The organism is Roseovarius marisflavi, from assembly GCF_900142625.1.
GTDB lineage: Bacteria > Pseudomonadota > Alphaproteobacteria > Rhodobacterales > Rhodobacteraceae > Roseovarius > Roseovarius marisflavi.
Genome location: NZ_FRBN01000001.1, coordinates 57,672 through 277,806, shown reverse-complemented (window position 1 = coordinate 277,806; position 220,135 = coordinate 57,672). Strand labels below are relative to the sequence as shown.

General features: G+C 61.2%; 233 protein-coding genes, 3 tRNA genes and 1 pseudogene (2 of these 237 only partly in view). 99 read left to right on the top strand and 138 right to left on the bottom strand.

The features are described from left to right. On the bottom strand, positions 1 to 155 hold the start of the coding sequence (aroQ, locus tag BUB78_RS01410) for a type II 3-dehydroquinate dehydratase (RefSeq protein ID WP_073194189.1). Its footprint begins 289 nt before the window's first position; the window shows 155 of its 444 coding nt (coding positions 1-155); it begins with the start codon at positions 153 to 155; its stop codon lies off the left edge, out of view. A gap of 340 nt (positions 156 to 495) precedes the next feature. Continuing rightward, a complete protein-coding gene (locus tag BUB78_RS01405; RefSeq protein WP_073194600.1) occupies positions 496 to 1,269 on the bottom strand; it encodes a 3-hydroxybutyrate dehydrogenase in 774 nt (257 codons plus the stop codon). A 300-nt stretch (positions 1,270 to 1,569) separates the two neighbouring features. Between BUB78_RS01405 and BUB78_RS01400 the strand changes: the two genes are divergently transcribed. The 16 genes from BUB78_RS01400 to BUB78_RS01325 all read left to right on the top strand — a co-directional run bounded on the left by BUB78_RS01400 (position 1,570) and on the right by BUB78_RS01325 (position 15,304). Continuing rightward, the gene (locus tag BUB78_RS01400) at positions 1,570 to 3,396 is read left to right on the top strand and encodes an extracellular solute-binding protein (protein ID WP_073194187.1); all 1,827 of its coding nucleotides are present in this window, start codon (positions 1,570 to 1,572) and stop codon (positions 3,394 to 3,396) included. Between the two features lie 29 nt (positions 3,397 to 3,425). Continuing rightward, a complete protein-coding gene (locus BUB78_RS01395; RefSeq protein WP_073194185.1) occupies positions 3,426 to 3,539 on the top strand; it encodes an entericidin EcnA/B family protein in 114 nt (37 codons plus the stop codon). A 148-nt stretch (positions 3,540 to 3,687) separates the two neighbouring features. After that, entirely contained in the window at positions 3,688 to 4,725 is a 1,038-nt protein-coding gene (gene alr, locus BUB78_RS01390) for an alanine racemase (protein ID WP_073194183.1), read from the top strand. An 8-nt stretch (positions 4,726 to 4,733) separates the two neighbouring features. Then, entirely contained in the window at positions 4,734 to 5,507 is a 774-nt protein-coding gene (locus BUB78_RS01385; protein WP_073194597.1) for an MlaE family ABC transporter permease, read from the top strand. Further along, entirely contained in the window at positions 5,504 to 6,250 is a 747-nt protein-coding gene (locus tag BUB78_RS01380) for an ABC transporter ATP-binding protein (RefSeq protein WP_073194182.1), read from the top strand. Before BUB78_RS01385 ends, BUB78_RS01380 begins: the two co-directional genes overlap by 4 nt. Next, the gene (locus BUB78_RS01375; RefSeq protein WP_245813323.1) at positions 6,247 to 6,723 is read left to right on the top strand and encodes a paraquat-inducible protein A; all 477 of its coding nucleotides are present in this window, start codon (positions 6,247 to 6,249) and stop codon (positions 6,721 to 6,723) included. Before BUB78_RS01380 ends, BUB78_RS01375 begins: the two co-directional genes overlap by 4 nt. Before the next feature lie 223 nt (positions 6,724 to 6,946). Continuing rightward, the gene (locus BUB78_RS20835; RefSeq protein WP_220083969.1) at positions 6,947 to 7,138 is read left to right on the top strand and encodes a hypothetical protein; all 192 of its coding nucleotides are present in this window, start codon (positions 6,947 to 6,949) and stop codon (positions 7,136 to 7,138) included. A gap of 84 nt (positions 7,139 to 7,222) precedes the next feature. After that, positions 7,223 to 8,587 carry a DNA repair protein RadA gene (gene radA, locus BUB78_RS01365; RefSeq protein ID WP_073194178.1) on the top strand — a complete coding sequence of 455 codons (1,365 nt, stop codon included), beginning with the start codon at positions 7,223 to 7,225 and terminating at the stop codon, positions 8,585 to 8,587. A 26-nt stretch (positions 8,588 to 8,613) separates the two neighbouring features. After that, on the top strand, positions 8,614 to 9,174 hold the full coding sequence (locus BUB78_RS01360) for a CvpA family protein (RefSeq protein WP_073194177.1): 561 nt from the start codon (positions 8,614 to 8,616) through the stop codon (positions 9,172 to 9,174). An 8-nt stretch (positions 9,175 to 9,182) separates the two neighbouring features. Next, positions 9,183 to 9,629, top strand: coding sequence for a DMT family transporter (locus BUB78_RS01355; protein ID WP_073194176.1), 447 nt, complete (start codon positions 9,183 to 9,185; stop codon positions 9,627 to 9,629). A 125-nt stretch (positions 9,630 to 9,754) separates the two neighbouring features. Further along, positions 9,755 to 11,209: an amidophosphoribosyltransferase gene (gene purF / locus BUB78_RS01350; protein ID WP_073194175.1), complete on the top strand. Its 1,455-nt coding sequence runs from the start codon at positions 9,755 to 9,757 to the stop codon at positions 11,207 to 11,209. 122 nt (positions 11,210 to 11,331) lie between these two features. Continuing rightward, positions 11,332 to 11,628 (top strand): type II secretion system protein N, encoded by a 297-nt coding sequence (locus BUB78_RS01345; protein ID WP_245813322.1) that lies wholly within the window; start codon positions 11,332 to 11,334, stop codon positions 11,626 to 11,628. A gap of 255 nt (positions 11,629 to 11,883) precedes the next feature. Beyond that, positions 11,884 to 12,537, top strand: coding sequence for an SDR family NAD(P)-dependent oxidoreductase (locus tag BUB78_RS01340; RefSeq protein ID WP_073194174.1), 654 nt, complete (start codon positions 11,884 to 11,886; stop codon positions 12,535 to 12,537). Between the two features lie 77 nt (positions 12,538 to 12,614). After that, positions 12,615 to 13,397: a 5'/3'-nucleotidase SurE gene (gene surE / locus BUB78_RS01335; protein ID WP_073194173.1), complete on the top strand. Its 783-nt coding sequence runs from the start codon at positions 12,615 to 12,617 to the stop codon at positions 13,395 to 13,397. Continuing rightward, positions 13,394 to 14,050 (top strand): protein-L-isoaspartate(D-aspartate) O-methyltransferase, encoded by a 657-nt coding sequence (locus BUB78_RS01330; RefSeq protein WP_073194171.1) that lies wholly within the window; start codon positions 13,394 to 13,396, stop codon positions 14,048 to 14,050. The genes surE and BUB78_RS01330 overlap by 4 nt, the downstream gene beginning before the upstream one ends. A gap of 81 nt (positions 14,051 to 14,131) precedes the next feature. Continuing rightward, entirely contained in the window at positions 14,132 to 15,304 is a 1,173-nt protein-coding gene (locus BUB78_RS01325; RefSeq protein ID WP_073194169.1) for a peptidoglycan DD-metalloendopeptidase family protein, read from the top strand. A gap of 67 nt (positions 15,305 to 15,371) precedes the next feature. On the opposite strand, the gene BUB78_RS20585 is transcribed toward BUB78_RS01325, so the two are convergent. The 8 genes from BUB78_RS20585 to BUB78_RS01290 form a co-directional block, all read right to left on the bottom strand. Continuing rightward, a complete protein-coding gene (locus BUB78_RS20585; RefSeq protein ID WP_170864999.1) occupies positions 15,372 to 15,545 on the bottom strand; it encodes a hypothetical protein in 174 nt (57 codons plus the stop codon). Beyond that, positions 15,542 to 16,669 carry a YeeE/YedE thiosulfate transporter family protein gene (locus tag BUB78_RS01320; RefSeq protein ID WP_073194164.1) on the bottom strand — a complete coding sequence of 376 codons (1,128 nt, stop codon included), beginning with the start codon at positions 16,667 to 16,669 and terminating at the stop codon, positions 15,542 to 15,544. The genes BUB78_RS20585 and BUB78_RS01320 overlap by 4 nt, the downstream gene beginning before the upstream one ends. Before the next feature lie 7 nt (positions 16,670 to 16,676). Next, positions 16,677 to 17,618: a sulfurtransferase gene (locus BUB78_RS01315; RefSeq protein WP_073194158.1), complete on the bottom strand. Its 942-nt coding sequence runs from the start codon at positions 17,616 to 17,618 to the stop codon at positions 16,677 to 16,679. A gap of 261 nt (positions 17,619 to 17,879) precedes the next feature. Then, positions 17,880 to 18,677 carry an alpha/beta fold hydrolase gene (locus BUB78_RS01310; protein WP_073194156.1) on the bottom strand — a complete coding sequence of 266 codons (798 nt, stop codon included), beginning with the start codon at positions 18,675 to 18,677 and terminating at the stop codon, positions 17,880 to 17,882. Further along, positions 18,678 to 19,274 (bottom strand): amino acid synthesis family protein, encoded by a 597-nt coding sequence (locus BUB78_RS01305; RefSeq protein ID WP_073194155.1) that lies wholly within the window; start codon positions 19,272 to 19,274, stop codon positions 18,678 to 18,680. Then, on the bottom strand, positions 19,264 to 20,322 hold the full coding sequence (locus tag BUB78_RS01300) for an LLM class flavin-dependent oxidoreductase (RefSeq protein ID WP_073194154.1): 1,059 nt from the start codon (positions 20,320 to 20,322) through the stop codon (positions 19,264 to 19,266). Before BUB78_RS01300 ends, BUB78_RS01305 begins: the two co-directional genes overlap by 11 nt. A 14-nt stretch (positions 20,323 to 20,336) precedes the next feature. After that, positions 20,337 to 21,809 (bottom strand): aldehyde dehydrogenase, encoded by a 1,473-nt coding sequence (locus tag BUB78_RS01295; RefSeq protein ID WP_073194153.1) that lies wholly within the window; start codon positions 21,807 to 21,809, stop codon positions 20,337 to 20,339. 14 nt (positions 21,810 to 21,823) lie between these two features. After that, the gene (locus BUB78_RS01290) at positions 21,824 to 22,354 is read right to left on the bottom strand and encodes a flavin reductase family protein (protein WP_073194152.1); all 531 of its coding nucleotides are present in this window, start codon (positions 22,352 to 22,354) and stop codon (positions 21,824 to 21,826) included. A gap of 125 nt (positions 22,355 to 22,479) precedes the next feature. On the opposite strand from BUB78_RS01290, the gene BUB78_RS01285 reads away from it, so the two are divergent. Then, positions 22,480 to 23,328 carry a LysR family transcriptional regulator gene (locus BUB78_RS01285; protein ID WP_073194151.1) on the top strand — a complete coding sequence of 283 codons (849 nt, stop codon included), beginning with the start codon at positions 22,480 to 22,482 and terminating at the stop codon, positions 23,326 to 23,328. 85 nt (positions 23,329 to 23,413) lie between these two features. Beyond that, positions 23,414 to 25,027, top strand: coding sequence for a GMC family oxidoreductase (locus tag BUB78_RS01280; RefSeq protein WP_073194150.1), 1,614 nt, complete (start codon positions 23,414 to 23,416; stop codon positions 25,025 to 25,027). Between the two features lie 6 nt (positions 25,028 to 25,033). Here BUB78_RS01280 and BUB78_RS01275 read toward each other — a convergent pair whose 3' ends face one another. The 18 genes from BUB78_RS01275 to iscR all read right to left on the bottom strand — a co-directional run bounded on the left by BUB78_RS01275 (position 25,034) and on the right by iscR (position 41,868). Beyond that, positions 25,034 to 25,837 carry an aspartate dehydrogenase gene (locus tag BUB78_RS01275; protein WP_073194149.1) on the bottom strand — a complete coding sequence of 268 codons (804 nt, stop codon included), beginning with the start codon at positions 25,835 to 25,837 and terminating at the stop codon, positions 25,034 to 25,036. Between the two features lie 37 nt (positions 25,838 to 25,874). After that, positions 25,875 to 26,846, bottom strand: a complete 972-nt coding sequence (locus BUB78_RS01270; protein ID WP_073194147.1) for an ABC transporter ATP-binding protein — start codon at positions 26,844 to 26,846, stop codon at positions 25,875 to 25,877. After that, complete coding sequence (locus tag BUB78_RS01265; protein WP_073194145.1) at positions 26,843 to 27,820, bottom strand: ABC transporter ATP-binding protein; 978 nt, start codon at positions 27,818 to 27,820, stop codon at positions 26,843 to 26,845. Before BUB78_RS01265 ends, BUB78_RS01270 begins: the two co-directional genes overlap by 4 nt. A 4-nt stretch (positions 27,821 to 27,824) precedes the next feature. After that, complete coding sequence (locus BUB78_RS01260; protein WP_073194143.1) at positions 27,825 to 28,742, bottom strand: ABC transporter permease subunit; 918 nt, start codon at positions 28,740 to 28,742, stop codon at positions 27,825 to 27,827. Then, positions 28,742 to 29,749 carry an ABC transporter permease subunit gene (locus BUB78_RS01255; RefSeq protein ID WP_073194141.1) on the bottom strand — a complete coding sequence of 336 codons (1,008 nt, stop codon included), beginning with the start codon at positions 29,747 to 29,749 and terminating at the stop codon, positions 28,742 to 28,744. Before BUB78_RS01255 ends, BUB78_RS01260 begins: the two co-directional genes overlap by 1 nt. Continuing rightward, positions 29,743 to 30,861: a M24 family metallopeptidase gene (locus BUB78_RS01250; protein WP_073194139.1), complete on the bottom strand. Its 1,119-nt coding sequence runs from the start codon at positions 30,859 to 30,861 to the stop codon at positions 29,743 to 29,745. Before BUB78_RS01250 ends, BUB78_RS01255 begins: the two co-directional genes overlap by 7 nt. A 68-nt stretch (positions 30,862 to 30,929) precedes the next feature. Then, on the bottom strand, positions 30,930 to 32,522 hold the full coding sequence (locus BUB78_RS01245) for an ABC transporter substrate-binding protein (protein ID WP_073194137.1): 1,593 nt from the start codon (positions 32,520 to 32,522) through the stop codon (positions 30,930 to 30,932). 504 nt (positions 32,523 to 33,026) lie between these two features. Then, positions 33,027 to 33,103 (bottom strand) — tRNA-Arg (locus BUB78_RS01240). 194 nt (positions 33,104 to 33,297) lie between these two features. Next, positions 33,298 to 34,518: a cysteine desulfurase gene (locus BUB78_RS01235; RefSeq protein ID WP_073194135.1), complete on the bottom strand. Its 1,221-nt coding sequence runs from the start codon at positions 34,516 to 34,518 to the stop codon at positions 33,298 to 33,300. A gap of 1 nt (position 34,519) precedes the next feature. Continuing rightward, complete coding sequence (locus BUB78_RS01230) at positions 34,520 to 35,116, bottom strand: YIP1 family protein (RefSeq protein WP_245813321.1); 597 nt, start codon at positions 35,114 to 35,116, stop codon at positions 34,520 to 34,522. Further along, the gene (locus tag BUB78_RS01225; RefSeq protein ID WP_073194131.1) at positions 35,113 to 35,598 is read right to left on the bottom strand and encodes a YIP1 family protein; all 486 of its coding nucleotides are present in this window, start codon (positions 35,596 to 35,598) and stop codon (positions 35,113 to 35,115) included. Before BUB78_RS01225 ends, BUB78_RS01230 begins: the two co-directional genes overlap by 4 nt. Then, positions 35,598 to 36,887 (bottom strand): Fe-S cluster assembly protein SufD, encoded by a 1,290-nt coding sequence (gene sufD / locus BUB78_RS01220; RefSeq protein WP_073194587.1) that lies wholly within the window; start codon positions 36,885 to 36,887, stop codon positions 35,598 to 35,600. The genes BUB78_RS01225 and sufD overlap by 1 nt, the downstream gene beginning before the upstream one ends. Beyond that, on the bottom strand, positions 36,887 to 37,642 hold the full coding sequence (sufC, locus tag BUB78_RS01215; protein ID WP_073194129.1) for a Fe-S cluster assembly ATPase SufC: 756 nt from the start codon (positions 37,640 to 37,642) through the stop codon (positions 36,887 to 36,889). Before sufC ends, sufD begins: the two co-directional genes overlap by 1 nt. A gap of 36 nt (positions 37,643 to 37,678) precedes the next feature. Continuing rightward, on the bottom strand, positions 37,679 to 38,284 hold the full coding sequence (locus BUB78_RS01210; protein ID WP_073194127.1) for a hypothetical protein: 606 nt from the start codon (positions 38,282 to 38,284) through the stop codon (positions 37,679 to 37,681). A gap of 1 nt (position 38,285) precedes the next feature. Next, on the bottom strand, positions 38,286 to 38,600 hold the full coding sequence (locus BUB78_RS01205; protein ID WP_073194125.1) for a heavy metal-binding domain-containing protein: 315 nt from the start codon (positions 38,598 to 38,600) through the stop codon (positions 38,286 to 38,288). A 51-nt stretch (positions 38,601 to 38,651) separates the two neighbouring features. Next, a complete protein-coding gene (gene sufB, locus BUB78_RS01200; protein ID WP_073194124.1) occupies positions 38,652 to 40,175 on the bottom strand; it encodes a Fe-S cluster assembly protein SufB in 1,524 nt (507 codons plus the stop codon). A gap of 18 nt (positions 40,176 to 40,193) precedes the next feature. Further along, positions 40,194 to 41,237 (bottom strand): cysteine desulfurase family protein, encoded by a 1,044-nt coding sequence (locus tag BUB78_RS01195; RefSeq protein WP_073194122.1) that lies wholly within the window; start codon positions 41,235 to 41,237, stop codon positions 40,194 to 40,196. Between the two features lie 169 nt (positions 41,238 to 41,406). Further along, positions 41,407 to 41,868 carry a Fe-S cluster assembly transcriptional regulator IscR gene (gene iscR / locus BUB78_RS01190; protein WP_073194120.1) on the bottom strand — a complete coding sequence of 154 codons (462 nt, stop codon included), beginning with the start codon at positions 41,866 to 41,868 and terminating at the stop codon, positions 41,407 to 41,409. Positions 41,869 to 42,027: 159 nt separating this feature from the next. On the opposite strand from iscR, the gene BUB78_RS01185 reads away from it, so the two are divergent. The 6 genes from BUB78_RS01185 (at position 42,028) to BUB78_RS01160 (ending at position 45,937) form a co-directional block, all read left to right on the top strand. After that, positions 42,028 to 42,681, top strand: coding sequence for an alpha/beta hydrolase (locus tag BUB78_RS01185; RefSeq protein WP_073194118.1), 654 nt, complete (start codon positions 42,028 to 42,030; stop codon positions 42,679 to 42,681). A gap of 14 nt (positions 42,682 to 42,695) precedes the next feature. After that, complete coding sequence (locus BUB78_RS01180) at positions 42,696 to 42,944, top strand: hypothetical protein (protein ID WP_073194116.1); 249 nt, start codon at positions 42,696 to 42,698, stop codon at positions 42,942 to 42,944. A gap of 265 nt (positions 42,945 to 43,209) precedes the next feature. Next, entirely contained in the window at positions 43,210 to 43,713 is a 504-nt protein-coding gene (locus BUB78_RS01175) for a PstS family phosphate ABC transporter substrate-binding protein (protein ID WP_073194114.1), read from the top strand. Further along, positions 43,697 to 44,038: a hypothetical protein gene (locus BUB78_RS01170; RefSeq protein WP_073194112.1), complete on the top strand. Its 342-nt coding sequence runs from the start codon at positions 43,697 to 43,699 to the stop codon at positions 44,036 to 44,038. The genes BUB78_RS01175 and BUB78_RS01170 overlap by 17 nt, the downstream gene beginning before the upstream one ends. A gap of 101 nt (positions 44,039 to 44,139) precedes the next feature. Next, positions 44,140 to 44,400 carry a hypothetical protein gene (locus BUB78_RS20580; protein ID WP_220083968.1) on the top strand — a complete coding sequence of 87 codons (261 nt, stop codon included), beginning with the start codon at positions 44,140 to 44,142 and terminating at the stop codon, positions 44,398 to 44,400. A gap of 115 nt (positions 44,401 to 44,515) precedes the next feature. Then, on the top strand, positions 44,516 to 45,937 hold the full coding sequence (locus tag BUB78_RS01160) for a putative bifunctional diguanylate cyclase/phosphodiesterase (protein WP_220083967.1): 1,422 nt from the start codon (positions 44,516 to 44,518) through the stop codon (positions 45,935 to 45,937). Positions 45,938 to 45,987: 50 nt separating this feature from the next. Here the strand turns inward: BUB78_RS01160 and BUB78_RS01155 are convergent, their stop codons facing one another. Beyond that, positions 45,988 to 48,411 carry a GcvT family protein gene (locus BUB78_RS01155; protein WP_073194106.1) on the bottom strand — a complete coding sequence of 808 codons (2,424 nt, stop codon included), beginning with the start codon at positions 48,409 to 48,411 and terminating at the stop codon, positions 45,988 to 45,990. Between the two features lie 319 nt (positions 48,412 to 48,730). On the opposite strand from BUB78_RS01155, the gene BUB78_RS01150 reads away from it, so the two are divergent. Next, positions 48,731 to 51,139, top strand: coding sequence for a GcvT family protein (locus BUB78_RS01150; protein ID WP_073194104.1), 2,409 nt, complete (start codon positions 48,731 to 48,733; stop codon positions 51,137 to 51,139). A gap of 93 nt (positions 51,140 to 51,232) precedes the next feature. Here BUB78_RS01150 and BUB78_RS01145 read toward each other — a convergent pair whose 3' ends face one another. Then, on the bottom strand, positions 51,233 to 51,517 hold the full coding sequence (locus tag BUB78_RS01145; RefSeq protein WP_073194102.1) for a winged helix-turn-helix transcriptional regulator: 285 nt from the start codon (positions 51,515 to 51,517) through the stop codon (positions 51,233 to 51,235). A gap of 15 nt (positions 51,518 to 51,532) precedes the next feature. On the opposite strand from BUB78_RS01145, the gene BUB78_RS01140 reads away from it, so the two are divergent. Then, positions 51,533 to 51,748: an MAPEG family protein gene (locus BUB78_RS01140; RefSeq protein WP_073194101.1), complete on the top strand. Its 216-nt coding sequence runs from the start codon at positions 51,533 to 51,535 to the stop codon at positions 51,746 to 51,748. Position 51,749: 1 nt separating this feature from the next. Here BUB78_RS01140 and BUB78_RS01135 read toward each other — a convergent pair whose 3' ends face one another. Both BUB78_RS01135 and BUB78_RS01130 read right to left on the bottom strand, forming a co-directional pair. Continuing rightward, the gene (locus tag BUB78_RS01135; protein WP_073194099.1) at positions 51,750 to 51,977 is read right to left on the bottom strand and encodes a DUF2842 domain-containing protein; all 228 of its coding nucleotides are present in this window, start codon (positions 51,975 to 51,977) and stop codon (positions 51,750 to 51,752) included. A gap of 8 nt (positions 51,978 to 51,985) precedes the next feature. Next, a complete protein-coding gene (locus tag BUB78_RS01130; RefSeq protein WP_073194097.1) occupies positions 51,986 to 53,281 on the bottom strand; it encodes an adenylosuccinate synthase in 1,296 nt (431 codons plus the stop codon). Between the two features lie 143 nt (positions 53,282 to 53,424). Here BUB78_RS01130 and BUB78_RS01125 point away from each other — a divergent pair, with 143 nt between their 5' ends. From BUB78_RS01125 to BUB78_RS01110, 4 genes are all read left to right on the top strand, one after another. Further along, positions 53,425 to 53,820 (top strand): DUF6524 family protein, encoded by a 396-nt coding sequence (locus BUB78_RS01125; protein ID WP_073194095.1) that lies wholly within the window; start codon positions 53,425 to 53,427, stop codon positions 53,818 to 53,820. A 430-nt stretch (positions 53,821 to 54,250) separates the two neighbouring features. Beyond that, positions 54,251 to 54,760, top strand: coding sequence for a hypothetical protein (locus tag BUB78_RS01120; protein ID WP_073194094.1), 510 nt, complete (start codon positions 54,251 to 54,253; stop codon positions 54,758 to 54,760). Positions 54,761 to 55,228: 468 nt separating this feature from the next. Further along, entirely contained in the window at positions 55,229 to 55,588 is a 360-nt protein-coding gene (gene secG / locus BUB78_RS01115) for a preprotein translocase subunit SecG (protein WP_073194092.1), read from the top strand. 171 nt (positions 55,589 to 55,759) lie between these two features. After that, a complete protein-coding gene (locus tag BUB78_RS01110; RefSeq protein ID WP_073194090.1) occupies positions 55,760 to 57,403 on the top strand; it encodes a CTP synthase in 1,644 nt (547 codons plus the stop codon). Positions 57,404 to 57,419: 16 nt separating this feature from the next. Here the strand turns inward: BUB78_RS01110 and BUB78_RS01105 are convergent, their stop codons facing one another. After that, entirely contained in the window at positions 57,420 to 57,998 is a 579-nt protein-coding gene (locus tag BUB78_RS01105) for a hypothetical protein (protein ID WP_073194088.1), read from the bottom strand. 183 nt (positions 57,999 to 58,181) lie between these two features. Between BUB78_RS01105 and BUB78_RS01100 the strand changes: the two genes are divergently transcribed. The 8 genes from BUB78_RS01100 (at position 58,182) to BUB78_RS01065 (ending at position 63,854) form a co-directional block, all read left to right on the top strand. Then, positions 58,182 to 58,619, top strand: coding sequence for a tellurite resistance TerB family protein (locus BUB78_RS01100; protein WP_073194087.1), 438 nt, complete (start codon positions 58,182 to 58,184; stop codon positions 58,617 to 58,619). 42 nt (positions 58,620 to 58,661) lie between these two features. Beyond that, a complete protein-coding gene (locus BUB78_RS01095; protein WP_073194085.1) occupies positions 58,662 to 59,102 on the top strand; it encodes a tellurite resistance TerB family protein in 441 nt (146 codons plus the stop codon). After that, entirely contained in the window at positions 59,099 to 59,842 is a 744-nt protein-coding gene (locus BUB78_RS01090) for a phosphate/phosphite/phosphonate ABC transporter substrate-binding protein (protein WP_073194083.1), read from the top strand. The genes BUB78_RS01095 and BUB78_RS01090 overlap by 4 nt, the downstream gene beginning before the upstream one ends. Positions 59,843 to 59,964: 122 nt before the next feature. After that, the gene (locus tag BUB78_RS01085; RefSeq protein WP_073194081.1) at positions 59,965 to 60,741 is read left to right on the top strand and encodes an ABC transporter ATP-binding protein; all 777 of its coding nucleotides are present in this window, start codon (positions 59,965 to 59,967) and stop codon (positions 60,739 to 60,741) included. A gap of 29 nt (positions 60,742 to 60,770) precedes the next feature. Further along, positions 60,771 to 61,484 (top strand): transporter substrate-binding domain-containing protein, encoded by a 714-nt coding sequence (locus tag BUB78_RS01080; protein ID WP_073194079.1) that lies wholly within the window; start codon positions 60,771 to 60,773, stop codon positions 61,482 to 61,484. 58 nt (positions 61,485 to 61,542) lie between these two features. Next, a complete protein-coding gene (locus BUB78_RS01075; RefSeq protein WP_073194077.1) occupies positions 61,543 to 62,427 on the top strand; it encodes an ABC transporter permease in 885 nt (294 codons plus the stop codon). Continuing rightward, the gene (locus tag BUB78_RS01070) at positions 62,424 to 63,230 is read left to right on the top strand and encodes an ABC transporter permease (protein WP_073194075.1); all 807 of its coding nucleotides are present in this window, start codon (positions 62,424 to 62,426) and stop codon (positions 63,228 to 63,230) included. Before BUB78_RS01075 ends, BUB78_RS01070 begins: the two co-directional genes overlap by 4 nt. 24 nt (positions 63,231 to 63,254) lie before the next feature. Further along, positions 63,255 to 63,854 carry a nucleotidyltransferase family protein gene (locus BUB78_RS01065; protein ID WP_073194073.1) on the top strand — a complete coding sequence of 200 codons (600 nt, stop codon included), beginning with the start codon at positions 63,255 to 63,257 and terminating at the stop codon, positions 63,852 to 63,854. A gap of 145 nt (positions 63,855 to 63,999) precedes the next feature. On the opposite strand, the gene BUB78_RS01060 is transcribed toward BUB78_RS01065, so the two are convergent. From BUB78_RS01060 to BUB78_RS01055, 3 genes are all read right to left on the bottom strand, one after another. Further along, positions 64,000 to 67,458, bottom strand: coding sequence for a Hint domain-containing protein (locus tag BUB78_RS01060; protein ID WP_073194072.1), 3,459 nt, complete (start codon positions 67,456 to 67,458; stop codon positions 64,000 to 64,002). Between the two features lie 400 nt (positions 67,459 to 67,858). Continuing rightward, positions 67,859 to 68,068: a hypothetical protein gene (locus BUB78_RS20865; protein WP_220083966.1), complete on the bottom strand. Its 210-nt coding sequence runs from the start codon at positions 68,066 to 68,068 to the stop codon at positions 67,859 to 67,861. 96 nt (positions 68,069 to 68,164) lie between these two features. Beyond that, a tRNA-Leu gene (locus tag BUB78_RS01055) sits at positions 68,165 to 68,250 on the bottom strand. Positions 68,251 to 68,398: 148 nt separating this feature from the next. Between BUB78_RS01055 and BUB78_RS01050 the strand changes: the two genes are divergently transcribed. Then, entirely contained in the window at positions 68,399 to 68,977 is a 579-nt protein-coding gene (locus BUB78_RS01050; protein WP_073194584.1) for a YqaA family protein, read from the top strand. After that, positions 68,974 to 69,441 (top strand): disulfide bond formation protein B, encoded by a 468-nt coding sequence (locus tag BUB78_RS01045; protein ID WP_073194071.1) that lies wholly within the window; start codon positions 68,974 to 68,976, stop codon positions 69,439 to 69,441. Before BUB78_RS01050 ends, BUB78_RS01045 begins: the two co-directional genes overlap by 4 nt. On the opposite strand, the gene BUB78_RS01040 is transcribed toward BUB78_RS01045, so the two are convergent. Further along, positions 69,438 to 69,866: an Lrp/AsnC family transcriptional regulator gene (locus BUB78_RS01040; protein ID WP_073194070.1), complete on the bottom strand. Its 429-nt coding sequence runs from the start codon at positions 69,864 to 69,866 to the stop codon at positions 69,438 to 69,440. The genes BUB78_RS01045 and BUB78_RS01040 overlap by 4 nt on opposite strands. 116 nt (positions 69,867 to 69,982) lie before the next feature. Here BUB78_RS01040 and rocF point away from each other — a divergent pair, with 116 nt between their 5' ends. Further along, on the top strand, positions 69,983 to 70,912 hold the full coding sequence (gene rocF / locus BUB78_RS01035) for an arginase (protein WP_073194069.1): 930 nt from the start codon (positions 69,983 to 69,985) through the stop codon (positions 70,910 to 70,912). Between the two features lie 40 nt (positions 70,913 to 70,952). Next, positions 70,953 to 72,008, top strand: coding sequence for an ornithine cyclodeaminase (locus BUB78_RS01030; protein ID WP_073194068.1), 1,056 nt, complete (start codon positions 70,953 to 70,955; stop codon positions 72,006 to 72,008). Between the two features lie 83 nt (positions 72,009 to 72,091). On the opposite strand, the gene BUB78_RS01025 is transcribed toward BUB78_RS01030, so the two are convergent. Beyond that, a complete protein-coding gene (locus tag BUB78_RS01025; protein WP_073194067.1) occupies positions 72,092 to 72,346 on the bottom strand; it encodes an EF-hand domain-containing protein in 255 nt (84 codons plus the stop codon). Positions 72,347 to 72,599: 253 nt separating this feature from the next. On the opposite strand from BUB78_RS01025, the gene BUB78_RS01020 reads away from it, so the two are divergent. From BUB78_RS01020 to BUB78_RS01005, 4 genes are all read left to right on the top strand, one after another. Continuing rightward, on the top strand, positions 72,600 to 73,088 hold the full coding sequence (locus tag BUB78_RS01020) for an RNA polymerase sigma factor (protein ID WP_170864998.1): 489 nt from the start codon (positions 72,600 to 72,602) through the stop codon (positions 73,086 to 73,088). Between the two features lie 148 nt (positions 73,089 to 73,236). After that, the gene (gene denD, locus BUB78_RS01015; protein ID WP_073194581.1) at positions 73,237 to 74,253 is read left to right on the top strand and encodes a D-erythronate dehydrogenase; all 1,017 of its coding nucleotides are present in this window, start codon (positions 73,237 to 73,239) and stop codon (positions 74,251 to 74,253) included. Then, positions 74,253 to 75,092, top strand: coding sequence for a hydroxypyruvate isomerase family protein (locus BUB78_RS01010; RefSeq protein WP_084732710.1), 840 nt, complete (start codon positions 74,253 to 74,255; stop codon positions 75,090 to 75,092). Before denD ends, BUB78_RS01010 begins: the two co-directional genes overlap by 1 nt. Continuing rightward, positions 75,079 to 75,615, top strand: coding sequence for an isochorismatase family protein (locus tag BUB78_RS01005; protein ID WP_073194064.1), 537 nt, complete (start codon positions 75,079 to 75,081; stop codon positions 75,613 to 75,615). Before BUB78_RS01010 ends, BUB78_RS01005 begins: the two co-directional genes overlap by 14 nt. A 41-nt stretch (positions 75,616 to 75,656) precedes the next feature. Here BUB78_RS01005 and BUB78_RS01000 read toward each other — a convergent pair whose 3' ends face one another. Genes BUB78_RS01000 through BUB78_RS00985 form a run of 4 tightly spaced genes read right to left on the bottom strand, consistent with a single transcriptional unit; the run spans position 75,657 to position 79,495 of the window. Next, positions 75,657 to 75,902, bottom strand: coding sequence for a MoaD/ThiS family protein (locus BUB78_RS01000; RefSeq protein ID WP_073194063.1), 246 nt, complete (start codon positions 75,900 to 75,902; stop codon positions 75,657 to 75,659). A gap of 4 nt (positions 75,903 to 75,906) precedes the next feature. After that, positions 75,907 to 78,156, bottom strand: a complete 2,250-nt coding sequence (locus tag BUB78_RS00995; protein ID WP_073194062.1) for a xanthine dehydrogenase family protein molybdopterin-binding subunit — start codon at positions 78,154 to 78,156, stop codon at positions 75,907 to 75,909. Further along, positions 78,156 to 78,635 carry a (2Fe-2S)-binding protein gene (locus tag BUB78_RS00990; RefSeq protein WP_073194061.1) on the bottom strand — a complete coding sequence of 160 codons (480 nt, stop codon included), beginning with the start codon at positions 78,633 to 78,635 and terminating at the stop codon, positions 78,156 to 78,158. Before BUB78_RS00990 ends, BUB78_RS00995 begins: the two co-directional genes overlap by 1 nt. After that, positions 78,632 to 79,495 carry an FAD binding domain-containing protein gene (locus BUB78_RS00985; protein WP_073194060.1) on the bottom strand — a complete coding sequence of 288 codons (864 nt, stop codon included), beginning with the start codon at positions 79,493 to 79,495 and terminating at the stop codon, positions 78,632 to 78,634. Before BUB78_RS00985 ends, BUB78_RS00990 begins: the two co-directional genes overlap by 4 nt. Positions 79,496 to 79,760: 265 nt before the next feature. Between BUB78_RS00985 and BUB78_RS00980 the strand changes: the two genes are divergently transcribed. Further along, positions 79,761 to 79,973: a hypothetical protein gene (locus tag BUB78_RS00980; protein ID WP_073194059.1), complete on the top strand. Its 213-nt coding sequence runs from the start codon at positions 79,761 to 79,763 to the stop codon at positions 79,971 to 79,973. A gap of 2 nt (positions 79,974 to 79,975) precedes the next feature. Here BUB78_RS00980 and BUB78_RS00975 read toward each other — a convergent pair whose 3' ends face one another. After that, positions 79,976 to 80,692, bottom strand: a complete 717-nt coding sequence (locus BUB78_RS00975) for an RlmE family RNA methyltransferase (protein WP_073194058.1) — start codon at positions 80,690 to 80,692, stop codon at positions 79,976 to 79,978. Next, positions 80,692 to 81,804 carry a Ppx/GppA phosphatase family protein gene (locus BUB78_RS00970; protein WP_073194057.1) on the bottom strand — a complete coding sequence of 371 codons (1,113 nt, stop codon included), beginning with the start codon at positions 81,802 to 81,804 and terminating at the stop codon, positions 80,692 to 80,694. The genes BUB78_RS00975 and BUB78_RS00970 overlap by 1 nt, the downstream gene beginning before the upstream one ends. A gap of 37 nt (positions 81,805 to 81,841) precedes the next feature. On the opposite strand from BUB78_RS00970, the gene BUB78_RS20575 reads away from it, so the two are divergent. From BUB78_RS20575 to BUB78_RS00955, 4 genes are read left to right on the top strand one after another with little or no spacing between them, the layout of a single operon-like run. After that, positions 81,842 to 82,027 carry a hypothetical protein gene (locus tag BUB78_RS20575; RefSeq protein WP_220083965.1) on the top strand — a complete coding sequence of 62 codons (186 nt, stop codon included), beginning with the start codon at positions 81,842 to 81,844 and terminating at the stop codon, positions 82,025 to 82,027. A 25-nt stretch (positions 82,028 to 82,052) separates the two neighbouring features. Then, positions 82,053 to 82,349 (top strand): virulence factor, encoded by a 297-nt coding sequence (locus BUB78_RS00965; RefSeq protein WP_073194056.1) that lies wholly within the window; start codon positions 82,053 to 82,055, stop codon positions 82,347 to 82,349. A gap of 29 nt (positions 82,350 to 82,378) precedes the next feature. After that, complete coding sequence (locus BUB78_RS00960; RefSeq protein ID WP_073194055.1) at positions 82,379 to 83,305, top strand: methylenetetrahydrofolate reductase; 927 nt, start codon at positions 82,379 to 82,381, stop codon at positions 83,303 to 83,305. Positions 83,306 to 83,315: 10 nt separating this feature from the next. Next, positions 83,316 to 84,380 (top strand): methyltetrahydrofolate cobalamin methyltransferase, encoded by a 1,065-nt coding sequence (locus tag BUB78_RS00955; protein WP_073194054.1) that lies wholly within the window; start codon positions 83,316 to 83,318, stop codon positions 84,378 to 84,380. A 146-nt stretch (positions 84,381 to 84,526) separates the two neighbouring features. On the opposite strand, the gene BUB78_RS00950 is transcribed toward BUB78_RS00955, so the two are convergent. The 3 genes from BUB78_RS00950 to BUB78_RS00940 are packed head-to-tail and all read right to left on the bottom strand — an operon-like array spanning position 84,527 to position 87,543. Next, positions 84,527 to 85,672: a trans-sulfuration enzyme family protein gene (locus tag BUB78_RS00950; protein ID WP_073194053.1), complete on the bottom strand. Its 1,146-nt coding sequence runs from the start codon at positions 85,670 to 85,672 to the stop codon at positions 84,527 to 84,529. A 6-nt stretch (positions 85,673 to 85,678) separates the two neighbouring features. Next, a complete protein-coding gene (locus BUB78_RS00945; RefSeq protein WP_073194052.1) occupies positions 85,679 to 86,422 on the bottom strand; it encodes a maleate cis-trans isomerase family protein in 744 nt (247 codons plus the stop codon). Continuing rightward, complete coding sequence (locus BUB78_RS00940) at positions 86,422 to 87,543, bottom strand: anhydro-N-acetylmuramic acid kinase (protein ID WP_073194051.1); 1,122 nt, start codon at positions 87,541 to 87,543, stop codon at positions 86,422 to 86,424. The genes BUB78_RS00945 and BUB78_RS00940 overlap by 1 nt, the downstream gene beginning before the upstream one ends. Positions 87,544 to 87,606: 63 nt before the next feature. Here BUB78_RS00940 and tyrS point away from each other — a divergent pair, with 63 nt between their 5' ends. Together tyrS and arsB are read left to right on the top strand one after the other, a co-directional pair. Then, a complete protein-coding gene (gene tyrS, locus BUB78_RS00935) occupies positions 87,607 to 88,863 on the top strand; it encodes a tyrosine--tRNA ligase (protein ID WP_073194050.1) in 1,257 nt (418 codons plus the stop codon). A gap of 258 nt (positions 88,864 to 89,121) precedes the next feature. Beyond that, a complete protein-coding gene (gene arsB, locus BUB78_RS00930) occupies positions 89,122 to 90,150 on the top strand; it encodes an ACR3 family arsenite efflux transporter (protein ID WP_170865006.1) in 1,029 nt (342 codons plus the stop codon). Between the two features lie 3 nt (positions 90,151 to 90,153). On the opposite strand, the gene aroB is transcribed toward arsB, so the two are convergent. Then, positions 90,154 to 91,269 carry a 3-dehydroquinate synthase gene (gene aroB, locus BUB78_RS00925; protein WP_073194048.1) on the bottom strand — a complete coding sequence of 372 codons (1,116 nt, stop codon included), beginning with the start codon at positions 91,267 to 91,269 and terminating at the stop codon, positions 90,154 to 90,156. Continuing rightward, the gene (locus BUB78_RS00920) at positions 91,266 to 91,772 is read right to left on the bottom strand and encodes a shikimate kinase (protein ID WP_245813320.1); all 507 of its coding nucleotides are present in this window, start codon (positions 91,770 to 91,772) and stop codon (positions 91,266 to 91,268) included. The genes aroB and BUB78_RS00920 overlap by 4 nt, the downstream gene beginning before the upstream one ends. Here BUB78_RS00920 and BUB78_RS21065 point away from each other — a divergent pair. Genes BUB78_RS21065 through BUB78_RS00910 form a run of 3 tightly spaced genes read left to right on the top strand, consistent with a single transcriptional unit; the run spans position 91,759 to position 94,575 of the window. Then, positions 91,759 to 92,088, top strand: coding sequence for a hypothetical protein (locus BUB78_RS21065; RefSeq protein WP_245813331.1), 330 nt, complete (start codon positions 91,759 to 91,761; stop codon positions 92,086 to 92,088). The two genes, BUB78_RS00920 and BUB78_RS21065, sit on opposite strands and share 14 nt — an antisense overlap. After that, complete coding sequence (locus BUB78_RS00915; RefSeq protein WP_073194046.1) at positions 92,075 to 93,607, top strand: hypothetical protein; 1,533 nt, start codon at positions 92,075 to 92,077, stop codon at positions 93,605 to 93,607. The genes BUB78_RS21065 and BUB78_RS00915 overlap by 14 nt, the downstream gene beginning before the upstream one ends. Continuing rightward, positions 93,604 to 94,575 carry a tyrosine recombinase gene (locus tag BUB78_RS00910; protein ID WP_073194045.1) on the top strand — a complete coding sequence of 324 codons (972 nt, stop codon included), beginning with the start codon at positions 93,604 to 93,606 and terminating at the stop codon, positions 94,573 to 94,575. Before BUB78_RS00915 ends, BUB78_RS00910 begins: the two co-directional genes overlap by 4 nt. On the opposite strand, the gene BUB78_RS00905 is transcribed toward BUB78_RS00910, so the two are convergent. Further along, the gene (locus tag BUB78_RS00905) at positions 94,512 to 95,330 is read right to left on the bottom strand and encodes a metallophosphoesterase family protein (protein WP_073194044.1); all 819 of its coding nucleotides are present in this window, start codon (positions 95,328 to 95,330) and stop codon (positions 94,512 to 94,514) included. The genes BUB78_RS00910 and BUB78_RS00905 overlap by 64 nt on opposite strands. 70 nt (positions 95,331 to 95,400) lie before the next feature. On the opposite strand from BUB78_RS00905, the gene BUB78_RS00900 reads away from it, so the two are divergent. Then, entirely contained in the window at positions 95,401 to 96,708 is a 1,308-nt protein-coding gene (locus BUB78_RS00900; protein ID WP_073194043.1) for an HlyC/CorC family transporter, read from the top strand. A 21-nt stretch (positions 96,709 to 96,729) separates the two neighbouring features. Here the strand turns inward: BUB78_RS00900 and BUB78_RS00895 are convergent, their stop codons facing one another. After that, complete coding sequence (locus BUB78_RS00895) at positions 96,730 to 97,818, bottom strand: ABC transporter ATP-binding protein (protein WP_073194042.1); 1,089 nt, start codon at positions 97,816 to 97,818, stop codon at positions 96,730 to 96,732. A gap of 161 nt (positions 97,819 to 97,979) precedes the next feature. Between BUB78_RS00895 and BUB78_RS00890 the strand changes: the two genes are divergently transcribed. Next, positions 97,980 to 98,471: a DUF2059 domain-containing protein gene (locus BUB78_RS00890; protein WP_073194041.1), complete on the top strand. Its 492-nt coding sequence runs from the start codon at positions 97,980 to 97,982 to the stop codon at positions 98,469 to 98,471. Here the strand turns inward: BUB78_RS00890 and lpxB are convergent. The 8 genes from lpxB to hisI form a co-directional block, all read right to left on the bottom strand. After that, positions 98,446 to 99,621, bottom strand: a complete 1,176-nt coding sequence (gene lpxB, locus BUB78_RS00885) for a lipid-A-disaccharide synthase (RefSeq protein ID WP_073194040.1) — start codon at positions 99,619 to 99,621, stop codon at positions 98,446 to 98,448. The genes BUB78_RS00890 and lpxB overlap by 26 nt on opposite strands. Continuing rightward, positions 99,621 to 100,427 (bottom strand): LpxI family protein, encoded by an 807-nt coding sequence (locus BUB78_RS00880; protein ID WP_073194039.1) that lies wholly within the window; start codon positions 100,425 to 100,427, stop codon positions 99,621 to 99,623. The genes lpxB and BUB78_RS00880 overlap by 1 nt, the downstream gene beginning before the upstream one ends. A 3-nt stretch (positions 100,428 to 100,430) precedes the next feature. Continuing rightward, on the bottom strand, positions 100,431 to 101,225 hold the full coding sequence (lpxA, locus tag BUB78_RS00875) for an acyl-ACP--UDP-N-acetylglucosamine O-acyltransferase (RefSeq protein WP_073194580.1): 795 nt from the start codon (positions 101,223 to 101,225) through the stop codon (positions 100,431 to 100,433). A 5-nt stretch (positions 101,226 to 101,230) separates the two neighbouring features. Then, positions 101,231 to 101,695, bottom strand: a complete 465-nt coding sequence (gene fabZ / locus BUB78_RS00870; RefSeq protein ID WP_073194038.1) for a 3-hydroxyacyl-ACP dehydratase FabZ — start codon at positions 101,693 to 101,695, stop codon at positions 101,231 to 101,233. Between the two features lie 66 nt (positions 101,696 to 101,761). After that, complete coding sequence (locus tag BUB78_RS00865; RefSeq protein WP_073194037.1) at positions 101,762 to 102,355, bottom strand: OmpH/Skp family outer membrane protein; 594 nt, start codon at positions 102,353 to 102,355, stop codon at positions 101,762 to 101,764. Between the two features lie 2 nt (positions 102,356 to 102,357). Continuing rightward, positions 102,358 to 104,685: an outer membrane protein assembly factor BamA gene (gene bamA / locus BUB78_RS00860; RefSeq protein WP_073194036.1), complete on the bottom strand. Its 2,328-nt coding sequence runs from the start codon at positions 104,683 to 104,685 to the stop codon at positions 102,358 to 102,360. Positions 104,686 to 104,777: 92 nt separating this feature from the next. Continuing rightward, complete coding sequence (locus BUB78_RS21375) at positions 104,778 to 104,903, bottom strand: hypothetical protein (protein ID WP_281248826.1); 126 nt, start codon at positions 104,901 to 104,903, stop codon at positions 104,778 to 104,780. Positions 104,904 to 105,022: 119 nt separating this feature from the next. Next, entirely contained in the window at positions 105,023 to 105,391 is a 369-nt protein-coding gene (hisI, locus tag BUB78_RS00855) for a phosphoribosyl-AMP cyclohydrolase (RefSeq protein ID WP_073194035.1), read from the bottom strand. A 67-nt stretch (positions 105,392 to 105,458) separates the two neighbouring features. On the opposite strand from hisI, the gene BUB78_RS00850 reads away from it, so the two are divergent. Further along, positions 105,459 to 105,914 carry an iron-sulfur cluster assembly scaffold protein gene (locus tag BUB78_RS00850; RefSeq protein WP_073194034.1) on the top strand — a complete coding sequence of 152 codons (456 nt, stop codon included), beginning with the start codon at positions 105,459 to 105,461 and terminating at the stop codon, positions 105,912 to 105,914. Between the two features lie 7 nt (positions 105,915 to 105,921). On the opposite strand, the gene BUB78_RS00845 is transcribed toward BUB78_RS00850, so the two are convergent. The 6 genes from BUB78_RS00845 to sciP form a co-directional block, all read right to left on the bottom strand. After that, complete coding sequence (locus BUB78_RS00845; RefSeq protein WP_139279219.1) at positions 105,922 to 106,191, bottom strand: hypothetical protein; 270 nt, start codon at positions 106,189 to 106,191, stop codon at positions 105,922 to 105,924. A gap of 410 nt (positions 106,192 to 106,601) precedes the next feature. Next, entirely contained in the window at positions 106,602 to 106,724 is a 123-nt protein-coding gene (locus tag BUB78_RS21370; RefSeq protein WP_281248824.1) for a hypothetical protein, read from the bottom strand. Positions 106,725 to 106,831: 107 nt separating this feature from the next. Further along, entirely contained in the window at positions 106,832 to 108,922 is a 2,091-nt protein-coding gene (gene recG, locus BUB78_RS00840; protein ID WP_073194032.1) for an ATP-dependent DNA helicase RecG, read from the bottom strand. Further along, positions 108,919 to 111,039, bottom strand: coding sequence for an NAD-dependent DNA ligase LigA (gene ligA / locus BUB78_RS00835; protein WP_073194031.1), 2,121 nt, complete (start codon positions 111,037 to 111,039; stop codon positions 108,919 to 108,921). Before ligA ends, recG begins: the two co-directional genes overlap by 4 nt. 103 nt (positions 111,040 to 111,142) lie before the next feature. Next, positions 111,143 to 111,859 carry a response regulator transcription factor CtrA gene (gene ctrA, locus BUB78_RS00830; RefSeq protein ID WP_073194030.1) on the bottom strand — a complete coding sequence of 239 codons (717 nt, stop codon included), beginning with the start codon at positions 111,857 to 111,859 and terminating at the stop codon, positions 111,143 to 111,145. 96 nt (positions 111,860 to 111,955) lie between these two features. Beyond that, the gene (gene sciP / locus BUB78_RS00825; protein ID WP_073194029.1) at positions 111,956 to 112,234 is read right to left on the bottom strand and encodes a CtrA inhibitor SciP; all 279 of its coding nucleotides are present in this window, start codon (positions 112,232 to 112,234) and stop codon (positions 111,956 to 111,958) included. Positions 112,235 to 112,357: 123 nt separating this feature from the next. Between sciP and mnmA the strand changes: the two genes are divergently transcribed. Next, entirely contained in the window at positions 112,358 to 113,503 is a 1,146-nt protein-coding gene (gene mnmA / locus BUB78_RS00820; RefSeq protein ID WP_073194028.1) for a tRNA 2-thiouridine(34) synthase MnmA, read from the top strand. 72 nt (positions 113,504 to 113,575) lie between these two features. Here mnmA and hflX read toward each other — a convergent pair whose 3' ends face one another. The 4 genes from hflX to trkA all read right to left on the bottom strand — a co-directional run bounded on the left by hflX (position 113,576) and on the right by trkA (position 118,130). Beyond that, complete coding sequence (hflX, locus tag BUB78_RS00815; protein ID WP_170865005.1) at positions 113,576 to 114,832, bottom strand: GTPase HflX; 1,257 nt, start codon at positions 114,830 to 114,832, stop codon at positions 113,576 to 113,578. Positions 114,833 to 114,849: 17 nt separating this feature from the next. After that, positions 114,850 to 115,089 (bottom strand): RNA chaperone Hfq, encoded by a 240-nt coding sequence (gene hfq / locus BUB78_RS00810; protein WP_073194026.1) that lies wholly within the window; start codon positions 115,087 to 115,089, stop codon positions 114,850 to 114,852. Positions 115,090 to 115,226: 137 nt separating this feature from the next. Beyond that, the gene (locus BUB78_RS00805) at positions 115,227 to 116,747 is read right to left on the bottom strand and encodes a TrkH family potassium uptake protein (RefSeq protein ID WP_073194025.1); all 1,521 of its coding nucleotides are present in this window, start codon (positions 116,745 to 116,747) and stop codon (positions 115,227 to 115,229) included. A gap of 3 nt (positions 116,748 to 116,750) precedes the next feature. After that, positions 116,751 to 118,130, bottom strand: a complete 1,380-nt coding sequence (gene trkA / locus BUB78_RS00800) for a Trk system potassium transporter TrkA (protein WP_073194024.1) — start codon at positions 118,128 to 118,130, stop codon at positions 116,751 to 116,753. Between the two features lie 31 nt (positions 118,131 to 118,161). On the opposite strand from trkA, the gene BUB78_RS00795 reads away from it, so the two are divergent. Next, positions 118,162 to 118,695 (top strand): hypothetical protein, encoded by a 534-nt coding sequence (locus BUB78_RS00795; protein ID WP_139279218.1) that lies wholly within the window; start codon positions 118,162 to 118,164, stop codon positions 118,693 to 118,695. 89 nt (positions 118,696 to 118,784) lie between these two features. Here BUB78_RS00795 and ntrX read toward each other — a convergent pair whose 3' ends face one another. From ntrX to dusB, 5 genes are read right to left on the bottom strand one after another with little or no spacing between them, the layout of a single operon-like run. Then, a complete protein-coding gene (ntrX, locus tag BUB78_RS00790; protein WP_073194022.1) occupies positions 118,785 to 120,197 on the bottom strand; it encodes a nitrogen assimilation response regulator NtrX in 1,413 nt (470 codons plus the stop codon). Between the two features lie 7 nt (positions 120,198 to 120,204). Then, positions 120,205 to 122,526, bottom strand: a complete 2,322-nt coding sequence (locus BUB78_RS00785; RefSeq protein ID WP_084732707.1) for a sensor histidine kinase NtrY-like — start codon at positions 122,524 to 122,526, stop codon at positions 120,205 to 120,207. 51 nt (positions 122,527 to 122,577) lie between these two features. Next, positions 122,578 to 123,942: a response regulator gene (locus BUB78_RS00780; RefSeq protein ID WP_073194021.1), complete on the bottom strand. Its 1,365-nt coding sequence runs from the start codon at positions 123,940 to 123,942 to the stop codon at positions 122,578 to 122,580. Between the two features lie 13 nt (positions 123,943 to 123,955). Beyond that, a complete protein-coding gene (locus tag BUB78_RS00775) occupies positions 123,956 to 125,020 on the bottom strand; it encodes a two-component system sensor histidine kinase NtrB (protein WP_073194020.1) in 1,065 nt (354 codons plus the stop codon). Further along, positions 125,017 to 125,991 carry a tRNA dihydrouridine synthase DusB gene (gene dusB, locus BUB78_RS00770; protein ID WP_170865004.1) on the bottom strand — a complete coding sequence of 325 codons (975 nt, stop codon included), beginning with the start codon at positions 125,989 to 125,991 and terminating at the stop codon, positions 125,017 to 125,019. The genes BUB78_RS00775 and dusB overlap by 4 nt, the downstream gene beginning before the upstream one ends. A 184-nt stretch (positions 125,992 to 126,175) precedes the next feature. Here dusB and BUB78_RS00765 point away from each other — a divergent pair, with 184 nt between their 5' ends. From BUB78_RS00765 to BUB78_RS00750, 4 genes are all read left to right on the top strand, one after another. Continuing rightward, the gene (locus tag BUB78_RS00765) at positions 126,176 to 127,324 is read left to right on the top strand and encodes a bifunctional 2-C-methyl-D-erythritol 4-phosphate cytidylyltransferase/2-C-methyl-D-erythritol 2,4-cyclodiphosphate synthase (protein WP_073194019.1); all 1,149 of its coding nucleotides are present in this window, start codon (positions 126,176 to 126,178) and stop codon (positions 127,322 to 127,324) included. After that, positions 127,315 to 127,812: a phosphatidylglycerophosphatase A family protein gene (locus BUB78_RS00760; protein WP_073194018.1), complete on the top strand. Its 498-nt coding sequence runs from the start codon at positions 127,315 to 127,317 to the stop codon at positions 127,810 to 127,812. Before BUB78_RS00765 ends, BUB78_RS00760 begins: the two co-directional genes overlap by 10 nt. Then, complete coding sequence (locus BUB78_RS00755; RefSeq protein WP_073194017.1) at positions 127,809 to 128,285, top strand: CinA family protein; 477 nt, start codon at positions 127,809 to 127,811, stop codon at positions 128,283 to 128,285. The genes BUB78_RS00760 and BUB78_RS00755 overlap by 4 nt, the downstream gene beginning before the upstream one ends. Before the next feature lie 163 nt (positions 128,286 to 128,448). Continuing rightward, positions 128,449 to 129,627, top strand: a complete 1,179-nt coding sequence (locus tag BUB78_RS00750) for an ammonium transporter (protein ID WP_073194016.1) — start codon at positions 128,449 to 128,451, stop codon at positions 129,625 to 129,627. A 58-nt stretch (positions 129,628 to 129,685) separates the two neighbouring features. Here the strand turns inward: BUB78_RS00750 and BUB78_RS00745 are convergent, their stop codons facing one another. Continuing rightward, the gene (locus tag BUB78_RS00745) at positions 129,686 to 130,132 is read right to left on the bottom strand and encodes a type II toxin-antitoxin system RatA family toxin (RefSeq protein ID WP_073194015.1); all 447 of its coding nucleotides are present in this window, start codon (positions 130,130 to 130,132) and stop codon (positions 129,686 to 129,688) included. 82 nt (positions 130,133 to 130,214) lie between these two features. Here BUB78_RS00745 and hpt point away from each other — a divergent pair, with 82 nt between their 5' ends. The 3 genes from hpt (at position 130,215) to BUB78_RS00730 (ending at position 131,909) form a co-directional block, all read left to right on the top strand. After that, positions 130,215 to 130,757, top strand: coding sequence for a hypoxanthine phosphoribosyltransferase (gene hpt / locus BUB78_RS00740; RefSeq protein WP_073194014.1), 543 nt, complete (start codon positions 130,215 to 130,217; stop codon positions 130,755 to 130,757). Then, a complete protein-coding gene (locus BUB78_RS00735; RefSeq protein ID WP_073194013.1) occupies positions 130,754 to 130,933 on the top strand; it encodes a hypothetical protein in 180 nt (59 codons plus the stop codon). Before hpt ends, BUB78_RS00735 begins: the two co-directional genes overlap by 4 nt. Before the next feature lie 124 nt (positions 130,934 to 131,057). Next, complete coding sequence (locus BUB78_RS00730; RefSeq protein WP_073194012.1) at positions 131,058 to 131,909, top strand: 3-oxoadipate:acetyl-CoA acetyltransferase; 852 nt, start codon at positions 131,058 to 131,060, stop codon at positions 131,907 to 131,909. An 80-nt stretch (positions 131,910 to 131,989) separates the two neighbouring features. On the opposite strand, the gene BUB78_RS00725 is transcribed toward BUB78_RS00730, so the two are convergent. From BUB78_RS00725 to ectA, 4 genes are read right to left on the bottom strand one after another with little or no spacing between them, the layout of a single operon-like run. Beyond that, entirely contained in the window at positions 131,990 to 133,414 is a 1,425-nt protein-coding gene (locus BUB78_RS00725; RefSeq protein ID WP_073194011.1) for an aspartate kinase, read from the bottom strand. A gap of 16 nt (positions 133,415 to 133,430) precedes the next feature. Then, positions 133,431 to 133,826, bottom strand: a complete 396-nt coding sequence (locus BUB78_RS00720) for an ectoine synthase (protein WP_073194010.1) — start codon at positions 133,824 to 133,826, stop codon at positions 133,431 to 133,433. A 7-nt stretch (positions 133,827 to 133,833) separates the two neighbouring features. Next, entirely contained in the window at positions 133,834 to 135,126 is a 1,293-nt protein-coding gene (gene ectB / locus BUB78_RS00715) for a diaminobutyrate--2-oxoglutarate transaminase (protein ID WP_170864995.1), read from the bottom strand. 47 nt (positions 135,127 to 135,173) lie between these two features. After that, entirely contained in the window at positions 135,174 to 135,707 is a 534-nt protein-coding gene (gene ectA, locus BUB78_RS00710) for a diaminobutyrate acetyltransferase (RefSeq protein WP_073194009.1), read from the bottom strand. A 237-nt stretch (positions 135,708 to 135,944) separates the two neighbouring features. Here ectA and BUB78_RS00705 point away from each other — a divergent pair, with 237 nt between their 5' ends. From BUB78_RS00705 to BUB78_RS00685, 5 genes are all read left to right on the top strand, one after another. After that, positions 135,945 to 136,442, top strand: a complete 498-nt coding sequence (locus tag BUB78_RS00705; RefSeq protein WP_073194008.1) for a MarR family winged helix-turn-helix transcriptional regulator — start codon at positions 135,945 to 135,947, stop codon at positions 136,440 to 136,442. 148 nt (positions 136,443 to 136,590) lie between these two features. Further along, a complete protein-coding gene (locus BUB78_RS00700) occupies positions 136,591 to 137,052 on the top strand; it encodes a (2Fe-2S)-binding protein (protein ID WP_073194567.1) in 462 nt (153 codons plus the stop codon). A 3-nt stretch (positions 137,053 to 137,055) separates the two neighbouring features. Beyond that, a complete protein-coding gene (locus tag BUB78_RS00695; protein ID WP_073194007.1) occupies positions 137,056 to 139,296 on the top strand; it encodes a xanthine dehydrogenase family protein molybdopterin-binding subunit in 2,241 nt (746 codons plus the stop codon). 51 nt (positions 139,297 to 139,347) lie between these two features. Further along, positions 139,348 to 140,400: an AbrB family transcriptional regulator gene (locus BUB78_RS00690; protein ID WP_073194564.1), complete on the top strand. Its 1,053-nt coding sequence runs from the start codon at positions 139,348 to 139,350 to the stop codon at positions 140,398 to 140,400. 57 nt (positions 140,401 to 140,457) lie between these two features. After that, positions 140,458 to 141,213, top strand: a complete 756-nt coding sequence (locus tag BUB78_RS00685) for an SDR family NAD(P)-dependent oxidoreductase (RefSeq protein ID WP_073194006.1) — start codon at positions 140,458 to 140,460, stop codon at positions 141,211 to 141,213. 6 nt (positions 141,214 to 141,219) lie between these two features. Here the strand turns inward: BUB78_RS00685 and BUB78_RS00680 are convergent, their stop codons facing one another. The 4 genes from BUB78_RS00680 to BUB78_RS00665 all read right to left on the bottom strand — a co-directional run bounded on the left by BUB78_RS00680 (position 141,220) and on the right by BUB78_RS00665 (position 145,226). Continuing rightward, positions 141,220 to 141,984 carry an ion channel gene (locus tag BUB78_RS00680; RefSeq protein WP_073194005.1) on the bottom strand — a complete coding sequence of 255 codons (765 nt, stop codon included), beginning with the start codon at positions 141,982 to 141,984 and terminating at the stop codon, positions 141,220 to 141,222. A 55-nt stretch (positions 141,985 to 142,039) separates the two neighbouring features. Then, positions 142,040 to 143,863, bottom strand: a complete 1,824-nt coding sequence (locus BUB78_RS00675) for an ABC-F family ATP-binding cassette domain-containing protein (RefSeq protein WP_073194004.1) — start codon at positions 143,861 to 143,863, stop codon at positions 142,040 to 142,042. Positions 143,864 to 143,941: 78 nt separating this feature from the next. Further along, positions 143,942 to 144,685, bottom strand: coding sequence for a GNAT family N-acetyltransferase (locus tag BUB78_RS00670; protein WP_073194003.1), 744 nt, complete (start codon positions 144,683 to 144,685; stop codon positions 143,942 to 143,944). 85 nt (positions 144,686 to 144,770) lie between these two features. Then, on the bottom strand, positions 144,771 to 145,226 hold the full coding sequence (locus BUB78_RS00665; protein WP_073194002.1) for an outer membrane protein assembly factor BamE: 456 nt from the start codon (positions 145,224 to 145,226) through the stop codon (positions 144,771 to 144,773). Between the two features lie 88 nt (positions 145,227 to 145,314). Here BUB78_RS00665 and BUB78_RS00660 point away from each other — a divergent pair, with 88 nt between their 5' ends. The 8 genes from BUB78_RS00660 (at position 145,315) to BUB78_RS00625 (ending at position 151,082) form a co-directional block, all read left to right on the top strand. Continuing rightward, entirely contained in the window at positions 145,315 to 145,872 is a 558-nt protein-coding gene (locus tag BUB78_RS00660; protein ID WP_073194001.1) for a YceD family protein, read from the top strand. A gap of 149 nt (positions 145,873 to 146,021) precedes the next feature. Then, complete coding sequence (gene rpmF, locus BUB78_RS00655; protein WP_073194000.1) at positions 146,022 to 146,228, top strand: 50S ribosomal protein L32; 207 nt, start codon at positions 146,022 to 146,024, stop codon at positions 146,226 to 146,228. Positions 146,229 to 146,250: 22 nt separating this feature from the next. Further along, the gene (gene plsX, locus BUB78_RS00650) at positions 146,251 to 147,357 is read left to right on the top strand and encodes a phosphate acyltransferase PlsX (protein ID WP_073193999.1); all 1,107 of its coding nucleotides are present in this window, start codon (positions 146,251 to 146,253) and stop codon (positions 147,355 to 147,357) included. Continuing rightward, complete coding sequence (locus BUB78_RS00645) at positions 147,354 to 148,328, top strand: beta-ketoacyl-ACP synthase III (RefSeq protein ID WP_073193998.1); 975 nt, start codon at positions 147,354 to 147,356, stop codon at positions 148,326 to 148,328. Before plsX ends, BUB78_RS00645 begins: the two co-directional genes overlap by 4 nt. Positions 148,329 to 148,438: 110 nt before the next feature. Then, complete coding sequence (gene ihfA / locus BUB78_RS00640) at positions 148,439 to 148,741, top strand: integration host factor subunit alpha (protein WP_073193997.1); 303 nt, start codon at positions 148,439 to 148,441, stop codon at positions 148,739 to 148,741. Positions 148,742 to 148,755: 14 nt separating this feature from the next. After that, a complete protein-coding gene (locus tag BUB78_RS00635) occupies positions 148,756 to 149,799 on the top strand; it encodes a MerR family transcriptional regulator (RefSeq protein ID WP_073193996.1) in 1,044 nt (347 codons plus the stop codon). A 56-nt stretch (positions 149,800 to 149,855) separates the two neighbouring features. Next, positions 149,856 to 149,932 (top strand) — tRNA-Pro (locus BUB78_RS00630). 76 nt (positions 149,933 to 150,008) lie between these two features. Continuing rightward, positions 150,009 to 151,082, top strand: a complete 1,074-nt coding sequence (locus tag BUB78_RS00625; RefSeq protein ID WP_073193995.1) for a 2'-deoxycytidine 5'-triphosphate deaminase — start codon at positions 150,009 to 150,011, stop codon at positions 151,080 to 151,082. 7 nt (positions 151,083 to 151,089) lie between these two features. On the opposite strand, the gene BUB78_RS00620 is transcribed toward BUB78_RS00625, so the two are convergent. Further along, complete coding sequence (locus BUB78_RS00620) at positions 151,090 to 151,290, bottom strand: hypothetical protein (protein WP_139279217.1); 201 nt, start codon at positions 151,288 to 151,290, stop codon at positions 151,090 to 151,092. Between the two features lie 219 nt (positions 151,291 to 151,509). Between BUB78_RS00620 and rsgA the strand changes: the two genes are divergently transcribed. Further along, positions 151,510 to 152,544, top strand: coding sequence for a ribosome small subunit-dependent GTPase A (rsgA, locus tag BUB78_RS00615; protein WP_073193993.1), 1,035 nt, complete (start codon positions 151,510 to 151,512; stop codon positions 152,542 to 152,544). Between the two features lie 9 nt (positions 152,545 to 152,553). Here the strand turns inward: rsgA and scpB are convergent, their stop codons facing one another. The 8 genes from scpB to BUB78_RS00575 all read right to left on the bottom strand — a co-directional run bounded on the left by scpB (position 152,554) and on the right by BUB78_RS00575 (position 161,523). Then, positions 152,554 to 153,216, bottom strand: a complete 663-nt coding sequence (gene scpB / locus BUB78_RS00610) for an SMC-Scp complex subunit ScpB (RefSeq protein ID WP_073193992.1) — start codon at positions 153,214 to 153,216, stop codon at positions 152,554 to 152,556. Positions 153,217 to 153,220: 4 nt separating this feature from the next. Continuing rightward, entirely contained in the window at positions 153,221 to 154,009 is a 789-nt protein-coding gene (locus tag BUB78_RS00605) for a segregation and condensation protein A (RefSeq protein WP_073193991.1), read from the bottom strand. Beyond that, positions 154,002 to 155,030, bottom strand: a complete 1,029-nt coding sequence (gene nagZ / locus BUB78_RS00600) for a beta-N-acetylhexosaminidase (protein WP_073193990.1) — start codon at positions 155,028 to 155,030, stop codon at positions 154,002 to 154,004. The genes BUB78_RS00605 and nagZ overlap by 8 nt, the downstream gene beginning before the upstream one ends. Then, positions 155,006 to 155,944 carry an SPOR domain-containing protein gene (locus tag BUB78_RS00595; protein ID WP_073193989.1) on the bottom strand — a complete coding sequence of 313 codons (939 nt, stop codon included), beginning with the start codon at positions 155,942 to 155,944 and terminating at the stop codon, positions 155,006 to 155,008. The genes nagZ and BUB78_RS00595 overlap by 25 nt, the downstream gene beginning before the upstream one ends. An 84-nt stretch (positions 155,945 to 156,028) precedes the next feature. Next, entirely contained in the window at positions 156,029 to 157,774 is a 1,746-nt protein-coding gene (argS, locus tag BUB78_RS00590) for an arginine--tRNA ligase (protein WP_073193988.1), read from the bottom strand. Positions 157,775 to 157,825: 51 nt separating this feature from the next. Continuing rightward, entirely contained in the window at positions 157,826 to 158,452 is a 627-nt protein-coding gene (locus BUB78_RS00585; protein WP_073193987.1) for a Rossmann-fold NAD(P)-binding domain-containing protein, read from the bottom strand. Positions 158,453 to 158,530: 78 nt separating this feature from the next. Next, the gene (locus BUB78_RS00580; protein WP_073193986.1) at positions 158,531 to 160,348 is read right to left on the bottom strand and encodes a cation:proton antiporter; all 1,818 of its coding nucleotides are present in this window, start codon (positions 160,346 to 160,348) and stop codon (positions 158,531 to 158,533) included. Positions 160,349 to 160,353: 5 nt separating this feature from the next. Continuing rightward, a complete protein-coding gene (locus BUB78_RS00575) occupies positions 160,354 to 161,523 on the bottom strand; it encodes a deoxyguanosinetriphosphate triphosphohydrolase (protein WP_073194563.1) in 1,170 nt (389 codons plus the stop codon). Positions 161,524 to 161,602: 79 nt separating this feature from the next. On the opposite strand from BUB78_RS00575, the gene BUB78_RS00570 reads away from it, so the two are divergent. Together BUB78_RS00570 and xth are read left to right on the top strand one after the other, a co-directional pair. After that, a complete protein-coding gene (locus BUB78_RS00570; protein WP_073193985.1) occupies positions 161,603 to 161,926 on the top strand; it encodes a HesB/IscA family protein in 324 nt (107 codons plus the stop codon). 148 nt (positions 161,927 to 162,074) lie between these two features. Next, positions 162,075 to 162,857, top strand: coding sequence for an exodeoxyribonuclease III (xth, locus tag BUB78_RS00565; RefSeq protein ID WP_073193984.1), 783 nt, complete (start codon positions 162,075 to 162,077; stop codon positions 162,855 to 162,857). 172 nt (positions 162,858 to 163,029) lie between these two features. On the opposite strand, the gene BUB78_RS00560 is transcribed toward xth, so the two are convergent. Beyond that, on the bottom strand, positions 163,030 to 163,764 hold the full coding sequence (locus BUB78_RS00560; protein ID WP_073193983.1) for a hypothetical protein: 735 nt from the start codon (positions 163,762 to 163,764) through the stop codon (positions 163,030 to 163,032). After that, a complete protein-coding gene (locus tag BUB78_RS00555; RefSeq protein WP_073193982.1) occupies positions 163,761 to 164,024 on the bottom strand; it encodes a spike base protein, RCAP_Rcc01079 family in 264 nt (87 codons plus the stop codon). Before BUB78_RS00555 ends, BUB78_RS00560 begins: the two co-directional genes overlap by 4 nt. Before the next feature lie 248 nt (positions 164,025 to 164,272). Between BUB78_RS00555 and BUB78_RS21060 the strand changes: the two are divergent. Continuing rightward, positions 164,273 to 164,488 (top strand): annotated as a pseudogene (locus BUB78_RS21060) (DegT/DnrJ/EryC1/StrS family aminotransferase); the annotation flags it as partial. Between the two features lie 37 nt (positions 164,489 to 164,525). Beyond that, the gene (locus BUB78_RS21055) at positions 164,526 to 164,924 is read left to right on the top strand and encodes a hypothetical protein (RefSeq protein ID WP_245813330.1); all 399 of its coding nucleotides are present in this window, start codon (positions 164,526 to 164,528) and stop codon (positions 164,922 to 164,924) included. 115 nt (positions 164,925 to 165,039) lie between these two features. Here the strand turns inward: BUB78_RS21055 and BUB78_RS00545 are convergent, their stop codons facing one another. Then, positions 165,040 to 165,930 (bottom strand): LysR family transcriptional regulator, encoded by an 891-nt coding sequence (locus BUB78_RS00545; protein ID WP_073193981.1) that lies wholly within the window; start codon positions 165,928 to 165,930, stop codon positions 165,040 to 165,042. A 106-nt stretch (positions 165,931 to 166,036) separates the two neighbouring features. Here BUB78_RS00545 and BUB78_RS00540 point away from each other — a divergent pair, with 106 nt between their 5' ends. The 6 genes from BUB78_RS00540 (at position 166,037) to BUB78_RS00515 (ending at position 173,607) form a co-directional block, all read left to right on the top strand. Then, positions 166,037 to 167,035: a TRAP transporter substrate-binding protein gene (locus tag BUB78_RS00540; RefSeq protein WP_245813318.1), complete on the top strand. Its 999-nt coding sequence runs from the start codon at positions 166,037 to 166,039 to the stop codon at positions 167,033 to 167,035. 75 nt (positions 167,036 to 167,110) lie between these two features. Beyond that, a complete protein-coding gene (locus BUB78_RS00535; protein WP_073193980.1) occupies positions 167,111 to 167,593 on the top strand; it encodes a TRAP transporter small permease in 483 nt (160 codons plus the stop codon). Beyond that, positions 167,590 to 168,981: a TRAP transporter large permease gene (locus BUB78_RS00530; RefSeq protein ID WP_245813317.1), complete on the top strand. Its 1,392-nt coding sequence runs from the start codon at positions 167,590 to 167,592 to the stop codon at positions 168,979 to 168,981. The genes BUB78_RS00535 and BUB78_RS00530 overlap by 4 nt, the downstream gene beginning before the upstream one ends. Beyond that, the gene (locus BUB78_RS00525) at positions 168,978 to 171,107 is read left to right on the top strand and encodes a N,N-dimethylformamidase beta subunit family domain-containing protein (RefSeq protein WP_073193979.1); all 2,130 of its coding nucleotides are present in this window, start codon (positions 168,978 to 168,980) and stop codon (positions 171,105 to 171,107) included. The genes BUB78_RS00530 and BUB78_RS00525 overlap by 4 nt, the downstream gene beginning before the upstream one ends. Positions 171,108 to 171,238: 131 nt before the next feature. After that, a complete protein-coding gene (locus tag BUB78_RS00520; RefSeq protein ID WP_073193978.1) occupies positions 171,239 to 172,333 on the top strand; it encodes a carboxynorspermidine decarboxylase in 1,095 nt (364 codons plus the stop codon). Positions 172,334 to 172,359: 26 nt separating this feature from the next. Then, on the top strand, positions 172,360 to 173,607 hold the full coding sequence (locus BUB78_RS00515; protein ID WP_073193977.1) for a saccharopine dehydrogenase family protein: 1,248 nt from the start codon (positions 172,360 to 172,362) through the stop codon (positions 173,605 to 173,607). A 104-nt stretch (positions 173,608 to 173,711) separates the two neighbouring features. On the opposite strand, the gene BUB78_RS00510 is transcribed toward BUB78_RS00515, so the two are convergent. The 34 genes from BUB78_RS00510 to BUB78_RS00345 all read right to left on the bottom strand — a co-directional run bounded on the left by BUB78_RS00510 (position 173,712) and on the right by BUB78_RS00345 (position 205,200). Continuing rightward, positions 173,712 to 175,496, bottom strand: coding sequence for a SulP family inorganic anion transporter (locus BUB78_RS00510; RefSeq protein WP_170864994.1), 1,785 nt, complete (start codon positions 175,494 to 175,496; stop codon positions 173,712 to 173,714). Between the two features lie 343 nt (positions 175,497 to 175,839). Continuing rightward, entirely contained in the window at positions 175,840 to 177,507 is a 1,668-nt protein-coding gene (locus BUB78_RS00505) for a ribonuclease J (RefSeq protein WP_073193975.1), read from the bottom strand. Between the two features lie 6 nt (positions 177,508 to 177,513). Continuing rightward, complete coding sequence (locus BUB78_RS00500) at positions 177,514 to 178,284, bottom strand: type III pantothenate kinase (protein ID WP_073193974.1); 771 nt, start codon at positions 178,282 to 178,284, stop codon at positions 177,514 to 177,516. A gap of 15 nt (positions 178,285 to 178,299) precedes the next feature. Next, complete coding sequence (locus tag BUB78_RS00495; protein ID WP_073194553.1) at positions 178,300 to 179,064, bottom strand: biotin--[acetyl-CoA-carboxylase] ligase; 765 nt, start codon at positions 179,062 to 179,064, stop codon at positions 178,300 to 178,302. A gap of 113 nt (positions 179,065 to 179,177) precedes the next feature. Further along, a complete protein-coding gene (gene nuoN, locus BUB78_RS00490) occupies positions 179,178 to 180,611 on the bottom strand; it encodes an NADH-quinone oxidoreductase subunit NuoN (RefSeq protein ID WP_073193973.1) in 1,434 nt (477 codons plus the stop codon). 16 nt (positions 180,612 to 180,627) lie between these two features. Further along, entirely contained in the window at positions 180,628 to 182,175 is a 1,548-nt protein-coding gene (locus BUB78_RS00485) for an NADH-quinone oxidoreductase subunit M (protein ID WP_073193972.1), read from the bottom strand. Beyond that, complete coding sequence (gene nuoL / locus BUB78_RS00480) at positions 182,175 to 184,301, bottom strand: NADH-quinone oxidoreductase subunit L (RefSeq protein ID WP_073193971.1); 2,127 nt, start codon at positions 184,299 to 184,301, stop codon at positions 182,175 to 182,177. Before nuoL ends, BUB78_RS00485 begins: the two co-directional genes overlap by 1 nt. Positions 184,302 to 184,305: 4 nt before the next feature. Beyond that, a complete protein-coding gene (gene nuoK, locus BUB78_RS00475; protein WP_073193970.1) occupies positions 184,306 to 184,611 on the bottom strand; it encodes an NADH-quinone oxidoreductase subunit NuoK in 306 nt (101 codons plus the stop codon). A gap of 105 nt (positions 184,612 to 184,716) precedes the next feature. After that, positions 184,717 to 185,325: an NADH-quinone oxidoreductase subunit J gene (locus BUB78_RS00470; protein ID WP_073193969.1), complete on the bottom strand. Its 609-nt coding sequence runs from the start codon at positions 185,323 to 185,325 to the stop codon at positions 184,717 to 184,719. After that, on the bottom strand, positions 185,322 to 185,735 hold the full coding sequence (locus BUB78_RS00465) for a carboxymuconolactone decarboxylase family protein (protein ID WP_073193968.1): 414 nt from the start codon (positions 185,733 to 185,735) through the stop codon (positions 185,322 to 185,324). Before BUB78_RS00465 ends, BUB78_RS00470 begins: the two co-directional genes overlap by 4 nt. Continuing rightward, a complete protein-coding gene (gene nuoI, locus BUB78_RS00460; RefSeq protein WP_073193967.1) occupies positions 185,732 to 186,226 on the bottom strand; it encodes an NADH-quinone oxidoreductase subunit NuoI in 495 nt (164 codons plus the stop codon). Before nuoI ends, BUB78_RS00465 begins: the two co-directional genes overlap by 4 nt. 149 nt (positions 186,227 to 186,375) lie before the next feature. Next, positions 186,376 to 187,413 (bottom strand): NADH-quinone oxidoreductase subunit NuoH, encoded by a 1,038-nt coding sequence (gene nuoH, locus BUB78_RS00455; protein WP_073193966.1) that lies wholly within the window; start codon positions 187,411 to 187,413, stop codon positions 186,376 to 186,378. Positions 187,414 to 187,420: 7 nt separating this feature from the next. Next, positions 187,421 to 187,822, bottom strand: coding sequence for a hypothetical protein (locus tag BUB78_RS00450; protein ID WP_073193965.1), 402 nt, complete (start codon positions 187,820 to 187,822; stop codon positions 187,421 to 187,423). 2 nt (positions 187,823 to 187,824) lie between these two features. Further along, positions 187,825 to 189,813 carry an NADH-quinone oxidoreductase subunit NuoG gene (gene nuoG / locus BUB78_RS00445; protein WP_073193964.1) on the bottom strand — a complete coding sequence of 663 codons (1,989 nt, stop codon included), beginning with the start codon at positions 189,811 to 189,813 and terminating at the stop codon, positions 187,825 to 187,827. 6 nt (positions 189,814 to 189,819) lie between these two features. Beyond that, entirely contained in the window at positions 189,820 to 190,065 is a 246-nt protein-coding gene (locus BUB78_RS21510; RefSeq protein ID WP_073193963.1) for a DUF5333 family protein, read from the bottom strand. Then, complete coding sequence (locus BUB78_RS00435) at positions 190,065 to 190,397, bottom strand: hypothetical protein (RefSeq protein WP_073193962.1); 333 nt, start codon at positions 190,395 to 190,397, stop codon at positions 190,065 to 190,067. The genes BUB78_RS21510 and BUB78_RS00435 overlap by 1 nt, the downstream gene beginning before the upstream one ends. A 97-nt stretch (positions 190,398 to 190,494) precedes the next feature. Then, entirely contained in the window at positions 190,495 to 191,790 is a 1,296-nt protein-coding gene (gene nuoF / locus BUB78_RS00430) for an NADH-quinone oxidoreductase subunit NuoF (protein WP_073193961.1), read from the bottom strand. A gap of 6 nt (positions 191,791 to 191,796) precedes the next feature. Further along, a complete protein-coding gene (locus BUB78_RS00425) occupies positions 191,797 to 192,036 on the bottom strand; it encodes a DUF5337 domain-containing protein (protein WP_073193960.1) in 240 nt (79 codons plus the stop codon). Further along, positions 192,033 to 192,716 (bottom strand): NADH-quinone oxidoreductase subunit E, encoded by a 684-nt coding sequence (locus BUB78_RS00420; RefSeq protein WP_073193959.1) that lies wholly within the window; start codon positions 192,714 to 192,716, stop codon positions 192,033 to 192,035. Before BUB78_RS00420 ends, BUB78_RS00425 begins: the two co-directional genes overlap by 4 nt. A 36-nt stretch (positions 192,717 to 192,752) precedes the next feature. Then, positions 192,753 to 193,970: an NADH-quinone oxidoreductase subunit E gene (locus BUB78_RS00415; protein WP_073193958.1), complete on the bottom strand. Its 1,218-nt coding sequence runs from the start codon at positions 193,968 to 193,970 to the stop codon at positions 192,753 to 192,755. Then, positions 193,971 to 194,252, bottom strand: a complete 282-nt coding sequence (locus tag BUB78_RS00410) for an NADH dehydrogenase (RefSeq protein WP_073193957.1) — start codon at positions 194,250 to 194,252, stop codon at positions 193,971 to 193,973. It lies immediately after the preceding gene. Further along, the gene (locus tag BUB78_RS00405) at positions 194,249 to 195,004 is read right to left on the bottom strand and encodes a hypothetical protein (RefSeq protein WP_073193956.1); all 756 of its coding nucleotides are present in this window, start codon (positions 195,002 to 195,004) and stop codon (positions 194,249 to 194,251) included. Before BUB78_RS00405 ends, BUB78_RS00410 begins: the two co-directional genes overlap by 4 nt. Then, positions 195,004 to 195,366: a hypothetical protein gene (locus tag BUB78_RS00400; RefSeq protein WP_073193955.1), complete on the bottom strand. Its 363-nt coding sequence runs from the start codon at positions 195,364 to 195,366 to the stop codon at positions 195,004 to 195,006. Before BUB78_RS00400 ends, BUB78_RS00405 begins: the two co-directional genes overlap by 1 nt. After that, entirely contained in the window at positions 195,366 to 196,583 is a 1,218-nt protein-coding gene (locus tag BUB78_RS00395) for an NADH-quinone oxidoreductase subunit D (protein WP_170865003.1), read from the bottom strand. The genes BUB78_RS00400 and BUB78_RS00395 overlap by 1 nt, the downstream gene beginning before the upstream one ends. Then, entirely contained in the window at positions 196,583 to 196,804 is a 222-nt protein-coding gene (locus BUB78_RS00390) for a hypothetical protein (protein ID WP_245813316.1), read from the bottom strand. The genes BUB78_RS00395 and BUB78_RS00390 overlap by 1 nt, the downstream gene beginning before the upstream one ends. Next, positions 196,801 to 197,409, bottom strand: coding sequence for an NADH-quinone oxidoreductase subunit C (locus BUB78_RS00385; RefSeq protein WP_073193953.1), 609 nt, complete (start codon positions 197,407 to 197,409; stop codon positions 196,801 to 196,803). Before BUB78_RS00385 ends, BUB78_RS00390 begins: the two co-directional genes overlap by 4 nt. After that, positions 197,406 to 197,939 (bottom strand): NuoB/complex I 20 kDa subunit family protein, encoded by a 534-nt coding sequence (locus BUB78_RS00380; RefSeq protein WP_073193952.1) that lies wholly within the window; start codon positions 197,937 to 197,939, stop codon positions 197,406 to 197,408. The genes BUB78_RS00385 and BUB78_RS00380 overlap by 4 nt, the downstream gene beginning before the upstream one ends. 4 nt (positions 197,940 to 197,943) lie before the next feature. Next, the gene (locus BUB78_RS00375; RefSeq protein WP_073194547.1) at positions 197,944 to 198,309 is read right to left on the bottom strand and encodes an NADH-quinone oxidoreductase subunit A; all 366 of its coding nucleotides are present in this window, start codon (positions 198,307 to 198,309) and stop codon (positions 197,944 to 197,946) included. Positions 198,310 to 198,538: 229 nt separating this feature from the next. Continuing rightward, positions 198,539 to 199,330 carry a crotonase/enoyl-CoA hydratase family protein gene (locus BUB78_RS00370; RefSeq protein ID WP_073193951.1) on the bottom strand — a complete coding sequence of 264 codons (792 nt, stop codon included), beginning with the start codon at positions 199,328 to 199,330 and terminating at the stop codon, positions 198,539 to 198,541. Positions 199,331 to 199,370: 40 nt separating this feature from the next. Further along, positions 199,371 to 200,231 carry a hydroxymethylglutaryl-CoA lyase gene (locus tag BUB78_RS00365; protein WP_073193950.1) on the bottom strand — a complete coding sequence of 287 codons (861 nt, stop codon included), beginning with the start codon at positions 200,229 to 200,231 and terminating at the stop codon, positions 199,371 to 199,373. A gap of 53 nt (positions 200,232 to 200,284) precedes the next feature. Beyond that, positions 200,285 to 200,953 (bottom strand): glutathione S-transferase family protein, encoded by a 669-nt coding sequence (locus BUB78_RS00360; protein ID WP_073193949.1) that lies wholly within the window; start codon positions 200,951 to 200,953, stop codon positions 200,285 to 200,287. After that, positions 200,950 to 202,899: an ATP-binding protein gene (locus tag BUB78_RS00355; RefSeq protein WP_073194544.1), complete on the bottom strand. Its 1,950-nt coding sequence runs from the start codon at positions 202,897 to 202,899 to the stop codon at positions 200,950 to 200,952. The genes BUB78_RS00360 and BUB78_RS00355 overlap by 4 nt, the downstream gene beginning before the upstream one ends. A gap of 5 nt (positions 202,900 to 202,904) precedes the next feature. Beyond that, a complete protein-coding gene (locus BUB78_RS00350) occupies positions 202,905 to 203,534 on the bottom strand; it encodes a hypothetical protein (RefSeq protein WP_073193948.1) in 630 nt (209 codons plus the stop codon). Between the two features lie 61 nt (positions 203,535 to 203,595). Then, positions 203,596 to 205,200, bottom strand: a complete 1,605-nt coding sequence (locus BUB78_RS00345) for a carboxyl transferase domain-containing protein (protein WP_073193947.1) — start codon at positions 205,198 to 205,200, stop codon at positions 203,596 to 203,598. Positions 205,201 to 205,361: 161 nt separating this feature from the next. Between BUB78_RS00345 and BUB78_RS00340 the strand changes: the two genes are divergently transcribed. Next, entirely contained in the window at positions 205,362 to 205,961 is a 600-nt protein-coding gene (locus BUB78_RS00340; protein WP_073193946.1) for an OmpW/AlkL family protein, read from the top strand. A 68-nt stretch (positions 205,962 to 206,029) separates the two neighbouring features. Here the strand turns inward: BUB78_RS00340 and BUB78_RS00335 are convergent, their stop codons facing one another. The 8 genes from BUB78_RS00335 to BUB78_RS00300 form a co-directional block, all read right to left on the bottom strand. After that, a complete protein-coding gene (locus BUB78_RS00335; RefSeq protein WP_084732705.1) occupies positions 206,030 to 207,607 on the bottom strand; it encodes an AMP-binding protein in 1,578 nt (525 codons plus the stop codon). Continuing rightward, positions 207,604 to 207,909 carry a hypothetical protein gene (locus BUB78_RS00330; RefSeq protein ID WP_073193945.1) on the bottom strand — a complete coding sequence of 102 codons (306 nt, stop codon included), beginning with the start codon at positions 207,907 to 207,909 and terminating at the stop codon, positions 207,604 to 207,606. Before BUB78_RS00330 ends, BUB78_RS00335 begins: the two co-directional genes overlap by 4 nt. A 4-nt stretch (positions 207,910 to 207,913) precedes the next feature. After that, positions 207,914 to 208,399, bottom strand: a complete 486-nt coding sequence (locus BUB78_RS00325) for a lysozyme inhibitor LprI family protein (RefSeq protein ID WP_073193944.1) — start codon at positions 208,397 to 208,399, stop codon at positions 207,914 to 207,916. Next, the gene (locus BUB78_RS00320) at positions 208,396 to 209,559 is read right to left on the bottom strand and encodes an isovaleryl-CoA dehydrogenase (RefSeq protein WP_073193943.1); all 1,164 of its coding nucleotides are present in this window, start codon (positions 209,557 to 209,559) and stop codon (positions 208,396 to 208,398) included. Before BUB78_RS00320 ends, BUB78_RS00325 begins: the two co-directional genes overlap by 4 nt. An 85-nt stretch (positions 209,560 to 209,644) precedes the next feature. Further along, entirely contained in the window at positions 209,645 to 210,151 is a 507-nt protein-coding gene (locus BUB78_RS00315) for an RES family NAD+ phosphorylase (RefSeq protein WP_073193942.1), read from the bottom strand. Then, a complete protein-coding gene (parS, locus tag BUB78_RS00310) occupies positions 210,148 to 210,600 on the bottom strand; it encodes a type II RES/Xre toxin-antitoxin system antitoxin (RefSeq protein ID WP_170864991.1) in 453 nt (150 codons plus the stop codon). Before parS ends, BUB78_RS00315 begins: the two co-directional genes overlap by 4 nt. Positions 210,601 to 210,713: 113 nt before the next feature. Beyond that, complete coding sequence (locus tag BUB78_RS00305) at positions 210,714 to 211,910, bottom strand: DegT/DnrJ/EryC1/StrS family aminotransferase (RefSeq protein WP_073193941.1); 1,197 nt, start codon at positions 211,908 to 211,910, stop codon at positions 210,714 to 210,716. Between the two features lie 109 nt (positions 211,911 to 212,019). Continuing rightward, positions 212,020 to 212,685: an HAD-IA family hydrolase gene (locus tag BUB78_RS00300; protein WP_073193940.1), complete on the bottom strand. Its 666-nt coding sequence runs from the start codon at positions 212,683 to 212,685 to the stop codon at positions 212,020 to 212,022. A gap of 144 nt (positions 212,686 to 212,829) precedes the next feature. Between BUB78_RS00300 and glmU the strand changes: the two genes are divergently transcribed. The 3 genes from glmU to BUB78_RS00285 are packed head-to-tail and all read left to right on the top strand — an operon-like array spanning position 212,830 to position 216,700. Continuing rightward, a complete protein-coding gene (gene glmU, locus BUB78_RS00295; RefSeq protein ID WP_073193939.1) occupies positions 212,830 to 214,185 on the top strand; it encodes a bifunctional UDP-N-acetylglucosamine diphosphorylase/glucosamine-1-phosphate N-acetyltransferase GlmU in 1,356 nt (451 codons plus the stop codon). Next, on the top strand, positions 214,185 to 216,008 hold the full coding sequence (gene glmS, locus BUB78_RS00290) for a glutamine--fructose-6-phosphate transaminase (isomerizing) (protein ID WP_073193938.1): 1,824 nt from the start codon (positions 214,185 to 214,187) through the stop codon (positions 216,006 to 216,008). The genes glmU and glmS overlap by 1 nt, the downstream gene beginning before the upstream one ends. Then, on the top strand, positions 216,005 to 216,700 hold the full coding sequence (locus tag BUB78_RS00285; protein ID WP_073193937.1) for a DNA alkylation repair protein: 696 nt from the start codon (positions 216,005 to 216,007) through the stop codon (positions 216,698 to 216,700). Before glmS ends, BUB78_RS00285 begins: the two co-directional genes overlap by 4 nt. 18 nt (positions 216,701 to 216,718) lie before the next feature. On the opposite strand, the gene BUB78_RS00280 is transcribed toward BUB78_RS00285, so the two are convergent. Further along, positions 216,719 to 217,213: a hypothetical protein gene (locus tag BUB78_RS00280; protein ID WP_073193936.1), complete on the bottom strand. Its 495-nt coding sequence runs from the start codon at positions 217,211 to 217,213 to the stop codon at positions 216,719 to 216,721. An 85-nt stretch (positions 217,214 to 217,298) separates the two neighbouring features. On the opposite strand from BUB78_RS00280, the gene moaA reads away from it, so the two are divergent. The 3 genes in view from moaA to BUB78_RS00265 are tightly spaced (at most 49 nt apart) and all read left to right on the top strand, a layout consistent with a single transcriptional unit that may run on beyond the window. Further along, on the top strand, positions 217,299 to 218,306 hold the full coding sequence (moaA, locus tag BUB78_RS00275) for a GTP 3',8-cyclase MoaA (RefSeq protein ID WP_073193935.1): 1,008 nt from the start codon (positions 217,299 to 217,301) through the stop codon (positions 218,304 to 218,306). Further along, positions 218,306 to 219,601, top strand: a complete 1,296-nt coding sequence (locus BUB78_RS00270; protein WP_073193934.1) for a 3-deoxy-D-manno-octulosonic acid transferase — start codon at positions 218,306 to 218,308, stop codon at positions 219,599 to 219,601. Before moaA ends, BUB78_RS00270 begins: the two co-directional genes overlap by 1 nt. Before the next feature lie 49 nt (positions 219,602 to 219,650). Then, positions 219,651 to 220,135, top strand: partial view of a glycosyltransferase family 4 protein gene (locus BUB78_RS00265; RefSeq protein WP_073193933.1) — the start only. Its footprint extends 559 nt past the window's final position; 485 of the gene's 1,044 nt are visible here — the first part of the coding sequence; the start codon lies at positions 219,651 to 219,653; its stop codon lies beyond the right edge, outside the window.

The window sequence follows — 220,135 nt, the reverse complement described above, 5'->3', positions numbered from 1 at the left end:
TTGCTTTGGCCAAAGCCAAGCTCAACCCCGAGGGCCTTGGCCTTGTTGCGGCACATGGCTTCGATATCGGCAAGGGTGGTATGGCCGTAGACATCCGGTTGGCGTGTGCCAAGGAGATTGAGGTTCGGGCCGTTCAGGATCAGAATTGCGGTCATGTCAGTGCTCCTAGACATTCGTCATAAACTGCTAATCGTCGATCTGTCGAGACCCGCTAGGCACTGCAATCGTTTACATTTTGGGGTGTGTCCGAGTTGATCAACGCGACAGGTTGCCATTCATGCGAGGTCAACGATGTAAATCCCACTGGAGCCACCTGAGGTTTGGCCTGCAAGTGACTAAAAAGGCGTAATAAATAGGTCGCCTCGTTTCCGTGGATGTCATTTAGTTTACATAATACGGATTATGCGTAATTAACGTACTGGCCGCCGCGCGCGCTGGTTAAGATTAATACCGGGCAATGCGATTACACATTTACGCATCGCCCGGTCCTGCGCGTCAAAGCGCGGTCCAGCCGCCGTCGACACTGATCGTGGTGCCAGTAATTTGCGCCGCTGCATCCGAGCAAAGGAAAAGCGCGGTCCCGCCAAGCTGTTCCACCGTCGCGAACTCTTTCGAGGGCTGGCGTTCAAGCATCACCTTCTTGATCACCTCGTCGCGATCCATGTCGTATTTCTTCATCGTGTCGGGGATCTGCGCCTCGACCAGCGGCGTCAGAACATAGCCCGGACAGATCGCATTGGCGGTGATCGGCTCTTGCGCGGTTTCAAGCGCCACGACCTTGGTCATGCCGACGATGCCGTGCTTGGCGGCCACATAGGCCGATTTATAAGGGCTTGCTGTAAGGCCATGCGCGCTTGCGATATTGATCACCCTGCCCCAGCCGGCGGCGCGCATCTTCGGGAGCGCGGCGGCGGTGGTGTGAAACGCCGAATTCATGTTGATCGCAATGATCGCATTCCACTTGTCGGTCGGAAACTCGTCGATCGGCGCGACGTGCTGGATGCCGGCGTTGTTGATCAGGATGTCACAGGTGCCCGCCTGCTGGATAAGGGCGCGGCATTGCTCGGCGTCCGACATATCCGCCTTGATATAGCGCGCGGTGACGCCGTGCTCTTTGGCGATCTTTGCCGCAAGCGCGTGATCCTCGTCCGAATCGGTAAAGGAATTAAGAACCACGTTCACGCCCGCGCGTGCAAGCTCCTGGGCGATGCCCAAACCGATGCCGGAATTAGATCCGGTGATGACTGCTGTTTTACCTTTGACGCTCATGCCCATTCTCCCAATTCGTGTTGCAGGTGCAGCATAGGTGCTGCAGATGCGAATTGCACGAGGCTTGGCGATCACGTCCCTGAAAGGCGAAAACCGGGATGGCTCTGGCCAAAAAAAACGCCCGCGCGAAGCGGGCGTCAAGTTATTGAGGCAGGTTTCATACAGGCAAGAAACCTATCGAGCAGTAAGACCTTTATAAGCAATCCGGCGCCGCAGTCCAAGCTAAAAGTTTGATAATGCATGAATCCAACCTTAGGGTCCGGGCCAGAGAAACAAGGATTATTGGGGATTGTCGCCAAAATGAGATCAGATATTTTCCGCTTTGCCTGGGCCGGATTGGTCCTGTGCGCGCTGGCCGTCATGGCCACACCGGGCGCGGCGGAGCCCGCCCATGGCATAGCTATGTATGGTGATCCTGCCCTACCACCTGATTTTGTGTCTCTGCCTTATGCCAACCCCGACGCGCCCAAGGGCGGACAGGCCGTCACCGGCAATGTCGGCGGCTTTGATTCGCTCAATCCGTTCATCCTGCGCGGCACCGCGCCGTGGCAATTGGCAAGCCTCACACACGAGAGCCTGATGGGGCGATCCTGGGACGAACCGTTCACGCTTTACGGTCTTTTGGCCGAATCGGTCGAGACCGGGCCGAATCGCGAATGGGTCGAATTCACCCTGCGCGAGGGCGCGCAATTCGCTGACGGAAGCCCGGTTACCGTCGAGGATGTGATCTGGTCTTACCGCGAGCTTGGCACAAACGGGCACCCGCGCTATCGCGGGTTTTGGCAAAAAGTCGCCGACATCGCCCAGACCGGCCCGCGCAGCCTGCGCCTGACCTTCAATGAAGAGGACCGCGAGTTGGCCCTTCTCGCCGGCCTGCGCCCGATCCTGCAAAAGGCCCAGTGGCAGGGCCGCGATATAAGTGAGGCGGGGATAGAGGATATCCCGCTTGGCACCGGCCCCTACGTGGTCGAGAGCTATGATATTGACCGCTCTGTCGTGCTGCGTCGCAATCCCGAGTATTGGGGCAAGGATCTGGCGTTTCGGCGCGGCACCAACAACTTTGATGAAATCCGCATCGAGTTTTACGGCGATGACACCGTGTTGAAAGAGGCGTTCAAGGCCGGGCTGATCAGCTATGTGCGCGAATTCAACGCCGATGCCTGGGCCAATGAATACGATTTTCCCGCCGTTCAGCGCGGTGAGATCGTCAAATCAGAGGTGCCGCATCAAAAACCCTCGGGCATGACCGGCTTTGTGATGAACACCCGGCGCGCGCCGCTGGATGACTGGCGGGTGCGCGAGGCTCTGATCACGGCGTTCAATTTTGAATATATCAACGACACCCTGACCGGCGGGCGCCAGCCGCGCATCACCTCGTATTTCTCGAATTCAGAGCTGGCGATGGATCACGGCCCCGCCAGCGGCCGGGTGCGCGAGCTGCTGGCGCCCTTCGCCGACACGCTTTTGCCCGGCGCGCTTGAGGGGTACGCGCTTCCGGTAAGCAACGGCACCGCGCGCAACCGCAAGAACATCCGCGCCGCAATGGCGCTTTTGAACGAGGCCGGCTGGACGGTTCAGGACGGCCGCCTTGCGAATGCACAGGGTAAACCGCTTGAATTGACGGTCTTGTTGCAACAGGACGGCTTGATCGGTCAGGCGACGGCGATGATGGATATCTATGCCCGCGCGCTTGAGCGTCTTGGCATCACCCTCACCACCCAGATGACCGACAAGGCGCAATACGCAGAGCGCGAGGCACAGTATGACTTTGACCTCACGCTCATGCGCCGCTCTCTGTCGCTCAGCCCCGGCAACGAACAGATGTTCTATTGGGGCTCGCAAGGCGTGAATCAACCCGGAAGCCGCAACCTCATGGGCATGGTCTCGCCCGCCGCCGAGGCGATGATCACCCATATGCTTCAGGCCAGGGACCGCGACGAGTTCGTCGCCGCCACCCGCGCGCTTGACCGGGTGCTGACCGCCGGGCGCTATGTGATCCCGATCCATCAATATAGCGTCGGGCGTATTGCTCATAAGTCACAGTTGAAATATCCAAGCGACCACCTGCCGATCTACGGGGATGGAATTGGATTTCTTCCCGAGGTATGGTGGTACGAGGCAGACTAGAAAACAGGCAATAAACGATAGGCAGGAGCATGCGAAAACTGATTGCGTTCGCCCTTATTTCCCTGATGGCCGGTTGTGCCACCGTGGATGGTGTGGGTCGCGACATATCCGGTGCAGCGCGCGGCGTTCAGAGCTGGTTCTGACGGCGCGGCACGTTTACCTTCCTTGTCCCTTCCCTCTCTCGGGCCTTTGGCACCGGGGTATTTCGATCTGGGCGCCATATACGACCAACGGTACCTTGCGCACGCGCTTTCCCCTTGACCCTCACGCCCATCCTGTCAAAACCTGCCCATGAGCACCGCAATCCTTACCATTGACCTTGATGCCATTGTCGCCAACTGGCGCACGCTGGATGCCATGACCGAGGGCGAAACCGCCGCTGTGGTCAAGGCAGATGCCTATGGGCTTGGCCTCACACGTGTCGCCCGCGCCCTTGCCCGCGCCGGCGCCCGCAGCTTTTTCGTCGCCGTCGCCGAAGAGGGCGCCGCCCTGCGCGAGGCCCTTGGACCGGGGCCGACGATCTATGTGTTTTCCGGCCATATGCGCGGCGATGCCGATATGATCGGCGACATGGATCTTGTGCCGATGATCAACTCGCTGGATCAGCTGATCCGCCACGTCGAGGCCCTGCCGGATCAGCCCTTTGGCATTCAGCTTGACAGCGGCATGAACCGGCTTGGCATGGAACCCGGCGAATGGGCCGCCGTGCGCCAGATCGCCATGGCGCAAAAGCCGCGCCTGATCATGAGCCATCTCGCCTGCGCCGACGAGCCGGACCATGCGATGAACCCGCAACAGCTTGCGGCCTTCCTCGAGATGACCGACGATATCGACGTGCCGCGCAGCTTTGCCAATACCGGCGCGATCCTGCTGGATGAGGCCTATCACTTTGACCTGAGCCGTCCGGGGATCGGCGTCTATGGCGGACGCCCCTTCGTCGATGCGCGCCCGGTGGTGACGCTTGATATTCCGGTGATTCAGTGCCGCGATCTGACTGCGGGTGAAACCGTCGGCTATGGCAACAGCTTCACCGCCGCCCGCGACACGCGGATTGCCACCATCTCGGGCGGGTATGCCGATGGTATCATTCGCGCCATGGGGCCCAAGACCGTGCTCTGGGCCGAGGATACCCCCTGCCCTGTTGCCGGACGCATTTCGATGGATCTGATTGGCGTTGATATCACCGACCTTGGCTATGATCCGAAAACGTTTGAGCTTTTGGGCCGGCATCAGTGCATCGACACGCTGGCCGATAATGCAGGCACCATCGGCTATGAAATTCTGACATCATTGGGGGCGCGCTACATGCGGCGATATCTGGGCGGATGACGGTGTTTATGTCATTCCTGGCCGCGATCGGGCGGTACGTGCTGAGCGCCTTGGCGGCCGTCGGGCGGATTGCGCTCTTTGCCATGCGCACCGTAAGCCATCTTGCGCGCCCGCCGTTTTACTGGAGCGAGTTTGGCCATGCTTTGGTGCAGATCGGCTGGCTGTCGCTGCCGGTCGTGGGCATGACGGCGCTGTTCACCGGCGGCGCGCTTGCGCTTCAGATTTATGCCGGCGGCGCGCGCTTTAATGCCGAAACCGTGGTGCCTTCGATTGTCGCCATCGGCCTCACGCGAGAGCTTGGGCCGGTGCTTGGCGGGTTGATGGTTGCGGCGCGGGTTGCCTCGTCCATCGCCGCCGAAATCGGCACCATGAAGGTGACCGAGCAGATCGACGCGCTGACCACACTGTCGACCAACCCGATGAAATACCTCACCCTGCCCCGCGTTCTTGCAGCCACGCTTGCCCTGCCTCTGCTGGTCGGTGTGGGCGATGCCCTTGGCATCATGGGCGGCTTTCTCGTGGGCGTCGGGCGGCTTGATTTCGGCGCTGCGACCTATCTGCACAACACGATTGATTTCCTTGAAAACTGGGATGTCATTTCGGGCATGATCAAGGGCGCGGTCTTTGGCTTTATCGTGGCCCTGATGGGATGCTATTACGGGATGAATTCGGGGCGCGGCGCACAGGGTGTCGGCAGTGCCACCAAGACCGCCGTGGTGGCCGCAAGCGTTCTTATCCTTGCGTCAAACTACCTTCTGACAGAGTTGTTTTTCTCAGCATGATAGAGCTTACCGACGTCCGCAAAGCCTTTGGCAACAATCACGTTCTTCAGGGCGTGAACCTGACCATTGAATCGGGCACCTCGATGGTGATCATCGGCGGGTCCGGCACCGGGAAATCCGTTGCCCTGAAATGCATCCTCGGCCTGATCACCCCCGATAGCGGCACTATCACGCTGGATGGCAAGGATGTCACCACCGGCGACCGCGACGCGTTCCTGGCGCGCTTTGGCATGCTGTTTCAGGGCGGCGCCCTGTTTGACTCGCTTCCCGTCTGGCAAAACGTAGCCTTTCGCCTGTTGCGCGGCTCGCTGGCGCGCCCCATAGAAGAGGCCCGCGAGATCGCAATTGAGAAGCTGCGCCGAGTGGGTCTGAAACCCGACGTGGCCGAAAAGTTTCCGGCTGAGCTTTCGGGCGGCATGCAAAAGCGCGTCGGCCTTGCCCGCGCGATCGCCGCCGAGCCCGAGATCATCTTTTTCGACGAGCCGACCACGGGGCTTGATCCGATCATGTCGGGGGTGATCAACGAGTTGATCCGCGAGATCGTGGTTGAGATGGGCGCCACGGCCATGACCATCACCCATGACATGACGAGCGTGCGCGCGATTGCCGACAATATCGCCATGCTGCATGACGGGGTGATCAAATGGACTGGTCCGGTCAGCGAAATGGACAATTCCGGCGATCCCTACCTTGACCAGTTTATCCACGGCCGCGCCGAGGGGCCGATCGAGGCGGTCAGGTGACAGGGCGGCAAGTGGCCTTTTTGGCGCTCAGACTGGCCAATCTTTCGCTGCTTGTCCTCTTTCCCGTCGCCTGGTTCGCGCCGCTTATCCGTGCGGGTATCCTGCCGTTCTTCGCACTCGATGAGATCAGCGTCATCACCGGCCTGCAAAGCCTCTGGGAGGCGGATGTGTTCCTTGCGCTTCTGGTCACGGTTTTTGCCCTATTCGCGCCTTACCTCAAGACCATCGGCCTTGCCTTGATCCATTTTCACCTGTTGGAGCGGCGGGTGTTGCCGGTGCTTCAGGTGATGGGCAAGCTGGCGATGGCGGATGTGTTCCTGATCGCGCTTTACATCATCCTGTCGCGCTCTGCGGGGCTTGGCCGGATCGAAACCGCCTGGGGGCTTTACCTGTTCAGCTTTTGCGTGATCGCCTCGGTGCTCATCGGCTGGATAACTGAAAAAAAATGCCGTGAAAACGACCAAATCTGTTGAGCATTTGGAAACAGATATCACGCAGTAACGTGAGCCTTTTCAGGACTTTACGCAGACTTGACCAATTCAATCCCTTGAGTTTCGGCTAGTAAGCGCGCCATGGCCTGGACTTCACGTGAGCTTTGAAGGCGTAGTCCTTGAAAACGCAGGATAAACCGCACAAATTGGCCTGACTGTTCTGGCGGTACTTTTGTATTTCTGCCTGCCTGCAAACTATCGCATCATGGCGCTGGAAAACTCGCACAGGCGGTTTTCGCCTGGTATGCAGGACGTGACCCGCGCCCATGCCGCCGACAGAACCGGCGTTTTTCAGCTTTCGTTGGAATTTGACGCGCTGCGCGAGCGCCTCGCCTATCTGCGCGATGGCTGCCAGAGCTGGGGCTTGAAGAGATGCGGCGCGCCGACGGTCGGGTGATCGACCTGGCCCAAAAGGCGGCGGAATAGGCCAGAGCCCGCTTTCGGGTTTGACCGGACGCGCCAGTTGGGGCATCACGCGGGCATGGCCAAATCCAATTCCTTTTCCTGCACGTCCTGTGGCGCGACGCATTCGCGCTGGTCGGGGCGGTGCGATGCCTGCGGCGAGTGGAACTCGATCATTGAAGAGGCGCCGCTGTCGACCGGCCCCAAGGGCAAGTCGCTTGGCGTCAAGCGCGGCTCGTTCCTGACGCTGACCGACCTTTCGACCGAAGAGGCCCCGCCGCCGCGCACCCTTTCGGGGATTGGCGAGCTTGACCGGGTTCTGGGCGGCGGCCTCGTGCCGTCAAGCGCGGTTCTGGTCGGCGGCGATCCCGGCATCGGCAAATCGACACTTCTGCTTCAGGCCGCTGCACGCTTTGCCGCGGCGGGGCTCAAGACCTTTTACATCTCGGGTGAAGAGGCAAGCGCACAGGTGCGCATGCGCGCGCAACGCCTTGGGCTTGGCGAGGCGCCGGTCAAGCTGGCGGCGGCGACATCTTTGCGCGATATCCTGACCACGCTTGAATCCGAGCGCCCCGATCTTGTGATCATCGATTCCATTCAGACCGTGTGGTCCGACACCGTCGAGGCCGCCCCCGGCAGCGTCAGCCAGGTGCGCGCCGCCGCGCATGAGCTGACCAGCTTTGCCAAGCGCACCAACACCAGCGTGATCCTTGTTGGCCATGTCACCAAGGACGGCCAGATCGCCGGGCCGCGCGTGGTCGAGCATATGGTCGATTGCGTGCTTTATTTCGAGGGCGAGCGCGGGCATCAGTTCCGTATTCTGCGCAGCGTCAAGAACCGCTTTGGCCCCGCCGACGAAATCGGCGTCTTCGAGATGACCGGCGCGGGCCTTGCCGAGGTCAGCAATCCTTCGGCGCTATTCCTGTCGGGGCGCGGCACGCCAAGCCCCGGTTCGGTGGTGTTTTCCGGCATCGAGGGCACCCGCCCCCTGTTGGTCGAAATGCAGGCGCTGGTCGCCCCGACGCCGCATTCGCAACCGCGCCGCGCGGTTGTGGGATGGGATGGCGCACGCCTTGCGATGATCCTTGCGGTACTTGAGGCGCGCTGTGGCATCCCGTTTGCCGGGCTTGATGTCTACCTCAACGTCGCCGGCGGTTTGAAAATCAGTGAACCTGCCGCCGATCTTGCGGTGGCCGCCGCTCTGCTAAGTGCGCGCGAAGACACGGCCCTTCCGGCCGATACGGTGGTTTTCGGTGAAATTAGCCTGTCTGGCGCGCTCAGACCGGTGGGACAGACCGAAAACAGGTTGAAAGAAGCGCAAAAACTTGGTTTCACAGCCGCCATTACCCCGTCCGGTGGCAAACCGGGTGGTGACAGCGGGCTCAAACTGACGCATATGGGCGATCTGACCGCGTTTGTCGGTGATATTTTCGGCGCAGGCTAAGCGCCCAGAGGGACAGGAAGAGACGAATGGAAGGTTTCACCATCATTGATGGCGTCGTGGCGCTGTTTATCGTTTTATCGGCGCTCTTGGCCTATTCGCGCGGGCTTGTTCGCGAGGCTCTGGCGATTGCCGGTTGGGTCGTGGCGGGCATTCTGGCGTTTCTTTTTGCCCCCCAACTAGAGCCGCTGGTCAAGGAGGTTCCGGTCGTGGGTGATTTTATCGCCGATAGCTGCGAGCTGAGCATGATCGCCGCCTTTGCGGGTGTTTTCGCCATCGGATTGATCGTGTCGTCACTGATCACGCCGCTGTTTTCATCGCTGGTGCAACGCTCGGCGCTTGGCGGGATTGACCAGGGTCTTGGCTTTGTCTTTGGCGTGGCGCGCGGCGTTCTTTTGATCGCGATTGCCTATTTCGTTTATGAAACCGTGATCACCTCGCAATCCATCGAAATCATCGACGATAGCCGCTCGGCGCGGGTTTTTGCCAAGCTGACCGGCAAGGTTGAAGACGGCAACCCGGAACAGGCGCTTGGCTGGATCACCCAGCAATACGAACAGCTTGTGGGCGCCTGCGACACACCGCAATAAGCAAGGCAATGCCGCAAAGCCCTCTCCTTGCATTGATCTTCATGGCGGTGGCCGGTGTGGCCATCGCGCTTCAGGCGCCGATCAACTCGGCGCTTGGGCGCAGCATCGACAGCTCCTTGGCGGCGGCGACGATCTCCTTTGGGGTCGGCTTTGCCGCGCTTCTGGCGCTTGTCGCGCTTGGCGGCGAGGCCGGGGCGATTGCCCGCGCTGCCACCCTGCCAAAATGGCTGTTGCTTGGGGGCGCGCTTGGGGCAATTTACGTCTGGGCCGCGCTCTGGAGTGTGCCCATCCTCGGCGTTCTGACCACGATCACGGTCTTGATCCTTGGTCAGATGGTGGCCGCCCTGCTGCTTGACTACATCGGCGCCTTCGGGCTTGTGGCGCGCGATCTGTCGCCGACGCGGGTTGTTGCGGCGCTGCTTGTGGCGGCTGGGGTCATTCTGTCGCGCTATTGACAGGGCCAAACGCCACGTCGCACCCCCTATTGTGTGATAGTTTCGTGACACGGCGCGCCCAAGGGCGTAAGAGAGGCCCCAAGCGAAATGACCGGATTCGGAGTTGCACCGCTTTGCCCAAACATATGCCCCCCGCGCACCCTTTTGATGATGACAAACTGAAAGAGGAATGCGGCGTTTTCGGCGTCATCGGCGTGACCGATGCCGCGAACTTTGTCGCCCTTGGCCTGCACGCCCTGCAACATCGCGGGCAAGAGGCTGGCGGCATCGTCAGCCACGACGCCGAGCAAGGCTTTAACAGCGTGCGCCGCTTTGGCTATGTGCGCGACAACTTTACCCGCCAGAGCTTGATGGAATCGCTGCCCGGCCCGCTGGCCATCGGCCATGTGCGCTATTCCACGGCAGGCAGCAAAGGCGCCGCGATCCGTGACGTTCAGCCGTTTTTCGGCGAATTTTCAATGGGCGGTGCGGCGATTGCCCATAATGGCAATATCACCAACGCCATTGCCCTGCGCAAAGAACTGATCGAGCGCGGCTCGATTTTTCAGTCAAGCTCGGACAGTGAGTGCATCATCCACCTGATGGCGCGCTCGCTTCAGCGTAATATCCCCGAACGCATGGAAGACGCCCTGCGCCGGGTCGAAGGCGCCTTCTCGATCGTAGCCATGACCCGCAGCAAGCTTATCGGTGTGCGCGACCCTCTTGGGGTGCGTCCGCTGGTCCTTGGGCAGGTCGCCGATGGATGGGTGCTGAGTTCGGAAACCTGTGCGCTCGATATCATCGGCGCCACCTATGTGCGCGAGATCGAGCCGGGCGAGATGGTGGTGATTTCGGAAAAGCATGGCGTGCAGAGCCACTACCCTTTCCGCCGCGTGCCCTCGCGGTTTTGCATTTTCGAACATGTCTATTTCTCGCGCCCCGATTCGATCATTGGCGGGCGCTCTGTTTATGAAACCCGCCACCAGATCGGTGTCGAGTTGGCACGCGAAGCCCCGGTGGACGCCGATCTTGTCTGTCCCGTGCCCGACAGCGGCACGCCGGCGGCGATCGGGTTCAGCCACGAATCGGGCATTCCCTACGCCATGGGCATCATCCGCAATCAATACATGGGCCGCACCTTCATCGAGCCGACAGAGCAGATCCGCAACATGGGGGTCCGCCTCAAGCTCAACGTGAACCGCGCCCTGATCAAGGGCAAGCGGGTCATTCTGGTGGATGACAGCGTGGTGCGCGGCACGACCAGCCGGAAGATCAAGGAAATGATCCTGGATGCCGGCGCGAAAGAGGTGCATTTCCGCATCGCCAGCCCGCCGACCGCTTGGCCGTGTTTTTACGGTGTCGACACACCGCAGCGCGAAAAGCTTTTGGCGGCGACCATGAGCGAGGATGAAATGCGCGACCACCTTCAGGTCGACAGTCTCAAGTTCATCTCGCTCAACGGGCTTTACCGCGCCGTGGGCGAGGCCGAGGGGCGCAATTCCAAGTGTCCGCAATATTGCGATGCCTGCTTCTCGGGCGAATACCCGGTGGCGCCAAGCGATATGATCGAACAGGGTTTTGAGCTGAAAGCCGCCGAATAAGGCCCTGATCCAAGACCTTCCAGCATGCCTCTGCGCTAAAAGCAGCGCGGGCATGCTGCGTTGCGGCATGTTTCCGCCGACGCGCGTCATGCCGCCTTTCCATTCCCCCTGACCTTGACTAGATGCCCGGCCTGCGACCCAACGCCGAGGCACACATGTCAGAGACCACCCAAACCCCAGAGGCCACGCTCGCCGCCGCCACCACGCAGGATGCGCTGCCCAATGCGCGACTGTCGCTGCTTGGCACCGTGCTCAAGCCGGATATGTCGCATGCGCTTTTTCGGATCGGCAGGTCCAAGGTTGAGCGGGTGACCATCGGCGATGCGATTGACGGCGCGACCGTGACCGCGATTGGCGAAGGCGTGGTCATGCTCTCACGCGCCGGTCACAGCGAACGCCTCAGCCTGCCGGCGTCTTGATCCCAAGCGGTTTGGATATCGCGAGGCGCTTTGGGTTATCGCCGTCCGAAACACCTGCACCACTTTGGGGGCATCGCGCGGCTCAACCCGTCGCATGCGGATGACCGGGGCGCTCGTCGTGCGCGCAAGGTCATCTCCAGCCATGGGCCCAGTCCCTTTCGGGGCGGACTAGATGCCACGACTTTTTCGCGGCATCTGCAATAAAGTCAACGAAGACCCTTGATTTATGCCCCATCTGGTGGGATTTGCCCCTCTATGAGCGAAAACACATCCCCCCCTATCGCCCTTGTGACCGGCGCTTCGCGCGGTCTTGGGGCGGCCATCGCCGAAAGCTTGGCGAAAACCCATCACGTGGTCGCGGTTGGCCGCACCACCGGCGCGCTTGAAGAGCTGGATGATCGCATTCAGGCGGCTGGCGGTCAGGCGACGCTGGCGCCGATGGATATCACCAACAAGGACGCCATGGCACAGCTGTGCCGCTCGATCCACGACCGCTGGGGCGGGGTTGCGATCTGGGTGCATGCGGCGGTTCATGCCGCGCCGCTGATGCCTGCAAGTCAGCTTGCCGAGGGCGACTGGACCAAATCGGTTGCCTGCAACGTCAGCGCGATGGGCATTCTGATCCCCTTTATCGCCCCACTTCTGGGCGAGAGCGGTCAGGCGGTGTTTTTTGAAGACACGCACGCGGGCGAGAAATTCTTTGGCGCTTACGGCGCAACCAAAGCCGCGCAGATCGCTTTTGCCCGAAGCTGGCAGGCGGAAACCGTGCGCACCGGCCCAAAGGTGCACGTTCTTGCCCCCGCGCCCATGGCCACCGCAACCCGCGCCCGGTTTTTCCCCGGCGAGGACCGCGACAGGCTTGCGGCGCCCAAGGATGAGGCAGCGCGGCTTTTGGCGCTGCTCTCCTGAGGCATGGGCCAGTGCCCGCTTGCCGCTGGGGCGGTGCGGGGATAGACAGGGGATAAACCGCAGCAGGGGGCAGGATCATGCGCATTCTCATCACAAATGACGACGGGATCAACGCGCCGGGCCTTGAGGTTCTGCACGAGATTGCCACCGACCTTGCCGGCCCTTCCGGCGAAGTCTGGACTGTGGCCCCCGCCTTCGAGCAATCCGGCGTCGGCCATTGCATTTCCTACACCCGCCCGATGATGATCGCCCAGATGGGCGAACGCCGCTTTGCCGCCGAAGGCAGCCCGGCAGATTGCGTGCTTGCGGGCCTGCACGACGTGATGAAAGACGCGCGCCCCGATCTTGTGCTCTCGGGGGTGAACCGGGGCAACAACTCGGCCGAGAACGCGGTCTATTCCGGCACCGTCGGTGCCGCGATGGAGGCGGCCCTGCAAGGCGTGCCCGCCGTGGCGCTGAGCCAGTATTACGGGCCCGACAACCGCGATCTTGACGATACCTTCGATGCCGCGCGCGTGCATGGGCTTGCGACCCTGCGCACCCTTCTGGACAAGGGTGTGTGGACCAAGGACGACTACGGCATCTTCTACAACATCAACTTTCCGCCGGTCCCCGCGTCCGAGGTCAAGGGCCTGCGCGCCGCGCGTCAGGGATTCCGCCGCGATATGGGCTTTGGGGTTCAGCCGCATGTGGCGCCTTCGGGGCGCCGTTTCCTCTGGGTCACCGGCGCACCGCAGCAAAATCCGACCAGTCCGGGCTCTGACGCCGATGTGAACCTCAAGGGCTATATCTCGGTCACGCCGATGCGCGCGGACCTGACGGCCCATGACGCGCTGGAAGAGTTGAAAGCCATCGAATGAGTGACGAAGCTGATGAAACCGCCGAACGCAAGATGCAGTTCCTCTTCGCGCTGCGCTCAAAAGGTGTGACCGATGCGCGGGTTCTCACAGCGATGGAAAAGATCGACCGCGGCCCGTTCATTCGCGGCTATTTTTCCGAGCGCGCCTATGAGGATATGCCGCTTCCGATTGCCTGCGGCCAGACCATAAGCCAGCCGTCGGTTGTCGGGCTGATGACGCAGGCCCTCAGGGTAAGTGCGCGCGACAAGGTGCTCGAAGTCGGCACCGGCTCCGGCTATCAGGCCGCGATCCTCAGCCTTCTGGCGCGCCGGGTCTATACGGTGGATCGCCACAAGCGGCTGGTGCAGGACGCAACCGAGATTTTCAACGGGCTTGATCTGACCAATATCATCGCGCTTACGGCGGATGGCAGCTTTGGTTTGCCCGATCAGGCGCCGTTTGACCGCATCATCGTGACCGCCGCCGCGGAAGACCCGCCCGGCCCCCTATTGGCGCAATTGAAAATCGGGGGTATCATGGTCGTGCCCGTGGGTCAGTCCGATGCCGTGCAGCGGCTGATCCGGGTGACCCGTCTTGAAACCGGGTTCGAGTATGACGAATTGCGCCCGGTGCGCTTTGTGCCTCTTGTCGAAGGGCTTGGGCGCGACGGCTGAACCGGTGTTCGAGATGGACGAGTTGTTAGTTTAGGAACCAAGCCCCGGCCAACAAGGGGCAGCAAACGAGGATAGATCGAGATGCGTCATTTCCTGCGATCCGCGCCGCTTGTGGCTGGCATGGCTGTTTTTCTGACCGGTTGCGAACAACCGCTTGATCTGGACATGCGCGGTGCCTTTGGCAATGCGCCCTCCACCGCCGAGGCCGCCCGCAACGCCACCCAGGTCCGCCCACAGCCCGACAGTCGTGGCATTATTTCCTATCCCGGCTATCAGGTCGCGGTTGCGCAGCGCGGCGATACCCTGGCCACACTGGCGACGCGGATCGGGGCCAATCCACAGGAGCTGGCCCGCTTTAACGGCATCCAGACCGGCGACCCCCTGCGCCCTGGCGAGGTGATCGCCCTGCCCGGTCGCGTGGCCGAGCCGAGCGGCGGGCCGATCCTGCCGCCTTCGGACGTGGATATCTCGACGCTGGCCAATGGCGCCATTCAGCGCGCCGATGCGCAAAAGGTTGAAACCTCTGCGCTTGATCCCGCGCCCCGTGTCGGGGTCGAGCCGGTGCGCCACCAGGTTGCGCGCGGCGAAACCGCCTTTACCATCGCGCGGCTTTACGATGTGTCGATCCGTAGCCTCGCCGATTGGAACGGGCTTGGCCCCGATTTCGCCGTGCGCGAGGGGCAGTTCCTGTTGATCCCGGTGGCGCTTCCGGGCGAATCCACAGCCCCCTTTGATGCGCGCGAGGCGTCGGTCGTGACCGCACCGGGGGCCGGATCGCCGACGCCGACGCCGCCCAGTGCCGCCAAACCGCTGCCCGATGAGGTTACCGTGCCCAAGGCGGCGCCGATCAAGACCACCGCCGCGCCAGACCTGAGCAAGACCCAGACGGCGGCGAAACAGGGCCGCATGGCCTTTCCGGTCAAGGGCGATATCGTGCGCGAATATGCCAAGGGTCGCAATGATGGCATCGACATCTCGGCCACGCCCGGCGCGACGGTCAAGGCCGCCGATGACGGGCTTGTGGCGGCAATCACCGAGGATACCAACGGCATCCCGATCATCGTGGTCAAACATGCGGGCAATCTCCTGACGGTCTATTCCAACGTCAGCGCCCTCAGCGTGGCCAAGGGTGACACAGTCAAACGCGGTCAGAAGCTTGCGGAAATCCGGCGTGACGGCAGTGCGGCGCTGCATTTCGAGGTGCGTGACGGCTTTGATAGCGTCGATCCGATGCGCTATCTCAATCCGACCTAGGGCGGTCCCCTCCCGCATTCAAAAGGGCTGGTCCTAATGGACCGGCCCTTTTTGTTCTTGGATCGGGTTATTTTGACGGCGGCGGTGCTGCGCAATGCGCCCCCGTGGCCGCAAGGCCGGAGCCAAGCGACATCAGCGGCGGCGCAGTATAGGGGTTGAGCGGCTCTGAATTGGCAAAATCCAGCCCCAAGAACACCGCGACCCCAATCAGGGTGAGGAAAACCACATGCCCGCGGGTCATGAGCGTGCCTCCAACCCAAGGAGCGGGCGCAGCTTGATGCCGACCCAAGACCCGGCGAAGGCCGCGACAAACCAGACCCAGCCATGCGCCGAGCCGGTGCCGATGCCGCTAAAGAAGGCGCCGATATTGCAGCCAAAGGCGAGCCGCGAGGAATAGCCCAGAAACAGCCCGGCGATGATCACCGAGACCCAGGCCCTGAGCGGATAAAAACCAATCGGCGATCCCAGCCCCGCGCGCCACCACGCCACCAGAGCCGCGCCAAAGATCAGGCCAAAATCGGTGAGCGATGTGACGTCGGTCAGCACGCTTGATACCACCCTCTCGGCATTGCCCGGTGCCGACCAGAACGGCGATCCAGAGAGATCAGCGCCCAAGGCAACCGCGCCCTTGGCCACCCAGAGGCCGAGGCCGTAAACCACGCCCCAAGGCTGACCCGCGACCGCAAGGTGCAGGATCGCCAGCCCCGCCAGCGCCGCCACCGCCAGCCAATAGCGGCGCGGGATGCGCCAGCTGTCCTTGGCGCCAAGCCAAATCGCGACCAGAGCTATCGCCGCCAGCCCCACCAGCGTGATCGCAAGGCCGCTTGTGCCGCTGAGCGCGATGACCGGCAGGCTTCCAAGCGAGGTCCACCATGTCAGGTGATAGGCGCCGCCAAAGCTTCCGATGGCGAAAAACGGCAGGGCAAGGGCCGCCACCGCATTGCCGCTTCCGGCGTTGACAAGCGTGCCCGAGCCACAGCCCATGACGATCTGCATCGAGGCGCCAAACACAAAGGCCCCGCCGATCATGGCAAGGCCGATGGGCGCATGTGCGCCTTTGATCTCGGCGCCGTTGTTGGCGATCATCGGAAAGGCAAACATCGCCACGATGGCGATACAGATCAGTTGCGCCAGAAGACCCGAGGCATCGCGGTGCAGGATCATCCGCCGCCAGGGCCCGGTAAAGCCAAAGCGGAACCCTTCAAGCGCAAGGCCAAAGCCCATTCCGATCGCCAGAAGTGCGCCGTACCGAGGCCCCGCCGCCATGGCGAGGCCCAGGATCAGGATCGCCACGCCCGCCAACACAAGGCTGCGCGACATGAAACCGGGGGGCGATGGCGGCAGCGTTGTGGTGGTTGTGGACATGTTGACCTCAGTATTTACCGGTGATCTTGTTCAGCATGTTCTGGAAGAGCCCCGGAACATTGGCCATTTCATAGCCGCTTTGCGACCAGCCCACCATGGATTCGGGATAAAGTTTCACCCCGTCGATGCCGGCAACCTCGCTGAGCGCGAACCAATTGGTCGCCGCCCAATGGCCAGTATTGCAAAACGACACCAGCTTGTCGCCCTGCTCAAAGCCGTTTTCCGCCGCCAGCTTGCGGATCAGATCTGGCTTGATCAGGGTCGGATCGTCAGAGGCGAACCAGCGGTCATGGGTGAAATACTTCGATTGCGGCAGGGTGCCCGGCTTGGCGGCGGCGGCGTGCTTGGTCTCGCCCTTCCAAAAGCTTTCGGGGCGCGCATCGACAAGTTCAGCCGAGGTTTTGCCATCGACGATATCCTTGATGTCTTCGCGCGTGGCGAGCCATTCATGCGAATAATTCACGGTGATATCGCTTGGGGTCACGGGTTCGGGCGCGCCTTTCTGGACACGCAGACCAGCCTTGAGCCAGGCATTCATGCCGCCATTCAGGATCGCCAGATCGCTGACACCGCTTGATTTCAGTGTCCAGTAGACCCGCGCAGCCGCGCCAAAATCGGTCTGGTCGCGGCCCTGGTGGACCACAACAACGGGCCGGTCGGTGGTGATGCCAAGCCCGCGCAGCACCTCGGTCATCCTGTCTTGCGGCACAAGCGAGCCGGGATTGTCGCTCGGGCCGCGAAATTCGCCGTAAGGCGCCGAGAGAGCGCCGGGAATATGGCCCTCTACAAAGGTGCCGCCGCGAATATCAAGCACGATCGGGTCTTGTTCGGCAATCGCCGCATCAAGCGCGGCGGGGTCGATCAGCGGGCCAAGGCCAGCGGCCTGTGCCGCCAATGGAAAGGCCGCCACAGCGGCGGCAAGGCAGGCATTTTTGAAGGTATGGAACATGGTAAATCCCCTTGTTTATCTGCCGCGGAACCTAAGGCCGTGACAGGGTAACAACAAGGTCGCGCGCATGCATTTCACCTTATGGTGAGCGCGAAAGGAACCGCGCCCGGTGATCCCGCTGAAATCCGGCACAGGCATTCCGACACCACCACGCATGATGGAATTATATTCTGGTACGCCCACCCCTCACGGGACGTGAATTCCCTCACCTATGTGATAAAGCCCTCTGGGTAGGAAATTTTACCACCCTCAATCATGCCTTCAATTCAGCCGTGCCGCCAGAAAATCAAGGATAGGCGCGGTGAACGCTTCAGGGCGCTCGATCAGGCCAAGATGCTTGAGCCCCGGCACGATGATGGTCTCTGCGCCGCTGATTTCGCTGGCGATGGTGCGGGCCATGTCGGGCGTGCTGCCGGTGTCATGCTCTGAGGTCATGACCAGTGTCGGGTGGCTGATCGCCACGTTGGGCCGGATCAATTCGGTCACGCCTTCCGCCAAAACCCGGCGATGCAGGGCATAATTGGCCGGATCATTGGCCAGCACGACGCGCCGGATCTCGGCCACCGCCTCGGGATGATCAAGGTGAAAATCGGGGGTGAACCACCGCGCAAGGGCCGCGTCAATCGTTGCCTCGGGTCCGCCCGCGCCCGCGTCGCGCGCGGCGGCCTCGACCTGTTGCTGCAAGGCAAGCCCACGTTCATGTGGCGAATTGAGCACCACCAGCGCCGACACCCGCGCCGCGTGATCCATCGCACAGCGCCGGTTGATCATGCCGCCAAGCGAAAAGCCGACAAGCGCCGCCTGCCCTATGCCAAGCTCATCCATCAGCGTGATCAACTGCTCTGACAGCACCGTCAGGCTCGAGCCATTGGGCGGCAAAGCCGACTGACCATGGCCGCAGAGATCATAGGACAGCACGCGATAGTGCTCGGCCAGCGCCGGGGCAATCGCGCCCCATGTGCTCTGGCGCGAAAGCCCAAGCCCGTGGATCAGCGCCACAACCGGCGCGCCCTCGGGGCCGCTTAGATCAAACGCCGTGCCACCCGCCGAAACGGCCATTCAGACGCCCGCCGGATTATCAAGATCATGGCCCATTTCGCGCAGATCAGCGTAGCGGTCGCCAATCCGGTGGTTGGGATGCCCGCCCACCGAGGCGCCAAGCGCCATGACAATCTCGTCATCGGCCGGGGCATCGGGCACGGTGGTGTGGATCGTCTGGTAATGCGAGCGCCGCCCGGCATCGTCCTTGTCCATGAGCGGGATCATGAGCGAAGTGCCCGCCGCGCCGCGCGTGTTGGTAAAGGCGAGATAGGTCTTGGCCTTGACCGCATCGCGGAACTTGTTGCCAAACCAGAGCGTATGGGTCAGCCCCTGCGCATGCTCGATCTCGCCGCCCATGCCGACAATCGAGGCCTTGCCATAGCCCTCAAGCCTGTCGCCGGTCACCTCGAGGATCATATCGGTCAGAAGCTGGCCGAGCACCGGCCCGGCCTCGCGGATTTCGGGACCCAAGTCCTCGACATGGCCGCGCCCGAACCAGGGGTTGCGGATGATGGCAAGCGCCGAGACAAGGCGCGTCGGCTCTGCCACCTCCTTGAAGCCTTCCTTAAAGGTGGTTTGCACCAATGTGAGGGTGCGTCTGATCTCAACCGGCATGGGCCAGCTCCTTTTGTGCGAAGGCGGGCATCACCTTGTCGATGAACAGTTGAAGCGAGCGTTTCTGCTGGTCCATATCCATGCCCATCGAGGCGTAATAGATAAAGGCATCGACGCCAAGCTCTTGATATTTTGCAAGCTTTTCGACCACCACGTCGGGTGAGCCAAACATGAGGTTTTCCTCAAGCATCTCGGGATCGACCCGCGCATTGCCCGCCATCTCTTCCAGAGGCACCGGATCGGGAAAACCGTTCACGACCTCGCCGCGCTTCATCATCAGGTTGCCGAATTGCCCCAGCACCCGGCGGAGCGACGCCATCGCGCCGCTGCGATCCTCTTCGGTGTCATAGACGGCCGTGTGGCGCATCACCGCCCACCGCCCGTCATAGCGCCCGCCACTCTTGGCAATCGCATCGTCAAGGCGGGCGCGGTACGCTTCGGCCTCGGAAAACGGCATGGTCAGCGGCCAGCTCATGATGTCACAGCCATGTTCAACCGCGTAGTCAAAGGTGATCGGCGCGCGCGCCGCGACCCAGACCGGCACCTCGTCCTGCACCGGCTTGGGACAGGATGTGGCGGTGGGAAACTGCCAATAGGTGCCCTCATGCGCGTAATCCCCGGCCCATAGCTTTTGCACCACCGGCAGGGATTCCTGCATGTATTGCCAGCTGTCGCGTTGATCGAGGCCGGGCATCATGCGGTCAAACTCGCGCTGATAGGCGCCGGAACCGATGCCGAATTCAAGCCGCCCGTCGCTCAGCAGATCAAGCATCGCCGCCTCGCCGGCAAGCTTGATCGGGTGCCAATAGGCGGCGTTGACCACGCCCACGCCAAGGCGGATCGTCTTGGTATGCTCGCCCCACCATGTCAGGATCTGAAACGGGTTTGGCGCGATCGTCATTTCAAGCGCGTGATGCTCGGCCGCCCAGGCGATTTCAAAGCCGGCGGCCTCGGCCATTTGCACCATTTCAAGCGTGTGATCGCGCACCGCCTTCATGTCGAGCGCGGCATCGAGCCGCTCAAGGTTGATTGCCAGATGAAATTTCATTGTCTTGTCCTTTTTCAACGCATCTGAAACGGGTTGGCGATTGGCGCGTCTGACATGTTCATCCAGACGGTTTTGGGCCGGGTATAGTCATAGACCGCCTGAAAGCCGCTTTCGCGTCCATAGCCAGAACCCTTGGTGCCGCCAAATTCGGCCACCGGGGAAATCGCCCGATAGGTGTTGACCCAGACGATCCCGGCGCGCACCGCGCGGCTCATCCGCAAGGACCGCGCGCCATCGCGGGTGAATATCCCCGCCGCAAGCCCGTGTTCGCTTGCATTGGCAAGGGCAAGCGCCTCGGCCTCGGTGGAAAAGCGCAAGACGCAGAGGACCGGACCGAAAAGCTCGGTATCGACGATTTTGAGGTCGGCGCTCGGGCACTCGACAATCGTCGGCTCAAAGAACAGCGGCCCCGCCGCCGCGCGCTTGCCGCCACACAGGATCGTGCCGCCCTCGGCCACGGCGCTCGCCAACTCGCGCTCAATGGTCTCTACCTGACCCATGGTACAAAGCGGGCCCATCTGGGTCGCCTCCGCCATCGGATCGCCGATCACGATAGCGCGCGCAATGGCGGTGAGGCGGGCAAGGAATTCGTCCGCCACATCCTCGTGCACGATAAGGCGCGAGCCCGCGACGCAGCTCTGGCCAGAGGCGCCGAAAATCCCCGCCACCGAGCCATTGACCGCGCTTTCAAGATCGGCGTCCTCAAAGACGATGAACGGCGATTTGCCGCCCAGTTCAAGGCTCACTTGCGCGAAATTCTGCGTCGAGTTCATCAACACGTGGCGCGCCGCACCCGGCCCGCCGGTAAAGCTGATGCGCGCCACAAGCGGATGACTGGTCAGCGCCTTGCCGCAGGGGTCGCCATGCCCGCTGATGATATTGACCACCCCGTCGGGAAAGCCCGCCTCGGCCAGAAGTTCGCCAAACTCAAGGATCGCGGCGGGGGCGTGTTCGCTGGTTTTCAGCACCACCGTGTTGCCCGCCGCAAGCGCCGGGCCAATCTTGACGGCGGTCAGGAAGAGCTGGCTGTTCCAGGGCACGACGGCGGCCACCACGCCAAGCGGCTCGCGGTTGGTAAAAACGAACATGTCGGGCTTGTCGATCGGCAGGGTCTCACCGCTGATCTTATCGGCGGCGCCGGCGTAAAAGTGGAAAAACTCGCTGATATATTTCGCCTGCCAGCGGGTTTCCTTGAACATCTTGCCGGAATCGCGGGTCTCGGTCTCGCCTAAACCCTCAGACCGCTCGGCCAGAAGATCGCCCAAACGGCGCAGGCATTGACCGCGCGCACTTGGCGTCATGCCGGCCCAGGGCCCCTCATAACAGGCGCGATGCGCGGCGCGCACGGCGCGATCGACATCCTCTGCCGTGGCCTCGGGGGCGGTGGCCCAGACCGCGCCTGTGGCCGGGTTGAACGTGTCGAACGTGCCCCCGTCCGAGGCCGCAACCCAGGCCCCGTCGATCAGCATCTTATAGGTTTTCGTCATCGCCCTGCCCCTTTTTATTCCGCCGCTATCTGATGCGCGGCCCCGGTCGGCACGACCCGGTGATAGCCGCCCTCGCGCCAGGCCAGGGGCGGTGCCTCGCCATCCAGAACGTCATGCACCGTGCCAATCACGATCAGGTGGCTGCCGGAGGTCACGCATTGCGCGACCTCACAGAAAAAACCGGTCGCCCCGTCAATCAGCGGCGCGCTACCCGGCACGCCAAAGGTATTCACCCCGGAAAAGCGATCCGCGATCTGCGCGTCGTGACGCCCGGCAAAGCGGTCGGCAATCTCGCGCCCGTCTTCGGGCAGAACATTGACGCAAAAGCGACCGTTTTCCCGAACGGCCCCGGCAATCCGGCTTGTGGCATTCAGACAAATCAGAACCGAAGGCGGATCGGCCGAGACCGAGGAAAACGCGCTGACCGTGGCGCCAAGGCGCCCTGCGGGCCCGTCGGTCGTGACCACCGTCACCGAGGCCGCAACCCGGCGCATCGCGCCAACAAAGCGGTCGCGCTCTACAAGTGGTCTGGATTCTTGCAACATCGTGTCACCTTTCGAAAATTGAATGCCTTGGTAAAGGTTGATCCCAGACTGGCATATTATTTCAATTCTTGATAACGAATTGTTTTGCTGAATATGTGCAATAAATTCGAATTGAGAGTGCCGTTATGAACCTGACCGCCCTGCAGACCTTTCTGGCGATTGTCGATACCGGCAACCTCATGCGCGCCTCGCAAAAGCTTCATGTGACGCAATCGACCGTCACCGCGCGCCTCAAGACGCTTGAGGACGAGCTTGGTCAACAGCTTCTGAACCGTCAGAAATCGGGCACGACCCTGACGCCTGCGGGCACCAAGCTTTTGCGCTATGCGCGTGTTATCAACGGCTTATGGCGGCAAGCACGTTATGAAACCGGCCTGCCTGCGGGGCTGAGTTCGGTCTGTACCTTTGGCTGTGATCGCGAGCTGTGGCATGGGCCGGGGCGCGCATTTTTTGACGGGGTTGTCTCCGGGCACCCGGAAATGGCGGTCTCGGTGCATCAGGGCAATGCGCGCGATCTTGAGGAATGGCTTGCCTCGGGGCTGGTCGACGTGATTCTGACCTATGAGACCGTGACCCATGGCGCCCAGACCGTGCACCCCCTGCCCCAGGAAGAGCTTGTGCTTTATTCCGACCGCGCCGAGACGCCGATCAAGGCCGACCCGTTTTACGTCTTTGTCGATCACGGCGAAGACTATCGGCGCAGCCATGGTGAGAGCTATCATGATGCCGGCATTGCGCGGATCAGTTTCGACAGCTCGTGGTGGGCGCTTCAGTTTCTGCTGGATCGCGGCGGCTCGGCCTATCTGCCGCGCGCACTGGCGGCGGCGCATGTCAGCGCTGGTGACCTCTACGAGATGACCGAAGCGCCGGTCTATACCCGCAAGAAATACCTGATTGTCAATGACACGGCGGCGCAGAATTGGGAGTGGTTTGCGCCGCTGGTGGCCCGGCTTTGGGAAAATGACGCGGCTTAGGCGCCGCGCAGGCAGTTTTCGCTTTCGCCCGCAAATCCGAGTTTGTAACCCTTGCACAGGGACACCCTCAGATTGGCGAGCGGCAATGGCGGAAAACTATGATTTCATCATCATCGGGGCAGGATCGGCGGGCTGTGTCCTGGCCGAGCGGTTAAGCGCGAGCGGTCGCCACAGCGTTTTGATCCTCGAGGCCGGCGGGCGTGGCCGCTCGCCCTGGATCGCGCTGCCGCTTGGCTATGGCAAGACCTTCTTCGATGGGCGCGTGAACTGGAAATACGAGGCCGAGCCGGAAGAGGCCCTCGCCGGGCGGCGCGCCTATTGGCCGCGCGGCAAGGGCGTGGGCGGGTCGGGCTCGATCAACGCGCTGGTCTATGCGCACGGGTTGCCGCATGATTTTGACGATTGGGAGGCTTCGGGCGCCACCGGCTGGGGCTGGGACGCGGTGCGCCGGACCTATGAGGCGATGGAAACCCAGGTCGCCCCGGATGGCGATTGCAGAGGCAGCGGCGCGCTGCATGTGCAGGATGTTTCGGATCAGATCCACCCGGTCAACCGCCACTTCTTTGATGCGGCGCGCGAACTGGGGCTGCCGCTCAGCGATGACATCAACGGAGCAGAGCCCGAAGGTGCGGCGATCTACCGGATCAACACGCGCGGCGGGCGGCGCAATTCTTCGGCGCGCGCCTTTCTCAAACCGGCGCTCAGGCGGGCCAATGTGACGCTTGTCACCGGCGCACTGGTCGAACGTATCGGCTTTGACGGGCGGCGCGCAGTGTCGGTTGAGTATCACCACCGGGGCACGGTCAAAACCGCGCGCGCGGGGCGCGAGATCATCCTTTCGGCCGGCAGCGTCACCTCGCCCCGCCTGTTGCAGCTTTCGGGCATCGGTCCGGCCGAGCACCTGAAATCGCTTGGCATCACCCCGATCATGGATGCGCCGCATGTGGGCGGCAATCTTCAGGATCACCTTGGCATCAACTATTACTTTCGCGCCACCGAACGCACCCTCAACAACGAGTTGGCCCCCTTCATGGGCAAGGTCCGCGCCGCGCTGCGCTATGCCCTGACGCGGCGCGGGCCGCTGGCGCTTTCGGTCAATCAATGCGGCGGTTATTTCCGCTCAAGCGACGGGCTGAACCGGGTCGATCAACAGCTTTATTTCAACCCCGTCACCTATACCACCACCCCCGACGGCACCCGCACCGTGATCAAACCCGATCCGTTTGCCGGCTTTATCCTTGGCTTTCAGCCCTCGCGCCCGACAAGCCGCGGCCGCATCGACCTGCGCGCCAACGATCCGGCGGCGCCGCCGCTGATCCGGCCCAACTCGCTGGCCACCGATGAGGACCGCGCGCAGGTGATCGCGGGTGGGCGGCTGTGTCAGCGTCTGATCACAAGCACCGCCCTGACCGGGCTTGTGCAATCGGCCATGGGCCCCGATCTGCGCGAGATGGACGATGCCGCGATCCTGGAGGATTTCCGCCACCGCTCGGGCACGGTATTTCACCCGGTGGGCACCTGTCGGATGGGGGCGGATGCCGCCACGTCGGTGGTTGACCCAGGCCTGCGCCTGCATGGCGTCACGGGCTTGCGGGTGGTTGATGCCTCGGTCTTTCCCAATCTCACCTCGGCCAATACCAACGCGCCGACCATGATGCTGGCGCATCGCGCCGCCGACCTTATTCTGAGCGATCTTTAGCGCGCCTCAGGTGCCGATGCGAAGGGTCGCCGTCATTTGCCGCAGAAGCGCGATCACGCTTTGCGCTGTGATCCGCCCGGTGGCGGGGTTTTCATCGCTCGGGCGGCCCTCGATCGACATGGTGAAATCGGAACTGTCAGAGGCAACCTGCACGCTGTGCACATTGCGCGTCACCCCCGGATCGGCCCAGATTTCAAGGGTTGTGCGGTCAGGGCCAAGCCCGGCCAGACTTATCGCGGCGGCGACATTGACGTTGGCGGGGAACTCGCGGGCGATCTCCGAGACGCTGCCGGACATGATGCAGACCGGCTCTGTGATGCCGCTCAACTCGATGCCGTTCTTGACAAGGTAAGGCGCGCCTTGCAATCCGGCGACCGGCTTGCGAGTTGTCATGCTCACCGAGGTGATCGTGCCCACCGCCGCCGCCTTGAGCGCATCAAGACCCAGCATGGCGCCCGACGGCACGATGATCTTGCCGCCATGTTCTTCTGCCAGATCAACAAGTTCGCCATGCTGCAAAAGCTGGCTTGCCGACAGCACGATCAGGGTTTTGCCAGCCAACAGGACCGGGCGGGCGATCTCGGGGAAAAGCTGCGGCGGCAGGCATTCGATGATGACATCACAGTGCTCGGCCAAGCCCGCGAAGTCATGCACCGAAACCGGCGTGGCAAGCGCGCCGTTGACCTCTGCGGCGCGCTCGGCCCGGCGCGCGCTGATCGCGGCAAGCTGAAAGCCGGGGATATCGCCCGCATCAAGTGCGCGCGCCACGCTCAGACCGATCGCGCCGGTGCCTGCTATACCAACCTTCATGCCATGCCCTTTTTGCGCGCGCCCCGGCGGGGCGTGCTCACTCGCTTGCCGCCTCGCCCTCGGGATAAAAACAGGCCGCGCTATGGGCGCCACCACTAAGGGCGGGCACCGTGGCCCGGCAATCGGGTTGCACCTTCCAGCATCGCGGCGCGAAGGGACAGCCATCGGGGATCGCCATCGGCGAGGGCAACTCTCCGATCAGCTTGATCCGCTCCTTGGCGGCATTCGGCGTGGTGCGCGGCGTGGCCGACAAAAGCGCCTTGGTATAGGGGTGCATCGGGTTCGCAAACACATCTGCCTTGGGCCCCTTTTCAACCGCGCGCCCGAGGTACATCACGATCAGATCATCCGCCACGTGGCGCACGACGCTCAGGTCGTGGCTGATGAAAAGATAGGCCAGATGCAGACGCTCCTGCAGCTCGCGCAAGAGGTTCAGGATCGAGCTTTGGATCGACAGGTCAAGCGCCGAGACCGGCTCGTCGAGCACCACCACCTTGGGGTCGAGCATCAGCGCGCGGGCAATCGCGATCCGCTGGCGCTGACCGCCGGAAAACATATGCGGATAGCGATCGTAATGCTCGGGCCGGAGCCCGACCAGGCGCAGCATGTCACGGCCCTTGGCCTGACGGTCTTCTTTGCTCATCTCCTTGCGGTTGATGATCAGCGGCTCTTCAAGGATCGCGCCGATCCGCTGGCGCGGGTTAAGCGAGCCATAGGGGTCCTGAAACACGATCTGAACCGATTTGCGCAGATCCGCCCAATCCTCCGGCAGCACCGGCTTGCCATCAAGGCTCAGCGTGCCCTCGGTCGGTTCTTCGATCATCGCGACCATGCGCGCCAGGGTGGATTTGCCACAGCCGCTTTCGCCGACCACGGCAAGGGTCTTGCCGGGGGTGAGATCAAAATCGACCCCGCCGACCGCACGCAGAACCCGCGTCTTGCCAAACAGCCCGCCGCCGACGTTGTAATGGCGCTCAAGCGCGCGCGCCTGCATCACCGGATCGGTCATGATGCAATCCTTTCGTCAGAGTTGACGGGGTAAAAACACCGCGCAAAGCCAAGATCGGCGCCAAGCGGTGGCGGCGGCGTTGCCTTGCATTTCGCATCGGCAAACTTGCAGCGCGGCGAAAACAGGCACCCCTTGGGGCGGTCAAACTGTCCCGGCACAACGCCGGGGATGGTCGGCAGAAACTTATCCGTCGCCCGTTCCGGCAGAGCATCCAGAAGCGCCGCCGTATAGGGGTGATGCGGGGTGGCGAAGAGATCGACGACCGGCTGTTCCTCGACCTTTTGGCCGGCGTATTGCACGCTCACGCGCTCTGCGGTTTCAGCGACGACGCCCATGTCGTGGGTGATCAGCACAAGGCCCATGCCGGTCTCGTCACGCAGGCTGGCCAGCAGATCGAGGATCTGCGCCTGAATGGTCACGTCAAGTGCGGTTGTAGGCTCGTCCGCGATCAGGAGCTTGGGCTTGCAGGCAATCGCCATGGCGATCATCACACGCTGGTTCATGCCGCCCGACATCTGGTGCGGAAAGGCCGCGAGGCGCTTTTCGGGATCGGGGATGCCGACCTGTTCAAACAGCTCGATCGCGCGGGCGTGGCGCGCGCGCCGGTCAAGCCCGAGGTGATAGCGCAGCGATTCCTTGATTTGCCAGCCGACTGTGAAGCACGGGTTGAGCGATGACATCGGCTCTTGAAAGATCATCGCAAGGTCGTTGCCGATGATGCGCCGCTTGGCGCGCGTGTCCATCCTGAGCAGGTCCTTGCCGTCAAAGCTCATCTCGTCGGCGGTGATGGTCGCGGTCCAGGGCAAGAGCCCCATCAGCGCCAGCATGGAGACCGATTTGCCCGATCCGCTTTCGCCGACGATGGCCAGAATTTCGCCGGTATCGACGTCCTGATCCACCGCGTCGACGGCGCGAAAGGCCCCGGATGCGGTGGCAAAATCAACGCTCAGATTGCGAATGCGTAGCAGTGACATGGCCTCAGCTCCGTTTCAGCTTGGGGTCGAGCGCGTCGCGCAGCCCGTCCCCCATCAGATTGATCGCCAGCACGGTGACAAGAATGGCGAGACCGGGAAAGGTCACGACCCACCACGCGCGCAGGATGAATTCGCGCGCCTCGGCCAGCATGGTGCCCCATTCCGGTGTCGGCGGCTGTGCGCCCATCCCCAGAAAGCCAAGTGCTGCGGCATCAAGGATGGCGGTCGAAAACGACAGCGCGGCCTGCACGATGATCGGGGCAAGACAGTTCGGCAGAACCGTCACGAACATCAGCCGCCCAAGCCCCGCACCAGCGACGCGCGCCGAGGTGACATAGTCTTTTTGCAGCTCCGACATCACGCTGGCGCGGGTCAGGCGCACGTAATGGGGTTGCAGCACGATGGCGATGGCGATCATCGCATTGGTCAGCGACGGCCCCAGGATTGCCACCAGAACCAGCGCCAGCAAGAGCGAGGGAAAGGCCAGGATGATATCCATCACCCGCATGATGATGCTATCGACCCATTTCGGCGCAAAACCGGTCAGCAGCCCGATGATGATCCCGCCAGAGGCGGCGACGGTGACCACGACAACCCCGACAAAGAACGAATAGCGCGCCCCGACGATCAGCCGTGACAGCATATCGCGCCCAAGAGGATCGGTGCCAAGCACGTAGGTCCAGCTTCCGCCCTCCTGCCAGGCCGGCGGCAGCAGGGTAAAGTCGCGGGCCTGCGCGGTCGGGTCATGCGGCGCGATCCAGGGCCCGAACAGGGCCAGGAAGGCAAAGACCGCAAAAATCCAGAGACCAATCACCGCGCCCCGGTTCTCGCGGAAATAGAACCAGAATTCACGCAGCTGTCCGGGGCGTTCGGGGCCATCCACCGGGGCGCCCTGCCCCTCGTTTGAGGTTGTATCGGTCATCAGCGTTTCCTGATCTTGGGGTTGATCACACCATAGAGCATATCCACGGTCAGGTTCACGATCATCACCATGACCGCGATCAGCAAGAGACCGCCCTGCACCACCGGATAATCACGCCGGAAAATGCTATCGACCATCCACTTCCCGATCCCCGGCCAGCTAAAGATCGTTTCGGTCAGGATCGCCCCGGCCAGCAAGGTGCCAACCGACAGGCCAATCACGGTGATCACCGGGATCAGGGCATTGCGCAGAGCGTGAATGCCGTTGATGCGCGCCGGAGAAAGCCCCTTGGAGCGCGCGGTACGGATGTAATCCTCGCCCAGCACCTCAAGCATGGCCGAGCGGGTCTGACGCGCGATCACCGCCAGAGGGATGGTGCCAAGCACAATCGTCGGCAACACAAGATGGCGCACCGCAGAGAAAAGCGCGCCCTTTTGCCCCGAGGCGACGGCGTCGATCAGCATGAATCCGGTGGGATCGGGGAAATAATACAAAAGGTCGATCCGTCCCGAGACCGGCGTCCACTGAAGATTGCCGGAAAACACGATGATCAGCAAAAGCGCCCACCAGAAAATCGGCATCGAATAGCCAACAAGCGCGGTCGACATCAAGGCGCGGTCAAAGAACTTGCCACGGTTGACGGCAGCAATCACCCCGGCAGGCAAGCCAAGCGCAACTGCGAAGATCATCGCACAGATCGAAAGCTCAAGCGTGGCCGGGAATAGCGTGAAAAACTCGTCCCAGACCGGGCGCTTGGTGACAAAGGAAGTGCCAAGATCGCCCTGAAGCACCCCGCCAAGGTATTCAAAGAACTGAACATAGACCGGGCGGTCATAGCCAAATTGCGCCGAAAGCTCGGCGTAGCGTTCGGGGCTGACACCGCGTTCGCCCGCCATGACAATGATCGGATCGCCCGGCAACATCCGGATGAACATGAATGAAATCAGCGTGACGCCGATAAATGTGGGCACAAAGGTCAGCAACCGGCTCAGGACATAATTCAGCATTTCAGCACCATGAGCTCCTTGGGGAATGTGGTGAGCGAGAGCGCGCCGGTTTCGGTCACAAGCACGTCGTCTTCGATGCGCACGCCGAATTTGCCGATCTCGTAAAGCCCCGGCTCGTTGGTATAGACCGTTCCGGCCGGCAGGGGCATCGGGTTACCGCGCATGATATAGGGCGCCTCGTGGACATCGCGCCCAAGGCCATGGCCGGTCTTGGTGCGGATGCGGTCGGCAAAGGGCGAGGCCTCAAGCACGCCGGTCACCGCATCGTCAATGGCATGCGCCGTGACGCCCGGACGTGTCACCTCGAACCCCTTCAGGTTGGCGCGCAGGACCGTGTCATAGACCGCGCGCCCCTCGTCACTGGCGTGATCGAGAAACACGGTGCGGGTGATATCGGCGGCAAAGCCATCCTTGCGCGCGCCGAAATCGAGTAACAGGGCATCGCCCGCCTGCACCGCATAATCAGCGCGGGCACTGGCATGCGGGCGCGCGGAATTATCGCCCGCCGCAACGATTGGCGCAAACGACAGGTCATCGGCGCCCTCGGCAAACAAGGCCTGCACCAGGGCGCGCTCGATATCCTTTTCGCTCTGTCCAAGGCGAATCTGATCGAGCGTGCGCGACAGGGCGCGCTCGGAAATCTCGATCGCGGCCTGAAGGGCGGCGATGTCATCGTCGGTCTTGACCATGCGCAGCGCGGAAATCTCGCGCTCGGCGTCGATGATCCGCAATCCGGGCTGGGCGCGCATCAGGGCGTGATGCACGAAAACCCGCATCACCTGCCCTTCGACCGCCAGCGATTTCAGGCCAAGATGTGCCGTCAGCGCGGCGAATTCCCTGTCATAGCCGGTCTGATCGCGCCAATCAAAGGTGACCCCGTCAAAGCCGACCAGGGTCCAGCTTCCGAGTTCGAGATTGGGCAAAAGGGCGGCGGGGGCGGTGGTGCTGCCGCTTGCGGGGATCACCACCAGAAACGGGCGTTCATGGCTCATGAAACTATGGCCAAGCGCGCGGGTAAAGTTCGGCCCCGGCACAAGCGCCACGGCATCAACCCCAAGGGCGGCGGCCACGGCTGCATAGTCGGCCAAACGGGTGGAAAGGGCCAGCGTCATGCGACCTCGCTTTCATCAAGGCGAAGGACGGGACAGCGCGCGCGGCGCTGTCCCGAAGGGACCGTCGCTTATTGCGACAGGCCGACCTGGTTGAAGATATGGCCACCAAGCGGGTGAACCACATAGCCCTCAACCTCGGGGCGCATGGTCATATAGACAACCGAATGCGCGATCGTGGCCCAGGGCGCCTGTTCCTTGAAGATGACCTGCGCCTTTTCATAAAGCGGCGCGCGTTCGGCTTGCGTTGGCAGAACCTTGGCCTCGTTGATCACCTTGTCAAACTCCTCGTTGCACCACTGGGCACGGTTCGAGGCGCCAACCCCATCACAGCCCAGAAGAACGGCAAGGAAGTTGTCGGGATCACCGTTGTCCCCGGTCCAGCCAAGCAGAACCGCACCATCGCGATCCTCGGCTTTCGAGCGATCAAGGTATTCGCCCCACTCATAGGACACGATCTCGACGGTGACGCCGATCTTCGAGAAATCCTCTTGCATGAGCTCGGCCATGCGACGCGCATTGGGGTTATAGGGGCGCTGCACCGGCATCGCCCAGATCTTGAGGTTCAGATCGCTGACGCCTTCGTCCGCCAGCATCTTCTTGGCCGCCTCGGGATCATAGGGATCGTCCACGATGGCATCGTTATAGGACCACATGGTCGGCGGGATCGGGTTCTTGGCGATCTGGCCAGAGCCCTGAAAGACCACATCAATGATCGCCTGCTTGTCGATCGCCATGTTCAGCGCCTTGCGCACCTTGGGATTGTCATAGGGCGCGACCTTGGTGTTGTACGCAAGATAGCCGACGTTCAGGCCTTCCTGTTCCATCACCACGATGTCGCTGTCGTCTTTCATCGCCTGAACATCCGCCGGGGTCGGATAGGCCATGACGTGACACTCGCCTGCCTTGACCTTCTGATAGCGCACGCTTGCATCCGGGGTGATCGCGAAGATCAGCGATTGCACCTTGGCGGCATCGCCCCAATAGGCGTCATTGCGCAGATAACGGATCACGGCATCTTTCTGATAGGCCTGAAACGAGAAAGGACCGGTGCCGATCGGCGCCTGGTTCACCATCTCGGGCGTCCCGGCCGCCATCATCGCATCGGCGTATTCCTTGGACACGATAGAGCCAAAATCCATCGCCATATTGGCAATGAATGGCGCCTCGGGGCGGGTCAGGTTGAACGTGACGGAATAGTCGTCGACCTTTTCGATGCTGCTGACCAGCTCGGGCATCGACATGCCGGTGTAATATTCCCAGGTGCCGCCGGACACCTGATTATAGGGGTTGTCGGGGTTGCCCTGGCGATCAAACGAAAAGATCACGTCATCGGCGTTGAAATCACGCGTCGGCGTGAAGTTGGCGTTCGAGTGAAACTTGACACCCTTGCGCAGATTGAAGGTGATCGCCTTGCCGTCCTCGGACACTGTCCAGCTTTCGGCGAGACCGGGCAAAACCTCGGTTGTGCCGACCTTGAATTCAGTCAGGCGGTTATAGATCGGGTGGCTTGACGCATCAAAGGTCGTCCCGGCGGTATAAAGCGCCGGGTCAAAGCCCTCGGGCGACCCTTCCGAGCAATAGACCAGCGATTGCGCCGAGGCGCCCATAGCCCCCAGGGCGGCGCAGGCGACGCCTGCGAATAGTGAAAGTCTGAAAGACATACCTCTGTCTCCTGTTGTTGTAGGTTTATCTTTGACGGACTCTTGCGGCCCGGCATGCCCTTACTCTGCATGGCTGATTGCGGAAAGCAAACCGATTATTCCCAAATCGCCAGTTTGCTCTGCCTTCCGTCGGGTCACAGCCGCAGCATCGAGACCACAGCAGAAGCTTGGCTGTCTGTCGCGATGAAAGCAAACACAAACAGGCGCAAACGCGATTTTATCCGAGGGGCTGGAACACCACGCGTCTTTGACCCGATGCAGCGTGGTTTGCTGAATCCACGGCGCTAACGCGCCAGGCAATATTGCGCCAAAGGTCACGCATTTCTGGCCTGAACCAGCCTTTCACCGCCCTAGCGGTAGACGGCAGCGGTGCGGGACAAAGTGAGCTTTCGCTGCGGCTACGCGAATGCCTGTTTTCCGTCTGACAGGCCATTTGGATCAACGTCGTGACGCAAAAGTCAAGGTTGCCTGACGTTCGGCGCGGGGCAAGTGGATGTGGGTAATTGGTGGTCCCGGCGCGATTCGAACGCGCGACCTTTCGCTTCGGAGGCGAACACTCTATCCAGCTGAGCTACGGGACCGTTGGAAATGGTCGATAAACGCTTACGGCCATAGCTTCAAGTCTCGAAGTCGCGCCAAATTGAAATCCTCGGCTCTATCGGCACTTTTCTTGATCTCTGATGGCAACTCGTCCTGCCTGCCATTTCGAGGACACTGTAAAAGCCCAGATGCGGCGCGCATGTTCCGGGGCACGCACTGCCCCGCAATCGCAAAATCAGCCGAAAAGCTCGTGCGCCAGTTCAAGCGCGTCGATAAGGGCATCGACCTCGGCGCGGGTGTTGTACATTGCAAAAGACGCACGGCACGTGGCTGTTACCCCCAAGTGATCCATCAACGGACCGGCGCAATGATGGCCCGCGCGCACTGCGACGCCCTTTTTGTCAAGGATTGTCGAAATGTCATGCGCATGCGCCGCGCCCTGCATGGTGAACGAGAAAATCGCGGCCTTGTCCGGCAAGGTGCCCTGTTGCGCAATCCAGTTCAGCCCGGCCAGTTTGGCTTGTGCATACTGGCTCAGGTCGTCTTCATGGGCGGCAATCGCCTCCATGCCGACACCCATCATATACTCAAGCGCGACGCCAAGGCCGATAGTCTGCACGATACCGGGGGTGCCGGCCTCGAATTTCATCGGCGGGTCGTTATAGGTCACGGTGTCCTTGCTGACCTCACGGATCATGTCACCGCCGCCCATGAAGGGGCGCATTTCGGCCATCCGCTCTTTCTTGACAAAGATCGCACCAGAGCCCGAGGGCCCGTAAAGCTTATGCCCGGTGATGGCATAGAAATCACACCCCAAGGCATCGACATTGACCGGCATATGCACCGCACCCTGGCTTCCGTCGACCAGCACGGGCACGCCCTTGGCATGGGCGGCGTCGCAAATTGTTTTTACATCAACTTTGGTCCCCAAGACATTGGAAAGCTGTGTAATTGCGATCAACTTGGTGCGCGGCGTGATGGCGTCGATCACCTTTTGCGGATCAAGATAGCCGCGTGCATCCACATCCACCCACCTGAGGGTGACGCCTTGGCGTTCGCGCAGGAAATGCCAGGGCACGATATTGGCGTGATGCTCCATCACCGACAGGAGAATCTCATCGCCCGCCTGCATGCGCGGCATGGCCCAGCCATAGGCGACCATGTTGATGCCCTCGGTGGTGCCGGAATTCAGAACGATCTGATCCTCGTCGGCAACGCCGAGAAAGCGCGCAATCGTGCCGCGCACGGATTCGTACTTTTCCGTCGCCAGATTGCTGAGGAAATGCAGCCCGCGATGCACATTGGCATACTCAAAGCTGTAGGCGGTTGTGATGGCATCAATCACCACCTGCGGCTTTTGCGCCGAGGCCCCATTATCAAGGTAAACCAAAGGCTTGCCGTTCACTTCTCGTGCAAGAATCGGGAAGTCGGCGCGAATTTTCTCTACATCGAGCATCTCATGCCCCTCCCATGGCGGCGACGCCGATCATGCTTAGCAAAATGGACAGGCCCACGGCCATGGCCACCATCGCCAAAACAATCACCCCCGCCGCCTTGAACATATTGTCAAAGCGATGCGCGGCATCGACAAATCCGATCAGAATATAAATGCCCCAGAGCGAGGTTATGAAAATCACCATTACGCCAAGAACAGGCGCCACGATCACCAGAACCGCCACCACCAGTTGCAGGATAAGCCGCAGCACCTGAAGCCAGCAGATCAGCACAAGCATGTCATCCAGACGCCCCTTGCCACCAAAGCCCTGCCCGATCCAGTAAAGCGTCAGCACCGTGATCGCGAGGGCGGCGAACAGAAACATCGTGAACAAGACCGGCGAATGAAAGGCCGGCGGCATCATTGCGGTTGCCATCGGATCGCTTGTCGGCGTCAGGCGCAGCGTGACCGAATAGACGATCGAGTTGAGCACCGACATCAGCGCAAGCGCCGTCCACAGCCAACGCTGTGGCAGGTTGAGCGCGATCAGGACCCCTGCGGCGCTGCGCGGGGCAAATAACGTCTGCACCAGAAGTGCCTTGAACCCGGCCTGTGTCATGCGTTGCTCCATTCCGCCTCTAGCCAGCCAGCGACCCAGAACCAGCCAAAGAAACTCAACCAGATCAGCCCAACCGCCTGAAGCCCCGGCCCCGGACCGATAAATCCGGCCACCAGCCCATGCAAAAGCATGATCGGGCTTGTCGCCAGCAGAGCCCAGAACAGCGCGACGCGCGCGCCATAAGCAGTCCCCTTGGCGCGAAGCATGCGGGCAAGGCCATGGCTCAAGAGGGCCAGAGTATAAAGGATCAGCGGCGCAATGAATATCCAGGCCAAAAGCGCGCCGCCCAGCATCGGGTTAAGCTCTTGCCCGGTCAGATGCGCCTCGCGGGCAAGGCGCGGCCATTGCGCGATGAAAATCACCCCGCAAGCGGCCACGAGAATGACCAGAGCCCGATCTTCGCGGGGACCGGCATCAAGCAGGCGCCGCACCACCCGGCGCGGCCCCCGATAGGTGGCGACGATGTCGCGTGTGACCGGCATCAGCCGCGCCGACGCTCCAGCCAACCCTCAAGCCGACTGTTGATTTCCCCGCGCAGGGCCTCATCCGAGATTTCCTCGACCGCTTCGGCCAAAAAGGCCAGCGTCAAAAGGTCGGTTGCAATCGCCTTTGGCACACCGCGCGCGCGCAGGTAATAAAGCGCATCCTCGTCAATCGCGCCGGTGGTGCTGCCGTGGGAACAGGCGACGTCATCGGCGTAAATCTCTAGCTCGGGCTTGGCCAGGAACTGGCTGTCGTCCTCCAGCAAGAGCGCCTGGCTGATCTGATAGCCATCGGTCTTTTGCGCGCCGGCCTTGACCAGGATCTTGCCCTGAAACACGCCCGTCGCGCCGTTGCGCAGCACCTTCTTGAACACCTGGCGGCTTTCACAGCGCTCGGCGTCATGGGTGATGAAGACGGTGTCATCGTGATGAAAGTCACCGTCACCCATGGCCGCGCCGGCCACATGGGCGGTCGCATCATCGCCGGTAAGCTCGATCACGCATTCGTTGCGCGTCATCACGCCATTGGCGGTCATGGTAAAGCTCTTGAAGGCGCTCTTTGTCCCAAGGCGGGCAAAGATATGCGTCGCCGCGCGCCGCTCATGATCGCGCCCCTGGGTACGCACATGGTGGAAGGTCGCGCCATCGCCAACCTCGACTTCCATCACCTTGTTGAATCGCGCCGCCGCCGGGCCGTTTTCAAGAACGGTGACCTCAGTGTCGGTATCAAGCTTGATAAGGTGGTGTAAGATCGCATCCGAAGCATCTGATTTGTGGATATAAATCAGGTTTATCGGCTTGCTGGTCGCTGCCGTCACATGGATCAGGATCCCGTCGGTTGCAAGGGCGGTATTGAGCGCCGCAAGCGGGCGCGCCACCGGCGACTGGCCGCGCTCTTCGAGCACGCCATAGGTGTCTTTCGCCCAGTGGATATCGCTTTGACCGGCCTCGGCCAGACGCTCGATCCGCACCCCCTCAAGCGCGAGGTCATCGCTGGCCTCGGCGTCAAAAACCCCATCCACAAAGACGATCCGAAGCCGGTCAACGCCGCCGAACATCTCGGCCTCGTCGCCATTGTCAAACAGCGCCGCTTTTGGAGCCTCGGCCTGAACAAGGCTGTCGGGGCGGGTGAATTTCCAATACTCATCGCGCCGTTCCGGCAGGCCCATGGCCCGCAGCCGATCAAGCGCCGCGCCGCGCGCCGCCATGGCCCATGTGCCCCCTTCGGGAAGCGAAAGCGCCGCAAGACGCTCTTGGTTCGCTGTCATTTTTGCCTGCGGGGCCGCCATCATGCCACCTCCGACAGGATATCGGCATAGCCGTTCTTCTCTACCTCAAGCGCCAGGTCCGGGCCGCCGGTCTTGATGATCCGGCCATCGGACATGATATGCACCACGTCGGGTTTGATATGATCGAGCAGGCGCTGATAGTGGGTGATCACAAGAAAGCCGCGACCCGCATCGCGCAGGGCATTCACCCCTTCCGACACAAGTTTCATCGCATCCACGTCAAGCCCGGAATCGGTCTCGTCCAGAATGCACATCTTCGGCTCAAGCATCGCCATCTGCAGGATTTCATTGCGCTTTTTCTCGCCGCCTGAAAAACCGACATTTACGGGCCGCTTGAGCATGTCGGCGTCGATCTTGAGGGTTTTTGCCTTTTCGCGCACCAGTTTGAGGAAGTCGGCGGCGCTGATCTCGTCCTCGCCACGCGCCTTGCGCTGTGCGTTCATGGCGGTGCGCAGAAAGGTCATATTGCCCACACCGGGGATTTCGACGGGGTATTGGAAGGCCAGGAAAAGGCCCGCCGCCGCACGCTCTTCCGGCTCCATCTCAAGGAGATCGACCCCTTCCAGCGTGGCGTTGCCTTCGGTCACGGTATACCCATCGCGCCCCGAAAGAACATAGGACAGCGTTGATTTCCCAGAGCCGTTCGGCCCCATGATCGCATGCACTTTGCCCGCCTCGACGGTCAGGTTCACACCCTTCAGGATGGTCTTGTCCTCTTCTTCAAGATCGACGTGCAGGTTCTTGATTTCCAACATTTTATGTCCTCACCGTGTGTTACGTTCAAACCCGCCTCAGGGCCGGGTCATCATCTCGATTATTTTCAAAAGCCGATCCGCCGGCAGGCCCATCGGCTTTACGTCAAACTCGGCCATGCGGCCATGCAGGCGCGAAGGCGCGCCCAGAAACTCTTCGATCTGGTGGTACTGGCGACGACGCTTATAGTCATCGACCAACACCATCACCGGCCGGGTCGTGCGCAAGGCCACCGCCATCGCACAGCCGGTGCGAAACCGCCCATCCACCAGCACCACATCGGGCTGGCGAAATTCCGGCAGGTCCCAGACCTCCAGCGGATAATGCGCATAGCGCTTCCAGCCACTGTTGTTGCGGGGAAATCCCCATTCCTTGGTTGGTCCGATATCGGACCAGATCACATCAACTTCGGTCGCCTCGGCGGGCGGGTTCTGGGCCAGAAAGCCGCGCATCATCTGCGCCCAGTCCTGATCGCCCTCAACGCTAAACACCTGTTTTCCAGGCATTTCCGACGCCATCACCGTCGAGCCACCCGATCCGTATTCCAGGATCACCGAGGCCCCCTCATAGGCCGCGCGCACCGCGGCCGCCTCGGCCTCGGGCAGGGTCAGCTCGGGGCGGTCTATGATCGGCGCGCCCGACATCCTAGCCGAGCACCACCGCAGTCCCGGAGGCCGAGACCATCAACATCGACTCCCCGACAACCTCGTAATCAAGATCAACCCCGACCACCGCATCCGCGCCAAGCGCCACCGCGCGCTGTTCAAGCTCTTGCAGCGCCACGTCGCGCGCATCCGCAAGCTTGGTTTCATAGGCGCCAGAGCGCCCGCCAACCACATCGGTGATCTGGGCGAAAAAATCGCGCACAATATTGGCCCCCATGATCGCCTCGCCGACAACAATGCCGCGATAATCGGTAATGGGTCGCCCTTCGACGCTTTGGGTGGTGGTGATGATCATCGCCGTCTAGCCTTCCTATCGTTCATGCGTAGGGTGGGTGAAACCCACGCCCTAGCCGACAGACCCTTCCAGAGAAATCGCCACCAATTGCTGCGCTTCCATCGCAAATTCCATCGGCAGCGCCTGAAGCACGTCCTTGCAGAACCCGTTCACCACAAGCGCCACGGCCTCTTCCTCGTCCATGCCGCGCGAGCGGCAATAGAACATCTGGTCGTCGTCCACCTTCGACGTGGTGGCCTCATGCTCTACCCGGCTCGAGTTGTTCTTGACCTCTATATAAGGCACCGTATGCGCGCCGCACTTGCTGCCGATCAAAAGACTGTCGCATTGGGTATAGTTGCGGCTGTCCTTGGCCTTGGGATGCATTGAGACAAGCCCGCGATAGGTATTCTGTGCGTGTCCCGCACTGATCCCCTTGCTGACGATGCGCGAGCGGGTGTTCTTGCCGAGATGGATCATCTTGGTGCCGGTGTCGGCCTGCTGATAGTTGTTGGCGATGGCGATCGAATAAAACTCGCCCTGGCTTTGATCGCCGCGCAGAATGCAACTCGGGTATTTCCAGGTCACAGCAGAGCCGGTTTCGACCTGCGTCCACATCACCTTGGCCCGATCACCCCGGCAATCGGCGCGCTTGGTCACAAAGTTATAGATCCCGCCCTTGCCGTTCTCATCACCCGGATACCAGTTCTGGACGGTGGAGTATTTCACCTCGGCGTCTTCCTCGATGATGATCTCGACCACGGCGGCATGAAGCTGTGCAACGTCACGCTTCGGCGCGGTACAGCCCTCAAGATAGCTCACATAGCTGCCCTTGTCGGCGATGATCAGGGTACGCTCGAACTGGCCGGTGTTTTCGGCGTTGATGCGGAAATAGGTGCTCAGCTCCATCGGGCAGCGCACGCCCGGCGGCACATAGACAAACGAGCCATCCGAGAAGACCGCCGAATTGAGCGTGGCATAGTAATTGTCGCTTACCGGCACGACCGAGCCGAGGTATTTCCTGACCAGCTCCGGGTGCTCCTTGATCGCTTCCGAGATCGAACAGAAAATCACCCCGGCCTTGCGCAATTCGGCCTGAAACGTGGTGCCGACCGACACGGAATCAAACACCGCATCCACGGCCACCTTGCGCCCTTCGGCGGGCATATCCTCGGCGCCTTCGACCCCGGCAAGGATCATCTGCTCCTTAAGCGGAATACCAAGCTTGGCATAGGTCGCCAATAGCTTGGGGTCGACCTCGTCCAAGGACTTGGGCTTGACCTCCATGCTCTTGGGGCGGGCATAGTAATACTGGTTCTGAAAGTCGATTTTCGGATAGTCGACCATCGCCCAGGTCGGCTCTTCCTTGGTCAGCCACCGGCGATAGGCCTCAAGCCGCCACTCGGTCATCCACTCGGGCTCTTCGTTCTTCGAACTGATCAGACGGACGATATCCTCGTTAAGCCCAAGCGGGGCGTATTCCATCTCGATATCGGTTTCCCAGCCGTACTTATAGGCGCCGCCGACCTCGCGCACGGCATCGACGGTTTCCTGATCTACGCCTTCCTTGACCTGAACATCGTCCAAAGCAGCCATTCCTATCTCCTTAACCTCTCAGGCCATGCGGCCCTGATGTTTTTGCCAGCGCTTCAGCCAGTCTTCGGCAAAGCGCATGATCTCATCTTCTGTCGTCTGGGGCCCAAGCGACACGCGTATCGCGCAGCTTGCCTTGGCCTCGTCAAATCCCATCGCCCGCAAGACATTGCTGGCGCGCACCTTGCCGCTCGAACACGCACTGCCCGCCGAAATGGCAAACCCGGCAAGGTCCATCGCCATAACCTGCGTCTCGCCCTTCCAGCCCGGCGTAATGAAGCAACTGGTGTTGGGCAAGCGCTCTACGGCTTTCCCGACAAAAATAGTCTCATTTGCAAACTGTGCAATAGTGGATTCTAGAATGTTTCTAAGTTTTTCGACTCTCGCCCAGGTCTCACCCTCAAGATCACGGGCTGCCGCCTCGGCGGCGGCTCCGAATCCGGCGATGCCGATCACGTTCTCGGTGCCCGCCCGACGCCCCATTTCCTGACCCCCGCCAAGGATCTGGGCCGCAACATCCGTGCCACGCTTGACGACAAGCGCACCAATCCCCTTGGGACCGCCAAGCTTATGGGCCGAGACAAGGGCCATTTGCGCCCCGGACCAATTGAACGCCAAGGGCAGCCTGCCGAATCCCTGCGTCATGTCACTTAGCGCCAAACCATCGGGCAAGACCTGAATCACCCCGGTTTCGGAATTCGCCAGTTGCAGAACGGATGCCGCAGGGTCGCTCACGGTCACCCGTCCGGCCTGATCCACTTCGAGATCATCGCCAACCCAGGCCCCGACCGCATCATGCTCCACCGCAGCCCCGCTCAATCCGCGCCCGCGACAGGCGAGCGCCGCCCCCTCCGTCGCGCCGGAGGTGAAAATCACATCGGCCCCCTCGGCGCCAAAAGCCGCCGCCACCTGCGCGCGCGCCCTCTCGACCAAGCCCTTGGCCGCACGCCCCTCGGCATGCACACTCGAGGGATTGCCAACAATATCCATCGCCGCAATCATCGCCGCGCGCGCCTCGGGCCGTAGCGGCGCCGTCGCGTTATAATCAAGGTAAACCCGCGCCATTACACGGCTTCCCCTTCTTCTTGGCAAAAATACTCGCGCCGCAGGCCCAATTCAGCGCCCGGCAGGGCGTCACTCCTATTAGCGCCCGGCAGGGCGTCACGTCTGATTGCGCCCGGCAGGGCGCGCTGCCGCGACGCCGAAGGCGGCGCAATCCCTTCAAACGCGGGCCTCATTCCTCATCCACCACAGAAAACAGATGCGGCACCGCCGGACAGGGCGCCAAAGTGTTGCCCACCACGTCGCTGAGCCGCGTCTGATGCAGATAGACATAAACCTGCGCGCTCAGGCCTTCCCAAAGCCGGTTCGCCATGGATTGCGCGCGCGATCCGCTCGCGCCCCCCGAGGCCCCGGCCCCCTTGTGCAGCGCATCCACCGTCTCATCCACGGCCGCCAGAATATCGGCCACCCGGATCTCTGACGCGGGGCGCGCCAGACGATAGCCGCCGCCTGGCCCGCGCACCGAGGCCACAAGTCCGGCGCGGCGCAATTTGACGAAAAGCTGTTCAAGATAGGGCAGTGAAATATCCTGACGCCGCGACACTTCGCCAAGCGTTACCACCGCGCCCTGCGGCTGAAGCGCGATATCCACCAGCGCAACCATCGCATATCTGCCCTTTGTGCTCAGTTTCATTAGTCCACTCCCCTGCGAACAGATTGACCTTACGCACCGCAAGGCTTATCTCCCTTTGAGCCATAGCGGCCCTGGTCGCAATTTAGAACAGTTCTAAGGTGCTTGAGCGATTTCGTCAAGATTATCGCGCGCATCTCTCAGTAAGGATAAAGGGAACACATGCCCGAGGTAATCTTTCCCGGCCCAGAAGGTCGGCTCGAAGGCCGCTACCATCCACAAAAAGAAAAAGACGCCCCGATTGCGATCGTGCTTCACCCGCACCCGCAATTTGGCGGCACGATGAACAACAAGGTTGTCTACAACCTTCATTATGCCTTTTACAACATGGGCTTTACCGTGCTGCGCTTCAACTTTCGCGGTGTCGGTCGAAGCCAGGGCGAGTATGATCAGGGCGTTGGCGAGCTGTCGGATGCGGCATCGGCTCTCGACTATCTGCAATCAATGAACAACAACTCCAAGCATTGCTGGGTCGCCGGCTTTTCGTTTGGCGCCTGGATCGGCATGCAGCTCTTGATGCGTCGGCCTGAGATCACCGGCTTTATCTCGGTCAGCCCGCCTGCCAATATGTATGACTTCTCGTTCCTTGCGCCCTGCCCGGCCTCTGGTCTGATCATCAACGGCAGCAATGACCGCGTCGCCCCGCCCGCCGATACCACGGCACTGGTGAATAAACTGCATGAACAGCAGGGCATCACCATCACCCATGAAGAGGTCGAGGGTGCGGGCCATTTCTTTGAAGATCCGTTTATGAATCCGATGATCAACAGCGTCACCTCTTACGTCAAACGCCGTCTGACCGAGAATACGCGCTAAAGGGAGAAAACCTGATGGGTGTCACCGAAGATCTTGCCGATGAACTGGCGCGCGACGTGATCAAGGCCATCGAGGTTACAGGCGACGAGGATCTGGTCGCCGATATCCAAAAGGTGCTGGGCGCCGGGTCGCAGACCGCTGAGGAGGCCTTTCTGACCTCGGTTCGCGTGCGCCGTGCGAACATCAAGGCGCGCGCCTATCTCATTGAAAAGCTGAAGAAATTCAAAGATGAGAAAGAGGCCCAGAAAACCTCTGGCGACTAGATAAACCCACGCGCCCTGATGTGACGCCAGGACACGCGTGGGTTTCACCCACCCTACATCAAACCTGACCGTTGCGAGTGCAAACCATCGAAGGCCCCGGTCGCGCGCCCGGCGTCAGGGCTCTGGTGATCACATTTCTATTTTCACCTTCGGGCGAACTGACATAAATCTTCCATATATTCTTGTCATTCCGATCACGTCCCTTTGCCGTTTCTTAAATCCTTGGCGGTTTTCTTTCCGGGTACACAAACCTAGGGAAATTGCGATGGTGACGAATGGTGTTCTGAGTGCGGCAAAGGCCGCAGTCCCCCTGGCGATGATGCTTTGTTGCGGTTTTGCATCCGCAGACACGCTTCGGGTCGGTGGGACCGGGACGGCCCTTGGCAGCATGCGCATTTTGGCCGAGGCGTATGAGGCACAGCACCCGGACATGAGCATCGAGGTGCTTCCGAGCCTCGGAAGCAGCGGCGGCATCAAAGCCGTGATCGCAGAGGCAATTGAACTTGGCCTAAGCGCACGCCCACTCAAGGACGCCGAACAGGCGGCGGGCGCGCAGGCGAGGGTTTTTGCCCGCAGCCCGCTTGTCTTTGCCACGTCGCTCGACAATCCGGCCGACGCAATCACCACACAGGCAATAGAAGCGGCCTTCTCCGGGCGAATCCTGCGCTGGGCAAGCGGTGCGCCGATCCGTCTTGTCATGCGCCCTGTCGAAGAGGCCAATACCAAGATCCTGAGGGGGGCTGTCCGATGGGATGGCGCGGGCGGTTGAGCAAGCCTTTGAGCGCCCCGGCCTTATCAGCGCGACCAACGATCAGGACAATGCCGACGCACTTGAGCGATTGTCGGGGTCTCTCGGACTTATCGCACTTGGTCAGATCAGGACAGAAAAGCGACGCCTCAAGATCCTTGCGCTGGATGACACGGCACCGGAGGGTGTCTTTGCCAAAGGTCGGGAAAACACGCTTTTGAAAACCATTTACGTGGTTTCAAAGCAAACATTGTCCCCTCAAACCGCTCAATTCCGCGATTTTATCTATTCAGATCAGGCCCACGATATCCTTCTTGCCCATGATTTCACCCCTGCCTGGAAGTGAGCAGAATGGCCGTGCAAAGCACCCTGACCTGAGAGATCGACCCGCGTGTCCTTCAACTTACGTCGGTTACGGCTCTGGTGGTTGCCGTTGCTCTTGCCGTGATGGCGCCGGTTTTCTACTTCGGCTATGAATATGCCCGCGGCAGTTCCAGCACGCAGGCCAGCGTGAATTCGCGGACTGTGTCACAGCTTATCGGGCACAACCCTCAAATGTGGCAATTCGAAACTCTGAGGATCAACGAAACCCTGGGCGGCCATGAGAAAACCGAAATTCGCCGCCTCTACGGCCTTGACGGAACGCTGGTCACCGAGGTCGGCTATGCTGCCCGGCCCGATGATCGTGACAACCGCTCCGGTATTTGACGCCGGAATCAAAGCCGGCAATCTGGAGGTAACCCAAAGCCTGCGTCCGTTGGTCGAGCGCAGCTTCATGGTATTTTTATTCTCAAGCCTCATTGGAACCCTCATTTTTCTCGCCATGCGCACGCTTCCCCTCGGTGTATTGCGGCGGGCGATTGATCATGCGTCGTTTCTGGCAAGCCACGATCCCCTGACGAAACTGCCCAATCGAACGCTGTTCAACGATTGGCTCGACAACGCCGTCGCCGACACCGAGCGCAGGCAAAAGCCGTTGGCCGTCCTGTGCCTCGATCTGGATCACTTCAGGGACATCAACGATATTCTTGGTCATGCGGTCGGGGACGAACTATTGACGCAGGCGACGGCGCGCATAAAGGCTCTGCTTGAAAGCAACGACTTTCTGGCCCGGTTGGGCGGCGATGAATTTGCCATCGTGCAGACAGACAAGGCGCGGCCACATCATGCAACTCAGCTTGCCAGCCAGATCATCAGCGCGCTGGCACGGCCTTTTGATCTGGACGGGAATGAAGCCCATGTCGGGGCCAGTGTCGGCATCACGATCCTCAATCTCGACGAGCAGACCGAGGCATCGACCCTTCTAATACAGGCCGATCTTGCACTGTATCGCGCCAAGTCCAAATGCCGCGGTTCGTTACAGTTTTTTGCCGAGGAGATGAATGAGCAGCTCCTGATCCGCAAACAGCTCAAGGGCGATCTCAGGCGCGCCATTCCCGAGGGGCAGCTTGAGCTGGAGTTTCAGCCGCAGGTCGATCTGACGACCGGCAAGGTGATTGGAGTCGAGTGCTTGCTGCGCTGGAGCCACCCGACCAAAGGCAGGGTGCCGCCGGATCAGTTCATACATCTCGCAGAAGAGAGCGGGCTGATCATTCCGATCGGCGATTGGGTCATTTGCCAGGCCTGCGCCCAGGCAAATGATTGGCCCGAGTTGAAATTTGCCGTCAATGTTTGCCCGATCCAGTTTCGCCAGGGCAATATCGTCGAAACCGTCCGCAACGCGCTTGAAGCCGAGGGGGTCAGTCCCAACAGGCTCGAGATTGAGATCACCGAGGGCATATTGCTTCAAAACACAGAGGAAACCATCGCCATCCTGACCGAGCTGAAAGCCATGGGTGTGCGCATCGCGATGGATGATTTCGGCACCGGCTACTCAAGCCTGAACTATCTGCGCCGGTTCGATTTTGACAAGATCAAGATCGACCAATCCTTTATCGCGGGACTTGGCCGAAGCACCGAATCGGATTGCATCATCCAGGCCGTCATCGACCTTGGCGCGTCACTTGGCATGACGTCAAATGCCGAAGGGGTGGAAACCCTGGCACAGGCGCGCAAACTCAAGCAACAGGGCTGCAAAGAGGTTCAGGGCTACTTTTTTGGCAGGCCAATGCCCTCGACCAGCATTCAAGAGCTTTTGGTTGATCATGACTGGATGATGCTTGCCGCCGATGACACGCCCTCCCGCTCAACCGATACAGACCCTGCGGACGTCTCGCGCCCAGGCCGTAAAAAAGCCAAGGGATGATCCACCGGCGGCCCAGGCCCCGCACCAGTGGTGCAGGGCCGTTGGCATGATCAGGCCCGCAGACGCGCGCCGCTTGGGTCGAACGGTGGTTCATGCAGAATGCGCGCCTTATGCGGGCGCCCCAGCACCATCACCTCGACCACGTCACCGGGCGCGGCGCCTTTGACATAGCCAAGCGCAAGGCTCATCCCGACGCTATAGCCATAGGTGCCCGAGGTGACCCGGCCAATGCCCTTGCCATCCTTCATGATCGGCTCGCCGCCGGTGGCATCGGCGTTCGAGGCAGTTACCTCTGCCTCGTCCAGATGCAACAGCACAAGTGTTTCGCGCTGAGCCTTGGCAAGCACGTCTTGCACCGCACCCTTGTTGAGAAAATCCTTGTCCATCTTGCAAAGCCCCGCAAGTCCGACCTCTTGCGGCCAGTATTCGGGGCTATATTCGCGGCTCCACGAGCCATAGCCCTTTTCAACCCGCATCGACATCAGCGCTCGGCTGCCGACCGGCCCGGCGCCAACCTCTTTGCCCGCCTCAAGAAGCGCATCGTACAATTGCGCCTGATCTTCGGTGGCGCAATGCAATTCCCACCCCAGATCGCCGGTAAAGCTAACCCGCAGGGCGACACAGTCGACGCCACCAAGGGTAATGCGCTGCGAGCGCATGAAGGCGAAATCATCCGTCGCCAGTGACGCATTGGTCAACCGCTGCAACATCTCGCGCGATTTCGGACCGGCCACGTTAAAGCCGCAAACCGCCTCGGTCAGGCTCTCAAAGGTGGTGCCCTCGGGCAAGGGCACAGCATCGAAAAACCGCTTGTGATAACGCTCGGCCATGCCCGAGGAAATCACCCAGAATTCATCCTCGCCGAGCCGCGTCACGGTGGCATCCCCGGCAATCCCGCCGCGCACCCCGATCAGCGGCGTCAGGCAAGAGCGCCCCACCGCCTTTGGCATCCGGTTGGCAAAAACCGTGTTTAGCCAATCCTCGGCGCCGGGCCCCTTTACGCGGTACTTGGCAAAGTTCGAGATGTCGATGATCCCTGCCCGCTCGCGCAGCATTTTGCATTCCTCGCCCACCGGCGCCCACCAGTTCTGGCGGGTGAAGCCGTTGGTATCGACCGTGCCGGGCGCGCTCGCATACCAAAGCGGATGTTCCCAGCCGTAGTTCAGACCAAACACCGCCCCCAACTGTTTTTGCCGCTCATATACCGGACGGGTGCGCAGCGGTCGCCCGGCGCTGCGTTCCTCGTTGGGGTAATGAATCGCAAAGCGATGCGCATATTGATCCTGTACCTTGGCCTTGACGAATTTCTTGTCATTGGCCCAAAGGCCAAAGCGCGCGATATCCCAGGCGAACATGTCATATTCCATCTCGCCGGTGGTGATCCATTGCGCCACCATCAGCCCCATGCCGGCCGATTGGCTAAAGCCCGGAATGATCCCGCCACACATGAAGTAATTCTTCAACTCTGGCACAGGCCCCAGAATCACGTTGCTGTCGGGCGACCAGATCATCGGCCCGTTGATCACCCGCTTCACGCCCGCCTCGGCGGCCAGCGGAACACGGTCCATGGCGCGCATCACGTTGTCCATGATCCGGTCCAGATCATCGGCAAAAAGCTCATGCGCGAAATCCAGCGGTGTACCTTCCTCGGCCCAGAATTTCATGTCCTGCTCATAGGCGCCGATCAAAAGGCCCTTGCCCTCCTGGCGCAGGTAATATTCGCCGTCCCGGTCCGCGACCGAGGGCAAACGGCGATCCATCGCGGCAATCTCTGCGATGGTTTCGGTGACAAAATACTGGTGCTCTGTCGGTTGCAACGGCACCTTGATCCCCGCAAGCGCCGCCACTTCGCGCCCCCAGAGCCCCCCGGCGTTGATCACCCACTGGGTCTTGATGTCGCCCGTGGGCGTGCGCACGATCCATGTGCCGTCAGGCTGCTGCTCGGTGCCGGTGACGGGCGTAAAGCGGTTGATCTCGGCGCCTTTCTGGCGCGCCCCGGCCGCATAGGCATTGGTCACACCCGACGGGTCGACATTGCCGCCATCCGGTTCCCACATGATACAGCGGATGCCGTCGAAATTCACCAGCGGATGAAGCCGCTCGGCCTCGTCGCGGGTCACCTCGTGAAAATTCATCCCGTAAAGCTTGGCCTTGGCCGCCTGAAGGCGCAGCTGATGCTCGCGGTTCTCGGTCTGGGCAAGATAAAGGCTGCCGGGCTGAAACACGCCACAGGATTGGCCGGTTTCCTCCTCTAGGGCGTTATAGAGCGTCATCGTATAGTGCTGCAGGCGGCTGATATTGGCGCTGTCATGCAGCCCGTGAATATTGGCCGCCGCGTGCCATGTGCTGCCGCTCGTCAACTCGTCGCGTTCAAGAAGAACCACATCGGACCAGCCAAGCTTGGCCAGGTGATAGAGGATTGAGCATCCGATTACGCCGCCGCCGATCACGACTGCCTGTGCATGGGTCTTCATGGGTCTTCCCTTGGCTTTATGTCCTTGCCACATATTGAAGACCATACCGCGCCTCCAATTGCCAATCTCCGACATGTTCTGTCGTTGTGGTTCCATCTTTTGGCTTTTCTCCCCCGACGCGATTCTGCTTCTTCTTGGCCCAAATACTCCGGGGAGTTTGAGGGGCAGCGCCCCTCATCTGAACCTGCCCCGCGCGGCGTAGCCGCTCCGCCTTTAAAACCCCATTGATCCAAGACAAACGACATAATCTGTCGCAAATATGCATGCATGCCCCCGACAGGACTTCACTCTGAACCTCAAACCCGAGAGGAGGCCCGCCATGAAAACCACCACCCGCGTCGTCGTGATCGGCGGCGGTGTCGTCGGCTGTTCGGTGCTTTATCACCTGACCAAGCTTGGCTGGTCCGACGTGATTCTGCTCGAGCGCTCCGAGCTCACCTCAGGGAGCACATGGCACGCGGCGGGCGGGTTTCACACCCTCAATGGCGATACCAACATGGCCGCGCTTCAGGGCTATACCATTCGGCTCTACAAGGAACTTGAAGAGATCAGCGGCATGTCCTGCGGGCTGCATCACGTCGGCGGCGTGACGCTGGCGGACAATCGCGACCGATTTGACATGCTTTTGGCCGAGCGCGCCAAACACCGCTACATGGGGCTTGATACCCATGTCGTGACCCCCGAAGAGATCGCCAAAATCGCGCCGGTGACCAATATCGACGGCATCCTCGGCGGGCTTTATGACCCGCTTGACGGGCATCTTGATCCCTCGGGCACCACCCACGCCTATGCGAAGGCCGCGCGCATGGGCGGCGCGTTGATTGAAACCCATTGCATGGTGCGCGAGACAGTACAGCGCGGCGATGGCACTTGGGACGTGGTCACCGACAAGGGCACGGTGCATACCGAGCATGTGGTCAATGCCGGCGGGCTCTGGGCGCGTGAAGTGGCGGCGATGGCCGGGGTTTACCTGCCGCTGCACCCGATGGAGCACCAATATATCGTCACCGACGAGATCCCCGAGATTTATGAGCGTGACGCGGAACATCCGCATGTGATGGACCCCGCTGGCGAAAGCTATCTGCGTCAGGAAGGCCGTGGTCTCTGCATCGGGTTCTACGAACAGCCCTGCAAACCCTGGGCAGTGGATGGCACCCCGTGGGAGTTTGGACATGAGCTCTTGCCCGACAACCTCGACAAGATCGAGGCCAGCATCGAATTTGCCTATCGCCGCTTTCCGGTTCTGGAAAAGGCCGGTGTCAAATCGGTGATCCACGGCCCCTTCACCTTTGCGCCCGATGGCAACCCCTTGGTGGGGCCGGTGCCGGGGATGCGCGGCTATTGGTCGGCCTGCGGGGTCATGGCCGGCTTTAGCCAGGGCGGCGGTGTCGGGTTGATGCTGGCGCAATGGATGACTTCGGGCGAATGCGAGCGCGATGTGACGGCGATGGATGTGGCCCGCTTTGGCGACTGGATCACACCCGGCTATACCCGCCCCAAGGTGATCGAAAACTATCAGAAACGTTTTTCCGTCAGTTATCCCAACGAAGAACTGCCCGCCGCGCGCCCGCTGCGCCAGACGCCGATGTATGACGTGTTTGACGCCATGGGCGCGGTCTGGGGCGCGCAATACGGGCTTGAGGTGGTCAATTACTTTGCCACCGGCGATGAGCCGCGGTTTGAAACCCCGTCTTTTCGCCGCTCGAACGCCTGGGAGGCAACCGCGCGCGAGGTAAAAGCGGTGCGCGAGGCCGTCGGTATCAACGAGGTGCATAATTTCGGCAAATACCTTGTCACCGGCACTGGCGCGCGCGCCTGGCTTGACCGGATCATGGCCGGGCGTATCCCGAAACCGGGGCGCTTGTCGCTGACGCCGATGCTGTCACCCAAGGGGCGGCTTTGGGGCGATTTCACGGTGTCTTGCCTCAACGACGAAACGTTCCAACTGACCGCGTCCTACGGCGCGCAGGCGTTTCACATGCGCTGGTTCGCGATGAATGAGGCCGAGGATGTCCGCGTCGAGAACGTCAGCGACCGCCTGAACGGGTTTCAGATCGCAGGCCCGAAAGCGCGCGAGGTTCTGGTGGCCGTGACCCGAGACCGGGTTGAGGACATGTCCTTCATGGATATCCGCCGTGCCACCATCGGCATGGTCGACTGTCTGGTCCAGCGGGTCAGCTATACCGGCGACCTGGGCTATGAAATCTTTTGCGACCCGATGGCGCAACGCGCGCTTTGGGATGTGCTCTGGTGCGAGGGGCAAGCCCACGGCATGCGTCCCTTCGGCATGCGCGCAATGATGTCCTTGCGTTTGGATCGCTTTTTTGGCTCCTGGATGAACGAGTTCTCGCCCGACTACACCCCGGCCGAGACCGGCATGGATCGCTTCATCAGCTTCACCAAAGCCGCCGACTTCATCGGGCGCGCGGCAGCCGAGGCCGAGCGTGAGACGGGCGCGAAACGCAAGCTTATGGCCTTCGAGGTCAAGGCCGGGGACGCCGATGTCAACGGGTATGAGCCGATCTGGATCAACGGCGAGGTGCAGGGATTTTGCACGTCGGGCGGCTATTCGCATCACGCCGGGAAATCAATCGCCCTCGGGCTTGTTCCCGCAGGTCAGGCGGAGGCGGGTCTGGCCGTGGAGATCGAGATATTGGGACAACGCTATCCCGCCACTCTGATCACCGAGCCGCTCTTTGACGCGGATGGTGCGCGGATGCGAGGGTAAAAACCGCTTGCGGCGCCGTATCAGGGCCGGTGTCTGATTTGAGTATTTTTGCCAAGAAGAAGGGGCCGTTGGGGTTTGTGTCGATACGGCGCGCTACAAGGCGTGCGTGTTGCCCCAGTCAATCAGCGCGCCAATCACGGGGCCAAGGGTGCGGCCCTTGTCGGACAGCGAATATTCGACCTTGGGCGGCACTTCGGCATAGACCTTGCGCACGATCAGCCCGTCGTTTTCCAATTCGCGCAACTGGCGCGTCAGGCTGCGGGGAGTGACGCGTTTCAGGAGCTTTTGCAGCTCGTTAAAGCGCTTTGTTCCCTCGCCGAGGCGAAACAGGATCACCCCTTTCCACTGGCCCCCGATCAGGTCAAGCGTGGCCTCCATCGGGCAGTTGCAGAGGTGGCTCTTCTAATCGTGGCGCCGCTTGCCCTGCTGGTGTCGCTTTATGGGATGAGCGATGCGCTGACCGCCGGGGCGGCCATGGTCTTTTTCTGGGCGCGGCTGACCTATTATGTGGTCTATGTCTTGAGGCTGCCATATGTGCGCACGGTTGCGTTCATGGTGGGCTCTGGCTGTCAGGCGGTCTTGGCGCTGCGTCTCTTTGGGGTGCTTTGATCTATTTCCTGTCGGGGGCGTCGGGATCAGCCTGACCGACGCCCTTGAAGATAAACTTGAACGGCAGGATCCAGACGAAACCAAGCCCCACATAAATCAGCAACTCCAGCCACAAGGCGGGCCGGTCCAGCAGGCCGATCACGCTGACGGCGGCCACCACATAGGCGGGCATTCCGATCAGCAAAATCACCAGAGACCAGCGCCGACGCGCCTTGTAGCTTAGGGCCATGTTTGTCCTCAATCCGCGAAGGGGTCGGTCACGAGGATGGTATCCTCGCGCTCGGGTGAGGTGGAAAGTAGGGCCACGGGGCAATCAATCAACTCTTCGACGCGACGCACATATTTGATCGCCTCGGCCGGCAGCTCGGCCCAGCTCCGCGCGCCTTCGGTCGAATCGGACCACCCCGGCATTTCCTCGTAGATCGGGGTGCAGCGGGCCTGTTGCTCGGCTGCGGTCGGCAGATAGTCAAGCCGCTTGCCGTCAAGGTCATAGGCGACGCAGATCTTGAGCGTCTCAAACCCGTCCAGCACATCAAGTTTGGTCAGAGCAATGCCATTCACACCCGAAGTGGCGCAGGTCTGGCGCACGAGGCAGGCATCAAACCAGCCACAGCGGCGCTTGCGCCCGGTAACGGTGCCGAATTCATGGCCGCGCGTGCCAAGACGAACGCCGTCTTCATCCTCAAGCTCGGTCGGGAACGGCCCCTCGCCGACCCGGGTGGTATAGGCCTTGACGATGCCAAGCACGTAGTCGATCGAGCCCGGCCCGATGCCGGTGCCGGTGGCCGCCTGCCCGGCGATCACGTTCGACGAGGTGACAAACGGATAGGTGCCAAAGTCGATGTCGAGCAGCGCGCCTTGTGCGCCCTCGAAGAGGATGCGTTTGCCGGCCTTGCGCTTTTCGTTGAGCACCTTCCAGACCGGGGCGGCGTATTGCAGGATTTCCGGCGCGATCTCTCTGAGTTGCGCAAGCAGCGCATCGCGGTCGATCGGATCAATCCCGAGCCCCTTACGCAGCGGATCATGATGCTGAAGTGCGCGATCCACCCGCGCGATCAAGGTCGCCTCGTCGGCCAGATCGGCCACCCGGACCGAGCGGCGCCCAACCTTGTCTTCATAGGCGGGGCCGATGCCGCGCCCGGTGGTGCCGATCTTGGTGCCCTTGCTCGCGGCCTCTTCGCGGGCGCGGTCAAGCTCGCCGTGGATCGGCAGGATCAGCGGTGTGTTTTCCGCAACCATCAGCGTTTCCGGGGTGATTTCGACGCCCTGCTTGCGGATCGAGGCAATTTCCTTGACCAGATGCCAGGGATCAAGCACCACGCCATTGCCGATCACGCTAAGCTTGCCACCGCGCACCACGCCCGAGGGCAGCGCGTTGAGCTTGAATACCTCGCCATCAATGACAAGCGTATGACCCGCATTATGACCGCCCTGAAAGCGCGCGATCACATCGGCGCGCTCGCTCAGCCAGTCAACAAGCTTGCCTTTTCCCTCGTCGCCCCACTGGGCACCGACTACGACGACATTTGCCATGATTATCCTCTCGGCATTTGGTCAAAACCGGAGCCCGTATAGCGGCGCGCCGCGTCGGGCGAAACCACTAAATCGCCGCAGACCCTAGACAGGCGATGGCGCCTGCGGCAAATCAGGGGGGATTGACGGGAAAGGATCGACGGATGGGCTTTGTTTTGCGTTGGGCGATGGCCTTTGGCCTGTTGTCGGCGACGTTCAATCCGACCGAATGGAATTACGTGACCTGGGCGCGGACGCGGTTTGGCGATCAGATGCCGCTGACCGTGTTGCTGGGGCTGCTCTTGTTGGTGGGATATATCATCTACCTGCGCGCCACGCTGCGCTCGATTGGCGAGTTTGGCATGGGGCTTGTCATGGCCATCGCCGCAGCCCTGCTGTGGGTGCATTACGACTATGGCATCCTGCGGCTGGATAATCCGTCGGTCAATGTCTGGCTCGGGATTCTGGCGCTGTCGCTGGTGCTTGGCATCGGCCTCAGCTGGAGCCATGTGCGCCGCAAGCTGTCGGGTCAGGCGGATATGGATGATGTGGATGAATAGAGGCGATGAGGGACCAGTGTGAGTGGCAGATTTGAGTCCCATCTAACCGAAATCCTGCAATGCCACTCATGGCTGCTATCACTGGAGAGGCAAAAACTTTCAACAATTGCTTGGGTTTTGAACGGGGTTTTTGGTAGCGTAAATTGAGGAGGTTGGCGCTTGTTCCAAAAAGGAGGGTTTTAGGACATCCAGAATGGACGGGCGTAACCGCTGGAGGCGTAGGCAAGCTTGCGCTATGCTGTATTAGACATCTAATAAATTAAAAACGTTGGTAAATAATCCTGTGAATACGTTGGTATTGACCCTAGCACTGATTTTCTTATCCGGCATTATCTGGGCGCGTCTTGATGCACGCTATGCACGACAAGAGAAGCCCTCTTAGTTTGAGTTCGTAGTTAACATTTTTGTATTTGGCCTTATTGCATATCTTGTGACCTATCTGGTCTACCTCATTCCGTGTGTGTCAGCAGCGGCGTCCTTCAACCTAACAACAATAAATTTCAACGACGACGCGGTCGCAGAATCTATTCAACGCACAGTGGTTGACGATATCCTTGTCGCTACGGCTATGTCGCTCCTGCTCGCCCCCGCTTGGTTACGTGTCCAGCGCGGCAAATGGGTGGTACGGTTCTTGCAGAAAATCGGTGCCACAAAGAGATATGGCGACGAAGATGTCTGGGACTTCCTCCTCAGCTCGGACGACCCAAGGTCGCGTTATGTTAACGTCCGCGATGAGCAAACTGGTCAGACGTTTGCAGGCTACGTTGATATGTTCTCAGAGGCGAGAGGGCTTCGAGAGTTGGTTCTGAGTCAGGTGGAGGGCTTCGAGACACTAACGGGTACGCCAACAATCCAAGTGACGCGAATGTATCTCGCACGCGATCCAAAAGGAATTACACTGGAATTTCCCGCTCAAGATACCAATATATTAGTTCAATAATGAAAAATTAAGGAGGCGCACTGCAATGGCTCGTGATCCGCAATCTCCCAAAACAAATGGCGTTAGCCAATCGACCCGCCCAATTTCAGAAGGCGTTGAGAACCGCGGTGGAATTAACATAAATCCCACAACTTCGCTATCGCGGCCTCCTCCGCCACAGCCGTACAAACCTTCCTCTACGGAAAGCAGCAAAAAATAATCTTAATAGCCTGTCTATCTGTTCCAAAAAGGACCGTTTGTTGAACGGCTTCCCCGAAACCGGCATTGGTGCGCTTGCAGCGATCTCACGCTTTGTTCCGCAGAGCCGCCTTTCCACTTTGTTTTCATCCATGCCATGCGCGATACGCGCCGGTCACAAAATCGCTCTTGGCCACGCCACAAGCCATACCAACGACATTGCCGGGTTGCGGGGGCTGGCGGAATTGCATAGATAGCGCCTGACCAAGTTAACTTATAGGCCCGTGCTTCATGGAAAACGTCGTCCTTACCATCCATCTTCTTCTGGCAATCGCGCTGATTGGTGTTGTGCTTTTGCAGCGTTCGGAAGGGGGCGGTCTGGGCATGGGAGGCGGTGGCGGTGCCGTAAGCGGGCGCGCGGCGGCCACGGCGCTTGGCAAGGTGACCTGGATCCTGGCCGCGGCTTTTATCGTGACTTCGATCACGCTGACCATCATCGCCGCGCAGAACGCCGCCGGGGTGTCGGTTCTTGACCGTCTGACAGACGCGCCGCCCGCACCCGAGGCAAGCACTCCCGCCTTGCCCGATGCAGAGACGCTTTTGCCTCCGCCAAGTGGCGATACGGCTCCGTTGACGCCGACCGCCGACTAACCACAAAGAATTGATAGCAAAACCAGTTCCGCAACATCATCTTGCGGTTGGCTTGCGCTGTTGCTGCGAATCCTATAAGGGTTGAGCCCCGTGATGCCTCGGTCTTTTCAGGATCGGTCTGGGCGCTTTGCCGCATATCACATAAAAGAAATCACGGGGGGCGCCACGCGCATGGCACGTTACATTTTCATTACCGGCGGCGTTGTTTCATCTCTGGGCAAGGGGCTCGCGTCGGCGGCCCTCGGCGCGTTACTTCAGGCGCGCGGCTTTTCGGTGCGCCTGCGCAAGCTTGACCCCTATCTCAACGTTGATCCCGGCACGATGAGCCCGTTTGAACATGGTGAGGTTTTTGTGACCGATGATGGCGCCGAGACCGATCTTGATCTTGGCCATTACGAGCGCTTCACCGGCGTGCCCGCGCGTTATACCGATTCCGTAAGCTCGGGGCGGATTTATTCCAACGTTCTGGAACGCGAGCGGCGCGGCGACTACCTCGGCAAAACCATTCAGGTGGTCCCCCATGTCACCAATGAGATCAAGGATTTCCTTGCCATTGGCGATGACGAGGTTGATTTCATGCTCTGCGAGATCGGCGGCACCGTGGGCGACATCGAGGGCCTGCCGTTCTTCGAGGCGATCCGCCAGTTCAGCCATGACAAACCGCGCGGCCAGTGCATCTTCATGCATCTCACCCTGTTGCCCTATCTTGCCGCCAGTGGCGAGCTCAAGACCAAGCCGACCCAGCATTCGGTGAAAGAGCTGCAATCCATCGGTATCGCGCCCGATATCCTTGTGTGCCGCTCTGAACATCCGATCCCCGAAAAGGAACGCGAAAAGATCGCGCTGTTTTGCAATGTGCGCAAGGAGTCGGTCGTCGCGGCCTATGATCTCAAATCCATCTACGAGGCGCCGCTGGCCTATCATCGTGAGGGGCTTGATCAGGCGGTGCTTGATGCCTTTGATATCTCGCCTGCCCCCAAGCCCGATCTGACCGTCTGGAAGGATGTGGCAGATCGTATTCACAACTTCGACGGCGAAGTGAATGTCGCCATCGTCGGCAAGTATGTCCAGCTTGAGGACGCCTATAAGTCGATCAAAGAGGCGCTGACCCACGGCGGCATGGCCAACCGGGTCAAGGTCAACGTGCAATGGGTCGATGCCGAGGTGTTTGACACCGAAGACCCTGCCCCGCATCTCGAAGGGTTTCACGCCATCCTTGTGCCCGGCGGCTTTGGCGAGCGCGGCACCGAAGGCAAGATCAAGGCGGCCGAATTCGCCCGTACCCGCAAGATTCCCTATCTCGGCATCTGTTTGGGGATGCAAATGGCAGTGATCGAGGCGGCGCGCAATGTGGCCGGTCTGCCCGATGCAGGATCGGAGGAATTCGATCACGAGGCCGGCAAAAAGCGGTTCGAGCCGGTGGTCTATCACCTCAAGGAATGGGTGCAGGGCAACGAAAAGGTTCAGCGCAAGGTTTCGGACGACAAGGGCGGCACGATGCGTCTTGGGGCCTATGATGCCACCCTCTCGAAGGGCTCGAAAGTGGCGGATATCTACGGCTCGCTCAGCATCGAGGAGCGCCACCGCCACCGCTATGAGGTCGACACCAAGTATCGCGAAAAACTTGAAGAGGTCGGCCTGCGGTTTTCGGGCATGTCACCCGACGGGCGTCTGCCGGAAATCGTCGAATGGGCCGATCACCCGTGGTTCATCGGGGTGCAATTCCACCCCGAGCTGAAATCCAAGCCCTTCGCACCGCACCCGCTGTTTGCCGATTTCGTGCGCGCGGCGATTGAAACCTCTCGCCTGGTCTGACCCGGCTTGCGCGCGCTCAGCCGCGCGGCGGTTTGTGTTTCAACAGCCGCCGGTCAACCCCGAGCGACAGGATCGGACTCAACAGATCGCGCCAGAGGCTTGGCTTTTGATAAAGGTCGGCCTCGGCCGAACGGTCAAAGCGCAGCGCGTCCTTCAGCATCGGTTCAAGAGTACACTCATCCAGAATCCAGCGCCCGCGGCGTCCTTCGTCACGGTCTTTGTTCTGGAAGTCCAACCATTTTATCAGCTTGTCGCGGAATTTTGGATCATGTCCGGGATAGACAAGATAGAACCCGCTGTTGATCCGCAAGCAGATGTTGTCGAGCACCCGCGCCGCGCCACGATGGGCCTCGGGCACATGACCCTTGGGCATGTAGTTAAAGCGTTCCGGCTCGCCGTTGAAAAAGGCCGTCATCGCCGAGCAGAGATCAATCCCCTTTTGCGCCATCGCCCAGCCCAGAACAACATCCGGGTAATGCGCCCAGTCATAGGTCTTGACCATAGCGCGCAGATCGTCCGGAGAAAGCGCGCGCGCCTGTGTCAGGTGATCAACCTCTGTGGTGGCCGACCAGTTGAAAGATTCGGGCGTGGGCATCAAGCGCTCCGTCTGTATTGAAATCACTTGCCAGCAAACTGCCCGGACAAAGCGCGTTTTCTTAGGAGCAATTGTGACGCCTTTGGGACTTTTGGAACGGTCGGTTGGAATGGTGGGGATTTTCCTGATGGCGGTGCCCAGAATTTCCTTGGGGGCCGTCGGATTCGGGGCTAACCTGAGATCATGATAAACCGCATCCTACAGGCCTTTTCGGCCCCAAAACCCGCGCCTCTTCCCGAGCCGGATGAAAAGCTTGCGCTTGGCGCCCTCATGGTGCGCGTGGCCAAGTCTGACCATCACTACGAGGTGGCGGAAATCAAACGCATAGACCGGCTCCTGACGCGGCTTTACGGGCTGAAACCGATCGAGGCGGCCAAGATGCGCGCCACCTGTGAAAAGCTGGAACATGCCGCCCCCGATACCGAACGCTTTGCCCATCTGATCCGTGAAACGGTCAGCATTGATGCGCGCGTCAATGCGCTTGAGGCCCTGTGGGAGGTGGTGCTGTCAGACGGCGCAAGCCAGCCTGAGGAGTTGCAGGTGCTTGACGTGGCCCGCGAGGCCATGGGGCTGAGCCACGCCGATAGCGACACCGCCCGCGCCCTGGCCGAAAATAGCTGAATTGCCATTGGCCCGTCCGGCCTTGCGCCCTATACTCAGGGCATGTTTGGTGAATTTCTCAGAAAGCTGGTGCAACCAGCCCCGGAACCTCTGGCCGATGCGGATGCACGGCTGGCCCTGTCGGCCCTTTTGGTGCGCGTCGCGCGCAGCGATGGCGATTACGCCGCCGATGAAATCATTCGGATCACCCGGATCATTGCCGCGCGCTACGGCCTCTCGAAACCCGATGCCGAGGCGCTGCGCCAACAGGCCGAACATCTTGAGGCCGAGGCCCCCGATACCGTCCGCTTTACCCGCGCGATCAAGGATGCGGTGGCCTATGAGGAACGCCTTGGCGTGATCGAGTCGCTCTGGCAGGTTGCCTTGGCCGACGGGGTGCGCGAGGCGGATGAAGACGCGCTTTTGCGGCTTGTGTCGAACCTCTTGGGTGTTTCGGACCGCGATAGCGCGATAGCGCGCCAACGGATGACGCCGCCCGCATGATCGCAAGCCTGCCGATGTATGACTGCCCGGAAACGGCTGCCGCCAATGACCGGTTCTGGCAAGGGGTACGGGCGCATCTTGGATATGGCCCGGATCGTCTTTGCCGAGCGGGTGATGTCTGGGATCACTGGCAAAGCCCCGGCCTTATCCTGTCGCAAACCTGTGGCTATCCGTACCGCGCGCGCCTGCATGGCACAGTGACGATTGTGGGCACGCCAGTGCTCGACTTGCCCGACTGCCCACCGGGGCACTATTATTCTGTGTTGGTCGCCCGCGCAGAGGACCCGCGCGAAACACCGCGTGACTTTGCCGAGGCGCGCTTTGCCTATAACGAGGCGCTGTCGCAATCGGGCTGGGCCGCGCCCCAGACCTATGCCGCCGCCCATGGCTTTACCTTTTCCAATCCCGTGCAGAGCGGTGCGCATCGCGAGTCCGCCCGCGCCGTGGCCGAAAACCGCGCCGACATCGCAGCACTGGATGCGCTCAGCTGGAAGATGATGCAGCGCCATGACCCCTTTGCCGCCACTCTCAGGGTTCTGGCGCGCACCAAGCCATCCCCGACCTTGCCCTATATCTGCGCGCTTGGCCGTGACCCGGCGCCGATTTTTGAGGCGCTGCAATCGGCGATCTCTGGGCTATCGCAGGACGACCGCGCAACCCTCGGGATAATCGGCCTTATCCGGATTGACCCAGAGACCTATCTTGCGCAGCCCAATCCGCCACCACCGCCCCCAAATTGAGCACCAGCCCCTCCATTCTGGCACTCAAGCGGTGAAATCAACCGTTTTGCACGTTGCATCGGCCCATTTTTTCGGCCCTATTAACACCTGAACACAAGACCCAAACGAAACGGAACCCCACCTTGTCAGATGCGACCCCGGTCCTTGAAATCCGTAACCTGCACAAGGCCTATGGCGCGCTTGAGGTCATCAAGGGTGTCTCGATCACTGCGCGCAAGGGCGATGTGGTCTCGCTTATCGGATCTTCCGGGTCGGGCAAATCTACGGTTTTGCGCTGTGCCAACCTGTTGGAGGACAGTCAACAGGGCGATATCCTGTTCAAGGGCGAGCCGGTGAAATGGCGTGGTGAGGGCCTGAACCGTCACCCTGCCGATCCGACCCAGGTTTTGCGCATTCGCACCAATCTTTCGATGGTGTTTCAACAGTTTAACCTCTGGGCGCATATGACCATCCTGCAAAATGTGATGGAGGCCCCGGTGACCGTTCTGGGGCGTGAGCGCGCCGAGGTCGAGGCCGCCGCGCGCAAGCATCTCGACAAGGTCGGGATCGGCGACAAATGCGATGTCTTTCCCGCCCAATTATCCGGCGGCCAGCAACAGCGCGCCGCGATTGCGCGCGCGCTCTGCATGGAACCCGAGGCGCTGTTGTTTGACGAACCCACAAGCGCGCTTGACCCCGAGCTTGAACAAGAGGTGATCCGCGTCATTCGTGATCTGGCCAACGAAGGCCGCACCATGATGATCGTCACCCATGACATGAAAATGGCCGCCGATGTCAGCGACCACGTGGTGTTTCTGCACCAAGGCCTGATCGAAGAACAAGGCCCGCCCGAAACGCTTTTCGGCGCTCCGAAATCCGAGCGCCTGCGACAATTCCTCAGCTCGACCAATCCGGGTTGAGGCGACGTACCAACCAAGGGAGAACTCACATGAAAAAACTTCTACTCACCACCGCCGCTCTGGCGCTGAGCACCGGTTTCGCGATGGCCGATACCGTCCGTCTTGGCACCGAGGGCGCCTACCCTCCGTATAACTTCATCAATGACAAAGGCGAGGTTGACGGCTTTGAGCGCGAGCTTGGCGACGAACTTTGCAAACGCGCGGCGCTGACCTGCGAATGGGTCACCAACGATTGGGATAGCATCATTCCCAACCTCGTGTCGGGCAACTATGACGTCATCATCGCGGGCATGTCGATCACCGACGAGCGCGACGAAGTTATTGACTTCACGCAAAACTATACCCTGCCCGATCCGTCTGCCTATCTCGCGGCCTCGGCCGGTGTTGACGTGAAAACCGGCGTGATCGCGGCCCAGACCGGCACGATCCAGGCCTCTTTCGTGGCCGAAAGCGGCGCCACACTGGTGGAATATGCCACCCCGGAAGAGACCGTCGCAGCGGTGCGCAATGGCGAAGCCGACGCGGTTCTGGCCGACCGCGCGTTTCTTGCCCCGATCGCCGATGACGATGCCGCACTTGAGCTGCTGGAGCAGATGGAATTGATCGGCGGCGGTGTCGGCCTTGGTTTGCGCGAAAGCGATACCGAGCTGAAGGCCACGCTTGATGGCGCGATCAAGTCGATGAAAGACGATGGCACCCTGAACGCCATGATCGACAAATGGGACATCGGCCTGACGTTCTGATCACGCCCTGCGGCGGGGCCAGACCCGGCCCCGCCCTTTCCCGATAAGGCCAGATGCAATGTTTTCATTCTGCTCTGATCCGGCCGCCCTTGATGGGCTGAATTGGCTGTCGTGCTATTTGACGACGACCAAGCACATGCAGCTTTATTATGCGGTGGCGACGGTTCTGTTATTGCTCGCGATTACCGCGCCGACGGCCCTGGCCTTTGGCTTTGGCGGGGCAATGGCCGCGCGCTCGCATCTGTTGCCGGTTCGATGGTTCGGCAAATCCTATATTTCGGTGGTGCGCGGCGTGCCCGACATCGCCTTTTTCCTGTTCTTCGTCATCGCGCTTGATCAGGGATTTGAATGGATGCGCCATCAGGTGCTCTGTCCTGACTGGGATCAACCGGTCCGCCAGGGCAATGATTTCGTGGTTTGTCAGGCGGCGAAACTGCCGCTCGGGAGCGCCCCGCAATGGGTGCATGAAACCTATGGGTTTTTCCTCGCAGTTCTGACTTTTGCCATCGTGTTCGGCGCTTTTGCGGCCAATGTCATGTTTGGCGCCATGCGCGCCGTACCGCGCGCCCAGATGGAAACCGCCGAGGCCTATGGCATGACGCGGAGCCAAAGCTTTTGGCGCATCCTCGTGCCACAGATGTGGGTCTATGCCCTGCCCGGCCTGAGCAACCTGTGGATGGTGCTGATCAAGGCCACGCCCTTGCTGTTTCTGCTCGGGGTCGAGGATATCGTCTATTGGGCGCGCGAACTTGGCGGCACCGCCAACCCCCGCTTTACCGAATACCCGCATGGCGACTGGCGCATGTGGTATTTTCTCGGGCTGATGGTGTTTTATCTCGGTATCACACGGGTCTCGGAGGTGTTCCTTGAAAAACTGATGAGAAAGCTCAGTCATGGACAGGCGACCACTGGCGGCGAGTCCCAGAGAAAGGCCGCCGCATGAGCTGTTTTCAAACCGTTCAGGATTACGCCCTGCGCAGCATCGGCATCGGCGAGCGCCTGCTGCCCCGCGATAATTTCACGCTCTGCGATCAGATAACCCTGATCGGATCAGGCATGATCTGGAACATCTACTTCGGGGCTTTCGCGCTTTTGACGGGCTTTATGCTGGCCACCGCTGTGGCGCTTGGCAAGGCCTCGCCCAACCCGCTTTTGCGCAAACCGTCAGAGTGGTTCATTTTCGTGTTTCGCGGCTCGCCGTTGTTCATTCAGTTCTTTTTCGCCTATTTCTTCTTTCTCTCGCTCAAGATGGTCAGCCCGTTCTTTGGTGTGCTGACCTCGGCCTGGCTTGGGGCGCTGATCGTGCTGTTTCTCAACACCGCCGCCTATTCCGGCGAGATCTTCTATGGCGCGCTGCGCTCGATCCCAAAGGGCGATGTCGAGGCGGCCGATGCCTATGGCTTTAGCGGTCTGGCGCGGTTTCGCCGGATTATCTGGCCAACCATGCTGCGGCTTGCCTGGCCTGCCTATACCAATGAAGCAATCTTTTTGTTTCATGCCACCACGCTGGTGTTCTTTTCCGGCTTTCCGGTCTGGCAACAACGCGGCGATGCGCTCTATTACGCCAAGTATTTCGCCGACAAGACCTTCAACCCCTTCGTGCCCTACCCGATCCTCGCGGGGTATTTTATCCTTTTGACGCTTGGGGTTATCACCTGCTTTGGCCTGATCAACCGTTACCTGAACCGGCATCTGCCGCAGGAGGCGCGCCGCAGGCTCAAGATCCGGATGAACATGATCCGCTAGGCCGCCCGCCTCAAGGAGTCTGCCATGCCCGATGTCGCGCTGCTTGTTCCTGCCGCTGGGGCGTCCTCGCGCATGGCGCCGCGCGACAAGCTGCTGGAACCGGTGGACGGCCTGCCCCTGTTGCGCCGACAGGTCTTGATGGCGTTGCAAAGCCGCTGTGACGTTCTGGTGACCCTGCCTTTGGATCGCCCGGCGCGGCGCGCGGCGCTCGCCGGGATCACCGATCACCGGCTACACCTGCAAGACGTGCCCGATGCCGCCGAGGGCATGGCCGCCTCGATCCGCCACGGCGCGGATTGGGCCGCAAACCGTCATGCGGCGGGGCTAATGGTGGTTCTGGCCGACATGCCAGATCTTGAGGTGCGCGACCTTAAGATCATGCTTCAGGATTTTGATTTTAAACATATATACCGCGCCACAGATGCCGATGGCACTGCCGGTCATCCGGTGATTTTCCCGGCTGGCCTGTTTCCCGCGCTCAAGCGTCTAAGCGGCGATGAGGGCGCGCGCGCGCTCCTGCGATCAGAGCCGGTGATGCAGCTCACCCTGCCCGATGCCCATGCCACCACCGACCTGGATACACCCGAGGCCTGGGCCGCATGGCGGGCGCGCAGCGGACGCTAACCTTATTCATTGCTCCCTGAACCGAAACCATCCCGGCCAATGGCCGGGATGGTTTACTTTTTTGAAACCGGGTCAGCCCCCGCAACCGATTTCTGGCCAACCCATCCCCAAAGGGGATGGGCAGGCCCGCTGCAAACCGAATGACTTATTTAACCAACAACCGTGCTTCATGCCGCTTGAGAGAGCGGCGCGCCGACTGATAGGCCTCAAGGCCTTTGACATCGCGCAGTTCCGGGAACAGGTCGTAGATTTCATCGCGCTGCGCGCTGCCCATGCCATCCAGAACCTGTTCACCCGGCTGGAAGCTTTCGGTCCAGGCGCCGTTCGACAGAACCACTTCGTGTTGATCGAACATGAAGTGGATATAGGTCGTGCCGCTGCTTTCGACCGTATCCACACCGTCAAGGCCGGTCAGGTGCTTGGCCGCGGCCAGAACTTCGCGCTCTTCAAAGTAAAGCGCCGCGCGTTCGTTGTTGAGCAGGATGCGGTGCTGCGGGCTGACCAGCATGTCACGCTCCGGCAGACCCTGGCCAAGCGCCCCCGCCCGGATCAGAACCGGCCTGAGATGCGGCGACTTGATCAGATCCTGACCTCCAAGCGCGCGGTGTCCGATCCAGCGGATTTCCTGAAGACCATTATCGCGCGTGATGATGCGATCACCAACCTGCAACTCTTCGACAAGCTTTTCACCGCGCGGCGTCGCAATCACCGTGCCGGGGGTGAAACAGGGGATCAGGTTCTCGATCTCGCGGAACTCGAGCGCGCCTGTTACGACACCGTCACCATCAAGGAACTCGACAGTGCCACTGCTGGAGTCGCGGTCGGGATCGACGGTTTCATCAACAACGCGGAATGGTCCCAGCCCCGTGAGATCAAGCGTGTCGAAATCCTCACCACTGGTGACGCCAGTGCCGCCATCGACCGTATCACCGGCGCCGACGTCAATGAAGACATCCGCATCGGCGCGCCCCAGCAGAAGATCGGCGCCCTCGCCGCCCGAGATGGTGTCGTCGCCATTGCCGCCCTCGACGGTGTCATCGCCGACACCGCCGCTTAGAAGATCATCGCCGGTCTGGCCGCTGATGCTGTCGTCGCCGGCGCCGCCGGTGACCGTATCATCGCCGAAGCCGCTGTTGATGGTATCGTCCCCATCACCGCCTGCGATCAGGTTGCTTCCACTCTGGCCACGGATGTTGTCATCACCTGCACCGCCGGAAATGGTGTCGTCGCCATCGCCACCGGCCAGCACGTCATCACCATCGCCGCCGTCGAGCGTGTCATTCCCAGCCTGACCGCGCAGCGAGTCGTCACCGTCGCCGCCCGACAGGCTGTCATCACCGTTGTTGCCGTCAAGCGAGTCGTCACCGTCGCCGCCCTCGATCACATCGTTATCAATGCCACCGTCGATCACATCGTCGCCGGTGCCACCAAAGATCGTATCATCGTCATCCTGACCAAAGATCGTGTCATTGCCGCCTTGGCCAAAGATCAGATCCTGACCGTTATTGGTGACCGGATCGGTGGCGTCGGGAATGTTGAGCTCGTCCGGAAATCTTGGATCCAGCCCGCCATAGACCAGATCATCGCCCTCGCCGGCACGGATCGTATCCGAGCCTTCGCTGCCGACGATTGTGTCGTTGCCGTCGTCACCATCAATCACATCGGCATCAATCCCGCCATCGATCACGTCGTCGCCTGCGCCACCTGTGATGGTGTCGGCATCGTCGCCGGTGGTGATGGTGTCATTGCCATCGCCGCCCGAGACAAAGTCGCGGTCATTCTCGGGGTCGCCATCAACCGGAACCAAAGGCGGAAATCCGAGATCGGGAAGCGGTGCGCTGCTCAGCGGTGCGCTTGTGTCGATAAGGTCATCGCCGACACCGCCGAACACGCTATCGCTGCCGTCGCCTGCGTCGACCTGATCGTCGCCACGACCAGCCAGGACCGTGTCATCGCCGTCGCCGGCACGAATGCTGTCATCATCCGGCGCGGCGCCGGGCAGAATGGCATCGCCCGCATCGACAAGGTCACCATCCGGATCGCCCGTATAGTCGGTGTCGATCAGATCGTCGCCCGGCGTGCCATCCACAATCCCGTCGCGTGTCGGCGGTGTGTCTCCCACAATCACGGTCACGGTGGCGGTATCGGTGCCGCCGTTGTCGTCGGTTACGGTATACTCGAACGTGTCGGTGCCGCTAAAGCCCGCATTGGGCGTATAGGCAACGGTGCCATCCGGGTTGATCGCGGTGGTGCCATTGCCCGCCGGGCCGACGCTGTCGACACGCAGGGTATCGCCATCCGGATCGCTGTCGTTGGCCAGAACCGGAATATCGACCGACGTATCCTCGTCGGTGACGGCCGTGTCATCCACGGTCACCGGCGGGTTGTTCTCGGGCAGGATCAGGTTCTCGATCTCTCGGAAGGTCATTTCGCCGGTCACTGCGCCGTCGCCATCAAGGAATTCAATCCGCCCGGAGGTCGAATTGCCATCAGGATCGGTGGTTTCCTCGGCTACCCGAAGCGGGCCAGAGCCGCTGAGGTCAAGGGTGTCGTTGTCCACGCCGGTGCTGCCGCCATCGGCCACGTCGCCTGCGGTGCCACCAATGATCAGGTCCTGATCATCGCCCCCTTCAATCGAGTCGGCGCCCGCGCCGCCGGTCAGAACATCGTCACCCTCTTCGCCAAACAGGCTGTCATCGCCGTCGCCGCCCAAAAGGGTGTCATCGCCCGGCACGCCGGTGTCGATGGCGCCGCCGGGGGCGTCGAAGTAAACGTCGGTAACGTTGATCCCGTCGCTATCGGGGCCAGATTCAGCGTAGCGGATAACCAGCGAAACAGCCGGACCCGGGATATCGACCAGAACCGAATTGTCAGCATCATCATCAGCCAGCGTTGCGCTGCTGTGCGTGCCTTCTGCCACGTCAGAGCCTGGCGCAATCACGCCCGCGCCGGGGGTCAGGGAAACCGGAACCAGGTTGTCGAACTCATCAAACGCAAAGACCCGGATATTTTCGTCCCCATCCAGATCATTGATCCGGAAAGAAATATTCTCGACCCCGCCGGAAAATTCCAGCTTGATGTCGGTAAAGGTCCGCTCGCTGTCCAGATCAACGGCAAGCGAGCTGTTGGGATCGGCAGGCGTGCCGTCTGTGTCAATGCCATCAACAGTTTGCGGGTTGGCCGCAAAGTCGGTGGTGCTCGGGCCCGTAGCCGCGAGTTGAGAGAAGGTTACATCGACGGTGCCGGTGTTCTGGGTGAAGCCGGTGATCGGATCGCCGCTTTCGATCGGGGCCGCGTCATCGGGATCGGGTGCAAGATCCCATTCAAAACTTTCGCGCCCGCCTGCATCAGGGCTGGAACTGTCGCCGAAAATGACGTCATTGCCGATACCGCCGTCAACGCTGTCGCTGCCAGAGCCCGCATAGACGGTGTCATTGCCGTCTTCGGAGAGGATCGTGTCGTCGCCGCCAAAGCCATCCACCACGTCGTCGTTCGATCCATCCGCCGCGTCATTGTTGTCGATTTGATCGCCTTCAACATCGGTAATGTACCCCAGATCAATAGGATTCGCGGCGTTGTCGCCTTCCACTTTATTAATCGGCATGTTCTTCTCCTGTGACCCGCAGACACAAATATGCCCGGACGGTAAAATCAAATTCCAGCTGCCGACGACGTGTTGGCGCACGGCGACCTGCACAACTAAATATAAGAGGAAAATTGCCAAAAATCGGCAATGCCAGGTGCGGGAATTCACCCTGCACCACGTGCCATTCATGCGTTGTTATCAACAACTCAGCGAACGCACCTCTTGCCGCATCAGATGATGCGTAAAATTGTGCGGTCGCCCCCACGACCTACAGACATCGCCCCCCAGTTGGGCTGACTCTGTTTTACCGAACGGCAAAGGAAGTCCAAAGGGAAATTTGTCCAAAACGCGTCATAATGGTGGCCTAAATCAAGGTTAACCAAGCTCCCGGAGGGCCTGGCACACCATCTCAAAGCCGCTATTGTTTCCTGAAATAGCGGCGATTTTTCGCTAAAATCGCCTGTTTTTGTTGGTTTTCAAAGAATTGAAAGGCCGACGCACACCCTAGACGTGTAATTGTTTCTGGCTTTGAGACGTCTGTATGTCTGGCCAATTTGCGCCACATTTCCGTCACATAGTTAACAGGACCTACGCAGTTCGTTAACCAATCATTAACTTCGACGGTCATCGTTTACCTTTTGGAAACAAAAGCCCTGCAAAGGTCCGGACAAGCGAATGATTCGCAGAACACGCGCGCAGATCCTCATCACTTTTTCGCGAAATGTGGTGCCCAAGGCGAGACTCGAACTCGCACGCTGTTACCAGCGGGGGATTTTGAATCCCCTGCGTCTACCATTCCGCCACTTGGGCACGGGCAAATCTCTAGCGAAGGCCGCGACCGACGTCCAGTGCCCAAACCGTGTTTTTTGCTCCGTTTTTGCACCCTGTGACGCCGCAGCCCTTGACCCCACCCGCGCTGCGTGGTGTCTCGCGGTCAATCAAGGGAATGAACGCCGCAATGATGAAGAGCCTTTATGACTGGACCCTGCGCATGGCAGACCACCGCCACGCCCTTTGGGTGCTTGCGGCGGTGTCTTTCATCGAAAGCTCGGTCTTTCCGATCCCGCCCGATGTTCTGATGATTCCGATGATCCTTGCGCGCCCGTCCCGTGCCTGGCTGATTGCCGGTGTGGCGCTTGTGGCCTCGGTCATCGGCGGGCTTTTGGGCTATGCCATCGGCGCGCTTGCCTATCAGGAACTCGGCCAGCCGATCCTTGAGGCGCTCGGCAAAGGCGATGCGATGGAAGCGTTTCGCACCCGCTTCAACGATTTCGGCTTCTGGGCCGTGCTGACTGCCGGGGTTACCCCCTTTCCCTATAAGGTGATCACCATCATGTCGGGCGTCACAAGCATGCCGCTGGCCACCTTCATCACCACCTCGATCCTGGCACGCGGGCTGCGGTTCTTTATCCTCGCGGCGCTCTTGCATAAATTCGGCGCGCCGATCCGCGATTTCATCGAGCGGCGCCTGGGGATTCTGACCATCGTCTTTGTCGTCGTCCTGTTTGGCGGCTTTTATCTCGTGAAGCATCTATGACCTTTCTCACACAACGTAACCTGATCCTGTTGGCGGCGGGGGGCTCTGCGGCGATGATGCTTGGGGCGCTCGCGTTTCAGCATTTGGGCGATATGGCACCTTGCAAGCTGTGTATCTGGCAACGCTGGCCGCATGTGATCGCGATTGGATTTGGCATGCTGGCGCTTTTGGTGGCCCCGCGCGTCATGGCTTTTGGCGGCATGCTTGCGGCCCTCACCACGGCGGGCATCGGGCTTTATCACACCGGGGTCGAGCGCGGCTTTTGGCAAGGTCCGACGACCTGCACCGCGGGCGACGCGACAAGCCTTTCGACCGACGATCTTCTGGCCCAGATCATGGCCGCGCCGCTCGTGCGCTGTGACGAGGTGCCATGGGAGATGTTCACCCTGTCGATGGCAAGCTGGAACGCGGTCGTGTCGCTCGGGCTGGCCGGGGTCTGGTTTCTGGCCTGGCGGCGCGGTTAACTGCCGGATTTGCGGGTGTTCAAAAGCAGGCTGGTTTCGGAATGGGCAATCCCGTCGAACCGGCGGATTTGCCCCAGCACCTGATCCAGCTCTTCCAGCGTCGGCGTGCCGATCTCGACGATCACATCCCAGCGACCGTTGGTGGTATGGGTCGCGCGCACAGCACTTAGCCCGTTAAGCTGGCGGATGATCCGATCCGCGCCGCGTCCCTCGATGCCGAGCATCATCAGCCCGCGCACCGGATCGCGCGCCGTGTCACCGCGCAAAACCACGCTAAAGCCGACAATCTCGCCGCGTTGGCGCAGCCGGTCGATCCGCCCCCGCACCGTGGTGCGCGACACCCCAAGCCCAAGCGCAAGATCCGAAAGAGAGGCCCGCGCATCATGGCGCAGCGCGGAAATCAGTTTACGATCAATATCGTCCATTTCGCCAGTTTCCTATTCCGGTTTGTGAAAACTAGGCCCGATTAGGGCAAATTAACGGCTGTAAATCAACCCGAATTGGCCTGAATTTGCATCCAACCCCGAAAAGGAAAGAGATCATGACCACAAAGACCTGTATTCTGGTTGGCGCGCCTGTTGATAGCGGCAAAAATCGTCGCGGCTGCCTGATGGGCCCGGATGCCTATCGCACCGCCGGCCTTGCCGAGGCGCTATCCGGTCTGGGCCATGACGTCAGGGACATGGGCAACCTGACCCCTGCCCCGGCAGAGCTTCACCCCGATATGCCCGGTCATGTCTTTGCCGCAACCCAGACCGTCGGCTGGACCGCCACGCTGATGCAGGCCGGCGAAGCGGCCATGGCGCAGGGCTTGCCGATCTTTCTTGGTGGCGATCACAGCCTGTCATTGGGCTCGGTCGCCGGTGTTGCCGCCCATGCCGCAGCGACGGGCCGCCCGCAATTCGTGCTCTGGCTTGATGCCCATAGCGATTTTCACACGCCGCAATCGACCGCCTCGGGCAACCTGCATGGCACGCCCCTGGGCTATGTGACCGGGCGCGAGGGCTTTCATGGCTTTCCCGAGGTCAGGCATCCGGTGGCGCAGGAAAACATCTGCATTCTGGGCCTGCGCTCGGTCGATATGGCCGAACGCGAGGCGCTTCAGCAAAGCGATATCCGCTATCACGACATGCGCGCGATTGACGAGCAGGGCATCGCCGCCCCGCTGGCTGCCTTTCTTGACGATGTCGCGGCGGCGAATGGCGCGCTGCACGTTTCGCTCGATGTCGATTTCCTTGATCCCTCCTTTGCCCCGGCGGTGGGTACCACCGTGCCCGGCGGCGCCACCATCCGCGAGGCGCATCTGGTGATGGAAATGATCAGCGACAGCGGGTTGATGACCTCGCTCGATCTGGTCGAGCTCAACCCCTTCCTCGATGATCGCGGGCGCACCGCGCAGGTGATGGTCGATCTCGCCGCCTCGGCGCTTGGCCGCCGGGTCTTTGACCGTCCAACCCGCGCCTTTTCCTGATCCAATTTCGCCACAGGCGACATCCCCAAGAGGTATCCGCATGACCACCCTGACCCCCTCCGAAAAGGCTCTCGTGCCTTTTGTTTCCGTCGACAACATGATGAAGCTGGTACATCACATCGGGATCGAACCGATGCTGCGCGGGCTGGCCGACTATATCGAGGCCGATTTTCGCCGCTGGGAGCTGTTTGACAAGACCCCGCGCATCGCCAGCCATTCCGCCGAGGGCGTGATCGAGCTTATGCCGACCTCGGATGGCGAGGTTTACGGGTTCAAATATGTCAACGGCCACCCAAAGAACACCGCCGATGGACTGCAGACCGTGACCGCCTTTGGCCTGTTGGCGAATGTCGATAACGGTTATCCGGTGCTTCTGTCGGAAATGACCGTTCTGACCGCGCTGCGCACCGCCGCCACATCGGCGATGGTGGCTAAATATCTTGCGCCCAAGGGGGCCGACACGATGGCGATGATCGGCAATGGCGCGCAATCCGAATTTCAGAGCATGGCGATGAAGGCAATCTGTGGCATCAAAACTGTGCGCCTTTATGACACCGATCCCGCCGCCACCGCCAAGGCGGCGCGCAACCTGACGGGGCTTGGCCTGAACGTTGTCGCCTGCACATCCGCCGAGGAAAGCATGGAAGGCGCGCAGATCATCACCACCTGCACCGCAGACAAGCAATATGCCACCATCCTGACCGACAACATGGTCGGCGCGGGCGTGCATATCAACGCCATCGGCGGCGATTGCCCCGGCAAGACCGAACTGGCCCCGGCGATCCTGCATCGCGCCGATATCTTTGTGGAATACCCCGAACAAACCCGGATCGAGGGCGAAATTCAGCAACTTGACGCCGATCACCCCGTCACCCAGATGTGGGAGGTGATCAACGGCACCGCCAAGGGGCGCACCTCGTCCGAACAGATCACCCTGTTCGACAGTGTCGGCTTTGCCATCGAGGATTTTTCGGCCCTGCGCTATGTGCGTGACAATATCAACGGCACCGATCTTTTCATCGACCTTGATCTCTTGGCCGATCCCGATGATCCGCGCGATCTTTTCGGGATGGTACAACGGGCCGCACCCGCCTAAGGACACGGCCCGCCGCCCCCCCCTTGAGCGGCTGCGCACTCTGGGGAAACTGCGCAATCATTCGGGGGGATGTCGGAAAACGCTCAGTTCACCGACATATCCGGCAAAAGGCCCTGTTCCTGGCCCGCGATAAGCTCGGCATCGTCAAGCGCGCCGTCGCTGTTGGTGTCGACCTCGGAAAAGGTCTCGGCGCTGATGTCGGGATAGGCGGCCTGAACCTCGCTCACGCTAAGCATGCCGTCGCCGTTCACGTCGAGCTCGGCCACGGCTTCGCCCATGGCGATCGCCGCATTTGCCAGAGCGCCAAGTCCAAGCACAAGTACGATGAATTTCATCATGTCGGTTCTCCTTTGAAGGTCAGGTTGAAAGGCCGCGACAGCCGCGAACCTTACATCCCAAGACGCCGCAGATGGCCGGGGCGTCCCGCCGATGGCGCCGCAAGGCGGCAACGCGCGAGGCCCCGCCGATCACAGGCTTGCGAACCGGCGAAGCATCGCCCAAAAAGGCCCTGCAAGTGGCATCGGCGGAATCTGCCCATTTGATTGCGCGCAAGGAAAGCCGCAAAACTCAAGCCTCATCCAAGAGGTTGCGATGCCCAGAAGCGCCCCCGAGACCGCCCCCCTGACCGACCTGATGCCCGACCTGATGCGGGTGGCCCGTCGTCTTACCCGTGAGGCGGACCGGTCGCAGGATCTCTGCCAGGAGGTGTTGCTCAAGCTGTGGGTGCGGCTTGATGCGGGCGCCGAGATTGACGACCTTCGCGCCTATGCCATGACCGCCCTGCGCAATCAGCACCGTCAGAGCTTGCGCCGTGACCAGATCCCGCCTGGCGCACCAGAGGTCGTGACCATGAGCCTGCCCGATGCCCTTGACGCCTGTGCCCTGAGCGAGGCGATGCGCGCGATCAGGCGCCTGCCTGCCGATCAGGAGCGGCTTATGCGGCTGGTGGCGGCGGGTGAGACAAGCCCCGCCGATCTGGCCCGCCTCACCGGTCTTGCGCCCGGCACGGTGATGTCGCGGCTGGCGCGCGCGCGCGCGCGATTGCGCGATGACCTCGGGCTGCAAAAGACCGGACGATAACAGCTCTGCTCCGCTGGCATCGCCTGCCGTTTCGGGCGACAGCCTGGACGTGTTGCTATTGCGGGCGCTCCTGCGTGGTGCAATTGTCAGGGTCACAGATGAAAGGGTCGTCAGGGCCTGCGGCTTGCCGCTCGAAAAGGATAGAGATTTGCGGATACTCGTCACCGGCGCTGCCGGATTTATCGGTCGTATGGTTGTCGACGCACTTGCGGCGCGCAACACGCTGTTGTTGAACGGGCAAGAGCGACGCATCTCGGCCATCCTTGCCGCCGACATTGCCGAAGGGCCTTTGGCGGATATGGCAGGCGTACACCGCCGCGTGCATGCCCTGCCCGGCGCGCTATCGTCGCCCGACACATTGGTACGCATCATTGAGGACGCACCGGATCTGGTGATCCACCTTGCCGCCGTGGTCTCGGGTGAGGCCGAGGCGGATTTTGACCTTGGCATGGCGGTGAATTTGCAATCGACCATCGACCTTGTAAACGCCTGTCGCGCCATGGCGCGCCCGCCGGTATTTGTGTTTTCCTCGTCGGTGGCGGTGTTTTCCTGCACAGCGAATGACACCATTTCCGAGGATACCCTGCCCGCGCCACGCTCGTCTTATGGCACGCAAAAGCTGATCGGGGAATTGCTGGTGCAGGACGCCACGCGCAAGGGCTTTATCCTTGGGCGCAGCCTTCGGTTTCCGACAATATCCGTGCGCCCCGGCGCGCCGAACAAGGCCGCATCAGGCTTTGCCAGCGGTATCATCCGCGAGCCTCTGGCCGGTCAAGAGGCCCTTTTGCCGGTCGGGCGCGATCTGCGGCTGCACCTGGCCTCGCCCACCAGGGCGCTTGAATATATCCTTGTGGCCTCTGGCCTTGAACAGGGCGCGCTTGGCGGTGATACGGTGATCACCCTGCCCGGCATCTCCGTCAGCGTCGGCACGATGCTGGATACCCTGCGCCACCTGGCCGGCGATGAGGTCGCAGAGCGCGTCAAACCTGCCCCTGACGCCGCGACCTTGGCAATCGTGAGCAGCTGGCCTGGTGAGATCACCACACCGCGCGCCCGTGCGCTTGGCTTTGTGCCAGACGCCGATTTTACCGCGCTTGTTCTGCAACACATGAGCCAGCGCGCCCCAACCCGGCCTTTGGACCCAATCAAGCAGGACCGGAGCTGATGAAATTTTCCGCCAACCTTGGATTTCTCTTCACCGAGCTGCCTCTGCCTGAGGCCATTCGCGCCGCCCATAAGGCCGGGTTTGACGCGGTTGAATGTCATTTTCCCTATGATACCCCCGCCCGCGACGTGGCCCGGGCATTACATGAGACGGGGATGGCGATGGTGAGTCTCAACACCTTGCCGGGCGATCTCATGGCGGGGGATTTTGGCCTTGCCGCCCTTACCGGTCGCGAAGACGAGGCGCGCGCCGCAATTGACCAGGCGATTGACTATGCAGTGCAAATCAATGCTGGCGCCGTGCATGTCATGGCCGGAATCACCGACGGGGGCGCGGCGGGCGAGGCCAGCTTTCGCGCCAATCTGGCCTATGCCTGCGATCTGTCGGCGACGCATGGAATTGGCATTCTGATCGAGCCGATCAACACCCGCGACGTGCCGGGCTATCATCTGTCATCCTCGGATCACGCCGCGCGGATTATCCATGATCTCAAGCGCAAAAACCTCAGGCTGATGTTTGATTGTTATCACATCGCGATCATGGATGAGGGCGATGTTTTTACCCGGTTTCAGGCCTTGCGCCCTCTAATTGGCCATGTGCAATTCGCCGCCCTTCCCGACCGCAGCGAGCCGGATCGCGGCGAGATCAATTCCCCCCGGCTTTTGCGCCAGATGGAAAAGGCGGGCTATAACGCGCCCTTCGGGGCCGAATATCGCCCGCGTGGCGAAACGACGGCCGAGGGGCTTGGCTGGATGGACATGTATCGCGCCTCGCCTCAGGATAAACCCGGGCAAAGACCTGCCGCTTTCAAGGAGGGTAAACCCGATGCTGACAGTTGACGCCGCGCGCACGCATCTTCTGGTGATCGACTTTCAGGCGCGCCTGATGCCCGCCATCCACGACAGCGGCGCGGTGGTGCAGAACGCCCACCACCTTTTGTCGGCGGCGCGTCGCCTCAAACTGCCGATTACTTTTACCGAGCAGAACCCCAGGGGCCTTGGCTCCACCCTGCCCGCGCTTGCGCCCGAGCCGGGCGAAACCGTACTGCACAAGATGACATTTGACGCCTGTCGCACCCCCGAGGCGCGCGCGCATCTTGCGGGCGAATGCGATCTGGTTGTGATCGGGTGCGAGGCGCATGTCTGCCTGCTTCAGACCGTTCTTGGCCTCTTGTCAGACGGGCGCCGTGTCTATGTTGTGGCCGACGCCATCGGGTCGCGTATGGAGGAAAACCGGCGCGCCGCACTGGGGCGTATGGCGCGGCACGGCGCCGAGGTCGTTACCACTGAGATGGTCCTGTTCGAGTGGCTGGCCAGTGCCGATCATCCGGATTTTCGCGGGGTTTTGGATTTGATCAAATGAATGTAAATATCAATGTCCTACAGGACAAACCTAACGTAATTCTAGCCACCCTTAAGACGGCGCAGCAGGACAACCTCGCTGTCGTCGGCGATTGGCGTGAACCAGCTGTCGTTGTAAACCCGCCCGTCAATTGCCACTGAAATTCCGCGCTCAAGCTGCGGGCGCAGGCCGGGATATGTCCCGGCCAGCCCGTCCAGCAACTCGCGTAGGGTACCGGCCTCGATCTCTACCTCGGTCTTGCCTTCGGTGAATTCCGCCAGCGATCCCCAGACTCGCACCTTGACCATGGCCTTAGCCGCCCTTTTTCCCCTGAATGGCGGCAAGAATGCGCGGCGGTGACATCGGCAGATCGGTCAACCGCACCCCCGCCGCCGCCGACACGGCATTGGCGATGGCCGCAAGCGGCGGCACGATTGGCGTTTCGCCGACCCCGCGCACCCCGTAGGGATGCCCCGGATTGGCAATCTCAAGGATCATCGTGTCGATCATCGGCAAATCAGAGGCAACCGGAATACGGTAATCGAGGAAGCCGGCATTTTGCAAAATGCCATCCTCGCCGTAAATGTATTCCTCGTTCAGCGCCCAGCCGATACCCTGCACAGCGCCGCCCTGAAACTGGCCTTCAACATAGGCCGGATGCACCGCCTTGCCGGCATCCTGAAACACCGTATAGCGCAGGATTTTCGGCGCGCCGGTGTCAGGATCGACCTCGACGTCGACCATATGGGTGCCAAAGCTCACGCCGGCGCCTTCGGCATTGACCTCGTAATGCCCGGCAATCGGCCCGCCGGTGTTGCTGGCGATGGCGGCGATTTCCTTGAGGGTCATCGGGTCGTGCTTGCCCGCATTCGGCCCCGCCGGGCGCGCGGCTCCGTCGACCCATTCGACCGCCTCTTCGTCGATGCCCCAGATCATCGCGGCGCGTTTGCACATCTCGCGCTTGGCGTTGCGGGCGGCCTCAATCGTGGCAAGACCAACGGCAAAGGTCACCCGAGAGCCGTCGGTCACCTCATTCTGACCAAGCGATCCGGTATCGGCAATGATCGTGCGGACCTGTGTGTATGGAATGCCAAGCTCTTCGGCCGCCATCATCGTCATCGAAGCGCGAGAGCCGCCGATATCGGGGTTGCCTTCCGACACCGTAACCGTGCCATCTGGAGTGACATTGAGGGTAACGCAAGTATCGCCGCCAAAGTTGAACCAAAACCCACAGGCAACACCGCGTCCCTGATTTTCGCCCAGGGGCGCGGTCCAATGCGGATGCGCCTTGGCGGCCTCCAGCGTCGCCTCAAGGCCAATCGCCGGAAAGGTCGGCCCGTAAGAGGCAACCGTGCCCTCGCGCGCGGCATTCTTCAGGCGCACCTCAAGCGGATCAAGGCCAAAGCCCTTGGCCAGCTCATCCACCGCGCTTTCCACGGCAAAGGCCGCCATCGGCGCGCCCGGCGCACGGTACGCGGCGGCCTTTGGGCGGTTGGTGACCACGTCAAAACCGACGGTTTTCACGTTCTCAAGGTCATAGGGCGCAAAGGCCGACATCGAGCCCATATCGACCGGCGAGCCGGGGTATGCCCCGCCCTGATAGCGCAATTGCGCGAAACCGGCAGTGATGCGGCCATCCTTGGTCATGCCGATCTTGATATCAATCGAGCTTGACGAGGTCGGCCCGGTAGCGCGCAGCACCTCGGAGCGGCTCATCACCATCTTGACGGGGCGCCCGGCAAGTTTTGACAGCATCAGCGCGACAGGCTCAAGAAACACCGTGGTCTTGCCGCCAAAGCCGCCGCCGATCTCGCTTGCAGTGACGCGAAGCTGGCCCTGTTCCATGCCAAGGATCGCGGCGCAGGTGTTGCGCACCATGTAATGCCCCTGGGTACAGCACCACAGATCGGCCTGCCCGTCCGGGCCCATCGTCGCCAAACACGCATGCGGTTCGATATAGCCCTGATGGGTGGCGCCGGTGCGATAGGTGCGCTCGACCACGCGGTCGGCCTCGGCCAGCCCCTTGTCGATATCGCCATGGCCGAACTCGACCCGCGACATGACGTTCTGCGAATAGCCTTCGGGCACGGTCTCGTCCTGACGGCCCGCGTGCAGGACCGGCGCGTCGGGTTTCATGGCGGCGTCGACATCGGTGACATGCGCCAGAACCTCGTATTCGACCTCGATCAGGCGCAGCGCCTTGCGCGCCACGGCGGCGCTAGAGGCGGCAACGGCGGCCACCGCGTGTCCGTCATAAAGCGCCTTGTCGCCCGCCATGCAATTGTCGATCACATCGGCCACGCCGTCGGGCACAGCGCCAAAATCGGCACGTGTCACCACGGCCTTGACGCCCGAAAGCGCGCGCGCCTTCGAGGTGTCGACCTTGACGATCCGCGCATGTGCGTGCGGGCTGCGCAGCACGCGCCCCACCAGCATGCCGGGGGCTACGATATCGGCACCAAAGCGGGCGCGACCGGTGACCTTGTCAATGCCATCCGGGCGCAGCGGGCGCGTGCCGACAACCTTGAAGGTCCGGGGTTTGTCTGAGCTGTCCAATGCCATCACGAAGCCCTCCGCAGATCCGCCGCCGTTTCCATCACGGCGCGGATGATTTTGTCATATCCGGTGCAGCGGCAGAGATTTCCCGCCAGCCAATAGCGCACCTCTTCCTCTGTCGGATCGGGGTTCTTTTCCAGAAGCGATTTCGCCGCCACAAGAATGCCGGGCGTGCAGATGCCGCATTGCAGGGCGGCCATCTCGATGAACTTCTGTTGCAGCGGGTGCAATTGATCGCCCGTGGCCATGCCCTCGATGGTGGTGACCTCGCGGCCCTCGGCCTCGGCCCCCAGCATCAGGCAGGAACAGACCAGCCGCCCGTCAACCGTGACCGAACAGGCGCCGCAATCGCCGGTGCCGCAGCCCTCTTTCGAGCCGGTCATGCCAAGCCGGTCGCGCAGCACATCCAGAAGCGTGTCTTCGGCCTCGCACAGAAATTCCGTGGTGTCGCCGTTGATCGAGGTTGTTACGTGAATCTGGCTCATGCGGTCTCTCCTTTTGCGCGGGTCGCGGCGATTTCGGTCGCACGGCGGGCCAGAACGCCCGCAACGTGGCGGCGAAAATCGACCGTGCCGCGTTTGTCGTCAATCGGGGTGGCCGCAGCCGAACAGACGGCGGCCAGATCCTCCAGAGCGTCGCCTTTGGGCGCGCGGCCAATCAGGGCCTCGGCGGCGGCATCGACCAGCATCACCTTGGGGCCAACCGCGCCAAGCGAGACGCGCGCCGCACTGACCTTGCCCGCGCCGTCAAGCACAAGCGAAACGCCACAGCCGACCACGGCGATATCCATCTCGGTGCGCGGAATAAATCGCAGATAGGCATCGCCACCATGGTCGGGTTTTGCGGGCAAAAATACCGACGCGATGAATTCACCAGAGCCGAGCGTGGTCTTGCCGGGGCTTGCGGGCACGTCGATCACCGCGACATCGCGGCTGCCCTTTGGGCCGACAATCCGCAGGGTGGCATTGGCCGCGACCATCGCGGGCACGCTATCGGCGGCCGGCGAAGCATTGCAGAGGTTGCCCGCCAGCGTTGCGCGTCCCTGCACCTGGGTCGAGCCGATAAGACCCACGGCCTCGACCACGCCCGGCCAATCACCGGTCAGCCCCGCATGCTCGCCCATCTCGGCCCCCGAGACAGCCGCGCCAATGCGCCAGCCGCCGTCTTCGGGCGTGATTCCTTTCATGCCGGAAATCCGCTTGATATCGACAACAAGCTCCGGCTCAAGCATCTCGGCGCGCAGTTTCACCAGCAAATCGGTGCCCCCGGCCAGAACATAAGCCCCCTCGGTCGCGGCCAATAGATCAATCGCGGCCTCAACGCTGTTTGGCGCCTCATATCGCATATTTCATGTCCTTTCTCTGCTTGCGGCCCCTGGCGCGTCTGCGCCAGACTCGGGGTCGCGTTGGCATGACTATCTCGCAACTTGCGCCCCGGTGCAAACGAGTCTTCGACACCTCGCCGATGACGCGCGTCACCGGGTTTTCGGAGCGTTTTGCCGCCAAATCAGGCCATCGCCACGCGATTGCACCTAAGATGCGCCAAATCCGCCATAATTTCACGGCAAGCTCTTGCCGTTACGTTATCCCCGGTCACGCAAGAGGTTCGGCATGTCATTTCATTCCCCCAAGCCCCCGGTGCGGCAAAAACCGCCGCGCCATGCGCTGTTGTTTGAACTGATCCGTCAGCGCAGCATGGCGAAATACGTTAACGCGCAGGCCTCGCTGCGACCGCCCAGCGATCCGGGCGACCTGACAGAGCTTGCCCGCACGGCGGCACAGTCGCTTGGCTTGCCACCAGAAACCCGCGCCCCGGTCTTATGAGACTAGCCGCGAAACCCGGTGGCGACGACAAATTTTTCCGAGCTATCGGCGCGTGACGCAGGCGGCTTGACGTTATGCACTTTTTCAAAGCGCGTTTTCAGGATCTTCTGCAATTCGCCCTCGGCCCCGCCGGCGAGAACCTTGGACACGAAGGTGCCGCCGACTTCGAGTACATCAAAGGCAAAATAGGCCGCAGCCTCGCAGAGCGCGATGATGCGCAAATGGTCGGTCTGTTTGTGACCCGAACTTGACGCGGCCATATCCGACATGACCACATCGGCCATGCCGCCAAGCCATTGCTTGACCTGTTCGTCGGCGTCATCGGCCATGAAATCAAGCTGATGGATTTCACAGCCCGGAATCGGCTCGACCTCTTGCAGATCGACACCAAGAATGCGCCCGACCGCCTTGCCCTGCTTTTCGCCAAGCGCGTTGACCCGTGGCACCGCCACCTGGCACCATCCCCCCGGCGCACAGCCAAGATCGACGATCCGTGCGCCCGGCACCAGAAAGCGGAACTTGTCATCCACCTCCATGATCTTGAAGGCGGCGCGCCCGCGATAGCCCTCGACCTGCGCGCGCTTGACGTAGGGGTCGTTCAACTGCCGCTGAAGCCAGCGTGTCGACGAGGGCTTGCGCCCGCGTGCGGTCTTTACCTGCACCGTCAGCTCGCGCTGTCCGCGCCCCGAGGTATTCTTGCCATCCGGTGTCTTGGCCATCAGTCTGTTCCGTCCTTGAAAACCCCATCCGCCGCCATCTGGGCGTAGAGCATGCCTTCGCGCAAACCGCGATCGGCCACCGACAAACGGTCGGTTGGCCAGCACCGCAAAAGCGCCTGTAAAATTGCCGCGCCCGACATGATCAGCGCCTGCCGGTCAAGCCCGATGCGCGGATCGGCGCGCCGCCCCGCAGGGCCAAGCGCAAGATAGCTGCGGATCACGCGGTCGATCTCGTCGCTGGTCATAGTCATCCCGTCAACCTTATTGCGGTCATACCGCTTGAGGTTAAGGTGACTGGCGGCGACGGTGGTCACAGTGCCGCTGGTGCCTATGATCTGAAACCCTTCGCGTTTTTGCTCGTCCTTGTAGGGGGCGAATTCGGCAAGGTTTTCCTCGAAAAACCAGCTCATCAGGGCAAAGCGCGCGGAATCGTCCTCGACATCGCGGAACTGATCGCGCAGCGTCGCCACCCCAAGCGGCACGCTGATCCAATCGACCACCCGCGCGGCGGCAAAGCGGCTGTCGCAGGCGTTAAAGCCAAGATGCATCCGCATGATCGCACGGCGCCGCTCGGGCCGGGGCACGCCGGTCAGGTCGATCCAGACCAATTCGGTCGAGCCGCCGCCGATATCGACCACCAAAAGCTGATCGGTATTGGGGCTCACGAGCGGCGCGCAGGACACGACCGCAAGCTGGGCCTCTTCCTGCGGCGCGATGATATCAAGACGCAACCCGGTCTCGCGCTCCACACGGCGCATGAAATCGGCGCCGTTGGTGGCGCGCCGACAGGCTTCGGTCGCCACAAGGCGCATCTGCTCAACGCGGTGACGCTTGAGCTTTTGGCGACAGACCCGAAGCGCCTGAATGGTGCGATAGATCGCGGCACGCGACAACCGCCCCGAGCTTTCAAGCCCGGCGCCAAGCTGTACCGACTTGGAAAAGCTGTCCACGACTTTGAACTGATTGCCCCGAGGTTGGGCAATCAGCATGCGACAACTGTTTGTTCCCAGATCAAGCGCCGCATAAAGCGGCATCTGATCCGGCTGGCTCAGTGCGGGGCTCTCAACCGGTTTCGGGACCGCGCCCGCACTTTCGGGACGCTTGGGCGCCATAACGACACGCCCTCCATTTCAAGTTGCCCCCAAGGTAGTGTCTTACGTGGTCCCGCGCAAGCGCCGCGAAGGCCCCAAGCGCGATCTTGATAACGATGATGAATATTTTTCGCATGCCTCGGCGTGGTCACCGCTGCGCGCCCCGGTTAATGTCGCCACGTCGCATGACGCATCCGTTCTGTCGAAATCGAACCCTGAGCATGGTGTCGGCTGCATTACGTAGTGACCTTGAGGAAAAGGAATCAGCCATGGTTGACGTCACCATCGTTTACTGGCGGGACATCCCCGCTCAGGTTATTGCCGGGAAAGGCCGCCGTGGCAGCAAAGTGCAGCTGCCCGAACGCTTTGAACAGGCGATCGACCGCGCCGCCATGAAGACCGGCGCGGCAGGCACGGATGACTATCTTGCCGAATGGCGCAAGGCCGATCCCTATTCCGTTGACGGAGATCAGGATGAGGTCGCCAAATCAGAGGCGGCCCGGCTTGATGCAGAGTATGATCAGGAACGGATAAAGACCCTGATTGCCAATAATGGCTGGGCGTAGTGCGCCCCGGATCGCTATGGGAGGCCGCAATGGCTTTGTTGAATTTCAAGAAACGTGAAAAATTCGCCGCACCGGTCAATGGCCAGATTGAGGCGTTCCTTCAGGGCTATTCGATCGAGGTGATGCCGCGCACCGCCGAGAAGGTCGAGAACTTTCGCGAGCTTCTGCCGGAAGGCACCCGCGTCTATATCGCCCATATCGAGGGCACCCCGATCGAAGAGATGGTCGCCACCGCCAAGCGTCTGGCCACCGACGGCTATCCGGTGATGCCGCATTTCCCGGCCCGGATCATCAAGGACAAGGCGACCCTCACCGACTGGATCGCACGCTATCAGGGCGAGGCCGGGGTCGATCAGGCGCTGTTGCTGGCCGGTGGTGTCGCAGAGCCGCATGGCGATTTCGACTCCTCGATGCAACTGCTCGAAAGCGGCGAATTCGATCGCGCCGGGTTCAAGCGCCTGCATGTGGCCGGCCACCCCGAGGGCAACAAGGATATCGACCCCAAGGGCGGCATGCAAAACGTCATGGACGCGCTGCGCTGGAAGCATAAATTCAACGAAACCACCGATGCCGAAATGGCGCTTGCAACCCAGTTTGCCTTTGACGCCAAGCCGATCATCAAATGGGCCGATGATCTTGCCGCGGCCGGCATCACCCTGCCGATCCACATCGGGATTGCCGGTCCGGCCAAGCTTCAGACGCTGATCAAATTCGCGATTGCCTGTGGTGTCGGCCCCTCTCTCAAGGTGCTGCAGAAGCGGGCGATGGATGTCACCAAGCTTTTGCTGCCCTACGAGCCCAATGACGTGCTGAACCAGCTCGCCGCGCACAAGGCCGCGAACCCCGGCTTCAACATCGAAAAGGTCCACTTCTTCCCGCTTGGCGGGATCAAGACCAACGCGACCTGGGCCATCGAAAACGGCGGCGACGCCGGTAAACCTGCAAACGTATCCTGAAGGACCTCATATGACCCGCACCATCGTCGAGAGCAAAACCAAAACCGCCGTTATCGGCTTTGATGAGCCGTTCTGCGTGATCGGTGAGCGCATCAATCCGACCGGGCGCAAGAAACTGGCCGCCGAACTAGAGGCGGGCGATTTCTCGACCGTCGAGGCCGACGCCATTGCCCAGGCCGCCGCCGGCGCCACCGTTCTCGATATCAATGCGGGTGTGGTTTACAACTCCAATCCCAACCCCAATGAGACCGAACCGCCGCTGATGACCAAGATCATCGAGCTTGTTCAAGGGCTTGTCGACCTGCCGCTCTGCATCGACAGCTCGGTGCCCGCCGCTCTTGAGGCCGGCCTTCAGGCCTGTGAAGGCCGCCCGCTTCTGAACTCGGTCACCGGTGAAGAAGATCGGCTTGAATACGTTCTGCCGCTGGTCAAGAAGTACAACGTGCCGGTGGTGGCGATTTCGAACGACGATACCGGCATTTCCGAAGATCCCGACGTGCGTTTCGAGGTCGCCAGGAAGATCGTTCAGCGCGCCGCCGATTTCGGTATTCCCGCGCATGACATCGTGGTTGATCCGCTGGTCATGCCCGTGGGCGCCATGGGCACCGCCGGCCTTCAGGTCTTTACCCTTGTGCGCCGCCTGCGCGACGAGCTTGGCGTGAACACCACCTGCGGCGCCTCGAACATCAGCTTTGGCCTGCCCAACCGTCACGGCATCAACAACGCCTTCCTGCCGATGGCCATGGCCGCCGGCATGACCAGCGCGATCATGAACCCGATTGCCCTGCCGGTGAAACAGGCCGAGATCGAGGCCAAGAAAGCCGAAGTTGCCGCCACCGGTCTGGTGCTTCCGGCCGATATGGATGACGAAACCTTCTGTCAGCTGTTCGGCCTCGGCTCGACCAAGCCGCGCGCGGGCAAGGAGATGGAGGCGATCATGGCCGCCAACTTCCTGACCAACAATGACCCGCACGGCGGCAACTGGATCAAGTTCAACAAAGCCCCGCCCAAGCCCGGCGAGGTGGCTCGTACCGGTGGGCGCGCAGGCAGCCGCAGCCGCAGCCGCCGCGCCTGATCAAACCAGACAAAGGCCCGGTCATTGACTGAAACCTTTGTGTCCTTCGGGGCGATCCAACCTCTCAACCTGTCGCGCATCGCGCGGCAGGTTGTTTTGTTTTCTGGTTGCTTAACCAGCAACGCCTGGCGAAATGAAGCGCGCCGCTAGGCGCCCTCAAGCGCTTGCGCCAGATCGGCAATAAGGTCGCCCGCATCCTCAATTCCCACCGAAAGGCGCAACAGGGTTTCGGGAATTCCGGTATGCGGCTCGATTGTTTGGCGATGCTCGACAAGGCTTTCGACCCCGCCAAGCGATGTGGCGCGGTGAAACAGCCGCAAGCGCCCGACAACGTCGATCGCACGCGCGCGGTCACCCTTGATCAGCACCGACAAAAGCGAGCCATAGCCGCCACACATCTGGCGGCTGGCAATCGCGTGACCGGCGTTGCTTGCCAGGCCGGGATAGAACACCGCCTCGACGCCCGCGTGACCCTCAAGAAACCTGGCCACGGCCATGGCATTGGCGCACATCCGCTCCACCCGAAGCGGCAGCGTGCGCACCCCGCGCAGCAAAAGCCAGGCCTCGAACGGGCCGATGATCGCGCCGGCGTCGTGGCGATCCATCGCGATCGCCTGCCACATCGGGGAGGCCACATCGCGACAGGACAGAACCCCGGCCAGAACATCCGTATGGCCGTTGATGGCCTTGCTTGCCGAGTGCATCACGATATCGGCCCCAAGATCAAGCGGGCGCGTCAGAACCGGCGTGGCGGCGGTGGCATCCACCACCAGAACCGCCCCCGCCTTATGGGCAAGCCCGGCGGCCGCGGCGATATCTGCCACCCGGAGCCAGGGGTTTGACGGCGTTTCGATCCACACCAGATCGGCAGAGGACCGACAGGCCTCTGCAAGGGCGGTGGGATCGGCGGCCTCGACCTCGTCAAGGATGATACCGCGCCGCGCACAGAAATCGCGCGCCCATTTGGTCGTGCCCCAATATATCCCGCTTTGCAGGATCACCCGCGCCCCGCCGGGAAGGGCGCGAAACACCGCCGCAACCGCCGCCATGCCGGTGGGAAACAAGAGCGTCGCCGCCGCGCCCTCCAGCTGGCGCAGCACCTCTTCGGCCTGGCGCACGGTATCGTTTTCATCGCGGCCATATTTGTTGTCGGCGCGCATCAATTCATAATCGGGGTCGCGCAGATAGGTTGTGCTCAGGTGAATGCCCGGCACCACGCCGGCCGTCTCGCCATCGGTCGCCCCGGCGGCCTGTGCGGCAATAGTGGCCGGTTTCAAGTGGTCATTCTTCATCGGTTCTTATGCCCCCACATCAAGATCAAACAGACGCCCCGGCCCCCAGCCGCGCGCATCCGCCCCGCTCTGGCGCAGCATATCCCAGATCAACGCCAGGTTTGAGCTTATCACCGGCAGGCCAAGCCGTGCCTCGACCGTCTCAATGATACCGAAACTGCGCAGATTGGTGCAGCTGGCAAAGACCGCCTCAACGCCGTCAGCCTCTCCCGCCGCCAGCATCGCCGCCTCGGTCGAGGCCTCGGTGATGCGCGCCACGGTCCAGTCTTCCTTCTGGCCAAAGCTGACCTCGCTCACCACCTCTATGCCGGCCTCGGCAAGGGCGGCGCGCATCGGGCCGCTGACCTCGGTCACATAGGGGGTGACCATGGCGATCCGGGTCACGCCAAGCGCGCCAAGCGCGGCAATCACCGCCGCAAGCGGATTGGTCACCGCCGTGTCGGGGTGCGCCTCGCCGACAAGCCGGGCAACCCTGTCGCTCCCGATGATGGTGGAGCCAGAGGTACAGGCATAGGCCACCGCGCTTAACCCTTTGGGCAGCAGTGCCGCCGTGCGGGTCATTTCGGGTGCCATCAGGAGCAGGTCTTCGGGCGTCACATGGGCATTCGCCGGGATGCGGGCATGAAGCAGGTTCACATCCCGCCCGCCGATCACCTGTCGCGCTTCGTATTCCAACGTCTCATCGGTGCTCAGCAGGATAAGCCCAAGCCGCAACCCGGCGCCAGCGCCACTGTCCAATGTATACTCCATCACCCTGCCCCTCTTGCTGTGGTGGTTTTGTCCGGTCTGCTGATCGTGCCGCCCGACACCGCCGCGCGCACGCCGGTGGTGCTTGCACAGGATGTCGGCAATCCGCGCGCGACGCGCACGGCAAGATGGGCAAAGGCCTGCGCCTCTAGCATGTCACCGTCAAGGCCAACCGCCTCGACCGGATCGACCGGGCAATCAAGCGCGGCGCGCAGCATGTCCATCATCACCGGATTATGCCGCCCGCCCCCCGTCACAAGCAGGCGCGTCGGCGGGCTTGGGCAATGCTCCATCCCGCGCAGAACGGCGGCGGCACTCATGCCGGTCAGCGTCGCGACGGCATCGCCGTCGCCAAGCTCGCCCACAAGCCCGATCATGTCGGCAAAGGTATCGCGATCCAGAGATTTGGGCGGCATGCGCAGGAAATACGGCTCGTCCAGAAAAAGCTCAAGCGCGCCCTGAACAACCCTGCCCCGCCGCGCGAGCGCACCGTCGCGATCAAACGGCTCATTGCGCCGCGCCATCATCAGATCGTTGATCGGCGCATTCGCAGGCCCGGTATCGAACGCCAAAAGCGCGCCGGTCGCTTCGGGGCGGGCATAGCTTGGGTCAACCCAGGTCAGATTGCCCACCCCCCCAAGGTTGAGAAAGGCAATCGGCGCGGTGGCCCCGATCCACTTGGCACAGGCGAAATGAAAGAACGGCGCCAGCGGCGCGCCCTCGCCGCCAAGCTGAATATCGGCGCTTCGGAAATCCCAGACCACCGGCAGGCCAAGCCCCTGCGCCAAGGCCTCGCCATCGCCAAGCTGATGGGTGCCGCGCCCCTGTGGATCATGCGTAAGGGTCTGACCGTGAAAGCCGACGATGCCGGCCCCGTCAAAGCGCCCCAGAACCTCAAGATGCGCCGCCTCGACAAGACGGGCGGCGGCGTCGAGATCATCGCCCGGCCATTTGCCAAGCGCCGCCGCCAGAACCGCCTGTTCCTGCGCCGTATAAGGCCGATAGGCGGTCGGGCCAAAACCATGAATGACCTCGCCATCGGTCTCGATCATGGCCGCATCCACCCCATCCAGCGAGGTGCCCGACATTGCCCCGAGGGCCCAAAGGCGATCTGCGCTCAACATGGCCTTTTCCTTCGCTCATTGTGTCCCTATACATGCCGCGCAAACCAAGCCGGGACAAGCGATATGACCTACCACCCCAAATCAGACTTCATGGCGGCGATGATGGCGCGCGGCTTTCTGGCCGATTGCACCGATTATCAGGGGTTGGACGACGCCCTTATCGCCGGCGTGGTGCCCGCCTATATCGGCTTTGATGCGACCGCGACCTCGCTTCATGTCGGCAGCCTGATCCAGATCATGATGCTGCGGTGGTTGCAGAAGACCGGGCACAAGCCGATCACCCTGATGGGCGGCGGCACCACCAAGGTGGGCGACCCCAGCTTTCGCGCCGATGAGCGCCCGCTTTTGACCAACGAGCAGATTGACGCCAATATCGCCGGTATCCAGCAGGTCTTTGCCGCCTATATCAGATATGACGACAGCCCGACCGGCGCGCTTATGCTCAACAATGCCGAATGGCTCGACGATCTGAAATACCTCGATTTCCTGCGCGATATCGGGCGTCATTTCAGTGTCAACCGGATGCTGAGCTTCGAGTCGGTGAAGTCGCGGCTTGACCGCGAACAGTCGCTGTCGTTTCTTGAATTCAACTACATGATCCTGCAGGCCTATGATTTCCTTGAACTTAACCGGCGTTATGGCTGTCTGTTCCAGATGGGCGGCTCGGATCAATGGGGCAATATCGTCAACGGGATCGACCTGACGCGCCGGGTGCTGGATCATCAGGTTTTCGGCCTGACCTCGCCGCTTCTGACCACCTCGGACGGCAAGAAAATGGGCAAGAGCCAGGATGGCGCCGTGTGGCTGAACGCCGATATGTGCGCGCCCTATGAATTCTGGCAATTCTGGCGCAACACCACCGATGCCGATACCGGCCGCTTCCTTAAGCTCTATACCGAATTACCGGTCGCGGAATGCGAGCGCCTTGGCGCGCTTGAAGGCGCTGAAATCAATGAGGCCAAGATCATCCTTGCCAATGAGGTCACCACGCTTCTGCACGGCGCCGAGGCCGCCGCCGCCGCCCATGCCACAGCGCGCGAAGTGTTTGAAAAGGGCGGCGTCGGGGATGATTTGCCAACCGTGACCCTTGAAATGTCGGATTTTGACGATACCGGCATTTCCATCGTACAGCTTTTGGTCAGGGCGGGCCTTGTGAAATCGGGCAAAGAGGCCAAGCGCCTGATGTCCGAGAATGGCGCGCGAATGGATGATCAACCGCTGACCGATGCCGGGCTTATGATTTCGCCATCGGCGCTCACTACCCCAATTAAGCTGAGCGCCGGCAAAAAGCGCCACGCCTTGGTGCGCTTGGCCGAGTGAACCTGTTCGGCGCGCACGGTGGCGGGCATGGAGTTTGAGTATTTCCGGAACCGTGAAAGATGAAAATGGGATTGACGGCTTGCAGAGATTTGTGAGCTGTATGAGTGACGCTCGCTGTGGAACTCTTGTTCATTCATCCCTGCCAAAGGTCGCTCTCATGCTTGCTCTGAACAATGGGCCTCGTCTCTGCACCGGAAATTCCGCCGGGGCTGAGCCATGAGCGATCATGCCTCAGCCCACCAGAGCGCCCCCGGTGGCATGGGCCTGTTTGAACGCTGGCTATCGCTTTGGGTGGCCTTGGCCATGGCGGCGGGAATCGCGCTCGGAACGCTTGCTCCGGGCGTCTTTCAGGGGCTGGCCGAGCTTGAGATTGCTTCGGTAAACCTGCCCGTGGCGCTTTTGATCTGGGCGATGGTCTATCCGATGATGGTGGGTGTGGATTTTACCGCCCTGTCGGGAATCGCGACGCGGCCCAAAGGTCTTGTCATCACGCTGACCGTGAATTGGCTGATCAAGCCTTTTAGCATGGCCGCGCTTGGAGTGCTGTTTTTCAACCATGTTTTTGCCGGACTTATCCCGCCCGACGATGCACAGGCCTACCTTGCCGGCGTGATCCTTTTGGGCGCCGCCCCCTGCACGGCGATGGTTTTTGTCTGGTCACAGCTTACGCGGGGCGATGCGACCTATACGCTGGTTCAGGTCAGCGTGAATGACGTGATCATGGTCTTTGCCTTTGCCCCGATCGTGGCGCTTCTTTTGGGTGTTACGGATCTTGTTGTGCCTTGGGAGACCCTGCTTTTGTCGGTGCTGCTCTATATCGTCATTCCGCTGGCTGCAGGGCTATTGACGCGCAACCGTCTTGTGGCGCGCGGGGGCGAGGCATCGGTTGAGGCGTTTCGCGACAAGGTGAAACCCGCGACCGTTCTGGGCCTGCTCATAACAGTTATTCTTTTGTTCGGATTTCAGGGGCGGATCATACTTGACCGACCTCTGGTGATCGCGCTGATTGCCGTGCCGCTTTTACTTCAGAGCTATGGTATTTTCGCAATTGCATATCTTGTGGCACGGGCCTGGCGGGTGCCGTTTAACGTGGCGGCGCCCTGCGCCCTGATCGGCACATCAAACTTCTTCGAGCTTGCAGTCGCCGTCGCCATTAGCCTTTTTGGCCTTGGGTCCGGTGCGGCATTGGCCACAGTTGTGGGCGTGCTGGTCGAAGTGCCTGTAATGTTGTCTCTGGTGGCCTTTGCCAACCGCACCAGACACTGGTTTCCCGAGGACCGCGCCTAGCGATCAGCCGCGCGCGCGCAAGGCGTCGTTCAGCACGCTGCGCACGAGATCCGGGTCGACATCCGAGGTGATGAACGCCTCGCCAATACCGCGCGCGAGAATAAAGCGGAGCTTGCCATCGACCACTTTTTTATCCTGCCCCATAAGCGCGATAAGCCCATCCGCATCCGGTAATTCACCTTGTATATCAGATAGATCAACCTTGGTCTTCATGTCGCGCAGGTGGGCGCGCACGCGGCTTGGGTCTTCCTGACTGCACAGCCCCATGCGCGCCGACAGCTCGAACGCCAGAGCACAGCCAATGGCCACCCCTTCGCCGTGCAACAAGCGATCAGAATACCCGGTCGCCGCTTCAAGAGCGTGACAAAAGGTATGCCCCAAATTCAACAGCGCGCGATCGCCCTGCTCGGTTTCGTCGCGCATGACGATCTCGGCTTTCATCTGAACCGACCGTTTGACCGCATAGATACGTGCGGCCATATCGCCCGCTGCGGCGCGTAAAGCATTGCCTTCAAGCCATTGAAAGAATTCACTATCCCCCAACATGCCGTATTTAACAACCTCGCCATACCCGGCCAGAAAATCACGCGGCGTCAGCGTGCCAAGAACCTCTGTATCCGCCAGAACAAGGCTTGGCTGATGAAAGGCGCCGATCAGGTTCTTGCCTTGCGGGGCGTTGATCCCGGTTTTACCGCCCACCGAACTGTCGACCTGCGCCAAAAGACTTGTCGGAACCTGCACAAAGCGCACGCCACGGCGCAGAATTGCTGCGGCAAAGCCAACCAGATCGCCGATCACTCCGCCGCCAAAGGCGACAACCACATCGTTCCGCTCGACCTTTTGGTCGAGCAGCCATTCAACGGCCCGTTCTAGATAAGGCCAGGATTTGCTGCCCTCGCCGGGTGGCAGGCACAACGCCTCTGAGGCGATTCCCTTCTTTTCCAACCCCTTACGAAGCGTTTCCAAATGAAGCCGCGCAACGGTTTCGTCGCTGATGATGACCACACGCGGACGGCGCAACAGCGGCGCAATCAGCGCCCCCGCCTGATCCAGCAGGCCGGGCCCGATGTGAATGTCATAGGCGCGCCCCTCAAGGCCCACATGCACGATCTCGGTCATTCTACGCTCTCCAAAACGTCGCTGCGCCCGGCCAGGGCCTCTTGTACCTGTTCAGCCATGGCGTCGATGGAATATTCTGCCCGCGCCTGGACGCTCAGATCGGCCAGAGCATAGGTTGGCACGCGGGCATCATAGAGGTCCTTGAGCGTTTGATAGGGATTAGAAGTGCGCAGCAAAGGCCTGGTATTCTTACATTTTACCCGAGACCAAAGAATATCCATATCGGCATTGAGCCAGACCGACACCCCTTTTTGCGAGATCAGCGCGCGATTGCGCTCGGCCATGAAGGCACCGCCGCCCGTGGACAGAATCCCACGGTGACTGTCCAACAGCCGGTCAATCACCTCGGTCTCGCGGTTGCGAAAGAAAGCCTCGCCATCGCGTTGAAATATCTCGGCAATTGTCATGTTGGCGGCCTTTTCGATCTCGGCGTCCGAATCGAGAAACGGCACGCCAAGACGCGCTGCAAGGGCCTTGCCCACAGCGGTCTTGCCTGCCCCCATCATCCCCACAAGGACAACGGTTTTCTTCAAATTCCAATGCCTGTCAGTCGCCACCCTTCGGCGCTCCTCTGCCAAAACTTCAGGTTTTTCACTGAATGACGTGATCTTAGGCAAAAGGCCAGTTATAAGTTGGGAAAAAGAATACACCAAGCAGGCAGAGGGACCCATGGTAAGACTAATCAAGTGGCTGTTTTATTTGGCCATTCTGGGTTTTATCGCCCTGGTGGCCTATTCCTATCTCGGCCCGTTTTTCGGCGCGGATTTTTCTCCGCCGCAAGACGAGATTCGGCAGGAAATCATTCTTGAAACGAATTAGCGCTACAATTCTGGCCGGGGTTTGGGGGGTGGCCTGTGCCGCGCAGCAACCACTCTCGGCGATTGACTGGCTGGATGAGGCCAGCACGGCGGCGGTCACAGCCCCGCGCCTGCCCCTTTCGTTGGAAGCACCGGTGACTGACGGCGTAGATACCCCCAGGGTGGCGGTGACGGCGCTTGATGCACCGCGCGCCGATGCCGTGGGGCTTTTGCCAAGCCGCACCACCGGCCTGCCCAAGACGCTCTGGCAGGGCAGCACAACCCGCGATATCCTGCGTCTGTTCGGCCATTTTTCGGCAGAACCTTTGCCCGCCATTCAAGCCCTGCATTACACGCTTTTGCTGGCCGAGGCCGATGCGCCGGACGATGCGGACGCGGATGCACAATTTCTTTTGGCCCGCATCAAAGCGCTGCGGCGAGCGGGCGCGATCGAACCGGCCCTTGCCCTGATCGAGCGCGCGGGCCCTGCCAACAAAGTCCTTTTTGATCAATGGCTTGACCTTTCTCTTTTCACCGGACAGGAAGACACGCCCTGCACCGACCTGAGCCGCCAGCCGCGGCTGAGCACAGAGTTTGAGGCGCGTATTTTCTGCACCGCGCGGACCGGTGATTGGCAAACCGCCGCCCTGATCTTTGAGAGCGCAGACACCCTTGGGGCCCTGAGCGACACCAACAGCACGCTGCTTGCCCTGTTTCTTGATCCCGAGATGATCGACGAGACTGAGCCACCACGTGTTCCCAAAACTCTTACGCCGCTTCAGTTTCGCCTTTTCGAGGCGATTGGCACGCCGCTTCCCACCCACAATCTGGCGCGCGCCTTTGCAATGGCCGACCTGCGCGGCACATCGGGCTGGAAGGCCGAGGTTGAGGCGGCAGAGCGGCTTGCGCGCACCGGCGCCCTGCCGGCGGCACGGCTTTTGGGGCTTTATACGGATCGCAAACCGGCCGCCTCTGGCGGGGTCTGGGATCGGATCAAGGCCATTCAAACGCTGGACAAGGCCCTGAACCGCGCCGATCCTGGCGCGATTGCGGATGCTCTGCCTGAGGCATGGTCGGCCGCACAATCGCAACGCCTCGAGGTGCCCTTTGCCGAGTTGTTCGCGGACCGTTTGGCAGCGGTGGCCCTGCCCGACGACATCGAATCGCTGGCGTTTGAAATTTCCCTCTTGTCGGAGCGCTATGAAAGCGCCGCACAGGTATTCGCCCCCACAAACCAACAGCAGCGGTTCCTGACCGGGCTCGCGGTCGGCGAACCAGCCATGCAAGACGCAAGCACGACCCTTGAAAAGGCGCTTGCCGCCGGCTTTGCCCAAACCGAGGCCGCGCCTGCCCATCAGGCCCTGTTGGATCGCGGTCAATTGGGCGAGGCTATTTTGATGGCCTCCAACAAACTTGACCGCGCCTCGGCCGGTGGGCGCGACGGAGTTGGCGACGCAATTGCAACCCTGCGCGCCGTCGGGTTAGAGGACACGGCCCGTCGCGCGGCGCTTCAAATGCTGTTGCTGAGCGGCCAGAGATGAGCGACGACCGCGGCTGGATTTCTCTTTTCCTTGAGGCGCAGGCCGCCGAGCTTGGCGCGGCAAACAACACGCTTCTGGCCTATGAGCGCGATCTGCGGGATTTCCATGAATGGATTATTTCTCAGGGCCTTAGCCTTAGCTCTTCAAGTCAGAAGGATGTCGAATCCTACCTCGTGCATTGCGATGAACAGGGCCTTGCCCGCGCCACCCGTGCGCGCCGCCTGTCCGCAATTCGCCAGCTTTACAGATTTGCCTTTGACGAACGCCTGCGTGCCGATAATCCCGCCATTCGGATCAAGGGTCCGGGCAAGGCCCAACGTCTGCCCAAAACCCTGAGCGAAGACGAGGTCGGCGACCTGCTTGAGGCCTCGCTTGATCACGGTCGAAGCCCCGCCGATCAGGCCCGCAACGCCTGTCTCATGGCGCTGCTCTATGCGACGGGCATGCGCGTGAGCGAGCTTGTGTCGCTGCCTGTCGCCGCCGCACGCGGCAATCCGGCGCTGCTTCTGATCAAGGGCAAGGGCGGCAAGGAACGCATGGTGCCGCTGTCGCCACACGCCAGAGAAGCGCTTGCCAACTGGCTTGTCCTGCGCGACCAGGGCGAAGAGAGTACCCGCGCCAAGGGCATCCCTGCATCGCCTTATCTTTTTGCCTCAAACGGCACATCCGGGCACCTCACGCGTCACCGATTCTATATGTTGATCAAGGAGTTGGCGGTCAAAGCTGGTGTATCTCCGGCCAAGGTGACGCCGCATACCCTGCGCCATGCCTTTGCCACGCATTTATTGGCTAACGGCGCCGATCTCCGGGCGATCCAGACGCTTTTGGGCCATGCCGATGTTGCCACGACCGAGATTTACACCCATGTGCTTGAGGCGCGGCTTCAATCTTTGGTGCAGGATCATCACCCCTTGGTGACGGCGGCGCGGCGCAAGGCGGGCGGCAACACCTCTTCCGAGGGCCAATAGCCGGTCATCAGCGCCGCGTCATAGCCTTGGCTCAGCCCCGCCGCCTGCATCGCGTCTTTGGCTGCTGAGTGATCATAGATCAGATCGTGAAATGCCACACCGGATAAATCCAGAGTGCCAAAGCGTGTCTCGGTGCGCCCGTCATGTGCCGGCATGCCGATGGCCCCGGCGTTCACCCAAGTCACATCGCCGATGTCACGTTGGAAGGGAATGCCGGAATGCCCCCCGATCACCATGTCAAATGGGCCTGCAACAGATTGTATTAAATCGATTTCTTTTTGAATTTCGGCCTCGGGCGAGACCGACCACAAAAACCGGCTTATGTCGCTGATCCCACCATGTACCACGGCACAGCGTCGGCCTGCGTGCTGAAACGTGATCATATCCGGCAAGCCCGCCATCCAGCGCCGGTCCGCCGCCCCGATCGCGCGATCCGCATGCGCGTACCACGCCCCGGACAGAACATCGCATTGGGTGTCTTTTTCAAAGCCGCAACCGCAGTTCATCGCATGATTCGCCAACTGTTTTTCACAGTTGCCAGCCACCACCGGGCACCCGAGCCTGCGGATTTCCGAAACTGTTTCAGAGGCTTGCGCGCAATAAGCCACCAGATCGCCGGTGCAAATCATCCGCTCCGCAGGAATGCCGACATTCCGCGCCTCCTCAATCAAAGCCCGCAGGGCCAACAGGTTTGAATAAGGCCCGCCAAAAAGAAGCACCGGCCCGCTCAGCACCCCCAAATCCCGCAATTCCATTCCGCATCATCCCTTGATTGACGCGCCTCGGCACCCCATAACCGCTATGACTAAAAGGACATCTGCCCAAATGGAAGCCACCACACCAATTCTTGATTTCGCGTTCTGGATCACCAGCGGGGCGATTTTGACCTTGCTGGTCCTGTCCGCCTTCTTTTCGGGTAGCGAAACCGCGCTTACGGCCGCCTCGCGCGGCAAGCTGCGCGCGCAGGCGGAAAAGGGATCGGCCGGGGCGGAGTGCGCTCTGAACATCACCGAAGATAACGAGCGGCTGATCGGGTCGGTCCTGTTGGGCAATAACCTTGTGAATATCCTCGCCACATCGCTTGCCACCGCGCTGTTTACCCGGATGTTCGGCGAAAGCGGCGTGGCGCTCGCCACTTTGGTGATGACACTTCTGGTGCTGGTCTTTGCCGAGGTGCTTCCCAAGACCTATGCCATCACCAACGCCGAGGCGGCAGCCGCGCGAACTGCGCCGATTATCGTCATGGTTATAAAGGTTTTTTCTCCAATCGTCTCAGCCGTGCGCCTGTTCGTGCGCGGCGTGCTTGGCCTCTTCGGGGTTCAGACCGACCCCGACAGCCATATCCTGGCGGTCCGCGAAGAAATTGCCGGCGCGCTCTATCTTGGTCAATCCGAAGGCGTGGTCGAGAAAGAAGATCGTGACCGGATTCTGGGCGCGCTTGATCTTGGCGAACGGGCCGTCGAAGAGATCATGCTGCACCGGTCCGGCATCGAGATGATCGACGTTGATGCCGATCCGGACGCCATTCTCAATCAATGTCTGGAAAGCAATCACACCCGGCTTCCGCTCTATCGTGATGACCCGGACAACATCATCGGTGTGGTCCATGCCAAGGACCTTCTGCGCGCCATGCACAAGCTTGTCACCGGATCAACATCAAGCGCCAAGGCCTTGAGCAAGTTCGATATTACCAGTGTCGCGCGCAAGCCGTATTTTGTGCCGGAAACCACGACGCTCGACGATCAGATGCGTCAGTTCCTGCGCATGAGGAGCCATTTCGCGATTGTCGTCGACGAATACGGCAGCCTTCAGGGCCTGATCACGCTTGAGGATATTCTTGAGGAAATCGTTGGTGAGATCACCGATGAATTCGATCCCGACGCCGAACACGCCATCCGCAAAAGTGACGACAATCAGTTTCTTGTCGAAGGCGCCATGACGATCCGCGACCTCAATCGCGCAACCGACTGGAACCTGCCGGATGAGGCGGCCAATACCGTGGCCGGCCTTGTCATCCACGAGGCGCAGATGATTCCCAAGGTCGATCAGGTCTTCATCTTTCATGGCTTCCGGTTTCAGGTTATCGCGCGCAAGGACAACCGCATCACCAAGCTCAAGGTCAGCAAGATTTGACGGGCGTAACGGGCTTTCGCGTTAATCTTTCTTGACCGGAAAGACGAAACAGCGATCACGCCGCAGCATAAGCCAGAGCGGCTTGCCCGGCTTTGGCAGAAACACATTCGGCACCGTCGCCCGCAGGATCGAGCCGTCATGATCCATGCGAAACTCCACAAGGCTTTCCGACCCGATAAAGCGCGCCCGCACCACCACGCCGCGCGCAGGCGTGCCATCCTGGGGCGTGGGGTTGGGGCCCCGGCCGCCGCGATCAAAGTCGATCTTGATATGCTGCGGGCGAATGACGATTTCAACCTCTTGACCATCGGGCACACCGGGCGCCAGGAAATGACCGAACGGAGTTTCGGTCAATGCGCCGCGCACTGTGCCACGTATCACGTTGATATCGCTAAAGAACGCAACCGCGCTTCGATCCACCGGGGCGTTGTAGATGTTATAGGGCGCGCCCTGTTGCACGATCCGCCCATCCCGCATGAGCGCGATTTCATCGGCCATGCGCATCGCCTCTTCCGGTTCGTGGGTGACCAGCAGGACCGCCGTATCCTCTTCGCGCAGGATATCCAGCGTTTCGTCGCGGATGCCATCGCGCAGACGGTTATCAAGCCCGGAAAACGGCTCGTCCATCAGCATGATGCGCGGGCGCGGCGCAAGGGCGCGGGCAAGCGCCACGCGCTGCTGCTCGCCCCCCGAAAGCTCGTGCGGATAGGCATCAAGATAGCGCCCCATGCCGACCCGGTTAAGCAATTCCTTAACCCGTTCCGCCATCGCCGCCTTGTTACCGCTCAGGCCAAAAGCCACGTTCTGCGCGACGCTCAGGTGCGGGAAGAGGGCAAAATCCTGAAACATGAGGCCGATATGGCGCCGCTCGGGGGGGACGCGAAACACGGTGTCGCAGATCAGCACACCATCGACCCAGATCTCGCCCGAATCCTGCATTTCGACCCCGGCGATCATCCGCAGGGTCGTTGATTTGCCACAACCCGACGGCCCAAGCAGACAGGTCACCTGCCCCGGCATCACCCGAAGCGAGACATCCTTGACCACGGTGCGGCCCTCGTAGCGGCGCACCAGATGCTTGATTTCTAACCGGGGGTTTTGCGTCTGCACCGGGGCCTCATATCTATCCGATCAAATCTATCGGGTTTTGTTTCAAGCCAGATAGCAACCCTGCACCGGCTTCGCAAGGCATCACGCAAAGGTGGTGCATTGACAGCGCCCGTGCAAGGTGGTGTCATGACTGCGATTTATGACCTTGGAGTTGAATTAAAATGCGATTTCTTATTGGGGCCGCCACGGCCCTTTGCCTTGCCGTTCCCGCCTCTGCCGACACTGCCAGCGACGCCAAAGATGCCCGCGTGGCCATCGCCAAGGAATACGTCGAGGCGACCATGAAAGACATGGACATTCAGAATTTCATCCGCCAACTCTGGACCCCGATGATCCAGCAAATGGCCCAAAATCGCCAGCCGATGTCACCCGAACAGATCAGCCAGATCGAAAAGCTGTTTTCCGACGAGCTGACCCAGCCGCTGACCGAAGTCATGCTTCAGCAGGACAAGATCATGGCCGATCTGATGACGCTCGAAGAACTGACCGCGCTGCGCGATTTTTATATGTCAGAGCATGGCCGCGCGGTGATGGAAAAGATGCCCCAGCTTGCGCAGATCCAACAGCCGATGATCTCGGCCGTGTTGCAAAAGGCAATGCCGGTGATGATGCCCAAGATCGAGGCGATCACCGCCCCTGAAGACGGCAAGTAGGCGCGCGGTTCAAAACGGCGCGGGCCGCCCTCAGGCCCGGTGCCTCGCCGCCCATCCCAAGCCGCTCAAGCGTGGTTTCCATGGCCGCGACTTGCGCGCCCGGCTCCTCCATCAGCTTTAGCAGCGCAGGCGTGATAAGCTCTGCGCGACAGGCCTTGCCGATGAATTCCGGCACGGCGCGGGTTTCGCTCACCAGATTGACCAGCGTCAGAGTATCCACCTTGAGCATGCGCGAAATCAGGGTGCGGCTAAGCCAGTTCATGTCATAGGCAATCACCATCGGCGTGCGCGCCGCTGCCAGCTCAAGCGAGACCGCGCCCGAGGCCGCAAGCGCCCAGTCGGCGGCGTGAATGGCACAGGCTTTTTGCTCTGTAAACGCCGCCGCAGTCTGTCCCTCGTACGGGGCGAGAATCAGCGGCTCTATTGGCCAGTCGGCAACCATATCGCGCACCAGCGGGGCCAGATGCCGCAAGGTGGGCAGGATCAGGCGTGTATCAGGTCGCTCAATCGCCAGCCGGGCAATCACCTCGCCAAAGATCGGCGTCAGGCGGCTTACCTCGCCCCGGCGCGATCCGGGCAGAACCATCAAGAGCGGTTCCCCGGTGATGCCATGGCGGGCACGAAACGCGGCTGCATCGGCCGCACTTGGGCACGGCTCGGCCACCACCGGATGGCCGACAAAGTCACACTCCATCCCGGCGGCTGTCATAAGGGGCGGCTCGAACGGCAAGAGTGCGAGCACATGGTCGATCACCCGCGCCATCTTCGCGGCCCGCCCCGCGCGCCACGCCCAGACCGAAGGGGCCACGTAATGCACCGTGCGGACCGCGCTTGCGGCCTTGACGCGGCGGGCGACGCGCAGGCAGAAATCGGGGCTGTCGATGGTGATCAGAATATCGGGCGCAAAGGCAAGGGCGGCCTCGGCGGTCTGGTTCAGCCGTCGTTTGAGCGCCGGGTATTTCGGCAAGACCTCGGCAAGGCCCATCACGCTCAGCTCGTCCATCGGAAACAGGCTTTGCAGGCCCTCGGCCTCCATCAAGGGGCCGCCAACGCCGGAAAATTCGACCTCTGTCAGGGAGGTGAGCCCAGCCATGAGCGCCGCCCCAAGCCTATCGCCAGAGGCTTCGCCCGCAATCAGGAAAATTCGCATCAGAACGTCCGGGCCACGAGGAAAAGCCCGAACTCGGAAAGGGCGGCAAGGGTCTTTTCACGCTCAAGGATCATCACGCGCCCCGGCTCGATCATCAGGCCGGCAAGCCCCGCAGCCGCAACACCGGCAATGGTGCCGGGGCCGATGGCGGGCATGTCGACGCGCAAATCCTGCCCGCGCTTGGCCGCTTTGACAAACACGCCCGGCGCCTTGGGGCGATACGCGGGATCGGTCGTGGCGACAAAACCCAAAAGAGCATCTGTGCCCTGCAAGGTTTCAATCCCGAGGCATTGCCCGCCCGCCACGACACAGCCCTGCCCGATATCAAGCGGCGACAGCGCGGCAAGAATATCGGCGGCGCGGGCGGCATCCGCCTCGGCCAGTTCATCGGGCACGGGACCGACGCAAAGCCCCTCACCGGCGGTGAGATCAGGCAAGAGCTCGTGCGCGCCAAGAACGGTAAACCCCTGCTCCTCGAACACCGCGATAACGCTGGTCAAAAGCGCGTCATCACCGCCCTGCATCCCAGCCATCAGGCGCGGCGCAAAGGAAGTCGTCAGCGCATCAAAATCCGACGGATCAAGAGTGGGACGTGGCAGATGTCCGGCCAGAACAATCCGCGTGACTCCGGCATCATGAAGCGCCTCAGTCAAAGCCCCTAATTTCTCGAGCCGATGCTCTCTGGCCGCCGGTCCAAGGCGATGCGGCACGCCGGCAAAACAAATCAAAAGCGCCTCCGGGCAGTGGCGCGCCAAGGCGACAGGCAAACCGCCGCCACACGCCAGAATGGCCAGACGCCCGGACATTCCCTAGTTCTGCCCTGGTGTCAGATAGGTGCGGTCCCTTTGACTCGTCACAAACTCGAAAATATGGCGGACATAGGGGCTTTCTGTTTCTTCGCCCAGACGGGATGCACGATCCTGGAAGGTCCCCTCGCCCTGCGCCAGCATCTGAAACGCCGCGCGCAAGGCAAGGGTATCAGATCGTGACGCCCCCCGGCGTTTCAGGCCCACAAGGTTCAGCCCATCCAGGACCCCGCGCGGCGACTGCACAAGGCCATAGGGGATGACATCGTTGGTCACCATCGTCACCGCCCCGATGATTGCGCCCTGCCCGATGCGCACAAATTGATGCACCCCCGACAGCCCACCGATGATGACGTCATCCTCGATAAGGCAATGCCCGGCCAAAGCGGCGCTGTTAACCAGCACCACGCGGTTGCCAATCTGGACATCATGCGCCACGTGACACCCGGCCATGAAGAGCCCATCGTCGCCGATACGGGTAATGCCGCCGCCGCCACTGGTGCCGGTATTCATCGTGACATGCTCACGAATGCGATTGCGCGCCCCAACGATGAGCTGCGTCGTTTCGCCCTTGAATTTCAGATCCTGGGGCACCTCGCCAATGCAGGCGAAGGGAAAGATCACCGTCTCCTCGCCCAAAACCGTGTGACCGGCCACCACAACATGCGACTTGAGCACCACCCTGTCACCAAGCCGAACATCCGGGCCAACATGACAGAACGGGCCGATCCGGCACCCCTCGCCGATGATGGCGCCCGGCTCTATAAAGGCTGTGGGGTGGATCGCTGTATCGGTCACCGGGGTCACTCTTTGGGGAGATCCATCATCGCTGTGAATTCCGCTTCGGCGGCCATTTCGCCCTCGACCTCGGCCTTGCCGCTGAACTTCCAGACCTTGCCACCCGGCTTGCCGCGCACGGTCGTGAGATGCATTTCGAGCACATCGCCCGGCACCACCATGCGGCGGAACTTGCAATTATCAATCGCCATGAAATAGACCAGCATGTTGCGGTCTTCCATGCCGAGCGCCGTGCCAACCATCACCGCGGCGGTCTGGGCCATGGCCTCGACGATTGTCACGCCCGGCATGATCGGCTTGCCCGGAAAATGCCCCTGAAAATGCGGCTCGTTCATGGTGACATTCTTGATTCCGCGCGCGCTTTGAAAACCGTCGATATCGACCACCTTATCCACAAGGAGGAACGGATAGCGATGCGGAATTAGCCGCTGGATCAGGTGGATATCGGCGGATTTAAGTGGCTCGGTCATGGATAATCCTCATTGCGTCGATCTGATCACGTCCCTAACAACAGGACAGGATGGGGGCAAGATAGCCTAATCGCCTGGCGATTTGGGCGGCGTCACCGTGTTGCGCGTCGGGCCATTTTCCGGACCCTCGCCAATTTGCGCGTTGACCCGTTCGATGGCAAGGTCGGTGATATCGGCCACACCAGAGCCCAACAGAACCGCCCGCACATCCATGATCACCACGCCACCGGAATCGCTCAGGATGTCGGCGAGCACAGGCTCGATCACGCGCATGAACTGAGCCGGGGCAATTTCACGTTGCCGCTCAAGGTCGCGTGACATGCGCTCGCTATTCTGGCGCAACTGCTGCACTTTGCGGTCAAAGGTGTCGGCGAGGTCGCGAAACTCAGCCGCCGACAAGCTCGGGCGGCGCTCGGTGAGCGCCTGTTCCTCGTCTTCAAGCTCGGCTTCGATACGGCGGTTATGCGCAACCAGCGTCTCACGGTCTTCCTGAATGCCTTCAAGAAGGCGGCGGCCATAGAGCGTCTCATTTAACAACCGCTCCGGATCGAGGATGAGAATATCGCTTTGCACGACGCCAGTTGGCTGGGCTGCGACAGGGGCAGCACCCCCACCAAGGAGCGCGAGCAGGAACCCCGCAAAGGCAAGGCTCCGCCACATGATCAGAACTCCGTTTTGACCGTCAGATCAAACACCTGCTCGATATCGCCAGGTTCTTTCTTGAGGGCATTGGAAAAGTTCATCCGAAGGGGGCCGAAAGGCGATGACCAGAAGATCGAAAAACCAATGACGTGGCGATCATTAAACCCGGTGGAAGAGACGACCCCGGTCGCATTCCTCTTATCAATTCCCCAGATCGAGCCGACGTCATAAAACGCGCCGCCCGTGATGCCATATTCATCTGGCAAGCCAAGCGGAAAGTCCGCCTCAAGCTTGAGAGCCGCAAAATAATCGCCCCCCAAAAGCTCGCCGTTTTCAGAGGGGCCGATCCCGTTGGGTTCAAACCCACGGATGACCTGACCATTAAAGCGGTTCAGAAAACGACTGTTCTGGCCTTTCTTAAATTCGATTGCACCGCCCTCAAGAATAGCCCTAAGGGTCACATCCTCGTTCATGACAGTGGTCTGCCCGACCAGACGGCCCGTGCTCTTGATGAACTCGTTATCGCCGCCAAGCCCGGCGACTTCCTGACCAAAGGCCAGCAAAACACCCGCATTCGGGTTCAGCCCGGTGCGTCGTGTGTCATAAGAAAACTGGTACCCCAAGGCGCTTGTCCACAGGTCGCCTTGATTGACCTCGGACTGCAGGATGCCCGATACGCCGTTATAATCCGACATATCCTCGTAGGCGGCACTGTAGAAAATACCCAGGCGACCATTTTCACTGACCGGGAAGGTCAGGCTTGGGCGAAACGTACCGATTGTTGTGTCAAACAGGCTATTGTCGCTGTTGGTTTGCTGCAGAGCGAAATCAAGCCCAAAAGCTACATCCCGGCCAAGAAATGCGGGTTCCAGAAAGCCTAGATTATAGTTGATCCTATCCGCACTTGCCGCAATCTGAGCGTTCAGCGACTGCCCCCGGCCAATAAAGTTTCGCTCGCTAAAGCCAAGCGCAACACCGGGTCCGGCATTGGTCGAAAAGCTGAGGCCGACCGACACGTTGCCTGTGGTTGTTTCCTCGACATCGGTTTCGATCACAACCTGATCGGGGCGCGAGCCCTCGCGCGCGTTGACATTCACGTCCGAGAAAAAGCGCAGCGCGCGAATGCGGTCTGCAGCCTGACGGATGGCACGCGGGTTGAAGGGGTCGCCCTCGACGACATCGAACTGGCGACGGATCACACGATCAAGGGTGGTGGTGTTGCCTTCAATATCAATGCGTTCGACAAAAATCCGCGGCCCGCGAGTCAGGACAAATTCCACATCGAGTGTGAGATCACGGTCATTGCGGGTGATGCGAGGATCAACACGCAGAAAATCAACCCCATTCTTGATTGCCAGGCGCTCCATTCTGGCGATTGAGCTTTCCACCAGCGTTGGCGAATAAACCACACCGGGGCGCACTTTCAACGCGTCGTGATAGGGCTCGGCTTCAACACCGTTCATCTCGCTTACTGTGGAGATTTCGCCGAATCTGAATTGCTGGCCTTCCTGAACGTTAAAGGTCACGAAATAGGCGTCGCGCTCGCGCGCAAGCTCGGCATTGGTGCCGGTGACCCGGAAATCGACATAGCCGCGCGAGTTATAGAAATCGGTCAGGACTTGTTTGTCAAACAGCAGGCGATCCTCGACAAAGGTGTCGCGCTCAATCAGCGCGCGCAAAAGGCCGGTTTGCTTGCTTTCAATCACACGCCGCAGGCGGCGATCCGAATAGGCGCGGTTGCCGACAAATCCGATGCGCTGAACCTCGACTTTTCCGCCCTCGAAAACCTCGAATATAAGATCAACGCGGTTGTCGCTGCGGCGGATCACCCTGGGGGTAATGCGCGCCGACACGCGACCATTCTGCGCATAGGCTTCGGCCAGGGTCGCAGCATCACGCTCCGCTTGTGTCGGGCTGTAGACCTGGCGCACGCGGCTCTTGATGAACTCTTCAAGGTCTTCATCCTTAAGCTTTTTATTGCCCTCAAAGGCAATCCGGTTGATCGTGGGGTATTCGGTCACACGGATCACAAGACGATTGCCCTGGGGCACCAGCTCGGCACGCTCAAAAAGACCGCTGGCCAGAATTCTCTGATAGGCATCGTTTAGCTCACCTGCCGACACCGTCTCGTTGCGGGCGATCCCGGCGTAAGACAGAATCGTCGAGGGCTCGATGCGCTGATTGCCTTCGATCGTCACAGAAGAAAACCGATAGGACTGTGCCTCGGCTTGCCCGGTGCCTGCCACCACTGCAAACACAAGAAAAACCGCACAGAGTGCGGCCTTGATGCTTGTCAAAAAAGAAAAGAGCTGCTGGCGCGTCGGCCGGTCAACTTCAAAATGTTTCATTTCTCAAACCCAGTCAGACATCCTATTGAGGATGTCAGTACCGCGTCTGTCTGGCCTTGTCAAAACGCGAGTTGCCGCCCCAAATGTCAATATCAAAGGGCTGCCACAAATCCCGCGCAGGCAAACGCGATCACAAGCGTTGTCACATATAACAGCAAATCGGCATTGACGTTCACCAGAACACCCAAACCGCGGTAGCCCTGTTTAATATGTTGCATGAGATGATCCGCCTTTGTTTGCTAAACAGTGCGTACCAAACTGCCTTTTGAATGTGTCGCTTTGCTGGATAAAACATGACGAAATTATGGCATTACAGGCTTTCACCGTTCCAAAATACTCAACCTGCGCTATCCATCGGCGCCATGATCTCGATTTCATCACCATTCCGCACAGCCTTGTAAAAACAGCTGCGCCGGTTGGTATGACAGGCCGGCCCGACCTGATTGACCGTGACCAAAAGACAATCACGGTCGCAATCCACCCGGAAATCCACCAAGTTCTGCACATGTCCGCTGGTTTCGCCCTTGATCCAGAACGCCTGGCGCGAGCGGCTCCAGTAGGTCACGCGCCCGGTTGCAAGCGTGCGTGCCACCGCCTCGCCATTCATCCAGGCCATCATAAGAACCTCACCGCTTGTCGCATCCTGGGCAATCGCCGGGATCAACCCGTTCGCGTCATACTTTAGTGTGGCCGGATCAAAGTCCATTGCGGAAAACCTTTTGCATCTGCGCGTCTGAGGCCTATTTATGGGGTCAGAACCGAAAGGGAAAGCCATGAGCGGCGAAACTGACCTGATCAAACTCTACTCGGCGCGCATTCTCGCGCTCGCGGCGGATATTCCCCATCACGGGCGGCTTGGTGCGCCGGATGCAAGCGTCAAACGGCGTGCCCCACTCTGTGGTTCGACGGTGACCGTCGATATCACCTGCGAGAATGGCCGCATCAGCGACTATGCCGCCGAGGTCAAGGCCTGCGCCCTGGGTCAAGCGGCCGCCTCCGTGGTGGGCGAGCATATCATCGGCTGTAATCTGGCGCAGGTGACAGCGGCGCGTGACGCGCTGAAAGAGATGCTGAAACACGACGGCCCGACACCGCCCCCGCCGTTCGACGGCCTCGAGGTGTTGCGACCGGCGCGCGATTACAAGAACCGCCACGCCTCGATCCTTCTCACTCTCGAAGCCGCCGTCGAGGCGATGGAACAGGCCAAAGCCCAAAGTTCCTGCGCCTGAAGGGCGCCTATTCCTGCATGGCGGCCAGATGTTCGATCAGGGCCAGGACTCGTGTGCGAACATAGGTCTCGCGGCTCGGCCCGAAATCATAGGACAGGTGCTCTTGCGCATCGAGCTTATAGCGGTTGCCCCATGCCGGCATTTCGCGTGTGCCATGCGGGCCCAATTCAGTGCTGCCATCAATTACGCCATAGACGCGGGTCACCGGGAACACGCCGCCATTGTCTTTCTGAAGCTGTGTAAGATCCGGCAGGGTGCCGGTCAGGAAACCAGCCATCGGCCCCCCGCCCTTACCATCCATGCCGTGACACTGGGCACAGGAATTTCCGTATTCTATCGCTCCGAATGTGTTGTCTTGCGCAAAAGCCGACTGTGAAGACCCCAAAATCGCAACCATAGCAGCATAAGCTAGAATTTTCATGAGACTACCTCCCTAAACGAAAGGGAATGGTAGACCGGCATGCCATCGGTTAATTGACGTGGGTCAATCCGTTCCGCAAAAAAAACCGCCGCGCGTTCGGGTGAACGGCGGCGGCAAGGTAAGCGAGGTTTGCGGACCCTGTCACGCTTATCGGGGGAATGAGGCAAACCCCGAAAATAGCAAAGGAACAGGCAGAAACTTTGGCACCCCGAAGTTGGGACAGAGGGGGTGCAGGCGACAACAGGGTCACCCCGCCAGGCAGAAACTCAGAACAGTCCGGGCAAATAGAGCGCCCCGACCAGGGTTATCATCAGCGCCGCGGCACCCAGGGCATCGGCCAGCAACGTGTCTTGCGACCGGGCGGCGGCTGTCTTGATCTGGTGCAACATGGGGCGCTTCCTTTTGAAAACCTTTTGTTGCTCCTTTGTTCTCATTTCCGTTAACCAAAGTAAAGAACTTTTTAAGAACATTTGTGAACTATATGGAACGAATTTCTCTAACCCACTGAAATCAAACGAATCGCTTGATCCTGTTCCATCAGCCACAAGAGAACACGCGCCGCCGTGCCACGCGGTGTGGTTAACTCCGGGTCATCGTGCAAAAGCTTGCGCGCATCCGATTGCGCCACCGCCATCAGTGCCGATTGCCCTTCAAGGTCTGCCACCCGAAACCGCGGCAGGCCCGATTGCGCGGTGCCGATAAGATCACCCGCGCCGCGCATTTCAAGATCGACCTCGGCGATGCGAAACCCGTCATCGGTATCGCGCATGGTGGTTAGCCGACGTTCTCCGCCTTCGCTCAGCGGCGCCTGATATATCAAAAGACAGGTCGAGGCTGCCTCGCCCCGCCCGACCCGGCCGCGCAATTGGTGCAACTGCGCCAGACCGAAACTTTCGGCGCGCTCAATCACCATGATCGAGGCATTGGGCACATCCACCCCCACCTCGATCACCGTCGTCGAGACCAGCACCGATGTTTCACCGCGCTGAAAGGCGGCCATGGCCGCGTCCTTATCCTCGGGGGGCATCTGGCCATGAACAAGGCCGACGACACCCTCGCCGAACACGGCGCGCAATCGCCGGAATCGCTCTTCGGCGCTGCTCAGATCGACGCTTTCGCTTTCCTCGACCAGCGGACAGACCCAATAGGCCTGCCGCCCCTCGGCAATCGCGCGGCGCATGTGCTCGATCACCTCGTCCATCCGTGCCATGTTCACCAGCGCCGTCTTGATCGGTTTGCGGCCGGGTGGTTTTTCATCCAGGATGCTGACATCCATATCGCCATATTGCGCAAGCGCCAGGCTGCGCGGGATCGGCGTGGCGGTCATCACAAGCACATCCGCCTGCGCGCCCTTCTTGCCAAGCTCGAGACGTTGGCGCACACCAAAGCGGTGCTGTTCGTCGACAATCGCCAGCCGCAGATCGCCAAATTCCACGTCCTTTTGAAACACCGCATGGGTACCGACCAAAATCTGGATGTCGCCCCGCGCGAGCGCCACCAGTTTGGCGCGCCGCTCGGCGCCCTTGTCGCGCCCGGTCAGGATCTCAAGAACCACGCCGGCACTCTCGGCAAGCGGGCGCAGGCCTTGCAAATGCTGACGCGCCAGAATCTCGGTCGGGGCCATCATGACCCCCTGCCCGCCTGCCTCAACGGCAATCAGCAAGGCCTTGAAGGCGACCAATGTTTTGCCCGCCCCCACATCGCCCTGCAACAGCCGGTTCATCCTGAGGGGGGCCGCCATATCCTCGGCAATCTCGGCAATCGCGCGGGTCTGCGCCCCGGTCAGCGTATAGGGCAGCGCCTCTAGCACCCTGGCCTGAAGTTTGCCGGTGCCAATCGTCGCGCGCCCCTTGGCCCGGCGCAATCTCAAACGCGCAAGCGCCAGCGTCAGCTGATGCGCCATCAACTCGTCATAGGCCAGGCGTTCGCGGGCGGGATGCGCCGCCGAGAGATCCTGAAAATCCTGCGGCGCATGCGCCGCGCGTATCGCATCGGCCCAATCGGGCCAGCCGGCCTGGGCCTTCTGCACCGGGTCGATCCATTCGTCGAGGTCGGGCACACGGGCAAGCGCGCCCTGCTGCGCCTTGACCATCATCTTCTGCGTGACCCCGGCGGTCAGCGGATAGACCGGCTCGAAATCGGGGATATCGCCACTCTCATCGACCGGCAGCATGTGATCGGGGTGCACCATCTGGGCGATCCCGTCGAAGAGTTCCACCTTGCCCGACACCACGCGCCGCGCGCCGGTGGGCAGGATTTTGCGCAGGTATTCGTCGCGGGCATGGAAAAACACCAGCTGAAACGTGGTTTCCGCATCCTCGACCGTCACCCGATAGGCCCCACCGCGCCGACTTGGGGCGCGGTGCTGGCCGATGACGACCTCGACCGTGACCACACCGGGCAGATCGGCACCCTGCACCGTGGTTCGCTTGCGCCGATCCACCCCCGTATAAGGCAGCGTGAACAGCAAATCACGCGGGCGCGTCACATCAAGCGCGGCCAGATTCTGCACGGTTTTGGGCCCCACGCCGGGCAGCGTCTCAAGCTCCGCGAACAGCGGAAACAGGATTTCGGGGCGCCCGCTCATGTCTGGCCGATCAGGTCAAGCCAGCCGTCTTCGTCCAGCGTCTCGATGCCAAGCTCGGCGGCCTTTTTCGCCTTGGATCCGGCGCCGGGCCCTGCGACCAGAAGGTCGGTCTTCGCCGACACGCTTCCGGCGACCTTGGCGCCAAGCGCCTCGGCGCGCGCCTTGGCCTCGGCGCGGGTCATTTTCTCAAGCGTGCCGGTGAAGACAACGGTTTTGCCCGCCACGGGGCTGCTGCTGGTGTCCGGGCGCGCGGCGTCTTGCACGTCAAGATGCGCCACAAGCCGGTCGATGCCAGCGCGTTCATTGGCCTCGCCAAAAGCGCCCACAAGCGAGCGCGCCATCACTTCGCCGACGCCGTCGATGCCCAAAAGCCGCTCCCATTCGGGCCCGTCAAACCCTTGTGCGGCGTCCATTGCCTGCGTGAAGTCCTCCCAGCTGCCATAAAACCGCGCGATCGTGTTGCTGGCGGCCTCGCCAACATGACGGATACCGAGCGCGAACAGCAGGCGTCCAAATGGTATTTTCCGTTTTTCGTCAATGGCCTGAAAGAGGTTCTTCGCGCTCTTTTCGCCCCAGCCCTCGCGGTTCTTGAGCTGTTGCATCCCGCTGCCATAGCGCGCCTCAAGCGTGAAGATATCGGCCGGTTCCCTGATCCAGCCATCGCGGTAGAACTGTTCGACCTGCCTGGCCCCAAGCCCTTCGATGTCAAAGGCGGCGCGGCTTACGAAATGTTTCAGCTTTTCAACCGCCTGCGCGGGGCAAATCAACCCGCCGATGCAGCGGCGCACCGCATCGCCCTCTTCGCGCACCGCATCCGAGCCGCATTGGGGGCAGGTGTGAGGGAAGGCGTAGGGCACGGCATCCGCGGGCCGCTTGCTCAGGTCTACATCGGCGATTTTTGGAATCACGTCGCCCGCGCGATAGACCTGAACCCAGTCACCGATACGGATGTCCTTGCCATCACGAATTTCCTCGCCCTTGCTGTCACGGCCAAGAATGTAATCCTCGTTGTGAAGGGTGGCGTTGGAGACCACAACGCCGCCCACGGTGACAGGGGTCAGGCGCGCGACCGGGCTAAGGGCACCGGTGCGCCCGACCTGAATGTCGATCGCCTCAAGCCGGGTCCAGGCAAGCTCGGCCGGGAATTTATGTGCGATCGCCCATCGCGGCGTGGTCGAGCGAAAGCCAAGGCGGTGCTGAAGGGCAAGATCGTTGACCTTGTAGACCACCCCGTCGATGTCATAGCCCAAGGTGGCGCGGCGCTGTTCGATGCGGGCGTATTCGGCCAGCAAGTCATCCGGCCCGGAACAGAGTGTGGTCATCGGATTGGTCTGAAACCCGAGGGCGGCAAGCTGTTCAATCGCGCCCATTTGGGTGTCGGCCAGCGGCGCGCTGACCTCGCCCCAGGCATAGGCGAAAAACCTCAGCGGGCGCGCGGCGGTGATTTTCGAATCCAGCTGACGCAATGAGCCGGCAGCGGCATTGCGCGGGTTGGCGAAGGGCTTGTCAGACCTTGCGGCCTGCCGTGCATTGAGCGCCTCGAAGTCGGCGTGGCTCATGTAGACCTCGCCGCGTACCTCAAGAATGTCCGGCGCGCCGTTCAAGGTCTGGGGGATATCGGAGATCGTGCGCGCATTGGCGGTTACATTTTCACCCACCTGCCCGTCGCCGCGCGTTGCCGCCTGGATCAACCGACCGTTTTCATAGCGCAGGCTCAGGCTCAGGCCGTCAATCTTTGGCTCGGAGGTATAGGCAAGATCGGCCTCTTGCCCAAGACCAAGATAGCGGCGAATGCGGGCGTCAAATTCGACCACGTCATCGTCGTCAAAGGCATTCCCGAGACTGAGCATGCGCACCGCATGGGTGATCTTGGCAAACCCTTCGGACGGCGCGGCACCGACCATTTCGCTGGGGCTGTCGGGGCGTTTCAGATCGGGAAAGAGCGCCTCGATCGCGGCATTGCGGGCTTTGAGCGCATCAAATTCCGCATCCGACATGACCGGCGCGTCGTCGGTGTGATAGGCCTCATTGGCTACGGAAATAAGCGCGGCGAGCCGTTCTAGCTCTTGCCGCGCCTCATCTTTGCTCAGGCTTTCAACCGTGCGCGTATCGCTCATGGGCCCCTCTGTCCTTTTCTGCCGAGGGCGTTTCACGCCCCCGATCGTTCAGGTCAAAGTGATAGGGCCCTGTCTGCCAGAGGTCCAGATGTCACGGCACCCTTCAGGCGCCAATCGCAACCCTTTGGTCATCCATCTCGCTCGGATCAGGATCGCGCAGCACATATCCACGCCCCCAGACCGTTTCGATGTAATTCGCGCCGTCGGTCGCTTCGCTGACCTTCTTGCGCAGCTTGCAGATGAAGACGTCGATAATCTTGAGCTCGGGTTCGTCCATGCCGCCGTAAAGGTGGTTGAGGAACATCTCTTTGGTCAGCGTCGTGCCCTTGCGCAGCGACAGCAGCTCAAGCATCTGATATTCCTTTCCGGTCAGATGCACGGTTTTACCGCCCACATCCACCGTCTTGGCATCAAGGTTGACGTTGATCTTGCCGGTACGGATGACCGATTGCGAATGACCCTTTGACCGGCGGATAATCGCATGAATGCGCGCCACAAGCTCTTCGCGGTGGAACGGCTTGGTCAGGTAATCATCCGCCCCGAACCCAAAGCCCTTGATCTTGCTTTCGGTGTCATCGGCGCCCGACAGGATAAGGATCGGCGTATCAATCCGCGCCATGCGCAGTTGACGCAGAACATCATGGCCGTTCATATCCGGCAGACCAAGATCCAGCAGGATCAGATCATAGTCATAGAGCTTGGCCAGATCGACCCCCTCTTCGCCCAGATCGGTCGTATAAACGTTCAGGTTTGCATGAGTCAGCATCAGTTCAATGCTTTTCGAGGTTGTCGGATCGTCCTCGACCAGTAGTACGCGCATATGGGTTCTCCACAGATCAGTGCTTCATTAAGATCAACACTCGTCAAAAATGGTTAACCACCCGTTACCATTGTAGGAACAATCTGACAACACTCCCTAAAGTTGTCGATAGCCATTGAACGCCGTTACCTTCAGAGCTTTTTCCCCATGGCTGCTGACGGCGCTGATCCATGCGTCGAATTCCTCACCGCTCAATCCATAGGTCTGCATCGCCTCGTCGCGGGTGATAAGCCCATAGGCCACCCCGCGCACCACGGCCAGTTTGCGCGAGGCCACCCATCGCCGGGTATCGGCGGGGGGCAGGTCTGCGCGACTCAATATCGTGCCATCCGGCAGGTTGACGGCCCTTGGCCCTTCCACTTTCTTCAGATACATCACTCTCACCCTTCTTCTGATGTCGACCAAAATGACCGCATCAGGCTTAACGGCAGGTGAAACCGGGGCTTGAGAATGATTAGGATTTTCCTATATTCTGAACGACCCTGATCGGAGGCCGATATGGCGCTTGATAGTGATAAACCCCTGAATTCTCTTGGTTTTGCAAAAGACCCGGCCGATACCCGCGTGGTTGTGGCGATGTCTGGCGGCGTCGACAGCTCTGTTGTGGCGGCTTACCTTGCGGAACAGGGCTATGATGTGGTGGGGGTAACCCTGCAACTTTATGATCACGGCGCGGCCCTGGCCAAGAAGGGCGCCTGCTGTGCGGGGATTGATATTCACGACGCGCGCCGGGTCGCAGAAGACGTCGGGTTTCCGCATTATGTGCTGGATTATGAAAACATTTTCCGCGACGCGGTGATCGACGAATTTGCCGACAGCTATCTTGCGGGGGCAACACCGGTGCCCTGTATCCGCTGTAACGAGCGGGTGAAGTTCAAGGACCTGTTGCAAACCGCGCGCGATCTTGACGCCGATTGCATGGCGACGGGTCATTATATTCAGCGCAAGACCGGTTTGAACGGCGCGGAATTGCACTGCGCGGCTGATTCGAATCGCGATCAGTCGTATTTTCTGTTCTCGACCACGGCTGAACAGCTCGAATATCTGCGCTTTCCGCTTGGGCATTTGCCATCCAAGGACGCCACCCGCGAGCTGGCGGCGAAATACGGATTGCAGGTCGCCGACAAGCCCGACAGTCAGGATATCTGTTTCGTCCCCGATGGCAATTACGCCAGCGTGATCGAGAAACTGCGCCCCGGCGCGGCAGACCCCGGCGAGATCGTGCATGCCGATGGCCGGGTGCTTGGGACGCACGAAGGGGTGATTCATTATACCATCGGTCAGCGCCGCGGCCTTGGCATCGGCGGGCTTGCCGATCCGCTCTACGTGGTGCGCCTTGATGTGGATGCCAAACAGGTCATCGTCGGCCCCAAGGAGATGCTCTCGACCCGAAAGGTGCCGCTGCGCGAAATCAACTGGCTCGGCGATGAGCCGCTGATGTCGCGGCCTGAATGGACCGTGGCCGTCAAGGTGCGCTCTACCCGACCGGTGCGCGAGGCAATCCTGCGCCCGATTTCGGAAACCGAGGCCGAGGTCGAATTACTCACGCCCGAAGAGGGCGTGTCGCCGGGGCAGGCCTGTGTGTTTTATGAGCAGGACGGCACGCGGGTGCTTGGCGGCGGCTGGATCTGGCGCGGGTACTAAGCGCGCGCGATCCGGGGCAACGGCAGGATTTCGAGTATTTTTGCCAAGAAGAAGCCGGGATGCGGGATTTGATCAGAGGTCTCTGAACTGCGCCTCCTGGCGGGCGGACCAGCGCAGCGTGAGATCAAAGCCGTCTTCGGTCTGGGTTTCGGCCTCGACCAGGTCTCTTTCAAACAGCCAGGCGCGTTTGCGCCCCGCGTCAAAACCAAGATGAAGCTCGGTGACATGGGTCACATCAGCCAGAGCCTCGGTAATGGCGTCGACGAGATCATCAATGCCCTGTCCGGTGATGGCCGAAAGGGCCTGAACATGATCAAGCCGGGCGGCCTTGGTCAGAGTGGCGGCGCGGGCGTCGTCGTCAAGCCGGTCGATCTTGTTCCAGATTTCGATCTGGGGGGTCGTGTCCTTGACGCCGAGGCTGTTGAGGATGGTGGTGACATCTTGGGCCTGCGCCTCGGTCTCGGGATGCGAGATGTCGCGCACATGGCAGATCAGATCGGCGGCCAGCACCTCTTCCAATGTGGCGCGGAACGAGGCGACGAGTTCGGTGGGCAGGTCGCTGATAAAGCCGACCGTGTCCGACAGGATCACCTCGGGGCCGCCGCCGGGCAGCTTGATGCGCCGCATGGTCGGGTCAAGCGTGGCAAAGAGCATGTCCTTGGCCATCACCTCGGCCCCGGTCAGGCGGTTGAACAGGGTGGATTTGCCGGCGTTGGTATAGCCAACGAGCGCGACAATCGGGAACGGCACCTTGGCGCGCGCGGCGCGATGCAGGGCGCGGGTTTTCACCACCTTCTTGAGTTGACCGCGCAGGCGCACCAATTGCTCGTCGATGGCGCGGCGGTCGGCCTCGATCTGGGTTTCGCCGGGGCCGCCGACAAAGCCCAATCCGCCCCGCTGGCGTTCAAGGTGGGTCCAGGCGCGCACGAGGCGGGTGCGTTGATAGGACAGCGCGGCCATCTCGACCTGAAGCACGCCTTCACGGGTGGCGGCTCGGTCGCTGAAGATTTCCAGAATCAACCCGGTGCGATCGAGAACCTTGACGTCCCAAGCCTTTTCGAGATTGCGCTGTTGCACCGGCGTGACCGGGCCATCGACCAGCACCAGCTCGGTCTCGGAGGCCTCGATCGCCTGGCGCAGCTCTTCAAGCTTGCCCTTGCCGAACAATTTCCCGGCATCGGGTTTGCGCAACCGCACGACCTGCGCGCCGACCACCTCGAGCTCGGGCAAGGCATGCGCCAGCGACACAGCTTCTTCCAGAGCGAGATCGGGATCGCGCTCTGACCCGGCAGAGGGAATTTCGGGATGAATGACCCATGCCCGTGTCACGGGGCGCGCGTTATCGGTCAATTGGTGTCTTCACCATCATAGAGGTTAACCGGCTGCGACGGCATGATCGTCGACACGGCATGTTTATAAACGAGCTGGGATTGCCCATCACGGCGCAGCAGGATGCAGAAGTTGTCAAACCAGGTAATGACCCCCTGCAATTTGACCCCGTTGATCAGGAAAACCGTGACCGGGATTTTTGTTTTGCGAACCTGATTGAGGAACGCGTCCTGCAAATTTTGTCGATCAGAAGCCATTTACGTTCAAAGCCTTTATTCTTGCACACATCGCGAACCGATGCCTGAGGATCTTGCATATGGCGCGAGTATGTCTTGCCCGCGCATGACTTTCCAGCCTAAAAATGCAATCGGGGTGCGGCACCCCGCCCCCTGCCCTAATCGCGCCAGACCGCAGGGTTCAGCAAGGCAATCATCGCCAAGGTCTCAAGCCGTCCCAGCACCATCGCCGCGCCATAGCAGAGCTTGGCACCCGCGCTCAGCTCGAACAGGCGGATTGGCGCCTCACTGGCCAGAATGATCAGGGGCCCGGTGGTGGAAAGCCCCGAAATCGACAGGATCAGCGACGATTCGAAATCCTGGCCAAAGAACGCGAGCAAAAGCGTAACAAAGGTCAGCGACATCGCGAACAGCATGAAGAAGACCCAGGCGATATAGGCGCCATGCCGCCTGATCCGCCGCCCGGCCCGCGTCGAGCGCCCGACAGAGGACGGATGCACAAGGCGCTCAACCTCGCGCTTGCCATGCAGGTAGAGCGCATAGACCCGCAAAAGCTTGACCCCGCCGGCGGTGGTGGCGACGCCGCCGCCGACAAGCGACAGCCCCAAAAGCACAAGCCCCGGCGTGCCAAGTCCGGACCAGTCACGCGCCGCCTGCCAGTCGGCGCTTTCGAATCCGGTGGTCGAGAGGAACGACATTACGGTGAACATCCCGCCCCAAAAGGCACGCAGGCCCACGGCGAAATTATCGGCCTCGACCACCTCAAACGCCGCGATCCAGTGGCGCGCCACCAACAAGAGCGGAACCCCAAGCACAAGCATCACGCCAAGCCGGAATTCCGGGTCATAAAACACACCGGGTCGCGCCGATGTGATGGTGTCGGACGAAAAGGTCAGCCGCGACAGGGCAAACAGCATGAACAGGAAAATCGCGAACTCGCCGCCAAAGCCCGCGGCGCCGTTCTGCACCCCGCCAATCGAGGAAATCCCGCTTGTGGCCATGGTCGACATGGCATGCACCATCGCCACGAACGCACGCTCTCCGCCCATCATCAGGATCACCCAGAGCGCGCCTGTCAGCCCGATATACACAGGGGCCAGCCCGGCGGTGATCTGCGCCAGCCGCTTGGCCGGGCTGGCGCGCTGAAACCGCCCCGCGCGTGCGTCATCCTGCCCTGGCTCGGCGCGGGCCGTGACCTCGAACCCGCCCAGATTGAGCGGCGCCAGAACTGCCGAGGCCGAAATCCAGATCAAAAGCCCGCCGCCCCAGCCGACCAGGGCGCGCCACAAATGCAGACTGTCCACCAGCCGCCCCGCGGCCCCGAACAGCGTGGCCCCGGTGGTGGTAAAGCTTGAAACCATCTCGAAATAGGCATTCAGAAAGGTGGTGTTGCCGACGCCCTCGTAAAACGGCACCGCAAGAAACAGCGGCAGGATCAGATAGGCCAGCAAGAGCGACACAAGGTTCTGGCTGTCGCTGATCTCGCGTCTCTCGCGCCCCGACATGGCAAGGCCGATGATCATCACCAAAGCCATGCCGAGAATGGCGGAATAGCCAAAGGCGCGCGCCACGCTGGTGTCGTTGCGCATCAAGGCATCGATCATCGGCAGCAGCATCATGATCGCGGCCATGCCGGCGAGGATCAGGATAAGCGGAAAGGTGAGAACCCGGGCGATCATCGGCTAGAAGAAATCTATCGAGACCTGTAACAGCTGCTCGACCGCCGCCACATCTGCCGCCAATGCAAAAAGCACGATCACATCGCCCGCCTCGATCCGCAATCCGCCCGTCGGTTTGACGATCTTGTCACCCTTCTTGATGCCGCCCACCAGCACACCCTCGGGAAAGCTGATGTCTCGGATCGCGGCGCCGGCGAGCGAAGAGGTCGACATCACCTCGGCCTCGATCACCTCGGCCTCGGCGTCACCGATGGAATAGACCCCGCGCACCCGGCCATGCCGGATATGACGCAGGATCGAACTGACCGTGGTGGCGCGCGGGTTGATATAGGCGTCAATCCCGAGCGGCTCCAGCATCGGGATCATGGTCGGATCGTTGATCAGAGCGATAGCAAAGGGGCAACCTTCGGTTTTGGCGCGCACGGCGGCAAGCATGTTGGTCTTGTCGTCATCCGTCACCGCAAGCACCGCATCCGCGCGCGCAATTCCCGCCTCGGCAAGAAGGGCCGCGTTCAACCCGTCACCGTTAAGCACGATGGTACGCTCAAGCGCATCTGCGGCGCGTTCCGCCTGGGCGCGGTTGCGTTCGATGACCTTGGCGCGGATGCGCCCGCCGCTGCGCGTCTCAAGCGCCTGTGCCACCGCAAGGCCGATATTGCCGCCGCCGATGATCACCACCCGCTCCTGCTTCTTTTGCGACTTGCCAAAAACGTCGAGGGTGCGCGGCACATCCTCGATCGGGGCGAAAAGATAGCACTCATCACCCTCGAAAAGCTGATCCCCGGATTCCGGTGCAAACAGCCGCCCCTCGCGGCGCACCGCCAGAACGACCACCCGCAGCGTCGAGAACAGATCGCTCAGCTGACGCAACGGCGTGTTGAGAACCGGGCAATCCTCTTCAAGGCGCAAGCCCATAAGCTGGGCCTTGCCGTCCATGAACATCTCGGTGTCAAAGGCCGCCGGCGCCGCAAGCCGTTGCAGGGCCGCCACCGCGACCTCTCGCTCGGGGCTGATTACCACGTCGATCGGCATGTGATCGCGGCGGTAAAGATCGGAATAGATCGCATCAAGATAGGACTGGCTGCGCAGACGCGCGATCTTGCGGCTGATGCCAAAGACCGAATGCGCGACCTGGCAGGTCACCATGTTGACCTCGTCGGAATAGGTCGCGGCAATGATCATGTCGGCGTCGCGCGCGCCCGCCCGGTCGAGCACATCGGGGTAAGAAGCAAAGCCGGTGATCCCCTGCACATCCAGCGTATCGGTGGCCCGGCGCACCAGATCGGGGTTGTTGTCCACGACCGTGACGTCGTTGCGTTCGCCCGAAAGATGGCGTGCGATCTGCCAGCCAACCTGACCGGCCCCGCAGATGATGACCTTCATTTCCCTGCCTCATCCTGTCTGAGCGTGTTGCATGACAGAAGGGTTCGGGCGGGTCAATTCCTTTGTCCTCCTCCGCGATGGCGCTATACTGGCGGACATGTATCGGATCCGCAACCTCACCCTCTCGGCCTTCGTCCTGCTCGGCGCCTGCGCGCCGCTCTCGATCTATTACAAGGAAGGCGCCGATGTCGCCCAATCCGAGATCAACCTGACCCGATGCCAGGTCTCGGCCCTCAAAGAGGTGCCGCGCGACATCCGAACCCGCTATATTCCGGCGCGCTATGCGCCCTACACCCATTGCAACGCCGCCGGGTATTGCACCACGCGCTACACCATGATCAGCCCGCCGCGCACCGAAACCTATGATGCGAGCGCAAAGCTGCGCGACAAGGTGGTGGGTCAATGCATGGCCATGGCCGGCTACCGGCCGGTCTCGCTGCCGGCATGCGACGCGGAAACCACCCGTAAAACCGCGCTTACGGCCACCAAAACCCTGCCGCCACTGACGCCCAAAAGCTGCGCAATCCGGCTCAAATCCGGCAACTGGCAAATCGTCACACCCTGACCTGCCGTTTCTTCTTGCCTTAAATATCCCGGGGAGTGTGAGGGGCTGGCCCCTCCCCCCGCTCGCCGCAGGCGGAGCCGTTTACGGCTCTATCCCGCAGCCTTCTCTTCCGCATCTTCATCGCCATTGCGCGCGCCAGCCTTGCCACTGGTAACCACGCCAAGCGACTTTAGCTTGCGATGCAGCGCGCTGCGCTCCATGCCGACAAACTCGGCGGTGCGGCTGATATTGCCGCCAAAGCGGTTGATCTGGGTCAGCAGGTATTCACGCTCGAACGCCTCGCGGGCCTCGCGCAGGGCCATCGTTGCAATCGCCCCCGACAGAACCACGCGGCCCTCATCCGCCGACGCACCGGTTTCACCGGGCAATTCGCGCACCTGGATGGGATCGGCGCCCTCGCCCAGGATCAGCACCCGTTCGATCAAGTTGCGCATCTGGCGCACATTTCCGGGCCAGCGCATGGTCTGCAACAAGGCCGCCGCTTCATTGCTCACGCTGCGCAGCGGCAAGCCTTGGGTCTTGTTGAACATCTGGATAAAGTGATCCGCCAGCGCCGGAATATCCTCGCGCCGCTCCTCAAGGCTTGGCACCGCGATCGGCACCACGTTCAGTCGGTGAAACAACTCGCGCCGAAACCGCTCGGCGGCAATTTCGGCCTCAAGATCGCGGCTGGTCGAGGAAATCACCCGCAGATCGACCTGCACCTTTTCCGACCCGCCAACCCTTAAAAAGGTCTGATCGACCAACACCCGAAGGATCTTCGACTGGGTTCCGGGCGGCATATCGGCGACCTCGTCGAAATAGATCACCCCGCGATTGGCCTCTTCCAGAAGGCCCGGTGTCACCCCGCCCTCTTCGCTTTCGCGCCCGAACAGAACCTCTTCCATCCGGTCGGCCTCGATCGAGGCACAGCCGACACTGACAAAGGGCGCATCGGCGCGGATGGAATTGGCGTGGATATAGCGCGCCGCAAGCTCCTTGCCCGCCCCCGCAGGCCCGCTCAGCATGACCCGGCCGTTGGATTTCGTGACCTTGTCCAACTGTCCGATCAGGGTGCGAAAGGCGGGCGAGTCGCCAAGCATTTCGGCCGGCGACGTGTCGCGCCGCTTGAGAGCCTGATTTTCGCGGCGCAGGCGGCTGGTTTCCATGCCGCGCCGGATCACCACCATCAACTGGTCGATATTAAAGGGCTTTTCGATGAAATCATACGCCCCCTGCTTGATCGCCGCGACCGCGATTTCGATATTGCCATGCCCCGAGATGATCACCACCGGCACATCCGGATACTCGCGTTTGACCGTCTTGAGGATATCAATGCCATCCATCCGGCTGTCCTTGAGCCAGATATCAAGGATCAGCAGCGCCGGCTGTTCCCCGGCAATTTCCGCCATCGCATCGTCGGAATTTCCCGCAAGTCGGGTGGTATAACCCTCGTCCTGCAAAATATCCGCAATCAGCTCGCGAATATCGCGCTCGTCATCGACAATCAGAATATCACTCATGTGTCCCTCATACTGCCTTTTTGGCCTCTACTGTCTCTTGTGCCACTGTCGCCAGCGGCAGGCGGATCACCGCCATGGCGCCGGGATGGGCACCCTCTTCAAACGGGTCGGCATCTTCAAGCACCAGCGTGCCGCCATGCTCTTCGATAATCTTTTTCACGATCGGCAGGCCAAGCCCGGTGCCTTTCTCGCGGGTTGTCACGTAGGGCTCGAACAGGCGCGAACGGTCCTGGGGCAAGCCGACGCCATTGTCCGAAATCCGGATCACGGCCATCTGATCCTCGATTGCGCTGCGCACCCTGATCTGCGGGAAATGCCCCTCGGGCGCGCCCTTTTCCTGATAGCTTTCAATGGCTTCACCGGCGTTCTTGATCAGGTTCGTCAGCGCCTGGGCGATCATCGTGGCATCAATCTCGGCCCAGAGCGGCGCCTCGGCAAAATCGACATCAAACCGCACATCCGGCTGGCCGCTTTCCTGAAGCAAGGTCACGTCGCGCAAAAGCCGGGTCAGGCTTTCCTGCTTGGTCTGAGGCTCGGGCATGCGCGCGAATTTCGAGAATTCATCGACGATCCGGCGCAGGTCGTTGGTCTGGCGCACCACCACATCGGTGAGCTGTTCAAGGCTTTCGGCCTGATCCGGCTCAAGCTGGCGGGCAAATTTGCGCTTGATGCGCTCGGCCGACAACTGGATCGGTGTCAGCGGGTTCTTGATCTCATGGGCAATCCGGCGCGCCACGTCGCCCCAGGCCGCCATCCGCTGCGCGGCGACAAGATCGGTCACATCGTCAAAGGCAACCACATAGCCCTCGCGCCGCCCCTCGGCACTGATCCGCGTCGACATGCGCACCAGCAGGTTTTCCTGCCGGTTGCCGCGCGTCACCTTGATTTCTTCCTGCACGAAACCGCTCGGGGTCTTGCGCAGCTTTTCAAACAAAGCGCCGAATTCGGGTACGGCCACGCTAAGGGCGACGGATTGCTGATTTTCCTGCCAGTCCAAAAGCCGCTCGGCGGCGCGGTTCACAAAGGTCACGCGCCCCTTGGCATCCAGCCCAAGTACCCCGGACGAGACCGAGCCGAGCACCGAATCAAACAACCGGCGGCGGCGCTCGATCTGTTGGGTATTGGCCAAAAGCTTGTCGCGCTGCCCCTTGAGCTGGCGGGTCATCTGGTTGAAATAGGTGCTGAGCATGGCGATCTCGTCGTCGCCCTCTTCTTCGCGAACCTGGGTATCAAGATCGCCTTCACCAACCCGCTGCGCCGCACTTGTCAGCCGCCCGACCGGACGCGACAGACGTTCGGCAAACCACATGCCAAGCCAGATCGCGGCAAGGATAAGGATCACCGCAAAGCCAAGATACAAAAGTCCAAATTCAAACAACACCCGGCCCCGCTCGCTTTCGCGCTGCTTGTAGAAGGTGGCGGTTTCCTTGGTATCGTCCAGCAGGCTCAGGATCGCGCCATCGACATTGCGGCTGACGTATAACAGGCGGTCGGGGATCGCCGTCAGCGGCATCAGGGCGCGGAATTCGTTGTTGTCCCAGTCGCGGATCACGAGAACGCCCTCGTCATAGGCCTGTTTGATCTGCGCCGGTGTCGGGCGCTCGAAATCAAACAGATAGGATTGCTCGCCCCGCGCGCGAATCGCGCCGGTGCCGTCGATTACAAAGGCCTCGCGCAGGCCGCGCTGAATTTCGCGCTGTCCGCTCGATAGAACCTGGCGGATATCGCCGTCATTCATGAACACGGCCGCGCGCTTGGTGGCATTGAGAACCGAGGCCAGAACCTGAATGTCGGTCACAAGATCGCGGCGATGCTCTTCCTGATAGGCCTCGGCGGCGGCAACCGAGCTATCGACCACCCGGCCAACCCGGTCAGAAAACCACGCCTCAAGCCCCATGTTGATCGACAGCGTCGCGAAAACCGCGACCGTCACCGTCGGCACAAGCGCCATCAGCGCGAACACGCCCGTGAGCCGCAGGTGAAGCCGCGAGCCCGCCGAGCGCTTGTTGCGCGCCGCCACCATGCGCGCCACGCGCTGCATCACAAGGCCCGCGACCATCAGCACGTAAACCATGTCGCTGAGCAGAACCAGCCGAAGCCCGTTGGACGAGGCCCCCTGATCCAGCGGCCCCATCAGCAGATAGGTCAGAAGCGCCAGAAACGGCCCCAGAACCACAAGCCCCAAAGCGGCCCAGTTCTGCAACTGTTGCAAGCGCCGCAAACGGCTTATCGTGTCCCACGACAGGCGCCTTGTACGCAATTTGCGTGTCTGCGTTGCCACGCATGCCCCCCATCGGCTAGTGGGGTGGCGTGATGCCCCCCGCAACATCTGGACAATCCGGAGCGACGCGCCCCAAATAGTCACAGTCCTGTTGCAGTTTTACATCAACTTGCGGCGGCGTGTCACGTTAATATCCAGATCAGTTATCTTCTTGCGCAAAGTATTGCGGTTGATGCCCAGAAGGTCAGCGCATTTCGCCTGATTTCCGCCGGTGGCATCAAGGGCGATTTCCAAGAGCGGCATCTCGATCTCGCGCAGAATGCGCGCATAGAGCCCCGGCGGCGGAAGTGCCGTGCCATGCAGATCAAAATAGCGTTGCAAATGCCCCGCCACCGAGGCCGAGAGACTCTCGCCGCGCTGCTGGCCCATCACCGGCTCGGCGCGGGGCTGATTGCCAAGCACCGCCTCAACCTCGGAGCGGTTGATTTCCTCGGCCATCGCCGTCAACCCGATGCGGCGCACCGCATTCTCAAGCTGGCGCACGTTGCCCGGCCAGCTATAGGCACGGATAAGCTCTGCGGCCTCTGGCGAAAGATGGCGCGGCGGCTGACCGTCACGCTCGTCGCGGGCCAGGAAATGCTCGGCCAAAAGCGGAATGTCCTCGACCCGCTCGCGCAGGGCCGGCACGTCAATCACCGCGCCACTCAGGCGGTAATAGAGGTCTTCGCGCAGGGTGCCCGCCTCAAGCGCGCCGCCGGGCTGGGCCTGACTTGTGGCCATGAACCGCGGCACGTGATCGCCGGGCGCATCCATCATCCGCACAATGCGCCCCTGGGACTCGGGGGGAAGATCGGTGATCTCGTCCAGAACGATGGTGCCGCCCTTGGCCCGCGCCATCACCTTGGCGGGACCATCCATATCGCGCAGATCGCTCGGCGTTACGGTCACGAACGGCAGGGTGCGGCGATCCGAGAAATCATGAATCGCCTTGGCAATCAGCGATTTCCCCGTGCCCGATTCGCCACAGATCATCACCGGCAGGTCGGTGTTCATGATCCGCGCAACGACCCGGTAAAGCGCCTGCATCGCCGGAGTGCGCCCGATCAGCGGAAGTTCATCCGGGCGCTCGGCCTCGGTGTTGATGCGCGGCGCCGTACGCACCCGGCTTTCAAGCGCGCGCGCCGTGCGCTTCATCAGGTCAGGCAGATCAAACGGCTTGGGCAGGTAATCATAGGCTTCGGCCTCGGCCGCCTTGATCGCCGTCATGATGGTGTTTTGCGCCGAGATGACAATCACCGGCAAACCGGGGCGGTCGGCGGCAATCTTGGGCAGCATCTCTAGACCATTGCCGTCGGGCATCATCACGTCGCTGATCACCACGTCGCCCTTGCCCTCGCCGACCCACCGCATCAGCGTGGTCAGGCTTGAGGTGGCATGGACCTTGCACCCCGCCCGCGTCAGGGCCTGCGTCAGAACCGTCCTGATCGTGCGGTCATCATCAGCAACAAGTACCGTGCCATCCATGGCGTATGCTCCCTTATCCGTTGGTTACTGCGCGTTGCAGAGAAATCCGGAACACGGTGCGTCCGGGCACCGAGGTGACCGAAATCCAGCCGTCGTGGTCCGAAATGATCTTGGCCGCGAGCGCGAGCCCGAGGCCGGTGCCGTTTTCGCGCCCCGATACGAAGGGGTCGAACACATCATCGGCAATCTCGGGCGGAAGTCCCGGCCCGTCGTCGGTAATCTCGATTTGCAGCGGAAGCGCCTTTTCCGCGCCATCGCCCCCGCGCACCCGCAGGGATTGCTCGTAATAGGTTCTGAGACGGATCGTGCCAGGCTTGCCCCCGGCCGCCTCACTGGCATTTTTCAACAGGTTCAGCACCACCTGCAAAAGCTGATCCGCATCGCCGAGCGCCAGCGGCAGCGAGGGATCGTAATCCTCGACGAGCGCCATATGCGCCGCAAAGCCAAGCATCGCCGAACGACGCGCGCGATCCAGCACATCATGCAGGTTCACCGGCTTGAGATCGGGCGCGACGATATTGCCGAACTGTTCAACCCGCTCCAGCAGCGCGACGATACGGCGGCTCTCGCTGACGATCAGATCGGTCAGTTCAAGATCCTCGGGGCTGAGCGTCATCGACAAAAGCTGGGCCGCGCCGGTGATCCCGGCCAGCGGGTTCTTGATCTCATGCGCCAGCATCTCGGCCATGCCGATCGCCGATTTGGCCGCCGCCTTGACGCTGCTGTTCTGGGTCATCCGACCGGCAAGTTCGCGCGGGCTGATCAGCATGAGCATATGCCCCGCCTGCCCGGCCAGCGGCGAAACCTGCAAATTGCACTGCATCGGCGCGCGCTCGCCATTGCCGACATCGACGTCGTTGACGAACAGCGGCGCATTATTGGCACGCGCCCTCTCGAACGCCTCTTCCAGCGGCGCATTCACCGCCAGCTTGTCCCAGACCGGCTGACCGATCAGCGCCTTGGAGGAGGTCATCAAAAACCCTTCGGCGGCCGGGTTGATCCGCACGATCATGTCGCTGTCATCCAACACAATGGCCGGCACCGGAAGCGAGGCCCAGATGGCATCCTGGTCGATCATGCCGCCACCTGCCCCGGATTCGCATCCGCCATGGCCGCCGGGATCAGGGCAAGCACCTCGTCGATCTGCTTGCTGGTCAGAATGCGGCGGCGCAACGCCGCCTCGGTGCCGACCGCGTCCATATACCAGCCAAGATGCTTGCGCGCGTTGCGCAGCCCAAGGACCGCGCCGTAAAATCGGATCATTGCCTCGTAATGCTCGCCAACAAGCTCGGCCAGGGCCGCGCCTTGTGGCACCTTTGGCGCAGGCGCGCCGTAAAGCGCCGCCGCGACCTGGGCCAAAATCCACGGGCGCCCTTGCGCCCCGCGCCCGATCATCACCCCATCCGCTCCCGACAGGTGCAGCGCCTCGCGCGCTTGGGCAACGCCAGTGATATCGCCATTGGCAATCACCGGGATGCCAACCGCCTGTTTGACATCTGCAATCGCCGCCCAATCGGCGTTGCCTTTGTAAAACTGACAGCGGGTGCGCCCGTGAATGGTGATCATCGCGATGCCCGCGGCCTCGGCGCGTCTGGCGAGCTCCGGCGCGTTGAGCAGGGCGTCATCCCAGCCAAGCCGCGTCTTGAGCGTGACCGGCACCTTGACCGTGTCAACCACGGCCTCGATCAGGCTCAGCGCGTGATCGAGGTCCTTCATGAGGGCCGATCCGCTGGCGCCATTGCCCGCAGCACTCGTGACCTTTTTCGCAGGGCAGCCCATGTTGATATCAATGATCCGCGCGCCATTGGCCTCGACCATGCGGGCGGCCTCGGCCATCCAGTGCGCCTCGCGCCCGGCCAGTTGAACGGCAGTGTTTTCAATGCCAAAGCCAAGCTCGGCCTTGCCGCGCGCACAGGGGCGCGCCTGAACCATTTCCTGACTAGCGATCATTTCACTGACCACAAGCCCCGCCCCAAAGCCCGAAACCACGTTGCGAAACGGCAAGTCGGTGATTCCCGCCAGAGGGGCGAGCAAAACCGGGATCGTCATCGGGTGATCGGTCACTTGCAGGGTCACATGCCTAATCCTTGTGCAGCAAGGCTGTTCTAGCTGTGAAACCTGGCTGAAACAATGATCACAGGCCTAAATTACCGTCATTGAAAGTGCTATCGCCTATTTTTTAAGCAACCGCACGGCCATTGCGCTTGTCCGCGGCGCGGCATAAATCAAAGGCATGACAATCGCCGCCCTTATCGTCGCCGCGGGCCGAGGCCAGCGCGCAGGCACGCCAGGCCCCAAGCAATGGCAGCCGCTTGGCGGGCGCCGGGTGATCGACTGGACGCTGGACGCCTTTCGCGCCACGCCGTTGATCGACCGTATTCTCGTGGTGCTGCACACTGATGACCTCGGGCTTTTGCCCGACTCACCGGATTTCGAGGTCACGACCGGCGGTGACACCCGCGCCGGGTCGGTGCGCAACGGGCTTGAGTATCTGGCCGCGAATGGCGGCGATGTTACCCATGTCCTGATCCACGACGTCGCCCGATGCTGTATCACCCCGGCGCACATCGCCCAGATTGCTGCGCGGGTTCAAACCGGCGACACCCCCGGCGTGGCCCCGGCCCTTGCGGTGACCGATGCCCTTTGGATCGGCGCTGACGGACAGGTCGCAGGCACTCAGGATCGCAGCGGCCTTTACCGCGCCCAGACCCCGCAAGCCTTTGATTTTGCGGCCATCCTTGACGCGCATCGCGCCCATCCGGGTGGTGGCGCCGATGATGTCGAGGTCGCGCGCGTCGCAGGGCTTGCGGTAAGCATCGTTGAGGGCGATGAGAGCAACCTGAAAATCACCCATCCGCCCGATTTTACACGGGCCGAGAAAATACTGAGGGATCAAATGGATATTCGCATCGGCTCAGGCTTTGACGTGCACCGCTTTGGCGCGGGCGATCATGTCATGCTCTGTGGTGTCGCCGTGCCGCATGAGCGCGGCCTTCAGGGGCACTCCGACGCCGATGTTGGCATGCACGCGCTCACCGATGCGATCTACGGCGGGCTGGCCATGGGCGATATCGGGCGTCATTTCCCCCCAAGTGATCCGCAATGGAAAGGCGCCGAAAGCCATATCTTCCTGCGCCACGCGGTGAATCTCGCGGCGGAACATGGATTTAAAATCAACAATATAGACGTCACTCTTATCTGTGAGCGCCCCAAGATCACGCCCCATTCCACCGCCATGCGAGCCGCCTTGGCCGAGATCACCGGCGTCACGGTTGACCGGATTTCGGTCAAGGCAACCACGTCAGAGCGGCTCGGGTTTACCGGACGCGAAGAAGGCATCGCGGCACAAGCCGCTGTAACATTGGTGAAGACATGCGCGTAAGTCATTTGATTGCAACATTTTTCTGCGTCGGCCACCTGCGCCCGGCGCCCGGAACATGGGGGTCGCTCGCCGCCCTGCCGGCGGCTTGGGTGCTTCATGTGCTCGGCGGCCCGATCCTCTTGGCGCTCGGTGTCGCCCTCTCGTTCACATTAGGAGTGTGGGCCACATCACAGGAAACAAAGGGAAAAGATGATCACGACCCCTCCGAGATCGTGATTGACGAGGTCGCCGGACAATGGCTTGCGCTTTTGCCGGTCTCGATTGGCGCCACCCATGCAGGTGTGGACATGCTGGCGCTTTGGCCGGGTTGGGTTACGGCGTTCGTGGCGTTTCGCCTGTTCGATATCCTCAAGCCGGGCCCGATCGGCTGGGCGGACCGGCGCAATGATCCGCTTGGCGTGATGCTAGACGATATATTCGCCGGTATCGCCGCCGCGCTCTGCGTCATGGCGGGGGCCGCGATCTCGCACGGCCTCTTGGGCGCATGACGGTTTCCGAGATTCTTGCGCGGGCGCGTGACAAGGGCCTGCGCATCGCCACCGCCGAAAGCTGTACCGGCGGGATGATTGCCGTGCGCCTCACGGATGTCGCGGGTTCATCCGACGTGTTTGACCGGGGTTTCGTGACCTATTCCAACGCCGCCAAGCAGGACATGCTTGGCGTGCGCCCGGCCACGCTGGCGGCACATGGCGCGGTCTCGCAGGAGGTCGCCGCAGAGATGGCAGCGGGCGCGCTTGCCAACTCCCTGGCCGATATCGCCGTGGCGGTCACCGGCATCGCAGGCCCCGGAGGCTCTGAGCACAAGCCAGAGGGGCGGGTATGCTTCGGCCTTGCTAAAAAAGGCGCCGAAGCCGCCGAAACCCAGGTCGAAACCATCGACTTTGGGCCATTGGGGCGCGACGGCGTGCGCCGGGCAACCACCACGCATGCGCTAAACTTGTTGGCCAAAGCCCTGACCTGACTCGGCCCATAAATAGGGCAACTCTAAAAATACCAGCCTAATAAATAGGCGTTGCGCACATTGCCTGCTCTTTGTGCGCCCTCAAGAACAATTGCCTCTTTTTATATCGCCCTGCATTCGGTTGAACGCTCGCAAACTGACATATGCAGGAAAGGGATTAAACATGAACGGAGCGGATACCGCCTGGATCATCGTGGCAACGGCGCTTGTGCTGTTTATGACATTGCCGGGGCTTGCGCTGTTTTACGGCGGGCTGGTACGGGCGCGAAACGTGCTGAGTGTCTTCATGCAGTGCTATGCGATCGCCTGTCTGATGAGCGTGCTCTGGCTTGTTGCGGGGTATTCCATTGCCTTTGGCGATGGCAACGCGGTCTGGGGTGGCCTCGGCAAGATGTTCCTGAACGGGGTCACCGCCGATAGCCTCTCGGGCACCCTGCCCGAGGTTTTATTCTTCGCCTTTCAGATGACATTCGCGATCATCACCCCGGCCCTGATTGTCGGCGCCTATGTCGAGCGGATCGGCTTTGGCTTTGTCCTGTTGTTCTCGGGGCTTTGGATGTTGCTGTGCTATGCGCCGGTGACCCATTGGATCTGGGGCGGCGGGTTTCTGGCCGATGGCGGCATTTTCGGCGAGACCGGCGTCAAGGATTTCGCCGGCGGCATCGTGGTGCATGAAACCGCGGGCCTCGCGGCGCTGATCATCGCGGTGATGCTAGGGGCGCGCAAGAACCGGACCACGCCGCCGCATAACCCCGGTTTCGTGATGATCGGGGCGGCGATGCTCTGGGTTGGCTGGTTTGGCTTTAACGGCGGCTCACAGCTTGCGGCGGATGGCGGGGCGGCGATGGCCTTGACCGTGACGCATATTTCGGCGGCGACCGCTTCGCTGAGCTGGGCGCTCTGGGAAAAGATCAAGTTCGGGCGCGCCTCGCTTGTGGGTATCGTGACCGGCACCATTGCAGGCCTTGCCTCGATCACGCCCGCAAGCGGCTTTGTGACCCCGGTCGAGGCGCTTATCATCGGCGCGATTGCCGGGGTGCTGTGTCAGGAGGCGGTCAACCTGATCCGCGAAAAGCTCAAGATCGACGACACGCTGGATGTGTTTGCGGTGCATGGCGTGGGCGGCATCTTTGGCACCATCATGATCGCGGCCTTTGGCGCGGGCACCTGGGCGGCGCAGCTTGGCTCGCTCGCTATCGTGGGCATCTTTACGACGGTGGTCACCGTGGTTCTGATCAAGCTGGTCTCGCTTGTGACGCCGCTTCGGGTTGATCTTGAAACCGAAACCAACGGTCTTGACCTAAGCGTTCACGGCGAACGCGCCTATGACATGAGCAGCTAGGCCAACCTCCGGGGCGACCTCAAGGCGGGCCCTTTCGGGGGCCCGTTTTCACATCGAGCTAGCCGTACAGAGCATCCGCGCGCTCTTCAAAGGCGCGCACGATCCGCTTCATCGCCTCATAGAAAAACAGATCAGCTGCGGACTGCAGCAACCTGTTCTTGAACGCGAAATCCACATCAAAGGCCACCTCGCAGCCGCCGGTCACATCGCGGAATTGCCAGTTTGATTTGAGATATTTGAACGGCCCGTCAAGATATTCGGTCTCGATCCGGCTTTTCTCGGGCCATAGGACGACACGGCTTGTGAAGCGCTCGCGGAATACCTTGAAGCTGATCACAAGATCGGCCTCCATCACCTCTGATCCATCGTCCCAGGGCGTCACGCTGCGCACGCGCGCGGCGGCCGTCCAGGGCAGAAACTTGGGATAGCTGGCCACATCGGCCACCAGCCCATACATCTGATCCGCTGAATAGCGCAGGGTGCGTGTCTCGGAATGTGATGGCATGAGGGCCCCGGATTTGCAGTGGTTTTCGCGTGACAGTGGCGCGCTTTGTCATAGACTGGGGCGGAAACTTCAAGGGGGTGTTATGCCGGATCGTCCTTATGTGATCGACAAACTGATCTCAGCCAAAAGCATCGCCGCCCGCATCGAGGCGCTGTCACACGAGATCGAGGCCGAATTTGCAGGCACCGAAAAGCTGACTGTAGTGGGTCTTTTACGCGGCTCGTTCGTGTTCATCGCCGATCTGGTGCGCGAACTTGACCTGCCGGTCGAGGTGGATTTCGTTGAAACCTCGTCTTACGGAAATTCCACCGAAAGCAGTAGGGAAGTTCGCATTCTCAAGGACTTGCGGGGCGACATTGAAGGGCGCGATGTGCTGGTGGTCGAGGATATCGTTGACACGGGACATACGCTCTTTCATGTGCTTGGCCTGCTCAATAGCCGCCGGCCGCACAAATTGCGCACCATTGCGCTTTTGGATAAACCCTCGCGGCGTGAAGCCGATATTCGCGCCGATTGGACCGGGTTTGAAATTCCGGACGAATTCGTTGTCGGCTATGGTATCGATTTTGCCCAGAGAAACCGCAACCTGCCCTATATCGGCAAGGTGCGTTTTACCGACGGATGAATATCATGTGGCTGTTGCGCATAGCCCGTTGGGCGCGCAACCCGCCGGGGCCCGCGCAACGGCGCATGCTGTTGGTGGTCATCGGGCTTGCGGTTGTGATTGGCGGGATCGAGTTTCTCTTTGGCTGGCCCGAGGCCCTTGGGCTAGAGCCGCAACGCCGCTTTTGGCGCCCCTGACCCGGCCCTGCGCAGACATATGACGACCGCGAAAAGCGCGGAAAAACTCTGATCGCCAGACCTGACGGATCACGTTATCCTGTCGGTATCTGCCTTGAAGGCGCCAATGAATCGGTAATACAAAATGTCTGAAGCCCCCAGCACCTCCCCCTGCATCATCTGCGTCGCGATCACCGGATCGGTGCCGACGCAGGCCGACAATCCGGCGGTTCCGGTGACGATCAGCGAACAGATCGAAAGCACCCATGCCGCGTTTGAGGCCGGGGCCAGCATCGCCCATTGCCATGTGCGCGACGACGCCGGCAAGCCCACCTCGGACGCCGAACGGTTTGCCCGCCTGAAGGAGGGGATCGAGAAACATTGCCCCGGCATGATCATACAACTTTCGACCGGCGGACGCTCTGGCGCAGGCCATGAGCGCGGCGGGATGCTGCCGCTTCGGCCCGACATGGCGTCGCTTTCGGTGGGGTCAAACAACTTTCCGACCCGGGTTTACGAGAACCCGCCGGACCTGGTGAACTGGCTCGCCAGCGAGATGATCAAGTATGACGTCAAGCCCGAGATTGAGGCGTTTGATCTGTCGCATATTTTTCATGCCGCCCTGATGCACAAGCGCGGCCAGATCAAAGATGTGCCTTACGTGCAATTCGTGATGGGCGTGAAAAACGCCATGCCCGCCGACAAACATGTCTTTGATTTTTATGTACAAACCGTCAAGCGCCTGTTTGGCGACGTCCCTTGGTGCGCGGCAGGCGTGGGGCCGAAGCAGATCGTGGTCAACGAATGGGCGATTGCGGCGGGCGGGCATGCGCGCACCGGTCTTGAGGATAATATCCGCCTTGACCGTGGCACCCTGGCGCCGTCCAACGCAGCGCTGGTCAGGCGCACCGTCGGGGTATGCGAAAAGCACGAGCGCCCCGTTGCCACATGGCAAGAGGCGCGTCGGATTCTTGGCCTGCGCGCGGTCGCGGCCTAGGCTCTGGCCTTATCGCCGCCGCGTCACAGGGGCCGATGTCTCCGGTGGCCGCGCAAGGAAACTGCCCGGCCACCCCGGTGTTATGCGGCGCGTATCAGACGGGGTTCGCCGGTCTCGATAAACGCGCTATGCATGGCCCGGATCGCCGGTTGCAACGCATCACGGTCGAGGATGAACTGCACGTCGACATTGCGCGGCCCCTGGCTTGCCCCGATGGCAGAGAGCCCGGCATCGGCAATCGCGAGCAATCCGCGTGTCAGGACCGATAGGCCACTCAGATCGCGCCCGATGACAGAGGCCATCGACAGGGTCCGGGTGGAAATCTCGGCGGCAGGAAAGGCCTGCGCGATATCCTTCTCGACCCGGCGCATCGTTTTGAGCGAGGTGTCGAGATAATGCGTGATCGTGTTGGCGTTCGATACCTTAGAGACAATCCGCACGCCATGGCGCGTCAGGATGTCAAGGATGGTCGCATCATATCCCTTCACACCAACCATGTCCTGCTCAAAAACTTCCAGTGATACGATATCAAGGCCGGTGACGATCTCGACAGCGGGCACATCGGCCGGCTGATCGTCGATCAAGGTGCCGGAATCCTCTGGCTCAAAGGCGTTGGTCACCCGAAGCGGCACGTCAGCCTGACGCAGCGTTTTGGCGGCTTGCGGGTGGATCGCCTCCATTCCCATATTCGAGAGCTGATCAGCAACGTCGTAATTGGTGCGCCCAAGCTTGCACACAGCATCCTCGCCCACGATCTTGGGATCACAGGACGAGAGGTGAAATTCCTTGTGAATGATCGCCTCGCGCGCGCCTGTCAGCGCGGCGAGTCTGGAAAAGGTCACCTCGGAATACCCGCGGTCAAATTCGCGCATCAGACCTTTGGCGCATTGCGCATAGCCGGTGACGATGGGCATTTCGCTCTGCGGGTCGATTTTGTCCATCGCCTTGGAAATACGCTCTTCCAGGGTGACATCGCCCTCATCTCGCCAGCCCGACAGATCGACAAACCGCGCGTTTGCACCTGCGCGTTGCAGCAAAAGCGTCGTCACAAAGGCCGAATGGGCCTCGCCCAGCCCGGACAAAAGCTCTCGGATCTGCAGCATATGTTCGGACAGGCGAAAATGCCCGTAGGTGCACAGGCGCTGCAAATCAATCAGACAGTTGCGCGCTCCGAGGATACGTTCGGCAACAAAGGCGTCGGCCTGCTCGATATCGGCGCGATGAGTCAGCACCTCGCGCTGGAGCGTGTTCATCGCGTCCTCGACCCGGGTCAGCGCCTCATGCCAGCCGTGATCGGTATCGGCATTGGCAAACAAGGCATAAACGCCGGGCTCGCCGGTTTTTTTATGCTCGAGGAGCAGGTTCGTGATCCCGCCAAAGGCAGAGACCACGAACACGCGACCATACAGGTCGTCCCCCTCACGGGACCCGATAAACAGGGTATCCTTAAGCTCATTCACGCGAGACATGGATGTCCCGCCGATTTTCTCGACAGTATGTTTCATATTCTGTCTCGCCGAATTAATCGGCAAGCTCCTCTGCTGGCGCATAAGATCCGTCTTCTCGATGCACTTCCGTACCCGTCACCGGCGGATTGAAGCAGCACGCCATATGCAGCTCTTCTTCGGCGCGCAGGATGTGTTTGTCATGCAGGTTCAAGGCGTACATCACACCGGGCTTGATCTCATGGGTCTCGCCGGTGGCAATGTCGGTGATCGATCCCTTGCCCTTCATGCAGTAGACGCTTTCAAAGTGGTGCTTGTAGTGGAACGTATGCTCCGAGCCCGCTTCGAGAACGGTGATGTGGAACGAAAAGCCCATCCCGTCATCTGCCAGCAACATCCGGGTCGACGTCCATTTTGCGTCGGCAATATGGCGGTCTGTGCCCTGCAATTTGTTGAAATCACGTACAATCATCCTGCTATCACTCCGCAGCTATTTTCATGTCAGTTGTCACGTCGCTGGTCGCTTGCGCAAGGATATTAAACCCTTCGCGCATGATCTGTGGCGAGGTGGTGAGCGGTGCGAGATACTTGATGACTTCATCGTGCGCCCCGGAGGTCTCGATCACAAGACCAAGGTCATAGGCCCGTGCACAGATCGCGGCCGCCAGATCGCCCGAGCCGACATCAACGCCCTGCATCAGGCCCCGGCCCTTCAGGCTGGCACCCTCGACAAGCGCGGCGATGTCGCCCAACGCGGTGGTCAACACAACCGATTTGCCCGCGATCGCCTTTTCAAATGCGTCATCGGACCAGAATTTCTCCATCGCAACACGGGCCGTGACAAAGGCATGAGTATTGCCGCGGAACGTGCCGTTGTGTTCGGCCGGCTTCCAGATGTCGTGCTCGGGTTTTATCAGCAACGCCGCAAACGGCAGACCGAAGCCGGACAACGATTTCGCCTGAGTGATCATATCCGGTTCGATCTTCGCGTTCTCGAAGGAAAAGTACGTGCCCGCACGCCCACAGCCGGACTGAATGTCGTCGACGATCAGCAAGGCACCATGCTTTCGGGCGATTTTCTCGATGCCCTGCATCCATGCGTCAGAGGCCGCGTTCAGGCCGCCCTCGCCCTGGATCGGTTCAAAAACAAAAGCCGCAGGCGCGTCGATGCCCGACGACGGGTTCGACAGCATCGCATCGATCAATCCCAGCGTATCGACATCTTCGCCAAGCGAGCCCTCAAACGGCATATGGGTCACATCACTGAGCGACCCGGTGCCCGCGCCACCGCGTTTGGACGCATTGCCCGTCAGCGCCAGAGCGCCCATGGTCATGCCGTGAAACCCGTTTGTGAAGGCGATCACATTGCGGCGGCCAGTCACCTTGCGGGCCAGCTTGATCGCAGCCTCGACGGCATTGGTCCCTGTCGGGCCGGTCATCATCACCTTGTAATCCATCCCGCGCGGGGCAAGGATGATCTCTTCAAAGGCCCTGAGAAAGGCGCTTTTCGCATCCGTGTGAAAATCAAGGCCATGGGCAATGCCGTCGCCCGAGATATGATCAATCAGGGCGGCCTTCATGTCGGGATCGTTATGCCCGTAGTTCAGCGATGAACAGCCCGCCAGAAAGTCGATATAGCGGTTGCCGTCAGCGTCAAAAAGCTCTGATCCGCGCGCCTCGGTAAAGATTGCCTTCATGTTGCGGCAATAAGAGCGGGCCTCGCTCTCGCGGCGGCTATAGATAGAAGTATTTCGTGCCATGTCATTGGCCATTGGGTGTCCTTTCCCTTTTGTGAGGGGTCGTCGTGAGAGGGGGTGTTTTAGGCGACGCTGCGCAGCTTCATCCTGCGTGGCAGGGTGATGCTCACCAAATGCTCGGTGTCATGAGCGCCGTCAAAATGCGCGTCCTTCTTGAAGTGAGGCGTATCCGTCAATTCACCGCCAATATCGTCGGCAAAACTACGGAACAGCCCCCAGGAGGCGGCATTATCCTTGGTGATGGTGGTCTTGAGTGTCGTGGCATCCCTGATTTCATCACGATCAATGAGATCCAGAAGCATGATCTTGCCAAGACCGATGCCGCGGGCGTCGGGGCTGACGGCGACCTGCCAGACAAAAAAAGCATCCTCACCCGGAATCATATGACCCGATATCCAGCCAATGATCTCTCCGTCCATTTCCGCCACCACGCAGGTGTCGCTGAAATGATCGGCCTGGATCAGGTTGGCATACATCGAGTTTTCATCAAGTGGCTTGCAGGCACGAATCAGCTCCCAGATTGCGGCTCCGTCATTTGCATCGGGCTTGCGCAGGTTTGGGTTGCACTTTGAGTCAGTACATCTGTCTTTCGGCATTTGGTCGCGCCCCTCTTGATTGTTACCGTTTATGAAATAGTGTAGCCGCCATATTACTTCAAGAATAAAACTACATTTCCCCGTAAACGCGGCAATATGCCTCTATAAGCAACTTTTTAAGGATTTTTTAATTCGGAATGCAAATTACCTTTTGTGTATAAATTTTACAATTGCGAAGCGTTTTTCAGAAATGTTTAGACGATTGAAGGATTTCAAGGCTTCGTGCAAGATGGCGCCATGACAGACAAACCGCACGACCGTACTGATGAAAGCCTGATCGCCCTGCGACGCATCCTGCGCGCAACCGAACTTTACGCGCGCGACCTTGCACAGGCGGTGGGGGTGACACCGGCGCAGCTTCGGGTGATCCAGATCGTCGACGACAAGACCAGCGCCACCCCAAAGACCCTGGCCAATCAGATGCGCGTGAGCCAGGCGACGATTACGACACTGGTCGACAAGCTGGTGGCGCGTGGGCTGGTCAAAAGAGTGTCCTCCGAGCGGGACCGGCGCCAGATCAACGTCTTGATGACCGACCTGGGCCACAACGTGCTTGAAAAAGCGCCTGATGCTCTTCAGCAACGCTATGTCCGCGCCTTTGCAGGCCTTGCCGATTGGGAGCAGGCCCAGCTTGTTTCGTCGCTCGAACGCGTCGCCGACATGCTGGATGCTCAGAATATCGACGCATCCCCTGTTCTGGCGACAGGCGAGCTTGGATTGGGCAAAAAACTCTGACCCGTCCGCGGCGCTTGATTGCCCCCGCCGGTATGATCCCGACACCACCCGGGCCCGGCGTTCAGCCGGCGCGCCGTCTGGAGCGCTGGACACCTAAACTAATCAGTTTATGTTTCGCGGCAACGAGACCGCAAAAAGGGGCATGAGCATGCAACTGACCGTCAATGGCGCCGAGTATGATATCGAGGACCTTGAACCCGACATGCCACTTTTGTGGGTGTTGCGGGATGAACTGGGACTAAAAGGTCCGAAGTACGGCTGTGGCATCGCGCAATGCGGGGCCTGTACGGTGCATATCGACGGGGTTGCCGTGCGCTCTTGCCAGGTGCCCGCAGGCGACGTTTGGGGCGCGGTCACCACGATCGAGGGGCTTGGCACGCCCGAGGCCCCGCACCCGGTTCAGGCCGCCTGGATCGAGCATCAGGTCGCGCAATGCGGCTATTGCCAGTCGGGCCAGATGATGCAGGCCGCAAGCCTTTTGGCCGAAACCCCAGTCCCGAGCGACGCCGATATCGACGATGGCATGTCGGGCAACCTGTGCCGCTGTGGCACCTATCCGCGCATCCGCGAGGCGGTAAAGACCGCCGCCGCCAAGCTGAGCGAGGGATAGGTCATGGGAGGGTTCAAAACCATTGCCCGTCGCACGTTTCTGATCGGCTCTGCGGCCATGGTCGGGGGCGTCGCCTTTGGCGTCTATAAATACAGGACACCGCATGCCAACCCGCTGCTCGATGACCTGCCCGAAGGCGCGGCGGCGCTCACGCACTATGTTCTGATCACCGGGCAGGACATCACCCTGATCACGCCGCGCGCCGACAAGGGGCAAGGCGCGACCTCGGTGCAGGCGGCCTTGATCGCCGAGGAACTGGATGTCGAGCTTGACCAGATCAAGACCGACCCCGGCCCGCCAAGCCCGGCCTATTACAACACCGCCTTGTCGGGGGATGCGGTGCCGTTCCGATCAACCGACGATAGCGTGCTTGCCGAAACCACGCGCGCAGTGATGGATGCGCCGATCAAGTTTATCAGCCTGCAAATAACCGGCGGCTCAACCACGGTGCCGGATGGCTATGACAAACTGCGCATGGCCGGGGCGGTGGCGCGCGAAACGCTCAAGGCGGCGGCGGCGCAGATCCACGGACTTGACCTGGCCGCCCTGATCACCGAGAGCGGCGCGGTGATCCTGCCCGATGGCACCCGCGTGCCCTATCAGGCCCTCGCCAGCACCGCCGCCACGCTTGAGCCGGTGACCGAGGTCACGCTGCGCGCACCCGATCAGTGGCGCTTGCTTGGCAAACCGATGCGGCGGGTTGATATCCTGGCAAAATCCACAGGCACGCAGGATTATGGCATCGACCAGACCCATCCCGGCATGTTGCACGCCGCGATCCGCCTCAACCCGGCGCAGGGCGGTGAGATGCGCGGTTTTGACGCCAGCGAGGCCGAAAAGATGCGCGGTGTGGTCAAGGTTGTGACCGTCACCGGCGGCATCGGCGTGATTGCCGACAACACATGGCGCGCCTTTCAGGCGGCTTTGGCGGTGGAGGTCGACTGGGCCCCCGCCCCCTATCCCGCCGAAATGGAGGGCCATTGGACCGCGCTCAGCAAGAGTTTCACGCCCGAGCGTCAAGACAGCCAGTTTCGCGACGTCGGCGATGTTGACGCGACCTTAGCCCAAGGCAGCGACCTGAGCGTTGAGTACCGCGCGCCCTACCTCGCGCATGCGCCGCTAGAGCCGGTCAATGCCACCGTGCTTGTCGGCGAGGGTCGCGTTGACGTGTGGACCGGCACGCAAATACCCGGATTCGTTCAGAAAAACGTCGCGCACCTGACCGGGATTGACGCGCAAAACGTGCATATCCACGCCCTGATGATCGGCGGAAGCTTTGGCCACCGCCTTGAAGATGACGTGGTGCGCCATGCCACGACGCTGGCGATGGCGATGCCCGGCACGCCGATCAAGCTGACCTATTCACGCGAAGAGGACATGACCCATGACTATCCGCGCCAGATCGCCATGGCGCGCGGTCGGGGCCGGGTCATTGGCGGTCAGGTCGAGACCTTTGACCTTGGCATCGCCATGCCCTCGGTCATGGCCTCGCAGATGAGCCGTCAGGGCCTGCCAACACCGGGGCCGGACCTTCAGATCGTGGCCGGTGCCTGGGATCAGCCGTTTGATATCCCCAATTACCGCGTCACCGGCTATCGCGCGCCGGAGCTGGCGCCGATCAGTTCGTGGCGCTCAGTCGGGGCCTCGTCGAACGGGTTTTTCCACGACTGTTTGCTGGATGAGCTGATCCATGCGGCGGGGGCCGATCCCTTGGCCGAACGCCTGCGGCTCTGTGATCATCTCCCCTCTCGCAAGGTGCTAGAGGCGGTGGGCGAGATGTCGAACTGGGGCGGTACGCTTGGTCCCGGCCAAGGGCGCGGCGTGGCCTTATGCCTGTCGTTCGGGGTGCCCTGCGCGCAGGTGATCGAGGTCAGCGATACCGGTGCGGGGATCAGGATCGACCGGGTTTTCGTCGCCGCCGATGTGGGGCGCATCCTTGATCCGGTCAATTTCGAGGGGCTTGTCAAAGGCGGCGTGATCTTTGGCCTTGGCCATGCGATGAATTGCGAGGTCACCTATGCGGGTGGCGCGGCCGAACAGGAAAATTTCGACAGCTTTCCCGGCATGCGGCTTTATCAATGCCCCGAGATCGTGGTGCGCGGACTTGAGAACGCCGGCAAGATTCGCGGCGTCGGCGAGCCACCCGTGCCCCCCGCGGCCGCGGCCCTTGGCAATGCGATCTTTGCCGCCACCGGCACGCGGCTTCGGGAAATGCCGTTCAACAAGTTTGTCGATTTTGCCTGACGTGCGTGCGCCCTCTTGCAGCGGGGCGCGCGCGATGCTTGAACTATGGCCATGCGCCACCTGATCACAACCCTTGCCCTGCTCGGCCTCTCGACCGCCTCTGGCGGGCTTGCGCAGGTCATCGGCGTACCCTTGCCCTTCATGCTTGGGCCGTTGGCGGTGTCGGCGCTTGTGGCGACGGTGCTGCCACATCGCTTGCCTGAGGGGTACGGGTTCCCGCCGCGCCTCAGGCTGGTGTTCATTGCCATTATCGGGCTGATGATCGGGGCGCAAGTGACCCCGGCGCTGTTCACCGAGGCGCATGATTTCATCTATAGTTTTGGCGCGCTGACGGTGTTTGTCGTGTTGGCGCATGGCATGGGCTATGCGATTTTTCGCCGCCTTGGCGGCTATGATCCGGTCACCGCATTTTACGCAAGCACGCCGGGCGGGCTTTATGAATCCATCGCTCTTGGCGAGGCGGCGGGCGCGGATATGACCCGGCTGATGCTGCAACAATTCCTGCGGATCATCGTTGTGGTGACGGCGGTGCCGATCGGCCTGTCGGTCTGGCTTGGCGCCCCGGTGGGGAGTTCTGCGGGCATGACAATGGCGCGCGCCGATGTGCCATGGTCCGACCTGCCGCTGATTGCGGTTGCGGGGGTTGCCGGGCTTGGGCTTGGGCATATGCTGCGCCTGCCTGCCGGGCAATTGACCGGGCCGATGGCGCTTGCGGCGGTGCTGTCTTTGACCGGGCTGCTTGGGTTGGAGATTCCGCAATGGCTGGTGAATATGGCGCAGATGGTGCTGGGCACGGCGCTTGGCATGCGCTTTACCGGGCTGAGCCGGGGGATGATCCTGCGCGGGGCTGGCCTGTCGATTGTGTCGGTGGCGATGATGCTGGCGCTTGGCGGGGTCTTCGCGTTTGTCCTGCACCAGATCACATCAGAGTCGGTCGATGTGTTGCTGATCAGCTTTGCGCCCGGCGGGGTGACCGAAATGGCGCTTGTCGCACTTAGCCTCAATGCAAACCCGGCCTTTGTCACGCTGCATCACATCTATCGCATCCTGCTGACGGTGCTTGGGCTTGGGGTGATCACCCGCCTGCGCGAACGCCGCCTTTGACAGGGGCGCGCGCAAGCGTTATCTGAACATATGTTCATTTACTGAAGGGAAGCCGCCATGCGCATTCAGGACACAGCCGCGATCATCACCGGCGGGGCCTCTGGCCTTGGCGAGGCCACCGCGCGCCACTTTGCCGAGATGGGGGCCAAGGTCACCCTGCTTGATCGCGACGCCGAGCGTGGCCGCGCGGTGGCCGCCGAAATCGGCGCCACATTTGTCGAAACCGATGTCACCGATGAGGCCTCGGTCGCGGCCGCGATCAGCGCCGCCAAAGCCGCCATGGGCCGGATCAACGCCGCCGTGAACTGTGCCGGGATCGCCACAGGCGAAAAGACCCTTGGGCGCGACGGGCCGCATAGTCTGGCGGCGTTCAAACGCACCATCGACATCAACCTTGTCGGCACCTTCAACGTCGCCCGCCTTGCCGCCGCCGAAATTGCCCAGAACACAGCCGCCCCGGATGGCGCGCGCGGCGTGATCATCAACACCGCCTCAATCGCGGCCTTTGACGGGCAAAAGGGCCAGACGGCCTATGCGGCGTCAAAAAGCGGGATTGTTGGCCTGAGCCTGCCGATGGCACGCGATCTGGCGCGTGACGGGATCCGGGTGATGGCGATTGCGCCGGGGATTTTCATGACGCCGATGCTCAGGGGCCTGCCGCAAGAGGTACAGGACAGCCTTGCGCAGGACGTGACCTGTCCCAAGCGGCTTGGCGATCCGGCGGAATATGCCGCGCTTGCGCGTTTTATCGTCGAATGCGGCTATCTCAACGGCGAGGTGATCCGGCTCGATGGCGCATTGCGGATGCAATAACCGCGCCTAAATGGCGCCCTCGGTCTCGATCTTGAGTTCGCGGCCGCAATGCTTGCAGTGGATCGCGTCCGGGTCATGGCGCATCAGCCCGCAATCGGGACATTTGTAGCGCACCTTGGCGGGTGTAAAAATCGCCTTGGCCAGCCGCAGAAAAAGACCCACGCCAACCACCATGATCCCCACAGACAAAAGCCGCCCAAGGCCGCTTGTCATGGTTATATCGCCAAACCCGGTCGTCGTCAGAGTCGCGACGGTGTAATAGAGCGCGTCAACATAGGTCTCTAGCCCCGGCTCTTTGCCGCCGCGCAGAACAAACACCAGGGCCGTCATCGCAAAAATGAACACCGTCAGGTTCACCGCCGCGACAATCGCATCCTCATGATAGCGGAAAAACTCTGAATCGCGGCGCAGATCGCGCAAGAGATGATAGGAATGCACCAGCCGCAGCGCCCGCATGAGCCGCAGCATCGCAAGCCCCTGCCCCATGAACGGCGCCGCAATCAGCGAGATCAGCACGATGATATCCACCATCACGTAAAACTGGCGCAGGTGGCGCATTTTGTCGGGCGCGATCCAGAAGCGACAGATAAGATCGGCCAGCATCAAAACCGCCACCACCGCATCCACCGCCAGCAAAAGCGGAGTAAAGGGCATCGCCGCTGTTGCCAGAAAGAACAGGATCGTGACCGCGTCAAAGATCAGCAAAGCATAGCGAAATCGCGTGGCGCGCTTGCTGCGGCCCTCGTAAAGCAGGCGAATCCTGTCTTTCATCTGCACCGGCTCCTGTTTGACCCCTCCCCTAAGAGCCAAGGGATGGGCGCAAAAATCAACCCTCGGATTCGGCCTTTTCCGCCAGGGCAAGCCATTCTTCTTCGGCCTTGGCCAAGGTTGCCTGGCGCGAGGTCAAGGCCTCGGTCGCCTTTTTGAACTTGACCGGCTCGCGGGTGAATAACGCCGGATCGGCCAACAGCTCTTCCAGCTTTGCGATCTCGGCCTGAAGCCGCTCCATCACCGCGGGCAATTTTTCAAGCCGGTGCTTTTCGGTAAAGGACAGTCGCGATTTTGCGGCTTTTTCCTGCTTTAACTCTGTCTTGCTCTGCTTTGATTTATCTTGCTTTTTATCACTGTCACCCGATGCCCCGGCAGCGCGCTGCGCGCGATAGTCGCTCCACCCGCCGGCATAGGCGGTGGCGCGGCCGTCGCCCTCCATGGCGATGGTGGTGGTGGCGACGCGATCAAGGAAATCACGGTCGTGGCTGACCAGAAGAACGGTGCCATCGTAATCGTCGAGCAATTCCTGCAACAGGTCGAGCGTTTCGATATCAAGGTCGTTGGTCGGTTCGTCAAGCACCAGAAGATTGCTTTCGCGCGCCATCAGTTTCGCCAGCAAAAGCCGGGCTTTTTCACCGCCTGACAAGGACTTGACCGGCGCCCGCGCCTGACGTTCGTCAAACAGGAAATCCTTGAGATAGCTGACCACGTGGCGCGGAACGCCGCGCACCATGATCTGGTCGGCCTGCCCCGAAACACGCATCTCGGCATCCCCCGTCAGGCTTTCCCAAAGCGTCATTTCCGGGTGAAGCTGGGCACGGGCCTGATCGAACACGGCAGGCACAAGATTGGTTCCCAGAACGACCTTGCCTTCGTCGGGTTCGATCTCTTTCAGCAGCATTTTCAACAGAGTCGTCTTGCCCACGCCATTGGGGCCGACAAAGGCCACGCGGTCGCGGCGCTGAATCTTGATGCTGAAATCTTTCACGATGAGCTTGTCACCGTAACCCTTTGAAATATCTATCGCCTCGATCACCTTTCGGCCCGAAGACGGGCCCGCCTCGAGCGCCATTGCGGCGGTGCCCTGGCGTCTGATCTGGCTCGCGCGCTCGGCGCGCAGGTCTTGCAAGGCGCGCACGCGGCCCTGGTTGCGGGTGCGCCGGGCGCTGATTCCCTCGACGGCCCAACGGGCCTCGGACTTGATCTTGCGATCAAGCTTGTGGCGCTGCATGTCCTCATCTTCCCAGACCTTGTCGCGCCAGGCCTCGAAGTGCTCGAAACCGGTTTCCTGACGGCGTGTCATTCCCCTGTCAATCCAGAGTGTTGCACGCGTAAGTTCACGCAAAAATGCGCGGTCGTGGCTGATCAGAACAAAGCCTTTTCGGGTCTGTTTCAACTCGTTTTCAAGCCAGCCGATCGCCTCGATATCAAGGTGGTTGGTCGGCTCGTCGAGCAGCATGAGATCCGGCGCCTCGGCCATCAGCTTGGCCAAGGCAGCGCGCCGCCGCTCGCCGCCAGAGGCGGTGGCGACGGGGCGGTCGGGGTCAAACTTCAAGCCTTCGCCAGCCATCTCGACGCGGTACATCTCGGAGGCATCCAGCTCGCTGACCGCATAGTCACCAAGCGTGGTAAAACCTTTCATATCGGGCTCTTGCTCCATGTAGCCGACGCTAATGCCGGGGGTCACAACCCGCACGCCCTTATCGGGTTCGACCAGCCCCGCCATCACCTTGAGAAGGGTGGATTTCCCCGAGCCATTGCGCCCGACAAGAGCAACCCGGTCACCGGGTTGAACCACAAGCGAAAGGTCATGAAATATCGGCTCACCCCCAAAGGTAAGCGAGATATCGGTGAGCTGGAGAAGAGGTGCGCGTGCCATGACAGCGGGCTATCTCGGGGCCTCGGGGGCGTCAAGCGAAAGGGTGGCCTCGCGGCACTTTCCGCATTGGAACGCGCCCTAGGCCCCGGCCATCGCGCGCAACAATCGCTTGCGTACCGGTGGAATCGCCCCGATTTCCACCCCGGTAAAGACATGAAGCGTATTCATCCGCTCGTCGACAACTGCATGGTCGCTGACCCATCCCCCCATCACCAGATAGCTGCGCAGCAGGGGCGGCATGGTCCGAAGCGCCTGTTTGGGGTCGCATTCGTCCCCGCCAAGCCCCTCGGCAAAGCGAAAAACGCAGGGCGCGCCCACCCCCGGACGCCACTGCTCTGGCGCGGAATGACGGTCGCGCAGCAAGGCAAAGCTATCGCGATAGGGCGCGGGATCGGTGCCCTGAAAGGACGAACAGCCAAACAGCATCTCGACCCCGGTCCGGTCCACATGGCGCGTCACTGCCGCCCAGGCATGGCGCAGGATATCGGGATCCTGCGCGCCGGGCAGGATGCAAAAGCGCCCCAGTTCCGCCATCGGGCCGGAAAACCCGGAAAGTGGCGTTAAATCATAGAATTGCGCGGCATAGCTCTGGTGGATTTCGCCACCGCTGGCGAGCATCAGCATACGAAAACACCCGACAAGCCGCCCGCTGCTCTGTTCTTCGATCAGGAAGTGGGTGCAGAGCGGATCAAACGCATCGCACTCCAGATCGCCCTGCGCCATCGGGGCAAAGGCCAGCTGGCGCAGGCGCTGTGCAGCGCGGATATCATGCCCACCCTGCGCCATGCGCATCTGATATCTTGAGCGTTGAGAACCCGCCATGATCCTTCCCCATAAGGCCAGAGCGACCCTAGTGGGGCAGGATGCATCGCACAAGCAATCACAGCATCCTCTTGCCGATCTGCGATCAGTTCAAACCCTCAAGCGGATTGATATTAGTAATATTGCCGAGCAGCTGACGCAGGAAACCGTTGCTGAGCACGGACGAATCGGTCACCCGGCGCGACAGCGGCACAATGTTGCCATCCTCAAGGCCAAAGCGCTCGATATTGGCAATCGTGTTGTCCCCGTTGAAGGAAATTGCCAGCACCTGGCGCTCGACGACTTCTGGGCGGAACATGCCATATTCGCGCACGCGGCTGCGGACGTAATAGTAATTTCCGTCCCCCAGCATCCCCGAAAGAGACGGCGGGCCAACGCTATCGTCCACTGTGGCACGGGTATCAACGCCCACGACAAGGTTTTGCAGATCCTCGTCAAGCGGCACATAGCCGTGATTTTTGTAGGTCGCCGAACAGGCGGTCATGACGATAAGACAGCAAAGCGCCATGGCGCTGACCACCCGGTTTCTGATAGCTGTCATCTCTGCCCTCTTGTCTTGGCTTAACGCGGCTTTTATCCCGCTTACAGCAAGGTGGTGCAATGGTTCAAGAAAGGAAGCAAGGGTGACAATGTCGCAAACGCCTCAAAAACAAAGCGTGCTCCGTGTCTCTGACCTGTCGATCAAGCGGCCCGTGGCGTTTGATCTGACCCCCGGCAAGGCCGAAATGTCGGCGATCGCGGATGAACTCTCGCTGTCAGCGCTGCGCAAATTGCGCTTTCGGGGCACGTTGATGGCCGAGGGGCGCACCGATTGGGTGCTGCATGGCGATCTGGGCGCGACGGTGGTACAACCCTGCGTGATCACGCTGGATCCGGTCACAAGCCGGATTGACGTCAAGATCACCCGCCGCTTTTCGGCAGAGCCGCAAGAGCCGGAGGTCGCCCCCGGCGACGAGGTGGAAATGCCCGAGGATGACACCATCGAACCGCTTGGCAGCGAAATCGACCTGGATCGCGTGATGATCGAGGCGCTTGCGCTGTCGCTGCCGGATTATCCGCGCAGCAACGGCGCCGAATTGGGCCAGATCACCGTGGCAGAGGATGGCATCAAGCCGCTTGAGGATGAAGACACAAAACCCTTTGCCGGCCTTGCCGCGCTGCGCGACAAAATGGAAAAGGGCGAATAGCGCCAAGAATCGCTTGCCCCGGCAACAAATCGCTGTATTTTCGCGCTCTCATCGGAATTTAGGGTTGAACCGGCGGCTCGTAACAGACTATGAGCCGCGAACACTCGTGAAACAGGGCCAGATCGGCCCACAGGAATTGAGGTTGAGACATGGCTGTCCAACAGAACAAAGTATCGAAATCACGTCGCAACAACCGCCGCGCACATGACGCGCTGGTTGCCGGCAACCCGAACGAATGCCCCAACTGTGGCGAGCTTAAGCGCCCGCACCACGTTTGCGCATCCTGCGGCCACTATGCCGACCGCGAAGTCGTGGCCATGGCCGACGAAATCGATCTGGACGACGACGCAGCGTAAGCGATAAAAGGCGATTTGCTGCATGACCGCTCTCACGGATCAATCCAAGGCGGGTGCAGGGCGCACCATTATCTCGGTTGACGCCATGGGCGGTGACCAGGGACCGGCGACTGTTGTCGCCGGTATCGCCGATTCTGCGAAGCGCAACCCAGATATCGGATTCATTCTGCACGGTCCCAAGGACGAGCTTGAACGCCTTGTCGCCAAACGCAAGGGGTTGGCCGAGCGTATCGAGATTCGCGACGCGCCAGAAGTCGTCACCATGGAGGACAAACCCGCGCATGTCGTGCGTCACGGGCGCGATACCTCTATGTGGTCGGCGCTTGATAGCGTGCGCGCCGGCGAGGCAACGGTCTGTGTCTCTTGTGGCAACACCGGGGCCCTGATGCTGATGTCGGTTCTGCGCCTGCGCAAGCTTCCCGGCATTTATCGCCCGGCAATCGCCGTCATGTGGCCTTCGCGAAATCCGCAGGCATTCAACATCATGCTCGACGGCGGCGCCGACATTCGCGCCGATGCCAAGGATCTGATGCAATACGCGCTGATGGGGGCCTCTTATGCCCGCAACGGCTTTGGCCTCGCCAAGCCGCGGATCGGTCTCTTGAACGTCGGCACCGAAGAACACAAAGGCCGCGCCGAGCTGAAAGAGGCCTATGACCTGATTGCGGCCAATGCCCGAACATCCGATTTCGAATTCGTCGGCTTTGTCGAAGGGCGCGATCTTCCGGGCACTGTCTGTGACGTGATCGTCACCGATGGGTTTACCGGCAATGTCGCGCTCAAGACCGGCGAAGGCATTGCCAAGCTGATCTCGGAGTTGCTGCGCGAGGCCTTCGCCTATTCCTTGTTGTCGCGGGTGGCGTCGATGCTTGCCTACCCTGCCCTGCGGCGCCTGAAAAAGCGGATCGACCCGCGGCGCGCCAATGGCGGCGTGTTCCTTGGGCTGAACGGCACGGTTGTGAAATCGCATGGCGCGGCGGATGAGACGGGCGTGTCCTCGGCGATCAAGCTGGCGTTTGAACTTGCGCAGTCGGGCTTTTCCGAAAGGCTTGCGGCGCGGGTTGCATCTGCGGCCTCGCTGGATCAGGATGCGCCTTCAGATAATTTAATCGACGGTGAGACTGAATGACTGTACGTGCCGTTGTGGAAGGGATCGGGCATTACCTGCCGGATCGTGTTGTTCCCAACTCGGAATTTGAAAAAACCCTCGACACAACGGATGAATGGATTCGCACCCGATCAGGGATCGAGCGTCGACGCTTTGCCGCCGAGGGCCAGACCACATCCGACCTTGCCGTGCGCGCCGCGCGGGCCGCGCTTGAAAATGCCGGGCTGACGCCTGACGACATCGACGGAATCATCGTGGCCACCTCGACCCCCGATCTTACCTTTCCCTCGGTCGCCACCATGGTGCAAAGAGAGCTGGGCATGACGCATGGCTTTGGCTTTGACGTTCAGGCGGTCTGTGCCGGCTTCATCTATGCGCTGACCAATGCCAACGCCCTGCTGATCGCCGGTCAGGCCAACCGCCTTCTGGTGATCGGCGCCGAGACCTTCAGCCGGATCATGGACTGGAGCGACCGCTCGACCTGTGTGCTGTTCGGCGATGGCGCCGGCGCGCTTGTGCTCGGGCTTCAGAAGGGCAATGGCAACAATGCCGATCGCGGCATTCTGTCGGCGGACCTGAATTCCGACGGGCGCTATCGCGATATGCTTTATGTCGATGGCGGCGTCTCGACGACCGGCGCGGCGGGCAAATTGCGCATGCAGGGTAATCCGCTGTTCCGCCAGGCGGTGGAAAAGCTGACTTCGACCGCCGAAACCGCGCTTGCCAAGGTCGGCCTCAGCGGCACTGACGTCGACTGGATCGTTCCGCATCAGGCCAATATCCGCATCATCCAGGGCACCGCCAAAAAGATGGGCCTGCCGATGGATCGGGTGATCGTCACGGTGCAGGATCACGGCAATACCTCGGCCGCCTCGATCCCTCTGGCCCTTTCGGTCGGGGTCGAAACCGGCAAGATCAAGCAGGGTGATCTTGTGCTCTCAGAGGCGATTGGCGGCGGTCTCGCCTGGGGCTCGGTGCTTCTGCGCTGGTAAATCACAGAAAATCCGCAAAAAAGCGCGCTTTAAGCCTGCTGTGTAAGTCGTTGACATTGACTCGGAAAATCCTTCCGCCCTAAGGTTGTTGAAAAACACGGGGGGACCTGATGACCGATAAGACATTGACGCGAATGGATTTGAGCGAGGCAATTTTTCGAGAGGTCGGCCTGTCGCGTAACGACGCCGCCCAGCTTGTCGAAAGCGTGCTGGACCATATGTCGGACGCCCTGGTAAACGGCGAGCATGTCAAGATTTCGTCCTTTGGCACGTTTTCCGTGCGCGACAAGACGGCCCGTGTTGGCCGCAATCCCAAGACCGGTGAAGAAGTGCCGATCAACCCCCGCCGGGTTCTGACCTTCCGCCCGTCGCACCTGATGAAAGATCGCGTCGCGGCCGGCAACAAAAGCTAAGGGGCACAAAGCCGATGGCAAAATCCGCCGACGCCTTTCGCACAATCAGCGAGGTTGCCGAATGGCTAGAGGTTCCGGCGCATGTGCTTCGGTTCTGGGAAAGCAAGTTTTCCCAGATCAAGCCGGTCAAACGCGCCGGCGGGCGACGCTATTACCGGCCTGCCGATATGTTGCTCTTGGGTGGTATCAAGGCATTGCTGCATGACGAGGGCATGACCATCAAGGGCGTGCAAAAACTGTTGCGCGAACAGGGTGTGCGCCATGTTTCGGGCCTGTCACAACCGCTTGACGAGGTCACCGAAGGTGAAGTCAGCGATATCGCGCTTGACGTGACACCAGAGCCGCCCGAACCCGCCAAGGTGCTGAACTTCGGGCGCGGGGGCAGTGAGGCCCCCGTGACACCGCCGAAAATTGCCGCCGACAGCGAGGCCGACTCAACCGTCGCTGACGACGAGGGTGCCCGCCCCGCGCCAAGCTTGCCCGCCGCGACGGATATGCCGATCCCGCAGGATGCACTTTTTCCACATGACGCGCCCTCTGCGCCCCTTTCGGCCCCCGAGCCGGGTCAGCCCGCATCCGAGCAGACTGATCAGCACGAGATAGCCGAAGCACAGGCCGAACCGGCCGAAGAGCCTGCCCCCCAAGGGCGCAGTGCCGCGTCCAAAACTCAGGCTGAGCCCGCGGCCGAACCCGAGATTGAGGCTGAGATCGCGCCAGAGGCCGCAAGCATTGAGCCAGAGGTCATGCACGAGCCTTCGCCCTCTGAGCCGGTTGAGGGTGACTCACCCAAATCCGCGCCCGAACCAGAGCCAGTGCTAGAGGCTCAGCCCGAGGAAGCCTCGGAGCCGGAGCCCTCAGCAAGCCCCACTCCCCTGCCCCAGCCGGATTTGCCCGAGGATGCCTCGGACAAGGTGAGCGCCGATCCCGGCCTGCTTGCCGCGCTAGCCGATCTGCCACGCCCGATTTCGACCGAAACCGCCGCGCGTCTCGGGCCTTTGCTGGCCCGGCTCTCGGCGCTTGGGGCGGCGAAATCGCAAGATGGTCAACTCCGGGACTAAAAAGTGGGAATTAGCCCTTGTCCCCGCTCTGAAAACCAGTATGACGTCCACATCGTCGGGCTATGGCGCAGCCTGGTAGCGCGTCCGTCTGGGGGACGGAAGGTCGCAGGTTCGAGTCCTGCTAGCCCGACCAATTTAACCGACGATCCCGCCCATCTGCCCCCCCAGGGCACCGCGCCAAAGATGCGGGGCTGCCATAGGGGGCAAAGATGACCGGGGTTCTTTCCAGCCAGCAAATAAAGGCGATGATCGCCGATGGTGCGCTTCATGCAACGCCTGATATCCTGCCCGAACAGGTGCAACCGGCGAGCCTCGATTTGCGCCTTGGCACCCTGGCCTACCGCGTGCGCGCCTCGTTCCTCACCGGCTCTGGCCGCACCGTCGCCGAGCGGCTTGCCGAATTTGAAATGCACCGGATTGATCTGAGCCAGGGCGCGGTTCTGGAAAAGGGCTGCGTCTACGTGGTGCCCCTGATGGAAGGTCTGACCCTTCCCGAGGGCGTTCAGGCCGTGGCAAATGCCAAATCCTCGACCGGGCGGCTTGATCTTCTGACGCGGATGATCACCGATGGCGGCGTCGAATTTGACCGCGTACCGCCCGGCTACGCCGGCCCGCTTTACGCCGAAATCTGTCCGCGCTCGTTTTCTGTTCTGGTGCGCCCCGGCATGCGCCTCAATCAGATCCGCTTTCGCCAGGATCACGCCACGCTGGATGACGCCGCCCTGCGCGCGCTTCATGCCGCGAGCCCGCTGGTCGATGGCAACGCCGTGATCGACGAGGGCCTTGGCTTTTCCGTTGACCTGCGCCCCAGTGACAGCACACTGGTCGGCTATCGCGCCAAACCGCATACCGGCGTGATCGACCTTGAGAAGATCGGATATTACGACCCCTCTGAATATTGGGAAGAGGTCCATACTGAGGGCGGCCATATCATCCTCGATCCCGGCGCCTTCTATATTCTGGTCAGCCGCGAGGCGGTGCACATCCCGCCAGACTACGCCGCAGAAATGGCGCCCTATGTGGCCATGGTCGGCGAATTCCGCGTGCATTACGCCGGTTTCTTTGACCCCGGCTTTGGCCATGATGCGGCCGGAGGCAGCGGCTCGCGCGGCGTGCTCGAAGTGCGCTGTCACGAGGCCCCCTTCGTTCTTGAACACGGCCAGATCGTCGGCCGCCTCGTCTATGAGAAAATGGATCAGGTCCCCGATCAGCTTTACGGCGCAGGCATTGCCTCAAACTACCAAGGTCAGGGCCTCAAGCTCAGCAAGCACTTCAAAAGCTAGACGCGCCTCAGAAGCGCCCGATCCTGCGGCCAAGCTTCATCGCCTGCCGGGTCCGCTGTGCGGTTTTCTGACCATCGGGACCGGGGGTTGCATCGCCCTTGCCGCCCATCCGCTTGCCGATTGCATCCATGCCGGCATTCACGCCGCTGCGCATCAGGCGGCGCATGACCATGCGCATAACCATGGTGACTATCTGATTGACTTTCATTGCGTCATGTCCTTTGTCTGCCTCTGCGCTCGACATACCACATAAAGATGCAATTTTCAGGGCATCGCGAAAAGTTTTAACAAAAACGGCGTCCCGCCGCCTTCTTCTTGGTCAAAATACTCCCGCCGGAGGCTCCCTCACTGTCAATATGCGCCGCCCCTGCGGCTCCGTACGCAACAAAAGCTTGCATCCCAAAGACGCCGCATTCATGCATCATCCATGACACAGATCAGCGCCCCCTCTTCCACCTCCCTCGCGGCCCTCGGCTGGTCTAAGACCTTCGAGGCGCAGCTCACCCCGGAGCAAACCGCGCTTGCCCCGATGCGCATCGCCACGGTGCATCGCTCGCGGGTCACGGCGCTGTCACCCTCGGGCACGGTAAAGTTGAACCTTCCGGCCCATGCCAACACCACCGATTTCGCCGTGGGCGACTGGGTTCTGGTCGATCGCGAAACCGATACCGTCACCCGCCGCCTCGAGCGTAGCTCGCTGTTGCGTCGCCGCACCGAAGGCACCCGCGCGCCGCAACTGATTGCCGCCAATATTGACACGCTGTTTATCGTCACCTCGTGTAATGCCGATTTCAACCCGGCGCGGCTTGAGCGCTATCTCGCCCATGCCAATGAGGCCGGCACGACGCCGGTGATCCTGTTGACCAAGGCCGATATGGTCGCGGACGCCGCAAGCTACCAGAGCCGCGCCGCGGCCCTGCAGCGCGGGCTTGAGGTGGTCACCCTCAACGCCAAGGATACCGAATCTGCCGCCGCCCTTGCGCGGTGGTGCGGGCCGGGACAGACCGTGGCGCTAGTCGGCTCCTCCGGTGTGGGAAAATCGACCCTGCTCAACACCCTCGCGGCCAAGGATGACGCGACGGCGCAGCCCACAAGCGGCATCCGCGAGGATGACGCCAAGGGGCGCCATACCACCACCTCGCGCTCGCTTCACGGGGTCAAGGGCGGCGGGCTGGCGATTGACACACCGGGCATGCGCTCGCTTCACGTGAGCGATATTGGCGTCGGCCTCGACAAGTTGTTTTCCGAAATCGCCGAGCTTGCGCCAGAGTGCCGGTTTCGCGATTGCACCCATGCCCACGAGCCGGGCTGCGCGGTGCAGGCGGCGGTGGCGGCGGGCGCGCTTGATCCCGACCGCTTGGAACGCTGGCGCAAGCTATCAGAGGAAAACCGCGTGAATACCCCGGTCGCAACCGGGCCGCGAGGCAATAAGATCATGAAAAAGGGCCGCACCAAACGCTAGGTGTGGCGTTCAGTCCTCGAACAGCTCGTTCTGCCCCTCTGCGGTTTCCTCGGCGCTGTCTTCATCGCCCTCGCCCATCTGCGGCATAAGCCCCGGCGGCGGGCGATTTTCCAAAAGCCCCGCCGCGCGCAACTCTTTCAGTCCCGGCAGATCGCGCGCCGATTCAAGGCCGAAGTGATCGAGGAATTCCTGGGTCACCACGAAGGTCACCGGCCGGCCCGGCGTCATCTTGCGCCGACCAAACCGGATCCATTCCATTTCAAGCAATTGATCGACCGTGCCCCGGCTGACCGAGACGCCGCGAATTTCCTCGATCTCGGCGCGGGTGACGGGTTGGTGATAGGCGATGATCGCCAGCGTCTCGATCGCCGCGCGCGACAGTTTGCGGGTCTCGACGGTTTCCCGGCTCATCAGAAAGCCAAGATCGGGTGCCGTGCGCATCGCCCAGGCATCGCCCACCTTGACCACATGCACCCCGCGCCCCGCATAGCGTTTGCGCAGGTAGACAAGCGCCTCGGCCGGATCAGAGCCATGCGGCATCCGCGCAGATAATTCCTTGGTGGTCACCGGCTCGGCACTGGCGAAAAGGATCGCTTCGACCATGCGTTCCTGCTCTGCAATCGGGGGCGCCTCGAACAGGCTTTCTTCTTTTTTTACGTCAACTTCCGGCATATTCTTAATCCTTACGGCGCAGTTCGATCGGTGCGAAAGCGTCTGATTGTCGAAGCTCGGCGCGCCCCTCTTTCACCAGTTCAAGCGAGGCCGCAAAGGTCGAGGCCGTGGCCGAGCGCCGGCGCGCGGGATCGGTGGTAAACCCGTCGGGCAGATAGGTCGAAATATCCGTCCATGTGCCAGCATAGCCGATCAGCCCGCGCAGACGCTCTAGCGCCTGCTCCATGGTGAAGATCGAGTCGCGGTCCATCACGAAGGGGCGAAATTCGTCGCGGGTCCGGATGCGGGCATAGCCCTGCATCAGGTCCAGAAGCGTCGCGGAATAGGTCACGCGGCGCAGGCGGGTGACGTCTTCGGGCACCCCGCGCGCAAAGAAATCCCGCCCCATCCGGTCACGCCCCATCAGGCGCGCGGCGCAATCGCGCATCGCCTGCAAACGCTCAAGCTGAAACGCCAGATGCGCGGCAAGCTCTTCGCCGGATGGCCCTTCTTCGGTCGGATCCGGCGGCAGCAAGAGCCGCGATTTCAGAAAGGCGAGCCAGGCCGCCATCACCAGGTAATCCGCCGCAAGCTCAAGCCGGAGCGCCTTGGCCCGTTCGACAAAGGTCAGATATTGCCGTGCCAGTTCGAGCACAGAAATCTTGCGTAGATCGACTTTCTGTGTGCGGCTCAGCGTCAGCAAAAGATCGAGCGGGCCTTCAAAACCATCGACATCGACGATCAACGCCTCGGCAGCCAGCCGTTCGGCCACCTCGCTCGGCTTGTCCACGTCGCTAAAGTCGTTCTCAGTCATCCACTCGCCCGTTTATCAGCGCGTCAAGCTTTGCTGATAGGGCCGGAATGTCAACAGACTCCGGGGTTTTGCGCGCCTTAAGCGCCCGCTCTGCGCGGGTTTGCGCGGCCTCGCTCATCCGCCCGGCGGCCTCGGCCACCTCGCGGCGCTCGTCCAGCGTACCGTTGCAATGCAGGATCACGTCACAGCCCGCCACAATCGCGGCGCGCGACAGATCGCCAAGTGAGCCGCTGAGCGCCTTCATCGAAATGTCATCGGTCATGATCAGCCCGTCAAAGCCGATCTCGTCGCGGATCAGCCGCATCATTTTGGCCGAGGTGGTGGCGGGCTTTGGGTCTATCGCGGAATAGACCAGATGCGCCGTCATCCCCAGAGGCAGATCGTTGAGTGCGGCAAAGGGCGCGAAATCGGTTTGTGAAAGCTGCTCATGCGGCGCGTCGACCGTTGGCAGATCAAGGTGGCTGTCAGCCTCTGCACGGCCATGGCCGGGGATATGTTTCACGACCGGCAAGACGCCACCATCGAGCAGGCCATTGGCCACCGCCCGGCCGAGGCGCGCGACCGTGTCGGCGTCAAACCCGTAACAGCGGTTTTGCAAGAACGGATGGGTCGAGGGCCCGGCCACATCGACCAGCGGTGCGCAATTGCTGTCGATGCCAAGGGCATGCAACTCATTCGCAATCAGGCGATAGCGCAGGTACATTACCTCTTCGGCATGCTCGCCCGCGGCGCGCACGTGATCAAGAGGGGCGGGCCACTCGCGCCAAAGCGGCGCGCGCAGGCGCTGCACGCGGCCGCCTTCCTGATCTATGGTGATCGGGGCGTTGCGCCCAACCGCATCGCGCATCTCGGCGCAAAGCGCGCGCACCTGCTCGGGGCTGTCGATATTGCGCGCAAACAGGATAAAGCCGAACGGATCGGCCTTGGCGAAAAACGTCTTTTCCTCGGCGCTCAGGCGCAGGCCTTCGGCGTCAAGAATACTCGCGCCGAACCCTGTCAACGGGTGACCACCGGGATACATTCGGCGCGTTCCGCCACAAGCGCAGAACAGAACCGGCGCGCATCGCCAAGATCGGCAAAGCCCATGGCGCGCAGCCGGTAAAAGGTACGCCCGCCACTTTCAGCACGCTGGATAACACGCTGTTTTCCCTCAAGGAAATCACCAAACTTGGCCGACAGGCGATCCCATTCGCCGCGTGCCACTTCGGGGCTATCAAACGCGCCCAGCTGGGCCAGACGTGTGCCGACGGGGATGGTGTCGGGGTTCACTTCGGCCAAGGGCGCCGATTGCGCGGCGGCGACGGCAAGGGCCACGGCCTCGGGGACGCTGGTCAATTTGGCCGGGCGCACACGTGGGCGGAGTGACGTGCCAATGCCGCCCTTGACCGGGGCCGGTGCGGCAATTTCTTCGGGCTCTGGCGTGGCAGCGGGAGCCTCTTCAAGGCCGGAAATCGGGGGCACGCCTGCGGATAGCTGTTCGGCCCGCGTGTCGAGCGAGGCATTTTGCAGGGTTTCCTGCGCGGCCAGAGGATCGCTTTCGCCCGCCTCTGCGGTTGGGGTCACCTCTGCCTGTTGCTCGATTTCAAGAGCGGCTGTCGGCACATCCTCAAGCGTCAGCTCAAGCGGCGGCGGGGCAAGCACAAGCCGATCCGCGGGCGCGGCGGCGGTGCCTTCTGCGGCGACACTGTTCACAGCAAGGCCCTGATGCTCGGCTGCACTTCCGCCAGGATCGGCCGGTTGCACCCGCATCGGCCCCTCGGCGGCGCGCACCACCGGCACGCCGGAAACGTCACGCACCAGAAGTTTGTAGCCCCAAACCCCCACGCCAACAATCAGCGCCAGCGACAAGGCCGCGCCTGTTAAATTCGTCAGTTTGACAAGGACATTCGCCCGATCCGGCGCAGTGGTATACTGCGCTTGCTGCATCTGTGCCATGGTCCGCCTCTTTTTCACCGACGATACATGGCCGCCGGGGAGTTGATGATCTGCCTCACCCCCAGCCTCTGTTCGTGCGATTTTTTATCGCATCTCTTCCGCCGGAGTTACGCCAAGAATACCAAGACCTGCGGAAATAACAACGGTAACAGCACGTATAAGGGCGATTTTCGCCTGTGACGTGTCCGGATCGCCGTCCTGAAGGAAGCGCAGGCTAGCATCGTCATGGCCACGGTTCCACAAGGCATGCAGATCGCTGGCCAGATCATAGAGGTAAAACGCCACGCGATGCGGCTCGTTGGTGCGCCCGGCAATTTGCACAAGGCGCGGCCATTCGGCCAGCTTTTTGGCAAGGTTCAACTCGGCCTCATGGGTCAGACCGGAAAGATCCGCCGCCGCAAGCGCCGCGTCGCTGACGTCAATGCCCGCCTCGGCGGCCTTGCGCAGCACCGAATTGACCCGCGCATTGGCGTATTGCACATAAAACACCGGGTTGTCCTTGGACTGTTCCAGGACCTTGTCGAAATCGAAATCAAGCGGCGCGTCGTTCTTGCGGGTCAGCATCACAAAGCGGGTCACGTCCGGCCCGACAAGCTCGACCACGTCGCTCAGGGTGACAAAGGTCCCTGCCCGCTTGGACATCTTGAACGGCTCGCCGTTCTTGTAGAGCTTCACCAGCTGGCACAGCTTGATATCAAGCGGCACGCGCGCATCCGACAAGGCACTGACGGCGGCCTTCATCCGTTTGACATAGCCGCCATGATCGGCACCGAGCACGTCGATCAGCATGTCAAAGCCACGGTTGATCTTGTCAAAGTGATAGGCAATGTCGGGCGCGAAATAGGTCCAGCCGCCATCGGATTTTTTGACCGGGCGATCCACGTCATCGCCATGCGCCGTCGAGCGGAACAGCGTCTGTTCGCGCGGCTCCCAATCCTCGGGAAGCTTGCCTTTGGGCGGCTCAAGCACGCCCTCATAGATCAGCCCCTTTGCGTCAAGCGCCGCAAGCGCTTCTTCGATCAGGCCGGTGCCATAGAGCGACTTTTCGGAATAGAATACGTCCATTTCCACGCCAAGCGATTTCAGGTCGGTGCGGATAAGCGCCATCATCGCCTCGGTGGCGAAATTGCGCACCTCTTCCAGCCAGACCTCTTCGGGCTGATCGACATAGGCCGCGCCGACCTTGTCCTTGAGGGCCTGTCCGACCTCGATCAGGTAATCGCCGGGATAGGTGCCATCGGGAAAGGCCACCGCCGTGCCATGCGCCTCAAGATAGCGAAGATAGACAGACCTCGCGAGCACATCGACCTGCGCGCCGCCATCGTTGATGTAATATTCGCGGGTGACGTCGTAGCCGACGAAATCAAGCAGGCTTGCCAGGGCATCGCCGAACACCGCGCCGCGGGTGTGGCCCACATGCAGCGGGCCGGTGGGATTGGCGCTGACGAATTCAACGTTGACGCGCTTACCCTGCCCCATGTCCGAGCGGCCGAATTCCTTGCCCGTGGTCAGCGCCGCGCGCGCGACATCATGCCAGAGCGAGGCCGCCAGCCGCAGGTTCAAAAACCCCGGCCCGGCCACTTCGGCGCTTGTGATCCGCTCGTCCTGGGCCAAAAGCGCCGCCAGAGCATCGGCGATATCACGCGGCTTTAGGCCCGCAGGCTTGGCCAGAACCATCGCCGCATTTGTTGCCATGTCGCCATGCGCCGGATCGCGCGGCGGCTCGACCGTGACATTGGCCAGATCAAGCCCTTCGGGCAGGCTGCCCTGGGCCTGCATCTGGGCCAGAGTGTCAAGCACGAGGCTGCGGATATCGGTAAACAGATTCATCGGGTGTTCCTTGCTGCGTTGGGCGCTGGTTTACCACTGACAGCCGGGGCGTCAATCACTAGGCGCGCAAACCGTCAGCACAGAGCCACAGGCGCCGCCCGCGCCAGAGCGATCAAGATACATCGCCGCCAGCAAAAGCGCAGCAGGCGCGCGCCGCATTTTCGGCCTCATCGGGCCAGAGGCGTGCAGACGCAGGGCGTTGATCGCAAAGGGTGCGCCCATCTCGGATTGCATCAAGGGCGCCAGATCATTCAGCGCCGAGCGATAGGCGTGCTGTTCGGCCGACGCCCCGTTCGCCGCCATGTCATAGACCAGCAGAACCTTTCCCTGTCCGCGCCGCAACCCCGGCGCAAGCGCGCGCGTCAGCGCCGGGATACTGGTGATCGCCGCGCCCAACCGGGTTGGATCGCGCAATGGCTGAAGGTGGATCAAAAGGTCAATCGGGGTATTTTGCCATATATTGCCAAGATCCCGGCATTGCCGGGGGCGCATAACATCAAGGCGCAGGGTTTCTATCCGGCTCGGGTTCATGCGGGCCAGAGCAGTGTTGCGTTCTTCATCCCGGTCAATCGCGATCACACCCGCACCAGCGCGGGCAAAGCCGCCCGCCAAAGCAAGGCCTGCCGCGCACCCCGCCGACGCAATCAGAACGGTTTTGGCGGATACATTGCCCTGCACTCTGAAATTACCACCTAAAATTCACTAACCGAGCAACCGTTAACACTCTGGTCGCATCCGTTCAACTTTGCCTTTTGGTTAAACCGTCTTTTCCTTGCGCGCCGGAGCAACCGCAATAACGCTATGCCCCGAGGCCCATTTGGGCTTGGTCTCGCTGGTGACGAAGACAAGCGCGCCGGAACTCTGCAATTCCGCCAGGATGACCGCGTCGGAATTGTCGGCCTGCCATGCCTCAAAGTCATAGCTGGCGCTCAGGGTGGTGGTGCGCACGCTCCAGCCCTCAGTCATCCGCCGGGCAAGCTCGTTATAGCCGAGATCGCCCAGAATTATGCGCCCCCCCAGACTTGCCGGCAGGGCATGGCGGGCGTATTCCTGTTTCGCACGCCGGAGCTGATAGACGTTGTCGCGGCCAAATTCCGGGGCAAGGTCGGTGGCGACCAGCGTGTTGTAGGCGTCATTGTCACTGACCGCGAGAATGCGGCCGAAATTCATGATCTCGACGCCATGCTCTGCCGCCTCGGAGAGGATATCACCGAAAAATGTCGGCAGGCCGGCCTCGCGCGCCGCGCGCAGGTGGCTTCGGTTCGGATCGCTGATCAGGACCGGCACCTCGAGCGCCTGAAGCGCCTTGCCAAGCGAGGTGGCGAATTGCGAGCCGCCGGTGATGATCACCCCCGGCGTGCCCTGCCCGGCAAGGCCCAAAAGCTGTCCCATCGGACGCAGTGAAAACCCGTGCAGCACCACCGTGGCCGCCACCAAAGCAAAGGCCAGCGGCGTCGATCGCGCCGCATCTTCAAAGCCAAGCGCCACGAGGCGTTCGCCAAACAGCCCCGCCACCGCCACCAGAACCACGCCGCGCGGCCCGGTGAAGGCCACCAAAAGCCGCTCGTTCAGCGGCAGCTTGGTGCCGATCAGCGACAGCAGCACCGTCGAAGGGCGCACCAGAAGGATCGTCACCACCACGAAAAGCGCGGCGCGCGCATCCAGAAGCGCAAGCGCCTCCATATTCATCGAGGCCGCCAGAAGGATGAACACCCCCGAAACCAGCAGGACCGTCGCATGCTCCTTGAAACGGCGCAGCTCGGCATAGCTCGGCAGGTTGGCATTGGCGATATAGACGCCCATCACCGTAACGGTCAAAAGCCCACTTTCATGCAAAACCTCGTCTGAAAGCGCAAAAACACCCAGCAAAACAGTGAAAAGCACCGGGACTTTCATGTATTCGGGCACTTTGCCGTCGCGAAACGCCCGCGACAGTCCCCAGCCCGCCGCAAGCCCGAGCGCCACCGCGATGGTGATGCCGCGCGCCATGGCCCAGACCGCCGAGGCGGCGGTTTCCGAGGTGTTGAGCACAAGCACCACCTCGAAGGCCAGCACCGCCGCAAGCGCGCCGACGGGGTCGTTGACGATCGCCTCCCATTGCAAAAGCTGCGCCGGGCGCCGGGCCAGGCGCGCCTGACGCAGGAGCGGCGCAATCACCGTCGGGCCGGTGACGATCATGATGCCGCCGAACACCGCCGCAATGCCCCAGCCAAGCCCGGCGGCGTAATGCAACGCCAGCGTCGAGCCAAGCCAGCCCACCGGCGCGCCGATCAGCACCAGCCGCCAGACGCCTTCGGCGGCGCCCCGCAGGCTCTGGATATTGAGGGTCAGACCGCCCTCGAACAGGATGATCGCCACCGCAATCGCCACCATCGGCCCCATCAGCGGGCCAATGTCGCGCGCCGGATCAAACAGGCCAAGACCCGGCCCGACCGCCAGCCCGGCCAGAAGCATCAGCACGATGGCAGGCATGCGCAGCCGCCAGGCCAGCCACTGCGCCCCGACCCCCAATGCGCCCACGAGCGCAAACACCATCACCGGCGACAAGGCCCCGGCCTGCGATTCGAGTGCCATGATTGCTAGTCTCTCCCTCTTTCGCCGGGGCCACCCGGACCGCCCAGCAGGCGCGCGTGTTGCTGAAGCGCAAAGCGATCGGTCATCCCGGCGATGTAATCGCTCACCAGTCGCGCCAATGCTGTTTTGTCGGCGGCGCGCGCCACGTCATCGCGCCATTCTTGTGGAAGATAGTGCGGTTGATCCAGGTAAAAGGGGAAAAGGCCACTGACAACACCATGAACCTGTTCGCGCATCGCGTTGACCGAGGGGGCGCGGTACATCCGGACGTAGAGAAACTTGCGGATCTGTTGCAAATCCGACCAGAGCCCCGGCGAAAAGCGGATCACCGCGCGCCCCAGATGGCGGACCCCGGCCGCGCTTTGCGGCGCGGCGCGGGCCAGTTCGTCGCGCGAATGCTCGATCACGTCGCCCACCATGACGCCAAACACCCGGCGCAGCGCCTCGTGGCGGCGGCGGGTGGCATCAAGGCGCGGATAGAGCCGGTCAACCTCGCGGTAAAAGTCGCCCACGATCGGCAGCACACAGATTTCCTCGTCACTGAAAAGCCCGGCGCGCAGCCCGTCATGCAGATCGTGATTGTTATAGGCGATATCATCCGACAGCGCCGCCACCTGTGCCTCGGCATTGGCATGGGTGTGCAACTCAAGGTCATGGCGGGCGTCATATTCAGCAAGCGCATAAGGCAAGGGGCCCGTCACCGGGCCGTTGTGTTTGGCGATCCCTTCAAGCGTCTCCCATGTCAGGTTGAGCCCGTCAAATTCGGCATAGTGGCGCTCAAGCGCGGTGACGATGCGCAGGGCCTGGGCGTTGTGATCAAACCCGCCATAGGGTTTCATCAGCGCATCAAGCGTATCCTCGCCCGCATGACCAAAGGGCGTGTGACCAAGGTCATGGGCAAGCGCCACCGCCTCGGTCAGCTCGCCATTGAGGCCAAGCGCGCCGGAAATCGTGCGTGCGACCTGGGCCACCTCGATGGAATGGGTGAGACGGGTTCGAAAATAGTCACCCTCATGTTCGACGAAGACCTGGGTCTTATGCTTGAGGCGGCGAAAGGCGCTGGAATGGATGATCCGGTCGCGATCGCGCTGAAACGGCGAGCGAAACGCGCTTTCCTCCTCGGCGACAAGGCGGCCACGGGTCCGGGCCGGATCAGAGGCATAGCAGGCCGTCATCATTCATCTCCTTGTCGAGTGTTCCCGCCGTCCATATATTGCCTTATAAGAGAAGTCGAACACCAGCCCGGAGACCCACATGAACCTGCCCCCCAAAGTGACCCCCCGCGCCTTTGCCCGTCTGGCCGAAATCGGCGCGGATCAGCAGGGCAGCGCGCTTCGCATCGCGGTCGAGGGCGGCGGCTGTTCCGGGTTTCAATATGACATCAAGCTGGATCGGCCCGGCGCGGATGATCTTGTGCTTGAAGGTCAGGGCCAGAAGGTCGTGGTCGATAGCACCTCCTTGCCGTTTCTGGCCGGGGCCACGATTGATTTCAGCGAAGAGCTGATTGGCGCGCGCTTTGTAATCGAGAACCCGAACGCCAGCAGCTCTTGTGGCTGCGGCGTATCTTTTTCGATGTAAATCAATCGCCTGAAAGTTACAGTTAAACCAAACTTCTTGTTGCGCTCTTGCGTGAGCGCCGCGCGTCTGGCGCAGCGCATCTGCCGCAATCGACTTGTCAGCCCGCCGGTGCTGGGCGATAGAGGGGCAAAGCAGACAGGGAGCGCCCATGAAAATCGCCAGCTTCAACATCAACGGCATCAAGGCCCGGATCGAGGCGCTGCCCGCCTGGCTTGACGAGGCCGAGCCGGATGTCGCCCTGTTGCAGGAAATCAAATCGGTCGACGAAAACTTCCCCCGCGAGATATTCGAGGACCGCGGCTATACCGTCGAAACCCATGGCCAAAAGGGCTTTAACGGGGTTGCGATCCTGTCCAAGCTTCCGCTTGAGGATGTCAGCCGCGGTCTGCCGGGTGATCAGAGCGATGAACAGGCGCGCTGGATCGAGGCGACGGTGATCGGTGACAAGACGGCGGTGCGGGTCTGTGGGCTTTACCTGCCCAATGGCAACCCGGTGCCGGGGCCGAAATACGACTATAAACTAGCCTGGATGGAGCGGCTGCGCTTGCGCGCGCAAGAGCTTTTGACAAGCGAGGAACCGGTCGTCATGGCGGGCGATTACAACATCATCCCGCAGGACGAAGATGCCGCCCGCCCCGAGGTTTGGGCCAAGGACGCGCTTGCCCTGCCCGAAAGCCGCGCGGCCTTTCGCCGTATCCTCAACCTTGGCTTTACCGAGGCGTTTCGCGCCCGCACGCAGGGACCGGGGCATTATACGTTCTGGGATTATCAGGCCGGGGCCTGGAACAAAAACGACGGCATTCGGATTGACCACTTTTTGCTCAGCCCGCAGGCCGCCGATCTTTTGACCGATTGTCAGATCGACAAGGACATTCGCGCGCGCGAAAAGCCGTCGGATCACGTGCCGATCTGGATCACTCTCGACGCCTGAGGCTATAACGCCGGTCGCTCTCTTGGACGAGACCTTCGCCCTTCGTCAGCCAGGGGCAATCAGCCGACCCGCAGGTCACACAACAGGTCAAGCCATTCTGGCCCCACGGTTGCGCATAGACCAAAATGGCTCGATAGTTCTGCTGCGGCCACACGCATCACGATTACGCCTGTCAGAGCGTAACGCCCGTTTGCCTGGCCATCCAGAGGCGCAGTTGTGTTAACTCTGGCCCCGCAGCGCCGACGTAATCGACATAACCAAACAGCCGCCCCCCCGGCGGTGAGGTGTTCCAATAGCTGAAGACCTGCCACTTTTGGCCGGATAAGCTCGCGGTCTGAATATCCTGACCTTCAAAAACGGCAGGTGCAACCAACGCCTCGCGCAGGGCTTTGCGATCATTCGGCGCCGGCACACCGTTGAGAAAGAATGCCCCCCCGACGTTTGAGACCGCTCCGGTAATCGACGGGTGGGACAGACCGACATAGATTCCGGCATCCACCAGCGAGCGCAGCGCGCCCCAGGCCGCGCCCCCCGGCAGATAGGATAGCCCGGCACAGCTTGTCATAACGGGGGCCCCGTCAAGGACGGTAATGGCAGTCTCCATCCGATCATCTACGCCATCAAATTCGATCCAGGACAGCGTCCCATCGGTGCGCCATTTCGGGCGCCTGGCCGCATTGCTCTGGACCGCGTCATTGCCATTGCCCGATTTGTCGAGCATCCGCCCGACAGGATCGCCATCCACCGCAACCGGAACCGTCGCTGCACTGTCCTGAAACAAGGTCGCGACATCAGACGGATCAAACCACGCCCCCTGCACGGGGGACCGGAAAAGCGCCCCCGGATCCCACTTCCCGCGCGCGCGCGTTGGCGTCGAGGTGATTGAGATATCCGTTACGATCTTCATGAAATCACCAGGGCATGAAGCCCGGTTGCGCTCGTGCCGGTGGCATTCACGCGCCGCACACCGATAGGCAGGATCGAAAAATCGGCGACGGCGATGATGCGTGTCTGGCCGGTTACGGTCACGATGCTGATCGTACCGGCGGTTTCGACATAAAGACCAACGGCGACATCCGGCAGGTCGGAGACATCGTCAGGGATCACCGGCAAGGCATCGGTCGCGGGTCCGGACAAGGCAAGGCTGCGGTTTTCAAAGGGGTTCATATCTGCTCCTGTTTTTGCAAGGCGACCGCCAGTCGGCCGGGTCACGCGCAGAGCATCGCACCACAAACATTGCCGTGGCCTGACCAGAGCGAACGGTGCCCGCCGCTCTGGCGTGCCCTTCTTGTAAGACGGATTGGCGGCGTGTAAGGACGGGCCGAGAAAGTATGAGTATAATCAGGCAAATCGGCACCTTGCGATCGCACTGACACAAGCATTGTCGCGCCAGCCCATCACAATAAGGCACATCAATGACAACCGACGCCTTGATCGACATGGTCCATGATATCTTTGGGCCCTCCCCAATCCCACTGCACCGCCCGGTTTTCGAAGGCAATGAACGCGCCTATCTGACGGAAACAATCGATTCGAATTTCGTCTCTTCGGTGGGGGCACGGGTCACCGAATTTGAAGAGCGCATCGCCGAGTTTACAGGCTGTGCGCGGGCGGTTGCGACAATGAACGGCACGGCGGCGCTGGTTCCGCCACGGCGGCTTGCAGACAATGGCCAGTTTTGGCATTGCGGGGCTGACCGAAACCAGCCCCGACGAGCGCCTGCGCGAGGCGCATGGCGCATTGGTCAGAGCGATGGGAGAGCCGCTCATCGACTGGCTGATGGGTTTGCAGTCGGTCTGGCGCGCGGGCAATATCGCGGTGGTTCATGCCGCGGCCGACCCCGCCCTTCCACTCGATGCACAGCCCGAACGCGTGCTGCGATGGGGACATCCGGATTTCCTGACCACGCCGCGCCGCGATGAGGTTTGGGTTATTTACGGCCATACGATCGTTGATGCGCCGCGCATGGAGCAGGGCCGAATTGGCATCGACACCGGCGCCTATGCCTCCGGACGGCTGACCGCTGCTGTGGTCACCGATGCGGGTGTGCACTTTGAAACCACCTGATGCCTCTGTCGCGCCTGTGCAAGCCATGCGCGTGACGGGACAGGGCGCGCCCTGCGCAAAGGCGGCAACAACAAGCCGGAGGAAACCAATGTCACGGCTCAGTTGTGACATTGGGTCAGGGCGGTCCGACTTCACGCAAAAAGTCTATGAATAGACCCGTTGCCCGGTCAGGGGTTTCGCTTTTCCAGATCGCCACGGTCTGAAGCTGCTCTGACACGTCCTGCAATGGCACAACGATAAGCCCGGCACCCACGGAGCCACGCACGCTGTCGGTCAGGATCGTGACCCCCATGCCGCAGGCGACAAGGCCCAGGATGCCGGCCGAGTTAAAGGCCTCCTGGACAACACGTGGCACGAAACCGGATCTGCGGCAAAGCGGGATCAGATAGGCGTGGAAATGCTCCCAGTCCTTCGATGTTCCATGCACAAAGTCTTCATGCGCCAGCTCTTCAAGGCGAATGCTTTTGCGATTGGCGAGCGGGTGGTGTTCATAAAGAACGCAGACAAAGCGCTCGGACTGGATCAGGCATTGGTCATAGCCGAGGCGGCTTATCGGGCCGGTGACAAAGCCGACGTCCAGCTCTCCGGCGTCGAGTTTGTGAAGCTGGGCGGTGGTGACATCGTGATGCGGTTGCAACACGAGGCCCGGCTGTTGCGCCTGAAAATCCTTGAGCCGACGCGGCAGCAGGCCGGCAATCGCCATATCCGTATAGCCGATGCGCAAGCGTCCGATCTGGCCGTCATGCACGCGGCGGGTGTTTTCGACCGTGTTCTCGACGGCATTGATCACGCCGCGACAGCCCTCGAGAAAGGTCGTTCCGGCCGGCGTGATCTGAACACTGCGGTTCGTGCGATCAAAAAGCCTCACCTCAAGCTGATCCTCAAGGTCGCGCACGGCGCGGCTCAGGGCGGGCTGGGCGATGCCCAACCGCTCGGCGGCGCGGCGAAAGTGAAGCTCTTCCGCGACGGCCATAAAATAACGGATATGGCGAAGATCAAACTTCATGATGCCTACAAAGTATCAAAACCAACTAATTTGATATTATACCTGCATGGCCATTCATGCCAACCTGCGAAGATAATAAAAACAAACGCACGACATGGAGAGACCAATGCCAACTTTCAAAACGCTGCCCGTCGCGGCATCCGCGCTTACGCTCGCCCTTGCAGGACAATCGGCGATGGCCGCCGATGTTGTCATCAACCTTGGCTATGCCGCCGCCGAAGGCAGCTCTTACGCTGTGCTGGCCGACAAGTTCGAGGAGCTGGCCGAAGACTATTCCGGCGGCACCATCGACGTCAAAGTGCGCTGCTGTGGTCAACTTATGGGCGAAGACGAGGCCTTTAAGGCGATGCAGCTTGGCACGGTCGATATGCATGTAATCACCGGTAACAACATCTCGCCCCACTTCCCGCTGATGGATGCATTTGTGCTGCCCTATATTTTCGAGGACAAGGCCCACGCCTACCGCGTGCTCGAAGGCGAGGTCGGACAGGGGTTTGCCGATCAGCTGCACGAGGCCACCGGGGTTTACCTTCTGACCTATGGTTTTGTCGGCGATCGCGATTTTTACAATTCGCGCAACCCGATCACCAGCATGGCCGATATGGCCGGGCTCAAGGTGCGCGTGCCCAAGAACCAGGTGATGATTGATACCTTCACCGAATTTGGCGCCGCTCCCATTCCGCTGCCCTGGGCTGACACGCCGACGGCCTTGCAAACCGGCACGGTCGAGGGCGCCGACAATGGCACCTCGTTCATCAAGTCGCAGAAATTCTATGAAATCATGCCCTATTTCACCGCGCTTGAGCATTTCACCTATTTCTCGCCGCTCTTTGCCAGCCAGCGGATCATGGACAAGCTTGACGATGACCAACGCGCCGCCGTGATGCGCGCCGCACGCGAGGCGGGGATCTATCAGAAAGAGGAAATGACCCGTCAGGTGGATGAAATCCGGGCCTTTCTCGTCGGCGAAGGCGGCATGAAATCCGCCGAGTTCGATCGCACCGATTTCATCGCCGCCGGGCAGCGGGTGCAGGACAATTATGCCGCCGACAAGGGCGAGGATTTTACCTCGCTGGTGACGGCAATCCGCGCAGCAGCGCAGTAAACCCGCCTCGTCACCCAAGACCTTCGGGCGCGCGATCCCTGCGCGCCCGCTTACCCTCATGACCAGGAGGTCACCGTGCTCGGCAAGCTTGACCGGTATTTCGAGGAAGTGCTCTGTGCCTTTTTCCTCTGCGTCGTTGTCGGCTCTGTGCTGATGCAGGTGGTGTTGAGGTTCCTGTTTGACACCGCTGCGGTCTGGGCCGAAGAGACCGCCGTTTATGGCATGATCTTTGCGGTCTATCTTGGCGCGACGATGGCGGTGCGCGAACGCGCGCATATCCGCATCACCCTTTTGGTAAGCCGCCTGCCCCGCGCGCTTCAGCTGGGCTGCATCATCTTGGCCGATGCACTCTGGGTCGGGTTCGTGATCTTCATGATCGTACAGACCGTGACCTATACCCAGCTTTTGTTCAACGTCACCTATCAGACCCCCGGTCTGGGGATCGAGCAACGCTGGGTTCAGATGTTCATTCCGATGCTGTTTGCCCTGATGCTGTTTCGTATTGCCCAGGTCTATTGGCGCTGGCGCTCTGACGCCTTTAAGGGGCTGCCACTATGAGCGATATCACCGATCCCAAACCCCGCCCCTCGCTGGCCCCGATCCTCGTGCTTGTCGCGATGGTGATCGCGGTATTGGCGGCCATTCTGGGGGGGGCCAACGGGCCTATCCTGATGGCGGTGGTGTTTGTCTTTACCATGGCGATCGGCGTGCCCATTCCCTTTGCCGCCGGAATCGCCACGGTGGCCGGGCTGATCATTGCCGATATCCCGATGACCCTGATGGCCCAGGCCGCCTGGACCGCGTTCGAGCCCTTTCCGCTGGTGACGATCCCGCTGTTCATTCTGGCCGGACAGCTGATGGAACAGGGCGGCATGTCCGAAAAGCTGGTTAATATCGCGCAAATGCTTGTTGGCGCCTATAAGGGCGGTCTCGGGCTTGTGACCGTCGTCGCCTGCATGTTCTTCGCCGCGCTTTCGGGCTCTGGTCCGGCCACCACCGCCGCGATTGGCTCCATCACCATCCCCGCGATGCAGGCCGAGGGCTACCGGTCGCGCTTTGCAGGCGCAATTGCCGCCTCGGCCGGGGCCCTTGGCAGCATGATCCCGCCCTCGAACCTGTTGATCATCTTCGCGCTTGTCACCGACGTGTCGATCCCGCGCCTGTTTCTGGCCGGTATCGTGCCGGGGATCGTGCTGGGGCTGATGCTCATGGTGGTGGTCTTCGTGATCTCGGCCAAAAACGGCTATGGCGGCACCGGCGAAAAATTCCGCTGGGGGCCGCTGCTCGCCGCGTTCTGGGAGGGCAAATGGGCGGTCATGGCGCCGGTGATCATCCTTGGCGGCATCTATGCGGGCATCTTCACCCCATCCGAGGCCGCAGGCGTGGCCGTCGCCTATGGGTTGTTCGTGGGCATGTTCATCCATCGCGGCCTGACCTGGGCCAAGCTGTTTCATGCCTTCAAGTTCACCGCCATCGTCATCGGCTCGGTGCTGTTCATCCTCGGCTCGACCAAGGCGTTCGGGCAGCTGGTCACGCTGTTTGACATCCCAAGCTCGGTTCTGGCGCTGTTTCAGGGGCTGGTGGACTACCCCTGGCTGGTAATGTTGTTGATCGGTGTGTTCTACATCATCGTCGGCATGTGGCTTGAAAGCATTCCGCAGATCATCATCTTCACCGCCGTCTTCTATCCTCTGGTGACAAGCCTTGGGGTTGATCCGGTGGTGTTTGGCATCTTTACGGTGATGACCTGTGAAATCGGCTTCCTGACGCCGCCGATCGGCGTCAACCTGTTCGTCGCCGCGCGGATCAGCAAGATCTCGATCGAGGACATTTCGGTCGGGGTTCTGCCGCTGTTGATCCCCTATGCCCTGATGATCCTGCTTCTGGTGTTTTACTCGGACTGGGTGACCTATCTTCCAAATCTTGTTTATGGACCGACGCGATGACAACAAAGCCCCAAGACCTTGCCCTTTTGGGATATGCCGACCGCTTGTCGGCGCGCCCCGGCGAAACGCTGGCCTTCAAGGTTTCCTCAACCGCAAGCCGCCCGTTTACCGCGCGCCTTGTGCGATCCATTAGCGCCGACCCGAACCCCGAGGGGCCGGGGATCATCGAAGAAGACGCATCCGGCTTCTTTGTCCCCCAATCCTTTGCCTCCACCCACCGCCCCTTCGCGGCGGGCTCTTACGGGGTGGCGCAGGACGAAGTGCGCGCCGCGCCTGAGGCGTCGATCACCCTTTCGGCGGTGATCTTTCCGACGCTGACCACAGGCACGGTTCAGACCGTGATTGGCTTTGGCGCCTATGACCTGCGCCTTGACGAAAGCGGCGCGGCAAGCCTCGGCCTCGGGGATCAGGTGATCAGCACAGGTCGGCCCCTCAAGCTGCGCCAATGGTGCCGGATCACCGCGACAGTGACACCGGGCGCCATCACCCTTGAACAACAGCCCTTGACGCGCCCTGCCCTCGCGCCATGCGTGGCCACGCACAAGGGCACTGCCCCGCTTGCCACAACCGCCACGCCAAGCATTGCTGCGCGCCTTGTCGGCGATCAGGCAAGCCAGCATTTCAGTGGCAAGATCGAGGCCCCCGCCATTGCCGTGGACGACCGCCCGCTTTGCGCATGGGACTTTTCCATCGGCATCAGGACCACCACCGCATCGGCCACAACCGGCCCTGACCTGACCCTCGTGAACTTTCCCGCGCGCGCGGTGACCGGCGCGGCCTGGGACGGGTCCGAGATGAACTGGACCCACAAGCCCGCGCATTACGCGGCGATCCATTTTCACGGCGACGATATCTATGATTTCGAGTGGGACACTGATTTTGAATTCACCGTGCCCGAAGACATGCCCTCGGGCGTCTATGTCATGCGGCTGGAATGTGAGGGCAATGAGGACGCGATCCCGTTCTTTGTCTGCCCGCCGCTTGGGCGCCCCAAGGCCAGGCTCTGCGTGCTTATCTCGACCTTTACCTACACGATCTACGGCAATCATGCCCGGCCCGATTATGACCCGTCCTGGCAGGACAAGATCACCGAACGCAACGCCTACCCGCACAATCCCGCAGAGCATCCGCACTATGGGCTTTCGACCTATAACTATCACGCCGACGGCTCGGGGATTTGCCATGCCTCGCATCATCGCCCGCTGTTCAACCTGCGGCCCGGTTTCCTGACCTTCGGCGGGGCGACCTGTTCGGGGCTGCGCCATTTTCCGGCCGATATGCACCTGATAAGCTGGCTTCACGCCAAGGGCATCGACTATGACGTGATCACCGACCGCGAATTGCATGACGACGGCGCGGCGGCGATAAAAGGCTACGCCGCCGTGACCACCGGCACCCATCCCGAATATCACACGGCCAACACCCTCGATGCGCTGCGCGATTATCGCGACGGTGGCGGAACCTTGATGTATCTGGGCGGCAACGGGTTTTACTGGCGCATCGCGGTGCATGGCGAAAACGACAGCCTGCTTGAAATTCGCCGCGCCGAGGATGGCATCCGGGCCTGGGCGGCGGAACCGGGCGAATATTACAACGCTTTTGACGGCGGTTATGGCGGCTTGTGGCGGCGCAACGGGCGCGCGCCGCAAGACCTTGTCGGGATCGGCTTTGCCGCGCAGGGCGAGTTCTTTGGCGATCCTTACCGCCGCGTGAGCAGCGACCCGGCGTTTGACTGGGTGTTTGACGGCATCGAAAGCGACCTGATCGGTGATTACGGGTTTTCTGGCCATGGCGCGGCGGGGTTCGAGCTTGACCATATGGACCACCGGATCGGCACGCCCGACAGCGCCGTTCTATTGGCCCGCTCGGTCACGCGCGACACCGGCTTCATGCTGGTGCCCGAAGAGCAGCTGACCCATCTCACAAACCTCACGGGCGGCAGCGCCAAGGACGCGATGCATGCCGATATGATCTATGCCGAATACCCCGGCGGCGGTCGTGTCTTTGCCACCGGATCAATCACCTTTTGCGGCAGCCTGCCCTGGAACGGCTATGACAATGACGTGTCGCGCCTCCTTGAGAATGTCATGGCGAATTTCCTCGGCGCGCCGACACCGCCCCGCTGACAGAGCCGGATTTTCAGCCCGCTTAAGGGCGACCACCCGCTTGTCTTTGGCAAGTCATGGTTTGCCTTATCCGGCAACATAAACTAATTGGGAACCCCAGCCATACGTTCGCCCAATGACAGGATGCTGCCTTGCAAACCCCCTTTTATCTCATCGACAAGTCACGCCTTTTGACCAACATGCAAAAGATTGCATGGCTGCGCGAGGCCTCTGGTGCAAAGTCTCTGCTGGCGTTGAAATGCTTTGCGACATGGTCGGTGTTTGACTTCATGGCGCAATATATGGATGGCTCCACCTCGTCGTCGCTTTACGAGGTGAAACTGGGGTTCGAGAAATTTCCGGGCGAGACCCACGCCTATTCCGTGGCCTACGCCGACCACGAGATCGCAGAGGTTCTGGCCAATTGCGACAAGGTCATCTTCAACTCCATCGGGCAGCTTGATCGGTTCGATGCCGCCTCGCAGAACCACATCCGCGGTTTGCGGGTGAACCCCGGCGTTTCGACCTCGGAGTTTGATATTGCCGACCCCTCGCGCCCCTTTAGCCGCCTCGGCGAACATGACCCGGCACAGATTGCCGCCGTGGCGGATCGGATCAGCGGGCTGATGTTTCACAACAACTGTGAGAATGACGATTTCGACCGCTTTTCAGAGATGCTTGCACTGATCGAAGAACGGTTCGGCGACACCCTGCACCGGATGAACTGGGTCAGCCTCGGGGGCGGCATCCACTTTACCGGCGCGCAGTATCCGCTGGATCGTCTGGCCGGGCGGCTCAGGCAGTTTGCCGAGACCTATGGCGTGCAGGTCTATCTTGAACCGGGCGAAGCGGCGATCACCGGGGCCGCCACGCTAGAGGTCACGGTGCTGGACACGCTTTACAACGGCAAGAACCTGGCCATCGTCGACAGCTCGATCGAGGCGCATATGCTTGACCTTCTGATCTATCGTGAACCGGCAAAGATTGCCCCTGATACCGGCACGCATGACTGGATGATCTGCGGCAAATCCTGTCTTGCCGGGGATATTTTCGGCGAATTCAAGTTCGATGCGCCGTTAAAGCCCGGTGACCGGATTTCGTTTCAGGACGCGGCAGGCTATACAATGGTCAAGAAGAACTGGTTCAACGGTGTAAAGATGCCCGGCATCGCCATCCGCGAACTTGACGGATCGATCCGCCTGGTGCGTGACTTTGACTATGCCGACTTTGCGGCCGCCCTTTCCTGAACAAACACAAGAGGTCTTTTGGATACATGAAACGCAATGTTCTTATCATCGGCGCCGGTGGCGTCGCTCAGGTCGTGGCGCATAAATGTGCGCAAAACAATGACGTGCTGGGTGACCTTCATATCGCCAGCCGCACGGTTTCAAAATGCGACGCGATCATTCAGAGCGTGCATGACAAGGCGGCGATGAAACAGGACGGCGTATTCGAGGCGCATGCGGTCGATGCCATGGACAGTGACGCGGTCGAGGCCCTCTTGAAAAAGACCGGCGCGCAGATCGTGATCAACGTCGGCTCGCCTTTCGTGAACATGACCGTACTTGAGGCCTGCCTTCGCACCGGTGCCGCCTATATCGACACAGCGATCCACGAAGACCCTGCCAAGATTTGTGAAACGCCGCCCTGGTATGCCAATTACGAATGGAAGCGCCGCGAGGATTGCGCAAAGGCCGGTGTCACCGCGATCCTTGGTGCCGGGTTCGATCCGGGCATGGTCAACGCCTTCGCGCGCTTTGCCGTCGATGAATTCATGGATGAGGTCAAATCCATCGACATCGTCGACATCAACGCCGGCAATCACGGCAAGTATTTCTCGACCAACTTCGATCCCGAAATCAACTTTCGCGAGTTCACCGGCACGGTCTATAGCTGGCAGGATGGCGCGTGGAAGACCAACAAGATGTTCGAGGTCGGGCGCGAATGGGATCTTCCGGTGGTGGGCAAGCAAAAGGCCTATATGTCGGGCCATGACGAGGTGCATTCGCTGGCGGCCAATTACCCGCAGGCCGATATCCGGTTTTGGATGGGCTTTGGCGATCACTATATCAACGTCTTCACGGTTCTCCAGAATCTCGGGCTTTTGTCCGAACAACCGGTTGTCACCGCCGAGGGGCTTGAGGTTGTGCCGCTGAAACTGGTCAAGGCGGTGCTGCCTGATCCCTCCAGCCTTGCGCCGAATTATACCGGCAAGACCTGCATCGGCGATCTGGTAAAGGGCACCAGGGACGGTCAGGACGTCGAGGTGTTAGTCTATAACGTCGCCGACCACAAGGACGCCTACAACGAGGTCGGAAGTCAGGGCATTTCCTATACCGCCGGCGTGCCGCCGGTTGCGATGGCGATGCTGATTGCCGATGGCACCTATGACACCGCGACCATGGTGAATGTCGAAGAACTTGACCCCAAGCCGTTGTTTTCATTACTGGACAAGATCGGCCTTCCGACGCGCGTCAAGACGGAAGACGGTGATTACGCATGGGATCAGGCCCTGGCCTGATCTGGCATCGCAGTGGCGGCCACCCTGCACTGCCTGGACAAATCCGGCGTCCGGTTCGCAAGATCCGGGCGCTTTTTCTTTGCGCGGCCCGTGAGGACCGCGCGCTATGACCTGGACGCTGCCTCTGGCGCGGCGGGCGCTTGCACATCTTCCGGCGCCTCGGGTTGCGGGCCGGGCATGGCCTTGCACTCCAGAAACACCCGCGCCGTGCAGGTGGCACAGATCGACCGCTCGAGCCGGGGCACGAGTGCCTCAAGCATTTCGCGTTTGCGGCGAAAGATATTCTGTCGCCCGATCCGTTTGGTCACATGAAACTGGTCCAGTTGCCGTCGGAGCGGCGGATATCGCCCGACAAGCGATAGCGACCCGCCCATGTCTTTGCGGTTCCGGCTTTCCTCGACCAGCCATACGGCGCCCGCCAGATCAATCCCGACCGCCCCGTCAATCAGCAGGCAGAGATGCTTCTGACCCGGCCGTTGCTTGGCGAGCCTGAGGAATTCTTTTTCAAGGTATTCAACCGCACCGAAATACATCGGCCCCTGAACCCGCAGAAACACCGCTTGCGGGCATTCAGGCAGACGCCAGTGGATCGGGCTCATGAAGGGGCGTCCCTCGACATTACCATTGGGCACGTTCACCGGAAGCCCCGGTCTCATCGTCTGGCGCAGGAACAGCGCCAAAGAGACAATCACCCCTGCATAGATGGCAAATTCAAGATCGACCAAAAGAACCGTGATGAAGGTCACCAGAAAGATCGAGGTTTCCGAGGGACTCGTGGTCAGAATATGCCGGATCTCCCTGATGTCGATCAGCTTCCAGGCCACCAGCATGATCAGTCCCGACATCGCCGGGATCGGGATATGGGCGATCAGCGGGCTGACAAGCAGCAGGATCACCAGCAGGAAAACCGCCGCAAGGATCGCCGCCAGAGGGGTCTTTGCGCCCGCCTCAAGGTTAAGCGAACTGCGCGTGAACGAGCCCGAGCCCATATAGGCCGAAAAGAACGACCCGCCGATATTGGACAAGCCCTGCCCGATGATTTCCTGATTGCTGTTCAGCGACTGATGCGATTGCAACGACATCGCCCGCGCGATTGAAACCGCCTCCAGCAGGCCGATCAGGGCCAAGGCAAACGCCCCCTGAGACATCGTGCGCACGATTTCGAAGGACATTTCCGGCACCGCAACAGGCGGAATACCGGAGTCGATCGCCTCGACAAAGGCCACGTCATGCGCGCCCGCGTTCAGAACAAAGGCCAAACCGCTGCCCACGACAAGGGCAATCAGGTAATTGGGCCACATCGGGTGGTATCGCTTGACGAGCACAGCCGCGACAAGGGTTGTGACCGAAACCGCCAGAACATGCGGGTTGAGATCCGGCAAGACGCGCCAAAGCTCTTGTCCCAATTCGACAAGGTCATCGGGACGCGGCAGCGACTTGCCTATGAAACCCGGCAACTGACTAAGGAAAATCAGGATCGCGGCCCCCGCCGTAAAGCCGACCATGACCGAATGCGAAACAAGGCCAACCAATTGCCCGAGGTTGACGAGGCCAAGGCACAGCTGAAAGAACCCCGCCAAGAGGGTGATGCTGAAAACCGCGCTGATGAATTCGGGCGAGCCGGGCGTGAAACTCTCCGACAAGGTCGCAAAGATCACCACGGAAATGGCCGTGGTCGGGCCCGAGACAAGATGCCACGAGCTTCCGAACAGTGCCGCGATCACCGGGGTGACCATCGCCGTATAAAGACCATACTGCGGCGGCAAGCCTGCAATGGCGGCAAAGGCGATCCCCTGAGGCAGCACAATCGCGGCATTGGTGATGCCGGCAAAAACATCGGCACGAAAGGTTCTCTGGTTGACCAAAGGAAGCCACTCGAGAAAAGGCATCATGGCACGCAGACGTTCGCGCGCGGTCAGTTTCTGTTTGTCACTCGATGGCAACAAATGTGGCGCTTCATCCGCCGGTCGTCCAAAACGCCAAGTCATTAGAAGTCGCTTTCAATCCATTCGGTCGCGGCAATTGCACATTCGCCGCCGAACGAGCAGAGGCGGTAACGCAGTCTTGCGACCAGAATAGGCCTTAGAGACCTCAATCTAAAGAAATTCTTATAGTGCCAGTTTGGGAAAAATTTGCGGCATCCTTGCCCGTCGGCACACCGCGCAGGGGCGTGCAAAAGGGCGCGGACGACTGGCAACCGCGCCCTTTCATATCAGGTCAAACTGTTCGGCCTCAGGCGCTGAGACGGCTGATCACCACGGTGACCTCGGGGCGTTTGCCCACTTCGTTCTGCGTGCTCTGGCGCGCGATCCGGCGCAAGCCCTCTTCAAGCTTGTCATCATCGGCCAGCGTCTTGTCATTGGCGCGGCCCAGAAACTGGCTCAGGTCTTCTTCCAGAACATCGACCAGCGGCGCATTGTTGCGCCCCGTGGTGGCAAGACCCATGGTTTCGCACCACGGTTCGCCAAGCGGATCATCGTCTTCGTCAAGGATGATGTTGATCATCACATGCCCGTTCAGGGCCATGCGAATGCGATCACGCACCACCCCATCCATCGACCCGATCTGAACCGTGCCATCAAGATAGGTCCGCCCGGTTTCGATATATTCGGCGACCTTGGGTTTGTTGCCACTCAGATCAATCATCATGCCGTTCACGGCCAGCATCCCGCCAAGCCGGTTGGACTTGGCAAGTTTCACGTGCTCGCGCAGATGGCGGTGTTCGCCATGCATCGGAATAACCGTCTGCGGCTTGATCAGCTTATGCATCATATCAAGGTCCGGCCGGTTGGCATGGCCCGAAACGTGATAGCGGTCATCGCCCTCGATCACATCGACGCCCATTTCGCTGAACTGGTTCATGATCCGGATCACGCCGCGCTCATTGCCCGGAATCGTCTTGGACGAAAACAGGAAGGTATCGCCCTCTTTCAGGGTCATCCCCTGGTATTTTCCATTGGCAAGCTGGGCACTGGCGGCGCGCCGCTCGCCCTGGCTTCCGGTGACGATCAGCATCACGTTTTCACGCGGCAGGCCTTTGGCGTCTTCCGGGCTGATGGTGCTGGGAAAGCCCTTGAGCACGCCGGTCTCGACGCTGGCCTCGATCATCCGGCGCATCGCCCGCCCCATAAGACAGACCGAGCGCCCGGCGCGTACCCCCGCCTCGGCAAGGGTTTTGACCCGCGCGACATTACTGGCAAAGGTGGTGCAGATGAACATGCCCTTGGATCGCTCGACCAGCTCGGTGATCGGCGTCGCCACGGTCGCCTCGGAGCGGCCCTCATTGGTGCTGAACACGTTTGTTGAATCGCAGACAAGCGCCTTTACGCCCGGCGCGGCAAGGCTCGCCCAGAGGTCGTGATCAAAGGCTTCGCCAACCACGGGCGTTTCGTCGATCTTGAAGTCGCCGCTATGCACGATTCGCCCGCCCGCACTGTCGATCACAAGACCAGAGCTTTCGGGGATCGAATGCGAGATCGGCACAAAGCCAACGCTGAACGGCCCCGCCTGGGTCACTTCGGGCCAGGGCGAAACGGTCTTGACCGCGCTTTCGGGATGGCCATATTCGCTCATCTTGCGGCGGGCAAGGTTCGAGGTGAAGGCACGCGCATAGATCGGCGCGCCAAGCTTTTCATAGCAATGCGCCACCGCGCCAAGATGGTCTTCGTGGGCGTGGGTGATGAACACCGCTTCAAGCTGATTGCGCCGCTCGGCCAGCCAGGTGATATCCGGCAGGATAAGATCCACCCCCGGCGTGCCATCCATATCCGGAAAGGTAACGCCGAGATCCACCAGGATCAGGCGCTCTTTGCCGGGTTTTCCATAACCATAGACATAGGCATTCATACCAATTTCGCCCGCCCCGCCAAGGGGAAGGTAAATCAAACGTTCACTACTCATGGGGCGTCAGCCCTCCTTATTATAGGCGTCGATCACGGTCAGTCCGTGCATCGTCAAATCATCTCTGAACACGTCGAAAATCGCGTGCCCCTGCTGGAATAATGGCGCCAGCCCGCCTGTTGCGACCACTTTCATGGCGCGGCCTCTCTCGGCCTTTATCCGGTCACATATCCCATTGATCAGCCCGACATAACCCCAGAACACCCCCGATTGCATGCAATCGACGGTATTGGTTCCAATGACGCGCTCGGGTTTGGTGATATCCACATGCGGCAGGGCGGCAGCGGCCTCGTGCAGGGCCTGAAGCGACAGGTTAACCCCCGGCGCAATCACCCCGCCAATATAGGCGCCGTCACTTGCCACCACATCAAACGTCGTGGCGGTGCCAAAATCCACCACAATCAGGTCGCCCCCGTATAGATCGTAGCCCGCCACCGTATTTACAAGCCTGTCCGGCCCGACCTGCGTGCCCGCGTCCACCCGCACATCCACCGGCAGGCGGCATTCTGGCTTGCCCACCACAAGCGGGCGACAGTTGAAATAGCGATCCGAAAAGACCCTGAGATTGAACACCACCCGCGGCACCGTCGAACTTATCACCACAGACCGGATATCGGCCTCGATGCCGAAATGGTTGAGAAGCGTGGAAAACCAGACGAAATACTGATCCGCCGTGCGCTGATGCTCGGTCGAGGTGCGCAGGGTGCACAGAAATCTCTCGCCATCCCAGATCGAAAAGACCGTGTTGGTATTGCCGCAATCAATCGCCAGTAACATCGCGCGCCTCCTCGCTTAGAAAAAAACTTCGGCGGCGGCAATCGCATGGCGCCCCTTGGGGGTTGATAGAACAAGATTGCCCGCGTCGTCCACCGTCTCAAAGGTGCCGGTCACCTCGTCGCGGCTGGTGCGCGCGGTGATCACCTCGCCCAAACGCGCCGCCCGTGCGAGCCAGGCGTTGCGAATGGGCGCAAACCCATAGGTCACGAATTGCGCCTCGACGCGGGCATAGGCCGGGGCCAGAAGATCAAGAAATTCCTCGGGGCTGATCGCCACGCCGGTGCCCGACAAGACCGATACCGGCCGCACTGCGCCGGGCTCGACCGCGCTGCCCTCCGGCGCCTCGCGCAGGTTCACGCCAATGCCGATTGCAAAATGGCTAAGCCCCGCGCCGCTGCCGGCACTCTCGAGCAAAATCCCGGCCAACTTGCCACCGTTCAGCAACACATCATTGGGCCATTTGAGCGCAAAGACATCCGCACGCCCGGTCGCCGCCACCAGCGCCTCGAACAGCGCCAGCGAGGCCAGGAAAGAGCGCAACGCAACCTTGTCCGGCGTCTCATTGGGGCGCATCACAAGGCTGGCGGAAAAATTCCCCTTTGGGTCGCGCCACGCGCGCCCGCGCCGCCCGCGCCCGGCGGTCTGCTCAAGCGCAAGTATCCACTCCGACCCCGCAAGCCCCGGCGCTATGCGCGCGGCCTCGGCATTGGTGCTGTCCACCGAGGCCAGCACACGCCGCCCATAGCCCTCAGGCCAGTCCCATTCAGACCCCAATTTCATCTTTCCAAAAATACTCCCGCCGGAGGCGCGCACCCGGGCACCGGGCGCCAAAATAAAAGCGACGCGCCCCTTGGGGCGCGTCACATTTGGATCAGACCGGAAAAGACATGCCGTCAGTTGACAAGCGTTGCCGCTGCCGCCTGGGCAATCGCCTCGACCCCGAACATGTTGATGATACCCACCAGCATGATCGCCGCCGAGGCCATCAAAAACGCCCATTGTACCGGGGAACGCCCGGTTTCAAGCGCTTCGCCCTCTTCGCCGAAGTACATGTAGAACACGATGCGCAGGTAATAGAACGCCCCGATCACGCTGGCGACAACACCGGCCACCGCAAGCCAGGCAAGCCCGCCCTCATAGGCCGCGCGCAGCACGTAGAGCTTGCCAAAAAAGCCCAGAAGCGGCGGCACACCGGCAAGGCTGAACAACAAGATCAGCATCGCAAGCGCCCGGCCCGGCTGGGCCTTGGCATACATATTCAGGCTGCGGATATCCGTCACTGGCTGGCCATCGCGCTCCATCGACAGGATAAAGGCAAAGGTGCCGATATTCATGGTCACATAGATCGCCATGTAGATCAGCATTGCCTGCACCCCAAATACCGTCCCCGAGGCCAAGCCCATGAGCGCATAGCCCATATGAGCGATCGACGAATAGGCCATCAGGCGCTTGATATCGGTCTGCCCGATCGCCGCCACGGCGCCAAGGAACATCGACAACAGGCTGAGCGCCGCCAGCACCTGCTGCCAGTCACCAACCACGCCGCCAAAGGCGTCATGCACAACCCGCGCGAACAGCGCCATCGCGGCCATCTTCGGCGCGGTGGCAAAAAACGCGGTGATCGGCGTCGGCGAGCCCTCGTAAACGTCGGGCGTCCACATGTGGAACGGCACGGCGGAAATCTTGAAGGCCAGACCCGAGATCACCAGAACCAGACCGATCAAAAGACCGATCGGCGCCTGCCCCTCTGCGGCGGCGATGATACCGGAAAACAGCGTCGTACCCGCATAGCCATAGGTCAGCGAGGCACCATAGAGCAGCAAGCCCGAACTCAGCGCGCCAAGCACGAAATACTTGAGGCCCGCCTCGGTCGATTTGGCACTGTCCCGGCGCAGCGAGGCGACCACGTAAAGCGCCAGCGATTGCAACTCGAGCCCCATGTAAAGCGCCATCAGATCACCGGCACTGACCATCACCATCATGCCAACCGCCGACAGGGCGATCAGGATCGGATATTCAAACCGCAGGATATCACGGCGCTGCATATATTCCCGTCCCAGCACCAGAACGGCGGCGGCCGACAAAAGGATCGTCACCTTGGCAAAGCGGGCAAAGCCATCATCGTTGAACATGCCACCAAAGGCTGTGTGGGTGCCATTGCCGGTGGCGCCAATCCAAAGCGCCATGAGCAAAAACAGCCCGGCGGTCAGCCAGACCAGCATGCCCGCCATCTTGTCCTTGCCCGTGTAGGCGACCAGCAACAGGGCGGCCAGTGCATAGACCGAGATCACGATCTCGGGCAGGATAACAGTCAGATCAGCCTGCATCTTCAGGGCCTCCGGTTCAATGCGAGGTTTCGGCAACCTGCGTGGCGCTCGACGCCACGGCCTGTGCCGTCTCATAGTTGGAAATCAGCGCCTCGACAGAGGGGCCGGTGATATCGGTGACCAGCCGGGGATAAACCCCGAGCAGCAGCGTCATCACCACCAGCGGTGCAAAGATTGCCCGCTCGCGTTTGCTCATGTCGGTGATGGTCTTGAGGCTTTCCTTGATCAGATCGCCCATCACCACCCGGCGATACAGCCAGAGCGCATAGGCCGCCGACAGGATCACGCCGGTGGTCGCCACCGCCGCCACCCAGGTGTTGACCTGGAAAATCCCGACCAGCGTCAGGAATTCGCCGACAAACCCCGATGTGCCCGGCAGGCCGACATTGGCCATGGTGAAAAACATGAAGATCAGCGCATAGGCCGGCATCCGGTTCACCAGACCGCCATAGGCGTCGATGTCGCGGGTGTGCATCCGGTCATAGATCACGCCGACACACAAGAACAGCGCGCCCGAGATAAAGCCGTGGCTGATCATCTGGAAAATCGCGCCGTCGATGCCCTGTTGGTTGGCGGCAAAAATGCCCATGGTGACATAACCCATATGAGCAACGGATGAATAGGCAATCAGCTTTTTCATGTCTTCCTGCGCAAGCGCGACCAGCGAGGTATAGACAATCGCGATCGCCGACATCCAGAGCACCAGCGGCGTCAGCACCTCTGCCCCGATCGGGAACATCGGCAGGCTGAACCGCAGGAAGCCATAGCCGCCCATCTTGAGCAGGATCGCGGCCAGAACCACCGAGCCGGCCGTCGGCGCCTGAACGTGGGCATCCGGAAGCCAGGTATGCACCGGCCACATCGGCATCTTGACCGCGAAGCTGGCGAAGAAGGCCAGGAACATCAGGGTCTGCATCCCGCCGACGATGTGAATCCCGAGGATCGAAAAGCTGTCGCTGGCGAACTCATGCTTGAGCAGCGCCACAACATCGGTGGTGCCCGCATCCGAGAACATCGCCACCATCGCCACCAGCATCAGCACCGAGCCGAGGAAAGTGTAGAGGAAGAACTTGAACGACGCATAGATCCGCGCCTTGCCGCCCCAGATGCCGATGATCAGGAACATCGGGATCAGGCCGGCCTCGAAGAACAGGTAGAACAGCACCAGATCAAGTGCCATGAACACGCCAAGCATCAGCGTTTCCAGAAGCAGGAAGGCGATCATGTATTCCTTGACCCGGCTGGTCACATTCCACGAGGCCGCAATCGTCAGCGGCATCATGAAGGTGGTCAGCATCACGAAAAGAACGCTGATCCCGTCGACGCCCATCTTGTATTGCAGCCCAAGCAGCCACTCGCGCTGTTCCACGAACTGAAAGCCGGTGTTCGCGGAGTCAAAGTCAAACAGGATGAACAGCGAGACCACGAAGGTCAGCGATGTCGCAATCATCGCCACCCATTTGGCGTTTTTCTGTGCCGCTTCATCTTCGCCGCGCAGGAAGATGGCCAGAATGGCCGCCGCAACCGCAGGGATGAAGGTGACGATGGAAAGAAGGTTGTCCATTAGTTTGCCCCTCCGAAGATCGTCATCCATGTCACCAGGATCACGATCCCGATCACCATGGCGAAGGCATAGGTGAAGATATAGCCAGACTGCGCCCGGCCCGCGAGGCGGGTCAGACGGGGGATAAGCCCCATCGCCACACCATTGAGCGACCCGTCGATGATATCGCCATCGCCGCGCTTCCAAAGGAGATGCCCGAGGGCCTTGGCGGGACGCACGAAGAGAAAGTCATAGATCTCGTCGAAGTACCATTTGTTGAGCAGGAACAGGTAGAGCGGTCGCTGGCTTTCGGCCAGTTTGCCCGGCATGCCCGGGTTCCAGATATAGAACCACAGTGCTGTGACAAAGCCGAGCAACATGGCGATGAACGGGCTGACCTTGACCCAGGTCGGCGCGTGATGCGCGTCGTTCAGTACCGTGTTGTCGGGATGCATGAAGATCGCGCCCTCGGGGGCTGTGCCATGCGCCATTGCCGGTGCGGCGGCGGCGTGCTCGTCGCCCGTTTGCGTGGCCGCCTCGCCATGCCCGGCCTCTGCGGCAGGCGCGTCGTGGCCGGTTGCCGCTTCGCCGTGCCCGGCATCGGCTGTCACCTCATGGGCAGGCATGCCGAAGAATTTGTTGACCTGTTCGTGGCTGCCGAAAAAGCTGTTGTACCAGACCATGCCAGAGAAGATCGCGCCAAGCGCCAGAACGCCAAGTGGCACCAGCATGACCATCGGGCTTTCATGGGCGTGCTCGTGGGTGTGCTTGTCACCGCGCGGCTTGCCAAAGAAGGTCAGGAAGATCAGCCGCCAGCTATAGAAACTGGTGAACAGCGCCGCGATCACCAGCATCCAGAAGGCATAGCCGCCAGCGGTTCCGGCCCAGGCACTCTCGATCACCGCGTCCTTGCTGAGGAAGCCGGCAAAGCCGATATGAGTGAGGGGGATGCCGACACCGGTGATGGCCAGCGTGCCGATCATCATCGCCATGAACGTATAGGGCAGCTTTTTGCGCAGGCCGCCGTAATTGCGCATGTCCTGTTCGTGGTGCATCCCGTGGATCACCGAACCAGCGCCAAGGAACAGCATCGCCTTGAAGAACGCATGCGTCAGCAGGTGGAACATCGCCACCGAATAGACGCCGACACCGGCGGCCACGAACATATAGCCAAGCTGGCTACAGGTCGAATAGGCGATGACGCGTTTGATGTCGTTCTGCACAAGGCCCACGGTCGCCGCGAAAAACGCGGTGCTGGCGCCAAGGAAGACGATAAGCATCTTGGCCTCGGGGGCATATTCCATCAGCGGCGACATCCGGCAGACAAGGAAAACCCCCGCCGTGACCATGGTCGCCGCGTGGATCAGGGCCGACACGGGTGTCGGGCCTTCCATCGCGTCCGGAAGCCAGGTGTGCAGGAAAAGCTGTGCCGATTTGCCCATCGCGCCGATGAACAGCAGGACGGCAATCAGGTTGGCGGCGTTCCACTCGCTCCACAAAAACGTCAGCTGGGTTTCGGCCAGCTGCGGCGCGGCGGCAAAGATGTCGTCGAACTTGATGCTGTCGGTCAGGAAATACAGCGCCATGATCCCGAGCGCAAAGCCAAAGTCACCGATCCGGTTGACCACAAAGGCCTTGATCGCGGCGGCATTGGCGCTTGGCTTGCGATAGTAAAAGCCGATCAGAAGGTAGGAGGCAACGCCAACCCCTTCCCAGCCAAAGAACATCTGCAACAGGTTGTCAGAGGTCACCAGCATCAGCATCGCGAAGGTGAAGAACGACAGGTAGGCAAAGAAGCGCGGGCGATAGCTCTCGCTTTCCTTGAAGTTCTCGTCATGGGCCATGTAGCCCATCGAATAAAGATGCACGAGCGCCGAAACCGTGGTGATCACGATCAGCATGATCGCCGTCAGCCGGTCCAGACGAATGGCCCAGGCGGTATCAAGCGTGCCCGACTGAACCCAGTCGAGAATATGCACGCTATGGGTCACGCCGTCATGGCCCAGAAAGATGATCCAGCTGAGCAGCGCCGACAGGAACAACAGCCCCGTGGTCAGCCATTGCGCGCCGGTGTCACCAATGATCCGCCAGCCAAAGCCCGCGATGATCGCCCCGACAAGAGGCCCGAAGAGGAGAATGGTTTCCATGTCTTCAGCCTTTCATCACGTTGACGTCTTCCACGGCGATGGTGCCGCGGTTCCGGAAAAAACAGACCAGGATGGCGAGGCCAATCGCGGCTTCGGCGGCGGCCACGGTGAGCACGAAAAGCGTGAACACCTGCCCCACCAGATCGCCCAGGAAACTTGAGAAGGCCACGAAGTTGATATTGACCGACAACAGGATCAATTCGATCGACATCAAAAGGATGATCACGTTCTTGCGGTTCAGAAACAGGCCGAAAATGCCTATCACGAATAACGCCGCCGCGACCGTTAGATAATGTTCAAGTCCGATCATGTCTGTCCCTCCGGGCCTTGCCCGTCCGTCTTTTTTATAGGTCCCCGGTGCGGGGGGTGTGCCCCGAACCGCTTGTCTTAATCGCGTCTTAACCGCGCCGTCGGCTCAGAGCCCCTGCCCCGGCTTCACGTCCTTGAGTTCCATCGCCTCGGCCGGATCGCGCCACATCTGGTGAAGCACGTTCTGGCGTTTGACATCCGTGCGATGGCGCAGCGTCAGGACAATTGCCCCGATCATCGCCACCAACAGGATCAGCCCGGAAAGCTGGAACAGCAGGAAGTATTTGTCATAGAGCAGCAGGCCAAGCGCGGCGGTGTTTTCAACCCCTTCGGGGGCCACGGCGGCGCGCGCGCCCATCGCGCCCTCGGAGGCATCCCAGGCGCCAAAGGCAAGGCCAAGCTGCATCATCAGGATCACACCGATCAGCAGGGCCAGCGGCATGTATTTCGCCATCTCGGCCTTGAGTTCGGCAAAATCGACGTCAAGCATCATCACCACGAAGAGGAACAGAACCGCGACCGCGCCCACGTAGACGATGATCAGAAGCATCGCCACGAATTCGGCACCAAGCAGCACGAACAGACCCGCCGCAGAGATAAAGGACAGGATCAGCCACAGAACCGAATGCACCGGGTTCCGGCTGATCACGGTGAACAGCCCCCCGATCAGCAAGGAGACCGCAAACAGATAAAAGGCCATGGCCGCAATCGTCATTTGTCTTTTCCTTTTTCTTCGCTCTCGTCCATCACCTCGCGCGCGAAATCCATCGCGCGGGTCATCGACGGAATACCGGCAAACATCGACATCTGTGCGATGGTTTCGGCGATCTCCTCCTTCGTGGCCCCGGCCTCTAGCGCATGGCGCACGGTCAGGCGGATCTGGGTGTCGCTCTGCGCGCCCAGCATGGTCAGCCCGGCCAGCGTCAGCAAAAGCCGGGTCTTGGCGTCAAGCCCGTCCTTGCTCGCGCCCTTGCCGAAACTCATCTCCATGAATTCCTTGGGCATGGTCGGCCAGAGCTTTTCAAACCCCTTCGGCGAAAAGGATTCGAGCGCGGGATTCATGGCCTTGGCCATTTCCTGCGCCTGGTTCATCATCATTTCAAAGGGGTTTTTTGGATCGGTCATCTGTAAGGTGCATCCATTTCAAGGTTGCGGGCAATCTCGGCTTCCCAACGGTCACCGTTGGCCAAGAGGCGGGACTTGTCGTAAAACAGCTCTTCGCGGGTCTCGGTGGCGAATTCGAAATTCGGCCCCTCGACGATGGCATCCACCGGGCAAGCCTCCTGGCAGAAGCCGCAATAGATGCATTTGGTCATGTCGATGTCATAACGCGTGGTGCGGCGCGATCCGTCATCGCGGGGTTCGGCGTCGATGGTGATCGCCTGCGCCGGGCAAATCGCCTCGCAGAGCTTGCAGGCGATACAGCGCTCTTCGCCATTGGCATAACGGCGCAGCGCATGTTCGCCGCGAAAGCGCGGGGAAAGCGGGCCCTTTTCATGCGGATAGTTCAGCGTCGCCTTGGGCGCGAAAAAGTATTTCAGCCCAAGCTGAAACCCTTTGATAAAGTCCGACAGCAGGAAATATCCCGCCGCGCGCCCGTAATCTATCTTTGCCATGGATCAGCTCCTAACGTCTTGCAAACGGGTCTTGCCCGCGTTTTCGAGGCCATGCAATCGCGTGCAGATCTCTTGCGGGTTGGCAAAAAATCCGACCATGGCCTCGTTTGAGCCTGCATAATGGGTGAGTTCAACCTTGCAATCCATCATCAGCCGCCGATCGCCCAGCGGGCCCAAAAGCCGCCAAAGACTTCGAACTTCGCAAGGAACGACACGATCACCACCCAGCCGATGCTCATCGGAAGGAACACTTTCCAGCCGATCCGCATGAGTTGGTCATAGCGATAGCGCGGCGTGATCGCCTTGACCATGGCGAAGATGAAGAAGAAAAACGCCATCTTGCCGACCATCCAGAGCACCCCATCGGGCAGTCCCGGAATCGGCGAGAGCCAACCGCCAAAGAACAACAGGCTCATCAGCGCGCACATCAGGAAGATGGCGATATATTCACCAGCCATGAACAGCAGGAAGGGCGTGCTCGAATACTCCACCTGATAGCCGGCCACCAGTTCCGATTCCGCCTCGGGAAGGTCGAAGGGCGGGCGGTTGGTTTCGGCCAAAGCGCTGATGAAGAACAGGAAGACCATCGGGAAATGCGGCAGCCAGTACCAGCCGAAAAAGCCATATCCGGTGTCCTGCGCGCGCACGATTTCGCCAAAGTTGAGCGAGCCGGTCGAGATGATCACCCCGATGATGATCAGTCCGATGCTGACCTCATAGGAAATCATCTGCGCCGCCGAGCGCAAAGACCCTAGGAACGGGTACTTCGAGTTGCTGGCCCAGCCCCCCATGATCACACCGTAGACCTCAAGCGAGGAGACCGCGAAGACGAAAAGCACCGCCACGTTGATATCCGACAGCACCCAGCCATCGTTGAACGGAATGACCGCCCAGGCCAGGATCGCCAGAACGAAGCTCGTCATCGGCGCCAGCATGAACACAGCCTTGTCGGCGCCGGCGGGCACCACGATTTCCTTGACGACGTATTTCAGAGCATCCGCCACCGATTGCAGGATGCCAAAGGCCCCCACCACGTTGGGCCCGCGCCGCATCTGCACCGCCGCCCAGATCTTGCGGTCGCCGTAAACCAGGAACAACAACGAGATCATGACAAAGGCCACGACGGCCAGACATTGCGCCACGATCAGCACTGCGATCCCAAGCGGGGTTGTAAAGAATTCAGACATCAGGCCCTCACACCATCGGTATTCCATTTTCCGCACAATTGGCGGCGACGACTTCGGCGTCGATTGTCTTCAGACCTCGGGGCAATGCCGCCGAGATGGTATAGATCGCATCGCCGCGCCAGACGCCACCCTCTTCGGCGAGATTCGTGCGCAGATGGCGCGCAAATCCATAGCCGCGGATCAAAGCGTATTGCGCCGCGGCGCATTCGGCATAGCGATCGACATCCTCGCGGCCACGCGCACCGCGCATGCTCACGTGGAAATTCACCAGATCCCCATCCAAAAGCCGCGTCTCAACCCCACCGTAATCGGGTTGAAACGCTGCGCCATTGCCTGCGCCGGCCTCGGCGCAGCCACTCAGCCCCCCCAAAAGGGAGAGCGCCACAGGCGTTATGAGGCCCGCGCGCATCTTCACTCTGCGGCAAGCGGGCTTGCGGCCCGTGCCTTGGCATTGGCGCTCAGCGTGCCCATCACCTCGCTTGCGCGCGCAATCGGGTTGCTCAGGTAGAAATCCGACACGGCGGTGCGGAAATCGGCCCTACCAAGTTTGGCCGTGGCTAGCGGTTGCCAGTCGTTTTCGGGCACCTTGTCGATCTTTTTGAGATGCGGCACCTCTTTGATCAGCGCCTTGCGCAGTTGCGCGATGCTGTCATAGCCAAGCACCGCCCCGATTTCACCCGACAGCGCGCGCAGCACGGCCCAGTTTTCCTTGGCCTCGCCCGGCGCAAACCCGGCGCGCAGCGCCAGTTGCGGGCGCCCTTCGGTGTTGACAAACAGGCCCTGTTCCTCGGTATAGGCGGCCCCCGGCAGGATCACGTCGGCGCGATGTGCGCCGCGATCGCCGTGGCTTCCCTGGTAGATCACGAACGGCCCGGCGGCGATCTCAACCTCGTCGGCGCCAAGGTTATAGATCACATCGGCGCCCTCGATGGCGGCCTCAAGACCGCCCTCGGTCACCGCGCCCACATCCATCGCGCCAACCCGTCCAGCGGCGCTGTGCAGCACCAGCATCCGGCCCGAAAGTGCCATGGCGGCAGCCAGAACCGCTTCGCCGTCCGCCTCGCGCAGCGCGCCCTGGCCAACGATCACGATTGCGTCCTCGGGCACGCTCAAGCCGTCAAGCGCGGCACGGTCGGTGCCGGCATGGGCATAGTCATAGGTCAGATCAATCGCAGGGCCGACCACCGTGACGTTCGCGCCATTGATCCAGGCGCGGCGCATGCGGGCATTGAGCACCGGCGCCTCGACCACCGGGTCGGTGCCGATCAGAACGATATTCTTTGCATTATCAAGGTCTTCGATGGCGACATTGCCGACATAGGCGCTTCGGTTGCCGATGGGCAAGCGGGCCTTGTCGGTGCGGCATTCAACCTGTCCGCCCTGCCCCTCGACCAGTTGCTTGAGCGCAAACGCCGCCTCGACCGGCACCAGATCACCGACCAGACCCGCAACTTTCCTGGCGCCCTTGATTGCCTCAGAGGCCTTGGCAAGCGCCTCGCCCCATGTGGCCGGGCGCAGCTTGCCGTTTTCACGGATATAGGGCTTGTCCAGCCGCTGACGGCGCAGACCGTCCCAGACAAAGCGGGTCTTGTCAGAAATCCATTCCTCGTTCACGCCATCATGGTTGCGCGGCAGAATGCGCATCACTTCGCGGCCCTTGCAATCAACCCGGATATTGCTGCCAAGCGCGTCCATCACGTCGATGGTTTCGGTCTTGGTCAACTCCCAGGGCCGCGCGGTGAAGGCATAGGGCTTGCTGACAAGCGCGCCAACCGGGCAGAGATCGATGATATTGCCCTGAAGGTTGCTGTTGAGGGTCTGGCCCAGATAGCTTGTGATCTCGGCATCTTCGCCGCGACCGGTCTGGCCCATCTGCATGATGCCGGCCACCTCAGAGGTGAACCGCACACAGCGGGTGCAGGAAATGCAGCGCGTCATGTGGGTTTCGACCAGCGGGCCAAGATCAAGGTCTTCGCTGGCGCGCTTGGGCTCGCGATAGCGGCTGAAGTCGACGCCATAGGCCATCGCCTGATCCTGAAGATCGCATTCGCCGCCCTGATCGCAGATCGGGCAATCCAGCGGGTGGTTGATAAGCAGGAATTCCATCACGCCTTCGCGGGCCTTCTTGACCATCGGGCTGTTGGTTTTCACCACCGGCGGCTGGCCTTCGGGGCCGGGGCGCAAGTCCTTGACCTGCATGGCGCAGCTGGCCGCCGGTTTGGGCGGCCCGCCGACGACCTCGACCAGACACATCCGGCAGTTGCCGGCAATCGACAGCCGCTCGTGATAGCAAAACCGCGGCACTTCAACGCCAGCGACCTCACAGGCCTGGATCAGGGTCATTGCCCCTTCTACCTCGATCTCCTGATCGTCGATGATGATCTTGCGTAGGTCAGACATCTGTTCTCACTTTGCTTTCAGAAGACCCCCGATCCTGCTGGAGCGTGCACTCTCGCTATGGCCGAGAGTGCAGAGCGCCGCCGGATCGGACGGGTTCAGTCCTTTGGATTTTTCGTATTTCTCGCCGCGCACAGACAGGCATGCCTTTGCATCGCGGCCCCGGACATAGGTCCGGATCTTTGCGTCGCAGATCGGCTGCAACGCGATTGCCGTAGAAGAAACAGCCGCGTCAGCCCCGGGTATAAATTGCATCACGACCATATTATGCATCTTCCAGTCACCGACACCGTATCGCCCGAGCGGCCGTAGATCGGCCCTTGCCCTTCGGCCACGCCGACCCATTCGATTTCGGAGGTGCCAAAACTTTCCAGACAATAGCGCGTCGCCTCATGCAGAGCGGCCTTCTGCGCGCCCTCAATCCCGCGCGAGGCGCGCCGCACCGAGGCGGTGAAGTTGCGGCGGTCGTCCTTTTCGGCCCGCGTCTTGGGAGGATAGTAATTCCCCTCGAAATAGACGCGTTCCGACCGCTCGGCGCAGGCACCAAGCATCAAAACCGCCAGCGCTATCATCACCGCATGTTTCATGCCCGTGCCTCCTGCGGTGCAAGGGTCGGCCGCGTCAGGGTCAGAGCGCAAAGCCCCGCCATCGTGAGCCCGAATGTTACAAAGATGCCCATCATGCTCACTCTGCTGCCACCGCGCTGACGCGGCCGGTGCGTTTGGCCTTGATGCGATCCTCGATTTCGTCGCGGAAGTTGCGGATCAGCCCCTGAATCGGCCAGGCCGCCGCATCGCCGAGGGCACAGATCGTGTGGCCCTCTACCTGTTTTGTCACGTCCAGAAGCATGTCGATCTCTTCGACCTCGGCCTCGCCGCGCACCAGACGATCCATCACCCGCATCATCCAGCCGGTGCCCTCGCGGCAGGGCGTGCACTGGCCACAGCTTTCGTGCTTGTAGAATTTCGACAACCGCCAGATCGCCTTGATGATGTCGGTCGACTGATCCATCACGATCACCGCCGCGGTGCCAAGGCCCGAACGCTGTTCGCGCAGGTAATCAAAATCCATGATCGCCTCGCGCATGAACTCGCCCCGGATGCAAGGCACCGACGAGCCGCCCGGAATGACCGCCTTGAGGTTATCCCAGCCGCCGCGAATACCGCCGCAATGCTTTTCGATCAGCTCTTCAAAACTGATAGACATCGCCTCTTCGACAACGCAGGGGTTGTTCACATGACCGCTGATCGCGAAAAGCTTGGTGCCGGAGTTGTTGGCCCGCCCAAAGCCCGCGAACCAGTCCGGGCCGCGCCGCAGGATCGTGGGCACGACGGCAATCGATTCAACGTTGTTGACCGTGGTCGGGCAGCCGTAAAGCCCCGCGCCTGCTGGAAACGGCGGCTTCATGCGCGGCATGCCCTTCTTGCCTTCAAGGCTTTCCAGAAGCGCGGTTTCCTCGCCACAGATATAGGCGCCGGCGCCGTGATGCAGGTAGATGTCGAAATCCCAGCCCGACTTGCAGGCGTTCTTGCCCACAAGACCAGCCTCATAGGCCTCGTCAATCGCGGCCTGAAGCGCCTCGCGCTCGCGGATATATTCGCCGCGAATGTAGATATAGCACGCATGCGCCTGCATCGCGAAAGACGCGATCAGACAGCCCTCGATCAGGGTGTGCGGATCATGGCGCATGATCTCGCGGTCCTTGCAGGTGCCGGGCTCGGATTCATCGGCATTGACCACAAGATAACTTGGCCGCCCGTCGCTTTCCTTGGGCATGAACGACCACTTGAGACCGGTGGGAAAACCCGCGCCGCCCCGGCCCCGAAGCCCGCTGGCCTTCATCTGATTGACGATCCAGTCGCGCCCGTTCTGCAAAATCTTTGCCGTTCCATCCCAATGACCCCGGGCAATCGCGCCTTTCAGGCTACGATCGTGCATCCCGTAGATATTGGTAAAGATACGGTCCTGGTCCTTCAGCATAAGGCTCTACCTCTGATTATCCTGGCGCAGCCGCCAGATTTGATAGGTCACCACCAACGCCCATATGAGCGCGGCAATCGCGGCAAGATCGAACAGAAAGACAAACCGTACCGGCCAGCCCATCTGTCCCCCCAGCCATTGGGCAGCCAGCCAGATCAGCATGGTCGCCGCAATGACCACACCGGCGGTGCGGCCCTTGCGTGCCATCTGTTGATCTTTCTCGCGCTCGCCCATCGCTTGCATCATCCTTCGTATACGCCGCCCTTGGCGACGCGTTTGGAAAACTCGGTCTCACCGCCCGCCGCCAGCACCTTGGCCTGCTCGACCCAGTTGTCGCGGCTGACCCGGCCCTTGAACCCCTTGAGGTTCTGGTCGACCCAAGTCACCTCGTCTGCACCCCAGCCGGCGATCTGGTCAAAGTGGTAAAAGCCAAGCTCGTTGCACAGTTGCTCAAGTTTCGGCCCGACGCCCTTGATCTGCTTGAGATCATCGGCCTTGCCGCCTTTGGGTGCGCTCAGGGCCTGGGGGCGCGTTCCGGCCCCTGCCGGTGAACCGCTTGCCTCGGGCTTTGCCTTGGGCGCCGACACACTTTCTTCACCGTTTGGCGTCGTGTCCGGTTTCACCGCCGTCGCGCCGCTCTCTGCCGCCGGGGGGGCTGTTCTGGGCGCGGTCGCGACCGTGGTGGTCGGCTCTGCCGCCGGGGTCGTGGCATCCGTGCCCTCGCGGCCGCGATCCTCCGACGTCTGGCCGGTACAGATCAACCGCGTGGTCACGAGGCCGAAAAACGCGGCACAGGCCAGACCCAACAGCAGCGCGGCCAAAAAGCCAACCGCGCCGGATGTCGACCATAGAACCAGCACGCCGACCACGACGGCCAGTCCCCAGCAAACAAGCTGGCAGGTGCCTAATTTCGATCTGTCCAACATAACAAGTTACCCCCTGTGGATTTCAAGCAGGCGCGGTCAATAAATGCCGCCCTTCTTGGCCCGGGCAGAGAACTCCGTCTCTTTCCCCTCAGCCAGCAATTTCGCCTGCTCAACCCAAGTGTCCCGGCTGACCCGCCCCTTGAAGCCTTCAAGGTTCTGATCGACCCAGCTAACCTCGTCCTCCGTCCATTTTGCAATCTGATCAAAGTGGTAAAAGCCCATGTCATTCAGCAGCTTTTCAAGCTTTGGCCCAACGCCCTTGATCATCTTGAGATCATCCGCCCCTGATTTGCGCGGGGCTTTCATCATGCGGGGCTTTTTGCCCGGCCCGGTCGGCGCCTCTGGCTCTGCCGGGGTTTTCACCGGCTTGGCGGCCGGTTTGACGGCTGGCTTCGCCTTGGTCTTGGCCTGTGCCTCGGCCTTGGTGGCACCGGTCACATCGGCCTTTGCCTTGGCCGCCGGTTTGGGCGCCTTGGCCTTGGCGCTCACATCGACCGGCGCCTCATTCTGCTTGACCGAGGGCGCGGCGGGCTTGTGATTGGCCCCCTTGTCTCGCCAGGGCGTCAGGATCGGCACCTCGGTGCCATCAATCCGCTTGACGGTGTCGCCAATGTCGCTGGCCAGTTGTGCGCTTGCATTGTATTTGGCACGGCCACTGTCAAACTCGGTCAGGCTGGTGAGGCCGGATTTCGGCTCGGCGGCATAGCGGCCATTTTGCGGGCCCGGTGTGGGCACCTTGCCGGCGGCCAGATCGTCGATCATCTGCGCGAAACCCTCGGCGGTCAGATCCTCATAGTAATCCTTGCCGATCTGGGCCATCGGCGCGTTGGCGCAGGCGCCAAGGCATTCGACCTCTTCCCAGGAAAACTTGCCATCCGCCGACAGTTCATGCGCGCGCGGGGCGATCTTTTCGCGACAGACCGCGATCAGATCCTCGGCGCCGCAGATCATGCAGGTGGTGGTGCCACAGACCTGAATATGCGCCACGGTCCCGACCGGCTGAAGCTGGAACATGAAATAGAAGGTCGCCACTTCGAGGGCGCGGATATAATCCATGCCAAGCATATCGGCGACATGCTCGATCGCCGGACGGCTGAGCCAGCTTTCCTGTTCCTGCGCGCGCCAGAGCAGCGGAATGATCGCGCTGGCCTGACGGCCCTCGGGGTATTTGCTGATCTGCCCTTCGGCCCACTCCTGGTTGGCGGGGGTGAAGGCAAAGCTTTCGGGCTGCTCGTGATGAAGACGGCGTAGCATCTATGCACAGGCTCCTGTGGTCAGTTTGACGCCCCCGTCGGCAAGCCGCTCGGCCCCGCCGGAGGTAAGTTTATAGGCCGTGATATCGAGCACCTGCTGACGGGTCAGCCCGGTCTGGAATTCGACCGGAAGGTAATCGGATTCACCGACCAGCGTACATCCGACACTGGCGACAGCCGTGTCATAGGCCGCGATGTCCTGGGTCGACACGCCTTGCGGCGGCAGGGCACAGGCGGCGGTCAGTCCAAGGCAGGCCCCGGCGAATACTGTCTTGCGCATCATTGGGCACATAGCTCCTTGTTAATCGTCAGTGTATCGGCGTCGGTATCCATGACAGCCTCGCCCTCGGCGAGCATCTTGCCAATCACCGGGCGCATTTCCTTGACCGAAAAGCCCGCTGCGGGAAGCTTGTTATCGGCTTCGCCACGGGTCATGGAACAGCCTTCGGTCACCATGAAGGCCAGAAAGTCCTGGCGCAGTTGCCCAGCACTGCGCGGCGCGGCCTTGAGGGTCGGCGCGCTGTTGACCATGCCCGCCGAGAGGCCCTTGAACGTGTCGCACAGGCCCTGTTCAAGATAGACCGCCTTCTCATCCTCGGAGAGACGAACTTCGCTCATCCGCAGCATCTTTTCCATCAGCAAACGCACTTCGGCCATCTCGACGCCGACCCGGCCAAGCAGGGTTGGTGCCTGCTCGGTAGTCATCACGCAGTTATTGTCGGCCAGGGCCGCGAAAAATCGTTCGCGCCCGGAATAATCAAGCTTGCCACCGCAGGCCCCGCCAAAGACCACCAATTGCCCATCCATGATGCGCGCGCGCTCTTCCTCGACCAGGCGTTCGGTGATCGCCTTGGTTTCGGCCATATCGTCAAACCCGGCCTCTGGCATGATCACATTGGCGCGGTGCGGTGACATGCGACAGCCGTTTTCGGCCATGACCGCGACAAAGGCCTCGATCCGATCGGAGCTTACGGTTTGTGCCTGCACCAGAGCGGGCAAGGTCGCCAAAGCCAGTCCAAACATGACGTTTCTCATCAAGCGCCCTGCCCCATTGCTTTCATGGCGACAATTGCCACGATCAGTCCCGCCACACCGGCGCTGACATGCTTGGCAATCGGAAATCCGCCGCGCGCATAAATCCATGCATCGTGAAAGCTGGTATAGGCAAACACCGCAAACAGCACCGCAATCACCTTGAGGTCACCATAAAGCGTCGCCGCAAGGGCCAGTACAACCATGCCGACATAGCGATCCGCCATCACCTCGGGCAGTTTTTCCAGCCGATGCGTGGTCTGCGCCATCCCTGCCACCGGGTCGCGCAGAAACAGGGCCGCAAGCGCCCCCGTCACCAGCACCCCTGCGCCCGAAAGCGCTATGGCAAGGCTTGTCAGCGTCATTAGCGGTCAATCTCCCCAAAGACGACATCCATCGTTCCGATGATCGCCGCCACATCGGCAAGCTGATGACCGCTGGCGATGTGGTCCATCGCCTGAAGATGCAAAAAGCCCGGTGCGCGAATCTTGGCGCGGTAGGGTTTGTTGGTGCCATCGGCCACAAGGTAAACGCCGAACTCGCCCTTGGGCGCCTCGACCGCGGCATAAACCTCGCCTGCGGGGACGTGAAAGCCCTCGGTGTAAAGCTTGAAGTGGTGAATGAGCGCCTCCATCGAGGTTTTCATCTCGCCGCGCGAGGGGGGCGTGATCTTGCCTCGGGCAAGCACATCGCCCTGCCCCTCGGGGGCGCGCAGCTTTTCAATCGCCTGATGGATGATCAGCAGCGACTGGCGCATTTCCTCCATCCGGACAAGATAGCGGTCATAGCAATCGCCGTTCTTGCCGACGGGAATCTGGAACTCGAACTCGTCATAGCATTCATAGGGCTGCGCGCGGCGCAAATCCCAGGCCATGCCAGAGCCGCGCACCATGACGCCGGAAAAGCCCCAGTCCAGCGCCTCTTGCTCGCTCACCACGCCGATATCGGCGTTGCGTTGCTTGAAGATGCGGTTTTCGGTCAAAAGCCCGTCAATATCGGCAAGAACGCGCGGGAACTCCCTGGCCCATGTCTCGATGTCGTCGATCAGGTCGGGCGGCAGATCCTGATGCACGCCGCCGGGCCGGAAATAGGCCGCATGCAGACGCGCACCGCAGGCCCGCTCGTAAAAGCACATCAGCTTTTCGCGTTCTTCAAACCCCCAGAGCGGCGGCGTCAGAGCGCCCACATCCATCGCCTGCGTGGTGACGTTGAGCAGGTGATTGAGGATACGGCCAATCTCGGAATAAAGCACCCGGATCAGCGAGGCGCGACGCGGCACTTCGACACCGGTCAGCTTTTCGATCACCAGACACCAGGCATGTTCCTGATTCATCGGCGCCACGTAATCGAGCCGGTCGAAATACGGCAGATTTTGCAGATAGGTGCGCGATTCCATCAGCTTTTCGGTGCCACGGTGCAGCAGGCCGATATGCGGATCGCAACGCTCGACAATCTCGCCGTCAAGCTCAAGCACAAGGCGCAAAACACCATGCGCTGCAGGGTGTTGCGGGCCGAAGTTGATGTTGAAATTGCGGATTTTCTGTTCGCCGGTCACGGCGTCATCGAATTTGGTGCCGTCCATCATGACCGCCCTCCGTCAAGCTTGTCCCGGAACGCCATGACCCACAAAAGGATCAACGCCCCAAGAGGGATGACGGCCACGATCGCCACCCAGTTGAGGATTCCGAACTTTGGCAGCAAGCGCCAGAACGGGATCACCAACAGCGCCGCAAAGATCACCATGAAAATCAGCCCGCCGCCGCCCATGCCGTAACCGCCCATGCCAAATCCACCGCCCATCATTTCGCCCCCTCTTTCTTTTCATCGCCCGGAAGGATGTATTCGGCACCTTCCCATGGGCTCATGAAATCAAACTGGCGGTATTCCTGCACAAGGCTGACGGGTTCATAGACGACGCGCTTGTGCACCTCGTCATAGCGCACCTCGGTATAGCCGGTGGTCGGGAAATCCTTGCGCAGCGGATGACCGCGAAAGCCGTAATCTGTCAGAATACGGCGCAGATCGGGATGACCCGAGAACAGGATGCCGAACATATCGAAAACTTCGCGCTCGAACCAGTTGGCGGCCGGGTACACCTCGGTGATCGAGGGCACCATATCATCGGACCGCACGGCCACGCGAAGGCGGATGCGGTGGTTTTGATACATGCTCAGCAGGTGATATACCACGTCATAGCGCTTGGCCCGCTCGGGGTAATCGACGGCGGTGATATCCACCAGCGAGGAAAACGCACAGTTCTGATCGGTTTTCAGAAACTCGACCAGCCCGGCGATGTTGGACAGGGCCACATCTACGTTCAGCTCGCCATGGGCAATCTCCCAGCCGATCACGCAATCGCCACGCTTGGCCTCGACATAGCCGCCCAGTTCTTTCAGTGCCTGACTCATCTGATAATTGTCCCCGTCCGGCGAATTTTACGCTGCAATTGCAGGATGCCATAGACAAGCGCCTCTGCGGTCGGCGGACAGCCGGGCACGTAGATATCGACCGGCACAATCCGGTCACAGCCGCGTACCACCGAATAGCTATAGTGGTAATAACCGCCGCCATTGGCGCAGGAGCCCATCGAGATCACATAGCGCGGTTCCGGCATCTGGTCGTAAACCTTGCGCAGCGCCGGGGCCATCTTGTTGGTCAGCGTGCCGGCCACGATCATCACGTCCGACTGGCGCGGGCTGGCGCGCGGGGCAAAGCCGAACCGCTCGACATCATAGCGCGGCATCGCCGTGTGCATCATCTCGACCGCGCAGCAGGCCAGACCAAAGGTCATCCAGTGCAAGCTCCCGGTGCGCGCCCAGTTGATGATGTCCTCGGTCGAGGTCAGCAGAAAACCCTTGTCCTGCAAGTCGGCATTCAGGGCCTGTGTCGCCACTTCGCGATCCGGCCCCGCCGTGTTGGCGCCTGTCATCACACCCATTGCATCACTCCCATTCCATCGCTCCTTTGCGCCACTCATAGGCAAATCCGGCGGTCAGGACGGCCAGAAAGACCATCATCGACCAGAACCCGGCCATGCTGACATCCTTGAAGGCAACCGCCCAGGGAAACAACATCGCGATTTCAAGATCAAAGATGATGAACAGGATCGAGACCAGGTAGAATCGGACATCGAACTTCATCCGCGCATCGTCGAATGCGTTGAAACCGCATTCATAGGCGCTTACTTTTTCAGAGTCCGGGTTGCGAACGGCCAGAACGACCGCTGCAAGGATCAGGACAAGGCCCAATGCAATGGCGATGGCCAGAAAAACGAGGATGGGAAGGTATTCCCTCAGCATCTCTTCCACGGGGTGGCTCCTTTCATGCGCGTGCACACGCATTCAGATGGCTGCAAATCTATTCCGGGTTTAAACCTGCCCCTGCATGGGGTCAACCGAGCGCGCACAGAAACGCGGGTCGGAAACAGACGATTTTAGTGTTTTGTATGCCACGGTATGCCGCAGATACGCCAGATTGGCCATGAAACCTGACCAGCTCAGGACCGCCCGGCACTCGCGGCGGCCCCGGCGAATCTTTTCAGGCGCCGCCGCTCTGCCAGCTTGGCTTGCGGCGCTCAAAGAATGCACCGATCCCCTCGGGGGCCTCTTCACCGGCCCAGCAGGCGGCCAGTTCGTCGATAGTACGGGCAATGACATCGGCATCAATGCGCGGTCCAAAACCACGCAAAAGCGCCTTGGCGCGGGCCACGGCACCGGGGGCGCACTCGAGGTAAGGCGCGATTTCGGCCTCGATGGCCGCGTCCAGATCGCCCTCGGGCACCGCGCGGGCCAACAGGCCAAGCGTGACGGCCTCGGCGGCATCAAAGCGTCGCCCCGACATGAACACCCGCCGCGCATTGGCCTCGCCCATCCGGGCGGCCACATAGGGCCCGATGGTGGCCGGGATAAGCCCAAGGCGCGTTTCGGTCAGCGCCATCACGATGCAGTCGGTGCCAATCGCCACATCACAGACCGAAGCCAGCCCGATGCCGCCGCCAAAGGCATTGCCATGCAGCCGCCCGATCAAGGGCTTGGGCAGAGTATTGAGCGCCTGCAACATATAGGCCAGCTTGCCAGCCTCTTTGCCGCGCACGCCGGGCTCGGCCTCGAACTGTTGCCGCATCCAGGCCAGATCGCCACCCGCGCAAAAGGTTTTGCCCCGCGCCGCCAAGACCACGGCGCGACAGCTCTCATCGCGGCCCAGATCATCGGCGGCGCTGTGCAGCTCGGCAATCATCTGCGCCGACATCGCATTATGCTTGTCCGCCCGGTTGAGCCAAAGCGTCACCACACCGCGCCCGTCGCGCGTCATCTCAAGTGTCTCAAACATCGCTATCCCCTGTCCCTGCAAGAATTTCCTGCGAAAACCCTCAGTCTCGCCCGCCGCGCATCGCCCGCGCCATTTCGGCCGCCTTCAAAAGCACATCCCGCTCAAGGCCGGTATCATAGCCAAGCTCCTCCAGCTTCTGATGCACCGTCTCGGTCGCCACATTCCCCGCCGCCCCCGGCGCATAAGGACAGCCGCCCAGCCCGCCAACGGCCGCATCAAACACCCGCAGCCCTTTGGCCAGAGAGACCTCGATATTCTCAAGCGCCCGCCCGGAGGTGTCGTGAAAATGCCCCGCAAGCCGCGCCACCGGCACCACGTCGCTCACGGCGGCAAGCATCGCTTCAACCGCCTCGGGGCGCCCCTGCCCGATGGTGTCGCCAAGGCTTATCTCATAGCAGCCCATCGCCCAGAGGCGCTCGGCCACCATCGCCACCTGCGCCGGGGCCACCGGCCCGTCATAGGGGCACTCGACCACGCAAGAGATATAGCCGCGCACCCGCACCCCTTGCGCATTGGCGGCCTCCATCACCGGCGCGAACCGCGCAAGGCTTTCCTCGATCGTGGCATTGATATTGGCCTTGGAAAACCCCTCAGAGGCGGCACCGAAAATTGCAACCTCATCGGCGTTGGCCTGCATCGCATCCTCAAAGCCGCGCAGATTGGGGGTCAGCGCGGCATAGCTCACCCCTTCGGCACGCCGAATGCCGCGCAGCACCTCGCCAGAGTCGGCCATTTGCGGCACCCATTTTGGGCTGACGAAACTGGCAACCTCGATCCGGCGAAAACCGGTGCCACTCAGGCAATTCACCAAGGCAATCTTTTCGCTCAGGGGAATGCGCCGTTTTTCATTCTGCAACCCGTCGCGCGGGCCCACCTCAAATATCTCGACCCGCTCGCCCATGACCTTTCCCTTTCACCGTTCCAAAAATACTCAATTCCGGCCCCGCCACGCAGTCAGCCCGTCCAAGGCTCATAAAACGGCTGCTCAAAAACCCTTGCGCTTTGCGGCCCCGGCAGGCTTGCCTGAAACCCTGGACGTTCGCCGATCCTTTCATACCACTTTTCGGTCTCGGGATAGCCATCCAGCCTGACGAAGTGACGCGCCATGTAAACCGCCTGCCCGACCGCGATATCACAGGCCGAAAAGCCACCGGTCAAAAGATAATCGCGGTTCTCGACCGGCGTCGACAAGCGGGCCTCGATCGCGCGATAGCATTTGGCGATGCGCGCCGCCTCAAGCTGCATCACGATCGGGCTGCGCATAGCATCCTCATAAAGCACGATATGTTGCTGCGTCAGGGCCGCCACGTGCTGACTGATGGTTTCGCCAAAATGCAGCCAGACAAGCCAGCCCATCCTGTCCATATCCCCCGGCGCGCGGCCAAGCCCCGGCTCGGGAAACCGCTCGCAGAGATATTCCATCATCGCGCCGGATTCAAACATCCGCTCGCCGTCGATCTCAAGCGCCGGCACCCTGCCTGCGGGCGAAAGCGACAGGAATTCCGGCGCACGCAGGGATTTGTCAAAGGCGCGCTCGACCACCCGAAACTCGACCCCCAACTCGTGCAACAACCACAACACCCGCATCGAGCGGCTTTGCGGCACATGATGCAGTGTAATCATGCCGCCACCTCCGCTTCGGCCTCAAGGCGTACAAGCGCCGCGCCTGCCGTGACCTGCTCGCCTGCGGCGACCAGAACCTCGGCCACCACGCCGTCGCGCGCCGCCAGAAGCGAATGTTCCATCTTCATCGCCTCAAGCACCGCAAGCCGGTCGCCCCTGGCCACGCTCTGACCGGGGCGCGCAAAGACCGCCTTGACCAGCCCCGGCATCGGGGCCTCGATCAGGGCCGTATCGCCCCCCGCCGCGCTATCGCGCTCGAGCGGGTCAATCGCCTGGAAACCAACGCCATACTGCGTGAATACAGTAATGTCCGCCCCGTGTACGGCCACCGGCGCCGCAGGTTGCCCATCAATCCGCCAGCCGTCTCCCGCGCGGCGCGCCTCAACCCGTCGGCCCGCGATGTCAAGGTCATGCGCGCCCGCCCCAAGGCTGTGAATCCGCACGTTGACCTCTTCGTCATTGCGGCGCAGCACCACCTCGCGTGCAAGCGGTGCCCAAAGCGCAAACCCGGTCTCAGGGTCCGCCTTGTCCAAAAGCCCACAGGCCGCGAGGGCCGCCATGGCAATACCGTCGACCCACGGCTCTGGCGCGACAACAAGCCTGTCAATGTCGCGCGCAATAAGACCGGTATCGACATCCCCGGCGCCAAAGCCCTCATGGCGCGCCAGGGCCCCCAGAAAGGCAAGGTTGGTCACCGTGCCCGCCACTTCGGTGCCCTCAAGCGCGGCCGCCAGACGGCGCAAGGCAATGGCGCGGGTTGGGCCGTGGGTGATCACCTTGGCAATCATCGGGTCGTAAAACGGGCTGATCTCATCGCCCGCGCGCACGCCGCTATCGGCGCGTACCCCGTCGGGAAAGCGCAGATGCGCCAGATGCCCGGTTGCGGGCAAGAAGCCCTTCGGCACATCCTCTGCATAAAGGCGCGCCTCAAAGGCATGACCCGTGATGGCAAGTTCGCCCTGCTGCTTGGGCAAGGCCTCGCCCGCGGCGACGCGCAACTGCCATTCCACCAGATCAACGCCGGTGATCGCCTCGGTCACCGGATGCTCGACCTGAAGGCGGGTGTTCATCTCCATGAACCAAAAGCCATCGGGGCGCAGCCCACGGCTGCCATCGACGATGAATTCAACCGTGCCCGCCCCCTTGTATCCGATCGCCTCGGCGGCGCGCACGGCGGCCTGTCCCATGGCGGCGCGCATCTCGGCCGTCATGCCGGGCGCCGGGGCCTCTTCGATCACCTTCTGATGACGACGCTGCAACGAACAATCGCGCTCAAACAGATGCACCGCGCCTTGCCCGTCACCAAACACCTGCACCTCGATATGACGCGGCTTCTGGATGTATTTCTCGATCAATACCGCCTCATTGCCAAAGGCGGTTTTCGCCTCGCTCTTGGCGCTCTCAAGCGCGTCGGGAAACTCCTCTGCCCGCTCGACAAGACGCATGCCCTTGCCACCGCCCCCCGCAACCGCCTTGATCAGGACCGGATAGCCAATCGCATCCGCAGCCCCCTCCAGATGTTCGGGGTCCTGGTTCTTGCCGTGATAGCCCGGCACCACGGGCACGCCGGCCTCTTCCATCAAGACCTTGGCGGCGTCCTTGAGACCCATGGCGCGAATGGCATCGGCCGAGGGCCCGATAAAGACGAGCCCCGCCGCCTCGACAGCATCCACGAATTCAGGGTTCTCGGACAAAAAGCCATAGCCGGGATGGATCGCGCCGCAGCCAGTCTCAAGCGCCGCCCGGATGATCACATCACCGCGCAGATAACTCTCGCCCGGTGCCGACCCGCCGATATGTACCGCCCTGTCGGCCATCGCCACATGGCGCGCGTCCCGGTCGGCGTCGGAATAAACCGCCACCACCTCAACCCCCATCGCCTGCGCCGTGGCAATCACCCGACAAGCAATCTCGCCCCGGTTCGCCATCAAAATCCGCTCAAACATTTTGGTCATCCCTTTTTGCCTTCTGTCTCGCCACTCAACGTCCCTTCGGCATTCGCTACCGCGTCGTAGCTTATGATCAGCATGGCGAATGAAACACCCAAGGCACAAATCACTGCCGAGAGTGCAGCCCATTCGATCTGTACAAGACCCAGAAACAGCCAGACGCCAATCGTAATACATGGGAATGCAAGCCCGCTTAACATTCCAAATTTACTTGCCAACCCCGGTCCCACCGGCTGTCCGTATCCCCCCTTGGCGCTTGGAAGGTCGAATTCGGCGACAAGGCTTTTGATCGCAAAGAATGCCGCCGCTGCACCAAAAAGAGAGGCAATTCCAACCCCGACCCCAGCCGCACAAATCGCCAGTCGCAGCAATTTGATATTCCTCATAGAGGCATTCAACCTCTCAATGGGCTCAAAAAATGACACCTTTGGGACTAGTGTCGCCTCTGCTGTAAGAGAATATCCATAAGCTGCAAAAAGGAAGCCGCTAAATGCCAACATCCAAAGAAGCCGCTGATTTACCAATCCGTCTTCATGCTCAATTTGAGAGCGTAAGTCGCGCCAATCTTCCTTATAGCGCGACTTCGGAAAACTTATGTCGCCCGCCTTCCAAGTCCTCGCATAAAATCGCATCACGCGCGTCCTTCTTCTTGGCTCAAATACTCAAACTCCAAGGCTTCCGCAGAGCGCCCCCTCACATCCGAAAGACGCCAAACCGCGTCTCCTCGATCGGCGCGCAAAGCGCGGCACTCAGGCTCAGCGCCAGCACATCACGGGTCTTGCGCGGATCGACGATGCCGTCATCCCAAAGCCGCGCACTGGCATAGAGCGGATGGCTCTGGCGCTCGAACATCTCGACCGTCGGCTGTTTAAAGGCCGCCTCTTCCTCGGCCGACCATTCCCCGCCCTTGCGCTCGATCGAATCGCGCTTGACGGTGGCAAGAACGCCGGCCGCCTGTTCGCCGCCCATCACGCTGATCCGGCTGCTTGGCCAGCTCCACATAAAGCGCGGCTGATAGGCGCGGCCTGACATGCCGTAATTGCCCGCCCCGAAAGAGCCGCCAACCACCATCGTGACCTTGGGCACGCTGGTCGTCGCCACCGCCGTCACCATCTTGGCACCGTGACGCGCGATGCCCTCGTTTTCATATTTTCGTCCGACCATGAAGCCGGTGATGTTTTGCAGGAACACCAGCGGGATCTTGCGCTGTGAACAGAGCTCGACGAAATGCGCGCCCTTCTGGGCCGCTTCGGAAAACAGCACGCCGTTATTGGCCACGATTCCCACCGGGCAGCCCTTGATATGGGCAAAGCCGGTGACAAGCGTTTCGCCAAAGCGCGGCTTGAATTCGTCAAAGCGGCTGCCATCCACCACCCGCGCGATCACCTCGCGGATGTCATAGGGCGTGCGCAGATCGGCGGGCACCACGCCAAGCAACTCTTCGGGGTCATAAGCCGGTTCTTCGGGGCTGGCCCAATTCACGGTTGCGGGCTTTGAGCGGTTCAACGAACCAACCGCCTGACGCGCCAGTGCCAGAGCATGCGCATCATCCTCGGCCAGGTAATCGGCCACGCCCGACAGGCGCGTGTGCACATCGCCACCGCCGAGATCCTCGGCACTCACCACCTCGCCGGTGGCGGCCTTGACCAGGGGCGGCCCGGCCAGAAAGATCGTGCCCTGCTCCTTGACGATGATCGTCACATCGCTCATCGCGGGCACATAGGCGCCCCCGGCCGTGCACGATCCCATGACCACGGCGATCTGGGCAATGCCCTTGGCGCTCATCCGGGCCTGATTATAGAAAATCCGCCCGAAATGGTCGCGATCCGGGAAGACCTCATCCTGATTGGGCAGGTTGGCGCCGCCGCTATCGACCAGGTAGATGCAGGGCAGATGACATTCCTCGGCAATCTCCTGCGCGCGCAGGTGCTTTTTGACCGTCATCGGGTAATAGGTGCCGCCCTTCACGGTGGCGTCATTGCACACGATCATACAGTCTATGCCCTGCACGCGGCCAACGCCCGCGATCACCCCGGCGCAGGGCGCGGCCCCGTCATAAAGCCCATGCGCCGCCGTGGCGCCGATTTCAAGAAACGGCGATCCGGGATCAAGCAGGTTTGCGACCCGGTCGCGCGGGGCCATCTTGCCCCGGCTCAGGTGACGCTCGCGCGCGGCCTCACCGCCGCCTGCCGCCGCAAGGGCTGCGGCCTCTGCGACCACGCCAAGGGCCGCAAGATGCGCCTCGCGATTGGCCCGAAAGCCTTCCGATCCGGGCAGTGCCGATGTGCCTAGCTTCATCCCCAAAACTCCTGACTTGCCGGGCGTGCAATGCGTCGCACCCTCCCGCCTGTTGCATTTTTGCCGCAACGCGGCATCCGCCTCGCGATTTGACTCACATCAAAGTGATGCGTCCGGTTTCGACGCATTGTCCCGCTCGTAAACTCAAGAATGGAAAAACTATGAAACAGATCACAGCCCTCACCCTTGCTGCTGTCCTTGCAAGCACCGCAGCCCCGGTTTTTGCCCAGTCCCAAGGTGACATGACCCTTGGCCTCGGCGCACACTACATTGATCCGACCGACAGCTACAGCGCCCCGTCGACGGTGCGCGTTGGCGAAAACATCCGCCCGTCGCTGACGTTCGAATATTTCGTCATGGACAATGTCGGCATCGAGGTTCTTGCCGCCTGGCCGTTCAAGCATGACCTTCAGGCACAAGGTGCCGGTGATATCGGCTCGACAAAGCACCTGCCGCCCACCGTTTCGATCCAGTATCACTTCACCAACAGCTCTGTCATGACACCCTTTGTCGGCGTTGGCCTGAACTATACCCACTTCTGGGACGAAAAACTCGATAATGGCACACCGGTCAGCCTTGACGATTCCTGGGGCATCGCCCTGCACGGCGGTGTTGACATCGCAGTCAGCCAACAGGGCTCCTTGCGCGCCGACGTGCGTTATATCGACATCGACACTGACGCTACAATCGGCGGCGTATCCGCAGGCTCGGTCAAGCTTGACCCTTGGGTGTTTGGCGTCGCCTACGTCCACAAGTTCTGATACATTTTTAAAGTAATCGTTGCAGGGGCCGGTTATCTGATCGGCCCTTTTGCTGTTCCCCGACCGTCTCATGCGCGACCCTCCGCCGCCGCGCGCACCTTCAAGTCGCGCCTGATCACCTTGCCGGTGACCGTCATCGGCAGGCTTGCTATAAATTCGATTTCCCTTGGATATGAATAAGTTGCAAGCCGTTCCTTAACGTATGCCTGCAACTCTGATGCAAGTGCCTCCGAGGCGCTCACCCCATCCTTGAGCACCACATAGGCCTTGACGATCTCGGTTCTGACCGGGTCGGGCTTGCCGACCACACCAACGGTGGCCACCGCGTCATGGGTCAAAAGACAGTCCTCGATTTCGGCGGGGCCGATGCGATAGCCGGCACTGGTGATCACATCATCCTCGCGCCCGACAAAGCGCAGATAATCCCCCTCCCAGATGCCGCGATCCCCGGTCAGCATCCAATCGCCCCTAAACTTGTCGGCCGTCTGCTCCGGTTTATTCCAATATTCCAGCATCATAGAGGCCGATCCTCGCCTTATGGCAACATCGCCCTCGGCCTGCGTAGGCATGCCGTTTTCATCCAGAACCGCCAGATCATGGCCGGGCACCGCCTTCCCGAGGCAGCCCGGCTTCGGGCTGAAAAGGGCCGCGCAGGAACTGGCCACCATATTGCATTCGGTCTGGCCGTAAAACTCGTTGATCGTCAGACCAAAGGCCCGCCGCCCCCAATCGAGCATCTCGGCACCAAGCGGCTCGCCACCGCTGGCCACACTGCGCAGGCCCGCGATATGGCTGCCTTCGGCCTTCAAAAGCCGCAGGGCCGTTGGCGGAAAAAATACATTTTTTACTTGCCCTTGCCGGACAATCCTGATGCATTCTTCGGGGCCGAATTTGGCCATACGCGCCGCCACGACGGGCACCCCGATCGCCAACCCCGGCATCAGCACGTCAAACAACCCCCCGATCCAGGCCCAGTCGGCGGGCGTCCAGAGGCAATCGCCGGGCTGGCCCAGAAAATCATGGCTGATCTCGACCCCCGGCAGATGGCCCATCAATACGCGATGGCCGTGCAGCGCCCCCTTGGGCGCGCCGGTGGTTCCGCTGGTATAGATCAACACCGCCGGTTCCTCGGCCCCCGTATCGACAGTCTCATACCGCCCCTCGGGCAGCGCGCACTCCTCGGGTACAAGCGCCTCGACCTGTTCCAACCCCTTCAAAAGCCCGACACCCTCGCCATCGGTCACGATCACCCTGGCCCCGGCATCACCGACCCGGCTCACCAGGGCATCATGCTTGAAGAGCTTGAACAAAGGTATTGAAATCGCGCCGATTTTCCAGATCGCGATATGAGCCGCGGCGCACCATGCGCCCTGACTGCGCAGCACGCCGACCCGGTCACCGCGCTCCACACCGCGCGCCACAAGCGCAAGTGCCAGCCGGTCGGCCATATCGCGCAGCTGGCCATAGCTTATATCGCGCGCGCCCTCACCCGAAAGGTCGACAATCGCCACCCGGTCGGGTGCGCGTGCGGCCCAGTCATCGCAAACCTGCACCGCCATGTTAAGCCGCGCCGGAATATCCCAGGCAAAGCTGTCACAAAGCGCCGCGTAAGGCGCCTGTCGCAGGGTTGGGCGCATCCCGGTCATGAGCGCCCCTCCGCGCGGTTGGCATGGGCAAGGCGACCATAGGCATCGACGAAATATTCATAGCGCGACCCGCCCCGCAGATCGCAGGCCACCACCAGCCAGAGCCCCTCGCTCTGCGCCGGACGCGCCATACAGTCAGAGAGCGCGGCCCCCGCGCCCGCCTCGGCCAGATAGCGGGCGGCAAAACGTTCGATCACCTCGGTTTCGGTCGTGCCCACGGATCGCCCGCCGAGCATGAGGCCGATCCCGGCCACCGCCGCCACCAAGGCCATCAAGGGCACAAAGAGCATCCAGCGCGGCATGAGCTCACTCGCCCAACACGCCGTTGGTCAAATAGAGGGTCTGGCGCGCGGTTTCATGCAAATGACAACTGACAGCCGCCGGGCCACCGCCCGTTCCCCCGCCCCATTGGGACCGTTCAAAGTCACATTTCGCGTCGCGAAAGCCGATCCAGGCGCGCTGCATCGCCAAGAGCGCCTCGGCCTGTTTTGGTACATGGCTGGAATAGCTCTCGGCCTCGGCATCCTGCGCACGCAACCGGGTGCGCAGGTCCTTGTAAACCACGTTCAGCCGCGCATCCCACCATTGCCGTTCGCGATCGGCACAGGCCCCCATGCCGACGGTGGTATAGCCGCCGGGCGTGGCCTCGATGCAGAGTTCGGCCGCACCGCCCGCACATTCCTCGCCGCCCCCGGCCGCAAGACAGGCCGTGACCGGGGCGATATCAAACACCAGATCCTGCGCCGCCAATGGCGCAGGCAAAAGCACAAGCGCGGCGATCAGGCGTTTCATGCCATCGCCCCCATCAACTCTCGACCGATCAGCATGCGGCGGATTTCGGAGGTGCCGGCCCCGATTTCCATCAGCTTGGCATCGCGGAACAACCGCCCGACCGGCGCATCATTCAGGAAACCCGCGCCGCCCATGGCCTGCACCGCCTGATGGGCCTGTTTCATCGCCTCCTCAGAGGCATAAAGACAGCAGGCCGCCGCATCCTGACGGGTGACATCGCCGCGGTCACAGGCCTTGGCGACCTCGTAAACATAGGCGCGCGCCGAATTCATCGCGGTGTACATATCGGCGATCTTGCCCTGCATCAGCTGAAAGCTGCCAATCGGCTGGCCGAATTGCCTGCGCTCGGCGAGGTAGGGCATGATTTCATCCAGACAGGCGGCCATGATCCCGGTGCCGATGCCCGCAAGCACCACACGCTCGTAATCCAGCCCCGACATGAGTACGCGCACGCCGCGCCCCTCTTCGCCAAGGATATTCTCGAACGGCACTTCGACATCGTCAAAGATCAGCTCGGCGGTGTTGCTGCCGCGCATGCCAAGCTTGTCGAAATGCGGGCTTGTGCTGAAGCCTTTCATGCTCTTCTCGATCAGAAAGGCGGTTATGCCCTTGCTGCCTGCATCCGGATCGGTCTTGGCATAAACCACCAAAGTGTCGGCATCCGGGCCGTTGGTGATCCAGTATTTGCTGCCGTTGAGCTTGAAGTGATCGTTGCGCTTTTCCGCCCGAAGCTTCATCGACACCACATCGCTTCCGGCCCCCGCCTCTGACATGGCAAGCGCGCCGACATGATCGCCCGAGACCAGCCCCGGCAGGTATTTCGCCTTTTGCTCGGGCGTCCCGTTAAGCTTGATCTGATTGACGCAGAGGTTGGAATGCGCGCCATAGCTCAGCGAGACAGAGGCCGAGGCACGCGCGATTTCCTCGACCGCGATCACATGCGCCAGATAGGACATGCCGACGCCGCCGAATTCCTCGGGCACGGTGATGCCCAAGAGGCCAAGATCGCCCATTTCTTTCCAGAGTTCGTTGGGAAAGGCGTTGCTGGTGTCGATCTCTGCCGCCATCGGCTTGACGCGCTCCTGCGCCCAGCGATGCACCATCTCGCGCAGGGCATTCACATCCTCGCCCAGATCGAATTGCATGACTGCGTTGAACATCGCCCTCTCCCTCTTCGTCGGAATTTATTGAACACTTGTTCATTTTATAGCCATACATCCCGAGTCGGGTCAACAGGCTTGGGCGTCAGCTCTGTTTCGCGTTCAATCTCGGGTCGAGAACAAAGCGGGTCTGGCTAAGGTTCTGAAAGGTTTCAGGCACCATCGGCGCCAGAAAAATCAGGTTCCAGCTTTGTCGCGACACCGCCGAAGGGATCACGATGATCCCGTGTTTGTGCAATTGCTCGCCCCCCCAGGCGCGCCGCTCTGGCGTGGCATTACCGGGGTCAAGCCAGTCCACATCAGGAAGATCATCGGGCGCGAACACCTTGATGCGGGTCGGATCGGCCACCTGAAAGGCGGTCATCACATGCGGCTGTGTGTCAAGCACGCGAAAGCCCTTGTGCACCGCCACTTCGAGAATCGCGGTGCTTGGATCAAGCGCGCAATAGACCGCCCGCGTCCCAACCGGGTTCCAGCGGCCACCGGCCTGAAACGCGCCCTCGCCGCCCGACCATGTCGGCGCATGTTTCGCCCGATCAAGCCGATGCGCCCAGACACCGCCTCCACCCAAAGCCTCGGGCAGCGGCGTCACAGATAGACGCCGTAATCAATCTGGCGCAACACCCGGTCGACAAGCGCCGCACCGATGAAGGTATCCAAAAGGTCGATCGGGCGCTGACCGTCAAGCGCCATCTGTTCGCTGCGCATCCAGTCAAGCGCCGCGTCGCGCCCGCCGAACACATCCTCGGCCCGCGTCAGAAGGATCGCGAAGAGCACGAGTTGCGAGCTGACACCGCTGGACAAGGGGCGCTCGGCCCCCTTCAGGCGCTTGAGCTGCGAGACGCTTATGGCAAGGATTTCGGCCCATGTCCGATCCGGCAGCTCGGTCAGGGCGGCGCGAAAACTTGCCAGCATCTTGGCGGGCAGACCTTTTTCAATCTCGCGGTGCACATCAAATGCGGTGCGCGGCACCGGGCCTTTGCGGTCAAGGTATTTCCAGGAATGTTCAAGTTCTTCGCGGCTGGCGATGTCGAACGGCATGGCTTGACCCTTTGATATCTCGGCACATCCCCTCGGGGTGGCCGTGCTTGGGGGATGACCCCGCAATAAACGGGTCATTTGAGCCAAACAATTAGGTCATTTTGACCTCAAAGTCAAGTCTGTGCCTGAAACACCGTTCCCACCTCGGCCCGGATGATCCGCGCGATCTGGGCGCAATCCTCAAGGCTGAAGGTCAGCGGCAGGCGCATGTCGATGATCCCGCGCAGGATACGGTCACTGGCGGGCATCGGCGTGCTTGGGGCATAGCGCCAGCTGTCATAACGGCTGGTAAAGCCGCTCGGCTCGGCGCCGCCGAACCACTTGAGCTCGACGCCGCGATCAAGACAGCGCTTGAGCACCTCGGCGACCGCCATGTCCGTCCAATCCAGCAACAGGAACTGGATCGACGAGCCAACCATGGTTTCCTCTGTCGGCCGCTCGACCACGCGCAGGCCCGGCGTGCCGCGCAGGCCATCCTCGACCACGCGGTAACGGGCATTCCATTTCGCGCATTGCGCATCAAGCGCGCGCAATTGCGGGCGCAGGATCGCCGCGCGCAGATGATCCATCCGCCCCGAGACATTCGGCGTTTCGTATTTCACCCGCTCGAACACCTCGGCGGGGGGCACGGTGCCATTGCGATTATAGAGCATGTAAGAGCCCGACAGAATGATCGCACGCGCCGCCACCTCGTCGTCATCGGTGACAAGAAAGCCGCCCTCGCCGGAATTCATATGCTTGTAGGTCTGGGTCGAATAACAGCCGATCTTGCCCCAGCGACCCGAGGCACGCCCATTCCAGGCGGCGCCCATGGTATGGGCGCAATCCTCGATCACGGTGATGCCAGCCGCGTCGCAAACCGCCATAAGGCGCTCCATATCGCAGATATGGCCGCGCATATGGCTTAGCATCAGAACATCGGCCTGATCGGCCTTGGCGGCCAGATCGTCGAGGTCAATGGTCAGGTCTTCGGTCACGCCAACAAAGACCGGCACCGCGCCGACACTGGCAATCGCGCCGGGCACCGGGGCAAGCGTAAAGGCATTGGTCAGCACCCGGTCGCCGGGCACAACCCCGATAGCGCGCAGCGCCGTGCCCATGGCATAGCCGCCCGAGGCCACGGCGAGCGCATAGCGCGCCCCGGTATAGGCGGCAAATTCCTGCTCCAGCAGGGCGACCTCGCCGGGCTCGTCCCCCACCAGATTATAGCGGTGCAACCGCCCGCTTCTGAGCACCTCAAGCGCGGCCTCGATCCCCTCGTCGGGGATCGGCTCCTGCTGGGTGAACTTACCTTTGAAAACCTCTGTCATGAGGTATGTTTTGGGGCGCAAGCGGGCGCAGGTCAATGGTTTGCATGCACAGGCCCCCGCTTGTTCAGGAAATCCGAAAGCGCGCTATCGCCTGTCGGAAAATGCAGGCCTAGCCAATCAGCCGCGCCACCACCCCGGCCAGTTCGTCATAATGGGCAATCGTCGCCTCGGGGTCCAACTCGGTCACACTGGCGCCATTTGGCCCGAAGGTCACAAGCACCGAGGGCACCCCCGCCGCGCGCGCGGTGTCTCGGTCGGTCGCCGTATCGCCCACCAGCAAAGAGCGCGCCGGATCGCCCCCGGCCCGGCGCACGGTCTCGCGCAGGTGTTCGGGGTCGGGTTTGCGCACCGCAAGCGTATCGGCGCCGGTAAGGGCATGAAAGGCATCCAGAACCCCAAGCCGACCCATCAAAAGCCGGGCCAGCCCTTCGGGCTTGTTGGTGCAGATCGCAACGCCGTAGCCCGTCGCGCGCAGCCCCTCGACCGCGTCCATCGCACCGGGGTACAGCGTGGTGTGAACGTCAATCGCCCCCGCGTAAGCCTCTAGCAAAAGCGGATAGTTGCGGTCGATCTCGGCGGTGTCATCCGGGCGGCCCAACCGCTCAAGCCCAAGCTTGAGCATCGCCCGCCCGCCACGCAACGCAGTGCCCGCATCGCAGGCCGGATCAAGCAAATCCCCCTCGCCCATCGCGCGAAAGCAGGCATTGGCCGCCGCAACAAGATCACCGCTGGTATCGGCCAAGGTGCCATCCAGGTCAAAAACAACTGTGCGCATCGGCCTATTTCCTTTGTGTTCAGAATCTTTGCGGGTTTCCGCCCACTGCCGGGACATTCCTTGACGTTGACGAAGAGAGTGCACCCTTGCACAAGGCTGGCAACCCGATAGAACGGGGGCGGCCAAATTACAAAGAGAATTCATATGACAACCGCTTTGATCCTTCTTGCCGCCGGCAAAGGCACCCGCATGAACTCTGATCTGCCCAAGGTGCTGCACCGGGTCGCGCAGGCACCGATGCTTGTGCATGCCATGCGGTCCGGTCAGGCGCTCGAGCCAGATCACACGATCATTATCGCAGGCCATGGCGCAGATGCGGTCACTGCGGCGGCGCAGGAGTATGACGAGGGCGCGCAGGTGGTTTTGCAGACCGAGCAACTTGGCACCGCCCATGCCGTGGCCCAGGCCGCAGCGGCGCTTGGCGATTATTCCGGCGACGCGCTTGTGCTTTATGGCGACACTCCCCTGATCCAGCCTGAAACGCTTGAACGCATGACCAAGGCGCGCGCCACCCATGATGTTGTCGTGCTTGGGTTCGAGGCCGCCGATCCGGGCCGCTATGGCCGCCTGATCATGACCGGCGACAGCCTTGAGCGGATCGTGGAATTCAAGGACGCCAATGAGCATGAGCGCGCGATTCGCCTGTGCAACAGCGGCGTGGTGATGGCTTCGGCACCGCTTTTGTTCGATCTGATTGCAGAGGTCGGCAATGACAACGCCAATGGCGAATACTACCTGACCGACATCATCGGCATCGCGCGGGCGCGTGGCCTTAACGCGACCGCCGTCACCTGCGACGAATCCGAAACCCTTGGCGTCAATTCCCGCACCGAGCTTGCCCAGGCCGAGGCCGCCTTTCAGGCCCGCGCCCGCGCCGCCACGCTGGATCTTGGGGTTACCATGCCCGCGCCCGAAACCGTGCATTTCGCCTTTGACACCCATGTGGGCCGCGACACGGTGATTGATCAGAACGTGGTCTTTGGCCCCGGCGTCACGATTGAAACCGGCGCGCATATCCGCGCGTTTTGTCATCTTGAGGGCTGTCATGTGGCGCGCGGCGCAGTGGTGGGGCCCTATGCACGCCTGCGGCCGGGCACCGAATTGGCCGAGGATACGCGGGTTGGCAATTTCGTCGAGATCAAGAATGCGTTGATTGGCGAGGGCAGCAAGATCAACCACCTGAGCTATGTCGGCGATACCGAGATTGGCACCGAAAGCAACATCGGCGCGGGCACGATCACCTGCAACTATGACGGGGTAATGAAACACCAGACCAGCATCGGCAACCGGGTCTTCATCGGCTCGAATACCATGCTTGTCGCCCCGGTCAGCGTGGGCGACGAGGCGATGACCGCCTCGGGCTCTGTCATAACCGAGAATGTAGCGGCGGGCGCTCTTGCGATTGCGCGTGCGCGTCAAACTGTTAAGGCGGGCATGGCACGCAGGCTTATGGACCTGCTGAAGACCAAAAAGGCAAAACGCGACAAGGGGGTGATCTGATGTGCGGTATCGTCGGGGTTCTGGGCCAGCACGAGGTTGCGCCTATTCTGGTTGAGGCCCTCAAGCGGCTTGAGTATCGCGGCTATGACAGCGCCGGAATTGCGACCATCGAGAACGGGAAACTTGACCGCCGCCGCGCCGTTGGCAAGCTGGTCAACCTGTCGGATTTGCTGGTGCATGACCCGCTGGCGGGCAAGATCGGGATCGGTCACACCCGCTGGGCCACCCATGGTGCGCCCAATGTTGCCAATGCCCACCCCCATCGTGCCGGAAAGGTGGCCGTGGTGCACAATGGCATCATCGAGAATTACCGCGAACTGCGCAGCGATCTCGCCGCCGAGGGCATCGGCCATGAAACCGATACCGATACCGAAACCGTTGCTCTTCTGGCGGATCACTATCTTGGCCAGGGTCTTGACCCGGTTGGCGCGGCGCGCGCGACCATTGCCCGGCTTGAAGGCGCCTATGCGCTGTGCTTTCTGTTTGACGGCGAGCCTGACCTTCTGATTGCCGCGCGCAAAGGCAGCCCGCTGGCCATCGGCCATGGGACCGGCGAAATGTATGTCGGCTCTGACGCCATTGCGCTTGCCCCGATGACCGATCGCATCACCTATCTTGAGGAAGGTGATATGGCTGTTGTCACCCGCTCCAGCCTGGTGATCACCGATCACACCCACACCCCGGTCAACCGCGAGGCCCGGACCATCGAGATCGACACTACCCGCGTCGACAAGGCCGGTCACAAGCATTTCATGGCCAAGGAAATCGCCGAGCAGCCCGCCGTGATTGGCGGGGCTCTTGGCCATTACCTGAGCGAGGATGGGCGCCAGATTAACCTCCCCGGTGAAGGCATTGATTTCACTGCGATTAATCGCCTTACAATGGTCGCCTGCGGCACTGCCTACTATGCCTGCCTGACGGCGAAATACTGGTTTGAACAGATTGCCGGCCTGCCGGTCGACGTCGATATCGCCTCGGAATTCCGCTATCGCGAGCCGCCCGTAACGTCCGGCACCGTTGCCCTTTTCGTAAGCCAGTCCGGCGAAACCGCCGATACCCTGGCCGCCCTGCGCTATTGCGAGGGGCGCGCGGATGCGATCGTATCGGTTGTCAACGTGCCCGAAAGCTCGATCGCGCGCGAAAGCGACCTCGCCCTGCCGATCCATGCCGGCGTCGAGATTGGCGTTGCCTCGACCAAGGCATTTACCTGTCAGCTCACCGTGCTGTTGCTTCTGGCACTCAAGGCGGCTCAGGCGCGCGGCATGATCAGTGATGACCGTCTTGCCGATCTGCTCTCGGCGCTGCGCGCCATGCCTGCGGCACTGAACACCGCGATGGAACGGGATGGAGACTTCAAGACCGCCGCGCGGCTTTTGTCCACCTATGACAACGCGCTTTTTCTGGGTCGCGGCCTGATGTATCCACTGGCCCTTGAGGGCGCGCTAAAACTTAAGGAAATCAGCTATATACATGCCGAAGCTTATGCATCAGGTGAACTCAAACATGGCCCCATTGCCCTGATTGATGACACCATGCCGGTGATCGTTCTGGCGCCCTGCGATACTCTGTTCGACAAGACCGTGTCGAACATGCAGGAGGTGATGGCGCGCGGCGGGCAGATCATGCTGATTTCCGATGCCAAGGGCGCGGCGGATGCGGGCGAAGGTGTCTGGCAAACACTGACCATGCCGATGGTCGATCCGATCCTGTCGCCGATTCTCTACGCGCTTCCGGTACAGCTTTTAGCCTATCATACCGCAGTCGCCAAAGGTACAGACGTGGACCAACCCCGCAACCTGGCAAAATCGGTGACTGTGGAATGACGACCCTACCCCAATCGGGCGCAGAGGCGCTTGACCTGCTCCGGGCCCATGGCGACGCCGAGCGCGCCAAAGGTCTGGCCGAGCATCACAAAGTGCCGCGCGACTACCTTGGCGTGGCGACGGGCACACTGGGCAATCTCGCGCAGGAATGGCGTCAGGGGCTTGACCTGCCCGCACGTCTTGCGCTTGCGGATGATCTCTGGAAAACCAACATTTTCGAGGCCCGCATCGCCGCCGCCAAACTTTTGACCCAGGCGCGCATTCGCCCCGATGATGGCGCGGTCTGGGAGATGCTCCTGTCCTGGATGCCCGATTTCGACAGCTGGGCGATTGCCGATCAGGTCATGACCGCCGCGCAAAAGCGGCTTGTGGCCGATCCCTCGCGGATTGAAACCGTCGCAGGCTGGACCACCTCTGACGATCATTGGATCAAGCGGGCGGCGATGATCATCGCCCTTCCCTTTGCCAAGCAAAACCACCCCTCGGAGGGTGAGCTTGCCATTCGCATCCGGGTTCTGGGCTGGGCGGCGGCCTATGTTCAGGATGCCGATTGGACCCTGCAAAAATCGGTGGCCTGGTGGCTGCGCGATCTGTCCAAGCACGATCCCGAGCGGGTGCAGTATTTTCTGTCAAACCACGCCAGACACATGAAGCCATTCGCGCGAAAAGAGGCCGCCAAGCACCTGACATAATAAGGATTTCTCCATCCGTCAGGGCAGCTGGAACACCCGCACCTCTGGCAATCCGGTCAGCGGCGCCTCGAGCAGGCGAAACGCCGCCAGTGACATCCGGCTTCCCGCGCCCTCGGACCCGGCAAGCGGGATAAGGTCGACCGCAACCGATTTACCATTGGCGCCATAGTCGACCCGGCCCTTTGCCGGTGCAGTGACCAGCGGCGTCTTGAGCCAGAACCCCGGCTCCGACGGCGCCCCGAGCGAGGCGATGGTGACCCCCAGATCACGCGCGCCTGGCGTTTTCGGCGCGGCCGCAGCGGCGGCGCGCTCTTTGGCGGTGGTGGTATCAAGTGCGGCCGGGGTTTGCCGCCCTTTGACTGGTGGACGCTGCACCGATTCGGGGGGGACTGCGCCCTCTTCAACCACATACTCAGACGGCGGCGCGTCTGCGTTTGGCGCAAACACACGCTCCACTTGCGCGCAGCCGCTCAAGACAAGACCCAAACCGAAAATCGCAACACTATTTCTCATTTGTCCACTTTAGCTCCGCAACAATCGCGCTTCAACGGTCAACATGACCCTTGCCCCCTTGGCCCCACGCGCCTAGATTTCGTGCATGACAGCACCTCTTATTGATCCCTTCCAGCGCGCGATTAATTATTTGCGCGTTTCCGTCACGGACCGCTGCGATTTTCGCTGCGTCTATTGCATGTCGGAGAACATGACCTTTTTGCCCAAAAAGGAACTTCTCACACTGGAAGAGCTTGATCGCATGTGCTCGACATTTGTCGGGCTTGGCGTTGAAAAACTTCGCATCACCGGCGGCGAGCCTTTAGTGCGCAAGGGTATCATGACCTTCTTTGACGCCATGACCCGCCACCTCGACAGCGGCGCCCTGAAAGAGCTGACGCTGACCACCAACGGAAGCCAGATGGAGCGCTTTGCCGATGACCTTTACGCGGCAGGCGTGCGTCGGGTGAATATCTCGCTCGATACGCTGGATGATCAGAAATTCGCCGATATCACCCGCTGGGGCCGCCTGCCCCAGGTGATCAAGGGCATTGATGCGGCGCAAAAGGCGGGGCTTCGGGTCAAGATCAACACCGTCGCCCTCAAGGGCTTTAACGAGGATGAGCTTTTCACCCTGCTAGAGTGGTGCGCCAGCCGCGATATGGACCTCACCTTTATCGAGGTGATGCCAATGGGCGATATTGGCAACGAGGACCGGCTTGACCAATACTGGAAGCTGTCGGATCTGCGCGCCACCCTGCGCGAGACCTATACATTGACCGACCTGCCCGAACGCACAGGTGGGCCGGCGCGCTATGTAAGGATCGAGGAAACCGGCCAGAAGATCGGCTTTATCACGCCGCTCACCCATAATTTCTGCGAAAGCTGCAATCGCGTGCGCCTGACCTGCACCGGCGAGCTTTACATGTGCCTCGGCCAGGAGGATATGGCCGATCTGCGCGCGCCCCTGCGCAACAATCCGGGCAGCGACGCGATGCTGCAAGACGCCATTCGCGCCGCCATCGCGCTCAAGCCCAAGGGCCATGATTTCGACTATTCTCGACAGGGCGTCGATGGCCGGGTGTCGCGCCACATGAGCCACACCGGCGGCTGATGCGCCGCGCCCCTGCGCCCCTGCCTCTTCGGGTCTATAGCGCGGCGGCGAACCTGATCGCGCCACTGGCCTATGCCCGCGTCAAGGACAAGCTGGCGGCGCAAGACACCGATCCCGCGCGCCTGCCTGAACGGATGGGGCGGGCCAGTGTCAAACGCCCCAATGGCCTGCTGATCTGGTTTCACGCCGCCTCTGTCGGCGAAAGCCAATCGGTGCTGCGACTGATCACCCATATGGGCGAGGCCTGTCCCGGCTGGTCTTTTCTGATCACCTCGGGCACGGCCACCTCGGCGCAGGTGGTGGCAACCCGCCTGCCGCCGCGCACCACCCATCAATTCGCGCCGCTCGATGCGCGCCGTGCGATTGACCGGTTTCTGGCCCATTGGCGCCCAACGGCGGCGATCTTCGTAGAAAGCGAGCTTTGGCCACAGATGCTGACGCGCACTCACGCCGCGGGCATTCCCATGGCTCTGATCAATGCGCGAATCTCGGACGGCTCGGCGCGCAACTGGAAGCGCGCGCCAAAGACCGCGCGTCACCTCTTGGGGGTCTTCGCCCATATCCACACACAGGACGCGCGCACCACCGCGCATCTGCATGATCTGGGCCTCGGCCATGCCATGACCGGGCAAAACCTCAAGTCGCTCTCCGGCCCCCTGCCGTTCGATCCCGCCGAGAAAGACCGGATGGGGCGCCTGATCTCGGGGCGCTCGGTCTGGCTGGCAAGCTCGACCCACCCCGGTGAAGACGCGGTGATGCTGAGCGCGCACAAAAGATTGCTGCAACAGGATCCCGACGCCCTTCTGATCCTCGTGCCGCGCCACCCTGACCGCGGCCCGGCCTTAGAGACTGAGATTGCCGCCTTAGGCCTCAACGGCGCGCGCCGCGCCACTGGCGGCCAGATCACCGGCCAGACCCAGGTTTACCTCGCCGATACTCTGGGCGAGACCGGGCTTTGGTATGCGCTTTGCCCGCTGACCTGCCTTTGCGGCACCTTCACGCCGGCGGGCGGCCATACCCCATACGAGCCCGCCTATGCCGGCTCCGCCATTCTGCACGGGCCGCTTTACGCAAATTTCGCCGATACCTATCCCACCATTGACGCCTCTGGCGCGGCGCACGAGGTGGCGGATGCGGCGGCACTTGCACAGGCACTGACGACATTGCTCACCGATACCACGGCACTTGGGGCCATGCGCGAGCGCGCCCGCGCCTTCGCTGCCGCACAGGAGAACGTCCTTGATCAGATCACTGACGACCTGATCTCGGCGCTTGACCTTGAGGGCGCGCAATGACCCTGACTTTCATCTTTCCAAAAATACTCAAATCCGACCGACCCGCCAAATGCCGGATCTGATCGTCACGAATTTCAACCGCAGTTTCACCGGCGTCTCGGCCACGGCGGCGGGCGTGGTGCGAGTGCAATCGGGCCGCTATGACATGGCGCTGGCCGGGGTGCCCCTGCCCGGCTGCCCGGCCCCGATAAGCCGCGCCGAGGCGCGCGCGCTGTCGCGCACCCCGCCAGCACACCGCCGCTTTACGATCTGGCACGTGCGCCGCAATACCGAAATGCGCGCGGCGATCTGGGCGCGCGATGTGCTGGGCCTGCCGATCCGCATCGTCTTTACCTCGGCGGCGCAACGGCACCATTCGGCCTTTCCGCGCTGGCTTATCGCGCGCATGGACGCGGTGATTGCCACGACCGAGGCCGCCGCGACATTTGTCCCGCACGTGCGCGCCGTGGTGCCGCATGGCGTGGATTGCGCCCGCTTTCACCCCGCACCGGATCGAGCCGCCGCCTGGGCCGAGACCGGCTTTGGCGGCACCTG

What these genes read in the sequence shown, in the direction of transcription:
- BUB78_RS01405 (WP_073194600.1), bottom strand. Translation starts at nt 1,269, where the DNA reads ATGAGCGTCAAAGGTAAAACAGCAGTCATCACCGGATCTAATTCCGGC.
- BUB78_RS01400 (WP_073194187.1), top strand. Translation starts at nt 1,570, where the DNA reads ATGAGATCAGATATTTTCCGCTTTGCCTGGGCCGGATTGGTCCTGTGC.
- BUB78_RS01395 (WP_073194185.1), top strand. Translation starts at nt 3,426, where the DNA reads ATGCGAAAACTGATTGCGTTCGCCCTTATTTCCCTGATGGCCGGTTGT.
- alr (WP_073194183.1), top strand. Translation starts at nt 3,688, where the DNA reads ATGAGCACCGCAATCCTTACCATTGACCTTGATGCCATTGTCGCCAAC.
- BUB78_RS01385 (WP_073194597.1), top strand. Translation starts at nt 4,734, where the DNA reads ATGTCATTCCTGGCCGCGATCGGGCGGTACGTGCTGAGCGCCTTGGCG.
- BUB78_RS01380 (WP_073194182.1), top strand. Translation starts at nt 5,504, where the DNA reads ATGATAGAGCTTACCGACGTCCGCAAAGCCTTTGGCAACAATCACGTT.
- BUB78_RS20835 (WP_220083969.1), top strand. Translation starts at nt 6,947, where the DNA reads ATGGCGCTGGAAAACTCGCACAGGCGGTTTTCGCCTGGTATGCAGGAC.
- radA (WP_073194178.1), top strand. Translation starts at nt 7,223, where the DNA reads ATGGCCAAATCCAATTCCTTTTCCTGCACGTCCTGTGGCGCGACGCAT.
- BUB78_RS01360 (WP_073194177.1), top strand. Translation starts at nt 8,614, where the DNA reads ATGGAAGGTTTCACCATCATTGATGGCGTCGTGGCGCTGTTTATCGTT.
- BUB78_RS01355 (WP_073194176.1), top strand. Translation starts at nt 9,183, where the DNA reads ATGCCGCAAAGCCCTCTCCTTGCATTGATCTTCATGGCGGTGGCCGGT.
- purF (WP_073194175.1), top strand. Translation starts at nt 9,755, where the DNA reads ATGCCCCCCGCGCACCCTTTTGATGATGACAAACTGAAAGAGGAATGC.
- BUB78_RS01345 (WP_245813322.1), top strand. Translation starts at nt 11,332, where the DNA reads ATGCCCGGCCTGCGACCCAACGCCGAGGCACACATGTCAGAGACCACC.
- BUB78_RS01340 (WP_073194174.1), top strand. Translation starts at nt 11,884, where the DNA reads ATGAGCGAAAACACATCCCCCCCTATCGCCCTTGTGACCGGCGCTTCG.
- surE (WP_073194173.1), top strand. Translation starts at nt 12,615, where the DNA reads ATGCGCATTCTCATCACAAATGACGACGGGATCAACGCGCCGGGCCTT.
- BUB78_RS01330 (WP_073194171.1), top strand. Translation starts at nt 13,394, where the DNA reads ATGAGTGACGAAGCTGATGAAACCGCCGAACGCAAGATGCAGTTCCTC.
- BUB78_RS01325 (WP_073194169.1), top strand. Translation starts at nt 14,132, where the DNA reads ATGCGTCATTTCCTGCGATCCGCGCCGCTTGTGGCTGGCATGGCTGTT.
- BUB78_RS20585 (WP_170864999.1), bottom strand. Translation starts at nt 15,545, where the DNA reads ATGACCCGCGGGCATGTGGTTTTCCTCACCCTGATTGGGGTCGCGGTG.
- BUB78_RS01320 (WP_073194164.1), bottom strand. Translation starts at nt 16,669, where the DNA reads ATGTCCACAACCACCACAACGCTGCCGCCATCGCCCCCCGGTTTCATG.
- BUB78_RS01315 (WP_073194158.1), bottom strand. Translation starts at nt 17,618, where the DNA reads ATGTTCCATACCTTCAAAAATGCCTGCCTTGCCGCCGCTGTGGCGGCC.
- BUB78_RS01310 (WP_073194156.1), bottom strand. Translation starts at nt 18,677, where the DNA reads ATGGCCGTTTCGGCGGGTGGCACGGCGTTTGATCTAAGCGGCCCCGAG.
- BUB78_RS01305 (WP_073194155.1), bottom strand. Translation starts at nt 19,274, where the DNA reads ATGCCGGTTGAGATCAGACGCACCCTCACATTGGTGCAAACCACCTTT.
- BUB78_RS01300 (WP_073194154.1), bottom strand. Translation starts at nt 20,322, where the DNA reads ATGAAATTTCATCTGGCAATCAACCTTGAGCGGCTCGATGCCGCGCTC.
- BUB78_RS01295 (WP_073194153.1), bottom strand. Translation starts at nt 21,809, where the DNA reads ATGACGAAAACCTATAAGATGCTGATCGACGGGGCCTGGGTTGCGGCC.
- BUB78_RS01290 (WP_073194152.1), bottom strand. Translation starts at nt 22,354, where the DNA reads ATGTTGCAAGAATCCAGACCACTTGTAGAGCGCGACCGCTTTGTTGGC.
- BUB78_RS01285 (WP_073194151.1), top strand. Translation starts at nt 22,480, where the DNA reads ATGAACCTGACCGCCCTGCAGACCTTTCTGGCGATTGTCGATACCGGC.
- BUB78_RS01280 (WP_073194150.1), top strand. Translation starts at nt 23,414, where the DNA reads ATGGCGGAAAACTATGATTTCATCATCATCGGGGCAGGATCGGCGGGC.
- BUB78_RS01275 (WP_073194149.1), bottom strand. Translation starts at nt 25,837, where the DNA reads ATGAAGGTTGGTATAGCAGGCACCGGCGCGATCGGTCTGAGCGTGGCG.
- BUB78_RS01270 (WP_073194147.1), bottom strand. Translation starts at nt 26,846, where the DNA reads ATGACCGATCCGGTGATGCAGGCGCGCGCGCTTGAGCGCCATTACAAC.
- BUB78_RS01265 (WP_073194145.1), bottom strand. Translation starts at nt 27,820, where the DNA reads ATGTCACTGCTACGCATTCGCAATCTGAGCGTTGATTTTGCCACCGCA.
- BUB78_RS01260 (WP_073194143.1), bottom strand. Translation starts at nt 28,742, where the DNA reads ATGACCGATACAACCTCAAACGAGGGGCAGGGCGCCCCGGTGGATGGC.
- BUB78_RS01255 (WP_073194141.1), bottom strand. Translation starts at nt 29,749, where the DNA reads ATGCTGAATTATGTCCTGAGCCGGTTGCTGACCTTTGTGCCCACATTT.
- BUB78_RS01250 (WP_073194139.1), bottom strand. Translation starts at nt 30,861, where the DNA reads ATGACGCTGGCCCTTTCCACCCGTTTGGCCGACTATGCAGCCGTGGCC.
- BUB78_RS01245 (WP_073194137.1), bottom strand. Translation starts at nt 32,522, where the DNA reads ATGTCTTTCAGACTTTCACTATTCGCAGGCGTCGCCTGCGCCGCCCTG.
- BUB78_RS01235 (WP_073194135.1), bottom strand. Translation starts at nt 34,518, where the DNA reads ATGCTCGATGTAGAGAAAATTCGCGCCGACTTCCCGATTCTTGCACGA.
- BUB78_RS01230 (WP_245813321.1), bottom strand. Translation starts at nt 35,116, where the DNA reads ATGACACAGGCCGGGTTCAAGGCACTTCTGGTGCAGACGTTATTTGCC.
- BUB78_RS01225 (WP_073194131.1), bottom strand. Translation starts at nt 35,598, where the DNA reads ATGCCGGTCACACGCGACATCGTCGCCACCTATCGGGGGCCGCGCCGG.
- sufD (WP_073194587.1), bottom strand. Translation starts at nt 36,887, where the DNA reads ATGGCGGCCCCGCAGGCAAAAATGACAGCGAACCAAGAGCGTCTTGCG.
- sufC (WP_073194129.1), bottom strand. Translation starts at nt 37,642, where the DNA reads ATGTTGGAAATCAAGAACCTGCACGTCGATCTTGAAGAAGAGGACAAG.
- BUB78_RS01210 (WP_073194127.1), bottom strand. Translation starts at nt 38,284, where the DNA reads ATGTCGGGCGCGCCGATCATAGACCGCCCCGAGCTGACCCTGCCCGAG.
- BUB78_RS01205 (WP_073194125.1), bottom strand. Translation starts at nt 38,600, where the DNA reads ATGATCATCACCACCACCCAAAGCGTCGAAGGGCGACCCATTACCGAT.
- sufB (WP_073194124.1), bottom strand. Translation starts at nt 40,175, where the DNA reads ATGGCTGCTTTGGACGATGTTCAGGTCAAGGAAGGCGTAGATCAGGAA.
- BUB78_RS01195 (WP_073194122.1), bottom strand. Translation starts at nt 41,237, where the DNA reads ATGGCGCGGGTTTACCTTGATTATAACGCGACGGCGCCGCTACGGCCC.
- iscR (WP_073194120.1), bottom strand. Translation starts at nt 41,868, where the DNA reads ATGAAACTGAGCACAAAGGGCAGATATGCGATGGTTGCGCTGGTGGAT.
- BUB78_RS01185 (WP_073194118.1), top strand. Translation starts at nt 42,028, where the DNA reads ATGCCCGAGGTAATCTTTCCCGGCCCAGAAGGTCGGCTCGAAGGCCGC.
- BUB78_RS01180 (WP_073194116.1), top strand. Translation starts at nt 42,696, where the DNA reads ATGGGTGTCACCGAAGATCTTGCCGATGAACTGGCGCGCGACGTGATC.
- BUB78_RS01175 (WP_073194114.1), top strand. Translation starts at nt 43,210, where the DNA reads ATGGTGACGAATGGTGTTCTGAGTGCGGCAAAGGCCGCAGTCCCCCTG.
- BUB78_RS01170 (WP_073194112.1), top strand. Translation starts at nt 43,697, where the DNA reads ATGGCGCGGGCGGTTGAGCAAGCCTTTGAGCGCCCCGGCCTTATCAGC.
- BUB78_RS20580 (WP_220083968.1), top strand. Translation starts at nt 44,140, where the DNA reads ATGGCGCCGGTTTTCTACTTCGGCTATGAATATGCCCGCGGCAGTTCC.
- BUB78_RS01160 (WP_220083967.1), top strand. Translation starts at nt 44,516, where the DNA reads ATGCGCACGCTTCCCCTCGGTGTATTGCGGCGGGCGATTGATCATGCG.
- BUB78_RS01155 (WP_073194106.1), bottom strand. Translation starts at nt 48,411, where the DNA reads ATGAAGACCCATGCACAGGCAGTCGTGATCGGCGGCGGCGTAATCGGA.
- BUB78_RS01150 (WP_073194104.1), top strand. Translation starts at nt 48,731, where the DNA reads ATGAAAACCACCACCCGCGTCGTCGTGATCGGCGGCGGTGTCGTCGGC.
- BUB78_RS01145 (WP_073194102.1), bottom strand. Translation starts at nt 51,517, where the DNA reads ATGGAGGCCACGCTTGACCTGATCGGGGGCCAGTGGAAAGGGGTGATC.
- BUB78_RS01135 (WP_073194099.1), bottom strand. Translation starts at nt 51,977, where the DNA reads ATGGCCCTAAGCTACAAGGCGCGTCGGCGCTGGTCTCTGGTGATTTTG.
- BUB78_RS01130 (WP_073194097.1), bottom strand. Translation starts at nt 53,281, where the DNA reads ATGGCAAATGTCGTCGTAGTCGGTGCCCAGTGGGGCGACGAGGGAAAA.
- BUB78_RS01125 (WP_073194095.1), top strand. Translation starts at nt 53,425, where the DNA reads ATGGGCTTTGTTTTGCGTTGGGCGATGGCCTTTGGCCTGTTGTCGGCG.
- secG (WP_073194092.1), top strand. Translation starts at nt 55,229, where the DNA reads ATGGAAAACGTCGTCCTTACCATCCATCTTCTTCTGGCAATCGCGCTG.
- BUB78_RS01110 (WP_073194090.1), top strand. Translation starts at nt 55,760, where the DNA reads ATGGCACGTTACATTTTCATTACCGGCGGCGTTGTTTCATCTCTGGGC.
- BUB78_RS01105 (WP_073194088.1), bottom strand. Translation starts at nt 57,998, where the DNA reads ATGCCCACGCCCGAATCTTTCAACTGGTCGGCCACCACAGAGGTTGAT.
- BUB78_RS01100 (WP_073194087.1), top strand. Translation starts at nt 58,182, where the DNA reads ATGATAAACCGCATCCTACAGGCCTTTTCGGCCCCAAAACCCGCGCCT.
- BUB78_RS01095 (WP_073194085.1), top strand. Translation starts at nt 58,662, where the DNA reads ATGTTTGGTGAATTTCTCAGAAAGCTGGTGCAACCAGCCCCGGAACCT.
- BUB78_RS01090 (WP_073194083.1), top strand. Translation starts at nt 59,099, where the DNA reads ATGATCGCAAGCCTGCCGATGTATGACTGCCCGGAAACGGCTGCCGCC.
- BUB78_RS01080 (WP_073194079.1), top strand. Translation starts at nt 60,771, where the DNA reads ATGAAAAAACTTCTACTCACCACCGCCGCTCTGGCGCTGAGCACCGGT.
- BUB78_RS01075 (WP_073194077.1), top strand. Translation starts at nt 61,543, where the DNA reads ATGTTTTCATTCTGCTCTGATCCGGCCGCCCTTGATGGGCTGAATTGG.
- BUB78_RS01070 (WP_073194075.1), top strand. Translation starts at nt 62,424, where the DNA reads ATGAGCTGTTTTCAAACCGTTCAGGATTACGCCCTGCGCAGCATCGGC.
- BUB78_RS01065 (WP_073194073.1), top strand. Translation starts at nt 63,255, where the DNA reads ATGCCCGATGTCGCGCTGCTTGTTCCTGCCGCTGGGGCGTCCTCGCGC.
- BUB78_RS01060 (WP_073194072.1), bottom strand. Translation starts at nt 67,458, where the DNA reads ATGCCGATTAATAAAGTGGAAGGCGACAACGCCGCGAATCCTATTGAT.
- BUB78_RS20865 (WP_220083966.1), bottom strand. Translation starts at nt 68,068, where the DNA reads ATGACCGTCGAAGTTAATGATTGGTTAACGAACTGCGTAGGTCCTGTT.
- BUB78_RS01050 (WP_073194584.1), top strand. Translation starts at nt 68,399, where the DNA reads ATGATGAAGAGCCTTTATGACTGGACCCTGCGCATGGCAGACCACCGC.
- BUB78_RS01045 (WP_073194071.1), top strand. Translation starts at nt 68,974, where the DNA reads ATGACCTTTCTCACACAACGTAACCTGATCCTGTTGGCGGCGGGGGGC.
- BUB78_RS01040 (WP_073194070.1), bottom strand. Translation starts at nt 69,866, where the DNA reads ATGGACGATATTGATCGTAAACTGATTTCCGCGCTGCGCCATGATGCG.
- rocF (WP_073194069.1), top strand. Translation starts at nt 69,983, where the DNA reads ATGACCACAAAGACCTGTATTCTGGTTGGCGCGCCTGTTGATAGCGGC.
- BUB78_RS01030 (WP_073194068.1), top strand. Translation starts at nt 70,953, where the DNA reads ATGACCACCCTGACCCCCTCCGAAAAGGCTCTCGTGCCTTTTGTTTCC.
- BUB78_RS01025 (WP_073194067.1), bottom strand. Translation starts at nt 72,346, where the DNA reads ATGATGAAATTCATCGTACTTGTGCTTGGACTTGGCGCTCTGGCAAAT.
- BUB78_RS01020 (WP_170864998.1), top strand. Translation starts at nt 72,600, where the DNA reads ATGCCCAGAAGCGCCCCCGAGACCGCCCCCCTGACCGACCTGATGCCC.
- BUB78_RS01010 (WP_084732710.1), top strand. Translation starts at nt 74,253, where the DNA reads ATGAAATTTTCCGCCAACCTTGGATTTCTCTTCACCGAGCTGCCTCTG.
- BUB78_RS01005 (WP_073194064.1), top strand. Translation starts at nt 75,079, where the DNA reads ATGCTGACAGTTGACGCCGCGCGCACGCATCTTCTGGTGATCGACTTT.
- BUB78_RS01000 (WP_073194063.1), bottom strand. Translation starts at nt 75,902, where the DNA reads ATGGTCAAGGTGCGAGTCTGGGGATCGCTGGCGGAATTCACCGAAGGC.
- BUB78_RS00995 (WP_073194062.1), bottom strand. Translation starts at nt 78,156, where the DNA reads ATGGCATTGGACAGCTCAGACAAACCCCGGACCTTCAAGGTTGTCGGC.
- BUB78_RS00990 (WP_073194061.1), bottom strand. Translation starts at nt 78,635, where the DNA reads ATGAGCCAGATTCACGTAACAACCTCGATCAACGGCGACACCACGGAA.
- BUB78_RS00985 (WP_073194060.1), bottom strand. Translation starts at nt 79,495, where the DNA reads ATGCGATATGAGGCGCCAAACAGCGTTGAGGCCGCGATTGATCTATTG.
- BUB78_RS00980 (WP_073194059.1), top strand. Translation starts at nt 79,761, where the DNA reads ATGTCATTTCATTCCCCCAAGCCCCCGGTGCGGCAAAAACCGCCGCGC.
- BUB78_RS00975 (WP_073194058.1), bottom strand. Translation starts at nt 80,692, where the DNA reads ATGGCCAAGACACCGGATGGCAAGAATACCTCGGGGCGCGGACAGCGC.
- BUB78_RS00970 (WP_073194057.1), bottom strand. Translation starts at nt 81,804, where the DNA reads ATGGCGCCCAAGCGTCCCGAAAGTGCGGGCGCGGTCCCGAAACCGGTT.
- BUB78_RS00965 (WP_073194056.1), top strand. Translation starts at nt 82,053, where the DNA reads ATGGTTGACGTCACCATCGTTTACTGGCGGGACATCCCCGCTCAGGTT.
- BUB78_RS00960 (WP_073194055.1), top strand. Translation starts at nt 82,379, where the DNA reads ATGGCTTTGTTGAATTTCAAGAAACGTGAAAAATTCGCCGCACCGGTC.
- BUB78_RS00955 (WP_073194054.1), top strand. Translation starts at nt 83,316, where the DNA reads ATGACCCGCACCATCGTCGAGAGCAAAACCAAAACCGCCGTTATCGGC.
- BUB78_RS00950 (WP_073194053.1), bottom strand. Translation starts at nt 85,672, where the DNA reads ATGAAGAATGACCACTTGAAACCGGCCACTATTGCCGCACAGGCCGCC.
- BUB78_RS00945 (WP_073194052.1), bottom strand. Translation starts at nt 86,422, where the DNA reads ATGGAGTATACATTGGACAGTGGCGCTGGCGCCGGGTTGCGGCTTGGG.
- BUB78_RS00940 (WP_073194051.1), bottom strand. Translation starts at nt 87,543, where the DNA reads ATGTTGAGCGCAGATCGCCTTTGGGCCCTCGGGGCAATGTCGGGCACC.
- tyrS (WP_073194050.1), top strand. Translation starts at nt 87,607, where the DNA reads ATGACCTACCACCCCAAATCAGACTTCATGGCGGCGATGATGGCGCGC.
- arsB (WP_170865006.1), top strand. Translation starts at nt 89,122, where the DNA reads ATGGGCCTGTTTGAACGCTGGCTATCGCTTTGGGTGGCCTTGGCCATG.
- aroB (WP_073194048.1), bottom strand. Translation starts at nt 91,269, where the DNA reads ATGACCGAGATCGTGCATGTGGGCCTTGAGGGGCGCGCCTATGACATT.
- BUB78_RS00920 (WP_245813320.1), bottom strand. Translation starts at nt 91,772, where the DNA reads ATGGGGGCAGGCAAGACCGCTGTGGGCAAGGCCCTTGCAGCGCGTCTT.
- BUB78_RS00910 (WP_073194045.1), top strand. Translation starts at nt 93,604, where the DNA reads ATGAGCGACGACCGCGGCTGGATTTCTCTTTTCCTTGAGGCGCAGGCC.
- BUB78_RS00905 (WP_073194044.1), bottom strand. Translation starts at nt 95,330, where the DNA reads ATGGAATTGCGGGATTTGGGGGTGCTGAGCGGGCCGGTGCTTCTTTTT.
- BUB78_RS00900 (WP_073194043.1), top strand. Translation starts at nt 95,401, where the DNA reads ATGGAAGCCACCACACCAATTCTTGATTTCGCGTTCTGGATCACCAGC.
- BUB78_RS00890 (WP_073194041.1), top strand. Translation starts at nt 97,980, where the DNA reads ATGCGATTTCTTATTGGGGCCGCCACGGCCCTTTGCCTTGCCGTTCCC.
- lpxB (WP_073194040.1), bottom strand. Translation starts at nt 99,621, where the DNA reads ATGCGAATTTTCCTGATTGCGGGCGAAGCCTCTGGCGATAGGCTTGGG.
- BUB78_RS00880 (WP_073194039.1), bottom strand. Translation starts at nt 100,427, where the DNA reads ATGTCCGGGCGTCTGGCCATTCTGGCGTGTGGCGGCGGTTTGCCTGTC.
- fabZ (WP_073194038.1), bottom strand. Translation starts at nt 101,695, where the DNA reads ATGACCGAGCCACTTAAATCCGCCGATATCCACCTGATCCAGCGGCTA.
- BUB78_RS00865 (WP_073194037.1), bottom strand. Translation starts at nt 102,355, where the DNA reads ATGTGGCGGAGCCTTGCCTTTGCGGGGTTCCTGCTCGCGCTCCTTGGT.
- bamA (WP_073194036.1), bottom strand. Translation starts at nt 104,685, where the DNA reads ATGAAACATTTTGAAGTTGACCGGCCGACGCGCCAGCAGCTCTTTTCT.
- BUB78_RS21375 (WP_281248826.1), bottom strand. Translation starts at nt 104,903, where the DNA reads ATGCAACATATTAAACAGGGCTACCGCGGTTTGGGTGTTCTGGTGAAC.
- hisI (WP_073194035.1), bottom strand. Translation starts at nt 105,391, where the DNA reads ATGGACTTTGATCCGGCCACACTAAAGTATGACGCGAACGGGTTGATC.
- BUB78_RS00850 (WP_073194034.1), top strand. Translation starts at nt 105,459, where the DNA reads ATGAGCGGCGAAACTGACCTGATCAAACTCTACTCGGCGCGCATTCTC.
- BUB78_RS00845 (WP_139279219.1), bottom strand. Translation starts at nt 106,191, where the DNA reads ATGGCTGGTTTCCTGACCGGCACCCTGCCGGATCTTACACAGCTTCAG.
- BUB78_RS21370 (WP_281248824.1), bottom strand. Translation starts at nt 106,724, where the DNA reads ATGTTGCACCAGATCAAGACAGCCGCCGCCCGGTCGCAAGACACGTTG.
- recG (WP_073194032.1), bottom strand. Translation starts at nt 108,922, where the DNA reads ATGAGCGGGCGCCCCGAAATCCTGTTTCCGCTGTTCGCGGAGCTTGAG.
- ligA (WP_073194031.1), bottom strand. Translation starts at nt 111,039, where the DNA reads ATGAGCGATACGCGCACGGTTGAAAGCCTGAGCAAAGATGAGGCGCGG.
- ctrA (WP_073194030.1), bottom strand. Translation starts at nt 111,859, where the DNA reads ATGCGCGTACTACTGGTCGAGGACGATCCGACAACCTCGAAAAGCATT.
- sciP (WP_073194029.1), bottom strand. Translation starts at nt 112,234, where the DNA reads ATGTATCTGAAGAAAGTGGAAGGGCCAAGGGCCGTCAACCTGCCGGAT.
- mnmA (WP_073194028.1), top strand. Translation starts at nt 112,358, where the DNA reads ATGGCGCTTGATAGTGATAAACCCCTGAATTCTCTTGGTTTTGCAAAA.
- hfq (WP_073194026.1), bottom strand. Translation starts at nt 115,089, where the DNA reads ATGGCTTCTGATCGACAAAATTTGCAGGACGCGTTCCTCAATCAGGTT.
- BUB78_RS00805 (WP_073194025.1), bottom strand. Translation starts at nt 116,747, where the DNA reads ATGATCGCCCGGGTTCTCACCTTTCCGCTTATCCTGATCCTCGCCGGC.
- trkA (WP_073194024.1), bottom strand. Translation starts at nt 118,130, where the DNA reads ATGAAGGTCATCATCTGCGGGGCCGGTCAGGTTGGCTGGCAGATCGCA.
- BUB78_RS00795 (WP_139279218.1), top strand. Translation starts at nt 118,162, where the DNA reads ATGACAGAAGGGTTCGGGCGGGTCAATTCCTTTGTCCTCCTCCGCGAT.
- ntrX (WP_073194022.1), bottom strand. Translation starts at nt 120,197, where the DNA reads ATGAGTGATATTCTGATTGTCGATGACGAGCGCGATATTCGCGAGCTG.
- BUB78_RS00785 (WP_084732707.1), bottom strand. Translation starts at nt 122,526, where the DNA reads ATGTTGCGGGGGGCATCACGCCACCCCACTAGCCGATGGGGGGCATGC.
- BUB78_RS00780 (WP_073194021.1), bottom strand. Translation starts at nt 123,942, where the DNA reads ATGGATGGCACGGTACTTGTTGCTGATGATGACCGCACGATCAGGACG.
- BUB78_RS00775 (WP_073194020.1), bottom strand. Translation starts at nt 125,020, where the DNA reads ATGATCGACCAGGATGCCATCTGGGCCTCGCTTCCGGTGCCGGCCATT.
- dusB (WP_170865004.1), bottom strand. Translation starts at nt 125,991, where the DNA reads ATGACGATCCCGGTTTTGCTCGCCCCTCTGGCGGGAATCACCGACTTG.
- BUB78_RS00765 (WP_073194019.1), top strand. Translation starts at nt 126,176, where the DNA reads ATGACAATCGCCGCCCTTATCGTCGCCGCGGGCCGAGGCCAGCGCGCA.
- BUB78_RS00760 (WP_073194018.1), top strand. Translation starts at nt 127,315, where the DNA reads ATGCGCGTAAGTCATTTGATTGCAACATTTTTCTGCGTCGGCCACCTG.
- BUB78_RS00755 (WP_073194017.1), top strand. Translation starts at nt 127,809, where the DNA reads ATGACGGTTTCCGAGATTCTTGCGCGGGCGCGTGACAAGGGCCTGCGC.
- BUB78_RS00750 (WP_073194016.1), top strand. Translation starts at nt 128,449, where the DNA reads ATGAACGGAGCGGATACCGCCTGGATCATCGTGGCAACGGCGCTTGTG.
- BUB78_RS00745 (WP_073194015.1), bottom strand. Translation starts at nt 130,132, where the DNA reads ATGCCATCACATTCCGAGACACGCACCCTGCGCTATTCAGCGGATCAG.
- hpt (WP_073194014.1), top strand. Translation starts at nt 130,215, where the DNA reads ATGCCGGATCGTCCTTATGTGATCGACAAACTGATCTCAGCCAAAAGC.
- BUB78_RS00735 (WP_073194013.1), top strand. Translation starts at nt 130,754, where the DNA reads ATGAATATCATGTGGCTGTTGCGCATAGCCCGTTGGGCGCGCAACCCG.
- BUB78_RS00730 (WP_073194012.1), top strand. Translation starts at nt 131,058, where the DNA reads ATGTCTGAAGCCCCCAGCACCTCCCCCTGCATCATCTGCGTCGCGATC.
- BUB78_RS00725 (WP_073194011.1), bottom strand. Translation starts at nt 133,414, where the DNA reads ATGAAACATACTGTCGAGAAAATCGGCGGGACATCCATGTCTCGCGTG.
- BUB78_RS00720 (WP_073194010.1), bottom strand. Translation starts at nt 133,826, where the DNA reads ATGATTGTACGTGATTTCAACAAATTGCAGGGCACAGACCGCCATATT.
- ectB (WP_170864995.1), bottom strand. Translation starts at nt 135,126, where the DNA reads ATGGCCAATGACATGGCACGAAATACTTCTATCTATAGCCGCCGCGAG.
- ectA (WP_073194009.1), bottom strand. Translation starts at nt 135,707, where the DNA reads ATGCCGAAAGACAGATGTACTGACTCAAAGTGCAACCCAAACCTGCGC.
- BUB78_RS00705 (WP_073194008.1), top strand. Translation starts at nt 135,945, where the DNA reads ATGACAGACAAACCGCACGACCGTACTGATGAAAGCCTGATCGCCCTG.
- BUB78_RS00700 (WP_073194567.1), top strand. Translation starts at nt 136,591, where the DNA reads ATGCAACTGACCGTCAATGGCGCCGAGTATGATATCGAGGACCTTGAA.
- BUB78_RS00695 (WP_073194007.1), top strand. Translation starts at nt 137,056, where the DNA reads ATGGGAGGGTTCAAAACCATTGCCCGTCGCACGTTTCTGATCGGCTCT.
- BUB78_RS00690 (WP_073194564.1), top strand. Translation starts at nt 139,348, where the DNA reads ATGCGCCACCTGATCACAACCCTTGCCCTGCTCGGCCTCTCGACCGCC.
- BUB78_RS00685 (WP_073194006.1), top strand. Translation starts at nt 140,458, where the DNA reads ATGCGCATTCAGGACACAGCCGCGATCATCACCGGCGGGGCCTCTGGC.
- BUB78_RS00680 (WP_073194005.1), bottom strand. Translation starts at nt 141,984, where the DNA reads ATGAAAGACAGGATTCGCCTGCTTTACGAGGGCCGCAGCAAGCGCGCC.
- BUB78_RS00675 (WP_073194004.1), bottom strand. Translation starts at nt 143,863, where the DNA reads ATGGCACGCGCACCTCTTCTCCAGCTCACCGATATCTCGCTTACCTTT.
- BUB78_RS00670 (WP_073194003.1), bottom strand. Translation starts at nt 144,685, where the DNA reads ATGGCGGGTTCTCAACGCTCAAGATATCAGATGCGCATGGCGCAGGGT.
- BUB78_RS00665 (WP_073194002.1), bottom strand. Translation starts at nt 145,226, where the DNA reads ATGACAGCTATCAGAAACCGGGTGGTCAGCGCCATGGCGCTTTGCTGT.
- BUB78_RS00660 (WP_073194001.1), top strand. Translation starts at nt 145,315, where the DNA reads ATGTCGCAAACGCCTCAAAAACAAAGCGTGCTCCGTGTCTCTGACCTG.
- rpmF (WP_073194000.1), top strand. Translation starts at nt 146,022, where the DNA reads ATGGCTGTCCAACAGAACAAAGTATCGAAATCACGTCGCAACAACCGC.
- plsX (WP_073193999.1), top strand. Translation starts at nt 146,251, where the DNA reads ATGACCGCTCTCACGGATCAATCCAAGGCGGGTGCAGGGCGCACCATT.
- BUB78_RS00645 (WP_073193998.1), top strand. Translation starts at nt 147,354, where the DNA reads ATGACTGTACGTGCCGTTGTGGAAGGGATCGGGCATTACCTGCCGGAT.
- ihfA (WP_073193997.1), top strand. Translation starts at nt 148,439, where the DNA reads ATGACCGATAAGACATTGACGCGAATGGATTTGAGCGAGGCAATTTTT.
- BUB78_RS00635 (WP_073193996.1), top strand. Translation starts at nt 148,756, where the DNA reads ATGGCAAAATCCGCCGACGCCTTTCGCACAATCAGCGAGGTTGCCGAA.
- BUB78_RS00625 (WP_073193995.1), top strand. Translation starts at nt 150,009, where the DNA reads ATGACCGGGGTTCTTTCCAGCCAGCAAATAAAGGCGATGATCGCCGAT.
- BUB78_RS00620 (WP_139279217.1), bottom strand. Translation starts at nt 151,290, where the DNA reads ATGAAAGTCAATCAGATAGTCACCATGGTTATGCGCATGGTCATGCGC.
- rsgA (WP_073193993.1), top strand. Translation starts at nt 151,510, where the DNA reads ATGACACAGATCAGCGCCCCCTCTTCCACCTCCCTCGCGGCCCTCGGC.
- scpB (WP_073193992.1), bottom strand. Translation starts at nt 153,216, where the DNA reads ATGCCGGAAGTTGACGTAAAAAAAGAAGAAAGCCTGTTCGAGGCGCCC.
- BUB78_RS00605 (WP_073193991.1), bottom strand. Translation starts at nt 154,009, where the DNA reads ATGACTGAGAACGACTTTAGCGACGTGGACAAGCCGAGCGAGGTGGCC.
- nagZ (WP_073193990.1), bottom strand. Translation starts at nt 155,030, where the DNA reads ATGTATCCCGGTGGTCACCCGTTGACAGGGTTCGGCGCGAGTATTCTT.
- BUB78_RS00595 (WP_073193989.1), bottom strand. Translation starts at nt 155,944, where the DNA reads ATGGCACAGATGCAGCAAGCGCAGTATACCACTGCGCCGGATCGGGCG.
- argS (WP_073193988.1), bottom strand. Translation starts at nt 157,774, where the DNA reads ATGAATCTGTTTACCGATATCCGCAGCCTCGTGCTTGACACTCTGGCC.
- BUB78_RS00580 (WP_073193986.1), bottom strand. Translation starts at nt 160,348, where the DNA reads ATGGCACTCGAATCGCAGGCCGGGGCCTTGTCGCCGGTGATGGTGTTT.
- BUB78_RS00575 (WP_073194563.1), bottom strand. Translation starts at nt 161,523, where the DNA reads ATGACGGCCTGCTATGCCTCTGATCCGGCCCGGACCCGTGGCCGCCTT.
- BUB78_RS00570 (WP_073193985.1), top strand. Translation starts at nt 161,603, where the DNA reads ATGAACCTGCCCCCCAAAGTGACCCCCCGCGCCTTTGCCCGTCTGGCC.
- xth (WP_073193984.1), top strand. Translation starts at nt 162,075, where the DNA reads ATGAAAATCGCCAGCTTCAACATCAACGGCATCAAGGCCCGGATCGAG.
- BUB78_RS00560 (WP_073193983.1), bottom strand. Translation starts at nt 163,764, where the DNA reads ATGAAGATCGTAACGGATATCTCAATCACCTCGACGCCAACGCGCGCG.
- BUB78_RS00555 (WP_073193982.1), bottom strand. Translation starts at nt 164,024, where the DNA reads ATGAACCCCTTTGAAAACCGCAGCCTTGCCTTGTCCGGACCCGCGACC.
- BUB78_RS21055 (WP_245813330.1), top strand. Translation starts at nt 164,526, where the DNA reads ATGGCCAGTTTTGGCATTGCGGGGCTGACCGAAACCAGCCCCGACGAG.
- BUB78_RS00545 (WP_073193981.1), bottom strand. Translation starts at nt 165,930, where the DNA reads ATGAAGTTTGATCTTCGCCATATCCGTTATTTTATGGCCGTCGCGGAA.
- BUB78_RS00540 (WP_245813318.1), top strand. Translation starts at nt 166,037, where the DNA reads ATGCCAACTTTCAAAACGCTGCCCGTCGCGGCATCCGCGCTTACGCTC.
- BUB78_RS00530 (WP_245813317.1), top strand. Translation starts at nt 167,590, where the DNA reads ATGAGCGATATCACCGATCCCAAACCCCGCCCCTCGCTGGCCCCGATC.
- BUB78_RS00525 (WP_073193979.1), top strand. Translation starts at nt 168,978, where the DNA reads ATGACAACAAAGCCCCAAGACCTTGCCCTTTTGGGATATGCCGACCGC.
- BUB78_RS00515 (WP_073193977.1), top strand. Translation starts at nt 172,360, where the DNA reads ATGAAACGCAATGTTCTTATCATCGGCGCCGGTGGCGTCGCTCAGGTC.
- BUB78_RS00510 (WP_170864994.1), bottom strand. Translation starts at nt 175,496, where the DNA reads ATGCCTTTTCTCGAGTGGCTTCCTTTGGTCAACCAGAGAACCTTTCGT.
- BUB78_RS00505 (WP_073193975.1), bottom strand. Translation starts at nt 177,507, where the DNA reads ATGAGTAGTGAACGTTTGATTTACCTTCCCCTTGGCGGGGCGGGCGAA.
- BUB78_RS00500 (WP_073193974.1), bottom strand. Translation starts at nt 178,284, where the DNA reads ATGTTACTGGCGATTGATTGCGGCAATACCAACACGGTCTTTTCGATC.
- BUB78_RS00495 (WP_073194553.1), bottom strand. Translation starts at nt 179,064, where the DNA reads ATGAAATTGGGGTCTGAATGGGACTGGCCTGAGGGCTATGGGCGGCGT.
- nuoN (WP_073193973.1), bottom strand. Translation starts at nt 180,611, where the DNA reads ATGCAGGCTGATCTGACTGTTATCCTGCCCGAGATCGTGATCTCGGTC.
- BUB78_RS00485 (WP_073193972.1), bottom strand. Translation starts at nt 182,175, where the DNA reads ATGGACAACCTTCTTTCCATCGTCACCTTCATCCCTGCGGTTGCGGCG.
- nuoL (WP_073193971.1), bottom strand. Translation starts at nt 184,301, where the DNA reads ATGGAAACCATTCTCCTCTTCGGGCCTCTTGTCGGGGCGATCATCGCG.
- nuoK (WP_073193970.1), bottom strand. Translation starts at nt 184,611, where the DNA reads ATGATCGGACTTGAACATTATCTAACGGTCGCGGCGGCGTTATTCGTG.
- BUB78_RS00470 (WP_073193969.1), bottom strand. Translation starts at nt 185,325, where the DNA reads ATGACGATTGCGGCCATGGCCTTTTATCTGTTTGCGGTCTCCTTGCTG.
- BUB78_RS00465 (WP_073193968.1), bottom strand. Translation starts at nt 185,735, where the DNA reads ATGACCGATCCAAAAAACCCCTTTGAAATGATGATGAACCAGGCGCAG.
- nuoI (WP_073193967.1), bottom strand. Translation starts at nt 186,226, where the DNA reads ATGGCAAAGATAGATTACGGGCGCGCGGCGGGATATTTCCTGCTGTCG.
- nuoH (WP_073193966.1), bottom strand. Translation starts at nt 187,413, where the DNA reads ATGTCTGAATTCTTTACAACCCCGCTTGGGATCGCAGTGCTGATCGTG.
- BUB78_RS00450 (WP_073193965.1), bottom strand. Translation starts at nt 187,822, where the DNA reads ATGCGCGCGGGCCTCATAACGCCTGTGGCGCTCTCCCTTTTGGGGGGG.
- nuoG (WP_073193964.1), bottom strand. Translation starts at nt 189,813, where the DNA reads ATGTCTGACCTACGCAAGATCATCATCGACGATCAGGAGATCGAGGTA.
- BUB78_RS21510 (WP_073193963.1), bottom strand. Translation starts at nt 190,065, where the DNA reads ATGCAATTTATACCCGGGGCTGACGCGGCTGTTTCTTCTACGGCAATC.
- BUB78_RS00435 (WP_073193962.1), bottom strand. Translation starts at nt 190,397, where the DNA reads ATGAAACATGCGGTGATGATAGCGCTGGCGGTTTTGATGCTTGGTGCC.
- nuoF (WP_073193961.1), bottom strand. Translation starts at nt 191,790, where the DNA reads ATGCTGAAGGACCAGGACCGTATCTTTACCAATATCTACGGGATGCAC.
- BUB78_RS00425 (WP_073193960.1), bottom strand. Translation starts at nt 192,036, where the DNA reads ATGATGCAAGCGATGGGCGAGCGCGAGAAAGATCAACAGATGGCACGC.
- BUB78_RS00420 (WP_073193959.1), bottom strand. Translation starts at nt 192,716, where the DNA reads ATGTTGGACAGATCGAAATTAGGCACCTGCCAGCTTGTTTGCTGGGGA.
- BUB78_RS00415 (WP_073193958.1), bottom strand. Translation starts at nt 193,970, where the DNA reads ATGCTACGCCGTCTTCATCACGAGCAGCCCGAAAGCTTTGCCTTCACC.
- BUB78_RS00410 (WP_073193957.1), bottom strand. Translation starts at nt 194,252, where the DNA reads ATGATGCGCAAGACAGTATTCGCCGGGGCCTGCCTTGGACTGACCGCC.
- BUB78_RS00405 (WP_073193956.1), bottom strand. Translation starts at nt 195,004, where the DNA reads ATGAGAAACGTCATGTTTGGACTGGCTTTGGCGACCTTGCCCGCTCTG.
- BUB78_RS00400 (WP_073193955.1), bottom strand. Translation starts at nt 195,366, where the DNA reads ATGACGCTGACAAGCCTTGCCATAGCGCTTTCGGGCGCAGGGGTGCTG.
- BUB78_RS00395 (WP_170865003.1), bottom strand. Translation starts at nt 196,583, where the DNA reads ATGGACGGCACCAAATTCGATGACGCCGTGACCGGCGAACAGAAAATC.
- BUB78_RS00390 (WP_245813316.1), bottom strand. Translation starts at nt 196,804, where the DNA reads ATGATGGGCGGTGGATTTGGCATGGGCGGTTACGGCATGGGCGGCGGC.
- BUB78_RS00385 (WP_073193953.1), bottom strand. Translation starts at nt 197,409, where the DNA reads ATGAGTCAGGCACTGAAAGAACTGGGCGGCTATGTCGAGGCCAAGCGT.
- BUB78_RS00380 (WP_073193952.1), bottom strand. Translation starts at nt 197,939, where the DNA reads ATGGGTGTGATGACAGGCGCCAACACGGCGGGGCCGGATCGCGAAGTG.
- BUB78_RS00370 (WP_073193951.1), bottom strand. Translation starts at nt 199,330, where the DNA reads ATGTTTGAGACACTTGAGATGACGCGCGACGGGCGCGGTGTGGTGACG.
- BUB78_RS00365 (WP_073193950.1), bottom strand. Translation starts at nt 200,231, where the DNA reads ATGGGCGAGCGGGTCGAGATATTTGAGGTGGGCCCGCGCGACGGGTTG.
- BUB78_RS00360 (WP_073193949.1), bottom strand. Translation starts at nt 200,953, where the DNA reads ATGATTACACTGCATCATGTGCCGCAAAGCCGCTCGATGCGGGTGTTG.
- BUB78_RS00355 (WP_073194544.1), bottom strand. Translation starts at nt 202,899, where the DNA reads ATGTTTGAGCGGATTTTGATGGCGAACCGGGGCGAGATTGCTTGTCGG.
- BUB78_RS00350 (WP_073193948.1), bottom strand. Translation starts at nt 203,534, where the DNA reads ATGCGATTTTATGCGAGGACTTGGAAGGCGGGCGACATAAGTTTTCCG.
- BUB78_RS00345 (WP_073193947.1), bottom strand. Translation starts at nt 205,200, where the DNA reads ATGAAGCTAGGCACATCGGCACTGCCCGGATCGGAAGGCTTTCGGGCC.
- BUB78_RS00340 (WP_073193946.1), top strand. Translation starts at nt 205,362, where the DNA reads ATGAAACAGATCACAGCCCTCACCCTTGCTGCTGTCCTTGCAAGCACC.
- BUB78_RS00335 (WP_084732705.1), bottom strand. Translation starts at nt 207,607, where the DNA reads ATGACCGGGATGCGCCCAACCCTGCGACAGGCGCCTTACGCGGCGCTT.
- BUB78_RS00330 (WP_073193945.1), bottom strand. Translation starts at nt 207,909, where the DNA reads ATGCCGCGCTGGATGCTCTTTGTGCCCTTGATGGCCTTGGTGGCGGCG.
- BUB78_RS00325 (WP_073193944.1), bottom strand. Translation starts at nt 208,399, where the DNA reads ATGAAACGCCTGATCGCCGCGCTTGTGCTTTTGCCTGCGCCATTGGCG.
- BUB78_RS00320 (WP_073193943.1), bottom strand. Translation starts at nt 209,559, where the DNA reads ATGTTCAACGCAGTCATGCAATTCGATCTGGGCGAGGATGTGAATGCC.
- parS (WP_170864991.1), bottom strand. Translation starts at nt 210,600, where the DNA reads ATGCCGTTCGACATCGCCAGCCGCGAAGAACTTGAACATTCCTGGAAA.
- BUB78_RS00305 (WP_073193941.1), bottom strand. Translation starts at nt 211,910, where the DNA reads ATGACAGAGGTTTTCAAAGGTAAGTTCACCCAGCAGGAGCCGATCCCC.
- BUB78_RS00300 (WP_073193940.1), bottom strand. Translation starts at nt 212,685, where the DNA reads ATGCGCACAGTTGTTTTTGACCTGGATGGCACCTTGGCCGATACCAGC.
- glmU (WP_073193939.1), top strand. Translation starts at nt 212,830, where the DNA reads ATGACAACCGCTTTGATCCTTCTTGCCGCCGGCAAAGGCACCCGCATG.
- glmS (WP_073193938.1), top strand. Translation starts at nt 214,185, where the DNA reads ATGTGCGGTATCGTCGGGGTTCTGGGCCAGCACGAGGTTGCGCCTATT.
- BUB78_RS00285 (WP_073193937.1), top strand. Translation starts at nt 216,005, where the DNA reads ATGACGACCCTACCCCAATCGGGCGCAGAGGCGCTTGACCTGCTCCGG.
- BUB78_RS00280 (WP_073193936.1), bottom strand. Translation starts at nt 217,213, where the DNA reads ATGAGAAATAGTGTTGCGATTTTCGGTTTGGGTCTTGTCTTGAGCGGC.
- moaA (WP_073193935.1), top strand. Translation starts at nt 217,299, where the DNA reads ATGACAGCACCTCTTATTGATCCCTTCCAGCGCGCGATTAATTATTTG.
- BUB78_RS00270 (WP_073193934.1), top strand. Translation starts at nt 218,306, where the DNA reads ATGCGCCGCGCCCCTGCGCCCCTGCCTCTTCGGGTCTATAGCGCGGCG.